Annotated in this window: 197 protein-coding genes and 1 riboswitch (2 of these 198 cut by a window edge); of the genes, 118 read left to right on the top strand and 79 right to left on the bottom strand. The window is 71.4% G+C overall.

Annotated features, from left to right (window positions below):
- Nucleotides 1-402, bottom strand: the 5' portion of a protein-coding gene (locus tag ACFPQ9_RS30760; protein ID WP_380860598.1) for a class I SAM-dependent methyltransferase. It extends 207 nt beyond the left edge of the window; the window shows 402 of its 609 coding nt (coding positions 1-402); its start codon is at nt 400-402; its stop codon lies off the left edge, out of view.
- A 143-nt stretch (nt 403-545) separates the two neighbouring features.
- Between ACFPQ9_RS30760 and ACFPQ9_RS30765 the strand changes: the two genes are divergently transcribed.
- The 5 genes from ACFPQ9_RS30765 to ACFPQ9_RS30785 all read left to right on the top strand — a co-directional run bounded on the left by ACFPQ9_RS30765 (nt 546) and on the right by ACFPQ9_RS30785 (nt 5,675).
- Entirely contained in the window at nt 546-1,319 is a 774-nt protein-coding gene (locus ACFPQ9_RS30765) for an MHYT domain-containing protein (protein ID WP_380860601.1), read from the top strand.
- A 66-nt stretch (nt 1,320-1,385) separates the two neighbouring features.
- Nucleotides 1,386-3,938: a sensor histidine kinase gene (locus ACFPQ9_RS30770; protein WP_380860604.1), complete on the top strand. Its 2,553-nt coding sequence runs from the start codon at nt 1,386-1,388 to the stop codon at nt 3,936-3,938.
- Complete coding sequence (locus ACFPQ9_RS30775; protein WP_380860607.1) at nt 3,935-4,372, top strand: roadblock/LC7 domain-containing protein; 438 nt, start codon at nt 3,935-3,937, stop codon at nt 4,370-4,372. Before ACFPQ9_RS30770 ends, ACFPQ9_RS30775 begins: the two co-directional genes overlap by 4 nt.
- A gap of 23 nt (nt 4,373-4,395) precedes the next feature.
- Nucleotides 4,396-4,809 carry a DUF742 domain-containing protein gene (locus ACFPQ9_RS30780; protein WP_380860610.1) on the top strand — a complete coding sequence of 138 codons (414 nt, stop codon included), beginning with the start codon at nt 4,396-4,398 and terminating at the stop codon, nt 4,807-4,809.
- 251 nt (nt 4,810-5,060) lie between these two features.
- Nucleotides 5,061-5,675 (top strand): GTP-binding protein, encoded by a 615-nt coding sequence (locus tag ACFPQ9_RS30785; RefSeq protein WP_380860613.1) that lies wholly within the window; start codon nt 5,061-5,063, stop codon nt 5,673-5,675.
- Between the two features lie 33 nt (nt 5,676-5,708).
- On the opposite strand, the gene ACFPQ9_RS30790 is transcribed toward ACFPQ9_RS30785, so the two are convergent.
- Nucleotides 5,709-6,137, bottom strand: coding sequence for a PPOX class F420-dependent oxidoreductase (locus tag ACFPQ9_RS30790; protein WP_380860616.1), 429 nt, complete (start codon nt 6,135-6,137; stop codon nt 5,709-5,711).
- A 97-nt stretch (nt 6,138-6,234) separates the two neighbouring features.
- On the opposite strand from ACFPQ9_RS30790, the gene ACFPQ9_RS30795 reads away from it, so the two are divergent.
- Nucleotides 6,235-6,648 (top strand): roadblock/LC7 domain-containing protein, encoded by a 414-nt coding sequence (locus ACFPQ9_RS30795; protein WP_380860619.1) that lies wholly within the window; start codon nt 6,235-6,237, stop codon nt 6,646-6,648.
- 126 nt (nt 6,649-6,774) lie between these two features.
- Nucleotides 6,775-7,707, top strand: a complete 933-nt coding sequence (locus tag ACFPQ9_RS30800; RefSeq protein ID WP_380860622.1) for a DUF6397 family protein — start codon at nt 6,775-6,777, stop codon at nt 7,705-7,707.
- Here ACFPQ9_RS30800 and ACFPQ9_RS30805 read toward each other — a convergent pair.
- Nucleotides 7,694-8,563 carry an acyl-CoA thioesterase gene (locus tag ACFPQ9_RS30805; RefSeq protein ID WP_380860625.1) on the bottom strand — a complete coding sequence of 290 codons (870 nt, stop codon included), beginning with the start codon at nt 8,561-8,563 and terminating at the stop codon, nt 7,694-7,696. The genes ACFPQ9_RS30800 and ACFPQ9_RS30805 overlap by 14 nt on opposite strands.
- Nucleotides 8,564-8,582: 19 nt before the next feature.
- The gene (locus ACFPQ9_RS30810; protein ID WP_380860628.1) at nt 8,583-11,096 is read right to left on the bottom strand and encodes a DEAD/DEAH box helicase; all 2,514 of its coding nucleotides are present in this window, start codon (nt 11,094-11,096) and stop codon (nt 8,583-8,585) included.
- A 145-nt stretch (nt 11,097-11,241) separates the two neighbouring features.
- On the opposite strand from ACFPQ9_RS30810, the gene ACFPQ9_RS30815 reads away from it, so the two are divergent.
- Nucleotides 11,242-12,036: a metal-dependent hydrolase gene (locus ACFPQ9_RS30815; protein WP_380860631.1), complete on the top strand. Its 795-nt coding sequence runs from the start codon at nt 11,242-11,244 to the stop codon at nt 12,034-12,036.
- A 101-nt stretch (nt 12,037-12,137) separates the two neighbouring features.
- Here the strand turns inward: ACFPQ9_RS30815 and ACFPQ9_RS30820 are convergent, their stop codons facing one another.
- The 4 genes from ACFPQ9_RS30820 to ACFPQ9_RS30835 all read right to left on the bottom strand — a co-directional run bounded on the left by ACFPQ9_RS30820 (nt 12,138) and on the right by ACFPQ9_RS30835 (nt 17,470).
- Complete coding sequence (locus ACFPQ9_RS30820) at nt 12,138-12,398, bottom strand: type B 50S ribosomal protein L31 (protein ID WP_380860634.1); 261 nt, start codon at nt 12,396-12,398, stop codon at nt 12,138-12,140.
- 144 nt (nt 12,399-12,542) lie between these two features.
- Nucleotides 12,543-13,013 (bottom strand): DUF5709 domain-containing protein, encoded by a 471-nt coding sequence (locus ACFPQ9_RS30825; RefSeq protein ID WP_380860637.1) that lies wholly within the window; start codon nt 13,011-13,013, stop codon nt 12,543-12,545.
- 822 nt (nt 13,014-13,835) lie between these two features.
- Nucleotides 13,836-15,623, bottom strand: a complete 1,788-nt coding sequence (locus ACFPQ9_RS30830) for an ABC transporter ATP-binding protein (RefSeq protein WP_380860640.1) — start codon at nt 15,621-15,623, stop codon at nt 13,836-13,838.
- Nucleotides 15,620-17,470 carry an ABC transporter transmembrane domain-containing protein gene (locus ACFPQ9_RS30835; RefSeq protein ID WP_380860643.1) on the bottom strand — a complete coding sequence of 617 codons (1,851 nt, stop codon included), beginning with the start codon at nt 17,468-17,470 and terminating at the stop codon, nt 15,620-15,622. Before ACFPQ9_RS30835 ends, ACFPQ9_RS30830 begins: the two co-directional genes overlap by 4 nt.
- 190 nt (nt 17,471-17,660) lie before the next feature.
- Here ACFPQ9_RS30835 and ACFPQ9_RS30840 point away from each other — a divergent pair, with 190 nt between their 5' ends.
- From ACFPQ9_RS30840 to ACFPQ9_RS30850, 3 genes are all read left to right on the top strand, one after another.
- The gene (locus ACFPQ9_RS30840; RefSeq protein WP_380860646.1) at nt 17,661-18,428 is read left to right on the top strand and encodes a hypothetical protein; all 768 of its coding nucleotides are present in this window, start codon (nt 17,661-17,663) and stop codon (nt 18,426-18,428) included.
- Nucleotides 18,429-18,479: 51 nt separating this feature from the next.
- Nucleotides 18,480-20,078 carry a peptide-N4-asparagine amidase gene (locus ACFPQ9_RS30845; RefSeq protein WP_380860648.1) on the top strand — a complete coding sequence of 533 codons (1,599 nt, stop codon included), beginning with the start codon at nt 18,480-18,482 and terminating at the stop codon, nt 20,076-20,078.
- A 177-nt stretch (nt 20,079-20,255) separates the two neighbouring features.
- On the top strand, nt 20,256-21,623 hold the full coding sequence (locus tag ACFPQ9_RS30850; protein WP_380860651.1) for a cation:dicarboxylate symporter family transporter: 1,368 nt from the start codon (nt 20,256-20,258) through the stop codon (nt 21,621-21,623).
- A 96-nt stretch (nt 21,624-21,719) separates the two neighbouring features.
- Here ACFPQ9_RS30850 and ACFPQ9_RS30855 read toward each other — a convergent pair whose 3' ends face one another.
- On the bottom strand, nt 21,720-22,169 hold the full coding sequence (locus ACFPQ9_RS30855; RefSeq protein ID WP_380860654.1) for a MarR family winged helix-turn-helix transcriptional regulator: 450 nt from the start codon (nt 22,167-22,169) through the stop codon (nt 21,720-21,722).
- A gap of 112 nt (nt 22,170-22,281) precedes the next feature.
- Here ACFPQ9_RS30855 and ACFPQ9_RS30860 point away from each other — a divergent pair, with 112 nt between their 5' ends.
- On the top strand, nt 22,282-24,093 hold the full coding sequence (locus ACFPQ9_RS30860) for an ABC transporter ATP-binding protein (RefSeq protein ID WP_380860657.1): 1,812 nt from the start codon (nt 22,282-22,284) through the stop codon (nt 24,091-24,093).
- Between the two features lie 43 nt (nt 24,094-24,136).
- Nucleotides 24,137-25,015, top strand: a complete 879-nt coding sequence (gene mltG, locus ACFPQ9_RS30865) for an endolytic transglycosylase MltG (protein ID WP_380860660.1) — start codon at nt 24,137-24,139, stop codon at nt 25,013-25,015.
- A 48-nt stretch (nt 25,016-25,063) separates the two neighbouring features.
- Here the strand turns inward: mltG and ACFPQ9_RS30870 are convergent, their stop codons facing one another.
- A complete protein-coding gene (locus ACFPQ9_RS30870) occupies nt 25,064-26,149 on the bottom strand; it encodes an NAD(P)-binding domain-containing protein (RefSeq protein ID WP_380860663.1) in 1,086 nt (361 codons plus the stop codon).
- 137 nt (nt 26,150-26,286) lie between these two features.
- Here ACFPQ9_RS30870 and ACFPQ9_RS30875 point away from each other — a divergent pair, with 137 nt between their 5' ends.
- On the top strand, nt 26,287-26,709 hold the full coding sequence (locus ACFPQ9_RS30875; protein WP_380860666.1) for a secondary thiamine-phosphate synthase enzyme YjbQ: 423 nt from the start codon (nt 26,287-26,289) through the stop codon (nt 26,707-26,709).
- 82 nt (nt 26,710-26,791) lie between these two features.
- Here the strand turns inward: ACFPQ9_RS30875 and ACFPQ9_RS30880 are convergent, their stop codons facing one another.
- Nucleotides 26,792-27,232, bottom strand: a complete 441-nt coding sequence (locus tag ACFPQ9_RS30880) for an ATP-binding cassette domain-containing protein (RefSeq protein WP_380860669.1) — start codon at nt 27,230-27,232, stop codon at nt 26,792-26,794.
- A gap of 26 nt (nt 27,233-27,258) precedes the next feature.
- On the opposite strand from ACFPQ9_RS30880, the gene ACFPQ9_RS30885 reads away from it, so the two are divergent.
- The gene (locus ACFPQ9_RS30885; RefSeq protein ID WP_380860672.1) at nt 27,259-27,390 is read left to right on the top strand and encodes a hypothetical protein; all 132 of its coding nucleotides are present in this window, start codon (nt 27,259-27,261) and stop codon (nt 27,388-27,390) included.
- Between the two features lie 180 nt (nt 27,391-27,570).
- On the opposite strand, the gene ACFPQ9_RS30890 is transcribed toward ACFPQ9_RS30885, so the two are convergent.
- The 3 genes from ACFPQ9_RS30890 to ACFPQ9_RS30900 form a co-directional block, all read right to left on the bottom strand.
- The gene (locus ACFPQ9_RS30890) at nt 27,571-30,117 is read right to left on the bottom strand and encodes a SpoIIE family protein phosphatase (protein ID WP_380860675.1); all 2,547 of its coding nucleotides are present in this window, start codon (nt 30,115-30,117) and stop codon (nt 27,571-27,573) included.
- A gap of 234 nt (nt 30,118-30,351) precedes the next feature.
- Nucleotides 30,352-30,573: a hypothetical protein gene (locus ACFPQ9_RS30895; protein WP_380860678.1), complete on the bottom strand. Its 222-nt coding sequence runs from the start codon at nt 30,571-30,573 to the stop codon at nt 30,352-30,354.
- Nucleotides 30,574-30,890: 317 nt separating this feature from the next.
- On the bottom strand, nt 30,891-31,370 hold the full coding sequence (locus ACFPQ9_RS30900) for a WD40 repeat domain-containing protein (RefSeq protein ID WP_380860681.1): 480 nt from the start codon (nt 31,368-31,370) through the stop codon (nt 30,891-30,893).
- 610 nt (nt 31,371-31,980) lie between these two features.
- Between ACFPQ9_RS30900 and ACFPQ9_RS30905 the strand changes: the two genes are divergently transcribed.
- The 3 genes from ACFPQ9_RS30905 to ACFPQ9_RS30915 all read left to right on the top strand — a co-directional run bounded on the left by ACFPQ9_RS30905 (nt 31,981) and on the right by ACFPQ9_RS30915 (nt 34,796).
- Nucleotides 31,981-33,297, top strand: coding sequence for an ABC transporter substrate-binding protein (locus ACFPQ9_RS30905; RefSeq protein WP_380860684.1), 1,317 nt, complete (start codon nt 31,981-31,983; stop codon nt 33,295-33,297).
- Between the two features lie 364 nt (nt 33,298-33,661).
- Nucleotides 33,662-34,138: an ATP-binding protein gene (locus ACFPQ9_RS30910; protein ID WP_380860687.1), complete on the top strand. Its 477-nt coding sequence runs from the start codon at nt 33,662-33,664 to the stop codon at nt 34,136-34,138.
- Nucleotides 34,139-34,220: 82 nt separating this feature from the next.
- Nucleotides 34,221-34,796, top strand: a complete 576-nt coding sequence (locus ACFPQ9_RS30915; protein WP_380860690.1) for a helix-turn-helix transcriptional regulator — start codon at nt 34,221-34,223, stop codon at nt 34,794-34,796.
- Nucleotides 34,797-34,811: 15 nt separating this feature from the next.
- Here ACFPQ9_RS30915 and ACFPQ9_RS30920 read toward each other — a convergent pair whose 3' ends face one another.
- The 3 genes from ACFPQ9_RS30920 to ACFPQ9_RS30930 are packed head-to-tail and all read right to left on the bottom strand — an operon-like array spanning nt 34,812 to nt 38,431.
- Entirely contained in the window at nt 34,812-37,118 is a 2,307-nt protein-coding gene (locus tag ACFPQ9_RS30920) for an ABC transporter permease (protein ID WP_380860693.1), read from the bottom strand.
- 3 nt (nt 37,119-37,121) lie between these two features.
- Complete coding sequence (locus ACFPQ9_RS30925) at nt 37,122-37,928, bottom strand: ABC transporter ATP-binding protein (protein ID WP_380860696.1); 807 nt, start codon at nt 37,926-37,928, stop codon at nt 37,122-37,124.
- Nucleotides 37,925-38,431, bottom strand: coding sequence for a PadR family transcriptional regulator (locus ACFPQ9_RS30930; protein WP_380860699.1), 507 nt, complete (start codon nt 38,429-38,431; stop codon nt 37,925-37,927). The genes ACFPQ9_RS30925 and ACFPQ9_RS30930 overlap by 4 nt, the downstream gene beginning before the upstream one ends.
- 165 nt (nt 38,432-38,596) lie before the next feature.
- Between ACFPQ9_RS30930 and ACFPQ9_RS30935 the strand changes: the two genes are divergently transcribed.
- Entirely contained in the window at nt 38,597-39,868 is a 1,272-nt protein-coding gene (locus tag ACFPQ9_RS30935; protein ID WP_380860702.1) for an ABC transporter substrate-binding protein, read from the top strand.
- A gap of 159 nt (nt 39,869-40,027) precedes the next feature.
- Here the strand turns inward: ACFPQ9_RS30935 and ACFPQ9_RS30940 are convergent, their stop codons facing one another.
- Complete coding sequence (locus ACFPQ9_RS30940; RefSeq protein ID WP_380860705.1) at nt 40,028-40,588, bottom strand: hypothetical protein; 561 nt, start codon at nt 40,586-40,588, stop codon at nt 40,028-40,030.
- Between the two features lie 334 nt (nt 40,589-40,922).
- Here ACFPQ9_RS30940 and ACFPQ9_RS30945 point away from each other — a divergent pair, with 334 nt between their 5' ends.
- On the top strand, nt 40,923-42,185 hold the full coding sequence (locus ACFPQ9_RS30945) for a PP2C family protein-serine/threonine phosphatase (RefSeq protein WP_380860708.1): 1,263 nt from the start codon (nt 40,923-40,925) through the stop codon (nt 42,183-42,185).
- 19 nt (nt 42,186-42,204) lie between these two features.
- Here the strand turns inward: ACFPQ9_RS30945 and ACFPQ9_RS30950 are convergent, their stop codons facing one another.
- A complete protein-coding gene (locus ACFPQ9_RS30950) occupies nt 42,205-42,360 on the bottom strand; it encodes a hypothetical protein (RefSeq protein ID WP_380860711.1) in 156 nt (51 codons plus the stop codon).
- A gap of 140 nt (nt 42,361-42,500) precedes the next feature.
- On the opposite strand from ACFPQ9_RS30950, the gene ACFPQ9_RS30955 reads away from it, so the two are divergent.
- Nucleotides 42,501-43,031 carry a hypothetical protein gene (locus ACFPQ9_RS30955; RefSeq protein ID WP_380860714.1) on the top strand — a complete coding sequence of 177 codons (531 nt, stop codon included), beginning with the start codon at nt 42,501-42,503 and terminating at the stop codon, nt 43,029-43,031.
- Here the strand turns inward: ACFPQ9_RS30955 and ACFPQ9_RS30960 are convergent.
- Entirely contained in the window at nt 43,018-43,488 is a 471-nt protein-coding gene (locus ACFPQ9_RS30960) for a bifunctional DNA primase/polymerase (RefSeq protein ID WP_380860717.1), read from the bottom strand. The genes ACFPQ9_RS30955 and ACFPQ9_RS30960 overlap by 14 nt on opposite strands.
- A gap of 254 nt (nt 43,489-43,742) precedes the next feature.
- On the opposite strand from ACFPQ9_RS30960, the gene ACFPQ9_RS30965 reads away from it, so the two are divergent.
- From ACFPQ9_RS30965 to ACFPQ9_RS31025, 13 genes are all read left to right on the top strand, one after another.
- Nucleotides 43,743-44,375 (top strand): DUF998 domain-containing protein, encoded by a 633-nt coding sequence (locus ACFPQ9_RS30965; protein WP_380860720.1) that lies wholly within the window; start codon nt 43,743-43,745, stop codon nt 44,373-44,375.
- Nucleotides 44,376-44,456: 81 nt separating this feature from the next.
- Nucleotides 44,457-44,726: a hypothetical protein gene (locus ACFPQ9_RS30970; protein WP_380860723.1), complete on the top strand. Its 270-nt coding sequence runs from the start codon at nt 44,457-44,459 to the stop codon at nt 44,724-44,726.
- Entirely contained in the window at nt 44,726-47,086 is a 2,361-nt protein-coding gene (locus ACFPQ9_RS30975; protein WP_380860726.1) for a heavy metal translocating P-type ATPase, read from the top strand. The genes ACFPQ9_RS30970 and ACFPQ9_RS30975 overlap by 1 nt, the downstream gene beginning before the upstream one ends.
- Nucleotides 47,083-47,625 carry a copper chaperone PCu(A)C gene (locus tag ACFPQ9_RS30980; RefSeq protein ID WP_380860729.1) on the top strand — a complete coding sequence of 181 codons (543 nt, stop codon included), beginning with the start codon at nt 47,083-47,085 and terminating at the stop codon, nt 47,623-47,625. Before ACFPQ9_RS30975 ends, ACFPQ9_RS30980 begins: the two co-directional genes overlap by 4 nt.
- A 156-nt stretch (nt 47,626-47,781) precedes the next feature.
- Entirely contained in the window at nt 47,782-48,510 is a 729-nt protein-coding gene (locus ACFPQ9_RS30985) for a hypothetical protein (RefSeq protein ID WP_380860732.1), read from the top strand.
- Nucleotides 48,511-48,705: 195 nt separating this feature from the next.
- A complete protein-coding gene (locus tag ACFPQ9_RS30990) occupies nt 48,706-49,410 on the top strand; it encodes a sigma-70 family RNA polymerase sigma factor (RefSeq protein WP_380860735.1) in 705 nt (234 codons plus the stop codon).
- 114 nt (nt 49,411-49,524) lie between these two features.
- On the top strand, nt 49,525-50,589 hold the full coding sequence (locus ACFPQ9_RS30995) for an ABC transporter substrate-binding protein (RefSeq protein ID WP_380860738.1): 1,065 nt from the start codon (nt 49,525-49,527) through the stop codon (nt 50,587-50,589).
- 2 nt (nt 50,590-50,591) lie between these two features.
- Nucleotides 50,592-51,677 carry a FecCD family ABC transporter permease gene (locus tag ACFPQ9_RS31000; RefSeq protein WP_380860740.1) on the top strand — a complete coding sequence of 362 codons (1,086 nt, stop codon included), beginning with the start codon at nt 50,592-50,594 and terminating at the stop codon, nt 51,675-51,677.
- Nucleotides 51,678-51,696: 19 nt separating this feature from the next.
- A complete protein-coding gene (locus tag ACFPQ9_RS31005; RefSeq protein ID WP_380860743.1) occupies nt 51,697-52,599 on the top strand; it encodes an ABC transporter ATP-binding protein in 903 nt (300 codons plus the stop codon).
- Nucleotides 52,600-52,821: 222 nt separating this feature from the next.
- Complete coding sequence (locus ACFPQ9_RS31010; RefSeq protein WP_380860746.1) at nt 52,822-54,174, top strand: MFS transporter; 1,353 nt, start codon at nt 52,822-52,824, stop codon at nt 54,172-54,174.
- Between the two features lie 13 nt (nt 54,175-54,187).
- A complete protein-coding gene (asnB, locus tag ACFPQ9_RS31015; protein WP_380860749.1) occupies nt 54,188-56,014 on the top strand; it encodes an asparagine synthase (glutamine-hydrolyzing) in 1,827 nt (608 codons plus the stop codon).
- A gap of 15 nt (nt 56,015-56,029) precedes the next feature.
- Nucleotides 56,030-57,274 (top strand): cytochrome P450 family protein, encoded by a 1,245-nt coding sequence (locus ACFPQ9_RS31020; RefSeq protein ID WP_380860752.1) that lies wholly within the window; start codon nt 56,030-56,032, stop codon nt 57,272-57,274.
- Between the two features lie 98 nt (nt 57,275-57,372).
- Nucleotides 57,373-58,305 (top strand): L-tyrosine/L-tryptophan isonitrile synthase family protein, encoded by a 933-nt coding sequence (locus ACFPQ9_RS31025; protein WP_380860755.1) that lies wholly within the window; start codon nt 57,373-57,375, stop codon nt 58,303-58,305.
- A 4-nt stretch (nt 58,306-58,309) separates the two neighbouring features.
- On the opposite strand, the gene ACFPQ9_RS31030 is transcribed toward ACFPQ9_RS31025, so the two are convergent.
- From ACFPQ9_RS31030 to ACFPQ9_RS31040, 3 genes are read right to left on the bottom strand one after another with little or no spacing between them, the layout of a single operon-like run.
- On the bottom strand, nt 58,310-59,314 hold the full coding sequence (locus tag ACFPQ9_RS31030; protein WP_380860758.1) for an ABC transporter substrate-binding protein: 1,005 nt from the start codon (nt 59,312-59,314) through the stop codon (nt 58,310-58,312).
- Complete coding sequence (locus tag ACFPQ9_RS31035; RefSeq protein WP_380860761.1) at nt 59,299-60,081, bottom strand: ABC transporter ATP-binding protein; 783 nt, start codon at nt 60,079-60,081, stop codon at nt 59,299-59,301. The genes ACFPQ9_RS31030 and ACFPQ9_RS31035 overlap by 16 nt, the downstream gene beginning before the upstream one ends.
- 2 nt (nt 60,082-60,083) lie before the next feature.
- The gene (locus ACFPQ9_RS31040; protein WP_380860764.1) at nt 60,084-61,199 is read right to left on the bottom strand and encodes a FecCD family ABC transporter permease; all 1,116 of its coding nucleotides are present in this window, start codon (nt 61,197-61,199) and stop codon (nt 60,084-60,086) included.
- A gap of 288 nt (nt 61,200-61,487) precedes the next feature.
- Here ACFPQ9_RS31040 and ACFPQ9_RS31045 point away from each other — a divergent pair, with 288 nt between their 5' ends.
- From ACFPQ9_RS31045 to ACFPQ9_RS31080, 8 genes are all read left to right on the top strand, one after another.
- On the top strand, nt 61,488-62,213 hold the full coding sequence (locus ACFPQ9_RS31045; RefSeq protein WP_380860767.1) for an ankyrin repeat domain-containing protein: 726 nt from the start codon (nt 61,488-61,490) through the stop codon (nt 62,211-62,213).
- Between the two features lie 210 nt (nt 62,214-62,423).
- Nucleotides 62,424-63,821: an FAD-binding oxidoreductase gene (locus ACFPQ9_RS31050; protein WP_380860770.1), complete on the top strand. Its 1,398-nt coding sequence runs from the start codon at nt 62,424-62,426 to the stop codon at nt 63,819-63,821.
- A gap of 114 nt (nt 63,822-63,935) precedes the next feature.
- A complete protein-coding gene (locus ACFPQ9_RS31055) occupies nt 63,936-65,363 on the top strand; it encodes a cytochrome P450 (RefSeq protein WP_380860773.1) in 1,428 nt (475 codons plus the stop codon).
- 187 nt (nt 65,364-65,550) lie between these two features.
- Nucleotides 65,551-67,029 carry an MFS transporter gene (locus ACFPQ9_RS31060; RefSeq protein ID WP_380861318.1) on the top strand — a complete coding sequence of 493 codons (1,479 nt, stop codon included), beginning with the start codon at nt 65,551-65,553 and terminating at the stop codon, nt 67,027-67,029.
- 61 nt (nt 67,030-67,090) lie between these two features.
- The gene (locus ACFPQ9_RS31065) at nt 67,091-68,284 is read left to right on the top strand and encodes an esterase-like activity of phytase family protein (RefSeq protein ID WP_380860776.1); all 1,194 of its coding nucleotides are present in this window, start codon (nt 67,091-67,093) and stop codon (nt 68,282-68,284) included.
- 178 nt (nt 68,285-68,462) lie between these two features.
- On the top strand, nt 68,463-68,654 hold the full coding sequence (gene tgmA / locus ACFPQ9_RS31070; RefSeq protein ID WP_380860779.1) for a putative ATP-grasp-modified RiPP: 192 nt from the start codon (nt 68,463-68,465) through the stop codon (nt 68,652-68,654).
- Nucleotides 68,655-68,669: 15 nt separating this feature from the next.
- Nucleotides 68,670-69,623 (top strand): MvdC/MvdD family ATP grasp protein, encoded by a 954-nt coding sequence (locus ACFPQ9_RS31075; protein ID WP_380860782.1) that lies wholly within the window; start codon nt 68,670-68,672, stop codon nt 69,621-69,623.
- 31 nt (nt 69,624-69,654) lie between these two features.
- The gene (locus ACFPQ9_RS31080) at nt 69,655-70,881 is read left to right on the top strand and encodes a cytochrome P450 (protein ID WP_380860785.1); all 1,227 of its coding nucleotides are present in this window, start codon (nt 69,655-69,657) and stop codon (nt 70,879-70,881) included.
- On the opposite strand, the gene ACFPQ9_RS31085 is transcribed toward ACFPQ9_RS31080, so the two are convergent.
- Genes ACFPQ9_RS31085 through ACFPQ9_RS31100 form a run of 4 tightly spaced genes read right to left on the bottom strand, consistent with a single transcriptional unit; the run spans nt 70,862 to nt 75,191 of the window.
- Nucleotides 70,862-71,764 carry a sugar phosphate isomerase/epimerase family protein gene (locus tag ACFPQ9_RS31085; protein WP_380860788.1) on the bottom strand — a complete coding sequence of 301 codons (903 nt, stop codon included), beginning with the start codon at nt 71,762-71,764 and terminating at the stop codon, nt 70,862-70,864. The two genes, ACFPQ9_RS31080 and ACFPQ9_RS31085, sit on opposite strands and share 20 nt — an antisense overlap.
- Nucleotides 71,761-72,777 carry a Gfo/Idh/MocA family oxidoreductase gene (locus tag ACFPQ9_RS31090; protein WP_380860791.1) on the bottom strand — a complete coding sequence of 339 codons (1,017 nt, stop codon included), beginning with the start codon at nt 72,775-72,777 and terminating at the stop codon, nt 71,761-71,763. The genes ACFPQ9_RS31085 and ACFPQ9_RS31090 overlap by 4 nt, the downstream gene beginning before the upstream one ends.
- Before the next feature lie 12 nt (nt 72,778-72,789).
- Nucleotides 72,790-74,217: a sugar porter family MFS transporter gene (locus ACFPQ9_RS31095; RefSeq protein WP_380860794.1), complete on the bottom strand. Its 1,428-nt coding sequence runs from the start codon at nt 74,215-74,217 to the stop codon at nt 72,790-72,792.
- Between the two features lie 11 nt (nt 74,218-74,228).
- Entirely contained in the window at nt 74,229-75,191 is a 963-nt protein-coding gene (locus ACFPQ9_RS31100) for a TIM barrel protein (RefSeq protein ID WP_380860797.1), read from the bottom strand.
- Between the two features lie 208 nt (nt 75,192-75,399).
- Here ACFPQ9_RS31100 and ACFPQ9_RS31105 point away from each other — a divergent pair, with 208 nt between their 5' ends.
- Entirely contained in the window at nt 75,400-76,404 is a 1,005-nt protein-coding gene (locus tag ACFPQ9_RS31105; protein ID WP_380861320.1) for a LacI family DNA-binding transcriptional regulator, read from the top strand.
- Nucleotides 76,405-76,470: 66 nt separating this feature from the next.
- Here the strand turns inward: ACFPQ9_RS31105 and ACFPQ9_RS31110 are convergent, their stop codons facing one another.
- The 3 genes from ACFPQ9_RS31110 to ACFPQ9_RS31120 form a co-directional block, all read right to left on the bottom strand.
- The gene (locus tag ACFPQ9_RS31110; RefSeq protein ID WP_380860799.1) at nt 76,471-77,475 is read right to left on the bottom strand and encodes a substrate-binding domain-containing protein; all 1,005 of its coding nucleotides are present in this window, start codon (nt 77,473-77,475) and stop codon (nt 76,471-76,473) included.
- Between the two features lie 251 nt (nt 77,476-77,726).
- Nucleotides 77,727-79,310: a C40 family peptidase gene (locus tag ACFPQ9_RS31115; protein WP_380860802.1), complete on the bottom strand. Its 1,584-nt coding sequence runs from the start codon at nt 79,308-79,310 to the stop codon at nt 77,727-77,729.
- 8 nt (nt 79,311-79,318) lie between these two features.
- Nucleotides 79,319-79,492, bottom strand: a riboswitch (cyclic di-AMP (ydaO/yuaA leader).
- A gap of 141 nt (nt 79,493-79,633) precedes the next feature.
- The gene (locus ACFPQ9_RS31120) at nt 79,634-80,692 is read right to left on the bottom strand and encodes an NAD-dependent epimerase/dehydratase family protein (RefSeq protein ID WP_380860805.1); all 1,059 of its coding nucleotides are present in this window, start codon (nt 80,690-80,692) and stop codon (nt 79,634-79,636) included.
- Between the two features lie 632 nt (nt 80,693-81,324).
- Between ACFPQ9_RS31120 and ACFPQ9_RS31125 the strand changes: the two genes are divergently transcribed.
- From ACFPQ9_RS31125 to paaE, 25 genes are all read left to right on the top strand, one after another.
- The gene (locus ACFPQ9_RS31125) at nt 81,325-83,190 is read left to right on the top strand and encodes a phage tail sheath family protein (protein WP_380860808.1); all 1,866 of its coding nucleotides are present in this window, start codon (nt 81,325-81,327) and stop codon (nt 83,188-83,190) included.
- 33 nt (nt 83,191-83,223) lie between these two features.
- The gene (locus tag ACFPQ9_RS31130; RefSeq protein WP_016434446.1) at nt 83,224-83,748 is read left to right on the top strand and encodes a phage tail protein; all 525 of its coding nucleotides are present in this window, start codon (nt 83,224-83,226) and stop codon (nt 83,746-83,748) included.
- A gap of 27 nt (nt 83,749-83,775) precedes the next feature.
- Nucleotides 83,776-84,504: a T4 family baseplate hub assembly chaperone gene (locus ACFPQ9_RS31135; protein ID WP_380860811.1), complete on the top strand. Its 729-nt coding sequence runs from the start codon at nt 83,776-83,778 to the stop codon at nt 84,502-84,504.
- Nucleotides 84,497-85,240: a hypothetical protein gene (locus ACFPQ9_RS31140; RefSeq protein WP_380860814.1), complete on the top strand. Its 744-nt coding sequence runs from the start codon at nt 84,497-84,499 to the stop codon at nt 85,238-85,240. The genes ACFPQ9_RS31135 and ACFPQ9_RS31140 overlap by 8 nt, the downstream gene beginning before the upstream one ends.
- Nucleotides 85,241-85,285: 45 nt before the next feature.
- Nucleotides 85,286-86,239, top strand: a complete 954-nt coding sequence (locus ACFPQ9_RS31145) for a Pvc16 family protein (RefSeq protein ID WP_380860817.1) — start codon at nt 85,286-85,288, stop codon at nt 86,237-86,239.
- Between the two features lie 33 nt (nt 86,240-86,272).
- Nucleotides 86,273-88,279 (top strand): ATP-binding protein, encoded by a 2,007-nt coding sequence (locus ACFPQ9_RS31150; RefSeq protein ID WP_380860820.1) that lies wholly within the window; start codon nt 86,273-86,275, stop codon nt 88,277-88,279.
- Nucleotides 88,270-88,554 (top strand): hypothetical protein, encoded by a 285-nt coding sequence (locus tag ACFPQ9_RS31155; RefSeq protein ID WP_380860823.1) that lies wholly within the window; start codon nt 88,270-88,272, stop codon nt 88,552-88,554. Before ACFPQ9_RS31150 ends, ACFPQ9_RS31155 begins: the two co-directional genes overlap by 10 nt.
- Nucleotides 88,551-95,057: an eCIS core domain-containing protein gene (locus ACFPQ9_RS31160; protein WP_380860826.1), complete on the top strand. Its 6,507-nt coding sequence runs from the start codon at nt 88,551-88,553 to the stop codon at nt 95,055-95,057. Before ACFPQ9_RS31155 ends, ACFPQ9_RS31160 begins: the two co-directional genes overlap by 4 nt.
- A gap of 13 nt (nt 95,058-95,070) precedes the next feature.
- Nucleotides 95,071-95,853: a hypothetical protein gene (locus ACFPQ9_RS31165; protein ID WP_380860829.1), complete on the top strand. Its 783-nt coding sequence runs from the start codon at nt 95,071-95,073 to the stop codon at nt 95,851-95,853.
- Nucleotides 95,850-96,536, top strand: coding sequence for a hypothetical protein (locus tag ACFPQ9_RS31170; RefSeq protein WP_380860832.1), 687 nt, complete (start codon nt 95,850-95,852; stop codon nt 96,534-96,536). The genes ACFPQ9_RS31165 and ACFPQ9_RS31170 overlap by 4 nt, the downstream gene beginning before the upstream one ends.
- Before the next feature lie 7 nt (nt 96,537-96,543).
- Nucleotides 96,544-96,912, top strand: coding sequence for a LysM peptidoglycan-binding domain-containing protein (locus ACFPQ9_RS31175; protein ID WP_380860835.1), 369 nt, complete (start codon nt 96,544-96,546; stop codon nt 96,910-96,912).
- A gap of 43 nt (nt 96,913-96,955) precedes the next feature.
- Nucleotides 96,956-98,047, top strand: a complete 1,092-nt coding sequence (locus tag ACFPQ9_RS31180; protein WP_380861322.1) for a hypothetical protein — start codon at nt 96,956-96,958, stop codon at nt 98,045-98,047.
- Nucleotides 98,048-98,096: 49 nt separating this feature from the next.
- Nucleotides 98,097-98,630 carry a phage baseplate assembly protein V gene (locus tag ACFPQ9_RS31185; protein ID WP_380860838.1) on the top strand — a complete coding sequence of 178 codons (534 nt, stop codon included), beginning with the start codon at nt 98,097-98,099 and terminating at the stop codon, nt 98,628-98,630.
- A 19-nt stretch (nt 98,631-98,649) separates the two neighbouring features.
- A complete protein-coding gene (locus tag ACFPQ9_RS31190) occupies nt 98,650-99,012 on the top strand; it encodes a hypothetical protein (RefSeq protein WP_380860841.1) in 363 nt (120 codons plus the stop codon).
- Entirely contained in the window at nt 99,009-99,392 is a 384-nt protein-coding gene (locus ACFPQ9_RS31195; protein ID WP_380860844.1) for a GPW/gp25 family protein, read from the top strand. Before ACFPQ9_RS31190 ends, ACFPQ9_RS31195 begins: the two co-directional genes overlap by 4 nt.
- Nucleotides 99,389-102,490: a putative baseplate assembly protein gene (locus tag ACFPQ9_RS31200; RefSeq protein ID WP_380860847.1), complete on the top strand. Its 3,102-nt coding sequence runs from the start codon at nt 99,389-99,391 to the stop codon at nt 102,488-102,490. The genes ACFPQ9_RS31195 and ACFPQ9_RS31200 overlap by 4 nt, the downstream gene beginning before the upstream one ends.
- Nucleotides 102,487-106,308, top strand: a complete 3,822-nt coding sequence (locus tag ACFPQ9_RS31205) for a putative baseplate assembly protein (protein ID WP_380860849.1) — start codon at nt 102,487-102,489, stop codon at nt 106,306-106,308. The genes ACFPQ9_RS31200 and ACFPQ9_RS31205 overlap by 4 nt, the downstream gene beginning before the upstream one ends.
- Nucleotides 106,308-108,485, top strand: a complete 2,178-nt coding sequence (locus tag ACFPQ9_RS31210; RefSeq protein ID WP_380860852.1) for a hypothetical protein — start codon at nt 106,308-106,310, stop codon at nt 108,483-108,485. The genes ACFPQ9_RS31205 and ACFPQ9_RS31210 overlap by 1 nt, the downstream gene beginning before the upstream one ends.
- A gap of 66 nt (nt 108,486-108,551) precedes the next feature.
- A complete protein-coding gene (locus tag ACFPQ9_RS31215) occupies nt 108,552-110,102 on the top strand; it encodes a DUF6519 domain-containing protein (protein ID WP_380860855.1) in 1,551 nt (516 codons plus the stop codon).
- Nucleotides 110,102-110,989, top strand: coding sequence for a peptidoglycan-binding protein (locus tag ACFPQ9_RS31220; protein ID WP_380860858.1), 888 nt, complete (start codon nt 110,102-110,104; stop codon nt 110,987-110,989). Before ACFPQ9_RS31215 ends, ACFPQ9_RS31220 begins: the two co-directional genes overlap by 1 nt.
- A 139-nt stretch (nt 110,990-111,128) precedes the next feature.
- A complete protein-coding gene (gene paaA / locus ACFPQ9_RS31225) occupies nt 111,129-112,067 on the top strand; it encodes a 1,2-phenylacetyl-CoA epoxidase subunit PaaA (RefSeq protein WP_380860861.1) in 939 nt (312 codons plus the stop codon).
- Nucleotides 112,064-112,357, top strand: coding sequence for a 1,2-phenylacetyl-CoA epoxidase subunit PaaB (paaB, locus tag ACFPQ9_RS31230; RefSeq protein ID WP_030957096.1), 294 nt, complete (start codon nt 112,064-112,066; stop codon nt 112,355-112,357). Before paaA ends, paaB begins: the two co-directional genes overlap by 4 nt.
- A gap of 10 nt (nt 112,358-112,367) precedes the next feature.
- Nucleotides 112,368-113,195, top strand: a complete 828-nt coding sequence (paaC, locus tag ACFPQ9_RS31235) for a 1,2-phenylacetyl-CoA epoxidase subunit PaaC (protein ID WP_380860865.1) — start codon at nt 112,368-112,370, stop codon at nt 113,193-113,195.
- Entirely contained in the window at nt 113,189-113,692 is a 504-nt protein-coding gene (gene paaD / locus ACFPQ9_RS31240; protein ID WP_380860867.1) for a 1,2-phenylacetyl-CoA epoxidase subunit PaaD, read from the top strand. The genes paaC and paaD overlap by 7 nt, the downstream gene beginning before the upstream one ends.
- Nucleotides 113,693-114,808, top strand: coding sequence for a 1,2-phenylacetyl-CoA epoxidase subunit PaaE (gene paaE, locus ACFPQ9_RS31245; RefSeq protein WP_380860870.1), 1,116 nt, complete (start codon nt 113,693-113,695; stop codon nt 114,806-114,808).
- A gap of 102 nt (nt 114,809-114,910) precedes the next feature.
- Here the strand turns inward: paaE and ACFPQ9_RS31250 are convergent, their stop codons facing one another.
- Nucleotides 114,911-117,076, bottom strand: a complete 2,166-nt coding sequence (locus tag ACFPQ9_RS31250) for a TerD family protein (protein ID WP_380860873.1) — start codon at nt 117,074-117,076, stop codon at nt 114,911-114,913.
- 166 nt (nt 117,077-117,242) lie between these two features.
- Here ACFPQ9_RS31250 and ACFPQ9_RS31255 point away from each other — a divergent pair, with 166 nt between their 5' ends.
- Nucleotides 117,243-118,205: a Dyp-type peroxidase gene (locus ACFPQ9_RS31255; protein WP_380860876.1), complete on the top strand. Its 963-nt coding sequence runs from the start codon at nt 117,243-117,245 to the stop codon at nt 118,203-118,205.
- 37 nt (nt 118,206-118,242) lie between these two features.
- Here ACFPQ9_RS31255 and ACFPQ9_RS31260 read toward each other — a convergent pair whose 3' ends face one another.
- Entirely contained in the window at nt 118,243-118,629 is a 387-nt protein-coding gene (locus ACFPQ9_RS31260; protein ID WP_380860879.1) for a DUF5997 family protein, read from the bottom strand.
- Between the two features lie 71 nt (nt 118,630-118,700).
- Between ACFPQ9_RS31260 and ACFPQ9_RS31265 the strand changes: the two genes are divergently transcribed.
- Nucleotides 118,701-119,513: a LysR family substrate-binding domain-containing protein gene (locus ACFPQ9_RS31265; protein WP_380860882.1), complete on the top strand. Its 813-nt coding sequence runs from the start codon at nt 118,701-118,703 to the stop codon at nt 119,511-119,513.
- Nucleotides 119,514-119,533: 20 nt separating this feature from the next.
- On the opposite strand, the gene ACFPQ9_RS31270 is transcribed toward ACFPQ9_RS31265, so the two are convergent.
- The 5 genes from ACFPQ9_RS31270 to ACFPQ9_RS31290 form a co-directional block, all read right to left on the bottom strand.
- Nucleotides 119,534-122,356 carry a beta-L-arabinofuranosidase domain-containing protein gene (locus ACFPQ9_RS31270; RefSeq protein WP_380860885.1) on the bottom strand — a complete coding sequence of 941 codons (2,823 nt, stop codon included), beginning with the start codon at nt 122,354-122,356 and terminating at the stop codon, nt 119,534-119,536.
- Between the two features lie 208 nt (nt 122,357-122,564).
- Complete coding sequence (locus ACFPQ9_RS31275; protein ID WP_380860888.1) at nt 122,565-124,019, bottom strand: S8 family serine peptidase; 1,455 nt, start codon at nt 124,017-124,019, stop codon at nt 122,565-122,567.
- Between the two features lie 35 nt (nt 124,020-124,054).
- Nucleotides 124,055-124,360: a hypothetical protein gene (locus tag ACFPQ9_RS31280; protein WP_380860891.1), complete on the bottom strand. Its 306-nt coding sequence runs from the start codon at nt 124,358-124,360 to the stop codon at nt 124,055-124,057.
- A gap of 112 nt (nt 124,361-124,472) precedes the next feature.
- Nucleotides 124,473-125,168, bottom strand: coding sequence for an HAD family hydrolase (locus ACFPQ9_RS31285; RefSeq protein ID WP_380860894.1), 696 nt, complete (start codon nt 125,166-125,168; stop codon nt 124,473-124,475).
- Between the two features lie 19 nt (nt 125,169-125,187).
- Nucleotides 125,188-125,667 (bottom strand): Lrp/AsnC family transcriptional regulator, encoded by a 480-nt coding sequence (locus ACFPQ9_RS31290; RefSeq protein WP_030962436.1) that lies wholly within the window; start codon nt 125,665-125,667, stop codon nt 125,188-125,190.
- Nucleotides 125,668-125,863: 196 nt separating this feature from the next.
- Between ACFPQ9_RS31290 and ACFPQ9_RS31295 the strand changes: the two genes are divergently transcribed.
- Together ACFPQ9_RS31295 and ACFPQ9_RS31300 are read left to right on the top strand one after the other, a co-directional pair.
- Nucleotides 125,864-127,354: an FUSC family protein gene (locus ACFPQ9_RS31295; RefSeq protein ID WP_380860898.1), complete on the top strand. Its 1,491-nt coding sequence runs from the start codon at nt 125,864-125,866 to the stop codon at nt 127,352-127,354.
- Nucleotides 127,355-127,659: 305 nt separating this feature from the next.
- Nucleotides 127,660-128,715, top strand: a complete 1,056-nt coding sequence (locus tag ACFPQ9_RS31300) for a lactonase family protein (protein ID WP_380860901.1) — start codon at nt 127,660-127,662, stop codon at nt 128,713-128,715.
- A 66-nt stretch (nt 128,716-128,781) separates the two neighbouring features.
- Here ACFPQ9_RS31300 and ACFPQ9_RS31305 read toward each other — a convergent pair whose 3' ends face one another.
- The 4 genes from ACFPQ9_RS31305 to ACFPQ9_RS31320 all read right to left on the bottom strand — a co-directional run bounded on the left by ACFPQ9_RS31305 (nt 128,782) and on the right by ACFPQ9_RS31320 (nt 132,636).
- On the bottom strand, nt 128,782-129,705 hold the full coding sequence (locus ACFPQ9_RS31305) for a sirohydrochlorin chelatase (RefSeq protein ID WP_380860904.1): 924 nt from the start codon (nt 129,703-129,705) through the stop codon (nt 128,782-128,784).
- A gap of 120 nt (nt 129,706-129,825) precedes the next feature.
- Nucleotides 129,826-130,803 carry an N-acetylglucosamine kinase gene (locus ACFPQ9_RS31310; protein ID WP_380860907.1) on the bottom strand — a complete coding sequence of 326 codons (978 nt, stop codon included), beginning with the start codon at nt 130,801-130,803 and terminating at the stop codon, nt 129,826-129,828.
- Entirely contained in the window at nt 130,800-131,477 is a 678-nt protein-coding gene (locus ACFPQ9_RS31315) for a uracil-DNA glycosylase (RefSeq protein ID WP_380860910.1), read from the bottom strand. The genes ACFPQ9_RS31310 and ACFPQ9_RS31315 overlap by 4 nt, the downstream gene beginning before the upstream one ends.
- A 73-nt stretch (nt 131,478-131,550) precedes the next feature.
- Nucleotides 131,551-132,636 carry a WD40/YVTN/BNR-like repeat-containing protein gene (locus ACFPQ9_RS31320; protein WP_380860913.1) on the bottom strand — a complete coding sequence of 362 codons (1,086 nt, stop codon included), beginning with the start codon at nt 132,634-132,636 and terminating at the stop codon, nt 131,551-131,553.
- Between the two features lie 274 nt (nt 132,637-132,910).
- Between ACFPQ9_RS31320 and ACFPQ9_RS31325 the strand changes: the two genes are divergently transcribed.
- Nucleotides 132,911-133,498: an Rv1733c family protein gene (locus ACFPQ9_RS31325; RefSeq protein ID WP_380860916.1), complete on the top strand. Its 588-nt coding sequence runs from the start codon at nt 132,911-132,913 to the stop codon at nt 133,496-133,498.
- 61 nt (nt 133,499-133,559) lie between these two features.
- Here ACFPQ9_RS31325 and ACFPQ9_RS31330 read toward each other — a convergent pair whose 3' ends face one another.
- Nucleotides 133,560-135,233: a DNA alkylation response protein gene (locus tag ACFPQ9_RS31330; protein ID WP_380860919.1), complete on the bottom strand. Its 1,674-nt coding sequence runs from the start codon at nt 135,231-135,233 to the stop codon at nt 133,560-133,562.
- 75 nt (nt 135,234-135,308) lie between these two features.
- On the opposite strand from ACFPQ9_RS31330, the gene ACFPQ9_RS31335 reads away from it, so the two are divergent.
- Nucleotides 135,309-136,067: a PaaX family transcriptional regulator C-terminal domain-containing protein gene (locus ACFPQ9_RS31335; protein ID WP_380860922.1), complete on the top strand. Its 759-nt coding sequence runs from the start codon at nt 135,309-135,311 to the stop codon at nt 136,065-136,067.
- Between the two features lie 81 nt (nt 136,068-136,148).
- On the opposite strand, the gene ACFPQ9_RS31340 is transcribed toward ACFPQ9_RS31335, so the two are convergent.
- Nucleotides 136,149-136,928: a pectate lyase gene (locus ACFPQ9_RS31340; RefSeq protein WP_380860925.1), complete on the bottom strand. Its 780-nt coding sequence runs from the start codon at nt 136,926-136,928 to the stop codon at nt 136,149-136,151.
- Between the two features lie 294 nt (nt 136,929-137,222).
- Between ACFPQ9_RS31340 and ACFPQ9_RS31345 the strand changes: the two genes are divergently transcribed.
- Together ACFPQ9_RS31345 and ACFPQ9_RS31350 are read left to right on the top strand one after the other, a co-directional pair.
- Nucleotides 137,223-138,512 (top strand): extracellular catalytic domain type 1 short-chain-length polyhydroxyalkanoate depolymerase, encoded by a 1,290-nt coding sequence (locus ACFPQ9_RS31345; RefSeq protein ID WP_380860928.1) that lies wholly within the window; start codon nt 137,223-137,225, stop codon nt 138,510-138,512.
- Between the two features lie 115 nt (nt 138,513-138,627).
- Nucleotides 138,628-142,923 (top strand): cation-translocating P-type ATPase, encoded by a 4,296-nt coding sequence (locus ACFPQ9_RS31350; RefSeq protein WP_380860931.1) that lies wholly within the window; start codon nt 138,628-138,630, stop codon nt 142,921-142,923.
- A gap of 89 nt (nt 142,924-143,012) precedes the next feature.
- Here the strand turns inward: ACFPQ9_RS31350 and ACFPQ9_RS31355 are convergent, their stop codons facing one another.
- The gene (locus ACFPQ9_RS31355; RefSeq protein ID WP_380861324.1) at nt 143,013-144,092 is read right to left on the bottom strand and encodes an NADH:flavin oxidoreductase/NADH oxidase; all 1,080 of its coding nucleotides are present in this window, start codon (nt 144,090-144,092) and stop codon (nt 143,013-143,015) included.
- A gap of 147 nt (nt 144,093-144,239) precedes the next feature.
- Here ACFPQ9_RS31355 and ACFPQ9_RS31360 point away from each other — a divergent pair, with 147 nt between their 5' ends.
- Nucleotides 144,240-144,593: an ArsR/SmtB family transcription factor gene (locus ACFPQ9_RS31360; protein ID WP_380860934.1), complete on the top strand. Its 354-nt coding sequence runs from the start codon at nt 144,240-144,242 to the stop codon at nt 144,591-144,593.
- Here the strand turns inward: ACFPQ9_RS31360 and ACFPQ9_RS31365 are convergent.
- Complete coding sequence (locus tag ACFPQ9_RS31365; RefSeq protein ID WP_380860937.1) at nt 144,513-145,895, bottom strand: nucleobase:cation symporter-2 family protein; 1,383 nt, start codon at nt 145,893-145,895, stop codon at nt 144,513-144,515. The genes ACFPQ9_RS31360 and ACFPQ9_RS31365 overlap by 81 nt on opposite strands.
- Nucleotides 145,896-145,976: 81 nt before the next feature.
- Nucleotides 145,977-147,320 carry an FAD-dependent oxidoreductase gene (locus ACFPQ9_RS31370; RefSeq protein WP_380860940.1) on the bottom strand — a complete coding sequence of 448 codons (1,344 nt, stop codon included), beginning with the start codon at nt 147,318-147,320 and terminating at the stop codon, nt 145,977-145,979.
- A gap of 198 nt (nt 147,321-147,518) precedes the next feature.
- Here ACFPQ9_RS31370 and ACFPQ9_RS31375 point away from each other — a divergent pair, with 198 nt between their 5' ends.
- Nucleotides 147,519-148,013: a DUF6214 family protein gene (locus ACFPQ9_RS31375; RefSeq protein WP_380860943.1), complete on the top strand. Its 495-nt coding sequence runs from the start codon at nt 147,519-147,521 to the stop codon at nt 148,011-148,013.
- Between the two features lie 36 nt (nt 148,014-148,049).
- Here ACFPQ9_RS31375 and ACFPQ9_RS31380 read toward each other — a convergent pair whose 3' ends face one another.
- Nucleotides 148,050-148,655, bottom strand: coding sequence for a DUF305 domain-containing protein (locus ACFPQ9_RS31380; protein ID WP_380860946.1), 606 nt, complete (start codon nt 148,653-148,655; stop codon nt 148,050-148,052).
- A gap of 145 nt (nt 148,656-148,800) precedes the next feature.
- Here ACFPQ9_RS31380 and ACFPQ9_RS31385 point away from each other — a divergent pair, with 145 nt between their 5' ends.
- Nucleotides 148,801-150,297, top strand: coding sequence for an LVIVD repeat-containing protein (locus ACFPQ9_RS31385; RefSeq protein ID WP_380860949.1), 1,497 nt, complete (start codon nt 148,801-148,803; stop codon nt 150,295-150,297).
- Here ACFPQ9_RS31385 and ACFPQ9_RS31390 read toward each other — a convergent pair.
- The 4 genes from ACFPQ9_RS31390 to ACFPQ9_RS31405 form a co-directional block, all read right to left on the bottom strand.
- A complete protein-coding gene (locus ACFPQ9_RS31390; protein WP_380860952.1) occupies nt 150,285-150,989 on the bottom strand; it encodes a TetR/AcrR family transcriptional regulator in 705 nt (234 codons plus the stop codon). The two genes, ACFPQ9_RS31385 and ACFPQ9_RS31390, sit on opposite strands and share 13 nt — an antisense overlap.
- Before the next feature lie 159 nt (nt 150,990-151,148).
- Nucleotides 151,149-151,880: an HAD family hydrolase gene (locus ACFPQ9_RS31395; protein WP_380860955.1), complete on the bottom strand. Its 732-nt coding sequence runs from the start codon at nt 151,878-151,880 to the stop codon at nt 151,149-151,151.
- A gap of 75 nt (nt 151,881-151,955) precedes the next feature.
- A complete protein-coding gene (locus tag ACFPQ9_RS31400; protein WP_380860958.1) occupies nt 151,956-152,627 on the bottom strand; it encodes a phosphatase PAP2 family protein in 672 nt (223 codons plus the stop codon).
- Between the two features lie 128 nt (nt 152,628-152,755).
- Nucleotides 152,756-153,298 (bottom strand): DUF5134 domain-containing protein, encoded by a 543-nt coding sequence (locus ACFPQ9_RS31405; protein WP_380860961.1) that lies wholly within the window; start codon nt 153,296-153,298, stop codon nt 152,756-152,758.
- 153 nt (nt 153,299-153,451) lie between these two features.
- Between ACFPQ9_RS31405 and ACFPQ9_RS31410 the strand changes: the two genes are divergently transcribed.
- Nucleotides 153,452-154,879, top strand: coding sequence for an FUSC family protein (locus ACFPQ9_RS31410; RefSeq protein WP_380860964.1), 1,428 nt, complete (start codon nt 153,452-153,454; stop codon nt 154,877-154,879).
- A complete protein-coding gene (locus ACFPQ9_RS31415; RefSeq protein WP_380860967.1) occupies nt 154,876-155,412 on the top strand; it encodes a MarR family winged helix-turn-helix transcriptional regulator in 537 nt (178 codons plus the stop codon). Before ACFPQ9_RS31410 ends, ACFPQ9_RS31415 begins: the two co-directional genes overlap by 4 nt.
- A gap of 8 nt (nt 155,413-155,420) precedes the next feature.
- Here the strand turns inward: ACFPQ9_RS31415 and ACFPQ9_RS31420 are convergent, their stop codons facing one another.
- Both ACFPQ9_RS31420 and ACFPQ9_RS31425 read right to left on the bottom strand, forming a co-directional pair.
- On the bottom strand, nt 155,421-156,185 hold the full coding sequence (locus ACFPQ9_RS31420; RefSeq protein ID WP_380860970.1) for a VOC family protein: 765 nt from the start codon (nt 156,183-156,185) through the stop codon (nt 155,421-155,423).
- A gap of 82 nt (nt 156,186-156,267) precedes the next feature.
- Nucleotides 156,268-156,660 (bottom strand): VOC family protein, encoded by a 393-nt coding sequence (locus ACFPQ9_RS31425; protein WP_380860972.1) that lies wholly within the window; start codon nt 156,658-156,660, stop codon nt 156,268-156,270.
- 71 nt (nt 156,661-156,731) lie between these two features.
- Here ACFPQ9_RS31425 and ACFPQ9_RS31430 point away from each other — a divergent pair, with 71 nt between their 5' ends.
- Complete coding sequence (locus tag ACFPQ9_RS31430; protein ID WP_380860975.1) at nt 156,732-157,283, top strand: GNAT family N-acetyltransferase; 552 nt, start codon at nt 156,732-156,734, stop codon at nt 157,281-157,283.
- Between the two features lie 3 nt (nt 157,284-157,286).
- Here the strand turns inward: ACFPQ9_RS31430 and ACFPQ9_RS31435 are convergent, their stop codons facing one another.
- A complete protein-coding gene (locus ACFPQ9_RS31435; RefSeq protein WP_380860978.1) occupies nt 157,287-157,970 on the bottom strand; it encodes a glycerophosphodiester phosphodiesterase in 684 nt (227 codons plus the stop codon).
- Between the two features lie 390 nt (nt 157,971-158,360).
- Here ACFPQ9_RS31435 and ACFPQ9_RS31440 point away from each other — a divergent pair, with 390 nt between their 5' ends.
- From ACFPQ9_RS31440 to ACFPQ9_RS31450, 3 genes are read left to right on the top strand one after another with little or no spacing between them, the layout of a single operon-like run.
- A complete protein-coding gene (locus tag ACFPQ9_RS31440) occupies nt 158,361-159,758 on the top strand; it encodes a DUF6421 family protein (protein ID WP_380860981.1) in 1,398 nt (465 codons plus the stop codon).
- A gap of 44 nt (nt 159,759-159,802) precedes the next feature.
- Nucleotides 159,803-160,552, top strand: a complete 750-nt coding sequence (locus ACFPQ9_RS31445; protein ID WP_107912231.1) for an SDR family oxidoreductase — start codon at nt 159,803-159,805, stop codon at nt 160,550-160,552.
- Nucleotides 160,549-161,619 carry a threonine aldolase family protein gene (locus tag ACFPQ9_RS31450; protein WP_380860984.1) on the top strand — a complete coding sequence of 357 codons (1,071 nt, stop codon included), beginning with the start codon at nt 160,549-160,551 and terminating at the stop codon, nt 161,617-161,619. The genes ACFPQ9_RS31445 and ACFPQ9_RS31450 overlap by 4 nt, the downstream gene beginning before the upstream one ends.
- A 13-nt stretch (nt 161,620-161,632) precedes the next feature.
- On the opposite strand, the gene ACFPQ9_RS31455 is transcribed toward ACFPQ9_RS31450, so the two are convergent.
- On the bottom strand, nt 161,633-162,994 hold the full coding sequence (locus ACFPQ9_RS31455; RefSeq protein WP_380860987.1) for a hypothetical protein: 1,362 nt from the start codon (nt 162,992-162,994) through the stop codon (nt 161,633-161,635).
- Between the two features lie 177 nt (nt 162,995-163,171).
- Here ACFPQ9_RS31455 and ACFPQ9_RS31460 point away from each other — a divergent pair, with 177 nt between their 5' ends.
- Nucleotides 163,172-163,744 (top strand): transglutaminase-like domain-containing protein, encoded by a 573-nt coding sequence (locus ACFPQ9_RS31460; RefSeq protein WP_380860990.1) that lies wholly within the window; start codon nt 163,172-163,174, stop codon nt 163,742-163,744.
- 21 nt (nt 163,745-163,765) lie between these two features.
- Nucleotides 163,766-164,461: a B3/B4 domain-containing protein gene (locus ACFPQ9_RS31465; RefSeq protein WP_380860993.1), complete on the top strand. Its 696-nt coding sequence runs from the start codon at nt 163,766-163,768 to the stop codon at nt 164,459-164,461.
- Nucleotides 164,462-164,473: 12 nt separating this feature from the next.
- Here the strand turns inward: ACFPQ9_RS31465 and ACFPQ9_RS31470 are convergent, their stop codons facing one another.
- Nucleotides 164,474-165,202 carry a lysophospholipid acyltransferase family protein gene (locus tag ACFPQ9_RS31470; RefSeq protein WP_380860996.1) on the bottom strand — a complete coding sequence of 243 codons (729 nt, stop codon included), beginning with the start codon at nt 165,200-165,202 and terminating at the stop codon, nt 164,474-164,476.
- Nucleotides 165,203-165,401: 199 nt separating this feature from the next.
- On the bottom strand, nt 165,402-165,818 hold the full coding sequence (locus tag ACFPQ9_RS31475) for a DUF4395 domain-containing protein (protein WP_380860999.1): 417 nt from the start codon (nt 165,816-165,818) through the stop codon (nt 165,402-165,404).
- Nucleotides 165,819-165,895: 77 nt separating this feature from the next.
- Between ACFPQ9_RS31475 and ACFPQ9_RS31480 the strand changes: the two genes are divergently transcribed.
- From ACFPQ9_RS31480 to ACFPQ9_RS31495, 4 genes are all read left to right on the top strand, one after another.
- The gene (locus tag ACFPQ9_RS31480) at nt 165,896-166,309 is read left to right on the top strand and encodes a TlpA family protein disulfide reductase (protein ID WP_380861002.1); all 414 of its coding nucleotides are present in this window, start codon (nt 165,896-165,898) and stop codon (nt 166,307-166,309) included.
- Nucleotides 166,310-166,539: 230 nt separating this feature from the next.
- A complete protein-coding gene (locus tag ACFPQ9_RS31485) occupies nt 166,540-167,049 on the top strand; it encodes a flavin reductase family protein (RefSeq protein WP_380861005.1) in 510 nt (169 codons plus the stop codon).
- A gap of 242 nt (nt 167,050-167,291) precedes the next feature.
- The gene (locus ACFPQ9_RS31490) at nt 167,292-168,080 is read left to right on the top strand and encodes an electron transfer flavoprotein subunit beta/FixA family protein (protein WP_380861008.1); all 789 of its coding nucleotides are present in this window, start codon (nt 167,292-167,294) and stop codon (nt 168,078-168,080) included.
- 51 nt (nt 168,081-168,131) lie between these two features.
- On the top strand, nt 168,132-169,094 hold the full coding sequence (locus ACFPQ9_RS31495) for an electron transfer flavoprotein subunit alpha/FixB family protein (protein ID WP_380861011.1): 963 nt from the start codon (nt 168,132-168,134) through the stop codon (nt 169,092-169,094).
- A gap of 67 nt (nt 169,095-169,161) precedes the next feature.
- On the opposite strand, the gene ACFPQ9_RS31500 is transcribed toward ACFPQ9_RS31495, so the two are convergent.
- On the bottom strand, nt 169,162-170,070 hold the full coding sequence (locus ACFPQ9_RS31500) for an endonuclease/exonuclease/phosphatase family protein (protein WP_380861014.1): 909 nt from the start codon (nt 170,068-170,070) through the stop codon (nt 169,162-169,164).
- A 206-nt stretch (nt 170,071-170,276) separates the two neighbouring features.
- Between ACFPQ9_RS31500 and ACFPQ9_RS31505 the strand changes: the two genes are divergently transcribed.
- Nucleotides 170,277-171,581, top strand: a complete 1,305-nt coding sequence (locus ACFPQ9_RS31505) for a DUF6986 family protein (RefSeq protein ID WP_380861017.1) — start codon at nt 170,277-170,279, stop codon at nt 171,579-171,581.
- 94 nt (nt 171,582-171,675) lie between these two features.
- Nucleotides 171,676-173,619, top strand: coding sequence for a serine/threonine-protein kinase (locus ACFPQ9_RS31510; protein ID WP_380861020.1), 1,944 nt, complete (start codon nt 171,676-171,678; stop codon nt 173,617-173,619).
- On the opposite strand, the gene ACFPQ9_RS31515 is transcribed toward ACFPQ9_RS31510, so the two are convergent.
- Both ACFPQ9_RS31515 and ACFPQ9_RS31520 read right to left on the bottom strand, forming a co-directional pair.
- The gene (locus ACFPQ9_RS31515) at nt 173,565-174,374 is read right to left on the bottom strand and encodes a hypothetical protein (RefSeq protein WP_380861023.1); all 810 of its coding nucleotides are present in this window, start codon (nt 174,372-174,374) and stop codon (nt 173,565-173,567) included. The two genes, ACFPQ9_RS31510 and ACFPQ9_RS31515, sit on opposite strands and share 55 nt — an antisense overlap.
- Before the next feature lie 7 nt (nt 174,375-174,381).
- A complete protein-coding gene (locus ACFPQ9_RS31520; protein WP_380861026.1) occupies nt 174,382-175,479 on the bottom strand; it encodes a LacI family DNA-binding transcriptional regulator in 1,098 nt (365 codons plus the stop codon).
- Between the two features lie 169 nt (nt 175,480-175,648).
- Between ACFPQ9_RS31520 and ACFPQ9_RS31525 the strand changes: the two genes are divergently transcribed.
- Nucleotides 175,649-176,602, top strand: coding sequence for an ROK family protein (locus tag ACFPQ9_RS31525; protein ID WP_380861029.1), 954 nt, complete (start codon nt 175,649-175,651; stop codon nt 176,600-176,602).
- A 394-nt stretch (nt 176,603-176,996) separates the two neighbouring features.
- Here the strand turns inward: ACFPQ9_RS31525 and ACFPQ9_RS31530 are convergent, their stop codons facing one another.
- Nucleotides 176,997-179,045, bottom strand: coding sequence for an NPCBM/NEW2 domain-containing protein (locus ACFPQ9_RS31530; RefSeq protein ID WP_380861032.1), 2,049 nt, complete (start codon nt 179,043-179,045; stop codon nt 176,997-176,999).
- Nucleotides 179,046-179,249: 204 nt separating this feature from the next.
- On the opposite strand from ACFPQ9_RS31530, the gene ACFPQ9_RS31535 reads away from it, so the two are divergent.
- From ACFPQ9_RS31535 to ACFPQ9_RS31545, 3 genes are all read left to right on the top strand, one after another.
- Nucleotides 179,250-180,260 (top strand): TIGR01777 family oxidoreductase, encoded by a 1,011-nt coding sequence (locus ACFPQ9_RS31535; RefSeq protein WP_380861035.1) that lies wholly within the window; start codon nt 179,250-179,252, stop codon nt 180,258-180,260.
- A 30-nt stretch (nt 180,261-180,290) separates the two neighbouring features.
- Entirely contained in the window at nt 180,291-180,620 is a 330-nt protein-coding gene (locus tag ACFPQ9_RS31540) for a hypothetical protein (RefSeq protein WP_380861038.1), read from the top strand.
- A 145-nt stretch (nt 180,621-180,765) separates the two neighbouring features.
- Nucleotides 180,766-181,809, top strand: coding sequence for an NUDIX hydrolase (locus ACFPQ9_RS31545; RefSeq protein ID WP_380861040.1), 1,044 nt, complete (start codon nt 180,766-180,768; stop codon nt 181,807-181,809).
- A 115-nt stretch (nt 181,810-181,924) separates the two neighbouring features.
- On the opposite strand, the gene ACFPQ9_RS31550 is transcribed toward ACFPQ9_RS31545, so the two are convergent.
- The gene (locus tag ACFPQ9_RS31550) at nt 181,925-183,280 is read right to left on the bottom strand and encodes a dipeptidase (RefSeq protein WP_380861043.1); all 1,356 of its coding nucleotides are present in this window, start codon (nt 183,278-183,280) and stop codon (nt 181,925-181,927) included.
- A gap of 133 nt (nt 183,281-183,413) precedes the next feature.
- On the opposite strand from ACFPQ9_RS31550, the gene ACFPQ9_RS31555 reads away from it, so the two are divergent.
- A complete protein-coding gene (locus tag ACFPQ9_RS31555) occupies nt 183,414-184,658 on the top strand; it encodes a geranylgeranyl reductase family protein (protein ID WP_380861045.1) in 1,245 nt (414 codons plus the stop codon).
- Here the strand turns inward: ACFPQ9_RS31555 and ACFPQ9_RS31560 are convergent.
- Nucleotides 184,648-185,097, bottom strand: coding sequence for a nitroreductase family deazaflavin-dependent oxidoreductase (locus ACFPQ9_RS31560; RefSeq protein ID WP_380861047.1), 450 nt, complete (start codon nt 185,095-185,097; stop codon nt 184,648-184,650). The genes ACFPQ9_RS31555 and ACFPQ9_RS31560 overlap by 11 nt on opposite strands.
- Nucleotides 185,098-185,230: 133 nt before the next feature.
- Here ACFPQ9_RS31560 and ACFPQ9_RS31565 point away from each other — a divergent pair, with 133 nt between their 5' ends.
- The 3 genes from ACFPQ9_RS31565 (at nt 185,231) to ACFPQ9_RS31575 (ending at nt 188,000) form a co-directional block, all read left to right on the top strand.
- Nucleotides 185,231-185,941 carry a TetR/AcrR family transcriptional regulator gene (locus ACFPQ9_RS31565; protein WP_380861049.1) on the top strand — a complete coding sequence of 237 codons (711 nt, stop codon included), beginning with the start codon at nt 185,231-185,233 and terminating at the stop codon, nt 185,939-185,941.
- 155 nt (nt 185,942-186,096) lie between these two features.
- The gene (locus ACFPQ9_RS31570) at nt 186,097-187,338 is read left to right on the top strand and encodes a sensor histidine kinase (RefSeq protein WP_380861052.1); all 1,242 of its coding nucleotides are present in this window, start codon (nt 186,097-186,099) and stop codon (nt 187,336-187,338) included.
- Nucleotides 187,335-188,000, top strand: a complete 666-nt coding sequence (locus tag ACFPQ9_RS31575; RefSeq protein WP_380861054.1) for a response regulator transcription factor — start codon at nt 187,335-187,337, stop codon at nt 187,998-188,000. Before ACFPQ9_RS31570 ends, ACFPQ9_RS31575 begins: the two co-directional genes overlap by 4 nt.
- Here the strand turns inward: ACFPQ9_RS31575 and ACFPQ9_RS31580 are convergent.
- Nucleotides 187,961-188,245, bottom strand: a complete 285-nt coding sequence (locus ACFPQ9_RS31580) for a DUF6332 family protein (RefSeq protein WP_380861057.1) — start codon at nt 188,243-188,245, stop codon at nt 187,961-187,963. The two genes, ACFPQ9_RS31575 and ACFPQ9_RS31580, sit on opposite strands and share 40 nt — an antisense overlap.
- A 71-nt stretch (nt 188,246-188,316) precedes the next feature.
- A complete protein-coding gene (locus tag ACFPQ9_RS31585) occupies nt 188,317-189,810 on the bottom strand; it encodes an MFS transporter (RefSeq protein WP_380861060.1) in 1,494 nt (497 codons plus the stop codon).
- Between the two features lie 85 nt (nt 189,811-189,895).
- On the opposite strand from ACFPQ9_RS31585, the gene ACFPQ9_RS31590 reads away from it, so the two are divergent.
- On the top strand, nt 189,896-190,285 hold the full coding sequence (locus tag ACFPQ9_RS31590; protein WP_380861063.1) for a MarR family winged helix-turn-helix transcriptional regulator: 390 nt from the start codon (nt 189,896-189,898) through the stop codon (nt 190,283-190,285).
- A gap of 18 nt (nt 190,286-190,303) precedes the next feature.
- Here ACFPQ9_RS31590 and ACFPQ9_RS31595 read toward each other — a convergent pair whose 3' ends face one another.
- Complete coding sequence (locus ACFPQ9_RS31595; RefSeq protein ID WP_380861066.1) at nt 190,304-191,044, bottom strand: maleylpyruvate isomerase family mycothiol-dependent enzyme; 741 nt, start codon at nt 191,042-191,044, stop codon at nt 190,304-190,306.
- Nucleotides 191,045-191,196: 152 nt separating this feature from the next.
- Here ACFPQ9_RS31595 and ACFPQ9_RS31600 point away from each other — a divergent pair, with 152 nt between their 5' ends.
- On the top strand, nt 191,197-191,748 hold the full coding sequence (locus ACFPQ9_RS31600; RefSeq protein ID WP_380861069.1) for a DM13 domain-containing protein: 552 nt from the start codon (nt 191,197-191,199) through the stop codon (nt 191,746-191,748).
- 152 nt (nt 191,749-191,900) lie between these two features.
- Here the strand turns inward: ACFPQ9_RS31600 and ACFPQ9_RS31605 are convergent, their stop codons facing one another.
- A complete protein-coding gene (locus tag ACFPQ9_RS31605) occupies nt 191,901-193,103 on the bottom strand; it encodes an MFS transporter (RefSeq protein ID WP_380861327.1) in 1,203 nt (400 codons plus the stop codon).
- Nucleotides 193,104-193,322: 219 nt separating this feature from the next.
- On the opposite strand from ACFPQ9_RS31605, the gene ACFPQ9_RS31610 reads away from it, so the two are divergent.
- On the top strand, nt 193,323-194,801 hold the full coding sequence (locus ACFPQ9_RS31610) for a glutamate-cysteine ligase family protein (protein WP_380861072.1): 1,479 nt from the start codon (nt 193,323-193,325) through the stop codon (nt 194,799-194,801).
- 12 nt (nt 194,802-194,813) lie between these two features.
- Here the strand turns inward: ACFPQ9_RS31610 and ACFPQ9_RS31615 are convergent, their stop codons facing one another.
- On the bottom strand, nt 194,814-195,926 hold the full coding sequence (locus ACFPQ9_RS31615; RefSeq protein WP_380861075.1) for a Gfo/Idh/MocA family protein: 1,113 nt from the start codon (nt 195,924-195,926) through the stop codon (nt 194,814-194,816).
- On the bottom strand, nt 195,896-196,606 hold the full coding sequence (locus ACFPQ9_RS31620; protein ID WP_380861078.1) for a ThuA domain-containing protein: 711 nt from the start codon (nt 196,604-196,606) through the stop codon (nt 195,896-195,898). The genes ACFPQ9_RS31615 and ACFPQ9_RS31620 overlap by 31 nt, the downstream gene beginning before the upstream one ends.
- 290 nt (nt 196,607-196,896) lie before the next feature.
- Between ACFPQ9_RS31620 and ACFPQ9_RS31625 the strand changes: the two genes are divergently transcribed.
- The 3 genes from ACFPQ9_RS31625 (at nt 196,897) to lpdA (ending at nt 202,690) form a co-directional block, all read left to right on the top strand.
- Complete coding sequence (locus tag ACFPQ9_RS31625) at nt 196,897-200,070, top strand: amidohydrolase family protein (protein ID WP_380861081.1); 3,174 nt, start codon at nt 196,897-196,899, stop codon at nt 200,068-200,070.
- 173 nt (nt 200,071-200,243) lie between these two features.
- A complete protein-coding gene (locus ACFPQ9_RS31630) occupies nt 200,244-201,101 on the top strand; it encodes an SCO2400 family protein (protein WP_380861084.1) in 858 nt (285 codons plus the stop codon).
- A 176-nt stretch (nt 201,102-201,277) separates the two neighbouring features.
- Nucleotides 201,278-202,690 carry a dihydrolipoyl dehydrogenase gene (gene lpdA / locus ACFPQ9_RS31635; protein ID WP_380861087.1) on the top strand — a complete coding sequence of 471 codons (1,413 nt, stop codon included), beginning with the start codon at nt 201,278-201,280 and terminating at the stop codon, nt 202,688-202,690.
- A gap of 4 nt (nt 202,691-202,694) precedes the next feature.
- On the opposite strand, the gene ACFPQ9_RS31640 is transcribed toward lpdA, so the two are convergent.
- From ACFPQ9_RS31640 to ACFPQ9_RS31665, 6 genes are all read right to left on the bottom strand, one after another.
- Nucleotides 202,695-203,396: a CPBP family intramembrane glutamic endopeptidase gene (locus ACFPQ9_RS31640; RefSeq protein WP_380861090.1), complete on the bottom strand. Its 702-nt coding sequence runs from the start codon at nt 203,394-203,396 to the stop codon at nt 202,695-202,697.
- Between the two features lie 83 nt (nt 203,397-203,479).
- Nucleotides 203,480-205,393, bottom strand: coding sequence for a glycoside hydrolase family 5 protein (locus ACFPQ9_RS31645; protein ID WP_380861329.1), 1,914 nt, complete (start codon nt 205,391-205,393; stop codon nt 203,480-203,482).
- Between the two features lie 118 nt (nt 205,394-205,511).
- Nucleotides 205,512-207,734, bottom strand: a complete 2,223-nt coding sequence (locus ACFPQ9_RS31650; protein WP_380861093.1) for a CHAT domain-containing protein — start codon at nt 207,732-207,734, stop codon at nt 205,512-205,514.
- 74 nt (nt 207,735-207,808) lie between these two features.
- On the bottom strand, nt 207,809-209,347 hold the full coding sequence (locus ACFPQ9_RS31655) for a CATRA conflict system CASPASE/TPR repeat-associated protein (protein ID WP_380861096.1): 1,539 nt from the start codon (nt 209,345-209,347) through the stop codon (nt 207,809-207,811).
- The gene (locus ACFPQ9_RS31660; protein ID WP_380861099.1) at nt 209,334-210,239 is read right to left on the bottom strand and encodes a CATRA system-associated protein; all 906 of its coding nucleotides are present in this window, start codon (nt 210,237-210,239) and stop codon (nt 209,334-209,336) included. Before ACFPQ9_RS31660 ends, ACFPQ9_RS31655 begins: the two co-directional genes overlap by 14 nt.
- A 7-nt stretch (nt 210,240-210,246) precedes the next feature.
- Nucleotides 210,247-212,373 carry a CHAT domain-containing protein gene (locus tag ACFPQ9_RS31665; protein WP_380861102.1) on the bottom strand — a complete coding sequence of 709 codons (2,127 nt, stop codon included), beginning with the start codon at nt 212,371-212,373 and terminating at the stop codon, nt 210,247-210,249.
- A gap of 195 nt (nt 212,374-212,568) precedes the next feature.
- On the opposite strand from ACFPQ9_RS31665, the gene ACFPQ9_RS31670 reads away from it, so the two are divergent.
- The 3 genes from ACFPQ9_RS31670 to ACFPQ9_RS31680 all read left to right on the top strand — a co-directional run bounded on the left by ACFPQ9_RS31670 (nt 212,569) and on the right by ACFPQ9_RS31680 (nt 216,178).
- Entirely contained in the window at nt 212,569-213,345 is a 777-nt protein-coding gene (locus ACFPQ9_RS31670) for a class I SAM-dependent methyltransferase (RefSeq protein ID WP_380861105.1), read from the top strand.
- Nucleotides 213,346-213,498: 153 nt separating this feature from the next.
- Nucleotides 213,499-215,562, top strand: coding sequence for a galactose-binding domain-containing protein (locus tag ACFPQ9_RS31675; protein WP_380861108.1), 2,064 nt, complete (start codon nt 213,499-213,501; stop codon nt 215,560-215,562).
- Nucleotides 215,563-215,581: 19 nt separating this feature from the next.
- The gene (locus ACFPQ9_RS31680; protein WP_030947931.1) at nt 215,582-216,178 is read left to right on the top strand and encodes a TetR/AcrR family transcriptional regulator; all 597 of its coding nucleotides are present in this window, start codon (nt 215,582-215,584) and stop codon (nt 216,176-216,178) included.
- 6 nt (nt 216,179-216,184) lie between these two features.
- Here ACFPQ9_RS31680 and ACFPQ9_RS31685 read toward each other — a convergent pair whose 3' ends face one another.
- Nucleotides 216,185-217,288 (bottom strand): acyltransferase family protein, encoded by a 1,104-nt coding sequence (locus ACFPQ9_RS31685; protein WP_380861111.1) that lies wholly within the window; start codon nt 217,286-217,288, stop codon nt 216,185-216,187.
- A 225-nt stretch (nt 217,289-217,513) separates the two neighbouring features.
- On the opposite strand from ACFPQ9_RS31685, the gene ACFPQ9_RS31690 reads away from it, so the two are divergent.
- Together ACFPQ9_RS31690 and ACFPQ9_RS31695 are read left to right on the top strand one after the other, a co-directional pair.
- Nucleotides 217,514-218,146: a hypothetical protein gene (locus tag ACFPQ9_RS31690; protein ID WP_380861114.1), complete on the top strand. Its 633-nt coding sequence runs from the start codon at nt 217,514-217,516 to the stop codon at nt 218,144-218,146.
- A 117-nt stretch (nt 218,147-218,263) separates the two neighbouring features.
- The gene (locus tag ACFPQ9_RS31695) at nt 218,264-219,004 is read left to right on the top strand and encodes a class F sortase (RefSeq protein WP_380861117.1); all 741 of its coding nucleotides are present in this window, start codon (nt 218,264-218,266) and stop codon (nt 219,002-219,004) included.
- A gap of 15 nt (nt 219,005-219,019) precedes the next feature.
- On the opposite strand, the gene ACFPQ9_RS31700 is transcribed toward ACFPQ9_RS31695, so the two are convergent.
- Both ACFPQ9_RS31700 and ACFPQ9_RS31705 read right to left on the bottom strand, forming a co-directional pair.
- Complete coding sequence (locus tag ACFPQ9_RS31700) at nt 219,020-219,430, bottom strand: hypothetical protein (RefSeq protein WP_380861120.1); 411 nt, start codon at nt 219,428-219,430, stop codon at nt 219,020-219,022.
- Nucleotides 219,431-219,455: 25 nt separating this feature from the next.
- Nucleotides 219,456-219,878, bottom strand: coding sequence for a hypothetical protein (locus ACFPQ9_RS31705; protein ID WP_380861123.1), 423 nt, complete (start codon nt 219,876-219,878; stop codon nt 219,456-219,458).
- Nucleotides 219,879-220,082: 204 nt separating this feature from the next.
- Between ACFPQ9_RS31705 and htpG the strand changes: the two genes are divergently transcribed.
- Nucleotides 220,083-221,999 (top strand): molecular chaperone HtpG, encoded by a 1,917-nt coding sequence (htpG, locus tag ACFPQ9_RS31710; protein ID WP_380861126.1) that lies wholly within the window; start codon nt 220,083-220,085, stop codon nt 221,997-221,999.
- 98 nt (nt 222,000-222,097) lie between these two features.
- Entirely contained in the window at nt 222,098-222,508 is a 411-nt protein-coding gene (locus ACFPQ9_RS31715) for a VOC family protein (protein WP_380861129.1), read from the top strand.
- Nucleotides 222,509-222,522: 14 nt separating this feature from the next.
- Here ACFPQ9_RS31715 and ACFPQ9_RS31720 read toward each other — a convergent pair whose 3' ends face one another.
- A complete protein-coding gene (locus tag ACFPQ9_RS31720) occupies nt 222,523-223,071 on the bottom strand; it encodes a hypothetical protein (protein WP_380861132.1) in 549 nt (182 codons plus the stop codon).
- A gap of 259 nt (nt 223,072-223,330) precedes the next feature.
- On the opposite strand from ACFPQ9_RS31720, the gene ACFPQ9_RS31725 reads away from it, so the two are divergent.
- The 4 genes from ACFPQ9_RS31725 to ACFPQ9_RS31740 all read left to right on the top strand — a co-directional run.
- A complete protein-coding gene (locus ACFPQ9_RS31725) occupies nt 223,331-224,797 on the top strand; it encodes a Y4yA family PLP-dependent enzyme (protein ID WP_380861135.1) in 1,467 nt (488 codons plus the stop codon).
- Nucleotides 224,794-226,116, top strand: a complete 1,323-nt coding sequence (locus tag ACFPQ9_RS31730; RefSeq protein ID WP_380861138.1) for a pyridoxal-phosphate dependent enzyme — start codon at nt 224,794-224,796, stop codon at nt 226,114-226,116. The genes ACFPQ9_RS31725 and ACFPQ9_RS31730 overlap by 4 nt, the downstream gene beginning before the upstream one ends.
- Nucleotides 226,117-226,120: 4 nt before the next feature.
- The gene (locus tag ACFPQ9_RS31735; protein ID WP_380861141.1) at nt 226,121-227,338 is read left to right on the top strand and encodes an aminotransferase class V-fold PLP-dependent enzyme; all 1,218 of its coding nucleotides are present in this window, start codon (nt 226,121-226,123) and stop codon (nt 227,336-227,338) included.
- Between the two features lie 94 nt (nt 227,339-227,432).
- A protein-coding gene (locus ACFPQ9_RS31740) for a class I SAM-dependent methyltransferase (RefSeq protein WP_380861144.1) crosses the window boundary here: on the top strand, nt 227,433-227,662 show its 5' portion. Its footprint extends 535 nt past the window's final position; only the first 230 of its 765 coding nucleotides appear in the window; the start codon lies at nt 227,433-227,435; its stop codon lies beyond the right edge, outside the window.

A 227,662-nucleotide genomic window follows, 5' to 3' on the forward strand; every position in this document is an offset into this window, starting at 1 on the left:
GGCCAGCTCCCGCAAGTTCTCGGCAGGGCAGGGCAGGTGCGCGATGAGGCCGGCGGCGAACACGGCGTCGAGTGACTCCGACCGCACCGGCAGGGCGGCCACGTCGGCGAGCACCAACTGTCCGTCCGTGCCTCGTCCGGCCCGTACCGCGGCTTGCAGCATGGCCGGGGTCAGATCGGCCCCCAGGACCACTCCCGTGGCCCCCACGGCGTCACGCAGCGGTGGCAGGGCGCGCCCGGTGCCGCAGCCCGCGTCGAGCACGCGAGCCCCCTCGCGCAAACCGAGCTCGGCGACCGCGGCCGCGTAGGCGGGCCCGTCGTCGGGGAACCGGCTGTCCCAGTCGGCGGCGCGGGCGGTGAAGAACTCCTGCACGTGTGTGTGGTCGTCGCTCATGCTCCGCATGATCCCTCACCGGCACGGATGACGCCGCTGTGCACACGTTCGAGCGTGACGCGGTCGTTCCGTTGCATCTCCACGTCATATTCCAACAGCTTTCGAAATGCGCCCCCTTCGTGCGCCCTTGCTCCGACTAGCGTCCCGGGGACATGGGACACCTGGACCATGCCGCCCTCGGCTGGCTGACCCCCGTGCTGTCGTATGTGATGGCCTGCACCGGCGCCGCACTCGGCCTGCGCTGCACCGTCCGCGCGCTGGGCGCCACCGGCCGCTCGCGCCGCAACTGGCTCGTCACCGCCGCCTCGGCGATCGGCACCGGCATCTGGACCATGCACTTCGTGGCCATGCTGGGCTTCAGCGTCAGCGGCACCGACATCCGCTACGACGTGCCGCTCACCATCCTGAGCCTGCTCGTCGCCATGCTCGTCGTCTGTGCCGGCGTCTTCGCCGTCGGCTACAGCCGTGACCGCGCCCGCGCGCTCTTCCTGGGCGGACTCACCACCGGGCTCGGCGTCGCGAGCATGCACTACCTGGGCATGGCGGCCGTACGACTCCACGGCGACGTCACTTACGACCCACTGCTCGTGGGGCTCTCCGTACTGATCGCTGTGGTCGCGGCGACGGCCGCGCTGTGGGCTGCGCTCAACATTAAGTCGCCCGTCGCCGTCACCATCGCCTCGTTGATCATGGGTGCCGCGGTCAGCAGCATGCACTACACCGGCATGTTCGCGGTCGGCGTCGACGTCACACCGTCCGACGAGGTCCTGCCCGGGGCCACGGCGATGCAGTTCATCTTCCCCCTCGCCGTAGGCCTCGGGTCCTACCTCTTCCTGACGTCCGCCTTTGTCGCGCTGTCACCCACCGCGGGTGAGCGCGAGGCATCCGCGTCGGCCCAGCGGTCGGCCGAGAGCGTCGTCGGCTAGCGCCGGATCCGGAACCGGCGAGGGCCCGGGATGCACGCCCCCGAACCACTTCAGAGCGAGGAGGCCATGCGCATACCCCGCAGGACCACCGCAGCCGGCGCCGAGCCGCCGTCCACACCGCCGGCCCGCGGCCGCCGAGCCCATGCCGGACCGCCGGCCGACGAGGGGTCCGAACCCCCGGGCGTACCGCAGGACGAACCGCCCAGGCCCTCCACGCGCGTGCAGGGCTGGCGCATACGCCCACGCACCGTCCGCGCCAAGATCATCTGTCTGCTGATGGTGCCCGTGGTCTCGTTGCTGGCCCTGTGGGCCTACGCCACCGTCACCACCGCACAGGACGTCGCCAGGCTGCGCCAGTTGCAGCTGGTCGACTCCGAGATCAGGGCGCCCGTCGCCGATGCCGTGACCGCCCTTCAGGCCGAACGCGCGGCCGCCGTGCGCTACGCGACCGATCCGTCCGCCGGGCGCAGCGACGAGCTGAGGAAGCGCGCGCAGGCCACGGACAGGGCGGTTGCACGGCTGCGGCTCGGCGACCGCGACACCGTCGCCGACAGCGGGCAGTACCCCGCCGGAGTGGCCGGGCGGCTCGAGGCCTTCGTCAGCGACGCGGAGCAGCTGAATGCCCTACGCAGTGCCGTGCTCGACACCCGATCGGGCTGGGACGAGGTCTACGGGCGGTACACCACGACCATTGCGACCGCCTTCTCGGTGGACGGCGCGCTCACCGGCATCCAGGACGCAGACCTCGGCTCGGACGCGCGCGTGCTGCTCGAATTCGCCCGCGCGGGTGAGGCGTTGGCCCGCGAGGACGCCGTGCTGGACAGCGCACGCCTCGCCGGACGCCTCGACGGAGAGCGGCTGCGGCTGTTCACCGGCGCCGTCGACACCCGTCGTACGCTGACCGAGTCCGCCGTCGCGGACCTGCGCGGCCCGGAACGCGCGGCCTGGCAGAGTCTCGCCGCCGGCGGGGACTACGCGACCCTGACGTCCGTCGAGGACGAGGTCCTCGCCGCGGCACCGGGCACAAGGGCGATCGACGCGGCGACGGATGCCGCATGGAACAAGGCACACGCACGCGTGCAGGGCGAGATGCGGGCCATCGAGCAGGACGCCGGACGCGATGTCGCCGAGCGTGCCGACCCGTTCGCCCGCGGCCTGCTCACCCCGGCGGGCGCCGCCGTCCTCCTCGGGCTGATCGCCGTAGCCGCCTCTCTCGTGATCTCCGTACGCATCGGCCGCGGCCTCGTCGTCGAGCTGGTGAGCCTGCGCAACAGCGCCCTGGAGATCGCCCGGCGCAAACTGCCCGAGGCCATGCGCAAGCTGCGCGCCGGTGAGGAGATCGACATCCGTGCCGAGGCACCGCCCGGGCCGCCCGCCGAGGACGAGGCAGGCCAGGTCGGCGAGGCGCTCGGCACCGTCCACCGAGCCGCCCTCAGGGCCGCCGTGGAGCGCGCCGAACTCGCCAGCGGCATCTCCGGCGTCTTCGTCAACCTCGCCCGCCGCAGCCAGGTGCTCGTGCACCGTCAACTCAGCCTGCTGGACAGCATGGAACGGCGCTCCGACGACCCGAACGAACTCAGCGACCTGTTCCGGCTCGACCACCTCACCACCCGCATGCGACGGCACGCCGAGAGCCTGATCATCCTCTCCGGGGCGGCACCCGGACGGGCCTGGCGGATGCCGGTCTCCCTGACCGACGTGGTGCGCGCGGCCGTCTCCGAAGTCGAGGACTACGCGCGCGTGGAGGTACGTCAGCTCCCCGAGACGTCCGTCGTCGGCGTGGCCGTCGCGGACGTCACCCACCTGCTGGCCGAGCTCGTCGAGAACGCCGCCCAGTTCTCACCTCCCCACACACGCGTGCGCGTTGTGGGCGAGCCCGTCGGCAACGGATACGCCGTCGAGGTCGAGGACCGCGGACTCGGCATGGGCAAGGAGACGCTCGCGGAGGCCAACCGGCGCATCGAACAGTCCGAGGCCCTCGACCTGTTCGACAGCGACCGCCTCGGTCTCTTCGTCGTGAGCAGGCTCGCGGCCCGGCACGGCATCAAGGTGCACCTGCGCACCTCGCCCTACGGAGGCACCACCGCCGTCGTCCTGCTGCCCACCGCTCTGCTGCACGTCGACTCGGCGGAACGTTCCACCGACGCGGCGGCGGAGGCACAGCGGCCGGCCGAAGCCGAGCACGCGCGTGTGCCCGCTGCCGAGTTGCACCAGGAACCCGCCCGAGCGATCGCCGACCGGCCGGCGCTGGCTTCCGCGACGGCAGGGACAGCCGCGTCGGCCACGCCGGCCGTGACGGAGACCAGGAACCACGGCACACCCCCCGGAGTCATCACCTTGAGACTGCACCGGCCACCCCACGACTCCGAAGCCGCCGACGACCTCCCGCGCCGCGTACGCCAGGCCAACCTCGCCCCCCAACTGCGCGAGGGACACTCGGCCGCACAGTCGGGAGCAGCGGCCGAGGACGACGACCGGCGCACCCCCGAACTCGTCAGGGACCGCATGGTGGCCTACCGCGACGGCTGGACGCGCGGCGGTGGCAGGCAGCCCGGTCGCGGCGGTGACCCCGAATCCGCACCGCGCGGCGACAGCAGCAGTGAAGGAGACCTTGCATGATCCAGGATCCGAGTATGAGAGCCGCCCAGACGTCCCGTGAACTCGACTGGCTGCTGGACGACTTGGTGCACCGTGTGCGCGAGGTGCGGCATGCCGTGGTGCTGTCCAACGACGGACTCGCCGTCGGCGCGTCCACCGACCTGCGCCGCGAGGACGCCGAGCATCTCGCCGCGGTCGCCTCCGGCTTCCACAGCCTGGCCAAGGGCGCGGGACGGCACTTCGGCGCCGGCGGGGTCCGCCAGACCATGGTGGAGATGGACGACGCCTTCCTGTTCGTCGCCGCCGCCGGCGACGGATCCTGCATCGCCGTGCTCAGCGCCGTGACCGCCGACATCGGACTGGTGGCGTACGAGATGGCGCGCCTGGTCAAGCGGGTCGGCGAGCACCTCTACACGCCCCCGCGAGCCGCCGCGCGACCGCCCGCCGCGCGGTGAGCCGGAAGGGTGGCCCGGCGCAGATGACCGACGACACAAAGGGCGCCCGGCACGAGCAGGGCAGCCAGTGGTACGACGGCGAGGCCGGGCCTCTGGTCCGCCCCTACGCCATGACGGGCGGCCGCACCAAACCCGGCCCCACCGGGGTGCGGTTCGACCTGATCGCCCTCGTCACGCTGGCCGCCACAGCGCGCGGCACCGACGACGACGCCTCGCTCGGGCCGGAACACCGCGCTCTCATCGAGCTGTGCCGACCCGAGACGCAGTCGGTCGCCGAACTCGCGGCGGGCGCGGATCTCCCCGTGGGCGTCGTCAGGGTGCTTCTCGGCGACCTCGTGGAGCGCGGCCGCGTCACCGTCAGCCGCCCGGTGCCGCCCGCGCAGCTTCCTGACGAACGGATCCTGCGCGAGGTGATCGAAGGATTGCGAGCGCTGTAGATGAGATCGCGGGGCCCGGTTACGGAGATTTGCGAACGAGCCCTTCCCGCGCGAGGCCATTCGTGCGCCAGTACGGCCATCGAACGGGAACGAGGCGGTCACATCGGGGAAAAAGCGGTCCAATCCCGCGAGAGGCGAACTCAGTTGTCATGATGCTGACTTCGTACAGCGACGGATCACCTTCGCACACCGACGGATCAGCTTTGCGCAGCCACGACGACCGATGCCGGTACTCCCGAGAGAAGTGATCGATGGTCACCGAGCACTACGTGCAGTCAGACGCCTCCGACGGCGACACGGCCGAGCTGGCGCTGAAGATACTTGTCGCCGGCGGATTCGGCGTGGGCAAAACCACCCTGGTGGGCGCGGTCAGTGAGATCAGGCCGCTGCGCACTGAGGAGATGCTCAGCGAGGCCGGCCAACTGGTGGACGACACCGGCGGCGTGGACCGGAAGGTCACCACGACCGTCGCCATGGACTTCGGGCGCATCACCATCCGCTCAGGCCTGTCGCTGTACCTCTTCGGCACCCCTGGGCAGGACCGCTTCTGGTTCCTGTGGGACGAGCTGGCGCAGGGAGCCCTGGGCGCGGTGGTCCTCGCGGACACCCGACGTCTGGAGGACTGCTTTCCCGCCGTGGACTTCTTCGAGCACCGGCACATCCCGTTCGTCGTGGCCGTGAACTGCTTCGCGGGCGCGCGCACGTACGGCGCCCACGATGTCTCACGCGCCCTCGACCTGGACCGGGGCACTCCGGTCGTGCTCTGTGACGCCCGGGACCGTGACTCGGGGAAGGAGGTGCTCATCCGACTCGTCGAGTACGCCGGGCGGATGCACACCGCCCGGCTGCTCAACTCCGTCAGCTGACCGTGCCGGGGCCGACGGGCCCGCGGACCGCAGTCAGTCGGCCACGTCCCGATCCGCCAGCACCTTGTCGATCGTGACGCGGACGAGGAGTTCCCCCGGGACACCGTTGCGGGCGCCGAACTCCTCGGCGCGCTCCTCGCCCATGTAGCGCGCCCCGATGCGACCGGCCCAGTGCCTCAGCTCCTCAAGGTCCTCCGAGACCTGGGCGCGGCCCTGGATCACCACGAAGGCGTACGGTGGCCGGTCGTCGTCCACACACAGCGCCACCCGGCCGTCCCGGACCAGATTGCGCCCCTTCACGCTGGAACTGCCGGTGTTGAACACCAGCTCGTCGCCGTCGAGCACGAACCAGATCGGCGCCACATGCGGACTGCCGTCGGCTCGCACGGTCGACAGTTTCGCGGTGCGTGTGCCGTGTGAGACGAACGCCCGCCATTCCTCATCGGTCATCTTCTTCGCCATGCCCTCATCCTCCTTGCCCGAGGGACGGATCGTCGGGAAGGGTGGCGAAGAGATTCCTCCGGTGCAGGGGGAGACATCTACACGGGGAGACCGGACCATGGCGCAGAACCAGAGCCTCGACTGGCTGCTGGACGATCTGACGAAACGTGTCGACCACGTGCGACACGCGCTGGTGCTGTCGAACGACGGCCTGGTGACCGGCGCGAGTACGGGCCTGCGACGAGAGGACGCCGAGCACCTTGCCGCCGTCTCGTCCGGGTTGCACAGCCTGGCCAAGGGATCGGGACGGCACTTCGGCGCGGGCAGAGTGCGTCAGACGATGGTCGAGTTCGACGACGCCGTGCTGTTCGTCACCGCTGCGGGCACCGGCAGCTGTCTGTGCGTGCTCAGCGGCGCGGAAGCCGACATCGGCCAGATCGCCTACGAGATGACCCTGCTCGTCAATCGGGTCGGCGAGCACCTCGACGTCGAGTCCCGACAGCCCGAACGGTCGCCGCTGACAGACCTCTGACCTGCTGATTCAGCATCCCTCGTGGAGTTATCCACAGGCCGGCCACGCGATCTGGCGAACCGACTACGGTTTTGTCACGGCGAACGCACGGAGCGTGAGCCACTGACTCCACGGGGGAGATCGACCATGTCGGGCAACACTGTCACGCACACGCACCGCATCACGAACCAGCAGCGTCCGGCCTGCACTCCAAGTCGCGCGGCCCGCGAACTGGGCCTGAAGCGAGGGGAGTTGGAGCTCGCCGTCCATCTCGGGCTCATCCGGACCGTGCCCGACGAGGGAGGCGGAGGCCGACGTGTCCCAGGGGCCGAGATCGACCGGGTGAGTTCGGGGGAGGGCTTTCCGGACTCCCTGCTGGACCGTGTGAAGGTCGTCGGTACGACGGAGGGCGCGGACATCATGGACGTGCCGACCGGCAGGTTCACGCGTCTCGCCCGCCTGGGCCTGGTGGTGCCGGTGAAGTTTTACCTCAACCGGTATCGGGCCGTGGTCTGGCTCTATCTGGCCGAAGAGTTGAGGCGGTTCGCAGCGGACGAGAACCACGCCTCAGTGCTGAACGACCGCCGGATGCCCGAAGCGCTGCGGGGCATGCTGGACGCTGGCGTGGACCTGCGTCCACGCAACTGGCGAGGACGTCACCGCGGCTTCCTGCTGCGCCAGGCGGGGGACCCTTGGGAGAGCGCCGGTGCGCAGGCCGCCTTCCTCGATCCCGTCCAGATCGCTGAGATCGTCCCCGACCCCTATGAACGCTCCCATGTGAACCGCTTCCGACCGGGCCCACCCGTATCCGGCGCCACCGGTTCGCCGTCCTCTCTCATCGCCGAGAGGATCATGACGGCCGACGACCCCGACGAGATCGGACTGCTACGGGCCGACCTGACGGAAGTTCTGGCGCATGCGAGGGCACTGCGGCCCGCGCCTCGTCCTACGGCCGAGAGGGCTCCCGGGCCGACACATCCTCCGCTCCTCGGGGCGCCGCGTCGGCCCGAGGAGCCGGAACCGCCACGCGGTCTGCTGAGCCGGCTCCGGCGCAGAAGGCCTTGGACTACAGCGCCCTGAACAGTCCCTCCTGGACGACGGACACCAACAGGCGCCCCTCCAGGTCGTAGATCCGCCCGCGGGCGAGGCCCCGTCCGCCCGTCGCGATCGGGGACTCCTGGTCGTAGAGGAACCACTCGTCCGCACGGAACGGCCGGTGGAACCACATGGCGTGGTCCAGTGACGCGATGTCGAAGCTCCGTGGGCCCCACAGGGGTTCGACGGGGATCCGGACGGCGTCCAGGAGGGTCATGTCGCTGGCGTAGGTCAGCGCACAGGTGTGCACGACCGGGTCGTCGCCCAGCGGCCCGACCGCGCGCATCCACACCGCACTGCGCGGCTCGGCGTCCTTGACCTCTTCTGCGGTCCAGCGCAGCCGGTCTACATAGCGGATGTCGAAGGGCTGGCGCCGGGCCATCCGCTCCAACTGCTCCGGCAGCGTGCCCAGATGCTGCCGGATCTCGTCGGTGACCGTCGGCAGCGACTCCGGGTCCGGAACCTTCCGGGCCGGCGGCAGCTGGTGCTCGAAGCTCCCCTGTTCAGGTTTGTGAAAGGAGGCGGTGAGATTGAAGATCGTGCGGCCCTGCTGCACGGCGGTGACCCGGCGGGTCGTGAACGACCTGCCGTCCCGCACCCGTTCGACCTGGTACACGATCGGCACGCCCGGCCGCCCCGGCCGCAGGAAGTACGCGTGCAGCGAGTGCACGGGTCGGTCGCCCTCCGTGGTGCGGGCGGCGGCGACCAGCGCCTGGCCGGCCACCTGGCCGCCGAAGACCCGTTGCAGGGACTCGTGCGGGCTGCGGCCGCGGAAGATGTTGACCTCGATCTGCTCCAGGTCGAGCAGGTCGACGAGCCTCTCGGCCGGGTTGGTCGTCATGCGTGGGAGTCTCCTGTGCTCACAGCTGGCCTACGTCGGTGACGCGGACCACGGCACGGCCCTCCGCGTCGGAGGCGGTGAGGTCGATCTCCGCGCTGATGCCCCAGTCGTGGTCGCCGTTCGGGTCGTCGAAGATCTGGCGGACCCGCCACAGGCGGTTCGCCGGCTCCTCCTCGATCACCAGGAGCTTGGGACCGCGGGCGTCAGGACCGGTGCCGAGGTCCTCGTACTCGTCCCAGTACTTGTCCATCGCCTCGCCCCAGGCATCGGCGTCCCAGCCGGCGTCGGCGTCCATCTCGCCCAGCTCCTCGACCTGGTCGAGGGCGGCGAGCTCGACGCGACGGAACAAGGCGTTGCGGACGAGGACGCGGAAGGCGCGCGCGTTGGTCGTGACCGGCTTGACCTCGTCGGCCTTCTCCTGGGCCTCCTCGGCGGTCATCTCCTCCGGGTTGGCGAGCTGCTCCCACTCGTCCAGCAGGCTGGAGTCGACCTGGCGCACCATCTCGCCGAGCCACTCGATCAGGTCCTGGAGGTCCTCGGACTTGAGGTCGTCCGGGATGTTGTGGTCGAGGGCCTTGTAGGCACTGGCGAGGTAGCGCAGCACGATGCCCTCGGTGCGGGCCAGCTCGTAGACGGACACCAACTCCGTGAAGGACAGCGCCCGTTCGTACATGTCCCGGATGACCGACTTCGGCGACAACGGGTGGTCGCCGACCCAGGGGTGGCTCTTGCGGTACGTGTTGTACGCGTGGAAGAGCAGCTCCTCCAGAGGCTTCGGGTAGGTGATGTCCTGGAGGCGCTCCATGCGCTCCTCGTACTCGACGCCGTCCGCCTTCATCGCGGCGACGGCCTCGCCCTTCGCCTTGTTCATCTGGGCCGCGAGGATCTGCCGCGGGTCGTCCAGCGTGGACTCGACCACGGACACCATGTCCAGGGCGTACGACGGCGACTCCGGGTCCAGCAGCTCGAAGGCGGCCAGCGCGAAGGTCGACAGCGGCTGGTTGAGCGCGAAGTCCTGCTGAAGGTCGACGGTCAGGCGGGCGATGCGACCGGTGGCGTCGGGTTCGTCGAGTTTCTCGACGATGCCGCCGTCCAGCAGCGAGCGGTAGATCGCGATCGCGCGCCGGATGTGCCGCAGTTGCTGTTTGCGCGGCTCGTGGTTGTCCTCCAGCAGATGCCGCATCGCCTCGAAGGCGTTGCCCGGCCGGGCGATGACCGACAGCAGCATGGTGTGCGTCACCCGGAAACGGGACGTCAGCGGCTCGGGCTCGGAGGCGATCAGCTTCTCGAAGGTGTTCTCCGTCCAGGCGACGAAACCCTCGGGCGCCTTTTTGCGGACGACCTTGCGACGCTTCTTCGGGTCGTCGCCCGCCTTGGCGAGCGCCTTCTCGTTCTCGATGACGTGCTCGGGCGCCTGCGCCACCACGAAGCCCGCCGTATCGAAACCGGCCCGCCCGGCACGGCCGGCGATCTGGTGGAACTCACGGGCGCGCAGAGTGCGCACGCGGTTGCCGTCGTACTTGGTCAGGGCCGTGAACAGCACCGTGCGGATGGGGACGTTGACACCTACGCCGAGCGTGTCGGTACCGCAGATCACCTTCAGCAGACCGGCCTGCGCGAGCTTCTCCACCAGACGCCGGTACTTCGGCAGCATGCCGGCGTGATGGACACCGATGCCATGCCGGACGTAACGGGAGAGATTACGGCCGAACTTGGTGGTGAAGCGGAAGTTGCCGATCAGCTCGGCGATCTGCTCCTTCTCCTCGCGCGAGCACATGTTGATGCTCATCAGCGCCTGCGCCCGCTCCACGGCCTGCGCCTGCGTGAAGTGCACGATGTAGACCGGCGCCTGCTTGGTGTCCAGCAACTCCGTCAGCGTCTCGGTGAGCGGCGTGAACCGGTACTCGTAGGAGAGCGGGACGGGGCGGGTCGCCGAGCGGACCACCGACGTCGGGCGGGCGGTCCGGCGGGTGAGGTCCTTCTCGAACATCGAGACGTCGCCGAGCGTGGCCGACATCAGGATGAACTGAGCCTGCGGCAGCTCCAGGATCGGGATCTGCCAGGCCCAGCCCCGGTCGCCCTCCGCGTAGAAGTGGAACTCGTCCATGACGACCTGGCCGACGTCCGCCTGCTTGCCGTCGCGCAGCGCGATCGACGCGAGTACCTCGGCCGTGCAGCAGATGACGGGGGCGTCGGCGTTGACGGAAGCGTCGCCGGTGAGCATGCCGACGTTCTCGGTGCCGAAGATCTTGCACAGCTCGAAGAACTTCTCCGACACCAGCGCCTTGATCGGAGCGGTGTAGAAGGTGACCTCGTCCCGGGCCAGCGCGGCGAAGTGGGCGCCCGCCGCGATCATGCTCTTGCCGGAGCCGGTGGGCGTCGACACGATCACGTTCGCACCGGAGACCACCTCGATCAGCGCCTCCTCCTGGTGGGGATAGAGGGTGAGCCCGCGCTCCTCGGCCCACGACTCGAAGGCTTCGTAGAGGGCGTCGGGGTCGGCGGTCGGCGGCAGCTGATCGATGAGGGTCACCCACCCATCTTGCCTGCCCTCCTGCCTCATCGGGGAATCGGCTGCGAGGTCGAAGATCGCGAACGCTACGCTGTGTCGCCGACGACAAGTCAGCGATCCCGGTCAACTGGACAGCGGCACACGAGGAATGGGGCGGGCAACGGCCATGATGGGACCAGCACACTCACTGTCGGGCGCCGCCGCCTGGCTCGGGGTCGGAGCAGCCGCCGCCGCGGCCGGGCACGGAATGCCCTGGCCCGTGCTGCTCTGCGGCGCGCTGATCTGCGCCGGAGCCGCACTGGCCCCGGATCTCGACCACAAGGCCGCCACGATCTCGCGGTCCTTCGGTCCGGTGTCGCGCTGGCTGTGCGAGATCGTCGACAAGCTGTCCTACGCCGTCTACAAGGCGACGAAGAAGCAGGGCGATCCGCGTCGCTCCGGTGGACATCGCACGCTCACCCACACCTGGCTGTGGGCGGTCATGATCGGAGGGGGCACCTCGGTCCTGGCGATCACCGGCGGCCGCTGGGCGGTGCTGGCGATCCTCTTCGTGCACATGGTGCTGGCCATCGAGGGGCTGCTGTGGCGGGCGGCCCGGGGTTCCAGCAGCGACGTCCTGGTCTGGCTGCTGGCGGCGACCAGCGCGTGGATCCTCGCGGGTGTGCTGGACAAGCCGGGCAACGGCGCCGACTGGCTGTTCACGGCCCCGGGCCAGGAGTATCTGTGGCTGGGGCTGCCGATCGTGCTGGGTGCGCTGGTGCACGACATCGGGGACGCGCTGACGGTGTCCGGCTGCCCGATCCTGTGGCCGATCCCGGTGGGCCGCAAGCGCTGGTACCCGCTGGGCCCGCCCAAGGCCATGCGGTTCCGGGCCGGCAGCTGGGTCGAGCTCAAGGTGCTGATGCCGGTGTTCATGGTGCTCGGCGGGGTGGGCTGCGCGGCGGCGCTCAACGTGATCTGAGCGGGTGCGGGCGCGGACGGCACCATCCGGCTGACCCGTCCGCGCAACCGGTCAGCCGCACGTCGGGGACCTCCGGTGCGCTCACCGGCTCGGAAGCCGGATCAGCCGACTTCTCCCGTTCCACCGCCGTAGCGCCGTTCGAAGGCGGCGACGCGGCCCTCGGAGTCCACCGTTCTGGCCTTGCCGGTGTAGAAGGGGTGACTCTCCGAGGAGATCTCGACATCCACGACCGGGTAGGTCTCGCCGTCGTCCCAGTCGATGGTCTGGTCGCTGGTCGCGGTGGACCGGGTCAGAAAGGCGTAGCCCGCGGCACGGTCACGGAAGACGACCGCGTGGTAGTCGGGGTGCTTGTCCTGCTGCATGCGAGCTCCTCAGGTGGCGGCGTCGGCGGGGCCGACGGCTCGGGGGCGGCGGATGAAGCCGGTGGCGCGGCCACTGCGATCGCGGGGACCGCGGGACGCAGCGGGCGGGCGTCGGAGGCACGGCTACGGCGGGTGCCTCGGCCGTCAGCCGGACAGGGAATCCTCGTCGACGATGTGCATGGCGGCCTCCTCGGCGGACGCCGCCGCGCCGTCGATGCCCACGTCCGTCGCGACGAGCGCGCTCTCCTCGTCCTCGTGGGCGCCTTCGTCGGGTGCCACGAGGCGGCCGGAGCGCAGGGCGCCGACCTCGTTGTCGAGAAGTTCCCCGTCGGTGCCCTCGGCGTCGCCCATGCCGTCGCCGTCGGGCGTGGCGAGGTCGGGCATCTCCTCGGCCAGACGTTGGTCGAGGGTCTCGCCCTGGTGGCGCTCGGCGGCCGTGACACCGGAGTGCTCCACGGCCCATGGTCGGTCCGGAGGGGACCAGCCCCGGTCCAGGGGGTCGTCGACGCCGTCGTTCTCCAGGGTGTCCTCCGCGTCCAGCAGCCCCGTGTCCTCACGCTGATCGGAAGCGTCGGGCTGGTAGACGTCGTCACCCCATCCCTCGGCGCTGTTCACGGGTACCTCCAGGTGGTGCGGACGGGCCTGAACCCACCGCGGGAAGCGACGGGCCGTCGCGGCGTGGGGCACAGGCCGCACCCGGCGCGAACCGCGAGGTTCCCGGGTGCTCCCCGAACCGGTGCCGCTATCCAGCCTTCCACCCCTTTTCGCCCCGGCGCAACGGCACGGGCGGGAGCGAGCACTCCGGATGCACCCGGGCCGGTTCCGTGCGGAGACGCCGAGGGAAACCGGCGGGGTCAGGTCCGGTATGCCGGAGACGGATACCCCGGCCGGGCCATGGCGGGTGCCGGCCTTACTACGCCAGTCGCTACCCCGGTCGCGATGGGTCCCGTCCCGGCCACCGCGGGCCCGGCCCTGACCGCAGGCACGCTGGGCTCCTCAAACGGTCACAGCGAGTTACCCCACCGATCACGACGAGCGGCGGCCTCAGCCACGTCGGCAGCGAATCCGCACTCCACAGAGCCGGCCCCAGCAACGATGGCGGCGGACCCGCACTCCACAGCGCCTGACCCCGCAACGACGAGGGCGTACCGGCACCCGTACGCCCACCCGTACCGGCACCCGTGGGCCGACCCGTACCGGCACCCGTACGCCCACCCGCACCGGCACCCGCACCCGCGTCGGCACCCGCACCCGCGTCGGCACCCGAGCCCGCGCCAGCACCCGCACCCAACCCCCGAGTCGGCCGAATGTCCCAGCCCCGGCCCAGCCCGCCCCCGCCCTTCGGGTCGGCCACAGTCCTCCACTCCCCGGCAGGACCACCTACCCATGGCCGTCGGCTCCGGCACCCCCGGTACCAACTCCCGCACTCACTCCCGCTCAGCCATGCCAGGACCGCCACAGCGCCGCGTAGGCCCCGTTCGCCCCGACCAGTTCCTCGTGGCTGCCGAGTTCGCTGATCCGGCCGTTCTCCACGACGGCGATGACGTCCGCGTCGTGGGCGGTGTGGAGGCGGTGGGCGATGGCGACGACCGTGCGGCCGTCGAGGACTCGGGCCAGGGAGCGTTCCAGGTGGCGGGCGGCCCGGGGGTCGAGAAGGGACGTCGCCTCGTCCAGGACCAGCGTGTGCGGGTCGGCCAGCACGAGGCGGGCCAGCGCGATCTGCTGGGCCTGGGCAGGGGTGAGGGCGAAGCCGCCCGAGCCGACCTCGGTGTCGAGGCCGTCGTCGAGCGCACGCGCCCACGCGTCGGCGTCGACCGCGCCCAGCGCCGCCCACAGCTCGGCGTCGGCCGCGTCGGTGCGGGCCAGCAGCAGGTTGTCGCGCAGGGAGCCCACGAACACGTGGTGCTCCTGGTTGACCAGGGCGACATGGGAGCGGACGCGCTCGGCTGTCATCCGGGACAGTTCGGCCCCGCCGAGGGTGATCCGGCCGTCCCGGGGCGCGTAGATGCCGGCGAGCAGCCTGCCCAGCGTGGACTTGCCCGCGCCCGAGGGGCCGACCAGGGCCAGTCGGGTGCCGGGCGCGACCTCCAGGGAGACCTTGCGCAGCACGTCCACGCCCTCCAGGTAGCCGAAGTGCACCCGGTCGGCGTGCACGTCACGGCCTGCGGGCGCGAGCTCGGTGTCCCCGGCGTCCGGCTCGATGTCCCGGACCCCGACCAGTCGGGCCAGCGAGACCTGGGCGACCTGGAGCTCGTCGTACCAGCGCAGGATCAGGCCCACCGGGTCGACCAGCATCTGCGCGATCAGCGCACCAGTCGTGAGCTGACCGACCCCGATCCAGCCCTGGAGGACGAAGACGCCGCCGATCATCAGGACGGAGGCGAGGACGGTCACATGGGTGACGTTGATGATGGGGAAGAGCACCGACCGCAGCCAGAGCGTGTACCGCTCCCACGCGGTCCACTGCTTGACCCGCAGGTCCGACAGCTCGACCCGGCGGGCGCCGAGGCGGTGGGCCTCGACGGTGTGCCCGGCGTCCACGGTCTCGGCGAGCGCGGCGGCAACGGCGGCGTACCCGGCGGCCTCCGAGCGGTAGGCGGCCGGCGCCCGCTTGAAGTACCAGCGGCAGCCGATCACCAGCAGCGGCACGGCGACCAGCACGGCGGCCGCGAGCGGCGGCGCGGTGATGATCAGTCCGCCCAGCAGCAGGGCCGCCCACACCACCCCGATGGAGAGCTGCGGCACGGCCTCGCGCATCGCGTTGGCCAGCCGGTCGATGTCCGTCGTGATCCGGGACAGCAGGTCGCCCGTCCCGGCGCGCTCCAGGACGCCGGGCGGCAGCCCGACCGACCGTACGAGGAAGTCCTCGCGCAGATCGGCCAGCATCCGCTCGCCGAGCATCGCCCCGCGCAGCCGTACCTGCCGTACGAACACGGCCTGCACGATGAGCGCGACCACGAACAGGCCGACGGTGAGCTCCAGATGGAGTTCGTGCTCGGCGGCCCCGTCCGCGACCCGCTCGACCAGACCGCCGAGCAGCCAGGGGCCCGCCATCGACGCCAGCACGGCGACCGTGTTGACGGCGACGAGCAGCAGGAAGGCACGGCGGTGCCGTTGGAACAGCTCCACCACGTAGCTGCGTACGGTCGTGGGGGCGCCGACCGGCAGGGTGTTCGCCGTCGTCGGGGCCGCCGGGTCGTACTCCGGTGGCGCAACGCCGATCATGCCGACTCCTCGATCTCTTCCAGTTCCTTGAGTACTTCTTCGAGCGAGGACGCCTTGACCGGTTGGTCCCCGGCCGGTCCGTCGCTGCGAGCGGTCTTCGTCTCCGCCGCCTCTTCCTCCGTCTCCCGGGTCACCACCGCCCGGTACCGGGGCTCGGAGTGCACCAGCTCGCGGTGTACGCCGACCGCCGCGACCTCGCCCTCGTGGACGAGGACGACCCGGTCGGCGCGGTCCAGGAGCAGTGGAGAGGAGGTGAACACCACCGTTGTGCGCCCGGCCCGCAGGTTCCGCACGCCCTGCGCGATGCGGGCCTCCGTGTGCGAGTCGACGGCCGAGGTCGGCTCGTCCAGCACGAGGACGCCCGGATCGGTGATCAGCGACCGTGCGAGCGCGAGGCGTTGGCGCTGGCCGCCGGAGAGCGACCGGCCGCGCTCGGTGATCCTGGCGTCCATCGGGTCCTCGGCGTCCAGCGAGCCCTGGACCAGTGCGGCCAGGACGTCCTCGCACTGCGCGGCCGCCAGCGCGTCCTCGGGGCGGACGTGGCCCGACCTGGGCACGTCGAGGAGTTCGCGCAGTGTGCCGGAGAGCAGCACCGGATCCTTGTCCTGCACGAGGACGGCCGTACGGGCACTGTCGAGCGGCAACTCGTCGAGCGGGACGCCGCCGAGCAGCACCGGGGTGCTCTCCTCGGAAGGGTGCCCGCCCAGCCGTTCGGCGAGGCGTCCCGCCGCGTCCGGATCGCCGCACACCACGGCGGTGAGCCGGCCGGCGGGCGCGAGCAGTCCTGTGGCCGGGTCGTACAGATCGCCGGACGGCACTTCCGCCCCGTCGCGCGACCCGCCGGTGTCGGTGGCGCGCTCCAGCGACAGCACGCGTGCGGCGCGCCGGGCCGAGGGCCGCGAGAAGGAGTACGCCATGGCGATCTCCTCGAAGTGCCGCAGCGGATAGGTGAGGATCATGATCGAGCTGTAGACGGTGACCAGTTCGCCGATGCCGACCTGGCCCTGGCGGGCGAGGTGGACGCCGTACCAGACCACCGCGATCAGCAGCAGGCCCGGCATCAGCACCTGGATCGCGGAGATCAGGGACCACATCCGGGCGCTGCGCACGGCCGCGTGGCGTACCTCCTGGGAGGCACTGCGGTAGCGGTCGAGGAAGAGTTCCTCGCCGCCGATGCCACGCAGGACGCGCAGGCCGGCGACGGTGTCGGAGGCGAGTTCGGTGGCACGGCCCGCCTTCTCGCGCTGGAGGTCGGCGCGGCGGGTCGCGCGGGGCAGCAAGGGCAGTACGGCGACCGCCAGTACGGGCAGGCCCACGGCCACGACCGTGCCGAGCGCGGGCTGGTAGACGACGAGTCCGACGCAGACGACCACGATCGTGACGGCCGCGGCGGTGAAGCGTGACCAGGCCTCGACGAACCAGCCGATCTTCTCGACGTCGCCCGTGGAGACCGCCACCACCTCACCGGCCGCGACACGCCGGGTCAGGGCCGAGCCGAGTTGTGCGGTCTTGCGGGCCAGAACCTGCTGGACACGGGCGGCGGCCGTGATCCAGTTGGTGACCGCGGTGCGGTGCAGGAAGGTCTCGCCGATCGCGTTGCCGGCGCAGCACAGGGCCAGGAGTCCGCCGGCGAGGGCGAGCTGTGCGCCCGAACGGTCGACGACGGCCTGCACGGCGAGGCCGACACAGAACGGCAGCGCGGAGACGGAAAGGAAGTGCAGCAGTCCCCAGGCCAGGGCCTTGAGCTGGCCGTCCAGCTGGTTCCTGAAGAGCCACCACAGGAATCGGGGACCTGAGCGGGCGTCCGGCACACCCGGGTCGGGGTACGGAAGGTCTTGAATCTGCATGACGTCCCAGTGGCTCGTGTCAGTGAGGGAAGGGATGGTGGGTCGATCGACGGCCGAGGCGCGGTACGGGCAGCGCTCGGCGGCAGCAAACCGTGACAGGTTCGCGTCGCAGCGTGGCCGGACGCAAACGGTTTTCCAACGGGCCGCTCAGTTCCGGCCCTCGGGCCGGAGGTGGTGCGACCATGGATCGATGCGGAACGGCGGAGCATGGCGCGCGACGGTCGTGACGGCGGCCCTCGGATCCCTGTTGGCGACCGCGACCCTCACGGCGTGCGGCGGGGCGCGGGACGCAGCGCGTGACGGAGCGCGGGACGGCGCCGGTGCGGATGTCGGCAGGTCGGCGCCCGGACGCTCGGCCGCCACCGCCGATCCGACGCGCATCCCGGGCGTCGGCGACCGCTGGCAGCGACGCATCCCCGCCGACTCACGCCAGGTCGTTGCGGTGTACGGCGACGGCAGGGACTCCGCGGACTCCACGGTCGTGCTCTACACGAAGCGCGGCACCACCTGGGACCGCGTCCGCGCGTGGCCCGCGCACAACGGCAAGAAGGGCTGGACCACCGACCACCGCGAGGGCGACAAACGCAGCCCCGTCGGCGTGTTCACGCTCAGCGACGCGGGCGGCGTACGGAAGGATCCCGGGGCCAGACTGCCGTACACCAGGTCGGCCGCCTTCGCGGCGCCGCGCTGGTGGGCGACGTCGTACTGGCACGACTTCGACTACGTCATCGCCATCGACTACAACCGCGTCAAGGGAACCCCGCCCAACGACCCGACCCGTCCACGGGGTTACGAGCGGGGCGGAAGCATCTGGCTGCACATGGACCACGGCAGTGGTACGTCGGCCTGCGTGAGCCTGTCCGCATCGGGGATGGAGCAGCTGCTGCGCACGCTCGATCCGGAGCTGCACCCCGTGGTGGTGATGGGGGACAGGGCTCACCTGAAGGCCGCGCGCTGACGGAGAAGGCGTCGTTGCGGCCGGTGGCCGACTCACCGTAGAACACCGCCCATGAAGAGACGGATCGTCATGTCCATGCTCGCAGGGGTCACCCTCCTGGCGAGCACCCTCCTCGGAGCGCCCCCGGCCCCGGCGGCCCAACCCGTCGACGTCCCCGCCGAGTTCGGCACCGACTGGCACGACCCCATCACCGCCGTCCCGCCCGTGACCAAGCCCTCCGGCAAGACGTGTCAAGTCACCGTCGCCGAGGCGCAGTTCCGTGACTTCACCCCCTACAAGGGCGCCTACTCACCCCCCGACGGCTGCGGTGACCGCTGGAGCAAGGTCGTGCTGCGGATGGACGGCAAGGTCAAGGGCCGGCAGTACGACCGGCTCGGCCATCTGCGCATCGGCGGAGTCGAGATCTTCCGTACGTCGACTCCGGAGCCGTCGCCCGACGGCATCGAGTGGTCCGTGGAGAAGGACGTCACGCGCTACAGCGACACGTTCCGCGCCGACCACGACGTCGAGATGCTCATCGGGAACGTCGTCGACGACACATACACCGGTGTCATCGACGTCAAGGTCACGCTGACGTTCTACGCCGGCCGCCCGGCCGCGAACCCGGACCGCGTTCTCACCCTCCACGACGGCACGCTGACCACCCCGCGCAACAGCGAGCGCATCGTCGCCGAGGTGTACGCCACCGGCTCCGGCGGCGGCTGCGAGGAGTTCTGGTACCTGGCGGCGCCCGACCCGGCGCCCTACTCCTGCAAGGCGGCCGGCGGACCGTACCGCGAGGTGCAGATCAAGGTGGACGGCCAACTGGCGGGAATCGCCGCGCCGTTCCCGCACGTCTGGACCGGCGGCTGGTCCAACCCCTTCCTCTGGTACGTCGTCCCGGGCCCGCGCGCCTTCGACGTCAAGCCGATCGAGTACGACCTCACCCCCTTCGCCGGCCTGCTCAACGACGGCCGCCCGCACCGCGTAGAGGTCTCCGTCGTGGGCGTACCCGAGGGGCAGAGCGGCTGGAGCGCACCCGTGAACGTCCTAGTCCGGCAGGACGCCGAGCGCGCGCACGTCACCGGCAAGCTCACCGTGCACAAGACCGGTGACCTCGCCAACTCCTCGACGTACACGCCCGGTTCGGAGCACCGTGTGGACGCCGAGGGTGGGCACCGGCTGACCGTGGCCGGGTACGTCGACACCTCGCACGGCCGGGTGACGACCACCGTGCGGCGCTCGCTCGCCCATGACTCCGCACACCGCTGGACCGACGGCGAGAACCTGGACGCCCTCGACGCCACCTGGACGGACGAGCAGTCGGTCACTGTGGGCGGACGCGGGCCGGCCCGCACGACCCGTACCCAGCGGACGTACACGATGGACGGCTCGATCGTCATCGGCGCGGACGACCGGCTGCGCACCGTGCTGACCCTCGGTGACCGGGCCTCCGTCGTGACCACCCGGGACGGCCGGCGAACGCGGTGGTCGTGGGTCGACGACACCTACACCGGCGACGCCGCCTGGACGTTGAACGTGCCGCGCGACCAGCGGCACGCGGTCGGTACGACGAGCGAGCGCTATCGGTCGTACGGCTCGGACGGGTGTCACGACCGTTCCCTGACGAGCGTTCAAGGCGTCCTCACCGAGGACCGAAGCCGCTGCTGAGGCGGGATGCACGCGACACGTCACGCAGGGCGTGATTTACCCGGATGCAACACGGCGGTCTTGTGCGGGACCAACATCACCCGCACAGTGATCCGAACGGAACGCGCTTTCCGTATGGCAGAAGTCCCCGCCGTTCCAGGGAACTTCCGTGTGCCGTCGTCCCCCCAAGGAGTGCCCGTGCCACCGTCCGTACCGTCCCTGCCGCGACGCGTCGCACGCATACTGCGTACCTCTCTCTTCGCGCAGGTCGCCTGCGCGCTCGTGCTCGGGATCGTCGTCGGGAAGCTGTGGCCGGGGTTCGGCGCGGATCTCCAGCCGCTCGGCGACGGTTTCATCCGGCTCATCAAGACGATCATCTCGCCGTTGGTGTTCTGCGTGGTCGTCGTCGGCATCGCCAAGGCCGGTGACCTGAAGGCGTTCGGCCGGATCGGGCTCAAGGCCCTGATCTGGTTCGAGGTCGCGAGCACGCTCGCGCTGGTGATCGGGCTCCTCGCCGCCAACGTGGTCCAGCCGGGTTCGGGGATGAACGTCGACCCCTCCACGCTGGACGCCTCGGCGGTCGACGCGAAGACGGGCGGCGGCCATCTGCCCTCGACGACCGAGTTCGTGCTGGAGGCCATTCCCACCTCCTTCCTCGGCGCCTTCGCCGAGAACTCCCTGCTCCAAGTCCTGGTGCTGGCCTGTCTGGTGGGCGCCGCGCTGCTGCATCTCGGCCACACCAAGGTGCCGCAGGTGCTGCCCGCCATCGAGCAGGCTCAGGAGATCATCTTCGCGATCGTCGGCTTCGTGATGCGACTCGCCCCGATCGCGGTGTTCGGCGCGATGGCCGTCCTGATCGGCAACTACGGTCTCGGTGTCATCGAGACCTACGGCAAGCTGATCGTGCTGTGCTACGTGGCCGCCGCCCTGTTCATCGCGCTGCTCGCCCTCGCCCTGAAGCTGGTCACCGGGCTCAGCCTGTGGAAGTTCCTGCGCTACATCCGCGAGGAGATGCTGCTCGCCCTCGGCACCGCGTCCACGGAGTCGGTCCTGCCCCGGGTGATGCAGAAGCTGCGCAGGGCCGGCGCCCGCGACGACGCCGTGGGTCTGGTGCTGCCGACGGGCTACTCCTTCAACCTCGACGGCGCCTCGCTCTACCTGTCCATCGGCACGTTGTTCATCGCCCAGGCCGTGGGCGTGGACCTGAGCCTGGGTCAGCAGATCACCGTCGTGCTGGTGCTGATGCTGACCAGCAAGGGCATGGCCGGCATTCCCGGCTCGGCGTTCCTCGCCCTGTCCGCGACCGCGTCCTCGCTGGGCGCGATCCCGGCCGGCGCCGTCGCCCTGCTGCTCGGCGTCGACCGCATCATGGACTCGATGCGCGTCGTCACCAACCTGCTCGGCAACTGCGTCGCCGTCTTCGCGGTCGCCCGCTGGGAGGGCGCGCTGGACAGGGAGCGGGCGAAGAAGGTCCTCGACGGCGAGATCGTGGTCGGCCTGGAGGACGCGGAGCCGACCGAGCAGCCACAGGAGCTCAAGAAGGAACCGGCCGCCGAGACCGGCTGAGGTTCAGCACCCAGGCGCGGGCTCCGCGAAGGGCCGTGGCCGCCGCTCCCGCAGTACGGGAGCGGCGGCCACGGCCCTTCCCCGCTCACGCGGCGCTCAGCACCCGCGCCCCCCACCCCCGTCGATCAACGTATCCAGAAGCTCCCCCAACACCGACCGCTGTTCGTCCGTCAGCGGCGCCAGGATCTCCTGCGCCGCCGACCGTCGCGCGCCGTGCAGCTCCCGCAGGGCCTTGCGGCCGTCCTCGGTGAGTTCGATGCGGATCACCCGCCGGTTCGTCGGATCCGGCGCCCGCCGTACCTTCCCGCTCGCCTCCAGCCCGTCGACCAGCGTCGTCACCGCCCGCGGGACCACTTCCAGGCGCTCGGCGAGGTCGGCCATCCGGGGCGGCGAGTCGTAGTGTGCGAGGGTCCGCAGCAGGCGTGACTGAGCCGGCGTGACGCCCAGGCCGCACTCCTGGAGGTGCCGTTTCTGGATCCGGTGCACCCGGCGGGTGAAGCGCAGCAGCTGCTCGGCGAGCGGGCCGTCGGGATCGGAGGTGGTCATGCGGGAACAATATCAGGACCAGGTTCATTGTGAGTATAGGTAACAATGAGCTACGCTCCGACGGGCGGCCCCGGGGCCGTCCTCCCGCATCGTCACACCTCCGTAGGAGCCCATGCATCCCGACCACGAACCCGCCTGGACGCCATCCGCCGCGCAGCAGGAACAGCCGCGGCAGGTGCGTCGCATCCTGAGACTCTTCCGTCCGTACCGAGGCCGCCTCGCGGTCGTCGGTCTCCTCGTCGGCGCCTCGTCGCTCGTCGGCGTCGCCACACCGTTCCTGCTCAAGGCGATCCTCGACGTCGCGATCCCCGAGGGCCGCACCGGCCTGCTCAGCCTGCTCGCGCTCGGCATGATCCTCAGCGCCGTCCTGACCAGCGTCTTCGGCGTGCTCCAGACCCTGATCTCCACGACGGTCGGCCAGCGCGTCATGCACGACCTGCGCACCGCCGTCTACGGCCGCCTCCAGCGCATGTCGCTCGCCTTCTTCACCCGCACGCGCACGGGCGAGGTCCAGTCCCGTATCGCCAACGACATCGGCGGCATGCAGGCGACCGTCACCTCCACCGCGACGTCCCTGGTCTCCAACCTGACCAGCGTGGTCGCCACGATCGTCGCGATGATCGCCCTCGACTGGCGGCTGACCGTCGTCTCGCTGCTCCTGCTGCCGGTCTTCGTCTGGATCAGCCGCCGCGTCGGCAACGAACGCAAGAAGATCACCACCCAGCGCCAGAAGCAGATGGCCGCGATGGCCGCCACCGTCACCGAGTCGCTCTCGGTCAGCGGCATCCTGCTCGGCCGCACCATGGGCCGCTCCGACTCGCTGACCGAGGCCTTCGCCGACGAGTCCGATCGGCTGGTGGACCTGGAGGTGCGGTCGAACATGGCCGGGCGCTGGCGCATGGCCGTCATCGCCATGGTCATGGCCGCCATGCCCGCCTTCATCTACTGGACCGCCGGCGTGGTCCTCCAGGTCGGTGGCCCGCAGGTCTCCATCGGCACGATCGTCGCCTTCGTCTCGCTCCAGCAGGGCCTGTTCCGCCCGGCGGTCAGCCTGCTGTCCACCGGCGTCCAGATCCAGACCTCGCTCGCGCTCTTCCAGCGCATCTTCGAGTACCTCGACCTGCCCATCGACATCTCCGAGCGCGAGGACCCCGTCCACCTCGACCGCGTCAAGGGCGAGGTCCGCTTCGAGCACGTCGAGTTCCGGTACGACGGCAACGACGGAGAACGGGGCGCCATCCTCGACGGCATCGACGTCACCGTCCCTGCGGGCGGCAGTCTCGCGGTCGTCGGCCCGACCGGCGCCGGGAAGTCGACGCTCGGTCATCTCGTGCCGCGCCTGTACGACGTGACCGGCGGCCGGGTCACCCTCGACGGAGTCGATGTGCGCGACCTCGACTTCGACACCCTGGCCCGAGCGGTCGGCGTCGTCTCGCAGGAGACGTACCTCTTCCACGCCACGGTCGCCGACAACCTGCGCTTCGCCAAGCCGGACGCCGACGACGAGGAGTTGTACGCGGCGGCGAGGGCGGCCCAGATCCACGACCACATCGCGTCCCTGCCCGACGGCTACGACACGGTCGTCGGCGAGCGCGGCCACCGCTTCTCGGGCGGTGAGAAGCAGCGCCTGGCCATCGCCCGCACCATCCTGCGCGACCCTCCGGTGCTCATCCTCGACGAGGCGACCAGCGCCCTGGACACCCGTACCGAGCGGGCCGTGCAGGACGCCATCGACGCCCTGTCCGCCAACCGCACCACGATCACCATCGCGCACCGGCTGTCCACCGTCCGGGGCGCCGACCAGATCGTGGTCCTCGACGAGGGGCAGGTCGCGGAACGGGGCACGCACGAGGAGTTGCTGGAGCGGGACGGGCGCTATGCGGCGCTGGTCAGGCGGGACGCCCAACTGGAGCCCACAGGGTGACGTTATGTCGGGTTTGTAAGCATGTGCGGGATACCGTGCCCGCATGTACTTGAACACTCCGCCACGGAGCACGATTCGACTGACGCGCCGGGGACGTATGGCTCTCATCGCCGCCGGCGCCGTCGTGGCCGGTACCGCCGTGGCGGTGCCGCTGTTGGTCATGGGCGAGGAGGAGCCTGCCCGGCCCACCTCGCTGGTGATCCCGGAGGGCTGGCGGGCGAGCCAGGTCTACGAGGCCGTCGACAAGGCCCTCACGCTGCCGGCCGGCACCACGAAGAAGTCCCTCGACAAGCTCGACCTGAAGCTCCCGAACGACGCGGACGGCAACCCCGAGGGCTACCTCTTCCCGGCGACGTATCCGCTGGAGGAGAACGGCAGGAAGGCGACACCGGATTCGCTGCTGTCGGCCATGGTCGACACCGCCAACCGGAAGTTCAGCGGTGCCCCCATCGCCGCCGGGGCGCAGCGCAACGCCATGAACGTCTATCAGGCGGTCACGATCGCGAGCATCGTCCAGGCCGAGGCCGCCACCAGGACCGACATGGCGAAGGTGGCGCGGGTCGTGTTCAACCGGCTCGAACGCGGTATGCCGCTCCAGATGGACTCCACCATCAATTACGCCCTGAAGCGCTCCACGCTCCGGACGACCGAGGCCGACACCCGGATCGAGAGCCCCTACAACACGTACCAGCGCATGGGCCTGCCGCCCACGCCCATCGACAACCCGGGCGACGACGCGATGCGCGCCGCGATCAACCCGGCCGCCGGTGACTGGCTGTACTTCGTCACGGTCAAGGCGGGCGACACCCGCTTCACGGCCGACTACGACGAACACCTGCGCAACGTCGCCGAGTTCAACGCCCACCAGAAGCAACAGAGGCAGCAGAAGCAGCAGGAGGCGAGCCCGAAGCCGACCGGGTGAGCCGGCGGGACGTCATGCGGATACTGGTTCGGCCGGCCGGCCCGCGCGTCACGCGGCCACCGGCTCCTCGGCCAGCAGCCGCCTGATGTCCCGTACGGCCGCACGGCCGGCCCGGTTGGCCCCGATCGTGCTGGCGGAGGGGCCGTATCCGACCAGGTGGACACGAGGGTCGGCGACCGCGCGCGTTCCCTCCACCCGGATGCCGCCGCCCGGCTCGCGCAGGTGCAGCGGGGCGAGATGGTCGATGGCGGCCCGGAAGCCGGTCGCCCACAGGATGACGTCGGCCGCCACGTGCTGCCCGTCGTTCCACTCCACCCCGTCCGGGGTGATCCGGTCGAACATGGGACGGCGGTCCAGGACGCCGTCCGCCAGGCCCTGCCGGATGGCGTCGTTCAGCGGCAGTCCCGTGACCGAGACCACGCTCTTCGGCGGCAGGCCCCGCCGGACCCGTTCCTCCACCAGCGCGACCGCGGCCCGGCCCACGTCCTCGGTGAAGGGGCCCTCGCGGAACACGGGCGGACGCCGTGTGACCCATGTCGTGGCCGCCGCGTAGGGTGCGATCTCCAGCAGATGCTGGGTGCCGGAGGCGCCGCCACCCACGACCACCACCCGCTGCCCCGCGAACTCCCGCGGTCCTGGGTACTGCGCGGTGTGCAACTGCCGGCCCCGGAAGGTCTCCTGGCCCGGGTAACGCGGCAGGAACGGCCGGTCCCAGGTGCCGGTCGCGTTGATCAGGGCCCGTGTCGCCCAGGTTCCCGCCGAGGTCTCGACCAGCAGCCGCCCGTCCGGGCCCTCGCGCACGGCACGCACGTCGACGGGTCGTCGCACCCGCAGGCCGAAGGTCCGCTCGTAGGTGTCGAAGTACTCCGCGATGACCTGGGAGGACGTCCGCTCGGGGTCGGCGCCGGTCAGTTCCATACCCGGGAGCGAGTGCATCCCGTGCACCTTGCCGTACGTCAGGGACGGCCACCGGAACTGCCAGGCGCCGCCCGGACCGGGGGAGTGGTCGAGGACCACGAAGTCACGGCCGGGCTCGAAACCGGTGCGCCGCAGGTGGTAGGCGCTGGACAGACCTGCCTGACCAGCGCCGATGACGACCACGTCGACCGCTTCGACCACCTCAGTGTTGTTCACGCTTCTACCAACCGCCGCGAGGGCGCGGATCTTCCCCCAGCAGGTGGTCAACGGCGCCTCGCGCAGTGGACCTTGCGTATGACGCCCCGAACGTCACATGACGTGTGGAGTCCGCCGCATGGGCGAGGATGGAGGGCATGTCCGACGCCTTCACCACACGAGTCCTGAACGTCGCCTCCGGCTCCTCGGAGCGGGTCGTGGATCTCACCCACGACTGCGAGGCCTTCCTGCGCGAGGCGGCGGCGGGCCGGGACGGCCTGCTGAACGTCTTCGTGCCGCATGCGACGGCCGGCATCGCGATCATCGAGACGGGCGCCGGCAGCGACGACGACCTCCTGGCCGCCCTGCACACCGTGCTGCCCGCCGACGACCGCTGGCAGCACCGCCACGGCAGCCCCGGCCACGGCCGCGACCACGTCCTCCCGGCCATCGTCCCACCGCACGCGACCCTGCCCGTGGTCGGCGGCCGACTGGAACTCGGCACCTGGCAGTCGGTGTGCCTCGTGGACACCAACAAGGACAACCCTCGTCGGCAGGTGCGGTTGTCGTTCCTTGCGTGACGAGGGTGCCGACTGTAGGTCTGAAGTCCGGCCGTACCCCACGAGTCCGGCCGAATCCGTCACTCGCTTCGACTCCGTGCCGTCAGCGGTAGTCCGAACCGCTCTGACCTGTGCAGATGTGGTAGTCCGGCGTTGGGTAGGTCTCCGCGGGTGCGTGTACGAGGCTTTGGACGCCGGATTCGTGACGCTGGCAGGACACGAGGTCAGGGAGCAGGCCCGCGATCGCCATGGCGATGGTGGACTTGCTCGAGCCCGACTCCCCGACGAGGCCGCCGATCTGGCCGGCCCCGATGGTGAACGACACGTCGTCGACGAGTTTCCGGTCCCCGGCCCGCACGGTCAGCCCCGCGACGGTCAGCAGGCCGTCCTGCTCCGTGCCGGCCGCTGTCCTGGCACCGGCCGGCGCTGAAGACGCCTGCGCCGCGAGCCTGTGCCGGGTCGGCCGGTCCCGCCGCGTCCGCTGTCCCGGTCGGTGTGGGCGAAGCGCCGCGGGTTCGCGCCTCGACGAGTGAGGCGACGCCATCTCGGAGGAGCTCGGCGCCCACACCGGTGACGAAGCCGGCGGAACACCGCCCCACCACGGCCCCGGCCGGCGGCCCGGCCGTCCTGGCCTGCGGCGGCGTCCAGCGAGCAGAGCACCAGGCGGCCACCGTGCCCGAGCTGCTGTCCCCGCAGCGCTGACAGACCATCGACGAGTTCAACCGAGCCTTCTCCGGCCGTCGGCCAGCGGATATGTGGCCCCCTTCCACATCACTACGGCCGCCGACAGGGACAGTGCCAGGACCTGGGACCCGTCGAGTTACCAGGGGGCGTATCGGAAGATCTGGGCAGGGGACAGCGGGGTTCGGAGAGCCTGCTGCCTCACGGCGGCGGGCCGGAGCCGGCGTGTGCGGACGTCGGCTCTGTCGCCGTCTGCGGTGGCGCGGCGAGCTCGGTGAGCAGGAGGGCGATGTCGTCCGCCCTGTCGGCGGAACGGCGGGCGTTCCGCAGCAGTGCGTCCGCCAGATCCTCCAGGCGGCCCCCGCCCATGCGGGCCAGTGACTCCCGCAGCCGGTCGATGTCGGAATCGATGTCCGAGTCACGCCTCTCGATCAGTCCGTCCGTGTACAGCGCCAGGACCGACCCGGGTACGAGGTGCAGCTCCGACTCCGGAAAGTGTGCCGCTGTGTCGATGCCGAGCAGAGGGCCGCCGGGCACATCCAGGACTTCGGCCCGGCCGTCGGGCAGGCGCAGCAAGGGCAGGGGGTGGCCGGCACGGACGATGCGCACGACCCCCGAGCGAGGACGGAGGCGGGCGTAGCAGCAGCTTGCGAGGAGCGCCGGGTCGAGGTCCATGTGGAGCCGGTTGGTGTTGGCGACGACGTCGCTCGGCCGGTGGCCGGCGGTGGCGAAGGCCCGCACCGCGCTTCGCAGCTGGCCCATGGCGGCCGCGGCGGCGACGTTGTGCCCCTCGACGTCCCCGACGATCAGTGCGACCTCGTCGCCGGTGGGGATGACGTCGTACCAGTCGCCGCCGATGTCCATCCCTCGGGTGCCCGGAAGATAGCGCCCGGTGACATCAAGGCCCGGCAGTGTGGGCAGCCGGTGCGGCAGCAGCGCGTTCTGCAGGCCGCGGGCGAGGGCGAATTCGGCGTCGTAGAGCCTGGCGCGTTCCAGGGCTTGGGCGATCAGGCCGCCCAGTGCGGTGAGGACGCCGCGCTCCTCGTCGGGAAATCGGTGGACGTCGTTGAAGCCGAGCAGGCAGACGCCGACCGGGCGATTCGAGGCGATCAAGGGCAGGAACGCCCAGGAGTTGGACTGACTGACCATGATCCCGGGGTACGTCTCCAGAAGCTCCTCACGGGACTCGACGAACAGCGGGGCCCCGGAGGTCAGCGCGTCCGTCACGGGCAGCCGGGCATGCAGCGGAGTGCCTTCGAACCGGGCGAGAAAGCGCTTCGAGTAGCCGCGCTGATCGAGCAGGCGCAGGCGCCGCTCCTCCACCACGGCGATCGCCAGCTTCTGACCGCCGAAAGCGGGCAGCAGCTGCTCGGCGACGGCCTCGAACACCTCGTGCGCGGTGACCGCCTCGGTGAGCGCGCTGCCCAGCGTGAGCACCCGGTAGAGGGAACCCACGCGCGGGGCCGCGGGCGGAGACGACCAGGAGGCGGGCGGCCCCCCTTCCGCGAGGGTTGCCCCGGGTCCGGTGTCGGCCGGTACCGGCTGTCGCACGGGTGCCGCCCAGCCCGTCATGCCCTGAGCGCCCGGGTGGAGGGAGAAGACCAGCCATGTGGCCGGTGGGCGGCGGACCAGGAAGGAGACCGGTTGCTGGGAGATCAGGGCGGCCCGGTAGCGGTCCTCGTACACGGGATCGGCCAGCCAGGGCAGGACGTCCCAGGGGCGTCGGCCGAGCAGTTCGTCCTGGCGGACCCGGAGCAGATCCTCCAGGCTGTGGTTGGCGTAGGCGACGCGACCGTCGGGCGAGAGCGCGAAGAAGCCGTCCGCGAGCCGCTCGATCGCCGCCACGGCGGCCATGCGGCTCCCGGAGTCGAGTACGGCGCCGACCAGATGGGCCGAGGCCTGAAGGTCGTCAGGGCTCTCGGGCACCCTGCCCCACAGCTCGACGGTGTGGTGGCCTCCGCGGCCGTCCCGGATGCGCAGGCAGTGTGCCAGTACGTGGCGTTCCTGGACCGCGGCACGGGCGGCGGACCGGAAGCCGGGCAGATCCGCGGGTTCGATCATGGCCGCCAGGGTGGCCGCCCGTCCGTCGAACTCGTGGGGCGGTATTCCGAAGATCGCGCACAGCTCGTCGTCGGCCGTGAGGGCTCCGGTGCCGAGATTCCAGTCGAACAGACCCACCCGGATCACCGGAGCGGATGGTAGCGGGACCACTACCGGAGCCGTCCGTTCGTCGTACTTACCGAGCGCGCCGCGGGCCCGCAGTCCGTCGAGGGTGGTGCCCAGCCGGTCGGCGGCGGAGCGCAGCTTCCGGCGCTGCGCCCTCGACAGCCCTGTCCCGTCCGGCCTGGCCGTCCACACCACGGCCATGGTGCCGAACGTCCGCTCGCCCGCCCGTACGGGGACCGATGCAGAACCGAACGGGTAGGGCAGGGCGACCGAGAGCTGCGGGAAGCGCCGCATCGTCTCCTCCGCGCCGGCCAGATGGACCATGCGCCCGGAGCGGTACGCCTCCGCCACTGGCAGACCGCTGTTCACCGGGATCCGACGCCACCCGCTGAGCAGGGAGGGCGGCGACCCGCACGACGCGGCCACTACGAGCGAGCGGTGGTCGCCGGAGAGCAGAAACACGCTTCCGGTATGCGCTCCGGCCAGCTCCACGGCACCGACGATGGCACTGACCAGCGCGTCGTCGCGCTCGGGCGCCTCGCCGACACTTGCGGCGCCGAACGGGTACAAGTTCGATGCCACACCGTTGGCCGACACGTTGCCCTCGATCGTCGATGGATAATTTGTTCCATTTTAGGACGGTCTATAGCTCCCCGTGGGCAGGTGCCGGGCCGCAGACGTGGCGATCAGCGCGGCAACGCAGGAGATCTTGCGTTCGTGCACGCCACGACTGTCGGTCCTTGCGTGACGAGGGTGCCGACCGTCACCCAACACTGGGAAGAGAAGTGCCGCTTCTGGGACCCCTTGTGCCCCGGCTCACCCGTCGACGGTGTAGCGGCCCACATCCCCCAGCGCCAGTGCCAGCAGCCCGTGGTCGAGCCCGACGATCAGCCGCTGTGTCGGCCATGTGACGGCAAGCTCCGGATGATGTACCGGAATCTCCTTGACCAGCGCCCGGTCCGCCACGTCCCACAGACGCACGGTCCGGTCGCTGCCGGCGGTGGCGAGGAGGTGACCTCCGTCACCGACCACGCTCACTGCGTTGACCGCTCCCGTGTGGCCCGAGAGGTCTCCGACGAGTTGGCCCCGTTCGGCGTCCCACAGGCACACCCCTCCATGCGTGCGCGGTGGCGAGCGCGGTCCGCCCAGTCACGGGCAGCGCGCACATCGCAAGGGTCTCGGTTGCGGCAATCAATTTGTGGCGTCGACCAGAGACCGCATCCCACATCCAGACCGCGCCGTCCTGCCCGTCCGTGGCCCAGTCGCGGTTGCCCTTCAACGTGCCGACGACGGCGCCGGAGTCGGGATCGCGCAGCTCGGTGCCGCCGTCGTCGCCGTTGGCGGCGACGAGCGGACTACCGCTGTTGTACGCGGGAGAGAGGGCGCGGATCGCGCTCACACGACTGGGCGCGCGGTGCGGCCGGGTCCCACAGCCGCACGGTGTGGTCGGCGCCACCACTGGCGAGCAGGTCTCGGCCGTTGACGCGCAGGACACAGAGGGAGTCCACGGAGTCGGAGTGGCCTTGGAGGGTGATGGCGATCCGGCCGGTCTCCGGGTCCAGCAGCCGGACCAGGTCGCTGCTGGTGCCGGCAAGTAGTGAGTGTCCCTCGACCGTGACGGCGTGCAGCGTGAAGGCCAGATCCTCACCAGGGAGCGTACCTACGCACCAGCCGCTGGCCGGTTCCCACAGCCGAACGGTCTTGTCCTCGCCCAGACTTGCCAACAGGACGCGCTCTGTCACCTCCACGGCGCACAGGGCGACGACGGAACTCTCGTGTCCATCGAGGGCACGGTCGCGTTCGCCGGTGTCGGAACGCCAGAAAACAAGAGCCAAGCCGTCGCTCCAGATGGATAGTTGGGTGGCCACCGCGCCAACCCCGCCTCGCCCCCGGTGCATGCCGCAGGCTGCCCTCTTGGCGGAGGGCGGCGCTGCGGTATGTAGTGCTCCTACCGCAGCACAGCGCCCCTCTACCGGCGTGGGGCACGCCTGTACTGCCCTCCCAAAGCAGCCAGCCCATGGGCATCACTCTGTTGTTGTGCACTGTCGCGGTCTGCACGACGGCCACGGCCGCCATGTACGAAGTCGCTCAGAGTCGAAGCCGCTGGGGCGAGGCCTCTGGGACCGTCAGGTTCGACTGAGCTTCCTGGGCTGGGCAAGCACGTCCTGAGTGTGGCCGCTCGGCGTGCGACGGCCGTCGCGGATGAAGCGCACCACGTCGTCGCCCTAGCGGCAACGGTCCTCCAGAGCGCCTCGGACAGTTGTCCGGCAGCAGGCCCCGCTGCCCGAAGGTGCACGCTTTGTGCGCGCTCGTTGAGACCTCCGGAAGCCCTCCCTAGCATGCGTGCATTCCTCTGGCCGATATCCGAGCCTTCGCATGCCTCGGCACCATCACCTCACCCGGTGAGAGCGCCGCTGCGCCGTCCCGAGAAGGACATCAACAACAATGCGTCGACAAGACACCCCGCTCGCCTGCTGTATCGCACTCCTTTTGGTTTCCAGCGTCGCATGCTCCGGACTCTCCGAGAAAGACGGTGGGGACAAGGAGCTGAGCGGTACGCGTATCACCGTGGCCGGCGCCTGGACCGGAAGTGAGCAGAAGAACTTCCAGAAGGTACTCGACGCCTTCAGCGACAAGACCGGGGCGAACGTGACCTTCGTGTCCACGGGAAACAACGTGTCCACTGCCGTAGGCGGCATGATCGAAGACGGGGACGCACCGGACGTGGCCTTGCTCCCGCAGCTGGGCGTGCTCGGGCAGTTCGAACGCAACGGATGGCTGGAGCCGCTTTCGGTCTCAGCGCGGGAGGCAGTGGACGCAAACTACGCCGACGTGTGGAGAGAGTACGGCAGCGTGAACGGCAGCCTGTACGGCGTGTACTACAAGGTGGCCAATAAATCGGCCGTCTGGTACAGCCCCAGCGTTTTCGCCGAGGCGAATGTCGGGCGGCCCACGACATTTGCGGAAATGCTGTCCGCCGGCCAGGCCATCTCCGACTCGGGACTCGCCGCGTTCGCCATTGCCGGGCGGGACGGTTGGACCCTCACGGACTGGTTCGAAAACGTCTACCTGTCGCAAGCAGGACCCGAGAAATACGATGCCCTGGCTGCCCACGAGCTGAAATGGACCGACGCATCGGTCGTCGAGGCACTCACTTCCCTCGGTAAGCTCTTCAAGGAAGACCATCTCATCGCGGGAGGTCGGGAAGGTGCCCTGAATACCGACTTTCCCGGCTCGGTGGAGAAGGTCTTCGGGACGGAGCCGGAAGCCGGCATGGTCTTCGAGGGTGATTTCGTCGCCGGTGTCGCCAAGGACCGGTTCGGCAAGGCGATCGGCCAGGACGTCAGCTTCTTCTCCTTCCCCGCCGCCAAGGGCGGCATTTTCCCCATCATCAGTGGTGGTGACGCCGCGGTCGTCCTGAAAGACGGCAAGAACTCGGCTGCCGGGATGAAGCTGGTCGAATATCTTGCCACCGCGGAGGCGGCGGCTGTGTGGGCGAAGCTGGGTGGATTTCTTTCACCCAACAAACGGCTCGACATCCACACCTATGACAGCCTCACCACTCGCGCCATGGCCGACTCGTTGATCGCTGCTGAGGACCAGGTGCGCTTCGACATGTCCGACCAGGCCCCGGCATCCTTCGGCGGTACCAGCGGCGCCAGCCAGTGGCGGATCCTGCAGAACTTTCTGCGTGACCCCTCCGACCCCGAGAGCGCGGCCGCGGAGCTCGAGGAAGCGGCAGCCGAGGCGTACCAGGACTGAGTTCAGTCCCGTACGGCCCCTGCGTGATCGGCGGCGGGCGGCCCTACTTACATGTTGACCTCGCCTCGTGGTGATCCTTCCGCGCATTCACGCAGGTTACCTGTGAGTTTTCCTGCGTAGACGCATTGACCGTGTCAGCGCGTGATACATAACATGTATGCATGAAGCTCCCGCAGGAGATTGAGACCGCCGGCCCCTCAGGGCCCGGCGGGGGGAGCCCTTCCAGCAACCTGTGCCCGGTATCGCCGAGCAGCGCGCGCTGTCACAGGCGCATGGCATACCCGTCCGGTGGCTGAAGAAGTCAGCGAGGCATGACATGAATCCCACACAAGCCGGTGTCGCCACACCACACAGGTTCCGTCCCTTGCCGAGCCGCACCGCGGCACCATCCCTTGCGGTTGCCGATGTGCACGAGCCGGACACCTGCCGGCGGGCGATGATGGCCCTGCCGGCGGAGGCGTGCCGAGTACGCACCGTCCGGCATTTCGTCCTCGCCCTCCTGGCGAGCTGGGGAGTCGTAGAGCCGGACCGGGATGCCGCAGGGCTGATCGTCAGCGAGCTGGCGGGTAACGCGGCTCAGCATGGCGGCGCCGAGATGACGGTGAATGTGAGTCTGTCGGACGAGCAGCTGTGCATCGATGTGGCCGATACCGGTCCCGCCACACGGGTGTCCCGCCCTCGCTGCGATGACCTTGACGAAGAGCGAGGCCGCGGACTCGACATCGTCGACCATCTGTCGGAGTGGATGGACATAAGTGCCGAGCCGGACAGCTGGCGAAGCCGCGTCGGCCTCCGAGTCGGCAGGGCAGCCGCGACGCAGAGCATCCCTCCGGCTGCGTAGTGCCGAGAAGTCGGTCCCAGTGCGGGACGGAGCGTTACGAGTGGCCGAGCTCTGATGAAAAACAAGAGAAGCAGGTGCGTCTGTGACCACGCGGATACCGGTGTTCGTCCATGCCGAAGACCCCCTCACGGCAGCGGGTCTGGAAGCGGCACTCAAAAGCCGGCCGGAGGTGACTCTCGTCGGCAGGGACGGCATCACCGCACGCACGGTGGCCGTGGCCGCGGTCGAAGCTTTCTCGGACGCCACGGTGCGTGCTCTGCGGGCGGTGAGCAGCCGCAGGTGCTCCCGCATGGTGCTGGTCACCGACGAACCGGCCGAGGAACGGCTGTGGGAGGTGTCGGCAGTGGGGGTGTGCGCGGTCCTCCCGCGCGCCGAGGCCAACGCGTGCCGGCTGGTTCAGCTCATCGTCGGTGCGACAGCAGGGCAAGGCTCCCTCCTCCCCGCGGCTGCGGTCCAGGAACAGCCGACAGGTCTGTCGGAACGGGAAATGCGCGTGCTGCAACTGGTCGCCGAGGGCTACGACACACGCGAAATCGCACGCGAGCTCAGCTACTCCGAGCGCACCGTCAAGAGCGCGCTGCACGACATCACAAGCCGCTACCAGCTGAAGAACCGCTCCCAGGCCGTGGCCTATGCACTGCGCGAGGGCCTGATATGACCTGGGACAGACGGGTCACATGGTCTCACTGAGGGTGTCCGCGAGTCGGTGGCGCACAGCGCGCACCGCGGGCAGGACCGATACGGCGACCGCACCGATCACCGCGGCCGCTGCCAGGACGACCAGCGTGATGACCGGCGGTGGCTGAGCGATGCCCGAGCCGATGCCGCTGGAAGCCCCCTGCAGATTGATGAGCCACTGGGAAGCCAGCACTCCCAGGCATGTGCCGACCACCGCGGCAGCCAAGGCGATAAAGCCGGTACCGGCCACGATGACCGCCACGATCTGCCGCGGCGTCAGCCCGATGGCCTTGAGCGCCAGGAGGTCACGGCGACGGTCCCGCACCCCGGCGGCGATGGTCGTCGAAAGTTCCGCAAGGCCGATCAGCGCCAGCACCGCGACCAGGCCGGCGATCACCGGCTGTACGGAAGTGAGCTCGCCGACCGGGTTCGCGCTCTCACGGATGTCCAGCCGTCCGCCCGCATCCTCATTGATCCGGTCCCTGACGGCCGAGGGGTCGGCGCCCGGTTCGAGGACGAGGGCGTAGAAGTCCGGCCGGAGTGCGGGATCGTTTTCCTGCAATGTGTTCAGGGAGGTGGAGATGACCCGTCCACTGTCCTCGGGCTCGATGCCGCGACCGACGATGTGCAGGACCTGAGGGCTGCCCCCGACCGTCATGCGGACCCAGTCCCCGACCTTCACACCGAGCAGGTCGAGCAGCCCCTGCCCGGCGATGGCCTCGTCCGGGCCCTCGGGCGCCCGGCCCTCGGCCACGGCGAACGGGTACGGAGCACCCGTGGTGCCCAGACCCCGGAGTGTGATCGTGCCGGTCTGCCCCGGTACCAGCGCCGCGACGTTGGCACCCGCATAGACGCCTGCCACCGCCGGATCCGAGGTGAGCAGACGCCGTAGCGAGGTGTCGTCGATACCGTCGCCGCGGGCCGTCAGCGCGGCAACGATCCCGACGTCCTGGGGGTCGTTCTCGAACCGGTCGAGCGTCGTCCAGGTGCCGAGCGCGATCGTGATGAGCAGGAGAGGGACAGCCAGACGTCCCACCGCCGCACCTGCGCGAAGGGGGAACTGGAAGGCGCCGCGCCAGCCCAGAACAAGGGCGGGCGGCAGGTGAAGGCCGAGCGCGCGCCGTACGGTTCCGGACATCCGCCGACCGGAGGGGACGGCTGCCCGGGCCCCCGGTACCGGCGGTACGCGGCCCGCCCGCCAGGCCACTGACGCGATCGTCGCGGTGATCAGGACGATGGCCCCGGCGACCACACCGGTGGGCACCCAGACATGCCCGGGGAGCGCCTGCCACAGCTGCACGGCCTCCCCGGCACGGCCGGGCAGACGGGCTCCCAGCAACTCGGTCAGCAGCGCACCGGCGACGATGCCCAGCACGGCCAGAGCCAGGTACTCGACCAGAAACATCCGGATCAGCTGCGCCGGAGTGAAACCGATCGCCTTCAGCACGGAGATGTCCCGGAGCGAGCTGAGGATTCTGGTGCCGACCGCACCCGCCCCGGCAAGCGCTGCCGCCAGCAGCGCGCCCACGCCGAAAACGCCCAGCAGCAGTCCGAGGAGCCGGTCGCCCCCCTGCGCCTTGGCCCGTGCGTCCTGCCAGGTGGAGATGCCGTCGATCTGGTCGGCGCCGAGCTCTGTGACGGCGCGCTGGATCACATAGTCGGTGTCCTGGGGATCGGTGAGCCGTAGCCCGATGACCTGCTCGTGCGGCTCGTTCGGTGCCATCAGGAGGAACGTGGTCGTGGACACCCACACCACTCCGGGCACCTCGCCCGGCTCGTACTGCGGCTCAGCGATGTCGGCGATACCGGCGATACGCAGGGAGTGTGCGGCTTCGTCCTTGACGCGCACGCTCACCTCGTCCCCGGGCTCGGCCCACAGCGCGCGAGCCAACGAACTCTCCAGTACGGCCTCGTCCGCAGCGCCGGGAGGCAGCCAGCGGCCGGCTGTGACCAGCGGCCGGGCCACCCCCGGCGGCTCGGCGCCGACGGCTCGCACCTGTACCGCTGCCGTGCTCCCGGCCACACCGGCGGTCGCGGGTGCGGTGCGGAACGGCCCTGACACGGCCTCCACCCCGTCGAGCCGGCCGAAGGCTCCGGGGTCGGCGCCGGCCTTGGTCTGAATCCATACGTGAGCGCCGGAGGACTGGGTGAAGATCCGCTGCCACGGGTTGGCCGCGTAACTGAGAAGGGCCCCGGCGAGCAGCAGGGAGACGATGATCCCGGCGGTCGCCAGCAGCAGGAAGAAGGCCTCTCCGCGGTGCCCGCGGAGATCGGCCCGTACCCAGCGCACCATGGCACGCATCGGTCAGCCCCCGAGGTCCAGCGTGCCGGAGACTCCACCGGGCCGCGGCCCCTCACGGCTCAGCGTGGCGTCGTCGGTGATCCGGCCGTCGAAGAGGCTGATGACTCGGTCGGCAGCGCTCGCCATCCGGGCGTCGTGGGAGACGAGCACGATGGTCTGACCCCGCCCGTGGAAGCGGGAGAGGAGTCGCAGCACCTCCCGGGTGCCCTTGCTGTCCAGGCTGCCGGCCGGTTCGTCGGCGAGCAGCAGAGCCGGATGGTTGACCAGGGCGCGAGCGAGGGCGACGCGTTGTTGTTCCCCGCCGGACAGCTCACCAGGAGTGCTGTTCTCCTTGCCCTCGAGGCCGAGGTCGGACAGCAGCTCCGCGCGTGCCTTTCGAGCCTGCACAGGGCTGTACCCGGCCAGCAGCGCCGGCAGCTCGACGTTGTCGGCCACGGTCAACTGGGAGACGAGGTTGAAGAACTGGAAAACGATCCCGATGCTACGGCGGCGCAGCAGGGCCCAGCGGGCCTCGCTGTAGGCGTCGGTCCGCCGCCCCTCGATCCAGATCCGGCCGGCGTCGGGACGGTCGAGACCGCCGAGGAGATGGAGCAGCGTGGATTTACCGGCACCGGAAGGGCCGGTGATGGCCACGAACTCACCGCGCCCGACACTCAGGTCCACCCCGCGCACAGCCTTGACGGCGGCCCCCACAGCCTGGTGGGTCTTGACCAGGTTCTCGGCGCGCAGGAGCGGCTCGGTCTCCGTGGCTTGCTTCCCGTCGGCGGCAGAGTCGGTCCCGCCGGACCCGGAAGGCGCCTGGCGCTTCATTCCAGCTCCTCCTGACAACGCTCCAACCAGTCGAGGTCCGCCTGAAGGTGCAGCACGGCGCCTTCGATCAGCAGCTGTGCCACCCGATTTTCCTGGTCCTCGGCCGCAGCCAGCTTCGACAGATCACGCATGACGTTCAGATAGTGGCGGCGCTGCTTGTTGATCAACGAGATCTGGTCGGCCACCCCTGATTCCGGGGCCAAGGCAATCTTCATGAAGAAATCACCCCGGACCCGAGGTTCGTCGGTGGGCTCCTCGAACCACGCGACCACCGCCTCACGCCCTGCCGGAGTCAGTTGGTAGGTCCGTTTGTTCGGACGGGTCTCCTGAGCGACATCCTCACCCTCGATGAGACCTGACTTCTCCAGCCTGCCCAAGGTCACATAGATCTGCCCGATATTCGGCTGGGGATATGCCGCGCCGAGCAGGTCCTCGAGCGCCCGCTTGAGCTGGTAGCCGTGGGCCGGTCCATTGGCCAGGAGGGCCAGCAGAGCCAGACGCAATCTCGCCCGCCTCCCTTCCCCGACGTAAGGTCATATTGGGTAGCCCGCCCCATTGGGACGCTGAAATTTTCCGGACGCCTGCGTGACGTCCAGTATCCCCTAAATACATAACCGTTAGACAGATCGAGTAGGGTGCAATTGCTGTTCATTGCATCAGGAGGAGTCATGCGGTGGACCCGTGCCGCGGGCAGGGGGCTACTGGTGGCTGCCCTGATCGGCGCCGGTTACGCCGGCTGCACGGCCACCGGGGCGGAATCCCGGCAGACCGCTGGCAGAGGTCCGATGACGCTGGTCACGGGCGGGGACCTCACCGGATACCTGGACGGGGTCCTGAAGGACTGGAACCGGGCCCACCCCCAGGAGAAGGTCACCCTCGTCGAACTGCCCGAAGCCGCCGACGAGGTCCGGGCGCAGATGTCCACCAGCCTCCGCTCCGGCAGCGACCGCTACGACGTCCTCAATATCGACGTGGCATGGACCTCGGAATTCGCCGCCGCGGGCTGGATCTCTCCCCTCAATGCCGACCGCTTCCCCATCAAGACCTTCCTCCCTCCCGTCGTGGACACCGCGACCTTCGACGGGCGTCTGTACGCACTGCCGTACGTGACCAACGCCGGTCTGTTCTATTACCGCAAGGACATCCTGGATAAAGAGGGGGAGAAGCCACCGAGCACCTGGGCCGAGCTGGAACGCCTGGCCAAGACACTGGCACCGAAATATGGGCTGGACGGATATGCAGGGCAATTCCTGCCCTACGAAGGCCTGACGGTGAACGCCGCCGAAGCAGTACAGGCCCAAGGCGGTTCCATCCTGGTCGACGAAGGAAATCGGGTGACGGTGGACTCGCCCGCTGCCCGCCGGGCCCTGGAGTTCCTCGCCGACGGAGTGCGAGAGGGCTGGATCCCCAAGGAGGCACTCACCTATAAGGAAGAGGAATCCCGCACAGCCTTCCAAGAAGGCCGACTTCTTTTCCTTCGCAACTGGCCCTACGTATACGCACTGGCCAATGGCGCGGACTCCGAAGTCGCCGGCAAGTTCGGTGTGGTGCCACTGCCGGGTACGCGGGACCACGCAGCCGGGATCCTGGGCGGCTCCAATCTCGCGATCAACGCGAACTCCCGTCACCGTGCCTCGGCGAATGATCTCCTGGCGTACCTGACCAGTGACCGGGTCCAACGGCAGGTCCTGGCCGACGGCGGCCTGCCTCCCGTGCGGGCCGACCTCTACAGCGACCCGGCGCTCATTCGGCAGTACCCCTATCTGCCCACCCTGCGCAAGGCAGTGCTGGCCGCGAAGCCGCGGCCCAAGTCCCCGCGTTACGACCAGGTGAATCTCGCGGTTCAGGCCATCGTCCAGGACGTCATGGCCCAGCGAGAGACACCGGAAAGCGCCATCGCCCGGCTGAAACGGGAACTCGAGGCCATTGCCCGACCTTGATCAGGCGGGGCCTCGCTGGTGCTCCAGCCGCTGTGGTCCTCCCGGAAGGGGATGACCACGGCATCGGGCTGGTGCCCGTCGCAATCCGGATGGGCTGAGGCGCATTCGGAGTCGGCCTCGGTGAACGCGTCGACGCCGCGGGTGTCCTGGGCCGTGCCGTCACGGCCGTACGTGTTCCACCGCCACGCACTGACGTACCAACTGCCCATCCTCGACCGGCCGCTCGGCCGGAGTCGTATGGCCGTGGGCGGCGGGCGCGCAGTGCCCTTGGAGGCGGGAGAGTTCGCTCGCGCAGCGTTGCAGGGCCACCTCCAGGACCTCCGGCATGTTGAGGGTGCCGGTGCCGTCCGGCGGGACCAGCCAGCGCAGGGCGCCCCATCGGCAGTGCGGGGCGGGTGCCGCGATCCACGTCCCGGCGCCCAGCAGGCGCACGCCGGTGCCGATCCACACGGTCTGTGGCTCCGGGGGCAGCAGGAAGCCCACATGGCGGCGCCGGGCGTCCAGCAGGCAGGGGCCGGGTTCGAGCAAGGGCAGTTCTTCGAGCAGGTCGGCAACCCGCAGCCCAAGTTGCTCCGGCACGACCAGCACGTCCCAGAACCGCCCGGCCTCCAGCAGCGCCACCCCGGTGCTGCCGTTCTGCCACTCCTGCTTGCACGCGCCCGGGTCCTCCGACGCCGCCGCCAGCCATTCCATCGAATTCGTCCACTGCGTGAGTGCCATGAGGAGCCTCCCTGTGGTGCGCTGACGTCCGGTTGATGCCCTAGTGCACCGGGTGGTCGGTGTCGCGGCCATACGGCGGGAGCTCAATTCCCCGTATGGGGCGAGCGCCCGCGCGTCAAACAGGCAGGTAGCAGGGCGTGCGCCCCCGTGCCGTCGGAGCACGCCGGAGCCGGTCGAGCGCGCCGGGCCCGCCCGGCGCCGCCCGTCCCCATCGGTCACCGCCCGTACGCTGTCCGTGCTCGCGTCCCATGCGGCGACCTCGCGGGACATGTGCCGGGGGCCGGGCGGTCTGTGCGTTACCTGTGAATATTTGTCACCGTTTTAGGGTGTTTGTGTGGTGCGCTGGTTCCAGTCGTTTCATAGACCGCCGAGGCCGGGGCGCGCCGAGTCCGGCGGCGCACCCGAGCAGGACCTCGTCGCGCCGTCCCGGCTCGCCGCGCTGCGCACCGCACTGGCCGGGATCGGCACCACCCTCGACGAAGGTGTGACCTGCGCTGAGCTGACTCGGGAGGCGGTCCGTCAGGTCGGCGGCGCGGCGGCCGTGCTGCGGGTCGACGGCGAGGGTGCGGCGCGGTACGAGGCGGTCAGAGGCGATCCGGCGCTGCTGCCCGGCGTCCCGTGGGCCCTGGCCGCGGCGCGGGAGACGAGCGGCCCGGAGAAGGCGAGGTCCCTCATCCCGTACTCCTCGGCCGGCCGTGCCCGACCGGCTCTCTGCGTTTCTCTGACCACCGGCGAACACCCCTACGGCGGGCTGGTCTGCGCCCGCGAGCGGGAAGCGTTCACCGAGGAGGAGGCCGTGTTCCTCAGCCTGCTCGCCGAACGTGCGGCCTCCCACATCCGGCACGCCCGCGAGCACGAGCGGGTCAGTGGCATGGTCGGAAACCTCCAGCGCGCCCTGCTCGCCGAGCCCGGCCGTCCGCACCCGAACCTCGACGTCGCCATCCGCTACCTGCCCGTCGGGCAGAGCGCCCTGGTCGGCGGCGACTGGTGCGAGACCGTCCGGCTGCACTTCGGGCGGACCCTGCTCGTGGTCGGCGACGTCATGGGGCACGGCCTGGAGGCAGCCGTGGACATGACGGCGTACCGCTCCTCACTGCGCTACATCGCCTCCGCCGACCTGCCCCCGCACCGGGTGCTGCGCCGGCTCGACGACAGTGCCTCCGCGGAGCCGGACCGTCGTCCCGCCACCTGTCTGATCGCCCGCGTCGACCCCAACCGGGGCCAGGTCACCCTGGCCAGCGCCGGTCATCTGCCCCCGGCCGTGATCGACGGGCAGGGCCGCATCTCACTGCTGCCGGTGCCGGTCGGCCCGCCCCTGGGCACGGGCCTCGGCGGCTACGAGCCCGCCACCTACCAGCTGGACCCGACACAGACGCTGGTGCTCTTCACCGACGGTCTCGTCGAGCACCGGGACGAGGACATCGACCACTCCCTGGACCGGCTGGCGGGCGTCGCCGTCGCGGCCACCGCGGGCGTCGAGGACGTCATCGACACCGTGCTCGCCCGCCTCGACGCCCGGCACGCCGAGGACGACGTCGCCGTACTCGCCGCCCAGCTGCACGACCGCGTGCCGGGCGGCGACGGCGAGCACGCATGAGAGTCGCCGGCTCCGTGGCTCACCAGTCGTCGTGCTCGTACTGCGCGCCCGAGACGTACGGGTCGTGCCGCCGGGCCGGCGCCTTGGACGGCAGTTCCGTCGGCGGCAGGCTCGCCTCCCGCAAGGCGTCGCACCACGGGCAGTCGGCGGTGTCCTCGCTGTCGTTCCGCTCCAAGCCGGTCGCTCCTGTCGTGTTCGATGGCGGGCGCTGGTCTTCGGGCACGGATGACTCCATACGGGTCATGTCCTCACTCGACTGGGTGGTGGCGGAGGCGTCCGGCGTACCACCGGCGCACGCCGCGGCGTTGCTCCGGCATGGACAGCACTGATTCGGCGCGGCGCGTCCTCGGCGGCGACGGCGCACCCATGTCGTACGTCGTGCCGGTCACCGGCGTCCGGGGCCAGCCGTCGATCTACGCGGCCCTGGTCGCGGAGTGGCGTGCCAAGGGGCGCACCGTTCCCGGGCGCCGTGACGTGGCGTGGGACCTTCTGGTGGCCGCCGCCGGCCGAGGGCAGACCGGCACCTTCTGGGCCGTCGGCCCGTACGCCGGGCTGCCCCCGGCCGTCGTCGCGCCCCCGGCGGACGACGCACCGGCGCGGACGGGCGAGGGTCTGGCACGGCCGGACGACCGCAGCCTCGGGACGGTGAGGCGGGACGCCACCGAGGCCGAACCGGTCACCGCCAAGGGCGAGCTGGGCGCCCATGAGGATGAGCGGCGGCACCGGCCGCACGAGCCGGTGCCTGCGATCCTCGTCCCCCGGGGCCTTCCCGGGCCGTTGTTCGTGTGGGAGAGCACCGGTGGTGGCGGACGCGTCGGCGTGGCCGATCCGCTCACGACCGACTGACGCCCACCGGGACGGCGAGCGTGCGGCCGGCCTCGCGCAGCGCCAGCCGCACGACGTCCGGGTCGTACAGGGCGCCGGTCCCGTCCGGCGGCAGCACCCACTCCATCCGCCAGCCCCCGCAGTGGTAGGGCGGCGGTACGGCGACCCACGACCCCCGCCCGGCGAGGCGGACCCCGGCGCCCGCCCATCCGGTGGCGCCGGCGGGCGGGATGAAGAAGCCGACCCTGCGCGCCCCGCAGTTCATCAGGACCGGCCCGGACACCCGCGGTCTCATGCGTCTGAGGAGATCCAGGGTGCTCAGGCCGAGGCGTTCGGGAACGCTGAGCACGTCCCAGAGGCGGCCGGCCTCCAGCAGCACCGCGTCCGCGCCCTGGTCCCACTGCCGTTGGCACGACCGAGGATCCGTCGCGGCCGCCGCGAGCCACTCGACGGCCTGCTCTCCCATGGCGCGTTGCATGTCCCACTCCCCGCACTCTCGGCTCCGCCGTCCCGTTCAGGGCCCCTCATGCTGGTGGATATTTCTATGTGCCGGAAGGGGTGGCGTGGCCTGGCGTTTGCAGGTGGTTCGTGCGGCTTTCGGAGAGGCGTTCGACTCCGGACGTCGCGCCGACGCCCTGGTGCGCACGGCGACCTGACGGCCTGTCGCCCGCGGCGCTCGTCGTCTGCGTGTAGCTGACGGGGCAACGGATTCGTGCGTTTTACGGTGTCTTGATGCGACTTGTGCCTAGATGGGCGCTGCTTTCGTCAGGATGCGCGCCTGTCGTACTGATCGGTGGGTGGATGATCGCGGCACGGCTGGAAGGCCCCGCCTACGACCCCGTCACGCAGACGATCAGCGTCCTGGCGGCCTACGGCGCCGCGGGATTCTGGGTCATGACCACAGCGCTCGCCGCCCTGGGCATCTGCCATCTGATCACCGCACTGGGGCTGCGGGCGGCCGCGCTCCCGGGACGGGTGGCCTTGGGCGCCGGGGGAGTGGCGGCGTTCGTGGTGGCCGCGCTCCCGCCGCCGAGCAGCGGGGGATCCCTGCGGCACGGCGCGGTCGCCGGGGTCGGCTTCGCCTTCCTCGCCATGTGGCCCGTCCTGGCCGCCGACCGCCGGGGCGCCGGACCCTGGGGGCTCAGGCTCCTGCCCTCGCTCGCGGCGACCCTGCTGATGCTCGTCAGCGCGGTCTGGTTCCTGGTCGAGATGCACACCGACGGCGCCGCCGGCGTCGCCGAACGCCTGGTGACCTCCCTCCAGTCGCTGTGGCCCTTCGTGGTCGTCGCCTCCTGCCTCCGGCACCGTTACGGCGACACTCGCCCACGGGGCGAGAGCGACGCCTGCGGGCGGCGCGCGCGGTGATCGACATGGCGGACAAGGTCCGGGAACTCCCCGTCCCCCGGCCCCGACTCCTGTAGCGGTACGCACCTCAGGAGGCCGGTGATGGAACAACCCCAGCAGTCCGCTCGCGGGACGGGCGTGGTGCTGCGCGCACTCGCGCCGCCACCCGCCCTCTGCGGGTTTCTGCTGCTGCTCGCCCTGATCTTCACGGCGTCGTACGCCGTCGGAGCCGCCTCCGGGCCCGTCGCGCCCGGTATGCACGGACCGGGGACGAGCGGCAGCGGCGACGGCCGGAACCCCGACGACACCGGCGACATGGGAGACATGGGGAACATGGGCGACACGGACATGCGGCACGGGAGCGGCGGCTGATGGCGACCGAACCGGCGCCCCCGATGACCACCACGGACCTGGCCGTCGGCGGGATGACCTGCGCGGCCTGTGTGCGGCGGGTGGAGAAGAAGCTCGCCAAGCTGGAAGGCGTCACGGCGACGGTCAATCTGGCCACCGGGCGGGCCCGGGTGAGCCATCCCCCGCACGTCCGCCCCGAGGAACTGGTGGCGACCGTAGAGCAGGCCGGTTACACGGCCGCCCTGCCCGAGCCGCCCAAGCCCCGTCACCGCCCGGACGGAGCAAGTCCCAGGGAGGAAGCGGGGGGTGAGCGTGCGTCCGACGACGCCCGGTCGGAACGGGACCGGCTGCTGGTCACCGCGCTGCTCGCGGTGCCGGTGCTCGTGCTGTCGATGGTGCCCGCCTGGCAGTTCCGCAACTGGCAGTGGCTGTGCTTCGTACTGGCCGCCCCGGTCGCCCTGTGGAGCGCCTGGCCCTTTCACATGCGGGCCCTGCGCGGCCTGCGCCACTCGACGGCGACGATGGACACACTCGTCTCCCTGGGCGTGGTGGCGGCCTTCTCCTGGTCGGCGTACGCCCTGTTCCTCGGCGGCGCGGGCGAGCCGGGGATGCGGATGCCGTTCAGCCTGCTGCCCTCCGCATCGGACGCCCCCGGCGGAGCCGCTGATGCAGGCAGTGCGCACGTCTACCTCGAAGCGGCGGTCGGCGTCCCCCTGTTCGTGCTGGCCGGCCGCTTCCTGGAGGCTCGGGCCCGCCGCGGAACCGGGGCGGCGCTGCGGTCGCTCGCCCGCCTCGCCGCCAAGGAGGTGTCGGTCCGGGAGGGCGGCACCGAACGCCTCGTCCCCATCGAGGAGTTGACGGTCGGGCAGATCTTCGTCGTACGGCCCGGGGAGCGGGTCGCGACGGACGGTGAGGTGACCGAGGGCAACTCCGCCGTCGACCTGTCGCTCGTCACCGGGGAGAGCGACCCCGTCGAGGTAGGGTCCGGCTCGCCGGTGGTGGGCGGCGCCGTCAACGCGGGCGGGATGCTGCTGGTGCGGGCCACGGCCGTGGGCGCGGACACCCAACTGGCGCGGATCACCCGCCTGGTGACGGACGCCCAGGCCGGCAAGGCGCGGGCGCAGCGGGTGGCCGACGCCGTCGCCGGGGTGTTCGTGCCCGCGGTGCTGGCGCTGGCCGTCACCGTGCTCGGGTTCTGGCTCGGAGCGGGGGCCGACCCGCAGGCGGCGATCACCGCGTGCGTCGCCGTCCTGGTCGTGGCGTGCCCCTGCGCGCTGGGCCTGGCCACCCCGACCGCGCTGATGGCGGCCACCGGACGCGGCGCGCAGCTCGGCGTCCTGATCCGCGGCCCGCAGGCCCTGGAGGGGCTCCAGCACATCGACACCGTCGTCCTCGACAAGACGGGCACCCTCACCTCCGGGCACATGACCGTCGCCCGTGTCACGGCCGTGCCGGGCGGGCTCGGCAAGGACGCCGTGCTGCGGCTGGCCGGTGCGGTGGAGCAGGGCTCGGAACATCCGCTGGGCCGTGCCGTCGTGGCGTACGCCCGCCGGGCTCTGTCCGAAGCGGAGGAGTTGCCCGAGGTGCGGGACTTCCGCGCCGAGGCCGGCCGGGGCGTGCGCGGCCTGGTCGAGGGGCGCATGGTCGAAGTGCTCGCGCCGGACGAGGAGTTGCCCACGGCGCTGGCGGAGGCCCTGCCGGTGGCGGAGGCCGCCGCGCGCACACCCGTCGTCGTCCTCGTCGACGGGGCCGCCGAAGCACTGATCGAGATCGGGGACGTCGTACGGCCCGGCAGCTACCGTGCGGTGGACCGGCTGCGTCGCCTCGGGGTGCATCCGGTGCTCGCCACCGGCGACCGCGAGGCACCGGCCCGCGCCGTCGCCTCCACCCTCGGCATCGAAGAGGTGCACGCGCGCCGGACGCCCGAGGACAAGGCCGACCTGGTGCGGGAACTGCGAGGCGAGGGCCGCCGGGTCGCGGTTGTCGGCGACGGCGTCAACGACGCGGCGGCGCTGGCCGGCGCCGACCTCGGCATCGCCATGGGCACCGGTACGGACGTGGCGATCGGGGCCGCCGACGTGACCCTGGTGCGCGGTGACATCGAAGCCCTGGGGGACGCCGTCCGGCTCGCCCGGCGCACCCTGGGCACGATTCGCGCCAATCTGCTGTGGGCCTTCGGCTACAACCTCGTGACCGTGCCGCTCGCCATGGTCGGCCTGCTCAACCCCATGGTCGCCGCCGTGGCCATGTCGGCGAGCTCCCTGCTCGTGGTGGGCAACAGCCTGCGGCTGCGGGCCTGGCAGCCGACAGCGGGCCGCCGCCGTGAGCAAGCCGGAGTGCGGGGCCGCACCCCCGTCGTCGCCGGAGGACGTACCCGATGACCCTGTCCACCGCCGAACGGCCGGCCGCACCCCGGGCCTGGCGCCCGACCCGTCGCCGGATCACCGACGGCCTGCTCGCCGCCCTTGCCCCGATCGCCGCATGCGGTGTCGCCCTGGGCGGACTGACCACCTGGGTCGGCTCCGGCAACGCGGGCGGCCCGGCGCGGATCACAGTGACCGACGGGCGGGTCTTCCTGCCCTACGGCGAGGTCCGGGACACCGCCGCCTTCTTCCGGATCTCCAACTCCGGCGGCTCGGACGACCGGCTGCTGAAGGTGACGTCGTCCGCGGTCCGCGGCGAGGCGACGCTCAGCCGTCACCGGATGGCCGCCGGCAACGCCGCGTCCGCGGAGACCGTGGACTCGGCCGGCATCCCGGCCGGCGGCAGCCTCGCGATGTCCCCGTTCGGACTGGACGTCACACTGCGGGCCGATCCGAAGTGGGTGGCGGGCACATATGTGCCGTTCACACTGCACTTCCAGCACGGTGGGCGGATCGAAGTGCAGGCCAGGGTGGTCCGCCCCGGCGAGGGCGGGTGAGACGGCCCCACACCTTCACCTGTCGGCCGGTGTGCGTGCCCAGTTCCCTCTCACCGACGTGTCCTGTATCACTCTTCTGGGCTTGAGTGCGGGACGGGGGTGTTGTGCGTACCCACCCGTGACGAGTGGGCCCAGGATGCGAGGATGAGGGCCGTCATGACTGCTGGGTGGGGTGTGCGCACGATACGGGCCGCGGTGTTCGCGTCCGTCTGTGTGCTGCTCGCCGCCCTCGGCCACGTCCTCATGTCGGGCCGAACCGTCCCCTGGTGGACGCTGGCCGCCGGTGCCGTCCTGACGGGCGGCGCGGGCTGGTGCCTGGCGGGCCGCGAGCGCGGGCTCCCGCTGGTCGTGTCCGTCGTGGTCGCGGCCCAGGGCGGGCTGCACACGGCCTTCGAGTTCGCACAGTCCTCGACTGCCACCGCCACCGCGCACGACATGGGTTCCATGTCCATGCACGGGGGTTCCATGTCCGGGAGCTCCCTGCACGGGGGTTCCATGGAGCCCCTGTCCATGGACGCCATGAGTTCCCTCGGGTCCATGGGTTCCGCCGGTTCCATGTCCCTGGGGCACATGGGGATGCAGCACATGGACATGGGCCACGACATGGGTGTCACATCCTCCTTCGGCATGTTCGCCGCCCACACCCTCGCCGCGCTGCTGTGCGGCCTGTGGCTCGGCCACGGTGAACGCGCCGCGTTCCGCATCCTGCGGGCCGTCGCCGGATGGCTGGCCGCCCCGCTGCGGCTGTCGCTCGCTCTGCCCGCACCACCGCACCGCCCCCGTCTGCGTCCGCGCCGCGGTCGTTCCGACCGGGCGCCGCGCCTGCTTCCGCTCGCCCACACGATCACCTCTCGGGGTCCGCCTGCGGGGATCGCTGTCAGCTGAGACAGCCGGTTCCCCGAGGCACGCGACCGGGCCTCGGGCCTTCGGCCGTACCTGCCGTACGGCCGTGTCCCTTGCTTCCCCGGACCCGTCCGGCGCGGTGTACCCGTACGTCTCCCGCCGCCGTGCCCAGGTGCCGGCGGTGACGCCGTCGTACCCGCCTCCGCGCCGGAGTCCGGACTACCGAGAAGGAACCAGGTGATCACTCCTGCCCTGCCCACCGCGCGCCCGACCCGCGTGCGGCACACGAAGGCGGACAGCACCTCCACGACGGTCTCCCGCGACGAGTCGACGACCGCGTGGGCGCTGGCCGCAGGCGGCGGCGACGCGGACGCGACCGACCGTTTCGTCCGCTCGCTGCACCGCGACGTCGTGCGCTACGTGGCGCATCTGTCCGCCGATCCGCAAGCCGCCGACGACCTGGCCCAGGACACGTTCCTGCGGGCGCTCGGCAGCCTGCACCGGTTCGAGGGCCGTTCCTCGGCACGGGCCTGGCTGCTGTCCATCGCGCGGCGCGCGGTGATCGACAGCCACCGGTACGCGGCCGCCCGGCCCCGGCTGTGCGACACCGACGACTGGACGCTCGTCGCCGAACGCGCCCAGCCGACCGGTCTGCCCGGCTTCGACGACGGCATCGCGCTGCTCGACCTGCTGGACGCGCTGCCCGACGAGCGCCGCGAGGCGTTCGTCCTGACCCAGATGGTGGGCCTGCCGTACGCGGAGGCGGCCGAGATGAGCGACTGCCCCGTCGGCACGGTCCGCTCGCGCGTGGCCCGCGCCCGGGCGACCCTCGTCGAGCTGCTGGCGGAGGCCGAGGCCGAGGCCACGGTCGCGGACGACGCCGCGCCGCTCGCCGAACCGGCCGTCTCAGCCCTGGCCGAACCGGCCGCCGTGGCGGCCTGACCCGGAATCCGGTGTCGGTTCCCTTTGCCGGGAACCGACACCGGGTTCGCCCCGACTACTGGATCGGGCGGCGGACCTCCGCCCGTGCGACCAGTGGATACAGGGGAGTTCTCGATGCGTTCTCGTGTGGGGCGGGCCATGACGGCCGCGGTGCTCGGCGGCCTGCTGGCGACAGGCTGCGGCGGCGGGAACGACGGGGCGGCGAACCCCGCCGCCGGCAAGGGCGACTCCGCGGACCACCCGGTCACCGTCACCGACTGCGCGGGCGCGGAGACCACCTTCGCCTCGGCCCCGCAGCGCATCGTCACCAGCAACGCCTCCAGCCTCGAACTGCTGCTCCGGCTGGGCGCCGGGGACAAGGTCGTCGGCACCGGCTTCCCGCCCGGCAAGGGCACCCTGCCGGACGAACTCGACGCGCGGGCACAGCAGGTGAAGGTGCTCAGCGACACCGTCATCCCCAAGGAGAAGCTCCTCGGCTCCGGCGCCGATCTGTACATCGACACCTTCGCCTCGATGAACATGGGCGGCGGCATGGGGGACGCGCCGACCGAGGCGGAGTTCAAGGCCGCCGGCATCAAACACATCTTCCTCAAGTCCACCGCGTGCGCCGCGATGAGCAAGAGCCCGGTCACCGACCTGTCCGCCGTCGAGGACGACATCACCTCCCTCGGCGCGGTCACCGGCACCAGCGCCAGGGCCGGGGAACTCGTCTCCGGCATGAAGAAGAAGGTGGACGCCGTCCGCGAGGCCGTCGCCGCCACGCCCGAGCGGAAGCGGCCCACGTACTTCTTCTTCGACTACGACGCCGGCACCAAGCAGCCCATGGCCGTCTGCAACCGCCAGGTCGCCAACGCCGTCATCACGCTGGCCGGGGCCCGCAACGTCTTCGCCGACTGCGACGGTGACTACAAGCAGGTCGGCTGGGAGGACGTGATCGCGAAGAACCCGGACTGGATCCAGCTCGGGGTGCGCGACCGGGGCAGCGAGGCAGCGAACGACAAGGCCTACGACGAGGCCCGCAAGTGGCTGGAGACGAACTCGGCGACCAAGGGCCTGAAGGCCGTCGAGGAGGGCCGCTTCCTGCGCATCGGCTCCGAGCGGACCACCATCGCCGGGGTCGCCAACGCCGACACCGTCGAGGAGATCGCGAAGACGCTGTACCCCGGCAAGGTCGGCTGACCGTGCTCGACACCCTGGTGCGCCGAAAGGACGCGGCGGATACGCGGGAGAGCCCCCGGACACGCTCCGTGCCCGCCGTGCCGCTGGCACTCGGCCTCGCCCTGGCCCTGCTCGCCGCCCTCACCGCGGCCGTGTCCTGGGGCTCGACGTCCATCCCGGCCGGTGAGGTGTGGAGCGTCGTCGGGCAGCGCCTGTCCGGCGAGGCACCGCGCCCCGGCACCGACGACCTCATCGTCTGGCAACTCCGGGTGCCCCGCGCCCTGTTGGCGGCTCTCGTCGGCGCGGGGCTCGGTCTCGTCGGTACCGCGATGCAGGCCCTTGTACGCAACCCGCTGGCCGACCCGTATTTCCTGGGCATCTCCAACGGGGCCTCCCTCGGCGCCGTCGCCGCGATCGTGCTCGGCCTCGGCGTGGGCGGCACGTTCGGGCTCGGACTGTCGGGCGCGGCGTTCGCCGGAGCCCTCGGCACGTTCGCGCTGGTGTGGGCGGTGGCGCGGCGCCGGGGCGGATTCGCGCCGCTGCGGCTGGTGCTGGCGGGCGTGGCGATCGGGCAGTTCCTGTCCGGGTTCACCAGCTATCTGGTGCTCCAGGCGGGCGACGAGCAGCAGACCCACAGCGTGCTGTTCTGGCTCATGGGCAGCCTGAGCGGCGCGAGTTGGCCGCTGCTCGCCGCGCCCGCCGTCGCCGTGCCCGTCACACTGGTCTGGCTCCAGGCACGCGCCCGCGGCCTCAACGCCCTCATCATGGGCGACGAGACCGCGGCCGGACTCGGCGTCGACGCCACCCGGCTGCGCCGGGAACTGTTCACCCTCACCAGCCTGCTGACCGGCGTACTCGTCGCCGTCTCCGGCGCCATCGCCTTCGTCGCGCTCATGGTGCCGCACGCCTGCCGCCTGATCGTCGGCGGTGACCACCGGCGGCTGCTGCCGGTCTCGGCACTGTTCGGCGCGCTGCTCCTGGTCGTCGTCGACATCGTGTGCCGCACCGCCATGGACACCCAGGAGCTGCCGGTCGGCGTGGTCACGTCCCTCATCGGGGCACCGGCGCTGCTGTATCTGCTGGACCGACGGCTGGGGAGCGGCAGTTGAGGATCTCGGGGAGCACGACGTGAGGATCGACATCCAGGACCTGCACGTCGCGTACGCGGGCCGTACGGTCGTCGCGGGCGCCCAACTGATCGCGACCGAGGGGGAGATCACCGGCCTCGTCGGCCCGAACGGCAGCGGCAAGTCCACCCTTCTGCGTACCGTGTACCGGCATCTGAAGCCGGTCGCCGGACGGGTCCTGCTGTCCGGCACCGACCTGCGCCGGCTGAGCCCCGCCGAGGCGGCCCGCCATGTCGCGGCGCTTCCGCAGGAGCGGGGCGGCGACTTCGAGTTGACCGTCCGCGAGGTCGTCGCCATGGGCCGTACGCCCTACAAGCGGGCCTTCGCCGGGGAGGACACCACCGACCGGGACGTCGTCGCCCGTGCCCTCGCCGACGTAGGCATGGAGCGGCACACCGGGCGCCGGTTCACGGAACTGTCCGGCGGGGAGCGTCAACGCGTCCTGCTGGCCCGAGCCTTCGCCCAGCAGCCGGACGTTCTCGTCCTGGACGAGCCCACCAACCACCTCGACATCCGCCACCAGGTCGAACTGCTCGCCCTGCTCCGGGCGGACCGCCGGACGACCCTGGTGTCGCTGCACGACCTCAACGCCGCCGCCTCCGTCTGCGACCGGCTGCACGTCCTGCACGACGGCCAGGTGGTCGCCTCCGGTCCGCCCCGCGAGGTGCTGCGGCCCGCCCTGCTGGCCGAGGTGTTCGGCGTACGGGCGACCGTCGTGGACCATCCGCTGACCGGCGACCCGCTGATCGCCTTCGATCACCGGTCCCCCGCGGCCGGCCCGGACGACGAGGCGGTCCCCGTCTCGGCCCGAGCGGTGTCCCGGGAGCCGGTCCCGGGCGGTCGCACCCGTGAGCGCCCACGATCGCGAAAGGCAGCGAACCATGAGCGTCATCAAGGGCATTGAGGGCCCTTTCACGCTGGTCGCGGAGGCCAGGTCCGGCAAGCTCGACGGTATCGGCGCGCCCTGATGCCGTAGTGCGCGGACGGCCCCCGCACGGTCGTGGGGACGGAACCCCGCATTCTTCATATTTACGGCCATGTCCGGGAACTGAGCCCGCAGCGCCTCCGACCTCTGGAAGTGAGGCTGCCGCACGGCAGCCGGCCAGGAGAGGGAGGGGGCGCGAGGGTGACGAACCGGTGGGTTCTCGTGGCCGTCGCGGGCGCGCTGTCGTTCGTGGCCATGCTCGACATGAACATCGTCAATGTGGCGCTGGCCGACATCTCCACGGGACTGCACGTCTCGGCCGCGACGGCGCAATGGGCGGCGCTGGGCTACCAACTCCCGGTCGTCGCACTGCTGTTGCCGGTCGGCCGCTGGCTGGACGGCGCCGGCACGCGCCCCGCGCTGCTGGCGGCGACCACCGGCTTCGCGACCTGCGGAGCGCTTGCCGCCCTGGCGCCCTGGGCGGCCTGGCTGACGGCGGCCCGGATCGGGCAGGGCGTGTGCGCGGCGGTGCTGTTCGTGCTGATGCCGGTGCTGGTGATCCGTGCCGTACCGCCCGAGGCACGCGGCCGGGCGATGAGCGTGCCCGCGACACTCGGCCCGCTCGGCGCCATGACAGGACCGGCGGTGGGCGGGCTGCTCCTGGACCACCTGGGCTGGCGCTGGGTCTTCCTGGTCAAGCTCCCCTTCTGTCTGCTGGCTCTTGTCCTGGCCCGGAAGGCGATGCCCGACGACGGCCCGTTGCGTGCGCCGGACCGGCGGTTCCTGTCCGACACGCTGCTCGTGGGCGGCGGACTGGCCGTGCTGCTGCTCGCCCTGACGCTGGGAGCCGGCCGTCCGCCGTGGGCTCTGCTCGCGCTCGCCGCGCCGGTGCCGCTGTGGTGGTGGCTGCGCGGGCCCGGTGGCCGTCCGGTGACCGGCGTCCTGCGGGCGGCGGGGTTGTTCCGGGCGCACGGTGCGGTCTTCGCGCTGGCGGCCGCCTTCGCCGCCATGCACTACGTCGTCGCCCTGCACCTCCAGCGGGACGAGGGGGTCAGCGCCACCGCGACCGGGCTGACCGTGCTCGCCTTCCCGCTCGGCATGGGGCTGGCCGGACCGCTCGGCGGCCGGCTCGCGGACCGGTACGGGCTCCGGCCCCTCGCGGTCACCGGTGCCGCCCTCACCGCCGTCGGACTCCTGCTGCTGATCCCGCTCGGCGACGGCTGGTCCCCGCCCGACGTGGCCTGGCGGCTCGCGCTGGCCGGTCTCGGCATGGGGCTGAACGGCGGCCCGACGCAGGCCCTCGTCATGGCCGCGGCCCCACCGGAGCGCACCGCCACCGTCGGCTCGACGGTGCAGGTCGCGCGCAGCCTCGGCTTCACGCTCGGCCCCGCCCTCGCCACCGCGGCCTGGACCCTGACCTGGTCCGGCGCCGGTGCGCGGGCCGGACTGATCCTCGCGGCCGCGGCCGCCTGTCTCGCCGTACCTCTGCTCGCGCTGCCCGGCCGGCCGGGCGCGGCCGTGTCCGAGCGGACCACCGACTCCGTCCCGACCTGATCCAGGAGTTCCCATGTGCGGAATCACCGGCTGGGTGTCCTTCCACCACGACGCCCGCGACCGGGCCCCCGTCATCGAGGCCATGACCGCCGAGCTCTCCCCGCGCGGCCCCGACGCCTCAGGCGTGTGGCTGGGGGAGCGGGCCGCGATCGGCCACCGCCGGCTGGCCGTGATCGACCTCGAAGGCGGGACACAGCCGATGACCGACCGGCCGCACACGCCGACGGCAGTCCTCAGCTACAGCGGCGAGGTCTACAACCACCATGCCCTGCGGGCGGAACTGCGTGGCCGTGGGCACCGGTTCAGCACCCGCAGCGACACCGAGGTCGTGCTGCGTGCCTACGAGGAGTGGGGCGACGGGCTCGCCGACCACCTGGACGGCATGTTCGCCTTCGCCGTCTGGGACGAGCGCGCCCAGCGGCTGCTTCTCGTCCGTGACCGGCTCGGCGTCAAACCGCTGTTCTGGGCGGCCGTCGACGGCGGCCTGGCCTTCGCCTCCGAGCCGAAGGCCCTCTTCCGACACCCCGAGATACGGCCCCGGGTCGACGCGGACGGGCTCCGGGAGGCGTACAGCCTGCTGTTCAACACCGGGCCGACCGTGTGGTCCGGCGTCCGGGAGGTGGAGCCGGGCGGTCTGCTCGTCCTGGACCGCGACGGCATCCACGAACGCCGCTACTGGCGACTGGAGGCGGGCACGCACGACGACGACCGGGACGCCACCGTCGAGCGGATCGGCGACCTGCTCTCGTCGGCCGCCCGCGGTCAGCTGGAGGCCGACGTCCCGCTGTGCAGCCTGCTGTCCGGCGGCATCGACTCCACCGTCCTGACCGCCCTGCTCGCCGACGAACTCCGCCTGCGCGAAGGCCCGGAGGCCCGGATCCGCTCCTACGCCGTCGACTACAGCGACCAGGCCGAGCGATTCACCGGCGACGTCCTGCGCACCGGCCACGACACCCCGTACGCCATCGAGGCGGGCGCGTTCATCGGCACCGACCACAGCACGGTCGTACTGGATCCGCGCGCCCTGCTCGACCCCGAGCACCGCAGGGCCGTCGTCGTGGCCCGTGACTCGCCGATCGGCGTGGGCGACATGGACACCTCCCTGTACCTGCTGTTCGGGGAGATACGGCGGCACTCCACCGTCGCCCTGTCCGGCGAGGCCGCCGACGAGGTCTTCGGCGGCTACCCCTGGTTCCACAACCCCGAGGCGCTGGCCGCCGACACTTTCCCCTGGCTGCTGGTCACCGGCGACGAGGCCGCCATGCCGCTCAACCCCGAACTCGACCTGCGCATCGGCGAGTTCCGCGACGACACCTACCGCACCGCCCTTGCCGCCGTGCCCCACCGAGACGGCGAGAGCCCCGCCGAACACCGGCAGCGCGAGATGCAGCACCTGTCCCTGACCCGCTGGCTGCGCCAACTCCTGCACCGCAAGGACCGGTTGAGCATGGCCCGGGGGCTGGAGGTACGCGTCCCGTACTGCGACCACCGGCTCGTCCAGTACGCCTTCGACGTGCCCTGGGCGCTGAAGAGCTTCGACGGGAGGGAGAAGAGCCTGCTGCGTGGCGCCGGGGCCGGGCTGGCGCCCGACTCGGTCCTGCACCGCCCCAAGAACCACTACCCGGCCACCCACCACCCCGACTACAACCGCGGACTTCAGGACCTGGCCAGGGACGCCCTGTGCGTCGAACAGGTCCGGGCCCTGGCCGACGAGGCGCGCGTCAAGCCCTGCCTCGACACCCCGCCCGAACACCTTCAGTGGGGCCACCGCCTCCGCCTGGAACGCGTCGTCGACCTCGCCCTCTGGCTGGACCACCACCGGCCCGAACTCGCCCTCTGAGGAGTGCCACCACCCATGACCACCCAGGAGCCGCAGCCGCTCACCGACCCGGTGCCGCTGATGGGCTGCCCGTACAAGGCCGACCCCTATCCGCTGTACGAGCGGATGCGCGACGCCGGTCCGGTCCACCGGGTCCTCTTCCCCAGCGGGGTCCGGGCCTGGCTCGTCACCGGATACGACGCCGCCCACGCCGCGCTCAACGACGACCGGCTCGGCAAGGACCACGACCGCGGCAACGACCGCTGGCGCGAGCGCGCCTCGATCATGCCCGAGCCGCAGCACTCCCGGCTCCAGGTCCACCTCCTGCACCAGGACCCGCCGAAGCACACGCACATGCGGCGCTTCGTCACGGATGCGTTCACGCCGCGTCGCGTCGAGGCGCTGACTCCCCGCTTCCAGGAGCTGGCCGACACACTCGTCGACGCCCTCCCGGAGCGCGGGCCCGCCGACCTCGTCGCCGGCTTCGCCGCCCACTTCCCCTTCCAGGTCCTCGCCGAAGTCATCGGCCTGCCGGGCGAGTTGGCGTCGCGCTTCGACCGCGACTGGGGCAAGGTCGTCCAGCCGGTCGGGCCGACGGACCCGGGGCGGCCTCGGTACGAAGCCCGGCTGCACGGCCTGGAGAGCTATATCGCCGAGGTCGTCGCCCACAAGCGGGAGCACGGCGACGACGATCTGCTCGGCCGCCTCGTCGCGGCCCGCGACCAGGGCGCACTGTCCCGGGAAGAGCTCGACTCGATGATCTTCCAGCTGCTGGTCGCGGGCCAGGAGCCGGTCACCAACCAGATCACGACGGCTCTGATCGCCCTGCTCCGCCACCCCGACCAGCTCGCCCGGCTGCGCGACGACCCCGCCCTGATGCCCCGCGCGGTCGAGGAACTCCTGCGCCACGACAGCGCCTTCGAGCTCACCACCTGGCGCTTCTTCGACCAGGACAGCGACCTGTACGGCACCGAGGTCCCGGCCGGGGACTCCGTGATCGTCTCCCTGTGCGCGGCCAACCGCGACCCGCGCCGCTTCCCCGACCCCGACACCCTCGACCTCGACCGCAGCCCCAACCCCCACCTCGCCTTCGGCCACGGCATCCACTTCTGCCCCGGCGCCGCCCTCGCCCGCGCCGAACTCCGTATCGCCCTGGGCACGTTGCTGACCCGCCTGCCCGGTCTCCACCTCGCCATCAGGGACGAGGACATCCAGTGGATCCCAGCGGTCCTCGGCCGCGGCACGCACCACCTGCCCGTCCACTACGACCGACGGCTGTGAGACCGGCACCACCCCGCCGGCCTCACCCCGCCGACCCGACCGCGCCCGGGCCCGCCGAGGCGCCATCCCGCCCTGCCCGCACCCCGTGGAGGAACCACATGCCGCTGACAACCGCACCGGACACCCTCCCCCGAACCACCGGCGCGAGGATCCTGGACCTGCTCCTCGCCCACCACCGCACGACGGACCCGACCCACCCGACGGCCGAGGCGTTCCCCTACCAACTGCGCCGCATCACCGACTTCGTACGCCAGGGAGCCCCCGTCGTCCTCACCCTGCCCGGCTTCCCCTGCAAGTCGCCCAACCCGGCCAAGACCCTGGGCCACCTCCCGGACACGGGTGAACGTCTCTCCCTCGCCTTCCTCGACACCCTGTGCGCCCGGATCGAGGCGATCCATCCACCCGGAGCGCGGGTCGTCATCTGCTCCGACGGCCATGTCTTCGGCGATCTGATCCGCGTCCCCGACGAGCACATCGACGCCTACGCGGACGAACTGCGCGCCCTGATCAGGGAGTCGGACCTGCGCCGCCTCTCCGTCTTCGACCTGCGCGACGTCCTCGGCGACCTCCCGCACGAGGCCAAACGCGCCCACGTCCACGACCGGTACGCCCCCACCCCGGACGCCCTGCGCGCCGAGGTCCGCAGCGACGCGCAGACCCTCGCCCTGTACCGCGGCATCACCCGCTTCCTGGTCGAGGACACCACCGGGTTCACCGGCAGCCGCTCCGCCCTGCAACGCGAGTGCCGCAAGCGGGCGTACGGCGTCATCCAGCGCAGCCGGGCGTGGGGCCGGCTCATCGCCGATCACCATCCGCGGGCCGTACGGCTGTCGATCCATCCGCAGCCGGTGGGCGCCGCGAAGTTCGGGATCCGGCTGCTCGACGCGCCCGACGTGTGGACGACGCCCTGGCACTCCGTCGCCCTGCGCGAGGCCGACGGCGGCTGGACCCTCATGCCCCACGCCAGGGCGCGACGCCTCGGCCGGCTGGTCCACCGCGACGGCAGACCCAGCCATTTCGAGCGGCTGTGACGGCTCAGCGCCGCCCGGCAACCGTCCGCAGATAGGTGCCGAGCCGGGCGATGGCCGACGGATTGCGGGGGCTCTCCACCAGGTCGACGTAGTCCAGGACGAAGATCCGCTTGTGCTTGACTGCGGAGACGTTCCGCAGCGGCCCGTAGGAGAGCAGGAACTTCCGCTTCTGCTCGGCGCTCACCTCGCCGTAGTCGCAGATCACGATGACGTCCGGGTCCCGCTCCACGACCGTCTCCCAGCCCACCGTGGTCCACGAGTCCGCGACGTCGTGCATGACGTTCGTGCCGCCGGCCTCGCTGATGATCTGCTCCGGGGCGGCGAAGCGGCCCGAGGTGAAGGGCTGGTCCTGCCCGCTGTCGTACAGGAACACCTTCGGCCGCCCCGCTCCCGTCGGCGCCTTCGCCCGCACCTGGGCGACCTGCCTCTTGAAGTCGGCGATCAGCGCGGCCGCCCGCTCCTCGACGCCGAACAGCTTCCCGAGGTTGGTGAGGTCGGCGTACAGGGCGTCCAGCGGCGGCATGATGCCGCGCGAGCTGTCCGTACGGCCGTTGCGGCAGGACTCGGTGAGGATGTACGAGGGGATGCCGAGCTTCTTCAGCGCCTCGGGCGTGAAGCCGCCCTCCTCCCGGAAGCCGTAGTTCCAGCCGGCGAAGACGAGATCGGCGCGGGCGTCGAGGACGTTCTCCTTGGTGAGCTGGTCCTTCGACAGCCACTTCACCTTCTCGTAGCCGCCCTTCCACGGCACGCCCGCCAGATCGCCCTTGTCGTCGGGCATCGCGAAGCCGGCCATGCGGTCCTCGAGACCGAGCGCGAACATCAGCTCGGTGATGCCGACGTCGTTGGTGACCACTCGCTCGGGGACCTTGTCGTACGTCACCTTCCGGCCGCAGTTGGTGAGGGAGACCGCCGATGACTCGGCGTCCGCCGGCTTCTCGACCGTGGCTCCGCATCCGGTCGCGGTGACCGTCGCGGCGAGGCAGAGGGCGGTGGCTAGGAGCTTGCGCATGTGGGTCCTTGGGGGAGGAGGTCGAACAGGAGCTGGACCGCGCCGGTCGCCGGATGCCGTACCGGATGGGCACGGACCCCGAAGACATCGGCGAGCAGGTCGGGTCGCAGGACGTCGTGCGGCGGTCCCGACGCGACGATCCGGCCGCCTGCGACGACGTACAGCACGTCGCAGTGCGCGGCGGCGAGGTTGAGGTCGTGCAGCGCGGCCAGCACGGTCAGGCCGCTGGAGCGCACCAGGGACAGCACGTCCAACTGATGCGCGATGTCGAGGTGGTTGGTGGGCTCGTCCAGGACGAGCACCTTCGGCCGCTGCGCGAGCGCCCGCGCGATGAGCACGCGCTGCTTCTCGCCGCCGGACAGGGCGAGGAACCCGCGCCCGGCCAGGTGGTCGACGCCGGTGCGCTCCATGGCGGCGGCGCAGATCTCCCGGTCGGAGGCGGCCGTACGGCCCGGATGCGGCAGCCGCCCCATGGCCACGACCTCGGCGACGGTGAAGTCGAACTCGGCCGATGACTCCTGCGGCAGCGCGGCCAGCACCCGGGCCGTTTCCCGGGGCGCCATGGCGTGCACGTCGTCCCCGTCGAGCCGCACCACGCCCGCTGCCGGACGCAGCGCGCGGTACACACAGCGCAGCAGTGTCGATTTGCCGCTGCCGTTCGGGCCGACGAGCCCGACGAACGCCCCGCTGTCCACGGCGAGTCGGATGTCGTCGACCAGTCGGGCCCCGGCCGCCTCGACCGTGACGCCCTCGATGTCGAGCCGCATGGTCACCGGCCTCCGAACGCATAGCCGCCGCGCCGCATCAGCAGCACGAACGCGGGCACCCCGACGACGGCCGTGATCACGCCGACGGGCAGTTCGGCGGGCGCGAGGAGGAGCCGGGACAGCAGGTCCGCCCACACCAGCAGCACGGCCCCCGCGAGCGGCGCCACGGCCAGCACCCGCCGGTGATCGGCGCCCACCAGCATCCGGACGACGTGCGGCACCATCAGCCCGACGAACCCGATGGCCCCGCTGACCGCCACCACGGTTCCGGTCACGGCGGCGGTGACGAGGAACAACTCCCTGCGCAGCCGGGCGGGTTGGACGCCGAGCGCGGCGGAGGTCTCGTCCCCCATGGCGAGGGCGTTGAGCGACTCGGCCCGCAGCCGCAGCCACGCCCATCCGGCCGCCACGGTCACCGCCGCGAGCGGCACCTGCGCCCAGGTCGCGCCGCCCAGGCTCCCGAGCAGCCACATGATCGCCGACCGGGCCGCCTCACCGCGGGCCGCGCCGAACACCATGACGGTGGTGACGGCCTCGAAGCCGTACGCCAGCGCCGTCCCGGTCAGGATCAGCCGCAGCGGGGTGAGCCCGTGCGGCGACCGGGCCATCGCGTACACCAGCGCCGTCGCCGCGAGTGCCGACGCGAAGGCGGACAGGGACAGCGCCCAGACGCCCAGCCCCGCGAACACGCCCAGCAGGATCACGGCGTTGGCGCCGACCGCGGCACCCGAGGAGATGCCCAGCACGAACGGATCGGCGAGGGCGTTGCGCACCATCGCCTGCACCGCGACACCGACGGCCGCGAGCCCGGCCCCGACGACCGCGCCGAGCACGACACGCGGCAGCCGGATCTCCCAGACGATGGTGTACGCGGCGGCGTCTCCGGCGGCGACGGTCCCGCCGGTCAGCCCGGCCCCGAGCAGTCGGAGGACGTCCGCCCAGCCGATCCCGGCGGCCCCGAGCCCCACACCGCACACCAGCGACACGAGCAGCAGCAGCGTCAGCCCGAGGACGAGGGGTGCGACGGCGAGATGGGCCGTACCGGATCCCGGTGTGGATATCCGTGGCGGACTTCGGTGCACGGGCGGGCGGTCCTTCGCCTGGGGCCGCCTGAACATCGAGCAGGAGACAGCCCGGACGACCGTGCCGGTCGTGCGGTCCCCTCTCGCAGTCCGCGGCGAGCAGTCAACGGGTCGCACCAACCACGGGCGATCGGGCTCACGCGTCAACCAGGAGGGTTCACGCACACACCGTTGCGGGTCAGCGCCGGATTCTCACCGGACTTCCCCCGCGGAAGGCTTCGGGAGCGTAACAGACAGGGGCGCGCGGCCCATGGGGGAGGGCGGGGGAGGGGGGCGGTGTCAGTGCCCCGTGTTATCCAGGTGGGGAACCTGGGAGGTGGCCCGATGCTGCTCGACACGACCGCTCCACTGGCCCGTGCCGTCGTGGAGGCGATCAGGACCGGCAACGCGCCGGCGCTCACGGACCTGCTCACCGCGCAGCCGGGACTGGCCACGGCGCGGGTGGGCAACACACGCACGGCTCGGACCCTGCTGCACATCGTCACGGACTGGCCCGGTCACCTGCCCCACGGGCCCCGGACGGTCGGCGCGCTGGTCGCCGCCGGCGCGGACGTGAACGCCCGCTTCACCGGGGCGCACCGCGAGACCCCGCTGCACTGGGCCGCCAGCTGCGACGACGTGCCCGTCCTGGACGCCCTGCTCGACCTGGGCGCCGACATCGAGGCCGACGGCGGCGTCATCGGCGACGGCACGCCGATGGCGGACGCGGTGGCCTTCGGGCAGTGGAACTGCGCGCGGCGCCTGCTGGAGCGCGGCGCCCGCACCACCCTGTGGCAGGCCGCTGCCCTCGGCGAAGCCGACCGCGTCGCCGCCCGCTTCGCCTCCGACACCGACCGGCCCGGCGCCGAGGACGTCACCGCCGCGCTGTGGTGCGCCTGCCACGGCGGGCAGCAGCACATCGCCGACTACCTGCTGCGACGGGGCGGTGACGTCAACTGGATCGGCCACGACCGGCTGACCGCCCTGGACGCCGCCCACCGCGAGGGCCACCACGCACTCGTGACATGGCTGCGCGAACAGGGGGCGAAGTCCGCCGAGGAGTTGGTCTGACGCCCGACGTGCGCCCGGCCACCGAGGGGTGAAGACTGGGACTCGGCGGGGTGATTCCGCTCTGCCACGTATCGACACATCGGTACATCGGAACATCGATACATCGACACGAGGTGCGAACGGATCCGCGCACCACGCCCCCGCAGCCCGCCCGGACGTCAGGCGCCGTCATCCGTCCGCGGCTCAGCGTCCTGACACAGGGAGCCGGCCATGGGCGGCATCAACGGAACAGCACTGGAAGGTCTGCGCGAGGGGCTGCGGGGACCCGTGATCACCGCGCACGACCCCGGCTACGACGAGGCCCGCGCACTCTACAACGCCATGATCGACCGGCGTCCCGCGGCCATCGCGCAGTGCGTGGACGTCGCGGACGTGCGGACCGTGATCTCCGCCGCCAGGGAAACCGGGGTCGAGCTCGCGGTGCGCGGCGGCGGCCACAGCGGACCCGGTCTGTGCATGATCGACGACGCGCTCGTCCTCGACCTGTCGACCATGCGCGGCGTGCGCGTGGACCCCGCCGCCATGACCGCACAGGTCGCCGGCGGCGCCCAGCTCGGCGACCTCGACCACGCGGCCCACACGTTCGGCCTGGCCGTGCCCACCGGCATCATCTCGATGACGGGCGTGGGGGGCCTCACCCTCGGCGGCGGCCACGGCCATCTGACCCGCAGGTACGGCCTGACCATCGACAGCCTGCTCTGCGCCGACGTCGTCCTCGCCGACGGAACCTTCGTCACCGCGTCCGAGGACGAGCACCCCGACCTGTTCTGGGCGCTGCGGGGTGGCGGCGGGAACTTCGGCGTCGTCACGTCGTTCACCTTCCGGCTGCACCCGGTCGACACCGTCGGAGTCGCGGTCACGGTGTGGCCGGTCGATCGCACGCCCGAAGTGCTGCGCTGGTACCGGGAGTTCCTGCCCGCCACGCCGCAGGACCTCAACGGCTTCTTCACCCTGTTCACGATCCCGCCCGGACCGCCGTTCCCCGAGCCGATCCACGGGCAGAAGATGTGCGGCGTCGTCTGGTGCTACACCGGCGACCTGGCGGGCGACAGTCTGGAGCAGGCGCTCGCCCCGGTGAACGAACCGGCGCCGTCCGCCTTCCACTTCACCACGCCGATGCCCTACCCCGCCCTCCAGGGCATGTTCGACGAGCTGATCCCGAAGGGCTACCAGTGGTACTGGCGCGGCGACTTCTTCGACGCGATCTCCGACGCCTCGATCGACGTCCACCACAAGTACGGCGAGAACCTCCCCTCCGAGCTGTCCCTGATGCACCTGTATCCCGTGGACGCCGCGGCCCACCAGGTCGGCGGCGACGACACGGCCTGGGCCTACCGGGACGCCGTGTGGTCCGCGGTGATCGCCGGCGTCGACCCGGATCCCGCCAACGCCGAGGCGATAAAGCAGTGGAGCGTCGACTACTGGACCGATCTGCATCCGCACTCCATGGGCGGCTCCTACATCAACTTCATCGGCGAGGGAGAGAGCACCGACCGGGTCCGCGCGACGTACCGTGGCCACTACGACCGGCTCGCCGCGGCCAAGCACACCTACGACCCGGACAACTTCTTCCACGCCAACCAGAACATCCCGCCGGCCACCGGCTGACGCCCCCTCGCCCCGTCGTTCACCCGGCAGGCCGCCTGGGGTAGGGTCCCCACGGATGTTCGGCTACTCACTGGTAGTACGCCGGTGCGGGGAGTGTCGGAGGGCGGCAGGGCGATGGAATCGCAGTGGGGCGAGGGCGCATCCGTGGGCGTCGACGGCACACGCCTGGAGGAGTTGACCCGCGAACCACTGCTGACCCGCGACTACGAGACCCGCCCCTCCCTCGTGTACGAGCGGCTCAGGCAACAGCACGGCCCCGTCGCACCCGTCGACCTGCTGGGCGTCCCCGCATGGCTCGTCCTCGGCTACCGCGAGGCCCTCCAGGTGCTCCAGGACGACCAGGGCTGGCCGAAGGGCCTGGAGAACTGGCGGGCCCGCACCGACGGCGAAGTGCCCGCCGACTGGCCGCTCGGACCGTCCCTCGAGGTCAACCACGTACTGATCCAGGGCGGCCCCGGATATCCCTCGCTGCGCACGGCGTGGGACGCGGCGCTCAAGCCCTTCCAGGATCCCGGCCGCCCGCAGGCCAAGCGGCTCAAGGCGGCCGTGACCGCCTACGCCGACGAACTGATCACCCTCGTAGGGCAGGGCGGCGGCACGGGTGTCGCGGACCTGTCCGCGCAGTTCTCCCGGCCGCTGCCCCTGATGGTCGCCAGCCATCTGCTGGGCTTCCCCGGATCGCAGGGTGATGACGCACTGATGGACATGTGGCGGGTCCTGGACGCGGGACCCGACGCCGAGCCCGCCCTGGACCGGCTGCTGGCGACACTCGCCGAACTGGCGGCCGTGAAGCTGGAGAGACCGGGCGACGACTTCCCCTCCCACCTGCTGGCCGCGCACCCCGGGCTCGCGCTCGAGGAGCTGGCCCGTGAGCTGTTCATGCTGCTCGGGATGGTCTCCGACCACGTCGGCATCCTCATGTCCAACACCGTCGTCGAGGTCATCTCCGGCGACGGCGGCGGCGTCCGGGCGAGCCTGTCGGCCGGGATGATCCGGGAGACGATGAACCGGGTGGTCATGCGCAAGCCGCCGCTGGTGAACTTCGTCCCGCGCTTCGCCGCCGCGGACACCCCGCTCGGCAACCACACGATCCGCGCGGGCGATCCGGTGTGGGTGTCCTCCGCCGCCGCGCACGCCGACCCGCTGTTCGCCGACCATGTCGCGCCGAGCAGCACGATCAGCACCCGGGCGCACCTGTCGTGGGGCGCGGGCCCTCGCCAGTGCCCGGCCAGGGAGCTCGCCTCGACGGTCGCCGCCGTCGGCGTGGGCCGGCTCTTCGAGCGGTTCTCCCATCTGGAACTCGCGCTTCCCGCCGACCAACTGCCGTGGCGCTCCTCGCCGTTCATGCGCGGTCTGCGCTCCCTGCCCGTACGGTACGAACTCGCGCCCGGGACCGAGCGGCTCGCGGCGCCCGGACCCACCCCGGCCCTGCCGGCGGTGCCGGAGCCGGACGCCGCCGAGCCGGTGCTGCCGGACCGGTCCGCCCGGCAGCGCTCGTCGCTGTGGCGCTACCTCACGGGGCTGATCCGCGGGGGCCGCTGACCGGCCCGAGCCGTCCGCCCCGTGATCGACTGGAGGCCCGTCCGGCACCGGCGTACCGTCGAATGGTGGCGGGAGACGACCACCGAACACCCGCCCACGGCGCGATGCGATGAGCAACCCGGAGCCGACCCCCGAAGCGCGGCTCACCCCGCAGGAGACGGAGCGGAGTGATGGCCGCGGCAGCGGTATGGCGCTGCTGGTCATCGCCTCCTGTCAGCTGATGGTGGTGCTCGACATCACCATCGTGAACATCGCCCTGCCGCACATCCAGCGCTCGCTCGACTTCTCCACGACCAGCCTGTCCTGGGTGGTGAACGCCTACACGCTCACCTTCGGCGGACTGCTGCTGCTCGGCGGCAGGATGGGCGACATCCTCGGCAGACGACGGGTGTTCATCTTCGGTGTCCTGCTGTTCGTCCTCGCCTCGCTGCTCGGCGGACTGTCCCAGAACTCCTGGGAACTCCTCGCCGCCCGCGCCCTCCAGGGAGTCGGCGGCGCCATCGCGTCCCCGACCTCTCTCGCCCTGATCAGTACGACGTTCCGCGAAGGACCCGAACGCAACCGGGCGTTCGGAGTCTTCGCAGCGGTCTCCGCGGGCGGCGGAGCGATCGGGCTGCTGGCCGGCGGGATGCTCGTCGAGTGGCTCAACTGGCGCTGGGTCCTCTTCGTCAACGTGCCCATCGGGCTGCTCATCGTGCTCGCCACCCCGCGCTACATCCGGGAGTCCGAGCGCCACGCCGGGCACTTCGACATAGCGGGCGCGCTGACCTCCACCGTCGGCATGGTGCTGCTGGTGTACGGGTTCATCCGGGCCGCGCAGGACGGCTGGCGGGACCCGCTCACCCTCGGCTCGTTCGGGGCGGCCGTGGTCTTCCTGATCCTGTTCGTCCTGGTCGAGCAGCGCTCCAGACAGCCGATCACGCCCCTGCACATGTTCGCCGACCGCAACCGAGCCGGCACGTACGGCATCATGCTGAGCCTGGCCGCCGCGATCTTCGGCATGTTCTTCTTCCTCACGCTCTTCGTGCAGGACGTGCTGGACTTCAGCCCGCTCCAGGCCGGCCTCGCCTTCCTTCCGGTGAGTGCGGTGATCGCGGTGGGCGCGGGGCTCGCTTCCCAACTCCTGCCGAAGTACGGGCCCAAGCCGTTCATGGTGACGGGCGCGCTCCTGGCCGCCGCCGGCCTGGGCTGGCTGACCCTGACCGACGTCGACTCCACCTACCTCGGCAGCATCCTCGGCCCGATGCTCGTCTTCAGCCTCGGCATGGGCATGGAGTTCGTGTCCCTGACCCTGATGGCGCTGTCCAACGTGACCGTCCAGGAGACCGGCGCCGCCTCCGGACTGCTCAACGCCACGCAGCAGGTGGGCGGTTCGCTGGGGCTGTCCATCCTGGTCACGACGTTCGGCACGGCGAGCCGTAATGAGGCTGAGAAACAGATGGCCGCCTTCCGGGCCGAGGCTACTCCCGCGGAGCGGCTGAGCTTCCAACGCACTGGGCAGCTCCCGTCCCCCTGGGGCGACGAGATCCTCACCTCGGGCGTCTCGGCCGCCTTCGTCGCGGCCGCGATCTTCACCGCCATCGCCGCGGTGATCGCCCTGGTCGTCATCCAGGTCCGCCCCTCCGACCTGGAGCGGCTCCAGGGCGGTGGGATGCCGACACCCTGAGACCGGGGCTCGACGTCTGCCGTTGGCGCGTCCGTCACCCGACGCTCTTACTGTGCGCGCCATGAGAAGACTTTCGATCATGGTCACTGCCGCGGTGCTGACCGCCGGCCTCGCGGCTCCCGCGGTGGCCCACCCCGGCGGTACCGGCTACGGCCGCGCCACGCTGACCGGCTTCGCCTCGCTGCCGGCCGAGACGTTCGTGCCGGACAGCGAGCCGTCCGGCGCCGCCATCGGCGCGGGCCCCTTCAACGGGATCGCGGCGCCCTTCGCGCACCAGCCGGTGCAGGGCTTCAGCGGTGTGGTGAACCGGCGCGACGGCACCTTCGACGTGCTATCGGACAACGGCTACGGCAACAAGGCCAACAGCGCCGACTTCCTGCTCCGCGTGCACCGCATCAAGCCGGACACGCGCACGGGCAAGGTCGAGGTGCTCGGCGGATTCAACCTGAGCGACCCCGACCGCCAGGTGCCGTTCGCGCTGACGCGGGCGGACCGGGTGCTCACCGGCGCCGACTTCGACGTCGAGTCGATCCAGCGGATGCCCGACGGCACGTACTGGATCGGCGACGAGTTCGGCCCCTGGCTGCTGCACTTCTCTGCCAAGGGCCGCCTCCTTCAGGCCCCGATCGCGCTGGACGGCGTGCGGGCCCCGGAGAACCCGTACCTGAACGGCGCCCAGCCGAACATAGCGAGCAGCAAGGGCTTCGAGGGCCTCGTCCGCTCCGTCGACGGCCGTCACCTCTACCCGCTCCTGGAGGGCACGGTCACCGGAGACACCCCCGGTGACCTGCGGTTCAGCGAGTTCGATGTGCGCCGGGGCAAGTACACCGGCAAGCGGTACGTCTACCGTCTGGAGTCGACCGCGAACGCCATCGGCGACGCCATCGCCGTCGATCGGCACCGGTTCCTGGTCATCGAGCGCGACGGCGGGCAGGGCGACACGGCCGAGTTCAAGCGGATCTACCTGGCCGACACCCGGGACCGTGACGGCGACGGCCTGATGGACAAGACCCTGGTCGCCGACCTGCTGGACATCGCCAACCCCAAGGGGCTCGGCGGCTTCGGGGAGACGTTCCGCTTCCCGTTCCAGACGATCGAGGACGTGAACCTCGTCGACGACCGCACGCTCGCGGTCCTCAACGACAACAACTTCCCGTTCTCCTCGGGCCGTACGGCCGGCAAGGCCGACGACAACGAGTTCATCACCATCCGGCTCTCGGCGCCGCTGCACGCCGACCAGCGCGCATTCCGCTGACCGAGCGGCTCCTGTGACAGTTGCGGCCTTCCCTTCGATGAATGAATCGCGGGGAAGGCGTGCAACTGGTGATGCTGATGTGACGACCTTCACCCCGTTGTGGCGGAAAGTGATGAATTCCTTACGCAAGAAGCGCGTAAGTGACGGTAATCCAAGCAACGCGACACGGAGGTTTAAAGTGCAACCGTTCACCCTCAAGTACGCCTTCCCCAGGGGCGTTTCCGCCGCGGTGACGCCGTATCACTTCGACCCGGCGCGGCAGCTGAACATGCTGCCCAACGGCCGCCCCGCCGTCAGCGACCCGGAACTCCTGCTCGCGGCCGGCACGACGACGTCCACCGCCGGGTCCGCGACCCACTTCGACGACTGACGAACCGGGCCGCGCATGACGGTTCTGATCCTGACGTCCGAGGAGGACGTGACCGCCGACATGGTGGTGTCGAAGCTGCACGGGACGGGGACGCCCGTGCTGCGCCTCGACCCCGCCGACCTGCCGGGCAAGGCCGTGCTGTCCGCCGACTACGCCCACGGCGACTTCGACGGCCACCTGTCCGTCAACGGACATGTGCTCAGCATGGGAGGTCTGCGCTCCATCTGGGTGCGCAGACCCGGCGAACCGGCCGCCCACGCGGCCGACCCCTCGCCCTGGCTGACCGCCGAGACCCGACAGGCGCTGTACGGGATGCTCCACTCCGCCGCCGCACGGTGGATGAACCATCCGCGCAGCGCCGACCAGGCCCGGCTGAAGCCCTGGCAACTGAGGGTCGCCCACCTCAGCGGCTTCGCCGTACCGCCGACGGTCTTCACCACGTCACCCCGGCTGGCCCGCGAGTTCGTCGAGGAACACCGGGACGTCGTGGTGAAGTCCGCCTCGGGGCCGCCGTCCGGCGAACCGGCGCTGGCCCTGCCGACCACCCTCATCGGCCCCGACGCGGACTTCTCCGCCGTCGCGGCCGGGCCCGCGCTGCTCCAGCGGTACATCCCCAAGCGCGCCGACATCCGCCTGACCTGCGTCGGCCCCCGGCTGTTCGCCGCACGCAAGACCGCGGAGCCGGGGCAGGTCGACGGCCGCTACGGCGACACCGGGCACGGGTGGGAGCCGGTCCCGGTCCCCGAGCGCATCGGCAAGTCGGTGCACGAGTACGTCACCCAGGCCGGACTGGCGTACGCGGCCTTCGACTTCGCCGAGGACGAGGACGGCATCTGGTGGTTCCTGGAGTGCAACCAGGGCGGCCAGTTCGGCTTCGTCGAACTCGAGACCGGCCAGCCGATCTCGGAGACCGTCGCCCTGTGGCTGGCGCAGTGGAGATCGGACCGCAACCCTGTTCGACTACGTTGAGGAGAGCAGCGGCCAAGGGGAGGAGCTTGCGATGACCACGCGGCGGACGATCGCGCCGGAAGAACTCGGCACCCTGAACCTGGCCGATCCCCGGCTGCACGCCGAGAGCGATCTGTCCGCCGTGTGGCGCCATCTGAGAGAGCGTCAGCCGGTGTACTGGAACCCGGCGACCGAAACGGCCCCCGGCTTCTGGGCGGTGACCCGGCACACCGACGTCACCGCCGTCTACCGCGACAGCGCCCGCTTCACCTCCGAGGGCGGTAACGTCCTGGAGACGCTGCTCGCCGGCGGAGACACCGCGGTCGGGCGCATGCTTCCGATCATGGACGGGGAGAAGCACGCCGGACTGCGCCGGGTGCTGATGTCGGCGTTCTCGCCACGGGCGTTGGAACCGATCGTGGAGAGCGTGCGGCGCACGGTCACCCGGCTGCTGGGGGAGGCGCTGGACAAGGGCAGCTGCGACTTCGCCGCCGACGTGGCGGCCGGCATACCCCTCGGCGCGATCTGCGACCTGCTGGGCGTGCCCGACCGCGACCGGGCCCATGTGCTGAGCCTGACCTCCTCCGCGCTGGGCTCGCACGAGGCCGACAGCACGGCGGCGGACGCCTGGATCGCCAAGAACGAGATCCTGCTCTACTTCGCCGAACTCGCCCGCGACCGGCGCGACAGCGGCCACTCCGACGTCATCGCGCTGCTGGCCGGCAGCGAGGTGAACGGGCTGCCGCTGGACGACGACGAGATCATGCTCAACTGCTACAGCCTGATCCTCGGCGGCGACGAGACGGCCCGGCTGTCCATGGTCGGCGCCGCTCTCGCACTGCTGGAACACCCCGACCAGTGGCAGGCCCTCAAGCGCGGCGACGCCCCCGTCGACACCGCCGTCGAGGAGATCCTGCGCTGGACGACCCCCGCCCTGCACGCCGGGCGCACGGCGACCACCGACACCGAGATCGGTGGCCACCCCGTGCGGGCCGGCGAGATCGTCACCGTCTGGAACGCCTCCGCCAACCACGACGAACTGGTCTTCCACGCACCGGGCGAGCTGCGCCTTGACCGCACCCCCAACAAGCACGTCACCTTCGCCTACGGCCCCCACTTCTGCCTCGGCGCCCATCTGGCCCGCGCGGAGACCGGCGCCGTACTGGCCGGACTGCGCGACCTCGTCGCGGAGATGGAGCAGACGGGTCCCGCGAGGCCCGTCTACTCCAACTTCCTCAGCGGCTACGGCGCCCTGCCGCTCACGCTGAAGGCCGCCTGAGCCGCCGTACCGCCTGGGCGGCCAGCTCCTTGCGGATGCGGTCCAGCATGAACGCCGAGGACTCCTTCGCCCGCTCCTCCCAGGCGAAGACGCAGGCCGTGGCGACACCGTCGAAGTCCAGCTCGCGCAGCGTGCCGAAGAAGGCGTCCCAGTCGACCTCGCCCTGTCCGATGTCCAGATGCTGGTGGATCCGGGCCGCGGTGCCGGGCGGGTTGAGGATGTAGCGCAGGCCGGAGGAACCCTTGTGGTTGAAGGAGTCCGCGATGTGCACATGCCGGAGCTTGTCACCGGCGTAACGCATCATCGCCGCGATGTCGGCGCCGGCCTCCGAGGCTCCGGACAGGTGGAAGGAGTGCGGGGCGCAGTACAGGTAGTTCACCCAGGGCCTGTTGATCGCGCGGACCAGGTCGACCGCGGGGGTGTTCTCCTCGCAGAAGTCGTCGGGGTGTGCCTCCAGGTTCAGCGCGATGCCCTCACGCTCGAACACCGGGAGCAGCTCCTCCAGGGAGCGCCAGAAAGCGGCCTCGCTCTCGGCGGCGCGCTCGGGGCGGCCGTTGAACTCGCTGTTCATGAGCGGACATCCGAGGTCGGCGGTGATCTCGATCATCCGCTTCCAGTAGCGGACGGCCGCCTGCCGCTCCGTCTCGTCCGGCGAGGACCACTTGTACAGCGGCAGTACGGAGGACAGCTGGACGCCGTGCGTGCGCAGGGCGTTCTTCAGCTCCGCGATCCGGGCGTCGTCGGCGCGCGGGTGCAGGAAGAACGGCATGAAGTCGTCACGGGGCGACAACTCGATGTAGTCGTAGCCGAGTTCGGCGACCGTGCGCACCATCTCGTCGATGGGCAGCGCACGGAGCATGTACGGGTCGAGGGCGATCTTCACGCGGCACCTCCGTAGAAGGCGGGACGGGGCTTGAGGTCGGTGGCGACGACACGGCCCGACCGGAGGGCCTCGACGGTCGCGGCGGTGATGACGGTCGCGGCGTAGCCGTCCCAGGCGGAGGGCCCGGTCGGCTCCTCCCCGGCGGCGATGCCCGCGATCCACTCCCGGAACTCGGTGTCGAAGGCCTCGCGGAAGCGACCCACCCAGTCCGTCAGGACCTCGGTGCTGTGCCGCGCGGCGGTGCGTACGCCGACGGCGGCGGGGTCGGGCAGCCGGGCGAGGCCCTCCTCGCCGACCGCCTCGCACTGGATGTCGTAGCCGTACTGGCAGTTGACGAAGACCTCCAGGTCGATCCGGACGCCCTTGGCGGTCTCGAACAGCATGATCTGCGGGTCCTTGAGATGCGCGAACCGCCTGCTCGTGGCGCGCGGGGCGATCACCTGTGTGGAGACGATCTCGTCGTCCAGCAGCCAGCGCAGCACGTCGACCTCGTGCACGGCCGTGTCGAGGGCGGCCATGTCGGAGGTGTAGGACTCCGGGACGGTCGGGTTGCGGTGGGCGCAGTGCACGATCAGCGGCTCACCGATCCGGCCGGCGTCGATGACCTGCTTCAGCTGCCGGTAGCCGGCGTCGTAGCGGCGCATGAAGCCGACCTGGACGAGGCGGCGGCCGTGCGCCTGCTCCGCCTCGATGATCTTCAAGCAGTCCTCGGCGGTCGTGGCGAGGGGCTTCTCGCAGAACACCGGCTTCCCCGCGGCGATCGCGTCGAGCACATGCTCGGCGTGGGTGGGGCCCCAGGACGTGACAAGGACGGCGTCCACGTCGTCGGCCGCGACCACGGCGGCACCGTAGGGCAGCACCCGGGCGCCGACGGGCGCGGCGGCCACCGCCGCGCGGGCCCCGTCGATGTCGGTGATCGCCGTGACCCGGGCGCCGGTGACGGTGTCCGTCAGGCGCTTGATGTGCTCCTTGCCGATCCAGCCCGCGCCGATCACGCCTATACGTACAGTCATGGTTCTCTGTCCTCACCAGGAGAAGCGCGCCCGGAGTTCGGCTTCGAGGGATTCGAGCGAGCGGCCCTTCGTCTCCGGGACGTAGAGCTTCACGAAGGTGAGCGAGCACAGGCCCGCCACCACGAACAGGAAGAAGGTGTGGGAGACCCCGATGCCGGACACCAGCGACGGGAAGACCAGCCCGATCGCGAAGTTGGTCAGCCACAGCACCACGGCCGCCACACCCATGCCGAAGCCGCGCATCCGCATCGGGAAGATCTCCGACAGCATCAGCCAGGTCACCGGCGAGATCGCGCCCTGCTGGAAGGCGAGGAAGGTGACGGTCATGGCGAGCACGGCGTAGGCACGGCTGTCACCGGCCGGCAGCAGCAGGGAGAAGACGCCGATCAGCAACAGGGCTGCGGTGGTACCGATCTGACCGATCATCAGCATGGGGCGCCGGTTGACCCGTCCGAGCAGACAGATGCCGACGAAGGTGGCCAGTACCGAGATGACACCGTTGGCGATGTTGGCGGTCAGCGCGCTGTCGGAGGCGAACCCGGCGTCGGTGAGGATCTGAGTGCCGTAGTACATGATCGTGTTGACGCCGGTGATCTGCTGCACGATCGCGATGCCGAAGCCGATGAACATCAGCCTGCGGATCCACGGGGTGGCCCTCATGTCCTGCCGGCCGCCGAGCCGCTCCTGCTCCTCCTTGACGGCGAGCGCGGACACCTCGGCGAGCTCCGCCTCGGCGCGCTGCTGCGACCTGACCTGCTTGAGCACCTCAAGGGCCGCGCCGAAGCGGGCCTGGGACGCGAGCCAGCGCGGGCTCTCCGGCATCACCAGCATGCCGAACCACAGCACGACGGCCGGAACCGTGGCGACGACCAGCATCCAACGCCATACGCCGCCGGACTCGCCGCCCACCCGCGCGATGACCGCGTTGGAGGTGAACGCCAGCAACTGACCGCTGACGATCATGAGTTCATTACGGGTGACCAGCGCGCCGCGCCGTTCGGCGGGGGAGACCTCCGCGAGGTAGACCGGCACCGTCACCGACGCACCGCCCACCGCGAGGCCGAGCACGAACCGGGCGACGACCATGACGGCGGTCGTCGGCGCCAGCGTGCAGGCGAGCGCGCCGATGAAGAACAGCACCGCGAGGACGAGGATCGTACGGCGTCGGCCGCGCGCGTCCGACAGCCGCCCGCCGACGACGGCACCGAGCGCCGCGCCCAGCAGCAGCGAGCTGGTGACCATGCCCTCGGTGACCGCGGTCAGACCGAGATCGTCCGTCATGTACGGCAGGGCGCCGTTGATGACGCCGGTGTCATAGCCGAAGAGCAGTCCGCCGAAGGTGGCGATGACGGTGATGAGCCGCAGCCGGCGGGAGACCGCGGGCGGGGCGTCCCGGGTGACGGCGGCGGGGGTGTCGGCCGTGGTGTTCCGGACATCCATGGGCCGCCTCCTCACCGGTGACCGGGTGTCTCGAGAGCGGGGCGGCGCGTCCCGGTCAGACCGCAGCCCGCCAGGTGCTCACGCGTTCCCACGGCGATGGGCAGCGGCACCTCGGGCGCGCACGGGTACAGGTCCTGCTCGACGATCACGAACAACTCGGCGTCCAGCCGTGCCAGTTCGGCCACGACATCCGCGGGACTCGGCACCCCCGCGGGCGGCGAGACACACACGCCCCGCCTGACCGCCTCGCCGAACGACAGGTCCTCCGCGGCGACCTGGGCGAGGACGTCCGGGTCCATCTGCTTGATGTGCACGTACCCGACACGCTCACCGAACCGCCGGATCAGGTCGACGTTGTCCCCGCCGCCGTAGGCGACGTGCCCGGTGTCCAGGCACAGGTTCGTCCAGCGGGAGTCCGACTCGTTCAGCAGCCGCTCGATCTCCGGCTGGGTCTGGATGTGGCTGTCGGCGTGCGGGTGGATGACGAGACGAACGTCGTAGTCGTCCAGGAGCAGCTTGCCGAGCCGGTCGGCGGCCTTGCCGAAGCCCGCCCACCGGTCGGCGGTCAGCACCGGCGACTCGGTGAACGCGCCGGTCCTCTCGTCCCGGTACATGGGCGGGATGAGGACCAGGTGGTGGGCGCCGGCGGCGGCCGTCAGCGCGGCGACCCGGCAGACATGGACGAGCATGTCGTCCCATGCCTCGGGGCGGTGCAGCGCGCCGAAGGCGGTACCGCCGGAGACCTTCAGACCGCGTGCGTCGAGCTCCTCCGCGAGTTGCCGGGGGTCGGTGGGGAGATAGCCGTACGGCCCGAGCTCCAGCCACTCGTACCCCGCCTCGGCGAGCTCGTCGAGGAAGCGGGTGTACGGGACCTGCCGGTCGTCCTCGGGGAACCACACGCCCCACGAGTCGGGGGCCGAGCCCAGGCACAGGTTGCCCGCGGTGGTGCGGAGCGAGGTTGGCGCCGTTGCCATGACAAGTCCTTCGGGGAGGGGACGTCAGGGGTGGTGTCCACGAATCTTCTGTCGCGCTCTACTAGCGCGCGCTAGTGCGAGTACGATGACCCTGGTCCAAATGTCATGTCAATAGCTTGTTGCTGGGAGACTTCGAGACCTGGCTCGGGTGAACGACGTCGAAGCTGGGGGTTCACAGGTGGATGCGGCAGGCCGGCAGCGGCCCACGATGGCGGACGTCGCCGAGAAGGCGGGCGTCTCCCGGGCACTCGTCTCGATCGTCTTCAGGGGTCTGCCCGGTGCAGGCAGCGAGACCCGGGAGCGGGTGCTGCGCGTCGCCGACGAGATCGGCTACCGGCCGGACAACGCGGCCCGGCTGCTCGCCCGGGGCCGCAGCCGCACGCTCGGCGTGATGTTCATCGTCCACCAGACCTTCCACACGGATCTCATCGCGGGCATCTACCCGGAGGCGGAGCGGCTCGGTTACGACGTGCTGCTCTCCGGGACGACGCCAGGCCGCGGCGAGGACAAGGCGATCGAGGCCCTGCTCGGCCACCGCTGCGAGGGCCTGATCCTGCTCGCCCCCGACGCCGAGCCCGGCTACCTCGACGAACTCGGACACCGCGCCGCCACCGTCTCGGTGGCCCGTCGTGCGCTCGGCGCCCATGTGGACTTCGTGCACAGCGCCGAAGGCAAGGGGGTGCGCCAGGCCATGGACCACCTCGTGGAACTGGGCCACCGCCGGATCGTGCACATCGACGGCGGGCGCGGCCCCGGCTCGGCCGAGCGGCGGCGCGCCTACCGGGCCGCGATGCGCCGGCACGGGCTGGAGGCCGAGCAGCGGGTGATTCCCGGCACCCACACCGAGGAGTCGGGCATCGAGGCGGGCCGTCTGCTGCTGACGGAACGCGACCGGGGGCTGCCGCTGCCGACAGCCGTCCTCGCGGGCAACGACCGTTGTGCGATGGGCCTGTTGATGTCCCTGACGCGCTCGGGCGTCGATGTCCCGCGCGACCTGTCCGTGGTCGGCTACGACGACAGCCATCTCTCGCACCTGATGCCGATCGGCCTGACCACCGTCCGCCAGGACGCGGTCCTGCTGGCCGAGCACGCCGTGCGCTTCGCCGTGGAACGGCTGGAGGAGCCCGAACTGAAGCCGCGCGAGGCCGTGTTGGACCCCAAGCTCGTCGTGCGCGGCACGAGCGGGCCGGCCCCGCAGGAGCCGGCCCGCTGACGAACAACGGCGGGGCCGACCGCGCCCCGTCGCGGTCACGGCCGGCCCCGCCTGCCCTGTACGCGCCTAGCGCGTGCCCTTCGCGGCGAACTCGGCGACCGCGTCGACGTTGTCCTTGGTGATGAACGCGGGCCCGGTCAGCACCGGAGCACTGCCGCCGCCGCTGAAGTTGCCGTTGGTGCGGTACAGCCACAGCGAGTCGACCGCGAGGTAGCCCTGGAGGTAGGGCTGCTGGTCGACGGCGAACTCGACCTTGCCCTCCTGGACCGCCGTGACCAGCTCCTTGTTGAGGTCGAACGTCGCGACCTCGGCCTTCGCCGCCGCGTCGGACACCGACTGCACCGCGGTCAGCGCGAAGGGCGCGCCCAGCGTGACCACCTGGTCGATGGAGGAGTCCTGCTGGAGCTTGGCGGTGATCGTCGACTTCACGGACGGCATGTCGGTGCCGTTCACATAGAGGTTGTCCGTCTTGCCCTTGAACCCCTTCTTCAGACCGGCGCAGCGGGCCTCCAGCGCGACATGGCCCTGCTCCTGGATGACACACAGCGCGTGCTTGGCGCCGGTCCGGTTGAGCCGCTCGCCGAAGGCCGCGCCCGCGATGTTCTCGTCCTGGCCGAAGTACTCGAGCATGCCGAGCTCCTTCCAGTCGTCCAGGCCGGCGTTGAAGCCGACGACCGGGATGCCGGCCGCCGTCGCCTTGGCGATCACTGCCTTCATCGCGCTCGGCTTGGCCGCGGTCAGGGCGATGCCGTCGACCTTCTGGTCGATCGCGTTCTGCACCAGGTTGGCCTGATTGCCGGCGGCCGGGTCGCTGGAGTAGACGAGCTTGACGTTGTCCTTGGCGGCGGCGGCCTCTGCGCCCTTGCGGATCAGGTCCCAGAAGGTGTCACCGGGAGCCGCGTGAGTGATCATGGCCACCGTCATCCGGGGGGTCGTGGCCTTGCCCGCCGAGGCGTCCGCGGTGCCTTCCTCGGACTTCTTCCCGCCGGAGCCGCTGGAGCATCCCGCGGCGAACAGGGTGGCCGCCAGGGCGGCGGCCGTCAGGCCCGCGGCTCTGTGGTGTCTGCGCATGTCCCATGCACCTCGCTGTGCTGATCGGAGCGACTGGAGCGCTCCACTAGCGCGCTCTAGTGGCAGGAACTATGGAGCCGCCCGCAGATGATGTCAATGGTTTTGTCAGGACGTATCGACAAAGCCGAGGTGGAAGGGCGTGTCAACCGGTGAGGCGGGTGCCGGAACCGGGAGCCATGGAAAAGCCCGGGTCCGCACGACACCACCCCGCCTCCGAGGAGACGGGGTGGATCGATGGGGTCGGCCGAGGCTCAGGCGGGCCGTATCGCGCTGTGGATCGCCGACTCTCCGGCGTAGTGGATCGACTCCTCGCGTACGAGCGCTCCGGGTCCCGGGGCGTGGATCATCATGCCGTTCCCGGAGTAGATCCCGACGTGACCCACGTGGAAGAGGACCAGGTCACCGGGTTCGAGACCGGTGAGGGCGACGCCCTGACCCGCCGTCGCCTGTTCCGGCGCCGTGCGTGGGAGCGTGATGCCGGCGGCCTTCCAGGCGGCCTGGGTGAGGCCGGGGCCGTCGAACGCCTCCGGGCCGGTCGTGCCCGAGACGCAGGGTCTGCCCAGCTGTGCGCGGGCGAACTCCAGGGCCCGGATGGCTCGGGTGTCGTGCGACGCCGTCGATGTCACAGCCGTGCCGGCGGTGGCCGGCGGGGTGGCGGCCGGTGGCGTGGCCATGGTGAGGGTGCCGAGGTGCGGGTCCGTGATGGTGACGGGGCCGGGGGCCGCGGGCGTCGGTGTGGTGAGGGTGCCGAGATATGGGTCCGTGACGGTGGCCGCGGGCGTGGGCGTGGTGAGGGTGCCGAGGTAGGGGTCCGTGATGGTGGTCGTGAAGGGGTCTGCCGTCGGCGCCGGGGCTGTCACCGGCGGGGCCGTCGCCCCGGGCGGGACGGTGGTGAGGTCGGCGGCCGACTGCGCCTGCAGGGCCTGCCAATGGTCATCGGCGGAGAGCTGGGGCCGGGCCGGCGGCGTGCCCCAGGTGTCGGTCGCGGTCAGCGCGGCGATCGCCGTCGGCGGGGCGCTCTGCCGCGTGGCGTACAGGGACAGCAACTCGCGGGCCCGGTCGAGCTTGCGCCGGTTGTGCTCCTTGGTCGTCCGCAGTGAGGCCCGCGTCTGCGGGGCGGCCGCGGTGTCGACGGCCGGGACGGCGGCGGAGGGCGAGGTGGTCGACGCGGGCAGGGCGGGGAGCGTCGGGAGGACCTGGGTGGCCTGAAGGTCCGCCGACGGGGCCCCGGGCACGGCCGGCAGCGCGGCGAGGGGACCGGCGGTCAGCTCGGCGACCAAAGCCGCCCCGCTGCCCGGACCGGACGTCAACTCCCGGACCGGGGCGGCGGGCAGCTCCAGCGGGGCGCGACCGGTCGACTCACGCGCCGGGGCGAGGTCCCGCACCGCACGCGCGGGCCTGCGCCCGACGGGACGTTCCGGTGTTCTGTCGCTGGGCAGCGCGGCCGGCACGGTCGGACCCAGCTTTGCACGCGCGACGTCGAACCACTGACGGGTGACGTTGTCGAGCGCGGGGTCGCCGCGCCTGTCCTCGCCCGCCCGGGTACCGGCGGACGCGGTTCCGGCGTCAGCCGGGCGGGCGCCTCGCTTGCGCGGGCCCGTCGACGAGGCGCGGGTGGCGTTGAAGGTTCCCGAGTCGGTCTCGGCCCGGTCGTAGAGGGAGGTGATCCGGCGGCTTACTTCCTCACGGCTGGGTGCTTCGTCCGAGGACGAGGGGGCGGCGCCCGCCGTCTGGCCGAGCAGCGCCACCGAGGTGAGGGCCGCCGACGCGAGTGCGGAGTTGCGCATGCCGGGCAGGCTGAGAGCCCCCGGCCGCGCGGTGCCTTCCGGCGCCATGGGCGACGTACTCCTTCCGTACTCCGCCTACCGAGTTAGCTGACGGGTTCGGGCGGTCGGTTCCGGAAGGTGTGCCCTACGGCCGCGCCCCGAAGGGCGGTCGGCCGATTCACCCCAAGTTCGGTTGGGTCCCCGGCTCCGGTGAACCACTTTGAGCGCACCGGACTCGGCGGAGGCCGCGCGTCCCGGCGGGGTTCGCCGGAGGTCGTCGTGCGGCCTGATCCGTAACCTAGCCAACTTGTGCGTCTCCCGTGAAGGTTGAGGCGCCAAATGTCCGATACGTTTTTGTGACCTTCGACGCTCGCGGCGGTGCGGTGGCCCGTTCACTTCACGGTGCGCCGGCGCCGCCACGCTTCGTAATGATCGAGGACCGTCTGCTCGATCGGGCGGTAGGTGATGCCCAGTTCGCTCACGCTGCGGCTGTTGTCCACCCGGAACCGGATGCCGAGGTGTTTACGGATGTAATCCTGCGTCAGGCCGAAGGCGGGGCCGAGGATCCGCACCGGCCAGTGCGGGAGCGCGGTGCGCGGGAGCCGCAGGTCGCGGGGGTACCGGGTCCGCACGATGCGGGACATCTCGTGGAACGACGTCATGGTCTCGGCGGCGACGATGTAGCGTCCCTTCGCGTCCGGGTTCTCGGCGGCGGCGATGTGTGCGTCGGCCACCTCGCGTACGTCCGCCGTGGTGAAGCTGAAGTCCGGGGCGCCGTAGAAGAAGTAGCCCTTGAAGAGCTCCTGGAGCAGGAACAGGCTGCCGGACTCGGAGGCGGGCGTCAGGGACGGGCCCAGGATCAGGCCGGGGTTGACCGACACCAGGCGCCAGCGGCCCTGGGCGGCCTCCGCGTCCCGGGCGGCGCGTTCGGCGACCGTCTTGGCGTAGTGGTACGGGTTGTTCTCCACGGTGCTGGTGGTGTTGAAGTACCGCTCGGAGAGCACCTCGTCGTCCATCCTCAGGACGTCCGCGTAGTCGCCGAAGATCGTGCCCACGGTGGAGGTGAGCACGACCCGTTCCACCGTGGGTGTCCGCTCGACGGCTGCCAGCACATTGCGGGTGCCGAGCAGGGCCGGGTCCACCATGTCCCGGCGGCCGTCCTTGATCTTCTCCGGCATACGGAACGGCGACGCCACGTGGAACACCGTCCGGCAGCCGGTCATCGCCTCGTCGAAGGCGCCCTCGGTCAGCAGGTCCGCCTCGAACAGGGACAGCCGACCGGGGTGCGCGTCCTGCATCTCCCGCAGCGGCCGCACCTTGGACGTGGCGGCCGTGCTGCGCACGGTGGCGTGAACGCGATCGCCGCGCTCCAGAAGCCGATGCACCAGATGGCTGCCGACGAACCCACTGCCACCGGTCACCAGCACGGCTGCCGAACCGTCCGAGCCCACGCCCTCACCCCTCACTTCGTGCGGTCGGGGTCACCTTATGGCGCGGCGTCACCAGCACGGCAGACGAGCTGGGCCGGATCGCCGTTGCATCGACGGGACCTGTTCGACGTAAGGGTCGGCTCCAGGGGGCGAGGTTGACGGGTGGATTCACGTCACCCCGGGAAAACCGGCCAAGGAGGGTTGTGTGCGACTGGGGGAGGTCGCACGTGCGTGCGACCAGTCGAACGCCGCGAGAAGGGGCCTTCACCGTGCTCCAGGGCTTGATCGGCACCCTGCCGCACGATCCGCTGTGCAGGATCTGTGAACCACCTGGCCGGGGCGCGCAGGCATGGTGTGCGGATGCCGCGAGGGCGCCTTCACCAAACCCCCTCCCTGGGTGGCCGGAAGGCGCCTTGCTCCGTCAACTTCGCACGCAGCAAGGTGGATTGAGCACTTGAGCATCAGGAGTCACAAGCGCGTTCTGCTTGGCCCGGGCGACCGACAAGCCCGGGGTACAGACGGGGGAACTGATGCGGTGCGCGTCTTGGCGTCGCCCGTGTGGGGGGCGTCCGCGCGCTCCGGAATGGGAATGTCTCCCTCCGCCATCTCTTGGTGCATTTGTCCGGTGCCCAAGACAGGGAGTAGGAGGGGGAATGCCGATGAGCGCGGTGAGCGCCGCCAAGCCGACGTATCCCGGCGTCTACGTCGAAGAGCTTCCCAGCAGCACCCGTACGATCTCGACCCTGACCACGTCCGTGACGGCCTTCGTGGGCCACACCCGGCGTGGTCCGCTCAACGAGCCGGTACGCGTCACCAGCTTCGCGGAGTTCGAGCGCCGCTTCGGCGGCCTGAGCGCACAGAGCGCCGTCGGCTACGCGGTCCACCAGTTCTTCGGCAACGGCGGCACCGTGGCGGTGATCGTCCGAGTCGCCAAGGCAGGCAGCGGCAAGGCCGCCTGCGTCACCCTCAAGTCCACCGAGGGCCACAGCGAGGGCCCGGTCCTCGAGGTGCACGCCAAGGAGCCCGGCGTCTGGGGCAACGGCCTGCGCGTCGCCGTCGACCACGACACCCCGTGCCCCGACGAAACCTTCAACCTGCGCGTCTACGACGCCAAGGGCGACGCCCGCGAGAGCTTCACCGGCCTCTCCATGGACCCGGCGAACGGGCGTTACGCGCAGACCGTCATCAACGCCGGCTCGAAGCTGATCCGCGTCGAGGCCGTCGGCGAGGGCCGTCCCGACCCGTCCGGAACCGTCTCCAAGCCGTTCGGCGACGAACTGCCGAACCTGGAAGTCGACCTGACCGTCAAGATCGGCGAGGTCGAGCGCGAGTTCAAGCTCTACGACCCCGACTGCGACGGAGAAGCCCCGTGCAGCGTCGCCGAGTTGGCGCTGCTCCTGGAGCGCAAGCTGCGCGCCCTGCCCGACGCGCCCGGTAAGCACGCCTTCGCCGGCGCCGAGGTCACCGCCTTCGGCCGCCGTGTCCAGGTCGTCGCCGGCTCCACCGACCCCGAGGACGTCGTCCGCTTCCTCGGCGAGTGCGCCAACGACCTCGGCCTGGAGGCGTCCGTCAACCCGCCGGTCTTCCCGCTGGAGGGCGGCGAGGACGGCGAGGCGCCGGGACCGCGCGACCTCATCGGCTCCGAGGGCGACAAGTCCGGCATCCAGGCGCTGCGCGGCATCGCCGACGTCAACCTGCTGGCGCTGCCCGAGCTGGCGGCGTACGAGAAGGTCGAGGACGCCCTCACGGTCATCTCGGCCGCCCAGCGGCTGTGCGCCGAGCGCCGGATCTTCCTGCTGGTCGACGCGCCGAGCACCTGGGTCAGCGTCGACACGGCACGCGCAGGGCTCGCCGCCTTCGACGCCGTACGTGGCAACCACGCGGGCCTGTACTTCCCGCACCTCCAGCTCACCGACCCGCTCACGGGCCGGCTGCGCTCCTTCCCGCCGTCCGGCGCGGTCGCCGGCGTCATCGCGCGCACCGACTCCGAGCGCGGCGTGTGGAAGGCCCCGGCCGGCACCGAGGCACGGCTCGCGGGCGTGCACTCGCTCACCGTCAACCTGACCGACCGCGAGACCGGGCTGCTCAACCCGCTGGGCGTCAACTGCCTGCGCACCTTCCCGGTCACCGGACCGGTCGTCTGGGGCGCACGCACGCTGGAGGGCTCCGACGCGCTCGACAGCGAGTGGAAGTACGTGCCGGTGCGCCGCCTCGCGCTGCATGTGGAGGAGAGCCTCCAGCGCGGCCTGCAGTGGGTCGTGTTCGAGCCCAACGACGAGAACCTGTGGCAGCAGATCCGGCTCGCCGCCTCCTCGTACCTGCACACCCTCTTCCGCCAGGGCGCCTTCAAGGGCGGCACCCCGCGCGAGGCGTACTTCGTCAAGTGCGACAGCGACACGACGACCACCGAGGACATCGAGAACGGCATCGTCAACGTCCTCGTCGGCATCGCACCGGTCCGCCCGGCGGAGTTCGTGATCGTCAAAATCCAGCAGACGTCCGGGCAGTTCGCGCTCTAGGCGCGGGGAATCGTGGAGAACTGAAGGAATCCGATGGCTGAGTTCACGGTCAACGCGCATCGCTTCGACCCCTACAAGAACTTCAAGTTCCTGGTCCTGTGGGACGGTCGCACGGTCGCGGGCATCAGCAAGATCAGTCCCCTGAAGCGGACGACGGAGGTCGTCAAGCACCGCCACGGCGGCGACCCCTCCTCGCCCCGCAAGTCGCCGGGCCGCTCCGAGTTCGAGGGCATCACCCTGGAGCGCGGCGTCACCCACGACCCCGAGTTCGACCGCTGGGCCAACAAGGTCTGGCAGGTCGGCGCGGGCCTCGGCTCCGAGGTGTCCCTGGCGGACTTCCGCAAGGACATCGTCATCCAGGTCCTCAACGAGGCCGGCCAGGTCGCCGTCTCGCACAAGCTGTACCGGACCTGGCCGAGCGAGTACCAGGTCCTCGGCGAGATGGACGCCAACGCCAACGCGGTGGCCATCCAGTCGCTGAAGCTCGAGTGCGAGGGCTGGGAGCGGGACTACGAGGTGCCCGAGCCGGAGGAGCCCTCCTTCCTCAACCCCGCTTGAACAACGGGTAGTTAGAGGGGGGACGAGATGGCGATCACCGGGGCGGCCGAGCTGCTGGCCACCTGGGAGGCGGGCCTCGCCGAGGCGACGACGGGGCGCGCCCTGCTGCTGCACCGCACGGCACGCCCGGACGTCGACGCGACGACCCTGCCGGTGCTGCCGGTGGGGGAGCGCGAGGCCGACCTGTTCGCGCTGCGCCGCGCCCTGTTCGGGGAGCGGATGCAGGTGCGGCTGGGCTGCGCGGCGTGCGGCGAGGACATGGAGTTCGACCTGGACGCCGGGGAGTTCGCCCGGTCTCTGGGCGGACCGGGCGACTCGCTCGTGCGGGTCGAACAGGACGGCTGGGACGTGGAGTTCCGGCTGCCCGGTGTCGCCGACCTGACCGCCGCGGCCCGTACGGCGGACCCACGGGCCGCCCTGCTCGCGCGCTGCCTCGTCTCGGCGGCGCGCGACGGGTCCGCCGTGGCCGCAGGTGACCTGCCCGTCCCGGTCCAGCGCCGGATCGCCGAGGCCGTCGAGGCCGCCGACCCCGGGGCCGACGTGACGCTCAACATCGCCTGCCCCGAGTGCGGCGCGGCCACCCGGGCCGAGCTGGACATCGCCTCCTACCTGTGGACCGAACTGGACGCCTGGGCAAGGGACTTGCTGCTCGACGTCCATCTGCTCGCCACGTCGTACGGCTGGAGCGAGCCGGAGATCCTGGCGCTCAGCCCGCTGCGGCGCCGCTACTACCTGGAGCTGTGTGCGGATGTCTGACACCGAAGGGGCGCCGGTGCCCGACTTCCTCGACCGGCTGATCGCCCGGCACGCCCCGGCCGGTGCCACCGGTCCGCGTCGGGACGTGGTGCGGGTACGTCCCCGGCTGCCCGGCCCGTTCGAACGGGTGGAGGCGGTACGGGGCACCGCGCCCGACCCCGACGAGGGCTCCGACCTTTTGTGGCCCGCCACCCCACCGGCGGACGTACGCCAGATCCCGGCGCCGCGTCCGACACCTCCCGCCACCCGGCTGCACACGGACCGCGAGCGGACGGTCGTACGCACCGAACACATCCCGGCCGACCCGGCACCCCGGCCCGCGGCCCTGCCCGAGGTGCCGTTGCTGCACCCCGTGGCACCGGTCGAGCCCGGCCCCCGGCCGGCACCGGAGGCCGTGCCGCGGGTGGCGGGCCGAGGGCGCTCCGAGCGGGGCGCCACCCAGAGCGCGGCGTTCGTGCCCATCCCCCCGGGCGCGGACGCCGCCACCCCCGCCGCCGTGTCGACCCCCCTGCGGCCCAGCGCCGCTGACACGGCGGCGGCCCGGGACGCCGTACGACAGGCCGCCGCCCGGCGCCCCGGCAAGGCGCCCGAGCAAGTGGTCCAGGTGCAGATCGGACGCCTCGAGGTGACGGCCGGACCGGCACCGTCCGGCGGCGGACGGCAGCGGACGCCCGCGACGGGACGTACGGGAGCGACCTTGAGCCTGGCCGACTATCTGGCGCGCGGGCGGGAGTGACATGACAGACCGAGGAACTGACTTCATGAGCGAGGAACCGACTTCATGAGCAACGCACTCGCCATCGCCCATGTCACCCAGGCCCTCGCCCTGCTGCTGGAGAACAACGTGGGCCCGGAGTTCGGTGAGGCCGTCAAGGTCGAACCGCGCAAGCCTCCGGCGGAGGCGCCGGACCACCCCACCATCAACGTCTTCCTGTACCAGGTCACACCCAACACGGCGATGCGCAACAACGACCTGCCCACCCGGGCGTCGGACGGCACGCTGGTCAAGCGGCCGGCCGCCGCGCTGGACCTGCACTACCTGATCAGCGCCTACGGCGACGAGACGGAACTGGTCGGGCAGCGGCTGATCGGAGCCCTCGTGCGCACCCTGCACGAGATCCCGATCCTGCCGAAGGACGTCATCGAACAGGCCGGTGAGCGCCCCTATCTGACAGGTAGTGATCTCGCGGAGGCGGCACAGCGGGTGCGGTTCACGCCCACGGTGATGGACGTCGACGAGACGTCGAAGCTGTGGGGGATGCTCTACCAGACGCCGTACTCGCTGTCGGTGGTCTACCAGGCGTCCCTGATCTTCATCGACGGGCGCGAGACACCGGTGCCGGGCAAGCCGGTGGAGCGGCCGGAGGTACGCGTTCTGCCGTTCGGAGCGCCGGGTGCGCCCGTGCCGCCGGGTGCGGGCGAAGAACCGGGCTCGGCTGACGGAGTGTCAGTCAATGGTTCCGGCAGGGCGGATGACGCCGACGCACCAGGGGCCGGACAGGACCGGGCGGCCACCAAGGCCGTCGCCAGGACGCAGGCGAAGGCCCCGGCCAAGGCGCCCGCCAGGACAGCGGCGGCGACACCCGCCAAGTCCGCGGCCAAGGCACCCGCCAAAGCACCTGCCAAGTCCTCGGCACGCACCCGCAAGCAGGGGCAGACGAACCGGCCGGCGAAGCCGGGCAGTCCCGAGCACGGCGCGCGGCCGGACGGCGGGGCCGAAGGCGCCGAGAGCTGAGACGGGATGGGAACGACGGGGGCAGGTGAGGCCATGGGGACGAACGAGCCGGGTACGGCGGGTACTTCGGGGATCGCGGGCGGACCCGACGCGGGTGTGACGCTGACCGAGGAGATCCGGCGTGTCCTGTCCCGCGTCGACGCCCACGCGTCCGGAGCCGGGCGGACGGACACCGAGCCCGGCGCGTCGGACACCACCGAGGCGAGCTCCACGAGTCCGGCTCCCCTGGCCGCCCCGGGCACGGCACCCCTCGACGCCCTCGTCAGCTGCTTCGGCCTCACCCCCTTCGAACGCGACCTCGTCCTCCTCACCGCCGCCGACGAACTGGACCCCACCACGGCGGCCCGCTGCGCCGCGGCGAGCGGCGACCCACAGCGCGCGTACCCGACCTTCTCCCTCGCCCTGGCCGCCCTCGCCGAACCACACTGGAGCGCACTCACGCCCGTCGCACCGCTGCGCCGCTGGCGGATCGTCGAACTGGACGACGAGTCGAGGCTGACGACCTCCCGGCTCCGGCTCGACGAGCGGATCCTGCACTTCCTGCTGGGCTCCCCCTACCTGGACGCCCGGCTGCACGGCCGCCTGCGCCGCACGCCGGTACCGGCACAGCTGCCGCCGTCGTACGACCTGGCCGCGAGCCGTGCCGCCGAGGGCTGGACCACGGGGGCGAGTCCGGACGCGCCCCTGCTCGTCGAGGTGACCGGCGGTGACCTGCGCAGCCGGGCCGACATCGCCGCCGCGGCGGCCGCGCGGTCCGGGCTCGGCCTGTACGCCATGGGCGCGGAGGACGTGCCGACCGACCCCGCCGAACGCGACCGGCTCGCCCGGCTCTGGCAGCGCGAGGCGATCCTGCTGCCCGCGGCGCTGCTCCTGGAGGTCGGCGACCTGGACCGGGACCAGCGGGCGGCGACGGAGGCGTTCCTGGCCGGGGCCGCCGTACCGGTCGTCGTGTCCAGCGAGGACCCGCTGCGCACGGACCGGTCGCACGGCGCCCGGGTGGCGGTACCGCGGATGGACGACGAGGAGCAGGTCGAGCTGTGGGCCCAGGCCTTCCACCCCGTCGCCGACCTGGACGACGGTGAACTGCGCTCCCTGGTCGCCCAGTTCCAGCTGCCCCCGCACGTCGTCCGTGCCGCCGCCGCCACCGTACGTCGGCGCCTGCCGTACGAGGACGACCTGGACGCCGCCCAACTCGCCTGGCGCGCAGGCCTCGAGGAGGCCCGCGTCGGCATGGACCAGCTGGGCCGCCGGATCGAGCCCGAGGCCGGCTGGGACGACCTGGTACTGCACGAGCGGCAGGTGAACGTGCTGCGCGAGATCGTCGCGCATGTGCGCCAGCGGGGCACCGTCCACCAGGAGTGGGGCTTCGCGGGCACCCTGCGCCGCGGCCTCGGCGTCACCGCGATGTTCGCGGGCGGCTCCGGTACCGGCAAGACGCTGGCGGCCGAGGTCATGGCGAAGGAGCTGGGCCTCGACCTGTTCATCGTCGATCTCTCCCAGGTCGTCAGCAAGTACATCGGTGAGACCGAGAAGAACCTCCGCCGGGTCTTCGACGCCGCCGAACGCGGTGGCGCGCTGCTGCTGTTCGACGAGGCCGACGCCCTGTTCGGCAAGCGCAGCGAGGTCAAGAACAGCCACGACCGCTACGCCAACCTCGAAGTCAGCTACCTGCTGATGCGGATGGAGGCCTACCGCGGCCTCGCCATCCTCACCACCAACATGAAGAAGGCCCTCGACACCGCCTTCATGCGCCGTATCCGCTTCGTGGTCGACTTCCCCTTCCCGGGCGAGCACGAGCGCGCCGAGATCTGGCGCCGGGTGCTGCCGTCGCAGGCACCGCTGAAGGGCATCGACCCCGGACTGCTCGCACAGCTCACCGTCGCGGGCGGCTCGATCCGCAACATCGCCCTGTCCGGGGCCTTCCTCGCCGCCGAGGAGGGCGACCGGCTGCAGATGCGGCACATGCTGGCCGCCGCTCGTACCGAGTATCTGAAGCTCGAGCGCTCCTTGACGCCGACGGAGGTCCGCGGATGGGTGTGAACAGGGAACCGAGCGCGGTTCGGGTGGAGATCGGCGAACTCGCCCTGCACGGCTTCCGGGCCGACCCCGAGCGGGTCTCGGCCGCCTTCGAGCAGGAGCTGACCCGTCTGGTCCGCACCCACGGCGTCCCCCTGGCCGCCGACGGCTCCCTCGCCGTCGACGCGCTCACGGGCCTGCCGCCCCTGCCCGCCGGACTGTCCGCCCGCCGGCTCGGCCAGGAGCTGGCCCGCGTCGTGCACGAAGGGCTCAGCGGCCACGGGGAGGTGACGCGATGAGCTCCCAGACCCAGGACGGCCGTGCCGAGCAGTCCGCCGAACAGCGCCGGCGCAAACGCAAGGAGCGGGCCGCCAAGTCCCGTACGCCGGAGCCGAAGGACATCGTCAGCGGTGCCGGCCAGCCGCTGGACCCCGGCGTTCGACGGGAGTTGGAGGAGCAGCTCGGCCACGACCTGAGCCGCGTACGCCTCCACACGGGCCGCGACGCCGGACACCTCACGGACCTGCTCGGCGCGGACGCGGTCGCCGTCGGCCAGGACGTCTTCTTCCGCGACGGCGCCTTCAAACCCGGCACGGACGAGGGCCGCCGGCTGCTCGCCCACGAACTCCTGCACACGGTGCAGAACCCGCACGGCCTGGGCACCCTGCGCGCCGGACGGGACCTCGGCGCGGTCAGTCTGCCGCAGCAGGCGATCGAGCGGGAGGCGGAGTCGGCGGCACAGGACCTGGTGCGGGAACCGGAGTCCCGGCCGCAGACGGCGGACGTGGAGCAGGACCAGTCCACACCGGGCTGGCTGCGCTACGCCACGCTCGACGCCGACCGGATGCGAGCCGAAGCCGTCGACCCGGCCACGCTCGTGGACCGTCTCGCGAACAATGTGCTGCGCTCACTGCGCGGCGACCCCAGCGACGCGTCCGGCCGGGTACGGCTCCAACTGGGCCGAATGTCCGATCAGTTGGCGGACGACGTGGTCGACCGTCTGGAACGGCGACTGCTCACGTCCGAGTACGAGCGCCTGCTCGACCTCTTCGAGGAGTCGGGGACCACCGGCCCGCTCGAACTCCGGCCCGCCGAGGTCCCGCTGCCCGAGGTGGACCTCTTCGCGGAGCTCGGCGTCGAACGCGTCCAGTGGAAGCGGAAGCAGGAGACGGCCGGCGGCACGAAGGAGAAGCGTGCCGCCGACGCCCGCGAGGAGCACAAGGACGCCAAGGACCGCGACGAGAAGGCCGGTTCGAAACGCGGCCGGGCGCAGTCCGACGCCGCCACCGAGGACCAGGAGGCGGCGCAGCGCAAGGAGCAGGAGGACGAGCGCAACGCCTCCCGGCAGCGCGCCAAGGAGGAGCAGCGGCAGGAGGACGAGCAGGCCGGGGCTGACCGCGAACGCGTCGACGAGGCAGCCGACCGGCGCACCGAAGGCCGGCAGGAGGGCGCCGAGCAGGCCAAGGAGGAACGCAAGGAACAGCGCGAACGCGAGGAGGCCGACCCGCAGCAGGCGAGCGCGCCGGGCGCCGACAAACGCAGACGGCGCGACCAGCAGACCCAGCCCGCCGCCGGGGCCAAGCGCGAGGAACTGGACCCGAAGCAGAAGGGCCAGCCCGGCCCCGTACGACCTGAGAAGGTGGACGAGCGGGCCGAGCAGCGCGACTCGGCGCTGTCCGAGCACGGGCTGCACGAGAAGGACGAGCACGAGGACGACGTCCGCGAGGAGGAGAAGCCGCTCGGCCTTGAAGCCGGCGCGGACGGGGAGATCGAGGGCAGGGAGGAGAAGGGCGACAAGGCCGCAGAGGCCAAGGCGGAACTCTCGATCAAGCCCGAGGACCATCTCCCGGACACCGACCTCGACCTCAGCGCCGTACCGACCGCCGAGCAGCTCAAGCCCGGTGACCCCGAACCATCCGTGCCGTCCTTCCCGACGCCCCCGCCCACCAAGGCCGAGAAGATCGAGCGGGAGCGCGAGCAGAACGAGCAGGAGCAGGACGAGCACGCGGCCGGTCCCGAGGCCAAGGCACCCGGGCAGGACGAGGGTCCCGTCGAGGGTGAGGCGCCGCCGCCCGAGGGCGGGCCCGTCGCCCAGGCGGAGGACCGCAGCGCCAAGGACCTTCAGGAGACCGAGAAACCGCTCGACCAGGAGGTCGGTCCCGACCCGGCGACCGAGGACAAGGAACGGCCCGAGCCCGAGGCCGAGAAGCCCGATCCCGCGCAGGAACAGGAGCAGGAGCAGGCCAAGGAACCGGACGCGGCCGAGGAGGGACGCGACCAGGACGAGCGGCCTGACGTATCGGACGAACCCCGGGTGGCGCAGGCCGGTGCGGAGCCGGGGCCCGGTACGGCTGCGGCCGCCGCGGCCGCGCCCGCGGTGACCGCTGCTTCCGCTCCGGCTCCCGTGCGCAAGCCCGCCGGTGCGCAGACCCCGAAGACAGCGGTCGAGGACCGCAACCCCTCGCCCGCCGCGCGGCGCGGCGCCGCACCGCCCAAGCCGGAGCGCGAGGCGCCCAAGGCGAAGTCGCAGGTGCCGAAGGAATCCGGGCCGATGGCGGCGCCGCGCGGACCGGTCGGCGGCGCGGAGAAGGGGCCCGGACCGACGACGGCCGCCGGGCCCGGTGCCGCGCCGTCCGCCGCCCAGGCCACGGTCGGTCCGGCGGACGGACAGCGCGCCGACGGCCCCGGCCAGCCGGCGGGTGCCGCGGCGCCCCGGCCCGAGGCGTCACTGGAGAAGGACGGCGGTGGCTGCGCACCGCCCGAGCCCGCCGCGGAGAAGGACGACGGTGGCGGGGGCAGTTGCGGGGGCGGTGGCGCAGCCGCGCCCGAGGAGAAGAAGGAGCAGGAGCCGCCGGACGTCTCCGGGCAGGACCCGAAGGCCGCCGTCCAGACCGTCGGCAAGCTCGCCCCGGACCAGGCCGCCGCCGCCATGCCCGGCGTGGACCGGGCCGCGGACAAGAAGGTCGGCGAGGAGCAGCAGCGCCTTGATGCCGCCCCGCCCACGCGGGAACGGCCTTCGGGCGCGCCGCAGACGCGTTCGGCACCGCCCGAGGCGGCACCGGTGGCCGCGAAGGTCACCGGCAAGGTCGAGAAGGTCGGCCCGGAGAACCAGGGCGACAAACAGCAGGCCAAGGGCAGCGAGAAGGCCCAGGGGGAGAAGCCGAGCGCCCCTCCGCCGCCGCCCCCGGCCGTGCCGACCGAAGGACTCAGCGAGGCCGAGGCACAGAACGTTCAGGCGGCGGCCGATGCCGTGCCCACGCGCGATCCGGCCCTGGAGAACAAGACCGTCGGGCCCGCGCCGAAGATCCGTCTCGAGGGCGCCAGTGACCCGAGTCGTACGGACGACCAGCAGAAGGCCCTGAAGGAGAAGCAGTCCGACATCCAGTCGACCGGCCGTGAGGACGCGGCCAAGCCGATGGGCGAGGACCAGATCTTCCCCGACGCGCCCCAGGAACAGCTCACCGGCAAGGCGTCAGGAGGCGGGGGCGGCAAGGGCGGTGCGCTGCGGGCCATGTCGCCGCCGAAGGCCGGCGTCGGGAAGGTCGCCCAGGAGGAGAAGGGCGGCGAGATCCGCGGTGCCGCCGGGCAGGCTCAGGGCGACCTGGCCGCCAAGGAGCAGGAGCAGCGGCAGGGCGAACAGCAGGCCAAGCAGGACAAGCAGGCCGAGATCGACCGCGAGGTCGCCCAGAACGCCGACAAACAGACCGCCGAGCGCGGCAGAGTCGCGCGCGAGACCCAGACGCAGCGCGAGCAGTGGCGGGCGGAGCAGGACAAGCACGTAGAGGACGCGGACAAGAAGTCCGACGAAGAGCACACCGCCAAGAACAAGGAGATCGTCAAGGCCCGCGACGACAAGGACAAGGAGGTCGACGACCGCAAGGGCAAGGACAACGAGTCGATCGACAAGGAGCGGGAGAACGCCGAGAAGGAGGCCGAGAAGAAAAAGGAGGAGGAAAAACCCTCCGGCGGATTCTTCGGCATGCTCGCCGACGCGGTGGGCGACTTCTTCAAGGGCCTGCTCGAAGCGGTCACCAAGGTCTTCGAGGCGGCGCGGGCCGCCGTCAACGGGATCATCGACAAGTTCAAGGAGTTCGCCAACGCGGCGATCGACTTCGTACGCGACTTGGCGATCTCGGCGATCAACGCGCTCGCCGACGCCTTGATCGCGATCGGTGATGTGTTGCTGGCGGCCTTCCCGGAACTGCGCGACAAGTTCCGCAACGCCATCGAGGGCATGCGGGACGCGGCGATCGCCAAGGTCAATGAGCTGGCGGACGGCCTGAAGAAGGCGGTCAACGCGCTGCTGGACGCACTGGCGGCGGGGCTGAACAAGTTGCTGGACGTCCTGGAGGCGGGCCTCAAGGGCGTCATCAAGGCCTTCCAGGCAGTCATCGAGGGCGCGATCAAGTTCGCCCAGGCCGCGATCGAGGCGCTGGGCAAGTTCGCGGCGCTCATCGCGGACATCGCCCCGGACCCGGGCGGCTGGATCTCCAAGGCGGGCTCCGCGGCGAAGACGGGCATCTCGGACCACCTGTGGGGCGCCATCAAGGTGGCGGTCAAGCGGTGGTTCGACACCAAGGTCGAGGGCATCCTCGGCCTCGGCAAGGCGGTCATCAACGTCCTGGTCAAGGGCTGCGTCTCGCTGAAGCAGATCGGCAAGATGGCCTGGGACGCGATCATCGCCTCCCTGCCGATGATGATCGCTTCCCTGGTCATCGAAAAGGTCGTCTCGATGATCGTGCCCGCGGCCGGCGCGATCCTGACGATCGTCCAGGGCCTGATGGCGGCCTGGCAGAGCATCAGCTCGATCCTGGCGGCGTTCTCGAAGTTCTGGGCGTACCTGAAGGCGGTCAAGGCGGGACCGGCGGCGTGCCTGTTCGCGGAGGCGGTGGCGGCGGGTGTGGTGGCCCTCCTCGACTTCATCGCCAACTTCCTGATGATCCGCCTGTCGTCGGCGACGAAGGGTGTCGGCAAGCGGCTTCAGGGGATGGCGCAGAAGATCACGGATGGTCTGAAGCGCACCGGGAAGGGCGCGAAGCAGGCGGCGGGCGACGCGGTCAACAACGCGCGAGGCGCGCTGCGGAACGCGAACCAGAAGGTGGCGGCACCGGGGGCTGCGCCGGCGAGGCCGAAGTCGGCGCCTTCACCTGGGCCGAAGGCACCGGTGAAGCCGAAGGACCACGCGACTCCGAAGTCCCCGGCGAAGCCGGATCCGGCGACTACGAAGCCGAAGGACGCGGCACCGGCCAAGCAGGAGGGGCCCGGGAAGAACCGTAAGCCTGACGCGGACCGCACTCCGGACAAGGACCGCACGCAGGAGCCGGCCAAGGACCGCACCCCCGACAAGGATCAGACGCCGGCCGGGGGCAAGACCCCCGATGCCCCGACCCCCAAGAAGAAAAAGGAGATCGAGGGCCCCAAGCCGACCAAGCCGAAGAAGCCCAAGTCCCCAGCCGGAAAGGCCCTCTCGAAGGCCAAGGGCGCGGTCAAGTCCGCCCTGAAGAAGGTCGGCAACGCGGCGAAGACACTCGGCAACAAGCTGAAGAAGTCCAAACTCGGTAAGTCGTTGAAGAACGGAGCGAAGAAACTCCGCGACCTCTTCAGGAAGAAGAAGGACCGCCTGCGCGACGACAAGAAGCGACAGCAGGAGCAGAAGAAGCAGCAGCAGGACCAGCGGCGCAAGGACGAGAAGTCGAAGGAGTCGAAGGCGGCGCGGCTGCGCAAGATCGTCGCTCGCATTCGCCCGAAGATCGTCAGTCTTCTTCAGCGAGGCCTCTACGAGCCGGTGTTCAACGCGGTCCTCCGCAGCATGCGGGTCTGGAACCGCCTGACAGGTCTGGCACCCGTAGGAGACGACGACTTCAGCCTCGTCGCCGCTCTCAACCCGCAGGAACGGGTCACCGACGCACACTTCGACCTGTTCGACATCGGGCCGGAGGACGAGGTGGCAAACGCGGTTCGCCGAGGCATTGAAGCGAGGATCGGGAACAGGCAGATCCGGAGGCTCACTGACGCCAAGGCCATCTGTGACGAAGTCGCCAAGGAAGTTCTGAATGCCGAGCAGCATGGGAAGCGGGCCAAGGCGAAGAAGGGGTCGAGGGGGGTAAAGGCAGGAAAGGGAAAGAAGGACGACAAGGCTGCTGCCGACAGCACCCAGGCCAAATTGGTGTGGGACCCCAAGGATGTGTCGGACAAGGTCGAGTCTCAGCCGGATCACGTCGTGCTGTCCCTGGAGCGCGACAGGGAGAAGAACCCCCGCTGGGCCATCGCGGAATTCCGCAAGGAAAAGCGCTACCGGGAGATATCGAAGCAGGGCGAACAGACACTCTTCATGGACAGTCGCGGCGGTGAGTACGTGCTGGACGCCAACAACACTCTTGTCCCCCGCTACGTGGACAGGAACATTTCGGCGAGGGACCTACAAGGCAGGCCAGAGCCTGGCAAGAGGGGACTCGCGGCGCGCAACCCGGACGCGGCGTTCGACATCCCTGGGCACGTGGGCGGCAAGGAAAAGACGCCATTCATTTCCACAACCAAGAAGAAGGGTGCGAAGATTACCAACTCGAACAGGTCGGAACAGCTTGGCGGACAGTACGGGCGTGTGCGCATCGACCTCCTCCAAGTCGCACCGAAGAACATCTTCGACCTGACGAAAAGGGAGAACCAGAGCCTCTGGAAGTTGAGCAACCCCAAGACGTCGAAGATGGAGCAGGCTCTGCAGGACGTGGTGCGCACTCAGGAAGTGCTCGTCAAGGGGGAGATTCCGGGCGCCGCTATCGTTGAATTCATCAAGGCTCAGTAGAGGGAAGTGTGGGATGGTCTTCAATACGTACCATTGGCGCGATTGTCCACTGGATGATCCGGAGCTCGAAAGGGCTTGCGCCGTGCTTGCTTCGGAGACCCCGGACGAGGATGCCTTCCTTGCCCTCCTTCGTAGCGGTCGCACGGCGGCTGTCGGTACGGCCCTCGATCACTTCCATCACGCTGATGCCGTAAGCCGACACGGCGGCGGCAACCCGTTTGCGCACCACCTGGCCGAAGTCCTCGAGCGAGCGAGGGAGATCCTTTCGGCCCCTCCGGCTCCGAGCAGCGAAACAGGGGCGGAGAAGGACGGAGCGGATCACGCCAGTGCTCTTCTTGCCATGCTCAACCACGCCCGACCCGAGGACTCGGGCCTCATCGCCTCGGCTCTCCGCCAGGCGACCACCGCGGACACTCTGGAAGCCGCGACCATGGCCGCCGCCACGGCTCTGGAACGCTCCACCGTCCTCGACGAGGAGCTGATTTCGGCTCTGCGTGACATCATTTTCGGCGAGTCTGTTGCTATTTGGGAACGTGTAGAGGCGCTGAAGGCCTTCAACAACGTCAAGTCTCCCCGGGCAGCCGACATTGCCGCCCAGGCCCTGGAGTCGGATGACCATGACCTCCAGGTGCATGCGGCGATCATCCTCGCCACCCACCACCTGTCCACGCACCGCACGGTGGTCGAGCAAGTGGTCGAGTCCTGGCCGGAAAACGTTCCGTACCCAGCCGCCGCCGTCCTCGACGCACTGCATGCAGACCGTCCTGATCACACGCGATGGAGCGGTAACGAATGACCCGCTACGCAGACATCCCCAAACCCATCCGCTCCGGCATAGTCGTAGTCAACCCCGACACCGGCACCCCCCAACGCATCATCATCCTCCAGTTCAACCCCGACACCCTCGAACGCTCCCTCGCCCCCCAATCCGCCGGCGGCCAGAGCGCTGAAGGCGGTGGAACCGGTGGAGGGGATCGCAATGAGGCGCTCCGTCTCAAGGGCCCCGCCGAGGAGACCTGGAAGTTCACTGCCGAGATCGATGCCACCGATCAGTTGGAGATCGCCGCCCCCGACGGCATCCATCCCCAACTCGCCGTGCTGGAAATGCTGGTGCAGCCGACGACCGCGCAGCTGCGGGAAGCGGCGCGGCAGACGCAGAAGGGGACCATCGAGATCACTCCGATCGAGATGCCGCTGACGTTGTTCACATGGGGGAGCAAGCGCGTGATGCCCGTGCGGCTCACCGAACTGTCCATCAACGAGTCCGCGTTCGACGTCAACCTCAACCCGATCCGGGCGAGCCTGAGCATCGGGCTGAAGGTGCTCAGCGTGAGCGACCTGCCGGCCGGGCACCGAGGTGCCGATCTGTACATGGCGCACCTCGCGCAGAAGGAACGGCTCGCCGCGGCCGCCCGTGGCGGCAGCCTCGGGGCGCTCGGGCTCAGCGGGCGCGACACCATGACCTTGGGAAGGGGCTGAGCTGGGTATGGCCGAGGGCGTACAGCCGTACGGGAGTGCCTTGGATTCGATCCCGGGGGCTCACCCCTACCCCCGGGACAGCCGGTACCACGACGCCGAGATCGGAGTCCATGTCGCAGCCGATGGCACCGAAGTCCGGTACACCAAGCGCAGGCTGCTCCCTCCCCTCGACGCGCAGGAGACCGACGCATACGTCGTCGGCGGCGGTGAGCGTCCCGACCTGCTCGCGCAGCGGCTGTTCGGCGACCCGGGGCAGTGGTGGCAGATCGCCGACGCCAATCCCGTACTCGATCCGGAGGAACTGACCGCCGAACCCGGGCGTGTGATCGACGTACCGCTGCCCGGAGGGTTCCCGCAGGGGGGCCGCCGTGCCTGACGAACTGCCCGTCGGGCCGGGGCCGGTTCATATGTCCCTGCAGATGGGGCCCAGGCTCACCCGGCCCGTGCCCGCCGAGGTCATGGAAGCGCTGCTGTCCGCGCAGATCACCGCGACGGCGGGGGAGCGCAGCGGGTTCCAGCTCGCGTTCGACCTCACCAAACGCGGGCTCATCCAGCGCAATCTGCTGCCCGAAGGATTCTTCGACCCCAAGACCCGGGTCATTGTCAGCGTCAGCGTGCGCGGGACCTCCCAGGTGCTCTTCGACGGGCTGATCGTGCGGCAGGAAGTCGGTGCCAGCAATCAGCCGGGGCAGACCACCCTCACCGTGACCGGCGAGGACCTGACCCTGCTCATGGATCTGGAGGAGCGCACCGCCGGGTATCCCAACCTGGCGCCCTCCAGGCGCGTGCTGTCCATCCTCGGCCGTTACCGGGACTACGGCATCCGGCCCGACGTCAAGGACGAGCAGATCCTGCAGCCTCCGCAGGAGCAGCTCCGCATCCCCTATCAGAGCAGTACCGATCTGCAGTACGTGACCGAGCTCGCCAAGGCCAACGGGTATGTCTTCTACCTCGAGCCCGGTCCCGCCCCCGGGCTGTCGTCCGCCTACTGGGGACCCGAGGTACGCCTCGGCATACGGCAGCACGCCCTCAACGTGAACATGGACGCCAACTCGACAGTCGACCAGCTGACGTTCGCCTACGACGGCACCGCCCGCGAGGAACCCCAGGCGCGGTGGCAGAACCCGGAGAACCGGCAGGCCACGCTGCTCGGCCAGCCGTCGATCAGTCCGCTGCGCCCACCGCTGGGCCGCCGCCCCACGCCCGCGCTGAAGCGCAGGACGCTGGCCGGCACCGCCAAGCAGCAGATCCAGCAGGCCCAGGCCGAACTCCTCGCCCGGGCCGCGACATCCGCCGACGTCATCACCGGGTCCGGGTCGCTCGACGTCACCCGGCACGGCTACCTGCTGCACCCGCGCAGCCTCGTCGGAGTGCGCGGCTCCGGGCCGATGTACGACGGCGACTACTACGTCAAGTCGGTCACCCACAGCCTGCGGCCGGGCTCGTTCACCCAGAACTTCACCCTCTCCCGGGAGGGACTGGTCGCGCGCGGCGACTCCGTACGGCCGTGACAGCCCCCCAACCACCAGAACAGCAGCGAAAAACAGGAGCAGTTGACGCATGGCGGCACCCAACAACCGGTACCTGGGCAAGTTCCGGGGCCGGGTGATCGACAACAACGACCCGCTGGGCATCGGGCGGATCACGGTCCAGGTCCCCGACGTGCTCGGCGACGAGCCCTCGACCTGGGCGCTGCCCTGTCTGCCCTTCACCGGCCAGGAGGCGGGGCAGGTCGTGGTGCCGCCGAAGGACGCCGGGGTGTGGGTGGAGTTCGAACAGGGTGATCCCAGCTTCCCGGTCTGGACGGGCTGCTGGTACGGGGACCGGGACGAGCTGCCGCCCGACGCACGACGGGAACTGGCGCGGCCCTCCGCGCTCAAGCCCGTCGTCGTGCAGACCCAGCTGGCGCACAAGATCGTGATGAACGACGTGACCGGCGCCGACGAGGGAATCCTGCTCCAGGCCAAGAACGGGGCGTACATCCGCATCACCGAGGCGGCGATCGTCATCGCCAGCGGCAACGCCCGCATCACCCTCCAGGACGGCCGGGTCATCGTCAACGAGGGCCAGCTGACCGTGGAACCGAAGCGTTAGGAACGGGGGAACGACGAACGTGTCCGGGATATCCGGGACTTCCGGGGGATCAGGGAAGCTGCTGGCCGCCGACACGGTGATCAGCTGCCCGCACGGGGGGCGCGCCACACCGGCGCACATGCCGTCCCCGGCGGTGCTGATCGGCGGCCGGGCGGCGGCCACCGCCGCCCATACCTACACCGTCGCCGGCTGCTTGCACACCGTGAACGGTGTGCCGCAGCCATGCGTGTCCGTGCGGTTCACGGCCGCCACGAGCGGCGTCACCGTCGCGGGCGCCTCCGTGCTGCTCGACACCTCCGCGGCCCAGTGCTTCAGCGCGGCCCTGGTCGCACAGGGACCACCCGTCGTCAACGCCGCGCAGCAGGAGGTGTCCATCCGATGACCAGGCCGGTCACCCGTTCCGACATCGCGTTCCCCTTCCGCCCCGACCGCCGGGGCCGCACCGCGCACGCCACCCGCGGCGAGCACGTCCACGACCTCATCGAGCAGCTCCTGTTCACCAGTCCCGGCGAGCGCGTGATGCGCCCCGACTTCGGCTGTGGGCTCCTCGACCTGGTCTTCGCCCCCACCAGCCCGGAACTCATGAGCACCCTCGAACTCTCCGTCCAGGCCTCGCTCCAGCGCTGGCTGGGCGACCTGATCGACGTGGAGGCACTCGACGTCATCAGCGAGGACAACGTCGTTCGCGTCCATCTGTCGTACGTCATCCGCGCCGACGGTGCCCGCCGCGACGACGTCTTCGAAGGGAGGGCCACGGCATGACCGGTACGACCGTCACCTCGCGCCGGGCCAAGGTCCGCGCCGCGCAGCTCAACGGGGTCGACTCCGTCGAGGTCAGCGACGACGGACTGCTGCTCACCGTCAGCTTCCTCGGGAAGGCCCCGCACGGCCTGGGCCCCGAGAACGTCCGCATCGACGGCGGCCGGCGCGTCACCGGCATCACCGCCGTCGACGTCAGCGTGGAGCGCGAGGAGGACCCCGAGCTCGACGACCGGCTCTACGTCACCCTCGACCAGGCCGGCGACACCTCCCGCTACCGGCTCTCCCTCGTCGAGACCGACCCGTACGGACGGCCCGGGACCGAGCCCTACCGCGGCTTCGACCAGCGCTACCACAGCGCCGGCTTCGTCTTCCGACCCGACTGCCCGACTCCCTTCGACTGCAAGGAAGTCGACCAGGAGCCCGAGGGTTTTCCCGCCGCGCCGGTCATCGACTACACCGCCCGCGACTACGACACCATCCGCAAGCTGCTCCTCGACCGGCTCGCGCTCACCACGCCCGACTGGGTCGAGCGCAACCCGGCCGACCTGGGCGTGACCCTGGTCGAACTGCTCGCGTACACCGGTGACCGGATCAGCTACCAGCAGGACGCGGTCGCCACCGAGGCCTATCTCGACACCGCCCGGCGCCGGGTCTCCGTACGACGGCATGTGCGGCTCATCGACTACGCGATGCACGACGGGTGCACGGCCCGCGCCTACGTCGCCGTCGAGACCGCCGGCGACCACACGCTCGCTCCGGGCACCTTCCGTTTCGCCTCCGTCGACGTCCGCACCCTCGATCCGCACGACCGCCCGGAGCCCGGCACCGTCGTGAGCGAGGCCGACCTCGGTGACCTCGACGAGCGCGGTTCGGTGGAGGTTTTCGAACCCGTGGTCACCGAGGACCAGTTGGAGCTGCGCGTCGCCCACAACGCCATCCGGCTGTGGACGTGGGGCGGCGAGGTCTGCACCCTGCCCAAGGGCGCCACCTCCGCCACCCTGCGCGACGAGTGGGTCGACCAGGAGACGTGCCGGGAACGTCGACTCGACCTCAGGGCAGGGGACTTGCTCGTCCTGGAGGAGGTCAAGGGGCCGCGCACCGGCACCCCCGGCGACGCCGACCCGAGCCACCGCCAGGCCGTCCGGCTGACCTCCGTCACCCCGGCCGTGGACCGTATCGAGGACCAGCCGGTCCTGGAGATCTCCTGGGCGGCCGAGGACGCCCTGCGTTTCCCGCTCTGTCTGACGACACGCGGCGGGCGCGACTGTCTGCCGGTCGGGGACGTGTCCCTCGCCCGCGGCAACGTCGTCCTGGTCGACCACGGCCGCACCCTGCACGGGCTGCCCGAGACGTTCACCGTCCCGCAGGTCCCCGCCGAGGTCGCGCTCTGCGATGCGCCCGCCTTCGGGTGCTACGACCGCGAGGAGGGCAACGCACCCGCCCGGCTCGTCAACTCCCTCACGGACAAGGCGGAGTCCGGTGACACACTGACCCCGGACGACATCCGTGAGCTGTTCCAGGTGGTCGGCGAGGCGGCGACCACAAGGGCCGGAATCGGTCTGGAACGCGCCGGCCAGCGCCATGAACGCGTCGTGCCCGGCACGGCGTACGCCCAGTCCGCCGCCCTGCGCACCCTCCTCGCGCAGTCCGTCCACCCGGGCATCCGTCCCCGCTTCCGGCCCGTCCTCGGACGCACGCCCGTCGTACAGGCGGTGCCGTTCCCGGACCTCGGCACCGTCGCCGCCGGGCAGGCCGAGCGGATCGGCGCGATTCCGGGGCGGGTGCGGCAGCGGCTCGTCGAGCTCTGGCGCAGCGCCCGCGACCGGGACGGCCTCGCCGAGCCGGAGATCACCGAACTCACGGTGATCTACGGCCTCAGGATCCTTGAGCACATCGAACTCCACCGCCACCCCGTCCGCGCCCTGCGCGAACTCCTCTTCCGCAGCGACCAGTTGCTCGACGCCAAGCTGCGCCGGATCGAGGTCCTCACGGCGCGAGCCCGCGCGGGCACCGTCCTGGACGGGCACATCGCCTGGGAGATCGCCCACAGTTGGGGCCCGTCGTACGCCGCCGGGCTGCACCCCGACGAGCTGGTGCTGCGCGGCTCCGCGACCGCCGCGCTCGACCAGGACCCGCGCCGCGCCCTGCCCGCCGTACGCCTCCGCACGGCCGAGGACGAAAACTGGCAGGCGCGTCGCGACCTTCTCGACAGCGGACCGCGCGACCGGCACTTCGTCGGTGAGCTGGAGGACGACGGCCGCCTGGCCCTGCGCTTCGGCGACGGGGGGCACGGCGCCAGGCCGACGCCGGGGTCCCGGCTCGCCGCGCACTACCGGCTCGGCGGCGGCACGGCCGGGAACGTCGGCGCGGAGGCCATCAACCACCTCGTCGTCCAGTCCGACTGCACGCCCCCGCCCGCCGCCGTGGTCCGCAACCCGCTGCCCGCCGTCGGCGGCACGGAACCCGAACCCGTCGAGCAAGTACGCCAGTTGGCCCCGCTCGACCTGCGCCGCACCCGGCTGCGCGCGGTCACAGCCGAGGACTACGCGGCCCTCGCCTCCGCCCTGCCCGGCGTCCAGCGGGCGGCGGCCGACCTGCGCTGGACCGGCAGCGTCCAGGAGGCGCACGTCGCGGTCGACGCGTACGGCGCCGGCGCCCCGACCGCCGAGCTGATCACCTCCGTCGCCCAGGCGCTGGAGCCGTACCGGCGCATCGGCCACGACCTCGTCGTCGGCGCCGCGCGACTCGTCCCGCTGGACATCGCGCTCACCGTGTGCGCCGAGCCGGGCCACCAGCACGGGCAGATCCTGGCCGAGCTGTACCGCGTCCTCGGCAGCGGTGTGCGGGGCTTCTTCCACCCGGACGCGCTGACCTTCGGCGAGCCGGTGCGGCTCAGCCGTCTCGTCGCCGTCGCGGCGGCCGTGCCCGGCGTGGAGAGCGTCCAGGTCACCCGGCTGCGCAGGCTGTTCGAACCGGACCGAGGAGAGAAGGAGGACGGCGTGCTGCGGCTCGGCCCGCTGGAGATCGCCACCTGCGACAACGACCCGGACCGGCCGGAGAACGGCCGGCTGGCGATTTCCCTGGGAGGTGCGCGATGACCGAGGTTCCGATCACGGAGGACTGCCGCTGCGGCGGTGCCTGCCGCAGCGGCCACGACGAGCGCCTCGCCCCGGCTCCCGTCCACAACCCGCCCGGCCGCACCGCGCTCGACTACCGCGTCGGCGAGTACGGCTCCTTCCGCGAGGCCCTGCTCGACCGGCTCGCCTCACCGGCGTACCCGGCCCTCCAGGGCCTCACCGTGCGCACCCCGGACGACCCGGCGATCGGCCTGCTCGACGCCACCGCCGTCCTCGGTGACCTGCTCACCTTCCATTCCGAGCGGATCGCGGACGAGGCCTACATCCGTACGGCCAACGAGCACCGCTCCCTGGTCCTGCTCGGCCGTCTCGTCGGCCACCGCCCGCGGCCCGGCGTCGCCGCCGCCACGCACCTCGCGTACACCCTGGAACGCGACCCGCGCGCCGAGTCGCTGCCGGTGCTGATCCCTGGCGGGGCCCGCAGCCACAGTGTGCCGGCCTCCGCCGACGAGGAGTCTTTGACCTTCGAGACGAGCCGTGATCTGACGGCTCGCTGGGACTGGAACGAGCTGAAGGTGCGGCGTCGGCGGCCGTCGCTCATCACGCCCGAGGACCTGGAGCGCCGCTCGGAGATCTTCGTCGAGGGCACGGCCAACTCGCTCCAGACCGGCGACCAGCTTCTCTTCGTCTTCGGTGAACAGGCGGGCGGCGAGCGCAAGTTGCTGCCGGTCGCGAAGGCGCGGATCGACAGGGAGGACGAGATCACGGCGATCTCCCTGCCGAAGTCGGCGCCGCCGACGCTGAAGGAGCTCGTGGACGAGGTGCGGCGCTGGACCGCCGACCCCGCGGTGCCGGGTGATCCGGGCGACGAACCGCCCACACCCGAGGTGCCGAATCCTCGGCCGGTCAGTCGGCTGATCGAGGACTTCGAGGATCAGGTTCTCGCGCCGCTGCGGGAGGATTTGGACGGGATCAAGAGTCCTGAGCGGTTGGCTGCGCGGCTCGCCGAGCCGGTGGCCAGGCTTGGTGAGGCTCAGGTGTTGGCTGAGCCGTACGAGGATGTCGCTGGCTGGTTCGAGCAGTTGGAGGCAGTGCTGGCGGAACTTGCCGAGCGAGCTTCGGAGTTGGCACCGGCACAGACGGAAGAGCCGGGTAGTCGTTCGTCTGCTGCGCCGTCGGGGCTGGTCGCGCCCCGCGGCGGAGCCGCACATCGATACAGCCCCGCGCCCCTTGGGAGCGATGGGCGTGCCGCTGCTTTTGTGGCTCTCGGCACTGTACTCCCGGCCCTGCGTGCCTCTACCCCCGCCCCCCGTGGCGGCAGCGGCTCGCAGCTCCCCGGTAGCGACACAGCCCGGCTGCTCTCCGCCCTCAACCCTGGGCTCGGCACCCTCTACCCCGCCTGGCGCACCGCCGCCGCCCCCAGCACCCCCCAACTCCTGCGCGAACTGCTCGTCATGCGGGTCACCGCCGCCCCCTTCGGTGCCACGGCTCCGCTCAAGCCGGTCCAGGACGACCGCGGCCGGGTCATCCGTACCGCCGACTGGCCGCTCACAGGTGCCGTTCTCGTCAGCATGCGCGTCGTGTACGACCCTGCGGGCCGCAATCAGGTCCGCGCCGAGCTCCAGTACGTCGAGGGCAGCAGCTCCGACCAGCGGGCCGAGAACCTGCCTCTCGCCGCACCGGTCCAGTTCGACCTGGGCTCGGGCAAGGTCGACCTGTCCGGGGTCGCCGCGCAGGACCGTGAACTGCACTGGCTGGGCCGCCGTGCCGCCGATGCCCAGGACGCGGGGGTGAGGGCCCGGCTGCATTCGGGATTGCCCGAGCAGACGCTGTTCGTGTCCGGGCCGGACGACGAGGGGCTCGTCCATGTGATGGTCGGCTCGGCTCCGCCGGTCGCCCTGCGCCCGGGTGACAACAAGCCGCTGCATCTCGGCGAGTACGAGATCAGCCTCCGGTACACCGTGGGCAGCACGGAGCCCAACGTCGAGATCGTGATCGCCGGCAAGCCGGAGCCGCTCAACCGCCGCGTTCTCCAGCTTGACACGGTGCACACCGGCATCACCGTCGGCAGCTGGGTCGCGGTCCGGCGCCCCGCCAAGGGCGCCGAGAACGGCATTCCCGGTGACAAGAAGTTCGCCTTCGTCACCACCCAGGTCGTCGCGGCGCGTACGGCGGCGTACACCAACTACGGCATCACCGGACGCGGCACCGAACTCACCCTCGCCGACCCATGGCTGGACGAGTTCGACGTACTGCTCTCGCACATCCGCGACACCACCGTGCACGCGGCCGGCGAACCGCTCCGCCTCGCCGACGAACCACTCGGCGAGGACGTGCACGGCAACGAGATCGAACTCGCGACGCTCCACGACGGGCTGCGGCCCGGCCGCACGCTCATGGTGAGCGGTGAGCGCAGCGACATCCCGGGGACCGCGGGCGTGCAGGCCACCGAGGTCGTCGTCATCGCCGCCGCGGACCCGGCCGTCGACCCGCACCTGCCCGGCGACCACGTCCACACACGCCTGACCCTGACCGCCGACCTCGCCCACCGCTACCGCCGTGAGACGGTCAAGGTCCTGGGCAACGTCGTCGAGGCCACCCATGGCGAGAGCCGCGAGGAGGCCATCGGCAGCGGTGACTCGGACCGGGTGAACCAGACGTTCGCGCTGTGGCAGTCCCCGCTGACCTGGCTCGCCGACGACAACCCCCTCGGCGCCACACCGGTCCTTGAGATCCGGGTCGACGGCGTCCGGTGGCACGAGGTCGACAGCCTCGCCGGACGCGGCCCCCGCGAGCGGGTCCACATCACCGGCTCCACCGCGGACGGCCGTACGACGGTGACTTTCGGCGACGGGATCAACGGCGCCCGGCTGCCCTCCGGTCACGAGAACATCCGCGCCCGCTACCGCTTCGGCACCGGCAAGGCCGCCAACGTCGCCGCCGACCGCGTCACCCAGCCCCTCACCCGGCCGCTCGGCGTCACCCAGGTGACCAACCCGCGCCCGGCGAAGGGAGGCGCGGACGCCGACGGCCCCGGCCTGACCCGCCGGACGATCCCGCTCGCCGTCTCCGCACTGGACCGGCTGGTCTCCGAGTCCGACTACGAGGACTTCGCCCGCTCCCGCGCCGGCATCGGCCGGGCCTCCGCGCGCGAACTCTTCGACGGGCGGCGGCGGGTGCTGCATGTGACGGTCGCCGGCACCGACGACGTGCCGATCGACGGAGACTCGGACACGCTCCGGGCCCTGCGCGGCGCGCTCACCGAGTACGGGGACATGAACCTCCCGGTCCGGGTGGACGTACGTGAGCTGGTCCTGCTGCTCATCGCCGCCAAGGTGAAAGTCGCCCCCGACCACGCCTGGGAGATCGTCGAGCCGCGGCTGCGCCAGGCGCTCCTCACCCGACTCGGCTACGAAGGAAGGGAGTTGGGCCGACCGGCTCGGCTCTCGGACGTCCTCGCCTCCGCCCACTCCGTGCCCGGCGTCGACTATGTGGACGTCGACGTCTTCACCGGCGTCCCCGCGTCCGCCACGCCCGCGGAGCTGACCGGGATCCTCACCGATCCCGGCCCGCCCAGGACATCGGTCCCGGCGCACCCGGCGACGTACGACGTCAGGACCCACACGGTCCGCGCCGCGGGCGGCGAGACGCTGTCCGAGATCTGCGCCGAGTACGGCGTTCCGCTCGCCGAACTCCTGCGACTCAACCCCGACATCACCGACACCCGGCGCCTGGCGAAGGGCCGTTCGGTGTTCCTCTTCCGCGGTATCCGCCCGGCCCAGCTCGCGATGCTGTCGCCGAAGGCCGCGGACACCCTGATCCTGACGGAGGTCAAGTGATGTCCCCGGACGTCGAGTTGGAGACGGCTGCCCCGGCGACCACGTCCAGGGAACCCGACGGGCTCGCCGCGCTGCTGCCCCGCTGGCATCTGCTGCGCGACGCGGAGGAGGGTGAGCCGCTGCGTGCGCTGCTCGCGGTGATCGCCGAACAGCTCGACCGGGTTCGCGACGGCGTCGAGCAGGGCTACGAGGATCTGTTCGTGGAGACGGCCGCCCCCTGGGCGCTGCCGTACCTCGGCGACCTGGTCGGCTATCGCACCCTGCCCGGCTATGAGCGGGTCTTGACGACCGGCCTGCACGAGGGTGGCCGGGCCGCCCTCGCCGAGGCCGTCGCCCCGCGCGCAGACGTCGCCGCCACCGTCGCCAACCGCCGCCGCAAGGGCACCCTCCACCTCCTGGAGGAACTCTCCGACCAGGTCACCGGCTGGCCCGCCCGCGCCGTCGAGCTGTCCCGGCAGGTCTCCCACACCCAGCCGGTGAAGCTGGGCGCAGGGCACCGCACCGAGCGCGGCCGGCTCGTCGACCTGCGCGACAACTCCGCCCTTGATCTCGCGGGCGGCCACTTCGGTGCGACGGCGCGGACGGTCGACGTACGACGCGCCAACTCCCGCCATCGGCAAGGGGGTTGGACACCCGCCGGGGTCGCCCTCTTCGTCTGGCGGCTGAAGGCGCACTCGCTCACCCAGTCCCCGGCGTACTGCATCGACCGCGCCCGCAACCTCTACACCTTCTCGATCCTGGGCAACGACACCCCGCTGGTCACCAAGCCGTTCCCGGAGCCGTCGCCCACGCACATCGCGACCATCGACAACGTCCCGGCATTCGTCACCCGCCGTCAGCTGCACGACCGGCTCACCGACTACTACGGTCCCGGCAAGAGCCTCGTCATCCGGCGCGACGGCGAGGACCAGCCCGTACCGCCGTCCGACATCGTGGTCGCCGACCTGTCCGACTGGCGCTACCGGCCCAAGCGGGGCCAGGTCGCCGTCGACCCGGAGCTCGGGCGGATCGCGTTCGGGTCGCGGTCGGCGCCCCGGCAGGGCGTGTGGGTGGACTATCACTACGCGTTCGGCGCGGACATGGGCGGCGGTGAGTACGACCGGGCCGATCGTGAGCCACGTCCGGAGGCCGAGTTCTACCGGGTCGGGCCCGGGCAGCCGTATCGGCAGATCATGGACGCCTACCGGGCCTGGCAGCACGACCGGCGCGCGGACCGGACCGGCCCCGACGGCATCATCGAGATCACGCACAGCGGCGCCTACCAGGAGCAGCTGGACTTCGACCTCGACCCCGGCGACCGTCTCGAAGTGCGCGCCGCCGAGGGCACGCGGCCGGTGATACGGCTGCTCGACTGGTACAGCAACCGCCCCGACGCCCTCAACATCCGTGCCGTGTCGGAGGACTGCGCCCCGCACGAGCGGCCCCGCATCGTCCTGGACGGGCTGCTGGTCGCCGGACGCGGCATCAACGTCACCGGCCCGATGGGCGCCGTCGTCGTACGGCACTCCACGCTCGTGCCCGGCTGGTCTCTGGAACCCGAGTGCGACCCGCACTCGCCGGAGGAGCCCAGCATCGTCCTGGAACGCACCACCGCGTGCCTCCAGATCGAGCACAGCATCCTCGGCACCATCGAGGTCATCGGCGACGAGGTGAGCGAGGACCCTCTCGCCATCCACCTGCGCGACAGCATCCTCGACGCCACAGGACCGAACCGCGAGGCCCTCTCCGCACCGGACTGCCGCCACGCCCACGCGGTGCTGCATCTGCACCGCACCACGGTCATCGGCGAGATCTTCACCCACGCCGTGGAGATCGCGGAGAACTCGATCCTCACCGGCCGCCTCCATGTGGCCCGGCGCGGCATCGGCTGCATCCGGTACTCGTACGTGCCGCCGGGGTCGCGCACCCCGCGCCGGTACCGCTGCCAGCCGGACCTGGCAGGTCCCGAACAAGCCGGTCGTGTACGGCCGTTGTTCACCTCCGAGCGCTACGGGACGCCCTGGTACGGGCTGTTGGCGGATCGGTGCGCGGCCGAGATCCGGCGCGGCTGCGACGACGGCGCCGAGATGGGCTCCTTCCACGACCTGTACCGGCCGCAGCGCGAGGACGGCCTCAGGGCACGGCTCGCGGAGTACACCCCGGCGGGCACCGACGCCGGGATCTTCTTCGTGACATGAACCGCCATGTGAGCGCCGCCGCCGTAAGCCCTACCCGCACTTTCCTGAACCAGGGGGACCCCCTTCATGCACGCTGATCTCTCCCGCCTCACGTTCCGCCCGCAGCGGCGCTACTCGGCGGTCATCGCCCAACAGGGCCGCGTCCAGCTCGACGCCGACATCAATGAGCAGACCGCGATCCAGCTGCACCAGGCCCGCACCCTCGCCGCCGATCTGATCGGCCGGCACGGCGGGCCGCGTGACGCCGCGGGCTTCAGGATCGAGTACATCGGCGGCAAGCACGACATCGACACCCTCCACATCCACGGTGGTCGCTACTACGTCGACGGCATCCTGCTCGACGCGACCCGCCCGGCGCCCGGGGTGCCGGTCCCGGACGAGGACGCCGAGGAGCAGGACGACACCGCCGCCCCGCCCGCGTACTGGACGTACTGGGACCAGCCCGACGGCTTCCGTGACCCGGAGAAGCCCGGCGACCGGCTGCCCTCGCCCGCCACATCGCCGTTCGTGGTCTATCTGAACGTGTGGGAGCGTTCCGTCTCCGCCGCCGAGGACCCCGCCCTGCGCGAGGTCGCCCTCGGCGCCGCGATGCCGGACACCGCGGCCCGGGTGAAGGTCGTCTGGCAGGTGCTTCCGCTGTCGCTGGCCGCGCTGGACATCGAGGAGACCGACCCCTCCAAGGAGGTCGTACGGGCCGCCTTCGACAAGTGGGCCCAGAAGCAGGCCACGCCCGGCGCGCGCCTCGCCGCCCGCAGCGAGCGGCCCGATCACGCCGACGAGGACCCCTGCCTGGTCAAGCCGGACGCCCGCTACCGCGGCCAGGAGAACCAGCTGTACCGCGTGGAGGTGCACGCGGGCGGCGCGGCCAAGGACGCCACCTTCAAGTGGTCCCGGGAGAACGGCTCGGTGGTCTTCCCGGTCGACGAACTCGACGGCACCTGGGTGCAGCTGGCCTCTCTCGGCCACGACGACAAGCTGGACCTGGACGTCGGCGACCACGTCGAGCTCGTCGACACCGCGTACGCCTCCCGCCTCGAGCCCCTGCCCCTGCTCCGGGTCGAGGAGCTGGACCTGCCGGGCCGCCGCGTCCGTCTCAGCGCCGAGCCCGACCGGTCCGTCGGCCGGCTGCCGCACCTCAACCCGTTCCTGCGCCGCTGGGACCACCACGAGGGGCCGAAGCGCAAGGGCCGTACGACGGCCCTGAAGGGCGGAGCCGTGCCCGTCACCGAGGGGGAGTGGCTGTCCCTGGAGGACGGCGTCGAGGTGTACTTCGCCAAGGGCGCCACCTACCGCACCGGCGACCACTGGATCATCCCCGCCCGCACCGCCACCGGCAGCGTCCAGTGGCCCGCGGACGCGGCCCGGCGTCCGCTGCTCCAGGGCCCCTCCGGCATCGTCCGCGGCTTCGCGCCGCTCGCGCTGGTCAAGGGCGAGGGCGGCACCGTGGACCTGCGCCTCGCCTTCAACCCGCAGGCCAGCAGCATCCCGGCCGCGGACGAGGCGACGCTCGCGGCCGAGGAACAGGCCCGCCGCGAGGAGCAGCTCGCGGAGGACCCGTCCGGCGGGAGGTCGCAGACCACTGCGGACGCGGAGGCGGCGGCGGAAGGAGACGAGTGATGGCCAAGCCCCTGAGCGCGTCGAAGCTGGTGGAGATCCTGCGCAAGGAGGGCCTCACGGTCCACGAGGTCCGCAGCTGGCGCACCCACAACCGCAACAGCAAGGGCCCCTGGGGCCCGGTGAACGGCGTGATGATCCACCACACCGTCACCAAGGGCACCGAGAACTCGGTCAGCATCTGTTACAACGGCTACTCCGGGCTGCCCGGCCCGCTGTGCCACGGCGTCATCGACAAGCAGGGCCACATCCACCTCGTCGGCAACGGCCGCGCCAACCACGCCGGCCTCGGCGACAGCGACGTCCTGCGTGCCGTGGTCAACGAGTCCAAGCTGCCGCACGACAACGAGGCCGACACCGACGGCAACGCCCACTTCTACGGCTTCGAGTGCGTCAACCTCGGCGACGGCAAGGACCCCTGGCCCGAGGCGCAGAAGGAGGCCATCGAGAAGGTCTCCGCCGCGATCTGCCGCCACCACGGCTGGAGCGAGCGCTCGGTGATCGGGCACAAGGAGTGGCAGCCCGGCAAGCAGGATCCGCGCGGCTTCACCATGGACGGCATGCGCAAGCGCATCGCGCAGCGCCTCAAGGGCGGGGGCGGCGGAGCACCCGAGCCGGACCCGAAGCCCGCGCCCAAGCCGAAGCTGGAGCCCTTCCCGGGCAGCGGCTTCTTCCACATCGGGCAGAAGTCCCCGATCATCACCGCGATGGGCCGCCGCCTGGTCGCCGAGGGATGCGGCCGCTACGAGGAGGGCCCGAGCCCGGAGTGGACCGAGGCGGACCGCCGCTCCTACGCCGCCTGGCAGCACAAGCTCGGCTTCAAGGGCAAGGACGCGGACGGCATCCCCGGCAAGGTCAGCTGGGACAGGCTGAAGGTGCCCAACGTGTGACCGGCGCGCCCCGAAGCGGCCCAGGTACCCCTCGGGGGTGTCCTGGGCCGTTTTCACGCGACGAAAGGGTCTTGCTCGCCTGGCGCAAACACGTCACACTGGATACCGAACGAATGGTCGGTTGGGGAAGCTGGTATCGATGACGGAGCAGCTGCAGGAGCACTTCGACGCGACGATCTCGCGCGACCAGCGGATCGAGCCGCGGGACTGGATGCCGGACGGCTACCGCAAGACGCTCGTCAGGCAGATCGCGCAGCACGCCCACTCGGAGATCATCGGCATGCAGCCCGAGGGGGAGTGGATCACCAAGGCGCCGTCCCTGCGGCGCAAGGCCATCCTCTTCGCCAAGGTCCAGGACGAGGCCGGGCACGGGCTGTACCTGTACTCGGCGGCGGAGACCCTGGGCGCGGACCGCGCCGACCTGACCGACCGGCTGATCGAAGGGCGGCAGAAGTACTCGTCGATCTTCAACTACCCGACCATGAGCTTCGCCGACGTCGGGGTGATCGGCTGGTTCGTGGACGGCGCCGCGATCTGCAACCAGGTGCCGCTGTGCCGCAGCTCGTATGGGCCGTACGCGCGCGCGATGGTGCGGATCTGCAAGGAGGAGTCGTTCCACCAGCGGCAGGGCTATGAGCTGCTGATGACGATGATGCGCGGCACCGACGCCCAGCGGGAGATGGTGCAGGACGCCGTGAACCGCTGGTGGTGGCCGTCACTGATGATGTTCGGCCCGCCCGACGAGAATTCGCCCAACTCGGCACAGTCGATGGCCTGGAAGATCAAGCGGCACAGCAACGACGAGCTGCGTCAGCGCTTCGTCGACATGACGGTCCCGCAGGCCGAGAAGCTCGGCGTCACCCTGCCCGACGCGGAGCTGCGCTGGAACGCCGAGCGCGGCCACCACGACTTCGGCACCCCCGACTGGGACGAGCTGATGCGGGTCATCAAGGGCGACGGGCCGTGCAACGCCCAGCGGATGGAACGGCGCAGAAGCGCCCACGAGGACGGCGCCTGGGTGCGGGAGGCGGCCACCGCCCACGCCGCCAAGCGGATGGAGAAGGGAGCGGCGGCATGAGCGCCGACAAGAAGGACTGGCCGCTGTACGAGGTGTTCGTACGGGGCAAGCGCGGGCTGAACCACGTCCATGTGGGCTCGCTGCACGCCGCCGACGACCGGATGGCGCTCACCCACGCCCGTGACCTGTACACCCGCCGCAACGAGGGCGTCAGCATCTGGGTGGTGCGCTCCGAGCACATCGCCGCCTCCACCCGCGACGAGAAGGACCCCTTCTTCGCGCCGAGCGCCGACAAGGTCTACCGCCACCCGACGTTCTACGACATCCCCGACGACGTCCCGCACATCTGAAGGAGAGGGCATGAGTGACGACCACGTCTACATGACCCTCGCCGAGGGACACGAGGACGACACCCGCTGGGCCTACGGCACCGGCTTCGAGGACCCGCTGCACGGCGTGGACACCACCGTGCCCGAGGACGTCGACGCCGGTGAACTGGCCGCCGTCTGCGTCGCGTTGGCCGACGACGCGCTCATCTCGGCCCAGCGCCTCGCCGAGTGGATCACCCGCGCCCCCGAGCTGGAGGAGGAGGTGGCGCTCGCCAACATCGGTCTCGACCTGCTCGGCCAGGCCCGCCTTCTCTACTCCCGCGCCGGCCAGGTGGACGGCACCGGCCGCGACGAGGACGCCTACGCCTACTTCCGCGACGCCGGCGACTTCCGCAACGTACGCCTGGCCGAACTGCCCTGCGGTGACTTCGCGTTCTCGATCGTGCGGCTGCTGGTGCTCTCCAGCTGGCGCCTCGCCCACTTCGAGCGACTGGCCTCCCACCCGGACCCCGTGCTCGCCGCCATCGCCGCGAAGGGCGTCAAGGAGCTGGCCTACCACCGGCAGTACGCCGCGGAGTGGGGCGTACGCCTCGGCGACGGCACGGAGGAGTCCCACCGCCGGATGCGCGGGGCACAGGAGCAGGTCGCCCCCTACATCGGCGAGTTGTTCACGGCGTACGACGTGCGTGATCAGGTGGTCGCGGACATCAGCCAGGTCACCGCGGCGGCCGGACTGCCCATGCCGGTGTACCGGCCGCTGCCCGGATCCGGCCGCGACGGCGAGCACACCGAGCATCTCGCCCCGCTGCTCGCCGAGTTGCAGGGCATCGCCCGAGCCCACCCGGAGGCGACATGGTGACCACCCTGCCGGACGCCCGGCACATTGCCGCCCAGGTACCGGATCCCGAGCTGCCCATGCTCACCCTCGCCGATCTCGGCGTCCTGCGGGACGTGGAGCTGACGGAGGACGGCACGGTGGTCGCGAGCCTCACCCCGACCTACTCCGGCTGCCCGGCCATGGCCGAGATGCGGGCGGACGTGGCGGCGCGGCTTCGGGACGCCGGGTACGCGCGCGTGGAGATCCGTACGGTCCTCGATCCTCCCTGGACCAGCGACTGGATCACCCCGGCCGGCCGCCGCAAGCTCGCCGAGCACGGCATCGCCCCGCCCGGCCCCGCACCGCGCACCGGCGGCCCCGTCGCGCTCGTGCTGTCCCCCACCCGGCACGCGGCGACCTGCCCGCGCTGCGGCTCGGCGGACACCGAGGAGACCTCACGCTTCGCGGCCACCTCCTGCAAGGCGCTGTGGCGCTGCCGGGCCTGCCGCGAGCCGTTCGAGTACGTCAAGGAGATCTGAATGGAAGGCGTCACCGAAGCACGGACGGCCGCCGGCCCGCGCCCGCGCACTCGCCGCCGTCCGGCCTTCCACCGTCTGCGCGTGGCCGCCGTGCAGCCCCTGTGCGCGGACGCGGTGGCCGTCGGCTTCGACATCCCGGCGGAATTGGCCGACGAGTTCGCCTTCGAGCCGGGACAGTCGCTGACGCTGCGGCGCGAGATCGACGGGCGCGACGAACGGCGGTCGTACTCGATCTGCTCGCCGGTGGGTTCGAGCCCGCGCATCGGCGTACGGGTCGTGCCCGGCGGTCTGTTCTCGTCCTGGCTGGTCGAGGACGTGCGCCCCGGCGACACCGTCGAGGTCATGGGCCCCACCGGCGCCTTCACTCCCGACCTGACCACACCCGGCCATCACGTACTGATCGCGGCGGGCTCCGGCATCACGCCCATGATGTCCATCGCCGAGTCCGTGCTGGCCGCCGACTCCCGCTCCACGGTCACCCTCTTCTACGGCAACCGCCGCACCGACACGGTGATGTTCGCCGAAGAGCTCGCCGACCTGAAGGACCTGCACCCGACCCGGTTCCAGCTCGCCCATGTGCTCTCCCGCGAGCCCCGCGAGGCCGAGGTGCTCTCCGGCCGGATCGACGCCGAGCGGCTCGCGACACTCGTGGACGCGCTGGTCGACGTACGGAGCGCGGATCACTGGTGGCTGTGCGGCCCGCACGGCATGGTCCGGGACGCGCAAGCGGTGCTGGCGGGCCTCGGCGTGCCGGACGAGCGGGTGCACCAGGAACTGTTCTTCGCCGACGACGAGCCGGTGCGGGAGGTGCACCACGAGGAGTCCGGCCCGCAGGGGCCCGTCAGCCAGGTCACCATCACGCTGGACGGCCGCTCCACCTCGGCCCCCCTGTCGAGGGAGCGGTCCATCCTCGACGGCGCCCAACGCACCCGCCCCGACCTGCCGTTCGCCTGTAAGGGCGGCGTCTGCGGCACCTGCCGGGCGCTGGTCACCGACGGCAAGGCGGACATGCGGCGCAACTTCGCGCTGGAGCCGGCCGAGGTCGACGCGGGCTATGTGCTGACCTGCCAGTCGTACCCGGTGTCCGAGACACTGACGGTCGACTACGACAGCTGAGCCGACGGAAAGAGTTGAGTGGCGAGGAAAGCGAAAGGACTAATTCAAGAAGGAGTTGAGAAGGAAGTCCCTTCATGGCCTCGCCACGGCCGACTCTAACAGTCACTCCGGGATCAGATCGCGCAGATTTTCGGGTACGACGATCCGCGACTCCGGGTGCAACCCGTCGGGCCGCTGAAGGCCGATGTAGGTGACAGGGCCCTCCGGGACCGTCCTGCCGTCCCACAGGGTCGTCGTCGTGGCGTCCATCAGGTCCGTCAGGTAGCGCACGGTCAGCTGCTCGCGCTCCACGATGCCGCGCAGCAGCGTCGCCACCGACACCCGGTTGGCCTCGACACGGTTGGCGGCCGGGGTGCCCTTGAGATACAGGTGCAGCCACTTGGCCTGCCACCGGCCGTCGGGACCGCGCCGGAAGGCCAGCGGCAGCGCGACCCGGCCCGGTCCGCGCAGCTCGGACTTCATGCGCACGGTACGCGGCTCGAACGGGCGGCCCTGCTGCTCCGCGTCCCGCAGCATGAACCCGAAGAACGACTCGGCGACCTCCTCGAAGCCCTCCCCGGCGAAGATGTTGACCTGCGGCACGATGAACTCCCCGCGCACGGCGCCGAGACGCAGGTTGATGAACTCCGAGGCACCGTCGGGCGCTTCGGTGACGTCACCGGAGTGCTCGCCCTCGAGGTCCTTGAGGTTGGTGTACGCCAGCCAGCAGACCGTCGCGTAGTCGGCGTCCAGCATCAGCGCCGACAGGTCGTAGTCGGTGCGGTGGGCCGTCTGCTTCCAGTACACGAAGAAGCGCAGCAGCTCGCCGTCCACGGGCGAGACCGAGCCGCGGGGCAGCACGCCGAGCCCCGCCGCGGCCGCCCTGCCGCTGAGCGGCAGCGCGACATCCAGGGCGTCCGGGTCGATCAGCAGATGGCCCGGGTCCGGCAGCCGGCGCCGCAGCTCCTCGTCGAGCACGTCGATCAGGCGCTCCCGCTCGGGCGGCAGGACCGGCGGACGTTCGTCGTCGGTGACCCAGGCCCGGCCGAGCCGGTTCACGAACACGCGGGTCTCGCCCGTGTCCTGTGCACGGTTGGCCAGGTGCTCACGGACGGACAGCAGGACCCGGCCGGACACGCCGGCCACGACCGCCTCGGCGGCGGCCACCACCGTGTCCCGCTCCTCCTGATCGAGCGCCATGCGCAACAGCCGGTCCAGTGCGCGGAACAGCTTGCCGGGCGCGGACTTCAGCAACTCGGCCGCGCCGGTGACGTCATGCATGCCGAGCAGTTCCTCGACCCGGCTGTCGAACGAAGGCGCCGGCTTCTCTCCGCGCGCTACCGCGAACACGTCGGCGGCGTGCGGCCACCGCGGGTACTCGTGCGGATGCAGCCGCTCGCCCAGCCGCTTCCAGGCCTCGCGATGGGCACGGACGTCCGCGAGCTTGGCGGGCGCGTCGGCGACCACCGAGTCCAGGCCCGCCAGCAGGCCACGGCGCAGCGGCCGGGACAGCTTGCGGAACCGTGTCGGCTCCACCAGGGTCACATCGCCGTCCGACAGCGCGCAGGCCAGCCGCAGCACATCGGTGACCGTGTCCAGCAGGGGCGGCGAACCGGCCCGCAGCCGGGCCCGGTTGAGCACGGCCCGGTTCTCCCGGACCGGGATCGTCTCGGGCTGCGGCCCGTCCACGCACTCCCGGGCGAGCCGGTCGAGGTCGCGCAGCGCCTCCTCACCCAGCGGCGTGCTGCTGCCCGCCAACGCCAGGTACAGGGAAGTGACTTCGGCGTCCGCGGCCTCGCCGAGACGCAGGACCGTCATGCGGTCGCCGGCCGCCGCGATCAGCTCGGCGTGGTGGCCGAGCATCTCGGCGTACGTGTGCTGGTAGCGGCCGTACGACGGCAGGGTCAGCAGATTGACGACACCTTCGCCGAGCTGCTCCAGAACGCTCGCCCGCGCCTTGTCGTCGGCGAGGGCCTCGGCGATGCAGCGCATCCAGAAGTCGTACGTCTCCGGCACGTTGGCCGGGAAGTCGACGAAGTAGACGTTGTGCGCCACGTGGTCGCCGACCATCTCGCGCACGGTGCCCAGCGTCCGCACGGCGACGTCGACCACCGTGCTCTCGTCGAGCCCCGACAGCCGCTCCAGCAGCTCGGCCGAGAGCTTGAAGCCCACGGACATCAGCGCGGCGTCGAACTGCCGTGCCGCGACGGCGCCTTCACCGGCGGGTCCGGTGGGGCGAGGGAGACGGAGGGTATGCCGGACGACCAGGGGTTCGAGGCGGTGGACCATGCCGGGATGATCCCAGACCCGTAGAAGCGTTCGCATGCGGGTTTTTGCGGCCCAACCCGCCGATCTCACCTCGCACACGCGCCGGAAGTGCGGGAATTCGCCGGGTATCGTTCCCGGTTCGGCCGGGCATCGTTAGGTGGCGGGGAACGAGGGTGAGAGGGGAACCATGCCGTCATCCAAGCCGTCGTCCATACGGTCGGCCGGTGCGCTGCCGCAGCCGGTGCTCGGTCAGCCGGCGCCCGTCGCGGTGTTCCTGGTGGTCACGATCGAACCCGGAGGCGAGAGCGCGGCACGCGATCTGCTGTCCGGACTCGCGGGACTGGTCCGAGCCGTCGGCTTCCCCAGCCCGGACGGAGGGCTGTGCTGCGTGGCCGGTGTCGGATCCTCGGCCTGGGACCGGCTCTTCGAGGGCCCGCGTCCCGGGCGGCTGCACCCCTTCGAGGAGCTGGCGGGACCCCGGCACCGTGCCGTGGCCACCCCGGGCGATCTGCTGTTCCACATCCGCGCCGCCCGCACGGATCTCTGCTTCGCGCTCTCCGCCGAGATCATGAAGCGGCTGCGCGGCGCCGTCACCGTCCAGGACGAGGTCCTCGCCTTCGCCTACTTCGACTCCCGCAACCTGCTCGGCTTCGTCGACGGCACCGAGAACCCGGTCGGCCCGGCGGCGGCCGAAGCGGCGATCGTCGGTGACGAGGACCCCGCCTTCCTCGGCGGCAGCTACGCGATCGTGCAGAAGTACGTGCACGACATCGACGCCTGGGAGGCCCTCGCCGTCGAGGCCCAGGAGAAGGTGATCGGCCGCTCCAAGCTGACCAACATCGAGCTCGACGTGCCCGGCTCCCACATCGACGTGAACACGGTCACCGGCCCGGACGGGGAGGAGCCGGAGATACTGCGGGGCGCCATGCCGTTCGGCAGGCCGGGCCACGGCGAGTTCGGCACGTACTTCATCGCCTACGCCCGGACGCCCGACGTCCCGGAGACCATGCTCCGCAGGATGTTCGTGGGCGGCCCCGAATCCGGCCCGGACCCTGTCCTCGACTACTCCCGGGCCGTCACCGGGACCCTGTTCTTCTGCCCGTCGGCCGGCTTCCTCGAGGCGATCCCGGAAGAGCTTGACAAGGAGTGACCGGAAGTGACCGACAAGGAGTGAAGGGGCCGTCCGGTCACTGAGCGTCGCGCTCGGCGTTCCGCTTCTTGATCCGGGCCGTCTCCTTGCGGACCTCGGCCTGAGTGGCTCGCTCCTTGGCCAGCCACTCGGGCTCCTCCTGCTTGAGGGCCTCGATCTGCTCGGTGGTGAGGGGCTCGGTGACCCCGCCGCGGGCGAGTCCCGCGATGGAGACACCGAGCTTCGCCGCGACCACCGGACGGGGGTGCGGGCCGTCGCGTCGCAGGTCGCGCAGCCACTGCGGGGGGTCGGCCTGGAGCGCGTTCAGCTCCGCGCGCGTGACGACCCCCTCCCGGAACTCGGCGGGGGTGGCTTCGAGGTACACACCCAGCTTCTTCGCCGCGGTCGCGGGCTTCATGGTCTGGGTGCTTTGGTGCGACGTCATGGTCTCAAGGGTATCGAGTGCGTGAACGCCCGCTGACCACGGCCGTCGGCCACGCCCGGTAACCTGGCCAGGTGACAGGCTCGGAAGCACCCCCGCCCACCCCGCGGACAGCACCCTCGTTCCGGCTCGCGTACGTCCCGGGAGTGACCCCGGCGAAGTGGGTCCGCGTCTGGCAGGAACGCTTCCCCGACGTGCCCCTCAGCCTCCACTCGGTGACCGCGGCCGAGGCGCCCGACCTGCTTCGGGAGGGCGGGGCCGACGCCGGTTTCGTACGGCTCCCGGTGGACCGTGCGTTCTTCAGCGCGATCCCCCTCTACACCGAGACCACGGTCGTCGTCGTCCCCAAGGACCACGTGATCGCGGCGGTCGAGGAGGTCACCACCGAGGATCTGGCCGACGAGGTCGTCTTCCACCCCCTCGACGACGTGCTCGACTGGGAGCGGCCACCGGGGGAGCCCGCCTTCGAGCGGCCCGCCACGACCGCGGACGCCGTCGAACTGGTCGCGGCGAACGTCGGCCTGCTCGTGGTGCCCCAGTCGCTGGCCCGCCTGCACCACCGCAAGGACCTCACCTACCGGACGCTCGTGGACGGCCCCCAGTCGAGCATCGCCCTGTCCTGGCCCGAGGACGCGACCACGGACCTGGTGGAGGACTTCATCGGGGTCGTCCGCGGCCGGACGGTGAACAGCACCCGGGGCCGAACGAAGTCCCAGTCCCCGGCCGCCCAGGAGCAGCCGAAGCGCAAGCGTCCGGACAGCGGGGGCGGCGCCCGTCGTCAGACCGGCACCGGCAGCGCCGGCGGTCGGCGCGGCGGCTCATCCGGCGGCAGGAGCGGCAAGGGAACCAAGGGCACCGGGCGCGGCAAGCCCCGCCGCAGGTCTTAGCGGGGCTCGCCCTCACCGGCTCAGGGGGCGTACGTGGCCTGCTGCGCCGTACGGACGACGGTCTGTCCGTCGGCCTGGCCGAGCAGGCCCGCGTTCACCCAGGCGGTCACGGTGGACCGCACCCGTGAGACCAGCGCGCCCTTGCCCGTGAAGGGAGCCCCGGCCCAGATCTCGTCCAGGAGCGTGGTGCCGTCGGACTTCGCCGGGTTGGTGACACCGGAGTCGGAGTTGCCGAGGATCACCCGGGGTTCGGAGCGCCGGAAGTAGGCGTGGGTGGGGTCCTCCGTGCCCTCGAAGAAGGGGGCGAACTCGGTGCCGTCGAGGGTGAAGTGGAGCGGCTTGCCGGGCACCGGCGTGAGGGACGGCAGCAGGTCGCCGGAGAGACCGGCGTTGCGGTACAGGCCCAACTGGAGGTATTCGGTCGCGGAGTTGCGGCCGACCAGGTTGATCGGACCGTGGAAGAGGGTCTGCAGCGACCGGTCGTCGAGCGCCCTCTCCACCCGGAGCCGGAACGGCATGGAGATCTTCACGGTGTCGCCGCTGCGCCAGGTCCGCGACACCGTGAAGTAGGTCCCCGGCGTCGGAGTGCCGCTCACCGCGCTGCCGTTCACCGTCACCCGGAAACCGGCGGTCGCCCACGACGGCACGCGCAGCCGCAGCGCGAAGGCCGCGCTGCCGCCGGTGACGGTGAGCGTGGTGCCCTGCTCGCGGGGGAAGGACGTGGTCTGAGTGACCGACACGCCCTTCTCCGCCCAGGTCAGGTGGGACGGGCTGTACAGGTTGACGTACAGGGCACTGCCGTCGGCGGCCTTGAAGTACACCGAGTCCTGGTACTTGGTGGCGCTCTCCATGCCGGTGCCCTCGCAGCAGGTCGTGCCCTGCTTGGGCGTGTAGTCGCGCACATGGCCCGGCGTGAGCCCGATGAAGTACGTGACCAGCGGCTTCTCGGCGTCCGCCGTGTCCCGCTTGGAGCCGAGCACCTGGTTGTACAGGGCCCGCTCGTAGTAGTCCATGTACTGAGGCCGCTGCTCGTGGAAGAACAGGGTCCGGCTCAGCTTCAGCATGTTGTACGCGCAGCACGTCTCCGCGTCGGTGTCGCCGATCGTGCCCGCGATGACGTCCCGTGCCTTCCAGAACTCGCCCGTGCTGGTGCCGCCGATGCCGTACATGCGGTGCGGCACGACCATGCCCCAGAAGTTGCGGGCGGCGTCGAGATAGCGCCTCTCGCCGGTCGCGTCGTACAGCCGCAGGTACCCGGTGAAGATCGGTATGTGCTGGTTGGCGTGCAGCCCGTCGAGGATGTCGGTGTTCGCGGCACAGTTGTCGATGAGCCGGTCGAGGTCGAACAGCCTGGCCAGCGCGAGGTGTTCGGCCTTCCCGGTGATCGAGTGCAGATCGCAGATCGCCTCGACGATGCCACCGAACTCGCCGCTGGAGAACAGCCCCCACATGCGCTGGAGCGTGGCCTCGGGCAGCTTGGACAGCCGTGCGTACATCCAGTCGCACATGCCGGACGCGAGATCGAGGGCGCGCGCGTCCTCGGTGGCGAGGTAGGAGTCCAGGACACCCCGGAGGATCTTGTGCGCGGTGTAGTACGGCGCCCACACCTTGGTGTAGTCGCTGGTGGTCCTCGACTCCAGGTCGATGAACTGGGTCTCCGGATAGGCCGCGAGGAACCCGGGGTGGCTGGGCCCGCCCCAGGTCCGGCGCAGGGTGGCGGCCAGGCCGCGTCCGGAGGCGTCGGCGAACGTCCCGCCCGAGGTCTCGTCGAAGGCGTACGACGCCAGGTCGCCCCGTCCGGCGGAGACGTCGGCCGCTCGTGCGCTCTGCAACTCGGTGATCTCGGCGGCGCTCAGGGCGCGTGACCAGACGTTGAACTCGTCGTAGGCGCCCGCGAAGACGGGGTCGGCGGCGAAGTTGGAGCGGCCGAGCCAGTTGTTGGCGAGCGTGCCGAGCGCGGCCGGGGTGAGGGTCATCGCCGTGTTCCGGGCGACGGCGGTGCCGTTGACGTACAGCGTCCCGGTGCCGCCGCCGAGGGTGACCGCGAGATGGCTCCACCGGTCCAGCGGCAGCGCGGCGGTGCCGTCGAGGCCCTGCTCGCCGCCCGGTCCGCCGGTGGTGATGGCGAAGCGCGGCACACCGCTCGCGTTGCGGGCCGCCAGGTACAGATACCGGGTGTTGTTGTCGCCGAAGTCGAAGACCCGCCCCCAGTTGGCGTCATGGGTGGGCTTCACCCAGGCGGACAGGGTGATCGCCGCGGCGCCCCCGAGGACGGCGGCGGGGAGATCGACGTACCGGTAGGAGCCACGGACGTGCTCGGCCGCCGTACCGAACCTCCCGTCGACGCTCAGCACGGCCGGGTCCCGGCGCAGCGCCGCGCGCACGTCGGTGAGCGCCCCGATCATGGTGGCGATCCGGTCGGCGAACACCTGCTCACCGGTGCCGGCGTATGCCTGCGACAGCATGGTCAGGAAGTGCCCGGTGTAGTGCCCGCGCAGATTGCCGTTCGCCTCACCGTCCAGCCCCTCCCACCCGCCGGGCGCGACGGCCCCGCCCGTGGCGAGCCCGGCATTGGCACGGAACACCTGGAGCAGCCGGTTCACGTCGTACCCGCGGGCGTGATCGAGCATCAACTGCCGCTTGTCGGCGAAGAGTCCGGGCCGCAGGGCCACGTCGTCCAGCGCGAAGGGCTGCACTGACCAGGCGGTCGGAACGGCGGTCACGGCCTGCGCCTCCTGAACGGCGGCCGCTGCCCGGTTCGTTGCCGTGTGGCTGATCGCGGGGGCCGCCGCGGCGAGCGCGGCGGCCTGGAGAAGGAATCTTCTGGAGAGGGGCGGTGCCATGGGTGCTCCTCCACACAAGGTCGTCTTGCACACAAGGACGTCTTGCACACAAGGTCATCGTGTTCGTAATGACGAACGGCGTACGAATAGTCGACCAGACGTTATGCGTGGGGTGAGGAGGCGTCAACGGTGCCGACGTGACGGGCACTCGGGCGGATCGGAGGTCGGACGACCCACGGATTGCGGGACGTCCGACCTGAGAGGTGTCCTACGGGTTGTGGGTCAGGACGAAGTCGAGCGCCGCGCTCACATTCACCAGACCCGCCCCCGTGGCCTCGTCCGGACCCCGGCGGGCCGGGATACCGAAGGCGTTCTTGCCGGTGGTGACGTCGGTCGCGGTCTTGAACAGTGCCTGGGCGACCTCGGCCGGCTTGAGTCCCGGACGGGCCTGAAGCAACAGGGCCGCCGCTCCCGCGATCTGGGGTGCCGCCGCCGAGGAGCCGGAGAACAGCGCCCAGCCGTCGTCGCGTGTCGTCCCGTCACCCTCGGCGCTCTCGTCGACGTCGATCGAGCAGCCGGGCGGGATCGGGAGCATCAGGTACTGGGCCAGGGGCGCCAGGCCGACCAGCCCGGAGACGGTGGGAACGACGACGCCGGAGAACCAGGGGCTGGCGTAGCCGCTGGTGTAGTCCGACGCGCGCAACTTGCCCTGCGGATCGGAGAACACGCCACCGACCGAGAGCACCCCGGGCACCTGCGGCTCGATCGAGAAATGGCCGTTGCCCGCGGCGAAGACCACCACGATGTCCTGTTCCACCGCGTCCAGGATCTCCAGCGCCCACACCCTGCTGGTCTCCGGCATGGGCCCGTCCTCGGGGAGTCGGACCCGCCCGCCCCAGGAGTTCGTCAGTACCTGCGGCTGTGTCGACTTCGCTTGCAGGAATGCCGTCACGGCGGCGCTGAGGTTGCCGTTGCGGTCGCTGCCGCGGTACGGGAGCAGCCGCGCGCCCGGCGCCACGGCGAAGATGTTCGCGGACTCGCCCGTGCCGTGTCCCACGGGGTCCTCGTCGGGGCTCGTCCCCGGGGCGACCGCGACGGTCGCGTCGATGTCGTAGTCGTGCGCGGTGAAGTAGGCGTGCGGCGCCTGTCCCGTGTCCACCATGGCGACCCGCACGCCGGCTCCCACATGCCCCTGCTCGTGCGCGGGGGTGGCGTTGAGCAGACGGGCCACGTCGTCCGGAAGCGTGAGATGGAAGGCGTCGACCGTCGGCGGCTGCGCGGTCGTCGGGTGGAGACGCATGGGTATCCGCGGCTCCTCCAGCGCGACGGCCTCGATGCTCTCCTCGCCCGGCGCGGCGCCGATGCCCAGAGCGCTCGGCTGGCGCTCACCGACGATGTCGAGATGCGTCACGGAACGCGTACGGCCCATCTCGACCCGCTGCTGGACCTCGTAGCTCACGATCGTGCCGGTGGTCAGCTGCTCGAACGCCGCCGGTGTACCGGCCACGGTGAAGCCCAGGGCGCTCTCGGCCGTGACGGTCAGACCCGCCTGCCGGGCGTGCTCCTCGGCCCGACCCCGTACGTCCGCGTCGGCGTGGAACGGCCTGGCCGAGGTCAGGGTCGTCGCCTCGGTCATCGGTACCCCGCCCTGCGAGCGCGCCGACACATAGCCGAACACGGTGTCCGGAACGTTCTGTTCATAACTGGGAGTCTTCGTAGCCATCGGGTCCTCCGGGAAGTCGAGCCCGTGCGCACGCGTCACGTTGGCCCGTCACGCTCGCCGAGCGTGGGCGTAGGCAGGACGGTGACGGACCTCGCGGTGGTCTGCAGTGCCGGGGGAACGGGCAGCGTCCGCGGTCGTGAACGATCCTCGACGGGCACCCCGAACGCTGCTGTGAAGTGCCGGCCCGTGCCGGTGATGAGGGTTCCGGCGGCCATCGGCACCACATCGATGCCGTGCCGGGAACACCACTCGACCAGGTCGCGCACCGATGCGTCGCTCCGCAGCTCGACCAAAGCCTCGACGAACTCCTCCTCGGGCGCGTCACCTTGCCCTGAAGTCACTTGTCTCTCCTGTGAGCGCCTCTACAGCACCAATCGTCCCATTTCTTGCCAAAGGTCGCAAAAGGTGATATCGGGCACGCCAGTTGGCGGGACCGGTGGGTCAGCGGACGGGTCAGTCGGCGGGCGTCGACCGCACGAGCCAGTCGTATGCCGTCTGCGCCATGAACTCCTCCTGTCCGCCCCGCACCAGCAGCCCGGCCGTCTGGAACTCCGGCGCGTCCGCCTGGGCGGCCACATACGGGATCGCGATGCACCGCATGCCGGCCGCGTGTGCCGCGGCGGCGCCGGGCGCCGCGTCCTCCACGACCAGGCAATCGGCGGGCGCCGCGCCCAGCCGGACGGCGGCCTCCAGGAAGACGTCGGGGGCGGGCTTGCCGTGGGCGACCTCGTCGGCCGAGACGACCGTGCGCAACTGGGCGTCCAGGCCCGTGCCGGCCAGGATCGCCGTGATGGCCTGTAGCGACGAACCCGAGGCCACGGCCATCGGGACGCCCTCGGCCGCCAGCAGCTCCACGAACTTGCGCATCTGCGGGTACGCGCGCGTGGCGGTGCGCGCGAGTTCCAGATAGCGGCGGTTCTTGGCGGCGAGGAGTTCCTCGACGGAGGCCCGCAGGCCGTACTCCCGCTTCCAGAGCGTGACCGTCTCCAGCGTGCTGATGCCGACGTAGCGCTCGTGGTCGGTCCATGTGAAGTCGGACACGCCGTGCTCGGCCAGGACCTGCCGACCCGCCTCGAAATAGTGGGGCTCGCTGTCCACGAGTGTTCCGTCGAGATCGAAGATGACCGATATGCCGCTGAGTCCGCTCATGGGCCCAGGATGTCAAAGGTCATTTCCGCGCCGCCGTCCGTCCGATCGACTCCACCAGCGGCAGCAGCCGTTGCGGGACGCGCTCGCGCAGGGCCACCTCGGAGCGGGTGCGCACCACGCCGGGCAGGCTGATCAGCTTCTGGATGACGTCCTCCAGGTGGGCGTTGTCGCGGGCCACCACCCGGGTGAGGAGATCCCCGCCACCCGTGATGGAGAACGCCTCGACGATCTCCGGCACGGCGGCGAGCGCGTCGCCCACGTCGTCGAGATGGCCCTGCGTGACCTCGATGTGCACGAACGCCAGCACCGGATGGCCGAGCGCGGCGGGCGACAGCGTCGGCCCCGTGCCGGTGATCACGCCGTCCCGCTCCAGCCGGTCGAGCCGGGCCTGGAGTGTGCCGCGCGCGACGCCGAGGATGCGGGCGTACTCGCGCACGCTGGTGCGCGGCTGCTCCAGCAGCAGCCGCAGGATGCGGGTGTCGAGCTCGTCCACGGCCATGTTCCGCCGGCCTCTCCCGGTATGTGGTCCGTTGGTCCCCTGATGGACGTAGCAGGACCACTATTCCTGTACCAATGGCACAGCATAGAGGACGTCACTTGAGCCAGTCTCCGTACAGATGCTGCAATGGAGGCGTCGATGGCGCTGCGGATCCCCGCGGCGCCTTTTTCATGCCGGCACGAAGGGGCGGTAGACAGTGCTGAAGAGGGTGTTCGTGGCGCCGGACCCGGGGCGGGCGCGGCTGCGCTTCGCCGTGCGGGCCGTCCTCGGCATCGGGCTCGCGGTCGTCGTCTGCGGACTGGCCGGACACTCCCTCGTCGGTGCCGTCACCGGCGGGCTCGCCGCGCTCCTCGCCCTGTTCACCGTCACCGACGCCACTGTCCGCGGGCAGGCGATCACCACCGCGCTGCTGCCGCTCGTCGGCCTGCCCGTCCTCGCGGCGGCCGCCGAGCTGCACGACCATCCGGTCGCCCGCGACCTCACCTTCCTCGCCGTCGTCGGCGCCGGCGTCTACGCCCGCCGCTGGGGGCCGCGCGGGCACAGCCTCGGCGTGTTCGCGTTCATGACCTTCTTCGTGGCGCAGTTCCTGCACGCCACCCCCGGGCAGCTGCCCGAGCTCTACGCCGCCGTCCTGCTGTCCCTGCTCACCGCGGCCGCGGTGCGGTTCGGCCTTTGGTGCTACGAGCGCCGTATGCCCCCGGCGCCCGTACCCGCACCGCCGGGTGGCGGCGGACTGGCCCGCGTGACCACACGCCAGGCGATCCAGGCCACCGCGGGCGCGGGCTTCGCCCTGGTCGTGGGCCAGCTGGTGTCCGGGCAGCGCTGGTACTGGGCGGTCGGCGCCACCTGGTGGATCTTCGTCAACACCACCTCGCGCGGCGAGACCCTGGTCCGCGGTTTCCGCCGGGTCCTCGGCACGGTGATCGGCATCGGCCTCGGCCTGCTCGTCGCCGTCCCGCTGCACGGGGCGGTGGTCCCGACCGCGGCGCTCCTCGCCGTCTGTGTCTTCGGCATCTTCTACACGGCCGCCGTCTCCTACACCTGGATGATGCTCAGCGTCACCCTGCTCGCCGAGCTCCTCTACGGCCTCCTCGGCGTCCTCGAACCCGCGCTCCTCGCGCTGCGGCTCGCCGAGACCGGCGTCGGTGCGATCGGTGCCGTACTGGCCGTGCTGTTCGTGCTGCCGGTGACCACGCACGCCATCACCGACGCCTGGGTCCAGCGCGCCCTGCGCTGCGTCCACGCGGCCACCGCCGAGGCCGCCGCGCGCCTGGCCGGCGACGAGAGTGCCGACCCGGCCACCCGGGTCGCCGAACTGGAACAGCTGCTCGGCCGGGTACGGCTCTCCCTCGCCCCGCTGGTGCACCCGCTGAACCCGATGCCGGCCCGCAAGCGGCGCGCCCGGCAGGTGCTGGCCCTGCTCGACGACTGTGCCCGGGAGATCCGCGGCCTCGCCGCCGTCGCCGCCGACCCGGTGGCCTCGCACGATGCACGTCTGGCCGCCGCGTGCTGGCGCGTCGAGGCCGCCGTCGAGGCCCTGACCGGAGGCGCGGACATCACCGAGCCCACCGACCGGCCGACGGCGGCGGACCCCGCGCTGGCCCATCTGCACGGGCTGGAGCGGGCCCTCGCCGAACTCGCGCAGCCGCTGCGGGCGCCGTCGGGGTCTCCGCTGGTCGGCACGTAGCGCTCCGCGGGTCGGGCCGTCCTCGGTGATCGTGCGTCTGCGGGCGCGTCGTGGCCGGTCACGCCCACGCGGCGGAGCCGCACATTGACACGGCCTCGCGCCCCTTTGGGGGAGCGGGGCCGTCGGCCTGCGTCTGCGGAGTCGTCGTGGCCGGTCGCGCAGTTCCCCGCGCCCCCTTTGGGGGCGCGTTTTCGTCTGTCTGCCTGTGACGTGAACTCGCCGACGGTCAGGCGCGCTTGGTCTAGACCGATGGTGATCCGCTGCTACCGTCGGGCCGGACGGCACTCGACCGGAAGGGGATTGCGGTGGCAGACGTCGGCAGGCGGGGGAGACGGGCCTACATCGGGTCGTTCACGGCGGCCGGGGGCCATGGCATCACCACGGCATCCGTGGCCGCGGACAACGGCGCGCTGACCGTCCGGAGCGGTGTGCGGGACGTGCCCGACCCCGCGTACCTGGCCCTGTCGCCCGCCGGCGACACGCTCTACGCGGTCAGCGAGACGGCCGAGGGCGCGGTGGTCGCGTACCGCGTGACCGGCGGCAAGCCCGAGCTCCTCGGCTCGCCGGTCCCGGTGGACGGCAGCGGCCCCACCCACCTCAGCGTGTTCGACGGCCACGTCCTGACCGCGAACTACGGCTCCGGGAGCGTCACCGCCGTGCCGGTCCGCTCCGACGGAACCCTCGCGGACGCCCCGCCCAGCGTCCTGCGGCACACCGGCTCCGGCCCCCACACGCCACGCCAGCAGGGACCGCACGCCCACCAGGTGCAGCCCGACCCGAGCGGCCGCTGGGCCGTGAGCGTCGACCTCGGCACCGACTCGCTGCGGGTGTGCACCCTGACCGACGGCACACTCGACGTACACCGGGAGATCGCCCTGCGCCCCGGCTCGGGCCCGCGCCACCTGGCCTTCCACCCGCACGGCCGGTACGCCTACGTCGTCAACGAACTCACCCCGACCGTCACCGTCTGCCACTGGGACGCCGAAGACGGCACGCTGAAGCCGCTCACCGAGGTGCCGGTGCTGCCGGGCGCCCCGGCCGGCGACGCCTACCCGTCGGGGATCGTCGCCTCGCCCGACGGCCGCTTCGTGTGGACCGCCACCCGCGGCGAGGACGTGCTGTCCACGTTCGCCGTCGAGGACGAGGATCTGCGGCTGGTCGGCACGGTGCCCTGCGCCGGGCACTGGCCGCGCGCGCTGACCGAGGCGGACGGGTTCCTGTACGTCGCGAACGAGCGCTCCGGCGACGTCTCCTGGTTCGTCCTGGACCCCGACCGGGGCCTGCCGCGCCACGAGGGCTCGATCGAGGTGCCCGCGGCGTCCTGCGTCGTCTTCGGACCGGGCCCCGATCCCACCGGATGACCGGACGCCGAAGGGCCCGCCCCCGGTGGGAGCGGGCCCTTCGGCGCTACGGCTATGACGTGCGCGTCAGCGCACCGGCGTGCCCTGCGGCTGCGGCGGGGCGATGCCCAGCGCCGTCGTGTACTTCGACAGGGCGAGCTTGCCGATCGCCGGGTACGCGCCGAGCGCCTCGGCGGCGGAGCAGCCCGCCTCCTGCGCGGCCTCCGCGATCAGGCTCGGGTCGATCTCCGGCCCTATCAGGTACGGCGCCAGGGCCAGCTGCTGGGAGCCCGAGGACCGCAGCTGCTCGGCGATCGCCGTGATCGAGCCTTCCTGGTCCAGGGCCGCCGCCATCACCGGCACGGCCAGGCGCGCGGCGAGCAGCATGCCGGTGATCCCGGCCGCCTGCACGGCCTCCTCGCCGCCGACGGACGCCAGGATGATGCCGTCCGCGGCCGTGGCCACGGTGAACAGACGGGCGCGGTCGGCGCGGGCGAGCCCGCCCTCCGACAGACGCACGTGCAGCGCCTCGGCGAGCAGCGGGTGCGGGCCGAGCACATCGGTCAGGTCGGCCGCGACACGGCTGTCCATCACGGCCTGGCGGATGACGCGCAGCAGCGCGCTGTCCGGGCCGGCGAGCAGCGGCACGACGACGGCGACGGGGCCCTCGGGCTCCTTCGCCTCCACACCCGCGGCGAGCGCCTGCTCATAGCGGGCGGTGCGCTCCTCGGCGGCGTGCACCAGCACCGACTGGAGCGTGGGGAACTCCGCGTCATCACCGTCGACGTACGCGATCCGGGCGTCGAGGCCGGGAAGCTCGGAGCGCGCGATGCTCACGACCTCCTCGGCGAGGCCGCGGGTGGCGGCGCTCGGTGTGCCCGGCACCGCGAGAACGAGCGCGGGCGCGCCCTCGGGAGCCGCCAACGGCTCGGGTCGGCGGTGCCGCCCGGGCTGACGAGGTCGCGGCATTCGTACTGGCAGGCCGGACGCGGGCCCAGTGGGGGAGCTCATGGCGACGCATGTTACTGGCTTCTTGGGCTCCCCTGTTCGGGGAGGGTGCAGGTGAGCGGTATCCGTCCGCTTTTGTCTGATTGAGTTACTTGCGGTGTGGAAGTGGGTGGCGTAGCGGGATCAGTCCCCTTTTTCGGTCACCACGCAGAGCATCGCCTCGTCACTCGGCAGAGCGAGCTCACCCGTCGCCAGATCGGTCGCGATGCGCACCGACCCCCGCAACGGATCCCCGTCGGCCGGCACCCGCCGCGCGTGCGGCAGCCGCTTCGACAACTCCTCGTCCAGAGGTACGACAAGAGGGGCGCCCAATTTCAACAGGCCCCCGGTGACGGTGACTTGGGGCTCTCCGGTGGCGGGGCAGACGGCGGCCGCGGAGTCGGCCATGTGCCGTGCGGCGGCCCGCAGGATGTCCGCGGCGACCGGGTCGCCGTCGGCGCAGCCGGCCACTTCCGGAGCGAAGGAGGCGAGGACGGCGGGGCGGTCAGAGCGTGGATAGAGCCTGCCGGGCAGCCCGCGCACCGGGCCGAACAGAATTTCCGCGCGGGCGAGCAGTGCCGCCGATCCGTCGGGCCGTCCGTCGTGCGCGCGCATCGCCGCTTCCAGCCCGGCCCGTCCGATCCAGGCTCCGCCGCCGCAGTCGCCGAGCAGATGACCCCAGCCGTCCGACCGGCGCCAGCTCGTCAGGTCGGTGCCGATCGCGATCAGCCCCGTGCCCGCCGCCACGACCGCGCCCGGCCGGGCCCCGAGGGCCCCCACATAGGCGGTGACGGCATCGGCGACCAGGGCGACCCGCCTGATGCCGAACTCGCGCTCCAGAGCGCTCGGCAGCTCGGCACGCAGCCCGTCACCCAGACTGGCCAGCCCGGCGGCCCCGACGGCCACCGCACCCGGCACGGCGACCCCGGCCTCGGCCACCGCCGCCCGCACCATCGGCACGAGCTGCTCCATGAAATGCCCGGCGTCGATGCCCCGTTCACCGGTGCGCACGGGCTCACGGGACTCGCGCCGGGCCAGCACCCCACGGCCCGCCGCGCCGACGGCGACCCGCATACCGGAGCCGCCGGAGTCGACCGCGACGAAGGCGGCGCCGCCGGTCACGGAAGGCGCCAGTCCACCGGCTGGCCGCCTTGGCCGATCAGGAGGTCGTTGGCGCGACTGAACGGGCGGGAGCCGAAGAAGCCGCGGTCGGCGGACATGGGGGAGGGGTGGGCGGACTCCACCGAGGGGAGACGGCCCAGCAGCGGGCGGAGGTTGCGGGCGTCACGGCCCCACAGGATGGACACGAGCGGCTTGCCGCGGGCGGCCAGCGCGCGGATGGCCTGCTCGGTGACCTCCTCCCAGCCCTTGCCGCGATGGGCGGCCGGCTTGCGCGGGGCCGTGGTGAGCGCCCTGTTCAGCAGCAGCACACCCTGCTGGGTCCACGGCGTCAGATCGCCGTTGGACGGCTGCGGCAGCCCCAGGTCGTTGTTGAGCTCGCGGTAGATGTTGATGAGGCTGCCCGGCAGCGGACGTACGTCGGAGGCCACCGAGAAGGACAGCCCCACGGCATGTCCCGGGGTGGGGTACGGGTCCTGTCCGACGATCAGGACCCGTACGTCGTCGAAGGGCTGTTGGAAGGCCCGCAGGACGTTCGGCCCGGCCGGCAGATAGGTGCGTCCCGCGGCGATCTCCGCGCGCAGGAAGTCGCCCATCGCTGCGATCCGTTCGGCTACGGGTTCCAGGGCCTTCGCCCAGCCCGCTTCGACGATTTCATGCAAGGGTCGTGGTGCCACGGGCGTCACCCTACTGCCGTAAGGGCAGCGTTGATCAACCAGTGGCCAAGGCCGGCCCGTAAGCCGCAACGGGTCATGCGATCACCGCGGCCCTCACACACAGCACGTCCGGCAGGTGGGAGGCCAGTTGCCGCCAGCTGTCGCCGTCGTCCGCGGAGGCGAACACCTCGCCGTTGCGGTTGCCGAAGTACACGCCCGCCGGGTCCGCGTCGTCCGTGCACATCGCGTCGCGCAGCACCGTGCCGTAGTGGTCCTCCTGCGGCAGCCCCGCCGACAGCGGCTCCCAGCTCTTGCCCGCGTCCGCCGTACGGAAGACGCGGCAGCGCCGGTCGGCGGGGACGCGGTCGGCGTCGGCGTTGATCGGGAAGACGTAGGCCGTCTCACCGCGGTGCGGGTGTGCGGCGACGGCGAAGCCGAAGGTGGACGGCAGGCCCTCGCCGATGTCGGTCCAGTGCGCGCCCGAGTCGTCGCTGCGGTACACGCCCCAGTGGTTCTGCAGATACAGCCGGTCCGCGTCGGCCGCGTCCTGCGCGATCTTGTGCACGCACTGGCCGAACTCCGGGTTCGGATCCGGCAGGAACACCGCGGAGACACCGGAGTTGGACGGCGCCCAGGTCGCGCCGCCGTCGCCGGTCCTGAACACACCGGCCGTCGAGACGGCCACCGTCACCGCCTTCGGGTCGCGCCGGTCGGTGATCACGGTGTGCAGGCCCTCACCGCCGCCGCCCGGCACCCACTTGGACCGGGTCGGGTGCTCCCACAGCGGGCGGACGAGTTCGAAGGTCTCGCCGCGGTCCGCCGAGCGGTACAGCGCCGCCGGTTCCGTGCCCGCGTACACCACGTCCGGTTCGGCGGCCGCCGGATGCAGCTGCCACACCCGCTCCAGGGAGGCGTCGGTGTCCTTGGGGAACTTCACGGCCGGCTGGGCCGGTTCGGTCCAGGTGCGCCCCAGGTCGTCGGAGTGGAACACGGACGGGCCCCAGTGGGCGCTGTCGCCGCCGGCCAGCAGCCGCGGGCGCTCGCCGCGGGTGTCGATCGCGACCGAGTACACGGCCTGGGCGTTGAAGTAGGGACTCTCGTCGAACTCCCAGGTGTCACCTCGCCTGCGCCCGATGAACAGGCCCTTGCGTGTTCCCACGGCGAGCAATACCTCGGTCATGCCGATCACCTCCGCGACGCCTTTTCTCAGACACCGGCCAGTCTGCACCCAGGCACTGACAGTCACCCCTGAAAACGATGACGTCGCAGGTCAGCGCGGCGATGATAGCTGCCGGCCGTACCGTGCGGGCCCATTTCGCGAAGATGCCGGCCGGGGCCGCGTTACCCGTGCCACCGTCGAGCCGGACAGGTGCCGTGAGCATCCGCCCGCCGGCTCCCGTATGGGAGGGAGGTCGGTACGGCATGTTCGTGCGCTCATGAGGAGGAAGCCGTCGATGGCGTTCCGTGGTCCGCAGGTGTGGCTGTGGCGTTGGCGGCGCAACCCGCTCAAGCGCCGGGCCGACGCGGTGGAGGCCTGGGTACTGCTCGCCGCCTGGACACTCACCGTCCTCGCCGGAGTGCTCGCGGGTCTGACGACCGCTCGCACGGTGGAGCAGGGCATGGCCAGGGAACGTGTCGAATGGCGGCCCGCGGTGGCCCTGCTCACCGAACAGGCGCCGGGCACGGCCGACTCGCGCACCGCCGCCTCCAGCAGCGAGCGGGTGTGGGCGAAGGTCCGCTGGAGCGCGCGCGACGGCTCCCTCCACACCGGGCAGGCCCGCGTCCAGCCCGGCAGCGGCGTCGGAACACCCGTCACCGTCTGGACCGACCCCGAGGGCCGCCTGGTGACGAGGCCCGCCACCCCCTCGGAGGCCCGCACCCGAGCCACCCTGGTCGGCGGCATCGCGGGGGTCTGTGCCGCCTGTGTCCCCTTCGTCGCGGGCCGGGCCCTCCGCAGCCGCCTGGAGAGCCGGCGCATCGACCAGTGGGGCTACGAGTGGGCGCGGTTCGGCCCGCTGTGGGGCGGGCGGACCAGAGGGTGACGGCCGGGCACACGACGGCCGGTCACCCCCCGGCCCCTCGGGCCATGGTCGTCCGGAGACCTCACGCCTGAGCCGGCAACGCCCGCTCCAGAATCCCGTCGACGTCCGCCGAGTCGGGCAGCGTTCCGAACGCGTGCCCCCAGTCGCCGCCGAGCCGGGTCGCGCAGAACGCGTCGGCGACCGCCGCGGGGGCGTGCCGGACCAGCAGGGACGCCTGGAGCGCCAGGGCCATCCGCTCGACCAGACGGCGGGCACCCGCCTCCGAGCCCGTGGCCAGCATGTCCTTCAGCCGGACGACGGCCGCGTCCAGCCGGGCGTCCGCCCCACGCACCGAGGTGAGTTCGGCGAAGAGGGCGTCGGCGGTGCCCTCCTCACGACTCAACGCCCGCAGGACGTCGAGGGCGTTGACGTTGCCCGAGCCCTCCCAGATCGACAGCAGAGGAGCCTCGCGGTAGTGGCGGGGCATGCCGGAGTCCTCCACGTAGCCGTTGCCGCCCAGGCACTCCAGGGCCTCCGCGGTGAAGGCCGGGCCCCGCTTGGTGACCCAGTACTTGCCGACGGCCGTCGCGATCCGGCGGAACGGCGTCTCGGTCCCGACAGTGTCGGCTCCGCGCACCACCCGGTCGGCCGCGCCGGCCAGGCGTAGCGTGAGGGTTGTGGCCGCCTCGGACTCCAGTGCCAGGTCGGCCAGGACGTTGCGCATCAGGGGCTGGTCGACCAGCCGCGCGCCGAACGCGCTGCGGTGCCGTACGTGGTGCCCCGCCTCGACGAGCGTCTTGCGCATCAGCGTCGCCGACGACATCACGCAGTCCAGCCGGGTGCAGTTGACCATCTCGATGATCGTCTTCACCCCCCGCCCCTCGGGCCCGACCAGCCAGGCGACGGTCCCGTCGAACTCGGGCTCGGAGGAGGCGTTGGAGCGGTTGCCCAGCTTGTCCTTCAGCCGCTGGATACGGAACGTGTTGCGGCTGCCGTCGGGCAGGACACGCGGCACGAGGAAGCAGGACAGGCCGCCGGGCGCCTGGGCCAGCACCAGGAAGACGTCACACATGGGCGCCGAGGTGAACCACTTGTGGCCGCGCAGGGTGTACACGCCGGGCTCGGCGGTCGGCCACGCCGTGGTCGTGTTCGTACGGACGTCGGAGCCGCCCTGCTTCTCGGTCATCCCCATGCCCGCGAGCAGACCCCGCTTCTCGGTCGGCACCCGCAGCCCCGGGTCGTACTCCCGGCTGGTCAGCAGCGGTTCGTAGACCTTCGCGAGCTCGGGCTGGCGGCGCAGCACGGGGACGGCCGCGTACGTCATCGACGTCGGGCAGCCGTGCCCGGCCTCGGTGTGCCCCCACACCATCCCGCCGGCGGTCCGGGCGACATGCGCGCCGGGCCGCTCGTCCGCCCAGGGTGCCCCCGCTAGGCCCTCGCCGACCGCGACCCGCATCAGGTGGTGCCAGCTCGGATGGAACTCGACCTCGTCGACGCGATGCCCATAGCGGTCGTGCGTCCGCAGCTCGGGCTCGTGCCGGTTGGCCTGCTCACCCCACTCCTGCGCCTCCGCGCTGCCGGCCCGCAGGCCGAGCCGCCGGAGGTCCTCCTCGGCCCACCCGGCGCCCTCCCGGCGCAGCCCTTCGAGCAGGGCCGTGTCCTGCGACGCGTCGTACGGCGTCAGGGGTGGGGGCTGGTTGGTGACGTCGTGCGTGGCGTACTGCCCGGACTGCTCCTGCGCGAGATTCGAGACCATGCGGCCAGTGTTGCACTATCACTGCGATTGCAGCAATCCTGTAATACACCGAGGCGGCACGTAAGGTACCTGGCCATGCCGAACAACGCGTCACCGCAGGCCGACGAGGTGGAGCTGCGCCCGCTGTCCGCCCGCTCGGTCGTCCTGAGTCTGCTGCTGGGTCTGCATCCGCCGGAGCTGCCGGTGAAGGACCTGGTGGGCGCGGTGGAGCCGTTCGGGATCGCGGCCTCGACGCTGCGGGCCGCGCTCAGCCGGATGACGGCGGCCGGCGATCTGCGGCGCGCGGACACGGTGTACGGGCTCAGCGACCGGCTGCTGGACCGCCAGCGCCGCCAGGACGACGCCGTCCACCCCGGGACCCGGTCCTGGGGCGGCGACTGGGAGATGGTGGTGGTCACCGCCACGGGGCGCGGCGCCGCCGAACGCGCCGAGCTGCGCACCGCGCTGACCCGTCTGCGGCTCGCCGAGCTCCGCGAGGGCGTCTGGCTGCGGCCGGCCAACCTGCGCCGCACCTTGCCGGACACGCTCGGCGAGGTGGCTCAGTGCTACACGGCCCGCCCCGGCAACCCCGCACGCGAACTGGCCGCGGACCTGTGGCCGCTGGGCGCGTGGGCCGACAGCGGGCGCGCTCTGCTGGCCCATGTCGCCGGTGCCCACAGCCCGTCGGACCGCTTTGCCGGCTTCGCCGCCGTCGTACGGCATCTGCTCGCCGACCCGGTGCTGCCCCCCGAACTCCTCCCCGCCGACTGGCCGGGTGAGCGGCTGCGCGCCGCGTACGCCGACTATCGGCGGGAGTTGGCGGAGGACGTACGCGCGCGTGGCCTGCGGGCATGACACGGCGGCCGTTCCGAAGCGGCGAGCGGGGACGCTTCGCAACGGCCGCCTTCACCGTGGGGGGCTACTGGTGCTCGTCGGTCACCTGTAGGTGATGTCCGAGCTGGAGTACAGGCAGTTCGTGCTGTCCGGGCCCGTACCGACGGCCGTGTTGTTGTTGTACTTCTGGCAGGGGATGACCTTGCGGGAGGTGTCGTTGAGGATCGTGATGCCGCGCAGGGTCGCCACGTCGTTCCGGTTGACGTTGATGCCGACCAGGCGGGCGGTGGACCCGGTGCCGGTCACCTCGATGTTGCTGAGGTTGACCTTGCGTGTGTACTGCGTGGAGCAGTCGCCGCACGAGCGGTACAGCGTCTTGAACTCGCTGACGGCGAAGTTGGAGATGTTCAGCGTGCCGGGCCCGTTGTGCTGGAAGACCTTGTCGGCGGCCTTCTTGGCGCCGCCGCCGGTCACGGTGTAGGTGGAGCCGCCGCGGAAGGTGGCGGCGTCCTCGCCGACGTCCTCCCACCACACGTTCTGGAGGGTGCAGTTGCCCTCGCAGTGGATGCCGTCGGCGCCGGGCGCGCCGATGATGACGTTCTTGAGCGTCGCGCCGGCCGCGAGCTCGAAGATCGGGTCCTGGCCCTCCTCCTGTCCGTCGCCGGCCAGGTCACCGCTGCCGTAGTAGCGGACCATGCCGCCGTCGCGGACGCCGGACACCTTGATGGTCGAACTGACCGGCTGGCTCCCGGTGGGGGTCGGCCAGGTGGCGGCGCTCGCGGGCGGCGCTAGTGACGTGATCATGACAGACGAGAGTCCGAGTGCGGCCAGACCTCCGGTCAGCGCACGCCGGCGGGTGCGGGGTTTTGCTGGTGAAGTCATGTCCCGATACCTACTTCCGGTTGGGGGGTGAGTGCTTTCCGGCTGAACGGAACGTATGGGGCAAGCGCTTTCTAGTCAACGCTCTGTACTGAAGAATTCAGCCAGTCCCAATAAGGGGTTGGTGAGGGTAAGGGCTCTCTGATCGATGGGGTGGGAGCGCTTCCATAGTGAGCGTGTCCATGCCACGATGCAGTCGCATGCCTGCCGTACGACTCGCATGCTTTTCACGTGAGAGGACGTCCACGAGCCGCGATCAGAAGGGACAAGGACGTGCCCACTGCCCACCGCACGACCGTGAGACGACAGCTCCTGGTGTTACTCGCCGCTCTGCTGCCGCTGCTCGCGGCACCGCTCGTGACCGCGCCCGCGGCCGGCGCCCGCACCGAGGCGGCGGACGTCGTCCCGGCCGACACGCTCACCGAGGTCACCGACTTCGGCGCCAACCCCAGCAACCTGCGGATGTACGTCTACGCGCCGGAGAACGTGACCCCGAAGCCCGCGATCGTGGTGGCCGTGCACTGGTGCACCGGCTCGGGCCCGGACATGTACCACGGCACCGAGTACGACACGCTCGCCGATCAGTACGGCTTCATCGTGCTGTACCCGTCCGTCACCCGCAGCAGCAAGTGCTTCGACGTCTCCTCGCCACAGGCGCTCAGGCGCGACGGCGGCAGCGACCCGGTCGGCATCAGGTCCATGGTCGACTGGGCCACACGCACCTACGACGCCGACACCGACCGCGTCTTCGCCACCGGCATCTCCTCCGGCGCGATGATGACCAACGTCCTGCTCGGCGACTACCCGGACGTGTTCGCCGCCGGCGCCGCCTTCGCGGGCGTCCCCTTCGGCTGCTTCGCCACCACCGACGGCTCCGAGTGGAACAGCGCGTGTGCCCAGGGCACGGTGACCCGCACCGCCCAGCAGTGGGGCGACACGGCCCGGGCCGCCTACCCGGGCTACACCGGTCCACGGCCCCGTATGCAGCTGTGGCACGGCACCGAGGACGACGTCCTGCGCTACCCGAACCTCGGGGAGATGATCAAGCAGTGGACGAATGTGCAGGGCGTGGGCCAGATCCCCGCCGCCATGGACACACCCCAGTCCGGCTGGACCCGCACCCGCTACGGCGGCACGGGTGACCGCGCCCCCGTCGAGGCGATCAGCCTCCAGGGTGTCGGCCACAACCTCTACGGCCAGGGCATGGCCGCCCGGGTCCTCACCTTCTTCGGCCTCGACAGCGGCGGCCCCACCCCGCAGCCCCAGCCCGGCGCCTGCAGAGTGAGCGTCACGAGCGACGCCTGGAACACCGGCCTGACCGCCTCCGTGACCCTCACCAACACGAGCGCCACGTCCTGGGACGGCTGGCGGCTCGGCTTCACCCTGCCCACCGGCCAGACGATCACCAACGGCTGGGGAGCCACGTACGCCCCGTCCTCCGGCGCGGTGACGGCGACGAACGCCGCCTACAACGCGGCCCTCGCACCGGGCGCGAGCGTCAGCATCGGCTACCAGGCGAACCACACCGGCAACAGCACGGCGCCGGGCGCCTTCGCACTCGAGGGAACGGCCTGTACGGCCGGCTGATCCCGCGGGGCGTGCGATCACGATCAACCTCGCCCCGGGCGGATGACATGCCGTTTTGCGGGAACCCGGCGCCACGCAAGGCGATGACGACCCAGGTCTGCGCTGAGGGCACGCGATGGTTCTGTCACTGATCACACGTCCGACGGCCGCAGCGGCCTCGCTGGCCACGGCCGGACCCCGACTGCTCGCCAGAGGGGCCGCACCCGCGGTGGGAGCCGCCGCGGGTGCGGCCGCCGCGACGGCCAGGGCGGGGGCCCGGGGCGCCGACAGCGCGGCCCGTGTCGTACGGGTCGCCCGCAACACGCTCGCCGTGCGCCCGCACCCCTGGCGGTCCGGCGCCCGGGCCCACCTGGCCCTGCGGCCCGAGGCGCCGGAGCGCGTACGGCGGCAGGGCGGGACGGAACGCGCGGCGCGCAAGGTCGCCGCGGCGCTGGCGGAACGGCCCGATGTGGCCCTCGCGTACTGGGACGGCGGACTGCGCCGGCTGGTGGTGACGGCCGTCGAGGAGTCGGCCGGTGACCGGGTGCTGGAGAAGGCGGCCGAGATCGCGGCCCGGCACGGCCTGGCCCCGACCGCCGAGGCGGTGGAGGAGATCTCCCACCCGGCCGACCCCGCCGGGGTGAGGGCCGCCGCGGCGACGCTGGCCGCCGACGGACTCGGCATCGCGACCGCGCTCGCCGGGTACGCCCTGCGGCTGCCCGCCTCACCCCGGTCGGTGACCGCCCTGGTGACGCTGCTGCGCGAGAACCCCGCCTTCCGCGGCTGGCTGCGCGCGCGGATCGGCCGCTCCCGCATGGACCTCGCGCTGGCCGTGGCGCACGCGGCGGCGCACGGCGCCGGACGCACCCCGACCGCCCTGGTGCTGGACGCCGCGCTGCGCTCGCTCCAGCTGGCCGAGACGGTGGCGCGGGCCACCGCCTTCGACAGGGTGCACGACGACGTCTGCGCGCCCGAGCGGTCCAGCGTCGCGGGCGACAACTTCCCGCGCCCGCCGCTGCGCACCTCCCCGGCGCAGGAGTACGCCGCGCACGCCGAGGCCGGCAGCCTGGTGGGCGCGGTGGCCGTGCTGCTGGTCAAGCACGACGGCACCGAGGCCGCCGAGGCGGTGCTCGCGGGCGCCCCCAAGGCCGCGCGCTACGGGCCCGCCGCCTTCCACGCCGTCCTGAGCTCCGCCCTGTCCCGCACCGGCGTCCTGGTCAGGGACGCCGAGCGGCTGCGGCAGCTGGAGATGGCCGACACGGTCGTGCTGCATCCGAGCGCGCTGCGGACCGAGGAAGCCGGCGCCGACCCGTGGGCCGAGCCCGTGCTGGACGCGGCCCGGCGTGCGGGACTGCGCGTCGTGATGGTGGACGACCCGGCGCTGGCCGACTTCACGAGCCTCGCCGACCAAGTGGTGCGTGACGAAAGGCCGTTGAGCGAGGTGGTCGAGGAACTGCGCGGCGAGAGCGGTGTCGTCGTCACGGTCGCCCGGCCCGGCCCCGACGACGCGGACGTGCACGCCGGACTGCTCGCCGGCGACGTGGCCGTCGCCCTCACCGACCGGGACGGCGCCCTGGTCTGGAGCGCCGACGTGCTCGCCCCGCACGGACCGGCGGACGTGTGGCGCCTGCTGCGCGCGGTCCCGGCCGCGCGCAAGGTCGGCCGCAGGTCACAGACGCTGGCCCGGTCCGGAGCCGCGCTGTCCGGACTGCTGGTGGCCATCGGCAAGTCCCGGCGTGGCCGTCGTACGCCCTGGTCGGGCCTGCGCCAGACGCCGGTGGACGCGAGCGCGGCCTGGTCGCTGCTCACCGGCACGCGTGCGGCCGTCGGCGTGGCCCTGGCCCGCGCCCCGCACCCCAGGCCACGCGTGGCCTGGCACGAACTGGAGCACACCGAGGTCCGCGAACGCCTGGAGGACGGGCAGGGCCCCGAGCCGACGCTGCCCGAGCGAGTCACCGACGGCACGCGCGAGGCGGTCCGGACGATGGGCCGCAAGCGGGTGTTCGCCCCGCTGACCGGGACGCTCCGCCTCGCCGGTGCCGTCCGCGAAGAACTCGACGACCCGCTCACCCCGGTACTGGCCGTCGGTTCGGCCGCCGAGGCCATCCTCGGCTCGGTCCTGGACGCGCTGCTGGTCGTCGGCGCGCTCGACCTGAACGCTCTGGTCGGCGGTGTACAGCGGATGCGCGCAGAGCGGGCGCTGTCGGGGCTGCTGGCCAAGCAGAAACGCAAGGCGCGCGTCACCACCGAGGACACGCGGTCCCGGCCGCACCTGGTGGACGCCGCGAAGCTCGGACCCGGCGACGTGATCGAGCTCCGGGTCGACGACGTGGTGCCCGCCGACGCCCGCATCGTGGAGGAGGACGGCCTGGAGGTGGACGAGTCCGCGCTGACGGGGGAGTCCCTGCCGGCCGGCAAGGGCACCGATCCGACACCTGACGCCGCCGTCCCCGACCGCCGCTGCATGGTGTTCGAGGGCACGACGGTGGTCGCGGGGAACGCCCGAGCCGTCGTGGTGGACACCGGGGACCACACGGAGGCCGCGCGGGCCGTCGCCCTCGCCGCCCGCCGGCCACCCTCCGCCGGAGTGCAGGCCAGACTGCGCGAACTCACCGACAAGGCACTGCCGTTGACGCTCGCGGGCGGCGCCGGGGTGACCGCCCTTTCGCTGCTGCGCGGCACACCGATCCGGCGTGCGGTGAGCGGCGGGGTCGCGGTGGCCGTGGCCGCCGTGCCGGAAGGCCTGCCGCTGGTGGCGACCGTCGCGCAGCTCGCCGCCGCCCGTCGGCTCAGCCGCCGTGGCGTGCTCGTCCGGGCCCCGCGCACCCTGGAGGCGCTCGGCCGGATGGACACCGTCTGCTTCGACAAGACCGGCACGCTCACCGAGAACCGGCTGCGCCTGGTGCGCGTCACCGAGGCCGACGGCACGGTCCACGCACCGGACGACAAGGCGGCCGACGACACCTTGCGGGCCGCGGCACGGGCCTGCCCCCGGCTCGACGCCGACACGGACCGTCCGGTGCACGCCACCGACGAGGCCGTCCTGGACGCGGCGGCCCCCGACCCCGACTGGACCCAGAGCGAGGGCCTGCCCTTCGAGGCCGGTCGCGGCTATGCCGCCGCGGTCGGCCGGACACAGGACGGCACCCCCCTGCTCGTCGTCAAGGGCGCCCCCGAGACGGTGCTGCCCGCCTGCCCCGGAGTGTCCTCGTCGGCATCGGGGAGGGCACAGGCGCTGGCCGGCGACGGACTGCGGGTCCTGGCGGTCGCCCACCGCACCCTCGCCCCGTCCGACGACCCGGCGGACGTCCTGGAACAGCCCCTGGGCGACCTGGAGTTCACCGGTCTGCTCGCCCTCGCCGACGTACCGCGCGCCACCTCCACGGCTCTCGTCCAGGGCCTGCGCGAGGCAGGCGTACGGCCCGTCATGCTGACCGGCGACCATCCGCAGACCGCCCGGGCGATCGCCGCCGAACTGGGCTGGCCCGAGGACACCGGCGTGGTCACAGGTGACGAACTGGCCTCCGCGGACCGGGAGGCACGCACCCGGATGCTGCGCGACGTGGGTGTCGTGGCCCGGGTCGCGCCCGAGCAGAAGCTTCAGGTCGTCGAGGCGCTGGGGGACGCCGGGCGGGTCGTCGCCATGGTCGGCGACGGAGCCAACGACGCCGCGGCGATCCGCGCCGCCGACATCGGCGTCGGCATCAGCGCCCGTGGCTCGGCGGCCGCCCGCAACGCCGCCGACCTGGTGCTCACCGACGGCGATCTGACGGTCCTCATCGACGCGGTCGCCGAGGGCCGGGCCCTGTGGCACAGCGTCGCCGACGCCATCGCCATCCTGATCGGCGGCAACGCGGGCGAGGTCGGCTTCGGCCTGCTCGGCACCCTCCTGTCGGGTTCGGCGCCCCTGTCCACCCGTCAGATGCTGCTGGTGAACCTCTTCACGGACCTGTTCCCGGCGATGGCGGTGGCGGTCACGCCGAAGGAGGCGGACGCGGCGGAGACCGGGGAACCGGACGCACCTCCCTCGACCGGCCCCGCCGGCTCCGACGCCACCGAACTCCTCGGCGCCCCGCTGATCCGCAAGATCAGGCACCGGGCCCTGACCACCGCCCTGGGCGGCACGGCGGCCTGGCTGTTCGGCCGATTCACCCCGGGCACCGCCCGGCGCTCCACCACGATGGCGCTGTGCGCGGTGGTCGGCACGCAGCTCGCCCAGACGCTGGCCGACCGCCGGGGCAGCCCGCTGGTCCGCGTCACCGCGCTCGGCTCCGCGGCCGTCCTCGTCGTCCTGGTCGAGACGCCCGGGGTCAGCCACGTCTTCGGCTGCACACCGCTCGGCCCGGTGGCCTGGGCGGGCGTCGCCGCAGCGATCACCCTCGCTGTGCTCGCGGCCAAGGGGAGCGTGCCGACCCCAGGGGCGCGGGGCTGAATCGACCTGCGGCTGAGCCGCGTGGGCGCGACAAGCCGCGAACGACCCGCGGTCGCAGGACGGCACAAGCCGCCCCTACGCACAGGCGATCACACGGACCGGTGGTACTGGTCCGGCACATGCACGTCCCCGCCCAGTTCCCGGGCAGCGTGCCGCGCCCAGGACGGGTTGCGCAGCAGCTCGCGGCCGAGGAGAACGGCGTCCGCCTCGTCGTTGGCGATGATCTTCTCGGCCTGTTCGGCGTCGGTGATCAGACCCACGGCGGCGACCGGCAGCGACGTCTCGGCCTTCACGCGCGCCGCGAACGGCACCTGGTAGCCGGGGCCGACCGGGATGTGGACGCCGGAGGCGTTGCCGCCGGTCGAGACGTCCAGCAGGTCGACGCCGTGGGCCTTGAGGTCGGCGGCGAAGCGGACCGTGTCGTCGGCGGTCCAGCCGTCCTCCGCCAGCCAGTCGGTCGCCGAGATGCGGAAGAACAGCGGCTTGTCCTGCGGCCACACCGCGCGTACGGCGTCCACGACCTGGAGGGCGAAGCGGGTGCGGTTCTCGTACGAGCCGCCGTACTCGTCGGTGCGGTGGTTGGAGTACGGCGAGAGGAACTCGTTGATCAGATAGCCGTGGGCGCCGTGGATCTCGGCGATCTCGAACCCGGCGTCGAGGGCGCGGCGCGCGGCGTCCGCGAACTGGCCCACGACCTCCCGGATCCCGTCGACCGTCAGCTCGGTCGGCACCGGGTGTCCGTCGGCGAAGGGGATCGCGCTCGGCGCGACCGGCTGCCAGCCGTAGGAGTCCGGGCCGACCGGCGCGCCGCCCTTCCAGGGCCGGTCGGTCGACGCCTTGCGGCCGGCGTGGGCCAGCTGGATCGCCGGCACGGTGCCCTGCGAGACCAGGAAGCGCGTGATCCGGCGGAACGCCTGGACCTGCGTGTCGTTCCAGATGCCCAGGTCCCACGGGGAGATCCGGCCCTCGGGGCTGACACCGGTGGCCTCGACGACGATCAGCCCCGTGCCGCCGGCCGCGCGGGCGGCGTAGTGCGCGAAGTGCCAGTCATTGGGGGTGCCCGTGTCCGGGCCCTCAGGCGCGGCCGAGTACTGGCACATCGGGGGCATCCACACCCGGTTCGGGATCGTCACTTCACGCAGGGCGTAGGGCTCGAAGAGCGCGCTCACGGCGGACTCCATTCGTCGCGGGGACCAGTCGTCGGCTCGTACGATAGACATCGTAGTACGGGAGATGTCAAACTACGAGAGGTCTCGTACAATGGCGGTGTCCCGGCGAGGTGAGCCACCGGGAGAAACCGACGAAGTGGAGCCGCCGTGACCAGCCCCGCTGTGAGCAGCCGAGACCTTCCGCACCCGGCGCGTGAGGAGATCCGTCTCGAGAGCGTGCTGCACGCGCTGTCCGACCCGCTGCGGCTGAACATCGTGCGGGAGCTCGCCGCCGTCGGCGACGAGCTCTCCTGTTCGCACTTCGACCTGCCGGTGACCAAATCCACTACCACGCACCACTTCCGGGTGCTGCGCGAGAGCGGGGTGATCCGGCAGATCTACCGGGGCACGGCCAAGATGAACGGCCTGCGCAAGGACGACCTAGACGGCCTCTTCCCGGGACTGCTCGACACCCTTCTCGACGCCGCCGCCCGGCAGGCCGCCCGACTCGGGAACGCCTGAACCGGCCTTCGTCGGCAGGTGGTTGAAGAGCAGGTTCAGCACGATCGCCGTGAGGCAGCCCGCGCTGATGCCGCTGTTCATCACCGTCTGGAACCAGTCCGGGAACTTCTCGTAGATCGCCGGCACCCCGACCGGCAGCATGCCCATGGCCACCGAGACGGCCACCACCGTCAGGTTGTTGTTGCCCTTGAAGTCCACCCCGGCCAGGGTCCTCAGCCCGCTCGCGGCCACGGTCCCGAACATCACCAGGCCCGCACCGCCCAGCACCGGCGCCGGTATCGCCGCCACCACCGCGCCCAGCTTGGGCAGCAGGCCGAGCAGGACCAGAATGCCGCCCGCGGTCGCCACCACCCAGCGGCTGCGCACCCGGGTCATGCCGACCAGCCCCACGTTCTGCGCGTACGCCGTGTACGGGAAGGTGTTGAACACGCCGCCCAGCACCGTCGACAGGCCGTCGGCGCGCAGGCCGTCCGCCAGGGGACGCGGCTCGACCCTGCGGTCGGTCATCTCACCGACCGCGATCAGGTCACCGGTCGTCTCGGTCATCGTCACCAGCGCCACCACCAGCATCGACGCGATCGCCGAGAACTCGAAGACGGGCGCCCCGAAGTGGAACGGCGTGCTGACGCCGAGCCAGTCGGCCTCGCCGACACCGCCGAAGTCGGTGAAGCCGAACGGCACGGCCACCGCCAGTCCGACCACGATGCCGATCAGTACGGCGATCCGGCCGAGGAACACCGGCGCGAACCGCTGCACGGCCAGCACCACGGCGAGCACGAAGGCCGCCAGCGCGATGTTCCTCGGCTCCCCGAAGTCCGCCGAACCGGCGTCGCCCGCAGCCCAGTTGCCCGCCACCGGCAGCAGAGACAGACCGATGATCAGGATCACCGTGCCGGTCACGAGGGGCGGGAAGAAGCGCAGCAGTCTGCCGAAGACCGGGGCCAGCAGCATGATCGCCAGTCCCGCGACGATCACCGAGCCGTAGATCGCGGGCAGGCCGCCGCCCGTGGTGCCGATCAGCACCATCGGAGAGACGGCGGCGAAGGTGCAGCCCTGCATGATGGGCAGCCGAACGCCGAAGCGCCAGAAGCCGACGCACTGGATCAGGGTCGCGACGCCGCACACCAGGAGGTCGGCGGTGATCAGATACGCCAGGTCGGCGGGCGGCAGTTTCATGGCGCCGCCGACGATGAGGGGAACGGCCACCGCGCCCGCGTACATCGCGAGCACGTGTTGGAGGCCGAAGGCGGCCAGTTGGCGTTTGGGCGGGATCTCGTCGACGGGGTGTGCCGTTGTGGTCATGGGCGGGACCGTAGACTCCTTGAACAGATTGTTGATTTCGGGGGTGTTGCCGCTTCGTTTCCCGGTACACCCCCGCGCCCCTCAACGGGCGCTGCTGTGCGCGGCGTTCATCAGCGACTGCCAGTCGGGGAGCTTCACCACACCTCTGCCGAGCGACGCCCCCAGCTCCGCCTCCGCCCGCTCGATCGCGCACCAACCGGTCCACTCGACCGGCTCCAGCCCCTCGGCGCGCAGAGCCGTGAGCGGATCCTCGGGCACTGCTTCGCGTACGAGCGCGGAGACGTCCGCCAGGAGCGAGGTCACCGTCTCCTTGGCATCCGAACGGTTGGTGCCGATGACGCCCGTCGGGCCCCGCTTGATCCAGCCCGCCACGTACTCGCCCGGCGAGACGAGGCCCTCCCGCAGCACGCGTCCGGCGCTGTGCGGCACCGTGCCGGTCGTCGGGTCGAAGGGCAGGCCGTCCAGCGGTACCCCGCGATAGCCCACCGAACGCAGCACCAGATGGGCGTCGATGTCCTCGTACCGGCCCGTGCCGGTGACTCCGCCCCGGCCGTCGGGTGCCGTCCGTTCGAAGCGAACCTTGGCCACGTGCCCTGCCTCGGCGAGGAGTTCCACGGGGCGCAGGAAGAAGCGCAGCCGGATCCGGTGGCGGGCCTCGCGCGCCGGGGCCTCGGCCCAGCCGCGCAGTGCCTCGATGTTGCGGCGCTGCGGCGCGGGCAGGCCGGAGGGGTCGGAGTACGCCGGATCCAGTGCCAGTTCCTCGGGGTCGACGGCCACCTCGGTGTCCGGCAGGGTGCCCAGCTCCCGTAGCTCCTTGGTGGTGAAGCGAGCCTGGGAGGGGCCGCGCCGACCGACCATGCTGATGTCCGTGACCCGGCTCGCGGCGAGGGCGGTGAGCGCGCCCTGGGGCATGTCGGTGGGGCTCAGTTCCGCCGTGCCCCGGGCCAGCATCCGGGTGACGTCCACCGCGACGTTCCCGACGCCGATGACCACCGCGGACCGCGCGCCGATCACGAAACCGTCGTCGACCGCGTCGGGGTGGGCGCTGTACCAGGACACGAACTCAGTCGCCGACCAACTGCCCGGCAGGTCCTCGCCGGGAATCCCGAGGTGCCGGTCGGTGGCGGCACCCATGCAGTACACGACCGCGTGGTACAGCTCGCGGAGCCTGGCGGCCGGCACCCCTTCCGGGCCGACCTGGACGCCGCCCAGGAACCGCACGCGTTCGTGCTCCAGTACCGTGCGCAGGTTGTTCTGGAGAGACTTGATCTTCTCGTGGTCCGGCGCCACTCCGTAGCGCACCAGGCCGTACGGACAGGGCAGCCGGTCCAGGACGTCGACGAACACGTCGTTGTCCAGCTGTACAAGACTCTGGGCGGTGTAGCACCCGCTGGGCCCGGAGCCGACGACGGCGACACGAAGCACGGCGGAACTCCTTGTCCGGGGATCGTCAGGAGTCGCTCTCGAGTCCAGCATCGCACCGCTTCCGCTCCGCTGACAGGGTGCTGTGCTCCGTACAGGACGCGTGTTCGTTCGTATGGAATGTGATCATGCGGTTACGTTGCGTGTGTGCTGGAAGCATCCTTTCTTAATCTGTCCGATCGCCCCGCGACAGACGGAGCCGTGTCGGTGTGGCCCGCATGGAAAGTGCGGGACGGTGGCGGAGCCACCGTCTGGTTCCGCGTCCGGCTGGAGTTCGGTGACGGTGCCCGGGTCGACGCCGTGGCCGTGGTGGCCGAGGGGCGCGTCTCCATCGAGGACGTACGCGCCGAGCCCGCGCTCTCCCTGGACGACCTGGCGGCGCTCGCCGACTGGATCGAGGGTCCGCTCTGCGAGGCGTGCGGCATCGGGACCGGACCGGACGCCGACGGGGGTGAGGACGGCGAGGATGCCCAGGGCGGCGGGGGCGCCGGAGCCGGCCGGGTCCGGTCGGTCTGGCCGCGCGGTGTCGAGGGGCAGTGGCTGGTCGCCCAGAAGTACCGGGCGGCGCAGGAGGCGGGCACCGACCCCGTGCTCGCGGTGATGAGCGCGACCGGGCACAGCCGCCGCAGATCGCTCCGGCTCATCGGGCAGGCGCGTGACGCGGGCTTCCTGACCCCGCGCCGCGCCCGCCGCTGACTCCAGGGCTCCCTCTGCGGCGATCCGCCGGAGCCGTCAGAGCATGTCCCGCATCCTGGTGATCTCGCTCGTCTGCTGAGCGATCACCTCGTCCGCCATCTCCTCGACCCGGATGTTGTTGCCCTGCCCCTTCACATCGGTGGCCATGGTGATCGCCCCGTCGTGATGGGTGATCATCAACGTGAGGAAGAGCTGGTCGAAGGCCTTCCCGCGTGCGGCGCGCAACTTCTTCAGCTGTGCCTCGGTCGCCATGCCGGGCATCGAGCCGTGCTCGTGGCCGTCGCCGTGCTCGGCCTTGCCATGGGTCTTGAGCCACCCCTTCATGGCGTCGATCTCCGGCCCCTGCGCGGCGGCGATCCGCTCGGCGAGCTTCGTCACCTTCGCCGACTCGGCGCGATCCGGGGCGAGTTCGGTCATCTCCAGGGCCTGCGCGTGGTGTGCGATCATCATGCGCGCATAGGAGACGTCCGCGGAGTTGGGGGAGTCGTCCTCGGCGCGCTGCTGTGCGGCCTCCTCGGCGGACAGCATCCGGTTCGACTCGCCGGGCTTGCCCGGCACGATCACCGAAGGTCCGCTCCGCGCGGGCGACTTGGCTTCCGAGTCGTCGCAACCGGCGAGCGTGAGCACTGCCAGCACTGCCATGACTGCCGTTCCGGTCGTGACGCGGGACGCACGGCGTCCTGCCGACCTTGTTACATGTTCATGGCCCCCTGTTGATATGTGCATGACTCAGACGATACTCGTGCGGTGTGAACCGTTCCAGTGCGAACGGACAAGGGAGGAAACAGTGATCCTGTTCAGCAGTTCCCGAACGCGACGCAGACGCCTGGCAGTTGCCACCGCCGCCGCCGGGCTCCTGGCTGCACTGCTCACCGTGCAGCCGGCTGCCGCGACCCCCGACCCGGGGGACGGCCCCGTCGCGGAGCAGGAAGTCTCCGAGCGTACCCGGGCCGAGGTGCGCGAGTCGCTGGCGGACGGCGAGATACCGGGCCAGGACGAGATCGTCCACTCCGACAACATCGAACACCTGGCGAACGTCCCCAAGGACGCGCTCCAGGGCACCAATTCGGACCTCGCCTTCCAGGGCAGATACGCCTTCGCCGGAAACTACGACGGCTTCCGCGTCTTCGACATCAGCGACCCCGCCGCACCGAGGACCGTCGCCCAGGTCCTGTGTCCCGGCTCGCAGAACGACGTCTCCGTCTCCGGCGACCTGCTGTTCCTGTCCACCGACTCCTCGCGCAGCGACAGCAGTTGCAACAGCACCACCCAGCCCGTGACCGAGAAGTCCTCGTGGGAGGGCATGAAGGTCTTCGACATCAGCGACAAGCGCAACCCCAGGTATGTCGCCGCCGTCGAGACCGCCTGCGGCTCGCACACCCACACGCTGGTGCCCGAGCGCCGTAACGTCTACGTCTACGTCGCCTCCTACTCGCCGGACGCCTCCTACCCGGACTGCCGGCCTCCGCACGACGGCATCTCCGTGATCAAGGTGCCGCGGCACGCGCCCGAGAAGGCGGCGGTGGTGGACTTCCCGGTGCTCTTCCCCGGTGAGGGCCCGGACGGCGGCGGCAACCCCGGTACGCCCGGCCGGGTCAGCAAGACCACCGGCTGCCACGACATCACGGTGCTGCCCTCGAAGGACCTGGCCGCGGGCGCCTGCATGGGGGACGGCATCCTGATGTCCATCAAGGACCCGGAGCGTCCGAAGGTCATCGACCAGGTCCGGGACGACGTCAACTTCGCGTTCTGGCACTCGGCGACCTTCAACCAGAAGGCGAACAAGGTCGTCTTCACCGACGAGTTGGGCGGCGGCAGCGCGGCCACCTGCAACGCGGAGATCGGTCCGGACCGCGGCGCCGACGGCATCTACGACATCGTCGGCAAGGGCGACAAGCGCAAGCTGGTCTTCCGCAGCTACTTCAAGATCCCCCGCCACCAGGCCGACACGGAGAACTGCGTCGCCCACAACGGCTCGCTGATCCCGGTCAAGGGCAAGGACATCATGGTCCAGGCCTGGTACCAGGGCGGCATCTCCGTCTGGGACTTCACCGACTCGCGCACCCCGAAGGAGATCGCCTACTTCGACCGCGGCCCGCTCAGCACGGACACCCTCAGGTCGGGCGGCTCCTGGTCGGCGTACTACTACAACGGCCACATCTACTCGAACGAGCTCGCGAGGGGCTTCGACGTCCTGAAGCTCAACGACCGGCGCACGGCCCCGGCCCGCTGGGTCCACCTGCGTGAACTCAACGTCCAGACACAGCCGGACTACTTCGACTGACCGGACGGATCCGGCCGGCCGTCCGCGCAGTCGGGTGCGGACCCGGTCGCGAAGAACCGCGACAGATCCGTGTCGCACGTCCCGCCGGACCCGGCCTCCGCGTCCGGCGGGACGCCCTGCTCCCAGTCGAGCCGGTAACGCTTGAACAGTTCGGCCCGCAGCACCGGCACCGGCATCGGCACCCCCGGCACCAGAGCCGCGTAGACCGCGCCCATGAGCAGGGCGCGCAGCATCGGATAGTCGGTGTCGGCGTCCTCGGAGCCGCGCCGTACGCAGGTCTCCCGCAGCAGTTCGGCCAGCCGCCGCTGTTCCGGACACTGCACGAAGCCCTCGGCCTGGAGGATGCCCGCCATGTGCTGGCGCATCAGTACGGGCCGGTCCCGGGCCAGGCCCAGGATCCCGTCGATGGCCCTGGCCATCCGCTCCCTGCCGTCCTCGGTGTGCGGTTCGCGCTCCAGCGCCTCCTCCAGCGTGCGGTGCATCAGCCGGTGCACGGCGGACTGCACCAGCTGGCGCTTGCCGGGGAAGTAGTACGACACCAGTCCGCGCGCCGAGCCCGCCCGGTCCGCGATGTCGCCCAGTGTGGTGGCGTCATATCCGCGTTCGCCGACCAGCTCGACCGCGGCCTGGAGAAGCCGCTCGCGGGATCGCCGCCGCAACTCTTCATTGACCGAGGCGCTGCGCGGGGACATGCTGTAACTCCTGCGTTGACTGGCTGCCAGCCAACTATACTCAGCGCATCCGGCCCGGCCTCCATCAGGCCCGGTCGGAGTTGTCGTCTGCCCCGGGCGACACGGGGGATCGTCCGGGGCGGGCTCAACCCCGCTGGATGGTCGCCGGAGGCTACCTGTTCAGTGGCGGGTCTGCGGGTCGCCGCCGTTCGTCCGCACCCTGGCGCTCACCAGATCCAGAACCGGCCGCAGCCCGTCCGGCCGCTCGGCCGCCGGCAGATGGTCCACGAAGTGCACCGCACAGCCCAGGGCCGCCGCGCCGCCGTCGGCCCGCCGGTCGTCCCCGACCATGACGACATCGCGCGGATCGACGTCGAGCGCCGCGCACGCCGTCCGGAACAGCCGGGCGTCGGGCTTCTGTACGCCGTGCTCGTACGACAGCACGTAGCTGTCCACATACCCGTCGAGGCCGTGCTCGCGGAACACCGGGCGGATGTCCCAGCCGATGTTGCTGACCACGCCCACCCCGATGCCGCGCTCACGCAGCGACCCCAGCACCTCGGCGGTGTCGGGATACGGCACCCAGGCGGCCGGAGACATGTGGCGGTCGTACAGCATGTCGTGCAACCGGTCGTCGGGGAGCGCCACATGCCGGGACAGTCCGGTGTAGGCCGCCCGGTGCAGTTCCGCGCTCTTGTCGCGCACTCCCCAGACGCTCGCCACGTCCTCGGGCAGCCAGGAGGGACCGCTCCCGCCGGGCAGTGCCCCCATCGCCTCCAGTGCCTGCGCCGCCTCGGCCAACTCGGCCTCGGCGAGCTCCATGCGCGCCTCGGCCAGCACTCCGCGCAGCCAGGACTCGGTGGACTCGACACGGAAGAGGGTGCCGGAGAAATCGAACAAAACTGCGGTCATGGTGGGATCCTACGGGGCTGTCTCCCGGTGCGCCGGAAGATCGATACCTACGGCGCACACGTCGCCGATGTGCGGTCAGTCCCGCCAGTGGGCGTGCACCCGAACCGCCAGCGCCACGACCAGCGCGCCCAGCAGCCAGCCGCCGACGACGTCCGTGGCCCAGTGAACGCCCAGCCAGATCCGGGTCAGGCCGACGCCGGCCACGGAGAACACGCCCACGGCGACGGCCGTGCGCCACAGGGCGCCCTCGGCGCCGTACCGGTGCAGAAGCCACAACAGGAGGCCGCAGACGACCGTGGCGGTCATGGCGTGGCCGGAGGGGTAGGCGGCGTAGTGCGCGGAGTCGACCGGGTCGGGCCAGACCGGACGGGGGCGGTCGATCAGGGCCTTCAGGGACTGCTGGATCAGTGTGGCGAGCAGACATGTGGCCACCAGCCATAGGGCGGTCCAGCGGGCGGCTCTGCGCCACACAAGCCAGATCGCCACCGCGAGGGTCAGTATGCGCATCGTCCATGGATCCCAGACCCAGTCCGTCAGGATGCGGAACGCGTGCGTGAGGCCGGGCTCGTCCACCGCCCAGCGGTGCGTGGTGTCCGCGATGTCGCCGTCCGCGCTCATCAGGGGGTACCAGCGCACCGCGACCAGGGCGAGCAGCAGTGCCGAGCACAGCGCCAGGACACCGGCCCACCGGGAGGTTCTGCGCTCGGCCGGCGGGCGGGGCGGGGACTCGACGGACTGGGTGTGCATACTGCGATCCTCGCCGACCGATGGGGCGAGAGGCCAATGCTGGGGGCGGGTTTGCGACGCCCACCGCAGAAGAAGCGGGTCGTGTCCCGGAGCGGGCACACAAACCGGCCTCTCGGCGCGGCCCGGCCTCAGAGGGTCAGCAGCATCGCCACCATCGCGATCCCCATCGACAGCCGGCAGGCCCGCGCCAGCTCCGGTCGGTCGCCCCATCCGGCGCCCGCGCCGGCACCGGCGGTGACCGGCACCAGCCGGACGCCGGAGAGCAGCACATAGCCGGTGAAGTACGCGAGCAGCGCGCCCGTGACGAGAGGGACACCGGAACCGCCGTGGCCGGCCCCGTGTCCGGGCGACGCGGCCATCGCGATCGCCATGTAGACCATCGCGGCGGCTCCCACCATGTGATGCAGATGGTGCCCGCCCGCCCGTGCGGACCACAGGGCGCGCAGGGCGGCCGCACCGAACACGGCGGCGTAGACGGGCCAGGCCCACGACGGCGGAGTGAACACCGCGGCGGGCACCGCCATCGCGGCCATCCCGAACCCCATCAGCGCCTCGCCACCCGCGGTGCGGCGCTGTTCCTCGACACGGCTGCGCATCCGCAGCAGACAGTAGACCCCGGTCGCCGCACACACCGCGACCAGCAGCCAGCCGGGCGAAGCCGGTCCGTGCACGCGTACCTCCCCGCTCGACGGTCCCGGACAGTGCGTCGATGCCCAGGCCGTGCGGCGCGCACGCGAGCGCAAGGGTGTACACGGGGAGCATCGGCGGAGCACAGCAGGTCACCGTATATGATTTACGAGTAAAACACTTGCTAAGGTGATGGCATGAGCCGTCCTCTCCCGCTCGCCGGAGTGCTGCGCCTCGGCCGGCCCTCCGACATCTGGTTCAAGCCCGCCCTGAGCGTGGTCGCCGCCGTCGCCCCGCCCAACCTCGGCCTTCTGGCACTGGGCCGACTGGACCTGGCCATCTACACCATGGCCGGATCGCTGTGCGCGCTCTACGCCCACAACCGTCCCTACGCCGCCCGGGCCCGCGCCCTGGCCTGGGTCGTGCTCGGCATGCTCGGCGGGCTCGCCGCCGCCCTGCTCGCGGCCTCCCTCACCCGCAGCGCCGTCGCGCTGGTCGCCGTCGGCGCACTGCTGGCGGCCGTGCAGAAGGTGCTGTGCGACGCGACCCGCATCGGCCCGCCGAACCATGTGGTCCTCACCTTCATCAGCTCCGCCGCCCTGTTCTCCCCGACATCCCTCGACCGCATCCCGGGCCATCTCGGTCCGGCCGCGGCGGCCGGCGTCTGGGCCTGGCTCGTCGGCATGGCCCCCGGCCTGCTGCGCCCGCACGGGCCCGAGCGCCGGGCCACCGCGGGAGCCCTGAACGCCACGGCGACGCTCACCGAGGCCCACGGCCGGGGACAGGACACCGCCGAGGCCCACGCCGCCGCCGCCGTCGCCGCCGTACGGGCCGCCCGGCAGGCGCTGCGTCCGGCAGCCGGTACCTCAGGCACCCGCCTCGCCCTGGAACGCCTCGTCGTCCTGGCCGAGGTCGCCCTCGCCGCACCCGCCGACGCCGACCCCGCCGCGCTGCGCGCCCGGGCCCGTCAGGTGCGCGGCAACCGACCCGTACCCGAGCTGGCCGACCTCACCGGCGTCGACTCCGAACTCGCCGCGCACCCCGGCCCGTTGTGGCACCGCATACGCCCCCTGGCCCCACTCGCCGTCCGAGTCGCCCTCGGCTGCGCCCTCGCCGGCTACGCCTCCCTGGCCCTCGGCGTCGGCCGCCCCTATTGGGCCCTGGTCACCGCCGCGTCCCTCTACCAGGCCGACCTCGCCCTCACCTGGGGGCGCGGCGTCCAACGTGTCGTCGGCAACCTGCTCGGCGTCCTCCTCTTCGCCGCGCTGGTGCCCCTCGCCCACACCGGTGAGATCGCGCTGGTCCTGACCTGTCTCGCCCTGAACTTCGGCGCCGAGGCGCTCATCGGCCGCAACTACTGGCTCGGCAGCGTCTGCGTGACCCCGATGGCGCTGCTGATCACCGAGTTCGCGGGCTTCCAGGAGCCCGGCCGGCTGATCACCGAACGGGTCGTGGACACCCTGGTCGGCGCGCTCGTCGGGCTCGCCGCCGCCGTCGTCGTGCCGCACCGGGAGCGGGTCGTGCGTGCCCAGCGCGCCGGACCACGTACGCTCGCCGCTACGGGTCGCAGCCGACCGCACCCGGACCAGCGCACGGGCAACACGACGGAGGGCGTACGGCCATGACGGCGACCAGCGGCGGGCCGACCGGGACGAGACGCGACACGGTGGCCGCCGTGGTCCGGCAGTGGCAGACCGTCCACCCCGACCTCGACACCGCGCCCATGGAGATCATCGGCCGGATCAACCGCTGCGCCGCCCTCCTCCAGCAGGCCGAGGACGCCCCGCTGCGCCGGGCGGGCCTGAGCCGCCCCGAGTTCGACCTGCTCGGCGCGCTGCGCCGCACCGGCCACGAACTGACGCCCAGCGAACTCGCCCGCGAGACCTTCTCCTCGGGCGCCGCCGTCACCAAACGCCTCAAGCAGCTCACCGAACGGGGCCTGGTCGAGCGCCGCGGCGACACCCGCGACCGGCGCGTCGCCCACCTCCGCCTCACCGACGAGGGCCGGGACCTCGTCGACGGCATCCTGCCGGAGCAACTCGCCTACGAGACGTCCGTACTGTCCGAGCTCGACTCCGAAGGACGCGGCGAACTGGCCTCCCTGCTGGGCGAGTTGCTGGGCCGGCTGGAGGGACGGCTGGGCGCGTTGCGTGCCTGAAGCGGGGGTCAGGGCTGCGGGGGCTCGTGGTAGACACCGAACACCGCGCCCTGCGGGTCCCGCAGCATGGCGAGGCCCCGCCCGTTGGGCATCGAGGTCGGCTCCATGAGCACCGTGCCGCCCGCCCGCGCCGCGTCCCCGGCCGTCGCCACGACGTCCACCACGGCGAAGTACGGCAGCCAGTGCGCCGGCACCTCGTGCGGGAACTTGTCGTCCATTGTCATCATGCCGCCGAAGTCGTCACCGGCGATGCCCCACTGCGTGTAGTGCTCCGAGGCGTTGACGGTCCAGCCGAACACCGTGGTGTAGAACTCGACGGCCCGCTCGGGCGCCCGGGTCATCAGCTCCACCCAGCCCAGCGCACCGGGCGCGTTGAGGACCCCCGCGCCGGCGAACGACCGCGCCTGCCACAGCTGGAACACCGCTCCCGTGGGGTCCACGGCCACCGCGAAACGGCCCACGTCGAACACGTCCATCGGGCCCACCAGTACAGTGCCACCGGCCTGCGTGACCTGCTCGGCGGCCGCGTCGGCGTCCGGCACCGCGAACGACACGTTCCACGACACGGGCTGCCCCTCCTGGTACAGCGGGGTCAGCGCGGCCACCGCCGCGTCCCCGAGGTGCGCGACCGTGTAGCCGCCGGCTTCCTGACGCGGATCGGTCTCGGTGCGCCAGCCGAACAGCGACTCGTAGAACTGCTTGGCCCCGGCCAGATCCGTGGTGCCCAGCTCCGTCCAGCAGGGCCCGCCGGTCACCGGCTTGTCGAGCTTCATGGCGTTCCTCCCGCGGCGAAGCCCCCTCCAGCACGCTAAGCCCCGCCCCGGGCCCCGGCCATCCGGCGGGCGGCGTCCCGCCCTAGATTCCGGGGCGGTACCGCATCGGATGGTCCGCCGGCACCTCCACCAGCACGATCGGCGTCCCGTCCGGGTCGGCGATCCACATCTCGATCAGCCCCCATGGCTCCCGCACGGGCGGCCGGACGATCCCGACGCCCTTGGCCAGCAGTTCCTCGTGTGCGGCGGCGACGTCCGCGACCTGCGCCCACAGCCGCACGGCCGGGGACGGCGGCGTCTCGGAACGTCCTGAGACCTCCAGGAAGCCGCCCCCGAGGAAATAGACGGTGCCGCGCTCGGGTCCGGTCCCGAACTCGCGGTAGACGGCGAGGCCGAGCTGCTCGCCGTAGAAGACGCGGGACCGTTCGGGATCGGTGGGCCGCAGCAGGGTCCGGCCGCTCAGTACGTGCACCATGCAGCGGGAGCCTAGCGGCGCGTTAGGCTCAGCGGTGCCCGAGCCGCGCCCGTGAAGGGGAGAACCGCACCATGGACACCGCCGCGCCCGACGCCTCCGCCGGACTCGTCTTCCGCGACGCCACCGACGGCGACGTGGACACGCTGGTCGCGCTGATCGAGTCCGCCTACCGCGGGGACTCCAGCCGGGCCGGGTGGACCACCGAGGCGGACATCCTCGAAGGACAGCGGGTCGATGCCGAGGGCGTGCTGGAGGTCGTCAAGTCGCCCGACAGCAGGCTCATCACCGTCGAGCGGGACGGGCGCGTGGTCGCCTGCTGCCAGCTCGAACACCGCGGAACCCACGCCTACTTCGGGATGTTCGCGGTCAGCCCCGCCCTCCAGGGCGCCGGCCTCGGCAAGGTGATCATCGCGGAGGCGGAGCGGCAGGCCCGTGCGACCTGGGACGCCACCGAGATGCACATGACCGTGATCTCGGTGCGTGAGGACCTGATCGCCTGGTACGAGCGGCGCGGCTACCGCCGTACGGGCCGGATGACCCCGTTCCCGTACGGCGACGAGCGCTTCGGTATCCCGCAGCGCTCCGACCTTCAGTTCGAGCTGCTGGTCAAGCCGCTGGCGTGACGCTCACGCGGTGAAGCGGCCGGTGCGTTTGATCTCCGGATAGTCGGTGGTCGCGCCGTCGAGTTCCAGGGCCCGTACGAGCCGCAGGTGGTCCTGGGTGTTCACCACCCAGCCGATGATCCTGAGGTCCGCCTTGCGGGCGCGCTCCACGACCTCCAGGGTGAGCCGGCGGATGTTGAGGCAGACCGTCGACGCGCCGGCCTCGACGGCGCGGTCCACGATGTCGGTGCCGTAGCGGCTGGCGATCAGGGCGGTGCGCACCCCGGGCACCAGACGGGCGATCTCGGCCACGGCCTCGTCATGGAACGACGACACCTCGACCCGGGGGGCCAGGTCCCGGTCGTTCATCACCTCCGCGAGCGCCCGGGCTGCCGCGACGTCCTTGATCTCGGCCTGCAGAGGTGTCTTCACGGCGTCCAGGACCTCCTCGAAGACCGGTACGCGCTCGCCGCGGCCCGCGTCCAGGGCACGCAGCTCGGCGAGGGTCTTGTCGGCGATCGGGCCGGTTCCGTCGGTCGTGCGGTCCACATCGGTGTCGTGCATGACGACGAGGGCGCCGTCCTTGCTGAGATGGAGATCGAGCTCGATGACATCGAGGCCGGCCTGCTGTGCGGCGGCGAAGGAACGGAGGGTGTTCTCGGGTTCGACACCCATGACTCCGCGGTGACCGATGGTAAGGAAGTTCAAGGTTCAACTCGCTTCCGTCGACGGCGGCGGGGGAGCGCGCGCGAACCGGAGCGGACTGTTCGCGTGGCCGAGCCGCAGCCTAGTGGCCTGTGCGCGTGATGAACCCCACGTGTACACAGGGTTTGCGGGGAGGGACATGCCGTGCCTGGTTCGCACCCCTATGGGTGGTCACCCTGGCGTGGGCGAGTCCTCCCGGGATTGACCGGATGTCGACCGTGGACTCCGCGTATGCCCGCTGGATGCCGGACTAATCGCCGTGGAGGCATCCAACAGGAAAAAGTTCGGTGACCTTGGGGGTGCGCAGGATAATTTCCCGAGCCTCCTCTTGCTGAGAGAAACCTCGAACGCATACGGTGTCCTGACTCGAGGTTCTCCCGTGGAGGATGGGACATGACGGAAATTCTTGTGCAGGCGGCTTCGGAGGAGCAGGTTCCTCCGGTGACCAGGGTGATTGAGCACCCGGCCTGGCCCGTGCTCAAGGATGCCGTGGAGCTGATCCGGCCATGGCAGTCCAAGGACGGGTCGATCGACTTCGACGCCGAGGGCGCGCCCACGCGGGCCGACGCCGAGGCAGTCGTACGGCGTGTCGTGACGGCCGTCGAGGAGCTGAGCCCGCTGCTGCCGCATGACGCGGACTACCACGCGGCCCTGGTGAAGGATCTTCTCCGCTGGGCCGAGGGCGGCTTCGAGGTGCCCGACTTCCTCGACTCGCTGCTGGCCTTCCAGCCCGCGGCGAGCCGCGCGGACGGCCTTCAGCACCTGGTCGTCTTCGCGATGTACACGCAGAACGGCAACCCCGACCGCAACCTGGAGGCGGTCGTCCTGCGCATGGTCTGGCCCGACTGGCTGGCCGAGCTGGAGCGCACCCGCTACGACAACCCGCTGTTCTGCGGCATCAAGTTCGAGGACTTCACGGCCGGGTACGACACCAACTCCGCCGTCCTCTTCCCCGAGACGATCGCCGTGCGCCAGGCGCCCGAGCGCTTCAGCTGGGGCGGCATCTTCTGCGACCGCGAGGCCGCCCGCTTCCGCCGCGTCACCGACGCCGCCGTCGACATCCTCGGCCTCGACCTGCCCGAGGACATAGCCGCGATGGTCCACGACCAGAAGCGCACGGAGGAGGCCTTCGTGCTGTGGGACATGGTCCACGACCGCACCCACAGCCACGGCGACCTGCCGTTCGACCCGTTCATGATCAAGCAGCGCCAGCCGTTCTGGATGTACGGCCTGGAGGAGCTGCGCTGTGACCTCACCGCCTTCAAGGAGGCCGTGAAGCTCCAGGCCGACGGCGTCCCGCAGGCCCGTGACGTGCAGTACGCGGTGCTGTTCGACCGCATGTTCCGCTTCCCGGTCACCGGCGACCGCGTGCGCAACTACGACGGCGTCGGCGGCCAGCTCCTCTTCGCCTACCTGCACAAGCACGACGTCATCCGCTGGACCGACAACAAGCTGCACATCGACTGGGACCGCGCCCCGCAGGTCACCAACCAGCTGTGCGCCGACATCGAGCAGCTGTACCGCGACGGCATCGACCGCCCGAAGCTGGTGCACTGGTTCGCCGGCTACGAGCTCGTCTCCACCTACCTCGCCCCGCACCCGGGCTCCAAGTGGGCCAAGGGTCCCGACGCCCTCGACCTGACCCAGCCGCCGCGCAAGCTCGTCGATGACGTGCTTCCGGACGAGTTTCCGCTGAGCATGTTCTATGAGGCACTCTCCAAGAAGCTGAAGAACGTGATTGCCTCGACCAAGGGCATCACGGCGGAGAGCGCCGAGCGAGTCGCCGCGTGAGCGACCGCGGCACCGAGAACACGGCTCAGCAGGAGGCGAAGAAAATGGCGGGGAACGGAGCTCTCAGCGGTGCGGTGATCGCGGTGGCCGGCGCGGGCGGACCCGCGGGCCGGGCGGCACTGCGGCGCCTCGCGGAGGCGGGCGCGACCGTGGTCGGCGCGGACAACGACCCCGAGCGGCTGGCGGAGGCCGTGGACGCCGCGCGCTACGCCTCGGGCGGCGCGGCGGTCACCGGCGAGACGGTCGACCTGCTCGACCTGGACTCCACTCGTGACTGGGCACTGCGCACCGAGAAGGAGTTCGGCCGCGTCGACGGCCTGGTCCACCTCGTCGGTGGCTGGCGCGGCAGCGAGACCTTCATCAAGACCAGTCTCGACGACTGGGACTTCCTGGAGCTGCTGCTCATCCGCACCGTGCAGCACACCTCGCTCGCCTTCTTCGAGCCGCTGCAGCGCAGCGAGCGCGGCCGGTATCTGCTGATCAGCGCCGCCGGCGCCTCGAAGCCGACCGCCGGCAACGCCTCGTACGCCGCCGCCAAGGCCGCCGCCGAGGCATGGACGCTCGCGCTCGCCGACGCCTTCCGCAAGGCCGGGGGCGCCGAGGACCTGACGTCCGCGGCTGCCATCCTGGTGGTGAAGGCGCTGGTGCACGACGCGATGCGCGCCGACCGCCCCAACGCGAAGTTCGCGGGCTTCACTGACGTCAAGGACCTGGCCGAGGCCGTCGTAGGCGTCTGGGACAAGTCCGCCGCCGAAGTGAACGGAAACCGTCTGTGGCTGACCGAGAAGCCGTGAACCCTCCGAAGACCGACGCCCGTCGTCACCACGACCCGGACGTCCGCGGCTTCGCCAGTGACAACTACGCCGGCGCCCACCCGGAGGTGCTCGCCGCCCTGGCCCTGGCCAACGGCGGGCACCAGGTGGCGTACGGCGAGGACGACTACACCGAGAACCTGCAGCGGATCGTACGCAGCCACTTCGGCGCCACCGCCGAGGCGTTCCCGGTGTTCAACGGCACCGGCGCCAACGTCGTCGCGCTCCAGGCCGTCACCGACCGCTGGGGCGCGGTGATCTGCGCCGAGAGCGCGCACATCCATGTCGACGAGGGCGGCGCCCCGGAGCGGATGGGCGGCCTGAAGCTGCTCACCGTGCCCACCCCCGACGGCAAGCTCACCCCCGAGCTGATCGACAAGCAGGCCTACGGCTGGGACGACGAGCACCGGGCGATGCCCCAGGTCGTCTCGATCACCCAGAGCACCGAGCTCGGCACCCTCTACACCCCGGACGAGATCCGGGCGATCTGCGACCACGCCCACGCGCACGGCATGAAGGTGCACCTGGACGGCTCCCGGATAGCCAACGCCGCCGCCTCGCTGAACGTGCCCATGCGGACGTTCACCAACGCGGTCGGCGTCGACATCCTCTCCCTCGGCGGCACCAAGAACGGCGCCCTGTTCGGCGAGGCGGTCGTCGTCCTCAACCAGGACGCCGTCAGCCACATGAAGCATCTGCGCAAGCTGTCCATGCAGCTCGCCTCCAAGATGCGCTTCGTGTCGGCGCAGTTGGAGGCGCTGCTCGCCAAGGACCTGTGGCTGCGCAACGCCCGGCACGCCAACGAGATGGCCCAGCGCCTCGCCGAGGGGGTCCGGGCCGTGCACGGAGTGGAGATCCTCTACCCCGTGCAGGCCAACGGGGTTTTCGCCAAGCTCCCCCATGACGTGAGCGAGCGCCTCCAGAAGAAGTTCCGCTTCTACTTCTGGGACGAAGCCGAGGGCGTCGTGCGCTGGATGTGCGCGTTCGACACGACCGAGGACGACGTGGACGCCTTCCTCGCCGCGCTGAAGGAGGAGATGGCGCGCTAGCGGACGCGGTCCGTCAGTTGACGACGATCTGCGCCCTGTTGTTGCGCAGGTTCGGGTCGAACCTGCTGATGGGCAGCTCCCGGTCGTCGTTGAGGGTCTCGACGGTGGTGCGTGCTCCGCGCACCACCTCGTCGATCCGCAGGTGCACCTCCATCGTGTACGACGCCTTGTCGTGCAGGTAGATCGGCGTCCGGCAGAAGTACGTCGTGACGGGCTCCCCTTCCTCCGACGGCGGCAGATACCAGCAGTCCTCCGGTTCACCGGCGAACGACGTGCCCTCGGGGGCCTGGATCCGTACCGTCGCCACGGCCGCGCCCGCACCCAGCGACGCCACCCACGCCGGACCCCGGTTGTGTACGGTGACCGTGGCGGTCACGGTGTCGCCGACCACCCCGCGCACCCTGCTGCCGGTGAGCTTCAGGTCGGCGGTGTTCCTGGCGTCGAGCATGACGACCCGGTGGTTGTCCGACAGATCGAGGTCGTCGTCCCCGGCGACCGCCGGCTTCGCCGCCACCGGGCGCAGGTCCAGCTCGCCACCCGCGCCCGGGGTCCAGGTCCATTCACCGCGTGCCTCTTCCAGCGCCTGGTCCGAGTACGGCAGCACGGAGTGGTCGAACCGCTCGTACAGTGCCTTCCGGCCCACGCGCAGACCGGTCGTCAGCGCGTACCGCTCGCCCGGAGCCACCGCTTCGTCCAGCACGCACAGCGCGGACTCGCCGGTCTCGTGCCGCCGGTACTCGCAGTTCGCATACCGCTCCTTGAGCCCCAGCCCGTAGGACGCGTTGATCCACAGCAGCGTCCGTCGCACGGCGCGGTTGCCGTTGTTGCCGACCGTCGCGCTGACCTGTGTGCTGGTGCCGGGCCTGAGGTCGTGCTGGTAGTCGGCCTGGCTGAGGCCGAGGTCCGGGCCGTCGCCCAGGGTTATTCGGGTCTCCGCGGCGAACGACGTCAACTCACCGGCGGTCGCGCTGTAGCGCACGTTCCCGGAGGCGGCGAGGTCGGCGTCCGGCAGTGCGCTCAGGCCGAGTTGGGCCGCCGTCACGATGTTCGTCCCGGCCGACATCGCCGGGAAGTCGCAGACCGCCTTCACCTCCGACTCCGGCACACAGTTCGAGGACCACGACACCCGCGCGAAGGAGGCCACCTCGCTCGCGTCGACGGTCAGCCGGCCGGGCTCGACCTCGCTCTCGGTGTTGTCGTGCGTGACCCGTACGGTGAGCGTGCGCTCGGCAGGGCCGCCCGAGCCCGGCGCCGGCAGCACCGTCTCCGAGGGCACGTCGATCCACAACTGGTCGGACGCGGCGTGCACGGGCCCGGCCCCGACCGCGGCAAGGGCGCAGCCGGTGAGCGCGGCTGCGAGCAGGCGATGCTTCATGGATTCCCCCTGGTCGACGAACATGTCGGTGACGAGACCGGCGGCGCGGGGGAGGGGTTGTAACGAGGCGTCGGGGTTGTGGCGAAGTTCAGCCGTTCTGAAACACAACTGCATAGCTATGCGATGAGACGCAATTCAATTGACTCGCGGCTCGGCCGCCACCTACCCTCTCCTGTCATGCAGATGATCCAGGAAACCGCAGATCTCTCCGCCTACTTGGCCGCCGACGAGGCGATCGACCATCGCCATCCGCTGGTGCGTGAGACGGCTGCAAGGCTCGCCGACGGGGTGGCCGACTCGTATGACTATGCGCGAGCGGCTTTCGAGTTCGTCCGCGACACCATCCCGCACTCGCAGGACTCCGGTGATCTTCGGGTCACCTGGCGCGCCTCCGACGTCCTGGAGCAGGGGACCGGCATCTGCTACGCCAAGGCACACGCGCTGACCGCACTGCTGCGGGCCGAGGACATCCCGACCGCGCTGTGCTACCAGAAGTTCGAGGCGCTGCACGGCCTGGTCGCCGTGCGGTTCAACGGGGCCTGGCATCGGCAGGATCCCCGGGGCAACAAACCGGGCGTGGATGCGCAGTTCTCGCTCGACGGCGAGCGGCTGGCCTTCGTGCCCGACCCCGAGTTCAATGAGCTGGACTATCCGGTCCTGTATGCTGCACCGCATCCGGTGGTGCTCGATGTCCTCAAGGCCGCCCGCGACCGGCCGCATCTGTGGCGGACACTCCCCACCGCACTCTGAATCCCCGGGAGAAGGCGGACGATGACTCTCACGCTGACCGTGTCCGACGAGGTGCGCGCGCTCGTGCCCGGCTTCACGCACGTCGCCGTCGAGGCGCACGGGCTGGTCAACGGCCCGAGCACGGAGGCCAGTTCCGCGCTCCTCGACGACGCGGCCCGGCGGCTGGCCGTCCGTCTGGCCGGGCGCGCCCCGCACGAGGACCCGCACATGGCGGCCTGGCGGGAGGCTTACACGGCGTTCGGCTCGAAGCCCTCACGCACCCGCAACTCCGCGGAGGCACTGGCCAAGCGTGCGCTGACGGAGGCGGGCCTGCCCCGGATCAACCTCCTGGTGGACGTGTACAACGCCATCAGCGTCGCCCATCTCATCCCGGTGGGCGGCGAGGACATCGACCGCATCGAGGGCGGCATGCATCTGGTGCGCGCCACCGGTGAGGAGGACTTCGTCACCGTCGCCGGGGGCGAGCAGGTCGTCGAGCACCCCGACGCGGGCGAGGTCGTGTGGCGCGACGACGCGGGCGTCACCTGCCGCCGCTGGAACTGGCGCCAGGGTCCGCGCACCCGCCTCACCGAGGAGACGGTGTCCGGAATCTTCCTGCTGGAGAGCCTGACGCCGATACCCGTCGCCGACGTCGAGAGCGCGGCGCGGGAACTCGCCGACCTGCTGGAGAAGTTCAGCCCCGGGGCGCGGATCGAGGTCCGGCCGCCGGCCTGCTGAAGGGGCCCGGCGTCAGTGCGCCTCGGCCGCGCGTACCTGCTCGGGGGTGGGGGCCGTGCCGCCGAGGTGGGCCGGCATCCACCAGGTGTCGGAGGCGTCCTTGGGGCGTACGGGGTAGGCGCGCTGAGCGGCCTCCAGGAGCTCCTGGACGCGTTCGCGCAGCTGGCGGGTGATGGCGCCGGCGTACTTGTCCTTGGATGCCTCGAGCGCCTCGCCGACCCGGATGGTGATCGGGGTGTGACTGCGCTTGAAGTTGCGCGGGTGCCCCTTGGTCCACAGGCGCTGGGTGCCCCAGACGGCCATCGGGATCAGCGGGACGCCCGCCTCCTGGGCCAGCCGGGCGGCGCCCGACTTGAAGCTCTTCAGCGTGAACGACTGCGAGATCGTGGCCTCCGGGAAGACCCCGACGATCTCGCCGGAGCGCAGCGAGTCCAGCGCGTGCGCGTAGGCCGCCTCACCCTGCTTGCGGTCCACCGGGATGTGCTTCATACCGCGCATCAGCGGACCGGAGATCCGGTGCCGGAACACGGACTCCTTCGCCATGAAGCGCACGAGTCTCTTCTGCGGGAGAGCCGCCAGGCCGTTGAAGACGAAGTCCAGATAGCTGATGTGGTTGCTCACCAGCACGGCGCCGCCCGAGCGCGGAATGTTCTCCGACCCCTTGCAGTCGATCTTGAGGTCCCACGCCTTGAACAGGGTCTGGGCGAAACCGACGACGGGACGGTAGACAAGCTCTGCCATGGACGGGGTGGACCCTTCCTTCTCTGCCTGGGAAGGAGGCTCCCAGAGGCTCCCGGTTGGGGAAGTTACGCAGCCGTAGGTTTACGGCTTGTCGCAGATCGTGCCCCAAGAACGCCCGAGGGCCAAGCCCAAGTGGCGGGGAGCGGCGAGATCCTCGTCACGTCGCCCCCTTGATCCACCTCGGATTTTGGCGTCGCCTTTACCCGGCGCGCACCGTCAGGCGCCGCACGAGCAGATACATCTCGCAGCCCAGGCAGTAGCCGAAGACGGCGTTCAGGAAGGCGGCCGCGAGCGCGGCCCCGGTGGCGGCGAGCCCCAGCCAGTCCGGGCCGAAGGCGTACCCGACCAGCCCGAGTCCGGCGAAGACCAGCCCCACGGCCTGCGCGAACCGCGGCGGCTCCGGTGCCTCGAACGCGGTCGGCGGCCCGATCCGTGGACGCACGGCCGTGCGGAAGAGCCAGCCGTAGGGCGAACGGCCCACCCCGCCCGCCGCGCCCAGCGCGAACGCCAGCGTCTGCCAGGCCAGCAGCCAGGCGCTCCCGGTGACCAGAACGACCGCCAGCACCACGGTCGTCACGGCCGCCCCGAAGCGCGGCCCCCTCACATCGATGTCCATGAATCAAGCATTCCGCAAGGGAAAGGCTTACGGGGAGTCGGGAATCTTTGCAGTCTCGTGAACGCTTGAGCAGGGTGATGACCGGACTTGTGGTGTGTGTGGCGGTGCTCGTGGCGGCGAGCGTCTACGGAGTGCTGCAGCGGCGGCGGAGCGGGAGAGTAAGGGTGCGCGGGCGCGACGACGGAAAGCGGCTCGGCGCGGCCGAGTTGGGCGGGGAGCTGGGGGAGCGCGCCACCCTCCTGCAGTTCTCCAGCGCCTTCTGCGCCCCCTGCCGGGCCACCAGGCGTGTGCTGGGCGAGGTGGCCGGCATGGTCCCGGGCGTGCGGCACGTCGAGCTCGACGCCGAGGACAATCTGGACCTCGTACGCCGGCTCGACATCCTCAAGACCCCGACCGTGCTGGTCCTCGACGCCGACGGCAACGTGGTGCGGCGGGCCACCGGACAGCCCCGCAAGGCGGACGTGATCGCCGCTCTGGGGGAGGCGGTCTGAGGGGGCGTGACATCGAGGCGACACCGAGGGATACCGAGGGTGAGTCATCTCCCACATCCCGGAACGTACTTGACTGTGCGCACCACCTATCGTCAGCCTGACCGTATGCCTGAGGAACTCCTTCTCTTCGGACGGGCCCATGTCGATCTGGCCCGTACCGCGAGCGCGTGCTGTCCGAGCCGTTGAACGGCCATCGATCCGCACGCCCTCTCTCGCAGAAGGACAACTCCATGACGGTCGTCCCCGGCCTCGGTGCCCCTCGGCTCGCCTCTCCCGACCTGCTCCGGTCCGTCTTCCGCCGGCATGCCGCCGGGGTGGCAGTGATCACCGCCCGCGGTGAGTCGGGCCCGGTCGGCTTCACCGCCACGTCCCTCACCTCGGTCTCCGCCGAGCCCCCGATGCTCTCCTTCGGTGTCGGCACGGGAGCCTCCAGCTGGCCCGCGATATCCGTGACGGAACACGTGGGCGTCCACCTCCTCGGCGAGCACCAGGAGGACCTGGCCGCCACCTTCGCCCGCAGCGGCGCCGACCGCTTCGGCCCGGCCACGGCATGGCGCGAGGGTCCCGAGGGTGTCCCCCTTCTCGACGGCGTGCCCGCGTGGATGGTGTGCCGGGTCGTGACGCGCGTGCCGGCCGGCGATCACCGCATCGTGCTGGCGGAGGTCGTCCTCGGCGACCCGAGTGGTCCGGGGCGTCCGTTGGTCTACCACCAGGGCCGGTTCAACGGGCTGCGTGACTGACCTCACTGAACGTATGTGACCGAACCCGCCTTCCGAGGTTCTGCGAAGCCGTCGATTTCCGATTACGCTGCGTTGCAAAGGTCACAGTTCAAAGCGCTTGCTTAGCGGGCACGAACTGGGTGTACTGACGAGTAATATTTCGCTCGGAGCGCGGGTCGCCCCGATCGGGATCAGCCGCTTGGGGCGCCTATGCTGCCTGCAAGTAGGCAGCAGAGAAATGTCGACGCAGTAGGAGAGCCGGCGTGAGCTTGAGGATCGTTGTCACTGTGAAGTACGTGCCCGACGCCACTGGCGACCGGCACTTCGCCGATGACCTGACCGTCGACCGGGACGACGTGGACGGTCTGCTCTCCGAGCTCGACGAGTACGCGGTCGAGCAGGCGCTGCAGATCTCCGAGAACTCCGACGACGACGTGGAGATCACCGTCCTGACGGTGGGCCCCGAGGACGCCAAGGACGCGCTGCGCAAGGCGCTGTCCATGGGCGCCGACAAGGCGATCCACGTCGAGGACGACGACCTGCACGGCACCGACGCCCTGGGCACCTCGCTGGTGCTGGCCAAGGCGATCGAGAAGGCCGGCTACGACCTGGTGATCTCCGGCATGGCCTCCACCGACGGCACCATGGGCGTCGTTCCGGCCCTGCTGGCCGAGCGCCTGGGCGTCCCGCAGGTCACCCTGCTGTCCGAGGTCTCCGTCGAGGACGGCACCGTCAAGGGCCGCCGGGACGGCGACGCTGCCTCCGAGCAGCTCGAGGCCTCCCTGCCGGCCGTCGTGTCGGTCACCGACCAGTCGGGCGAGGCGCGTTACCCCTCCTTCAAGGGCATCATGGCCGCCAAGAAGAAGCCGGTCGAGTCCTGGGACCTCTCCGACCTGGAGATCGACGCCGAGGAGGTCGGCCTGGAGGGTGCCTGGACCGCCGTGGACGCCGCGAACGAGCGTCCGGCCCGCACCGCCGGCACGATCGTCAAGGACGAGGGCGAGGGCGGCAAGCAGCTCGCCGAGTTCCTCGCGAGCCAGAAGTTCATCTGAGCCCGCCTTCGCTGACCGCCCCTCAACTTCGTTACGCAGGAGAGCAATCCCATGGCTGAAGTTCTCGTCTACGTCGATCACGTGGACGGTGCCGTCCGCAAGCCCACCCTGGAGCTGCTGACCCTGGCCCGCCGCGTCGGCGAGCCGGTCGCCGTCGCGCTGGGCAACGGCGCCGCCGGTACCGCCGCCACGCTCGCCGAGCACGGCGCGGCTCGGGTCCTCACCCACGAGGCCGCCGAGTACGCCGACTACCTGGTCGTGCCGAAGGTCGACGCCCTCCAGGCCGCCGTCGAGGCCGTCTCCCCGGCCGCAGTGCTGGTGCCGTCCTCCGCCGAGGGCAAGGAGATCGCCGCGCGTCTGGCGCTGCGCATCGGCTCCGGCATCATCACCGACGCCGTCGACCTCGAGGCCGGCGACGAGGGCCCGGTGGCCACCCAGTCGGTGTTCGCCGCGTCCTTCACCACCAAGTCCCGTGTCTCCAAGGGCACCCCGGTCATCACGGTCAAGCCCAACAGCGCCGCCGTGGAGGCCGCCCCGGCCGCCGGCGCGGTCGAGGCCCTCGCGGTGACCTTCTCCGCCCAGGCCACCGGCACCAAGGTGACCGCGCGCACGCCGCGTGAGTCGACCGGGCGTCCGGAGCTCACCGAGGCCGCGATCGTGGTCTCCGGTGGCCGTGGCGTCAACGGCGCCGAGAACTTCTCGATCATCGAGGCCCTCGCCGACTCCCTCGGCGCGGCCGTCGGTGCCTCGCGTGCCGCCGTGGACGCGGGCTGGTACCCGCACACCAACCAGGTCGGCCAGACCGGTAAGTCGGTCTCGCCGCAGCTGTACATCGCCTCCGGTATCTCCGGCGCGATCCAGCACCGTGCCGGCATGCAGACCTCGAAGACGATCGTGGCGATCAACAAGGACGCCGAGGCCCCGATCTTCGAGCTGGTCGACTACGGCGTCGTCGGCGACCTCTTCGACGTCGTCCCGGCCCTGACCGAGGAGATCAAGACCCGCAAGGGCTGATCCCGCGGATCCCGAACGGGCGCATCGAGGCCCCCGTGACCGACATGACGGTCACGGGGGCCTCGTCTCATCCCAGACTCAGGGCCGCCTGCACGGGCAGATGGTCGCTCGGGAACTGGCCGTCGGCGGAGAAGATGTTGATCGTCGCACGGTGCGCGGTGCCCCCCGGCGTGGCGAGGATCCAGTCGATGCGGTCGCCGTTCGGCGTCAGCGGCTTGTAGCCGTGGAAGGTGCCGTACAGATCGCTGCGCTCACGTGCGATGTCCCAGGTGTCGACGAGACCGGCGCCGAGCAGGGTGTCGTACACCGCGTTCTTGTGGGCGGCGACATTGAAGTCCCCGGTCACCACGACCGGCAGCGAGCGGTCGAACCCGGCGATCCGCTCCGCGATGAGCGCGGCGCCGCGCTCGCGCGCGTACTGGCTGACATGGTCGAAGTGAGTGTTGAGGGCGTAGAACTCCCGCCCGTCGTCGGCCAGATCGCGGAAGCGGACCCAGGTGACCATACGGGCGAAGGCCGCGCCCCAGGTGTTGGAGCCGATCACGTCCGGGGTGTCGGAGAGCCAGAAGTGGTCGTACTCGGTCGGGCGCAGTCGGTGGGAGTCGTAGAAGATCGCCATCGACTCGTCGCGGCTGCCGTGCAGCCGGCCGGTGCCCACCCAGTCGTAGCGCGGGCCGAGGTCGGCGTCGATGTCGAGCAGCTGAGAGAAGATCCCTTCCTGGGTGCCGAGGACGTGCGGGGCCTCACGGCGCAGCAGCTCGCGCATCACCGGTCTGCGCACGGTCCAGCTGTTGGGCTCCGTGGTGCTCGCGAAGCGCAGGTTGAAGGACATGACCCGGAGGTGCCGGACGGGCGGGCGCTCGCCCGCCGAGGCGGAGGACGTGGGCAGTGCTGTACTGGAGAAGGGCGCGGTGACCGCGGCGGCCAGTGCGGCTTTCAGGCCCAGACGGCGCGTGACTCGGCTGTGGTTCGGCACTTGGTGCTCCTTCGGTGGGAACGGCCGGACGAGTCGTGCGAGGCGTGCGTATGGAAGTGTGATACCGCGTCCTGAGATGGGCGTGAACATGACGAGATGGTGGGGTGACTCCCCGTGGACATGGTGTTGACCATCCGGAAGGTCCCCGGATAACTTCATTATACGGATTGTTGATTCCGTAGATCGGAAAACAGGAGGGTGTGGGCATGGGTCAGGGCCAGCAGGAGAACGTGGCGACGAGCCTCGCGGGCGCCATCAGCGAGGAGATCAGCGCCTCCCTCGCGCCGGTCGACGCAGAGCTGGAGCGCCGTTACCCCGGCGACCCCGGCACCCGTCAGCCCGTCCACACCGTCTATGTACCCGGCGACGTCTTCGCCGCCGACACCATCCGCTCCTGGGGCGATCAGGCCCTCGCGGCCCTCGACGAACACGCCCCCGACGCGGCCTCCTTCGCCGCCGTGCTCGGTCTGTCCGACGAACTCGCCGAGCCGGTGTACTCCCGGGTCCGCGCCAAGCTGGAGCGCGAGCCCATCGAGGACCTGCGCGTCGACTTCGAGGACGGCTACGGCCCCCGCCCCGACGCCGAGGAGGACGAGGCGGCGGCCCGCGCGGCGCGCCTGATCGCCGAGGCGTACGAGAGCGGCACCGCGGCCCCGTACATGGGCATCCGCATGAAGTGCATGGAGGCGCCGGTACGCGACCGGGGCATCCGCACCCTCGACATCTTCCTCACCGGCCTGATGGAGGCCGGCGGCCTGCCCGACGGGCTGGTCCTCACGCTGCCCAAGGTGACCTACCCCGAGCAGGTCACCGCCATGGTGCGGCTGCTGGAGGCGTTCGAGAAGGCGCACCGGCTCGACCCCGGGCGGATCGGCTTCGAGATCCAGATCGAGACCAGCCAGTCCATCCTCGCCGCCGACGGCACCGCGAGCGTCGCCCGGATGATCCAGGCCGCCGAGGGCCGCGCCACCGGCCTGCACTACGGCACCTTCGACTACAGCGCCTGCCTCGGCGTCTCCGCCGCCTACCAGGCCAGCGACCACCCGGCCGCCGACCACGCCAAGGCGATCATGCAGGTCGCGGCCGCCGGCACCGGCGTACGCGTCTCGGACGGCTCCACCAACGTGTTGCCGGTCGGCCCGACGGCGAAGGTCCACGACGCCTGGCGCCTGCACTACGGCCTCACCCGCCGCGCCCTGGCCCGCGCCTACTACCAGGGCTGGGACATGCACCCCGGCCACATCCCCACCCGCTACGCGGCCGTCTTCGCCTTCTACCGTGAAGGTTTCGAGCAGGCCGCGGCCCGCCTCGCCCGCTACGCCAACCGGGCCGGCGGCGACGTCATGGACGAGCCCGCGACCGCAAAGGCCCTGAGCGGCTACCTGCTGCGCGGCCTGGACTGCGGCGCTCTCGACATCGGCGAGGCCGCCCGGCTCACCGGACTGACCCGTGCCGACCTGGAGGGGTTTGCGGCACCGCGACGCGGTGACCTCACGGTCTCCACCAAGTAGCGGCCCGGTCACAGCGGTTTCCACCGACTGGTGTTGTCACCCGCGCCCCGTAGTCTGTACGGACGCAACGACGGTCCACAGGAACGGGGCAACGGTGTCTTCGGGGGAGAACGGACAGGCGGACGAGACCGGCCGCCTGCTGGCGGGGCGCTATCGCGTCGTCGCCCAACTCGGGCGCGGCGGCATGGGCGTGGTCTGGCGGGCCGTCGACGAGGTCCTGGGCCGCGAGGTCGCCGTCAAGGAACTGCGCACCTACTCGGACGCGGACGGACCCGAACTCGCGGATCTGCGGCTGCGCATGCAGCGCGAGGCCCGCGCGGCGGCCCGGGTCCGGCATCCGGGTGTGGTGGCCGTCCATGACGTCACCGAGGTCGAAGGACGCCCGCTCATCGTCATGGAGCTGGTCGACGGCCCCTCCCTGGAAGCCGTGTTGCGCGACCGCGGCACGCTGGACGCACGGGAGGCCGCCGGGATCGGCGCCAAGGTCATGGACGCCCTGGCCGCCGCCCACAAGGCGGGCGTCCTGCACCGCGATGTCAAGCCGGGCAACATCCTCCTCGAAACCTCCGGCCGGGTCGTCCTCACCGACTTCGGCATCGCCACGATGGACGACCCGGGCGACGGCTCGGCCACCCACCTGACCCGCACCGGCCATCTGGTCGGCTCCCTGGACTACCTGGCCCCCGAGCGCGCCCAGGGCGCCGAACCGGGCGCGTCCTCGGACGTCTGGGCCCTGGGTGCCACGCTGTACGCGGCCGTGGAGGGCGCCGCCCCCTTCCGCCGTACGTCGACCTTCTCCACGCTCACCGCGATCGTCACCGAGCCCCTGCCCGAACCCGCCAACGCGGGCCCGCTCGGCCCCGTCCTGCTGCGGCTGATGGACAAGCGGCCGGAGTCCCGGCCCGAGGCCGACGAAGCGCGCGGACTCCTCCAGGCGGTCGCGGACTCCGGCGACGACGTCCCGACGGCGGCACTGCGGGGACCGGCGGACACCGGGCCCGGGGACACGGAGCGCAGCGTCCCGGCGGTGCCGCCCGGCTTCGGGCCCACGACACCGGTGAGCCCGTCCGGACCGACGCCTGCGGGGCAGCCGTACGGCGGCCGAGGCAGCGACACCCCGGTGCAGGGCGTGCCCGCGTCGAACCTCCCCGGGGCCCCCGTCTTCGGAACGCCGGCCCAGCACGCGCAGGGACCGGCGACCCGCCAGGACGCCGGACCGGGCCCGTCCACCCCGCACCCGTACGGCTACGGGAACTCCGCCCCGCCCCAGGACCCGGACTCCACCGGCCCGATGGTCACCTCGTCCGGTACGCCCGCCAGGCGCAAGGGCCGTGCCCTGCTCGCCGCCGTGGCCGTCACCGTCGTCCTCGCGGCGGCCGGCGTCACCGTCGCCCTGGTGAACAACATGGGCGACGCCAAGAACGAGGCCCGGGACAACTCCTCGGTCGCCGCCGCGCACGGCACGTCCGCCCCGGCGAACGGCAGCTCCGACCCCGACCGCTCGGGCGACTCCGGCCTGACCGAGAAGGACAAGGACGAGAAGTCGCCCGACGCGACCAAGTCCCCGAGCCGATCCGCGGACGCCGAGCCCTCGGACCGGCCGACCACCTCCTCACCGACCAAGACCTCGGGCGGGGGCGGCACCAACGACGGCAGCACGGGCGGCGGTTCCGGCGACGGCGGCACCACGGGCGGCGGAGGAACGACGGGCGGCGGTGGCACCACCGGCGGAGGAGGGGGCGGCAGCACACCGACGCCTTCCTGCTTCTCCATCGGCGGCGGCAAGTACAACTGCAAGGTCTGGAAGCAGGCCAAGTCGTACACCGCCGGTGGTGCCGAGGCAGGCGTCCTGAACGCAGGCACCAACTATTTCTACTGCCAGCAGAACCTGGGCCGCCGTGAGACGTACGGCGAGTGGACCAACGTCTGGTGGGCCAAGACGGACGACGACAGCGGCAACACCGATGTCTTCGTCAGCGACGTCTACATCGAGGGCGGGAACAACGACGAACCGGTGCCCGGACTGCCGGTCTGCTGAGGTCGGCCCGGCTGAACCCGGAGGTACCCCTCCAGCCCGGAGGCCGTCACCAGCTTCTCCTCCGCGAACAGCCGGGTACCCCGCTCGCACAGCTCCGCATCGGCACGCGCCCGAGCGCAGAACTCCTCGGGAGTGACACCGAAGAGATCCCTCAACCGGGCCGATCCCACGAGGAGTTCGGTGAGCAACGCGCGCTCGCCGGGGTGGGTGCGCGGCGCGCCGGTGCCGTCGTGCAGGACGCCATGGCGGTTGACGTACGCGAAGGCGCCCGGGAGCACGGTGCCGTCCGCCAGCTCGATCCGCACGTCGGGCGCGGGCAGCCAGGCACGGCCGTAGTGCCCGTTCCGCATCGGCACACCCTCGCTCGCGTCGATCACGGCGAGCTGCTCGTCGTCGAGCCAGGTGAGGAACAACTCCCTTACGTGTCCCGGGGCATGGAACGGCGACGCGGACACGTACCCCATGAAGCTCACATGCGCGGACACGCCGACGTCGAGGCCGGTCACCCGCGCCTTCACCATCGGCAGCGGCGAGACGATGCCGAACCCGGCCATTTTGTGCCGCAGTTGGCCGGGGCAGGCATTGGAGCCGACCGCGAGGACGGGCACGCGGTCCTCGTACACCAGACGTTCCGGTGGCAGCAGCCGGTCACCGTCGAGGAGCCCGGAGTCCGAGGGCCAGGCGCCCGGGTAGAGCAGCGGATGATCGCGCGGTGCCTCGGCCAGACCGAGCGTCTCCAGGCTGCGGGCATCCATTCGCGCCTCAGTTCTGCGGTGCCAGTTCGCCCGAGCCGCGGGTGATCAGCCTTGTCGGCAGCTCGATGCGTTCCGGGGTGACCAGGGTGCCGTCCAGCTGCCGGAACAGCCGCTCGGCGGCGGTACGGCCGAGGGCCGCGGCGTCCTGGGCGACGACGGTGACGCCGGGCTGGAGCAGATCGGCGAGCTCGATGTCGTCGAATCCCACCAGGGCGACGGGGCGGGGCTGCTCGGCGAGGACCCGGATGACAGTGACCGTCACCCGGTTGTTGCCCGTGAAGATGGCGGTGACGGGGGAGGGCCCGGTGAGCATCTCCTCGGCCGCCCGGCGCACCCGCTCCGGATCGGTCACCCCGAGGGACATCCAGGAGTCCTCCACCGGTATGCCCGCGTCCTCCATGGCGGCCCGATAACCACGCAGCCGCTCTGCGGCCGTATGAATACGGGGCATGTCACCGATGAAGCCGATCCGGCGGTGGCCGTGGGCGATGAGGTGGGCGACGCCGTCGCGGGCACCGCCGTGGTTGTCCGCGAGGACGCAGTCCGCGTCGATGTTCCCCGCCGGACGGTCGACGAACACGGTGGCCACGCCCGCCTTGAGCTCGGGCTCCAGATACCGGTGGTCGTCACCGGCCGGAATGATCACCAGCCCGTCCACCCGCCGTGCGCACAGCGCCAGCGCCAGCTCCTGCTCGCGGTCCGGGTCCTCGGCGCTGGATCCGTTGATCAGCAGGGCCCCGTGCGCCCGGGCGACCTCCTCGACCGCGCGGCTCAGCGGCCCGTAGAAAGGGTCCGCGAGATCCTCCAGGACCAGGCCGATGCTCGCCGTACGGCCCTTGCGCAGCACCCGCGCGCTGTCGTTGCGGCGAAAGCCCAGGGCGTCGATGGCCTCCTGGACGCGCCGCTCCGTCTCCGGGGTGACACCGGGCTCACCATTGACCACGCGCGAGACGGTCTTCAGGCCGACTCCGGCACGCGCGGCGACGTCCTTCATGGTGGGACGGTTGCCGTAGCGGTTCTCGGGCGCGCGGTCGGATCGGCGGATGGTCTCGGGCACGATGCGCTGTCCTGTCCTGTCGTCGTCCACGGGGGATGCGTCGTCCATGGGTTTGTATGAGGATGTGGCGTCGAGCATAGAGCCTGGACAACGTTGTCAGATCCAGGAGACACTGTCCACCGCAATCTCCGGCCTGCGTCCCCACCGCGAGACCGGCTCTTCCAGTTCCCGTGGATGACGGGGAGTTCCGAATGGTTGACGGGGAGAACTGACACTGATGCACACCGACCTCGTGGCTGCGCTCGACATCGGCGGCACCAAGATCGCCGGAGCGCTGGTGGACGGCCACGGCACGATCGTGGCCCGGGCCCAGCGCGCCACGCCGGCGCGGGAGGACGGCGAGACGGTGATGCGGGCCGTCGAGGAGGTCGTCGGCGAACTCACCGAGTCGCCCCTCTGGGAGCATGCCTCGGCCCTGGGCATCGGCAGCGCGGGCCCGGTGGACGCCTCCGCGGGCACCGTGAGCCCGGTGAACGTGCCCGGCTGGCGCGACTATCCGCTGGTCCGGCGAGTCCGCGAGGCGGCACACGGCCTGCCCGTCGAGCTGATCGGCGACGGGGTGGCCATCACGGCGGCCGAGCACTGGCAGGGCGCCGCGCGAGGCCATGACAACGCGCTGTGCATGGTCGTCTCCACCGGAGTCGGCGGCGGTCTGGTGCTGAACGGCCGACTGCACCCCGGCCCCACCGGAAACGCCGGCCACATCGGCCACATCAGCGTCGACCTGGACGGCGACGAGTGCCCGTGCGGTTCCCGCGGCTGCGTGGAGCGCATCGCGAGTGGCCCCAACATCGCCCGTCGGGCCATGGAGAACGGCTGGCTGCCGGGCCCGGACGGCGACACGTCCGCCGCGGCCGTGGCCGCCTCCGCACAGGATGGCGACCCGGTCGCCGTGGCCTCCTTCGAGCGGGCCGCGCAGGCCCTGGCCGCCGGGATCGCGGCCACCGCGACCCTCGTGGAGATCGACATCGCGGTGATCGGCGGGGGAGTCGGCAAGGCGGGCGACGTCCTGTTCACCCCCCTCCGCAAGGCCCTGACCAACTACGCCACCCTGTCCTTCGTCCAGCGCCTGACGATCGTGCCCGCACAGATGGGCACGGACGCGGGGCTGGTGGGCGCCGCCGCGGCCGCGCTCGCACGGAAGGCGGACGCGACAGCGGCAGGGGTGTGAGGCCGCCGGAACGTTCACTCACCGGCGCGAGCCCCCAAATACCCACAGCACCCGTGTACGTCGGCTGCGACTCCGTCGTGGCTGGTCGCGCAGTTCCCCGCGCCCTTGAAGGACGCGTTGCGGTGGGTCCGTCAGGATGTGACCGCAACCGTCGCGCAGTTCGCCCCTGGGGGGCAGTCGCCCGGCGCCACGAGTCGGCCGCGTACGGCGGCAAGGGGACGTGCCGGGGGGGGGGTGTCCGCCCGCAGCGGCGGGCGTCAAGAAACGGCACCCTCCTGAGAAGGTCAACCGCCCGACCGAGGACGGACACCCCCCGGCACGGCCCCGACCCACCCACCACCGAAGGCGCTACACGCACCCCCACTCACACCAGCGGGCCGCCGCAGGCATCCGCTCAACAACTCAACCGGGCCTCCGCCCAGTCCCCGTGGTCCGAGGTGATGCCATCGCCGCCATCGGTGGCGACCAGCCGGACGACCTGCGCACCGGTCACGTCGGCCGTGATCGCCTGGGCCGGCATCGCGTTCGTGAGGACCCCGGTAGAGGCGGCCTTGGCACCGTCCGCCCAGATCTCGAAGGCGACGCTGCCGTCAGCGCCCTCCTCGTCGTCGACCCCGACCCGCGCGGTCACCGTCTCGCACGCCCTGCCGACGTAGTACTCGACGGCGCTCTCCGCGTGCACGCCGAGCCCTGTGCCGTACACAACACCACCCACAGTGATCGGATGCCCGTCACCGGCATCGCTCTCACCGTTGCTGGTGTTGCGCTCGACAGGTCCCCACCCATTGGTGGCCGACAACCAGGTCAGGTCACCGAGCCCGGACGTCCCCGAGGGCGGCGGCGCCACCACGGTCGCGGTCAGCGGCAACGCGCTGTCCACGCGCACACCGGTCGGTGAGCGATAACTCGCCTTGAGAGTGAGGCCGTACGACCCCACGGGCGTCCCCGCCGGTGCCCTGACCGCCCACTCGGTGCGCAGGGACCGGCCGGTCGGGAGCGCGGGAGACGCGGTCGGTGACGTGGCCCTGACGGACCAGCCCGCGGGCCCGCTCAGCGCGACGGACACACGCTTCGCAGCCGTACGCCCGAGGTCGGTGACCGTAGAGGTCAGCGAGGCCGTCCGGCCCGCCTCGACCAACGAACCGCCCTCCAGGCCGAGTTCGACGGCGGGCGGGTGCTGGGCCCACCGGCCGTCGGCGTGGACGCGGACGAGAACCGTGCCGTGCGCGGGGACCGTCGCGCCGATCGTGCCCGCGGTGTTGTAGCTGCGGTGCTGCCACAGATCGCGCATCGTATAGGCGTCGGCGGCAGGCAGACCGACCGCCGAAGCGCTGGTGGTGATGCGCTGAGCGGTGCCGGACTCGTTGAACAGCGCCACCGCGCGGCTGCCGTCCCGCATCTCCTTGGCGACGACCCAGCGCCCGCCCTCGGAGGAGATCACGGCGCCCTGCTTGCCCAGCGGGTCCTGGTCGACCGCGATGACCTCCCGGTTGCCGAGGATCTCGAAGGTCTCCTCGGACGCCGACCGCAGATCGGAGCCGATCAGCAGCGGCGCCGCCATGATCGACCACATCGAGAAGTGCGAGCGGTACTCGGTGTCCGTCATGCCGCCGTTGCCGACCTCCAGCATGTCGGGGTCGTTCCAGCGGCCGGGTCCGGCATACGCCGCGAGCGGCAGGTTCTGCTTCAGGATCGACAGCATCGAGCCCCAGTTGTCGCTGATGTCACCGGTCGTGCGCCACAGCTGTCCGACATCGGCGGCCCATTCCCAGGGCTTGTTCTCGCCCCATTCGCAGATGCTGTACACGATCGGCCGACCGGTGGCCGCGAGCGCGTCGCGCATGGTCGTGTAGCGCTGCTTCGCGTCCACACCCTGGTTGTTGCAGTTGTCGTACTTGAGGTAGTCCACGCCCCAGTCCGCGAACTGCTGGGCGTCGCTGTACTCATGGCCGAGGGCGCCGGGGAAGCCGGCCGTGTTGCAGGTCTTCGTGCCCGCGCTCGTGTAGATGCCGAGCTTCAGGCCCTTGGCGTGCACATAGTCCGCGACCGCCTTGATCCCGCCCGGGAAGCGGACCGGGTCGGGCACGAGCTTGCCGTTCGCGTCCCGGCTCGGCAGGGCCCAGCAGTCGTCGAGATTGACGTATTCGTAGCCGGCGTCCTTGAGACCCCTCTCGACGAAGATGTCCGCGATCCCCTTGACCATGGCCTCGTCGAACTCGGCACGGCAGTGGGTGGAGTTCCAGTTGTTGAAGCCCATGGGCGGGGTGAGCGCGAGACCGTCGTCCACGGCGGGCGCGGTGTCCACGGCGGGAGAGGCGGCTGCGGCGCTGGCGGCGGGGGCCGCCCCGGCCGCCGGGACGGCAAGCCCCGTCGCGCACAGCAGCCCTGCCACGAGCGAGCCGAGCAGCCTTCTTCGGGTTGTGCGGGTGTGAAGGTGACGCATCGTCACGTTCCTCCGAACCGGCGAGAGCGGGATGACGCGACGACGACATGTACGCGTCACAGTTCGCTCACGGTAGAACCTGTCGGAGTGTGTTGGAAAGTGGTGTGTAGCTGAACCTGTACGTGTGGCGCATTTTCGGCGGTGTGCTTTTTGAACATGTTCAACACTCTGCGATAGGCTCGCTCCCACACCGAGGGGGAGCCGATGAAGATAGTGATTCCCGGAGGAACCGGGCAGGTGGGCACGATCCTGAACCGTGCGTTGAGCGCGGCGGGTCATGAGGTGATCGTCCTGACCAGGCGGCCCAGGCGTGAGCGAGAGGTCGAGTGGGACGGGCGGACGTGGGGCCCGTGGGCCGGGGAGATCGACGGCAGCGACGTCGTGATCAACCTCGCCGGGCGCAGCGTCAGCTGCCGGTACACCCGGACCAACCTGCGGGCCATGATGGATTCGCGGGTGCACTCCACGGAAATCGTCGGCGAGGCGATCGCCGCCGCCGGCCGGCCGCCCGGGATCTGGCTCCAGATGAGCACGGCCACCGTCTACGCCCACCGCTTCGACGCCCCGAACGACGAGGCGACGGGCGTCATCGGCGGCGGCGAGCCCGATGTGCCGGACTACTGGTCCTACAGCGTCGAGATCGCCAGGGCGTGGGAACGGGCGCAGGAGGTGGCCGACACGCCGCACACCCGCAAGGTCGCCCTGCGCTCCGCGATGGTCATGAGCCCTGATCGCGGCGGCGTCTTCGACGTCCTGCTGCGACTCGCACGGCTGGGACTCGGCGGCCCGGTGGCGGGCGGCAGGCAGTACGTCTCCTGGATCCACGACCGGGACTTCGTCCGCGCGGTCGAGTTCCTGATCGAGCGGGACGACCTGCGCGGGCCGGTGAATCTCGCCGCTCCGCAGCCCCTGCCGCAGCGCGCGTTCATGCGGGAGCTGCGCTCGGCCTGGGGCGTCCCCGTGGGTCTGCCCGCGACGAAGGCCATGGCCGAGCTCGGCGCGTTCGCCCTGCGCTCGGACACCGAGCTCCTGCTGAAGAGCCGCCGGGTCGTCCCCGGCCGGCTGCTCGCCGAGGGGTTCGGCTTCGAGTACGCCGACTGGCCGGAAGCGGCCGGCGATCTCGTACGGCGACGGCGACGGCCACGGCGTGGCGACCGGGGCCGGGCCGGGGACGAAGACGCGCTGGTGTCCGGTTCGTCCCGAGGCGGGGCGTGACTCCGGAGCCGTTTCACAGTTGAACCGGCCATGAAGAAGCGCAGCATGCTCGCCATCGCCTCCCTGGCCACCGGATTCGTCGTCGCGGCGGTCACCCCGTCCCACTCGGTCGAGACCTCCGGCACCTCCGGCACCGGCTCGCCTTCGGCCGGGCTGCCCGGCACCACCGGCGGTCAGCTCAAGGCCGCCGGCCTGGACATGAGCGGCAAGAAGCTCGGTGGTCTGGGCACCACCGGTACGACCAAGCTCGCCGGGGTCAACGTGGACCAGGCCCTGGACACCTTCGGCAAGGCGATCAACCGCGAGACGGACCGGGCCGTGAACGACGCCCCGCACGGCAAGCCCGGAAAGAAGGGCTGACGAGCCCGCCGACCCGACCGCACGGCGCCGCTGCCCCGCATCCGAGGGGGCTCCGGCGCCGTTGTCATGCGCCCTCTACGAGAGCTGGTTTCCGTGGCAGGGTGGAGCGGGCAAGCCACAGGGGGCCAACAGAAGAGGGGGAAACGTGATCGTCTGGATCAACGGCGCTTTCGGTGCGGGGAAGACCACCACCGCACGGGAACTGATCGAGCTGATCCCGAACAGCACGCTCTTCGACCCCGAGGTCATCGGCGGAGCACTCACCCACCTGCTCCCGCCCAAACACCTCACCGAGGTCGGTGACTTCCAGGACCTGCCGATCTGGCGCCGTCTCGTGATCGACACGGCTGCCGCACTGCACGCCGAGCTCGGCGGGACCCTCGTAGTCCCGATGACGCTGCTGCGCCAGGAGTACCGCGACGAGATCTTCGGCGGTCTCGCCGCCCGCCGTATCACCGTCCAGCATGTGCTCCTCACCCCGGCGGAAACGATCCTGCGGGAGCGAATAGCGGGTCGGGAGATCCCGCCGGAGCTGCCCGACGGCGAGATACGGATCCGGCAGTGGTCGTACGACCACATCGAGCCGTACCGCGCCGCCTTCGCTTCCTGGCTCACCGCCGACGCCCACCCCGTCGACAACAGCGGCCTGACGCCGTACGAGACGGCTGTCCGCATCGCCGAGGCGGTCGGTGACGGGACGGTGCCCGTCTGCGACATCGTGCAGACGCCCGAGCCCACCGCCGAGACCCTCGCCGCGGGCGTGCTGCTCTTCGACGAGCAGGACCGGGTGCTGCTCGTCGACCCCACGTACAAGGCCGGCTGGGAGTTCCCCGGCGGTGTCGTCGAGCGGGGCGAGGCACCCGCGCGGGCGGGCATGCGCGAGGTCGCCGAGGAGACGGGGATACGGCTCGACGACGTACCGCGGCTCCTGGTCGTCGACTGGGAGCGGCCCATGCCCCCGGGCTACGGCGGTCTGCGGCTGCTCTTCGACGGCGGCCGGCTCGACTCCGAGGAGGCCGAACGCCTGCTGCTGCCCGGCCCCGAGCTGCGCGACTGGCGCTTCGTCACCGAGGAGGAGGCCGCCGAGATGCTGCCGCCGGTGCGCTACGAGCGGCTGCGCTGGGCACTACGGGCGCGCGAACGCGGGGCCGCGCTCTATCTGGAGGCGGGCGTTCCGGCGCCTTCCTGAGCGAGCCCCGGCTCGCGTACTGCAGGAACAGCGCCAGGATCGCGGACGCCGTCCGCAGTCGGCCGCTCGCGCGCCTGCGGGCCGCCGCCCCGACGGGCGGCGGCCCGCAGATCCCTCAACTCGCCGCGTAATTACGCAGGAAGACCGCTTCGGCGACCGAGAGGCGCTCCAGCTCCTCGGGGGACACGCTCTCGTTCACGGCGTGGATCTGCGCCTCAGGCTCGCTCAGGCCGATGAGCAGGATCTCGGCGTGCGGGTAGAGGGCGGCGAGGGTGTTGCACAGCGGGATCGAACCGCCCTGGCCCGCGTACTGCATCTCCTGGCCGGGGTACGCCACCGCCATCGCGTCCGCCATCGCCTGGTACGCAGGGCTGCTGGTGTCGGCGCGGAAGGCCTGGCCCTGGCCGATCTGCTCGGAGCGCACCCGGGCGCCCCACGGGGTGTGCGTCTCCAGGTGGGCCTGCAGCAGCTTGGTCGCCTCGGCCGCGTCCACGCCCGGCGGCACCCGAAGGCTGACCAGGGCACGCGCGCTCGCCTGCACGGACGGGGTGGCGCCTATGACCGGCGGGCAGTCGATGCCGAGGACCGTGACGGCGGGGCGGGCCCAGATGCGGTCGGCGACCGTGCCGGAGCCGAGCAGCTCGACGCCGTCGAGGACCTTGGCGTCCGTACGGAACTGCTGCTCCTCGTACTGGAGCCCCTGCCACGACGGTCCTTCGGTCAGCCCGTCCACCGTCGTCGAACCGTCCTCGGCGCGCAGCGAGTCCAGTACGCGAATCAGCGCGCCGAGCGCGTCGGGCGCGGCCCCGCCGAACTGGCCGGAGTGCAGATTGCCCGCGAGGGTGTCGATCTGGACGCGGACGAGCGTCATGCCGCGCAGGGTCGAGGTCACCGTCGGCAGCCCGACACGGAAGTTGCCCGCGTCGCCGATCACGATGGTGTCGGCCTCCAGCAGGTCCGGGTGCTGCTCGGCGTACCGCTCAAGACCGCCCGTGCCCATCTCCTCCGAACCCTCGGCGATCACCTTGATGTGGACGGGGACGCCGCCGTTGGCCTTCAGTGCACGCAGGGCCAGCAGATGCATGATCACGCCGCCCTTGCAGTCGGCGGCCCCGCGCCCGTACCAGCGGCCGTCGCGCTCGGTCAGCTCGAAGGGCGGGGTGCTCCAGGCGGCCTCGTCCAGCGGGGGCTGCACGTCGTAGTGGGCGTACAGCAGGACCGTCTTCGCGCCCTCGGGGCCGGGCAGGTAGCCGTACACGGACTGCGTGCCGTCGGGGGTGTCCAGCAGGGCGACGTCCTCGAAGCCCTCGGCGCGCAGCGCGTCGGCGACCCAGCGGGCCGCGCCCTCGCTCTCGCTCCTCGGGAACTGGTCGAAGTCCGCCACCGACTTGAACGCCACCAGTTCGGTGAGCTCCGCCCGCGCCCTGGGCATCAGCGAGGCGACGGTCTCGGCGACCGGATTCGACGACATGGGCACGCTCCTTGTGGGTGCGACGTTGTACGTGTGAGTGCTGTGATCCTCCCACAACGGCCTGCGACGACGCCCGCCGTAGGATGCGGGGGACAGCAGCGGACGGCGGCTTGATCAGGAGCAGTAGACCATCGTGAGCAGCGAGAACTCTTCGGCGGACGACGTGCGGCAGGTGTGGGACGTCGTCGTGGTGGGTGCGGGACCGGCGGGGGCCTCGGCCGCGTACGCGGCGGCGGTCGCCGGGCGGCGCGTACTGGTGCTGGAGAAAGCGGAGCTGCCGCGCTACAAGACGTGCGGCGGCGGCATCACCGGCCCCTCCCGCGACTCGCTCCCGCCCGGCTTCGAGCTGCCCTTCCGGGACCGGGTGCACGCGGTGACGTTCTCGAACAACGGCCGCTTCACCCGCACCCGCCGCTCCAAGCAGATGCTGTTCGGGCTGATCAACCGGCCCGAGTTCGACCAGCAGCTCGTCGAGCACGCCCAGAAGGCGGGCGCCGAGCTGCGGACGGGCGTCACCGTCCAGCGCGTCGAACAGCACGGCCCGGAGGTGCCGGACCGGCGCTCCGTCGCGGTCGTCCTCCAGGGCGGCGAGACGCTGCTCGCGCGGGCCGTGGTCGGCGCGGACGGCAGCGCGAGCCGGATAGGAGCACATGTCGGGGTGAAGCTCGACCAGGTGGATCTCGGTCTGGAGGCGGAGATCCCGGTGCCGGAGACGGTCGCCGAGGACTGGAAGGGCCGGGTCCTCATCGACTGGGGCCCGATCCCCGGCAGTTACGGCTGGGTGTTCCCCAAGGGCGACACCCTCACGGTCGGTGTCATCTCGAAGCGCGGCGAAGGCGCCGCGACCAAGCGGTACTTGGAGGAGTTCATCGGCCGGCTCGGCCTCGCCGGCTTCGAACCGAGCGTCTCCTCCGGGCACTTGACGCGCTGCCGGGCCGACGACTCGCCGCTCTCGCGCGGGCGGGTGCTGGTGTGCGGTGACGCGGCGGGACTGCTGGAGCCGTGGACCCGCGAGGGCATCTCGTTCGCGCTGCGGTCGGGCCGGCTCGCGGGGGAGTGGGCGGTGCGGATCGCCGAGGCGCACGACGCGGTGGACACCCGGCGTCAGGCCCTGAACTACGCCTTCGCGATCAAGGCGGGACTCGGCGTCGAGATGAGCGTCGGCAAGCGGCTGCTGACGGTGTTCGAGCGTCGTCCGGGGCTCTTCCACGCGGCGCTGACCGGTCTGCGGCCGGCGTGGAAGGCGTTCATGGACATCACCCGCGGTTCGACGTCGCTGGGCGAGATCGTGCGCAGCCACCCCATGGCCCAGCGTGCCCTGACGGCGATGGACCGTCGCCCGGCGCCGGAGCCGGCGGGCGACGAGGTCACTTCCTGACGGTGATCCGGAAGACCGGGTGGTCCTGGGCCGCCGCGGTGATCTCCTCGTCGGAGGACTTCGCGGTGACGCCCTGGAAGTACTGGTTGACCTCCCAGCCCCACTTCTCCAGATAGGTCCGCAGGATCGGGAGCTTCTCCGCGTCGGGAAGCTCCACCGCGGTGAACTCACGGACCTTGCGGCCGACCCGCAGCTCCCCGCCCCCGGCGACCCGCATGTTGCGCACCCACTGCGAGTGGCCGCGGGCCGAGACGAGGTACTGCACACCGTCGTGGACGTGCGGGTTGACCGGGATGCGCTGCATCTTGCCGCTCTTGCGTCCGCGCACCGACATCTCCGCCGTGCCCGCGATGCTGAGTCCGTGCCGGGCCAGCCAGCCGATCACGCTGTTGAGGCGGACGTTCAGCGGGCTGCCCTTGAGGTAGTACGGCGACGACATGGAGACTCCTGGAGGACGAGTTGAGAGAGCACTGCTCTCGCTTGAGAGCAGTGTGCACGAGAACGCCGATCCAAAGCAAGAGCAGTGCTCTCGAATATGTGCACTGCTCCGTTTTCATGGGACACTGCCTCACATGAGCAGCACCACACAGGGCGCCCGCGCCCGCGCCCGCAGGGAAGTCACCGCGGCCATCAAGGACGAGGCCCGCAGACAGCTCGCCGCCGAGGGCGCCGCCAGGCTGTCGCTGCGCGCCGTGGCCCGCGAACTCGGCATGGTCTCCTCCGCCCTCTACCGCTACTTCCCCAGCCGGGACGACCTGCTGACCGCTCTCATCATCGACGCCTACGACTCCCTCGGCGAGAGCGCGGAGGCGGCGCACGCCGGGGCCGTGGACGCGGACGCCGGGCCCGTGCGGCGGTGGGTGGCGGTGGCGGAGGCGGTACGTGACTGGGCCTTGCGGCATCCGCACGAGTACGCGTTGATCTATGGCTCACCGGTGCCGGGGTATGTGGCGCCCGACACCACGGTGCCGCCCGCCTCCCGTGTCGGGCTCGTCTTCATCGGCATCGTGCGCGAGACCCACCGTGGGGGCGGTCTCGCCGAGTTGCCGTCCCTGCGGGCCGAACTGGACCCCGAGGCCGAGCGCATGGCTGCCGATCTCGCGCCCGACCTTCCTCCGGCGGCGGTCGTGGCCCTTGTCGCCGCGTGGGCACAGCTCTTCGGGCTCGTCGGGTTCGAGCTGTTCGGGCAGTTCCATCGGGTCGTGGAGGACCGGGAGCCGTTCTTTCGGCATGCGGTGGGGCGGCTGGCGCGTGGGGTGGGTCTGGTGGAGGCGGAGAGCTGAGTGCTCGCGTCCACGCGGCGGAGCCGCCTGCTGATACAGCCCCGCGTCCCTTCGGGTCGCTGCCCTGATCGCCGCCGTGTACTGCGGCGGGAGTATCTGTGATCGCCACGCGCGGGTGACGCCCCCCGGCGGGCATCGCGTCTAGCGTGGCGGACATGGACGAGCAGCAGGTGCGTCGGGGCGGAGGCCCGCCGGCGTGGTGGCGGCATGGGCCGGCGTGGTGGGACCGGTGGGACGACGAGGGGCGTGCCCGTCGGTGGCCCTGGCGCTCCACCCTGCTGCTGACGTTCTTCGTGATGGGCGGGTCCAACTACGCGGCCCAGAACCAGCACGACCGGGAGGATCTCGATCCCTATGCCCGCGTCCTGCTGCTCGTGGCGACGGGGCTGCTGCTGTGGCGCAAGCGGTACCCGGTGGCTGTCGCGTTCGGGACCTCGGCGGCCGCCCTGGTCTATCTGGGTGCCGGGTATCCCTATGGCCCGGTCTTCCTCGCCGTGGCCGTGGCCTGCTTCAACGCCATCGTCACCGGGCACCGCAAGGCGGCCTGGGCGGCGATCGGGGTGCTCTGGGTCGGACACGCGCTGGTGGCCCACTGGCTGTACCAGTGGCTGCCGCCGTCCGACGACCCGGCCGCGCCCTGGGGGCAGGAGGGTGTGATCGCCGCCTGGGTCGCGGCGATCCTGGCGGTGTCGGAACTGGCGAGGACGCGGCGCGAGCAGTGGGCCAAGGAGCGGGCCGAGCGGGCGCAGGCGGCGCGGCGGCGGGCCGACGAGGAGCGGCTGCGGATCGCCCGCGAACTGCACGACGTCCTCGCGCACAGCATCTCCGTGATCAATGTGCAGGCCGGCGTCGGCCTTGCCCTCCTCGACACCGACCCGGAGCAGGCGCGCTCGGCGCTCACCACCATCAAGGCCAAGAGCAAGGAGGCGCTCGGCGAGGTCCGTCAGGTCCTCGACACGCTGCGCGCCCCCGGCGACGCACCCCGCGCCCCCGCGCCCGGCCTCGACCGCCTGCCCGAACTGGTGGAGCAGGCGGCGAGCGCGGGCCTCACCGTCGAGGTCGACGGCGAGCCGCCCCGCCTCCCGCCCGGCACCGACCTCGCCGCCTTCCGGATCGTGCAGGAGGCGCTGACCAATGTCGTACGGCACTCGGGCTCGCGGCACGCACGTGTGCGCCTGGAGCACGACGACGTCACGACGCTACGGTTGCGTATCGACGACGACGGTCCGGCGACCGGCGCCGACGCGGGCGGCAGCGGCAACGGACTCGCCGGAATGCGGGAGCGGGCGGCGGCGCTGGGTGGCACGATCGAGGCGGGTCCGCGCGACGACGGAGGGTTCCGGGTGCTGGCCGTGCTGCCGTTGAAGTCCGCCGTCGAGGCCAAGGAGGACCGGTGATCCGCGTACTGCTCGCCGACGATCAGTCACTGGTGCGGGCCGGCTTCCGGGCGCTGCTCGACGCCCAGCCCGACATCGAGGTGGCCGGCGAGGCGGCCGACGGCGAGGAGGCGCTGCGCAAGGTGCGCGAACTGCGGCCCGACGTCGTCCTGATGGACATCCGCATGCCGCTCCTCGACGGACTCGCCGCGACCCGCCGGATCACCGACGACGACGCCCTCGCGGAGGTGAAGGTGGTCATGCTGACCACCTTCGAACTCGACGAGTACGTCTTCGAGGCCATTCGCTCGGGCGCCTCCGGCTTCCTGGTCAAGGACACCGAACCGGACGAACTCCTGCGTGCCGTACGGGCCGTGGTCGAGGGCGACGCGCTGCTGTCGCCCGGGGTGACCCGCCGTCTGATCGCCGAGTTCGCCGCCCGCTCCAAGGAACCCGCGGCCGCCGACACCCTCACCGAACTCACCGAACGCGAGCGTGAGGTGATGGCGCTGGTCGGCATCGGCCTGTCCAACGAGGAGATCGCCCGCCGTCTGGTGGTCAGCCCGCTCACCGCGAAGACCCACGTCAGCCGCACCATGGTGAAGCTCGGCGCCCGCGACCGGGCCCAACTCGTGGTGCTGGCCTACGAGTCGGGGTTGGTCCGGCCCGGCTGGTTGGGCTGAGACTCCCGGCCGAACCGCATCAGGACGCTCACCACACGGGCGAAGAACAGCACCACCGCGACCGTGGCGCCGACACCGACGAAGGTGCCGCGCGTGCCCTTCGACAGGTCGAAGACGTACGCCGGACCGACGATCGCCCCGAACAGCACCGCCGCCGCGAACGCGGCGCTGACCAGCGCATACCCGATCTCGACGGTGATCGCGTCCCGCTCGGCCCGACCGCGCCGGCCCCCGTGATTGTCCATCCCCCGAGTCAAACAGGGGTGCGCCCGGCGGAGCAAGTGGCTCCGCCGGGCGCCGGTGGGAGGCGTTCCCCTCAGTCGCGGACCGCCACGCGCTCCGCTTCCGCCTCCTTCGCGGTGGACTTGGCGACCACGACGGTCCGCTGCTCGCGGCGCGTGCGCAGTCCGGTGAGGGCGATCAGCAGGCCCGCGACCGCGATCCCGGTGATCACGACGAGGGCGGGCAGGTAGCTGTCCAGCACGGCCTGCGGGGAGGCCGGTTCCGCGGGCGCGTTCGCGGTGAGGACCGCCGTCACCACGGCCAGGAACAGCGCGCCGCCCACCTGCACCGAGGTGTTGAGCAGACCCGACACCATGCCCTGCTCGTGCTCGTCGACGCCGTTGGTGGCCTGGACGTTGAGCGAGGGGAAGGTCAGCGCGAAGGCCGAGCCGACCAGCAGCATCGTCGGCAGGATCACCGCCGCGTAGAGCGGGTCGAGGTCGATGCGCAGGAAGAGCAGATAGCCCGCGACCATCAGGGCGAAGCCGATCGCGATGAGACGTGCCGTGCCGAACCGGTCGATGACCGCGCCGACCTTCGTCGCCGACAGCGCCACGAGCGCACCCGCCGGCAGGAAGGCCAGCGCCGTGTGCAGCGCGGACCAGCCCAGCAGCTGCTGCATGTACAGCGTGACCAGGAACTGGAAGCCGATGTAGCTGCCGACGAACGTCAACGCGCCCAGCTGCGCCCGCACCTGGGCCCCGGAACGCAGCACGCCCAGCCGGATCAGCGGGCTCGGGCTGCGCCGCTCGACGCGTACGAAGGCGGTGAGCAGGACGGCGACCGCGACGAAGGACAGGATCGTGCGGGCCGAGCCCCAGCCGGCCTCGGGAGCCTGGACGACGGTGAACACCAGCAGCAGCATCGAGGCGGTGCCGAGGACGGCGCCCGGGATGTCGTAGCCGCCCTCCGACTTCTCGCGCTCGCTGCGCGGCAGCAGCTTCAGGCCGACGGCCAGGGCGATCAGCGCGATCGGCGCGGGCAGCAGCATGGTCAGGCGCCAACTGGCCTCGGTGAGCAGCCCGGAGAAGACCAGGCCCATCGAGTAGCCGGTGGCGCCGCAGGTGGTGTAGATCGACAGCGCGCGGTTGCGTACCGGGCCCTCGGCGAAGGTCGTCGTGATGATGGACAGGCCGGCCGGTGCCGTGAACGCCGCGGCCAGGCCCTTGATGAACCGGCTGGCGATCAGCAGCGGGCCCGAGTCGACGAGGCCGCCGAGGAGCGAGGCGAGCGCGAAGACGGCCAGGGCCACCAGGAACACCTGGCGCCGGCCCAGCAGATCGGCGGTGCGGCCCCCGAGGAGGAGCAGCCCGCCGTAGCCCAGGATGTAGCCGCTGACGATCCATTGCAGGGTCGAGGTCGAAAGGCCCAGGTCGGCACCGATGGACGGCAGGGCGACGCCCACCATCGACACGTCCAGCGCGTCCAGGAACATCGCGGCGCACAGCACCAGCAGGGTGCCCCAGAGCCGGGGCGTCCAGCGGGCCGTGGCGGACGCGGCCGCCGGGGAGTTGAGCGGAGAGGTCATGCCGAGGACACTACATGCGTGTGCATGAGATGCAAGAGCATTTAATGCGGCTGCAATGATCCCGGATTTCTGCTACGGTGCGCCCATGGCGGCGAAGAAGGCCGAGCAGGCGCTCGTGGACCAGTGGCGGGACATCCTGGCGCTGCATGCGCGCACCCAGTGCGAACTCGACCGTGCGCTGCATCAACACGGCCTGTGCGCCAGTGACTTCGAGGTCCTGGATGTCCTGGTCGGCGGCTCCGGGCGCAGCGGCTCCTCGCTGCGTGTGCAGGAGATCTCCGAGCGCGTCCATCTCAGCCAGAGCGCACTGTCCCGGCTGATCGCCCGGCTGGAGAAGGACGGGCTCGTCGAGCGCTGCATGTGCCCGCAGGACCGGCGCGGTGTGGTGGTGGCCCTCACGGCCAGGGGCCGCGCGCTGCACGGCGAGGTACTGCCCGTGCAACGCGCGGTGCTGACCAGGATGCTGACGAACTGACTTGCGTTGGGGCCGGGTTCAGCTCCAGGTGACGGCCGAGTTCTCCCGCCACAGCGCGCCGATCGAGGCGTCGCCGTTCACCTGCGGGAAGGGCAGCCGGTTCCACAGCGACAGATACAGCAGGCCGGCCGGCCCGGAGATCTCGCAGTCGGCCCGAGCGGTGTCGCCCCGCTCGGCGGCAGGCGGCTCCTGCGACAGCCGTACGGTCCACACGGCGTCCTCCGTGTCCGTCGCCCGCACCCGCAGCACTCGCGGTTCGGCACTGCGGACCCGGCTCTTGGAGCGGGCGTGGAACCCGCGCAGCAACTCGTCGACGCCGTCCGCCGCGAAGCCGGGGTCGATCTCGTCCGGCGTGCCACCGCGCGCCGACTGGGCGTCGAAGCGGTGGACGGTCGTCTCGTGGGCCTGCCTGCGCGCCCAGAACGCCAGCGGCGACGGGGCGGGCAGGAAGTGCCAGCACCGCACGTCGGCGGGGGCGCCCGCGAGCGTGTCGACCAGGTGGCGGTGGCCCTCCCGGAACCAGGCGAACAGCTCCGCGCCGTCGAGGTCCGGCAGGCCGCCGTCCGGCTGGTAGGAGGTGTGCCCCTCGGCCACGAAGGCCGCCGCCCAGCGGTGCACCATCCCGGTGTGCCGCACCAGGTCCCGCACCTGCCACTCCGGGCAGGTCGGCACCTTGGCCTCCGTCCCGGCCTGCTCGGCGGCCGCGGCCAGCAGCAGGCCCTCATGGTCCAGGGTTCGCACGTAGTCGGCTGTCTCCATGGGGGTGAGTGTGCCGGATGGAGTGTGGTCGACGGGAGAAGGGCCCCTGTACGGCGACGTAAGACTTTCGTCATCACGCTGCGTGTACACGGTGGGCTCCGGGTTCCTATTGAATGGACGGCGACGGACAACTACCGGAAAGCGAGACGGGTATGGGGCGCGTGCGGAAGGCGCTGTGGGGACCGCTGGGCCTCGGGGTGCTGGTGCTGGTCCTCGTCGCGGGCGGCCTCGGGCTGTACTGGTTCCAGCCGTGGAAGCTGTGGCAGGACACCACCGTGGAGGAGGCCCTGCCTGCGGCGGTCGGGACTTCCGCACCCGCATCCAGCGGACCCACCGCGTCGGCGCCCGGACCGAAGACGCTGGCCGGCGGCGAGCTGATCAGCCATGAGCACACGACCTCGGGCACGGTGAAACTCCTGCGGCTGGCCGACGGCTCCCATGTCGTACGGCTGGAGAACCTCGACACCAGCAACGGGCCGGACCTGCGGGTGTGGCTGACCGACGCGCCGGTGAAGGAGGGGGTGGGCGGCTGGCGTGTCTTCGACGACGGCGCGTACGTCAGCCTGGGCCGGCTCAAGGGAAACAAGGGCAGCCAGAACTACGCCGTGCCGCAGGACGTCGACCTCTCCCGCTACAGCAGCGTCAGCATCTGGTGCGACCGGTTCGACGTGTCCTTCGGGGCCGCGGAACTCGCCCGGGTGTGAGGGCGCTCAGGACGACGGATGGGAACAGGCGATGTCGTAGGGCATCGGAGGGGCTGATGCCGAAGGCCCCCTGACGGGTGCCATCCGGTCATCATCCGCGGCGCGGGCGGGTCCGACCATGCGTCGGGCCCGCAACGCGCTGTCGGGCAGGGTCAGTTCGGCACCGCGCGCCGGGTCGCGACCCCGATGAGTGTGGCGATGGCCGCGAGTACGGCGACGCTGGTCAGGGCGACGGGCAGGGAGAGCCAGTCCGCCATGAAGCCGATGGCGGGCGGGCCGAGGAGCATGCCGCCGTAGCCGAAGGTGGAGGCCGTGGCGACGCCGTTCGGGCCGGCCAGGGTGCCCGCGCGTTCGACGGCCACGGGGAAGAGGTTGGCCAGGCCGAGTCCGGTCACCGCGAAGCCGAGCAGCGCGGCCCACAGGCTGGGCGCGAGCGAGCCGAGCAGCATTCCGGCGGCGGCGGTGGCGCCGCCCGCGACGACGGTACGGCCGTGACCGAGCCGTTCGAGCAGGGCCGTACCGCTGAGCCGGCCGATGGTCATGGCCAGGGCGAAGCAGGAGTAGCCGAGGGCGGCGACGCCGGACGAGGCGTCGAGGTCCTGTTCGAGGTGCAGGGCTCCCCAGTCGGCCATGGCGCCCTCGCCGTAGGCCGTGCACCCGGCGATCAGGCCGAAGACGATCACCAGGCCGCGGGTTCGGCCCCGCGGTCGGCGGGCGGTCTCCTGCGCGGAGGGTGCGGGGGTGGGGGTGGACGGCGACTCGTGGCGCAGCAGCGTCGGGGCGGGCGGTGGCTCGTGGCGCAGCAGGGTGGGGGCGGCCACCGCCGTCACCAGCAGCCCGATGACGGCGAGAGCCGCCAGGTGCCGGGTGGGGGAGAGGGACCCCGCGACCAGCCCGCCGAGGCCCGCGCCCACCATGCCGCCCAGGCTGAAGGCCGCGTGGAAGCTGGGCATGATCGGCCGGCGCAGGGCGGTCACCAGGTCCACGGCCGCGCTGTTGAAGGCGACGTTGATACCGCCGTAGGCCGCCCCGAAGATCAGCAGGACGGCGCCGAGGGCGAGGACCGAGTGGGTCAGCGGGGGCAGGGCCACGCTGAGGGAGAGCAGTACGGCGCACACGACCGTGACCTGGTGGCTGCCGTAGCGGCGGCAGAGCCGGCCGGTCAGCGTCATGGTGAGGACGGCGCCGGCGGAGACGCCGAGGAGCGCGAGGCCCAGATCGCCGGCGGAGGCGCCGGTCTGCTGCTTGACGGCGGGGATCCGGACGACCCAGCCGGCGAAGAGAAAGCCGTCCAGGGCGAAGAAGGCGGTGATGGCGATGCGCAGACGGGTGAGGTCGCTGCTGGTGCCCGGCACGACCTTGTGCAGACGGGCTTTGTTTATTTGCGGCACAAACTCAGGCTAGGTGGGTGTGCGACGGGCGGCAAGGGGGTTCCGGGGTGGACCGGGACACGGGCGGAGTGCCGCCTGCCCGCCCGCCCGCGCGAACCGGCGCCGTCCCCTGACTGTCCCGGTCCGGCCCGAAGTGCCACTCTGGGACGAGAGGTATCCGCCGAGGGAACTCGGGAGGGCACGATGGGACGTGACGTGCCGGCCCTGGTGTTCACGCGGGAGGATCGCCGCCGGTACCGGGACAAGATGCACACCTGCCTCGACGTGCTGGCGCAGATGCTCCGTGAGTCGACCTTCGAGAGCGAGCGGCCACAGGTCGGGCTGGAGATCGAGCTCAACCTGGTGGACGACGACGGACGGCCGGCGATGCGCAACACCGACGTCCTGCGGGCCATCGCCGATCCCGCCTGGTCGAGCGAGCTGGGCCGTTTCAACCTGGAGATCAACATCCCGCCGCGCGAGCTGACGACCGGCGGACCCGGGGCGTGGGAGCTGGCCATCCGTGACGCGCTCAACCACGCCGAGGAACGCGCCTCCGCCGTGGGCGCGCACCTGATCATGATCGGCATCCTGCCGACGCTGGGCGAGACCGACGTGGACGAGACAGCCCTGTCCGGCGATCCCCGCTACCGGCTGCTCAACGAGCAGATCTTCGCCGCGCGGGGCGAGGACCTGCGGATCACCGTCGACGGCGTGGAGCGTCTGTCGACGTACGCCGACACCATCACCCCGGAGGCCGCCTGCACCAGCACCCAGTACCACCTCCAGGTCTCGCCGCGGGAGTTCGCCGACTACTGGAACGCGGCCCAGGCGGTCGCCGGCGTACAGATCGCCCTCGCGGCGAACTCGCCGTACCTCTTCGGCAAGGAGCTGTGGCGCGAGACCCGTATCCCGCTGTTCGAGCAGGCAACGGACACCCGTCCGGTGGAGATCAAGGCCCAGGGCGTACGGCCCCGGGTGTGGTTCGGGGAGCGCTGGATCACCAGCGTCTTCGACCTCTTCGAGGAGAACGTGCGCTACTTCCCGGCCCTCCTGCCGCTGTGCGACGACGAGGACCCGCAGCAGGCGCACGATCAGGGCGGTGTCCCGCAGCTGGGCGAACTGACCCTGCACAACGGCACGATCTACCGCTGGAACCGCCCCGTCTACGCCGTCACCGACAGCGGCCCCCATCTGCGGATCGAGAACCGGGTCCTGCCCGCCGGCCCCACCGTGGCCGACACCATCGCCAACGGCGCCTTCTACTACGGCCTCACCCGCGCCCTGGTCGACGACGACCGGCCGGTCTGGACCCGGATGTCCTTCTCGGTCGCCGAGGAGAACCTCCACACCGCCGCCCGCGACGGCATCGACGGCCGCCTGTACTGGCCCGGCATGGGCGAAGTCCCGGTCACGGAACTGGTGTTGCGGCGCCTGCTGCCCCAGGCCCACCGGGGCCTGGAACTCGCCGGCATGGACGCGGCCTGGCGCGAACCCCTGCTCGGCATCATCGAGCAGCGCTGCATCACCGGCCGCAACGGCGCCCTGTGGCAGGCCGAGGCGGTCCATCACCTGGAGAAGAACGGCGCCTTTGACCGGGACGAGGCGCTGCGCCGGATGACCCGGACGTACATGGAGTACATGCATCTCAACGCGGCCGCGCACACCTGGCCGGTGGACTGACCGGAGCCGGGGTCACCGGCCGCCGGCACCCCGCCACTCCCCGGCGGGCGTCAGCGGTACGGACACGGGTGGCCGTGCCGAGGTCGTCAGCTCGATACGGCGGCCCTCCCGTGCCGAGCGCAGCAGCGCGGTCATCGTCTCCAGTACGTGCAGGGCGAGTTCGCCACTGGCGCGGGGTGCTCGCCGCGGTCCCGCGGTGACGAAGTCGAGCAGGCCGACACCCCGGGCGCCGTCGACGTAGCCCGCCGAGACCGGCTGTCTGCGCCACTGGGTGTCGCCGAGCGCGAAGAGGCGGACCTCGCCGTCGAAGCGGTTCGGATCGGGCACCGCGAGCGTGCCCGTCTCGCCGTGCACCTCGATCGGCGTGGCGGTCGTGGCCACCCCGTCGAAGCTGGTCGTGAGCGTCGTCAGGGTCCCGCCGACGTGTTCCAGCATCCCGCTGACGTGCGTGTCCACCTCGACCGGAATCCGCTCGCCCGCACGCGGCCCGGAGCCGATGACGCGCTCGTCGCGCAGCCGGCCGGCCGCGCCCGTCACGGCCCGCACCGGACCCAGCAGATGGATCAGGGACGCGAGATAGTACGGCCCCATGTCCAGCAGCGGGCCGCCCCCGGCGGTGTAGTAGAAGTCGGGGTGCGGATGCCAGCGTTCGTGTCCCGGCGTGACCATCACGGCCGACGCGAACTGAGGGCGTCCGATGCTCCCCGCCGCCACGGCCGCCCGCGCCGTCTGGATGCCGGTGCCCAGGACGGTGTCCGGCGCGCAGCCCACGGTGACGCCTGCCTTCGCGGCCGCCTCCAACACGGCCCGCGCGTCACCGAGTTCGGCCGTCAGCGGCTTCTCCCCGTACACGTTCTTCCCGTGGCCGATCGCGCCGAGGGCGATCTCGGCGTGCGCCGCGGGCACGGTCAGGTTCAGCACCGTGTCCACGTCCGGGCTGCTCAGCAACTCCTCGACGCCCATGGCCTCGACGCCGGACAGCTCCGCCGCGACCGCGGCCGAACGGGAGGCGTCGAGGTCGGCGACCGCCGTGATCCGTACCGCGGGATGGCCGACGAGGGTGTCCAGATAGGCGCGGGAGATGACGCCGAGTCCTACGACGCCGACGCGGTGCGCGTCGCCCACAGCATGCCCCTCTCGATGACGGTGCGGACGGCGGGGTGTTCAAGGACGTCGAGGCTGTGCCCCGGTGTCGTCACGACGACGCGTCCGGCGCCCCAGCGACGGGTCCAGACCGCCGGCGAGGTGACCGGCCGGTGCCAGGGCTGCCACGGCCGGACCGGATGGGTCGTGGTGGCCAGTACGTCGATCAGGTCGTCGTGGAGCACCCAGTACTGCTCGGTGTGCAGCTCGAAGTCCTCGACGCCGGCGGTGACGGGGTGTTCGCGGCCGAGCTCGGTGATGTCGACGGTGTGCGGCAGGTAGTTGTCCTCCTGGCCGCCCAGACGCTCGCACGGCTCCTTGCCCGGGTGGGTCGCGAACTGCCCGCCCACCAGATGGAGATAGTCGGAGGAGGCCCTGAACGAGTCGGCGATCCCGCCGTGCCAGCCGGTGAGTCCGGTGCCGGCCTCCACCGCCGCGCTCAGTCCCGCCAGCTGCTCGGCGGTGATCTGCGACATCGTCACGCACTGCACGACGAGGTCGGTGCCGGCCATCGCGTCCGCGTCGGCGTAGACGTCGGTGGACTCCTCGATCCGGACGTCGTAGCCGTTGGCGCGCAGGAAGGGCAGGAACAGCTCCGTCGCCCGGACTGGCTGATGCCCCTCCCATCCGCCTCGGACCACCAGGGCGTTCTTGCGCGTCATCTCGTCCCTTCACAGGGCGTGGCACGCCCCCTCGCCGGACAGCACCCTCACTATGTGCCGACCGCTCACGCAGGGGAAAGGCCCACGGGGCGACGCGAAAGTTTCGCCCCGCCGGCTCGTCGCCGCCCAACTGCTGAAGGCGGCCGCCGTCCGCACCTCTTTCGGGCCCGGCCGGGGCGAAGAACGGCCGAGAACCGCCGCCGCGGGGCCCGTAACCGGGTGCCGCGACGTACGTTGCCACCAGTGGTCTCTCCCGTCCGACCCGTCAACTCCGTGCACTGGGAGCTCCCTTGGACACCGAAGACACCTCCGGCGCCCTCCGTTACGGCCCGCTCTCCCGCCGCAGATTCCTTCAGGCCACCGCCACGGCCACCGCGCTCGCCACCGTCGGCACGCCGGCCGTGGCCTCCGCCACCTCCGCCGCCTCCGGTACGACCACCCTCTCCTTCACCGCCGCCACCGGCGGCTCCGCCACCCTCGCCCCCGCCGGTGACCGGCTCGTCGCCGAGGTGCAGAACGTGCTGTGGTCCGTCCCGCGCCAGGGCGGCACCGCCGTACCTCTCACCTCACCAGGACTCGAACCCACCCGCCCTCAGTTCTCGCCCGACGGCAGCCGACTCGTCGTCTGTGCCTATCGCGGCGGAGGCTTCCACCTCTGGACGCTGCGGCCGGACGGCTCGGGGCTGCGTCGGCTCACCGACGGGCCGTGGGACGACCGGGGCCCGGCCTGGTCGCCGGACGGCACCCGGATCGCGTTCGCCTCCGAGCGCGGCGGCGACACCGTGACCGGCGCCCCGTACCGCATCTGGGTCGTGGACGTGCGCACCGGCGAGCCGACCCGCCTCACCGGGCACCCCGGACAACAGGGCCCTGGGCAGGACGCCCGCTGGGAGGACTTCGACCCGGCGTGGTCGCCCGACGGGGAGCGGGTCCTCTTCGTGCGGGCCGGCGTCACCGCCACGGGTACCCTGCGCGCGACCACGATCGCGTCCGTCGCCGCCGACGGCTCGGGCCCGGTCACCACCGACCACACCGACGACTCCGGCGCCCAGCTGATGACCCCCGCCGTCTCCCCGGCCGGGCGCCTGGCGTACCTGCGCACCACCGCCTCACCTGCGGCGTCCTGCACCCTCGTCGTGGACGGCGAACCGGTCGCCGTCGAGGGCGACGTCCTGCCCGCGCCGCCCCGCTGGACGGACGGCGAGCGGCTGCTCCTCACGGTCGACGGCCACTTCCGCCTGGTCGACCCCGACGCGCCGCGCGACGGCGAGGAGATCCCGTTCACCGCCGCCCTGCCCGTGGACCGGCCCCGCTACCGCGGCAAGGCGTACGACTTCGAGGGCGCCGGCACCCGTCCCGTCCGTGCGCTGCACCTGCCCGCCCTGTCACCGGACGGCCGCAGCGTCGCGTTCGCCGCGCTGAACGCACTGTGGACCACCGGGACGACGGGCGGCCGCACACCCCGCAAGGTGCTGCAGGTCCCCGCCACCCGCTATGTGCTGGCGCCGGTCTGGACGCCCGACGGCACGGGGCTGGTGTACGCGGACGACCGAGCCGGGCTTTTCGCCGTACGGCGCCGCGACCTGGGCTCCGGTGAGGAGACCGTGCTCGCCGAGGGGGGCCGTGTCTTCCCCGCGCTGTCGCCCGACGGGACGCGGCTGGCGTGCCTGGACATGTCCGGCAACCTCGTGGTGCGCGACCTGCCCGACGGCGCCGAACGGGTCCTCGCCGCACCGCTCGGCGGGGGCGGGGTGCCCGGCCGCCCCAGTTGGTCGCCCGACGGCAGGTATGTGGCCCTGTGCGACCGCAACCGCCTCAACCAGCGCTTCCGGGAGGGCTACAACCTCATCCGGGTCGTCGACACGACCACCGGCAAGGCCGCCCTGCACGCCCTCGCCCCGCACACCTCGCTCTCCGACCGCTACGACTCCGGCCCCGTCTGGTCGCCCGACGGCCGCTGGATGGCCGTCGTCGCGGAGTCGGCGCTGTGGCTGCTGCCGGTGCGCGCCGACGGCACGCCCGACGGCGACCCGCGCCGCCTCACCACCGAACCCGCCGACCACCCGTCCTGGTCGGCGGACGCCCGCACCCTGCTCTACCTGTCGGCGGGCCGTCTGCGCCTGCTCGACATCGGCAGCGGCCGGGCACGTACCGTCCGCGTCCCGCTCGACTACCGCCGACCACGCCCGGCCGACACCGTCGTGCACGCCGGACGCTTCTGGGACGGCACCGGCACCCAGGTCCGCGAGGACATCGATGTCGTGGTCCGCGACGGCCGTATCGCCGAGGTGTCCCCGCACCGCACCGGCCGCCCGGCCGCGCGCCGCGTCGACGCGAGCGACCGCACCGTGATCCCGGGACTGTGGGACGCGCACACCCACCCCTGGCAGACCACCTACGGCGGCCGGCAGACCGCGCTCCAGCTCGCGTACGGCATCACGACGGCCGTCTCGCTGGGCGGCTTCGCCTACGAGCAGGCCCGCATCCGGGAGGCCGTCGCCGCCGGAGCGCTCGCCGGGCCCCGGCTGCTGGCCACCGGCGAACTCATCGACGGGCCCCGCGTCGCCTACAGCATGGGCCGCGCCCACCGCACCCGCGAGGGCCTGCAACGCACGCTCGCGCGGGCGGAGGCCCTGGACTGGGACTTCGTGAAGACGTATGTCCGCGCCCCGGGCTGGGTGATGAAGGAGGCCGCGGACTTCGGGCACGAGCGGCTCGGGGTGCGCGGCGGCAGCCATCTGTGCACACCGGGCGTTCAGCTGGGTCAGGACCTGACCACGCATTTGCAGGCCACCCAGCGGCTGGAGTTCGGGCACGCGACCTCCGCGTCCGGGCGCTCCTTCCAGGACGTGCGGGAGATCTACACCGTCGCGGGCTTCCACCTCGTCGCCACACCGTTCACCGCGCTGGCTCTCCTCGGCGGCGACCCCGCCCTCGCGGACGATCCACGGGTGACCGCGCTCATGCCGCCGTGGGACACCGCACTCGTCCGCGAACAGGCCGGGCAACCGCCCACCGACGCCCAACTGGCCACGCTGGAGCGGGAGATGGACGTCTACCGGGGAATCCTCGCGGGCGGTGGGCTGATCGCGCTCGGCACGGACCAGCCCCTCGTCCCGGTCGGACTGCATCTGCACCTCGCCCTGCGCGCCCTGCACCGCGCCGGTCTCCCGCCCGCCGAGGCGCTGCGCACCGCGACCCTGCTGCCGGCCCGGGTCTTCGGCGCCGACGCCGACCTCGGCACGCTTCAGGAGGGCAAGCTGGCCGACCTCACGGTCGTGGACGGCGACCCGTTCACCGACTTCGCCACGCTGATCCGTACGGCGGCGGTCCTGCGGGGCGGCGTGCTCTTCGAGCAGTCGGACCTGGTGGACGCCTTCGGTGCCGGCGCCGGGCGACATGTGAAGGAACCGTGGCTGGAGGTGAGCCGCCGCATGCGCCGCGAGGGGTGCTGTGACCTGTGAGCGGGTCACCGGGCGTACACACTTCCTGAGACATCTGCGCAGGAGTATCACCCAGGCTGCACACAGCCCGTCGAAAGCCTCGTTAGCGTTCTGGCCGTTCGATCCCGAACGTGCATGTGACCAGGCCGCAGCCGACCAGGGCTGCCGGCGCAGTCAAGCCAGAAAGACCGCAGATGGACTACTGCTCCTCGTGCCGGCGCCACCTCAACGGGGCTCTGGTGTGCCCCGGGTGCGGTGCCTACGCCCCGGACATCGCTCCCTCCGCGGCAGGGGGTTCCGCCACGTCGACGGCGCCCGGCCCGGCGGCGGGCGTCACGCCGGCGTGGGGCAGCCCCGCGGTCGACACCTGGTACGACGGCTACTTCCGTGACGAGGCGGCGCCGTCGGCCGAGCCGGACGCGACCGCGTCGCCCGCCCCGGCCGACGAAGTCGAGGGCGCCGAAGGCGTGTCCGTCGCCCCGCAGGGCCGGGCGGCCCGGCGTCGTCAGCGGGCCCGCTGGAAGAAGAACCAGCGCCGGGCCGTCGTCGCGACCGCCGTTGCCCTGGTCGGCGGCGGACTCACCGTCGCGTCGATGGACCGGGGGGCCGGCGACAAGGCCCAGGCCGCCACCGCCCCGGAGCGACCGGAAGTGGGGCTTCCGCAGCAGCACACGGAGCTCACCCGCCCGGCATCCACGCCGCCGGACGCGCACAAGGCCCCGCGTACCGACACGCCCTCCTCGAAGCCGTCCCCGACGGACGTCGCGCGGGAGCCCGTGTCCACGTCGCACGCCACCCGGCAGTTCACCCGACCGGACGCCGCCGCCACCCCGCGTCCCACGGCGACCACGGTCCCGCAGACGCAGACCGTCGCCCCGCCCTCCGGCGGACACCCGGGCAACGGCGGCGGCTCGTCCGCCGACCAGCAGACGCCCGCCCCGGCCCCGACGGACGGCGCGGACTCCGGAGCGTCCCCGGCGCCGACCAGCCCCGCACCGGAGGAGACCGGACCGGCGCAGCTCTGCGTGCTCAACGTCCTCTGCCTCGGCTGACCCGCACCGGGAACCGCGGCGACCGACGCGGCACACACCACCTGAGATCACCGTCACCCTCCCGCATCGCCACACGACCTCGTGGATGCGGTCATGCTGGAAGAAGCCGGACACCGTCGCGAGACGGAAGTCCGGTACCGGCAGAGCAGGACGACGCCCTCAGGAAGGAACTCCCCATGGTCGAGCAGGACGAGCGATTCGATGTCGTGGTCCTCGGCGCGGGCCCCGGCGGCTACGTCGCCGCCATCCGCGCCGCCCAGTTGGGCAAGCGGGTCGCGGTCGTGGAGGAGAAGTACTGGGGCGGCATCTGTCTGAACGTGGGCTGCATCCCCAGCAAGGCCCTGCTGCGCAACGCCGAACTGGCGCACATCTTCACCCGCGAGGCCAAGACCTTCGGCATCAAGGTGGACGGGCAGGTCAGCTTCGACTACGGCGAGGCGTTCCGCCGCAGCCGCAAGGTCGCCGACGGCCGGGTCAAGGGCGTCCACTACCTGATGAAGAAGAACAAGATCACCGAGATCGACGGCCGGGGCACCTTCCTCGACCCGCACACCCTCCAGGTGGCGGGCTACGACGGCGAGACCCGCACCATCGGCTTCGACCACTGCATCATCGCCACCGGCGCCACGCCCAAGCTGCTCCCCGGCACCCGGCGCAGCGCCCGCGTGGTGACCTTCGAGGAGCAGATCCTGGCCGAGGAACTGCCGGGCTCGATCGTCATCGCGGGCGCCGGCGCGATCGGCGTCGAGTTCGCGTACGTGCTCCACAACTACGGCGTGAAGGTCACCGTCGTCGAGTTCCTGGACCGCATGGTTCCGCTGGAGGACGCCGAGGTCTCCGCCGAACTCGCCAAGCAGTACCGCCGGTTGGGCATCGACGTGCTGACCTCCACCCGGGTCGACACCGTCGACGAGTCCGGCGAGCAGGTGCGCGTCACGGTCACCGGCAAGGACGGCACACAGCAGGTCCTGGAGGCCGACAAGGTGCTCCAGGCGATCGGTTTCCAGCCGAACATCGACGGCTACGGCCTGGACAAGACCGGCGTCACCGTCACCGAGCGCGGCGCGATCGACATCGACGGCCGCTGCCGTACGTCCGTCCCGCACATCTTCGCCATCGGCGATGTGACGGCGAAGCTGATGCTCGCGCACGCCGCCGAGGCGATGGGCATCGTCGCGGCCGAGACCATCGCGGACGCGGAGACGATGGAGCTCGACTATGTGATGATCCCGCGGGCCACCTACTGCCAGCCGCAGGTCGCCAGCTTCGGCTGGACCGAGGCGCAGGCCCGCGAGCGGGGCTTCGACGTGCAGGTGGCGAAGTTCCCGTTCACCGCGAACGGCAAGTCGCACGGCCTCGGCGACGCGACCGGTTTCGTGAAGCTGATCAGCGACGCCAAGTACGGCGAGCTCCTCGGCGGCCACCTCATCGGCCCCGACGTCACCGAACTGCTGCCGGAGCTGACCCTGGCGCAGCAGTGGGACCTGACCGTGCACGAGGTCGCCCGCAATGTGCACGCCCACCCGACCCTCGGCGAGGCGGTCAAGGAGGCCGTGCACGGCCTCGCCGGTCACATGATCAACTTCTGACCGTTCAGCCGTCGAGCCACCAGCGGGGCGCCGCCCAGGCCAGTGCGTAACCGAGGCTGTTCACCGACCAGTGCAGGGCCATCGGTGCCAACAGGCTGCCGGAGCGGCGGCGCACCTCGCACAGGACCACCCCGGCGAGGGCCGTGGCGGCGACCGCAACGGCCACGGTCGGTGCCACGCCGGCCGGTCCGTCGCCGAAGAGCGAGCCCACCGCCGCGTTGGAGCGGTTGATGCCCCGCGAGGGCATCACATGCCACAGCCCGAACAGCAGCGACGACAGACCGGTGGCCCACGCCGTTCCGTACCGCCGCCGCAGCATGGCCCACAGCACACCTCGGAAGGCGGTCTCCTCCAGCAGCACGGTCCCGAAGGGCACCCGCACCAGCGCCCCGAACAGCATCCGCTCCAGGGACAGATCCGCCGCCCGCGCGTCCCGGAACGCATCCCGCCCGGCCGGAAGGGCGAGGAGGACCAGCAGGACCAGCAGGACGATCGCCACCAGGACCGGCGCCCACCGCAGGCCCCTGCGCACCCCCTCCGGGTCGAGCCCCAGGTCGGCCCGGGTGAGTCCGTCCCAGCGGGCGATCAGCAGCAGGACGGCCGTCGCGGTCACGCAGATGAGCACGTACATGGCGGGGCTCCGCGCGAGCCAGTTGTTCAGCAGGTTCGCGGCGGCGAGCACGGCGACAGCACAGGTGATCCGCATCCGGCTTCCAGCATCTCCCGACGCGTTCCTCCCGGCTCCCCGGTCCGGGGCCGTCCGTGGGCGTGTCGGCCCGGTCCGGGCGTTCAGCCCAGCTTTCGGCAGTACAGCGCGTCGGGCGTGCGCGCCGACCCCACCCGGCCGGTGTAGGCGATCCCGGCCGCGTACTCGTCGTCCGCGCACTGGCCCTTGTACCGGCCGTACGCGAAGTCGCCGCCCTTGGCGGCCGGCCCCCGGTTGTCGCCCCGGTCGAACCAGACCGTACGGCCGCTCGTGCCGAGCCTCCCGGCCGGGGCGGTGGCGCACAGGGCGGCGGAGACGGCCGCGCCCCGGACGCTGTACCCGATGAGGAACTGCCCGTCGGCGCACTGGAGTTTGGTGTACCCGGACGCCCAGTCGCCACCGGGACGGACGTGCCGTTCGTCGACGACCACCTCATGTCCGCCGGCCGGGGCCCACAGGGCGCCCGCGCTCACGTCCGAGCACAGCCCCCGGTTTCCGGTGTGGGCGAGGCCGAGGAGCCGCTGCCCGTCGGGGCAGACCGACTTGCGGGCGCCGGAGTCCCAGTCGGGCAGGGCGCGCATCCGCCGGGACTGCACGAAGTCGCCGTGGTCGGGGCTGAGCATGGACCACTCGGCGACCGGCGCCACCGGTCCGGTGCGGCCCTCGGCCCGGATCAGCCGCGTCCAGGCGGCGGCCCGCCAGTCGTCACCGTCGTACAGGCCCATCCGGCGTCCCTCGGCGTCCCAGTGCAGCAGCGCCCAGCCGTTGCCCTGCCGGTTGTCGTGCCGGCCGACCAGCGGCCAGTAGGCGAAGTCGGCGTCGGTGCGGATGAGTTGGTCCACGAAGTTCTCGAACCAGGCGCGCGGCTTCTGCCCGGTCTCGGCGCGGCCCCCGACGCCGAACTCGCTGATCCAGACGGGGGCGGTGAAGTGCCGGTCCTGCTCGGCGGAGACGAAGAACGCCTGGCGGTTGAGCACGGCGATCAGATCGGCGGGGCTCAGATCGCGGTAACGGGGGTCGCTGGTCTCGCCCGTTCCGGTGGCGCCGCTGTGGTTCGGGCCCGTGTAGTCGTAGAAGTGGGCCGAGTACACGAGCTTGCCGGAGTCGACGAGGGTGTGCGACAGACCGCGGGCGGGCTCCAGGGTGGGGCGCTCGTGCGGGAAGCCGTCCACGGGGACGCCCGTCCAGTTGATGCCCTCGACGACGATCAGCAGATGGGGGTTGGCCTCGGTCAGGATGCGGTCGCCGACGCGCTGCGAGGCGGCGAACCAGTCGTGGTCGTCGCCGAGCCCCCAGTTGGGGTCGTCCCAGATGTTCCGGCGCACCTCGTTGTAGAGATCGGCGCCGACGACGCGCGGGTTGTCCCGGAAGCGGCGGGCCATGAACAGCCAGTCGCTCTCCCAGGCGGCGGTGGACCGGCTCGCGTTCCAGCGTTCGTTGCCGTCCACTCCGCAGCACCAACGCGTGGTGTTCGTATGGTTGTTGAGGATCACCGCGAGACCGGCCCCGGTGAGCTCACGCACCACCGCGTCGTACACCTGGAGCGGGGTGCTCCCGCGCAAGGCGGGGTTTGCCGCCACGGAGTCGTCGGTGACGGGGCGGCTGTCATGGATCATCTCGTTGGAGAAGGGCAGCCGGACGCTGTTGATCCCGATCTCCCGGAACCCGGCGACGATCTCCGCCATAGGGGCCCGGTCCAGGCCGAGCGGCATCCGTCCGGAGTTCTCGCCCGCGTGGTGGTTGGCGTCGTCCTCGGTGTCGCCGGAGCCGTTCCAAGTGCCGCTGGCGCCGTGCCAGTTGCCGGAGCGCAGCTTGAAGCGGTCTCCGTCCGCATCGACGATCCAGCGGCCCCGGGTGCTCAGGGGCGGCGTCCAGTCCTCCGCCTGCGACACCGCGGCGGGCTCCGCGGCCGGCCGCGGTCCGGCAGCGGCGGCGGCCTCCGGGAGGTTCGCCGACGGGACCAGAAGGAGTACGGCGGTGAGGGTCGCTCCCACCATGGATCCGCGCACGGTCACCCTCCCGAGGGCTGTGTGTTCTTGCAGGGCAGCGCCGCCGGAAACCGGCCTGTCATGGCGGCGTCATCATGGAGGATCGGGAGGCATTGGTCCAGACTGCTCACACGCCGTAGTGGACGAACGACACCCAGGCGCTGGGGTGTTCGGGCAGCCGCAGCCGCTCCTCGCGCAGGGCCGCCTGGAGGGCGTGAGCGCTGCGGACGTGCGAGAGGAGAGGGCGCTCCTCCTCGGCGGCGAGACGGTCGTACACGTTCCTCGTGATGCGTGCGGTCGGCGAGTCGTAGACCGGCCACAGGGTGCCGATGACGGCCTGGAACTCGGAGTACATCAGGGCTGCGGCGAGACTGATCCACTCGTCGTGCACCAGCTCGCCGCCCGCGGCGGTCGCACACGCCGCGAGGAAGGCGAACTCCGCCTGGGACGAGGGCAGTTCGATCAGGTCGGTGAGGGTGAGCGGATCGTCGTGCAGGGAGAGGCGGCTGCGCAGCGGGTCGTCCAGATCCTGTTCGGCGTGACAGTCGAAGTGGGTCCAGGCATGCTTCGGAAGGGCGTCACGGACCCGGGCACGGGTCGCCTCGGGGCCGCTGAGCACGGTGCGGTCCTCGGGGCCGAACCGTGCCTCCAAGTGCGCGCGGATCCGTGCCGAGCCGGGCAGGAGCTCGGGGTGGGGAGCGACCAGCAGGAGCCGGCGGTTGCCGTACGGAACGGCCTCCGGCTCGTCGCGGACCGCACGGGCGTGCACCAGGTCCAGCAAGGTGGGCGCATACGAGGAGACGGCCAGGTCGAGCACGGACGACCCGTCCTCCGGGGAGGCCCCGCGGCTGCCCGCGGCGTGCAGCGGGAGCGTGGTGAGCGGGCCCGTCGGGATCCACCACATGCGGGAGCCGGGGGAGGGCAGGTCGAGGGCCCGGAAGACGGGCGCCGCGACGGTGCGCCACAGCCAGTCCAGGACGTCCAGGACGGTGTCCTCCCTTTCCTCCCCGGAGAGTTCGGTCATCGCGGCCAGATAGGTCAGCGCCCGGTCCTGGGCGTCCTGGGCGGTCAGGTCGGGCAACGGGACGTGCTCGGGGCCGTCGCCGTCCTGCCGGACGATCAGCGCGTCACAGCGCCACGGGCTGACGTTGACGTAGACGAGGGGGCCTTCCCCGGCGGCGGGTGCGAGGTCCCTGTCGTAGTCCGGCTCGATGTACGTCAGGCCGGAGAGCGCGGTGCGCCGCGTCAGCGCCCGCCAGTCCTCCTCGGCACGGCTCGCCGACGGCGACTCGGGCCGCTGCGCTCCGCCCAGCCGGCCCAGCAGCCGGGCGAGCCTCCGGTCGTCGCCGTCCAGGCCGGCCATCCGGATGTCGTGCGGGGTGATGCGGGAACGCGGGCTGCCGGTGGGCGTGTCGAGCCGCGGCTCCAGCGCGGTGTGGGCCCGGTCCATCTCCTCGGCGACCTCCGGCGCACGCTCCCGGACCTCCTCGCGCAGGGAGCGGGTGCGCAGATGCTGCCGCCACAGCAGGGCCCGGCCCTGCTCCAGATGTTCCACGGCACGGGCCGGCCGGTCGGCGGCCAGGGCACAGGCCGCGGCCTTCGACGCCAGACCGGGGAACGCGGCCAGCACGTCCAGGGCCTGCTCCTGCGCCGGGTACAGGGCCCGCACCAGCAGCCGCAGCGCGCCGGCCAGTTGGTCGTGCCCCGCCCGCGGCCCCTCCTCGCTCGCCGCGGCCGTCCCGCTGTCGTACGCCGCCCTCAGCCGTACGAGCACCTCCACACCCGGCGTGCGCCCCACCCGGCCGCGCAGGTCCCGGAGCGAGGGCAGCCGGCGGCGCAGGTCCCTGGGCAGCGGCTGCGGCAGTGCGAGCCGGTCCTCCAGGGCGAGGAAGAGGCTGCTGAGGGCCATTGCATGGCGGGGAGAGCCCTGGGGGAAGGTCTTGCAGGCGCGCAGTAAGTGGTGCAGTGCCTCGTCGAGGTCGTCGGGTCCGGGCTCGCCGGAGCCCCGTTCCAGCTTGTGACGGTCGTGCAGGGCGACGCCCAGGTTGTTGGAGCAGACGGCCAGTTGGCGGCCGTCGTCGGCCGTGAGCTCGACGGCCCGACGGAACCTGGCGATGCTCTGCCGCAGGCTGACGCGGTTGCCGGTGGTCTTGAACCGGGCGTGCGCGGCCATGCCTTCCTGGAACAGCTTCCTGGGGTTCCACGAGGCCAGATAGTCGGGGGCCCCGCGCGGGCGGTAGCCGTCACCCGGCGGCCTCGGATGCGGAGTGCCCGAGGCGACCGGCCTCGCCCGCTGGATCTCGAACCGCCGCGAGCCGTCCCCGCCGTGCCAAGGGCTGCTGTGACTCATCCTGTCCTCCCCGGTCGTCGGCCGTCCGACGCCTCGAAACCCGTACGTCCTCTCGCGCGGCGACCGCACCGCGGCTACTGCCGTGGGTCGCCCCGGTTCGTCGCCGTCACCGCGATGCCGAGGGCCGTCGCCGCCCCGGCCGCCGCGCACAGCCAGGTCCAGCCCGGGCTCGGCGCGCCGCCTCCCGCCGCGGCCGCCGTCCAGCCGAGCGCCGCGCCGAGCGCGGCCACGCCCAGCCGGAGGAGCGTCAGCGACCAGCGTCGGCCCGGTGCCACGGCCCGCAGGACGACGAGCGACGCGACGAGGGCCAGGGCGCCCAGGGCGGTCACGACGGCCGGCTTGACCGGGCCGGGCAGCGGCACCGTGTACTGCAGGGACTGGACGGCGGCGAGGCTCATGAGGATCGCGCCGATCGCGCCGGTGAGACCGAGGTTGACCGTCTCCTGGCGCCGCTGGAGCGTGCGCTGGAGCGACTGATCGGCCAGCGCGCCGACCTGCTCGGCACGCCGCAGGGCCGCTTCCAGGTAGGTGGCCTCGTCGTCGAGTCGCTGGACGAACCACTCCGCCAGCGCCCGGTCGTCCGCGAACGGCCCGCCTGTGGCGGGGTCCTGGCACAGGGCGGCGAGATTGGCGGCGGCGATCTCGACCGTGCGGCCCATCTCCCGGATCCGGGTGGAACGGTCGACCAGGCCGCGTTCCCGCGTCTGCAGGCCGACCAGAACATGGGAGGCCCGCAGCAGGTCCGACCGGCGACTGGGGCCGTGCGGATCGGCGGTCAGGGCCAGCAGCCGGGTGATGGCCGTGTCCGTGTCGGCGCGCAGCCGGCCGATGCCCCCGGCCGCGTCCCGGACCCGCAGCTGATAGCGGATCTTGGCCGCGTGCAGCAGGTACCGGGCGAAGGGCGGCAGTCCGCGCGCCCGGGTCGTCCACGTCCAGGCCGTCAGCTCGGGATCGCGGTCCCGCGCGGCGATCACGACCAGGCGCCGTGCGGCCCGGGTGTCCCGGGCCGCCGAGGCCTCCCACACCGCGAAGCCCTGACGGACGGCCGTGCCCGCGTCCGCCCAAGCGTCCGGCGCGGTCGGATCGGCGGGCACACGCGTGCGTACGGCCTCGGTGAGCCATCCGTCCGGGTCCGGCGAGGGACGCTCGTCCGATGCGGCCGGCCGCGCGAGATACAGCCGGGCCGACCCCAGGAGCCCGCTGCCCGGCCGTTCCGTCGTCGCTCCGCCCGGCAGGGCCGCCGACCACAGCGCGTCCAGCTCCGCCCAGCCGAGCCCCTCGGCGGCGTCCGGCGCGAGCATGACCGACAGACACAGCACGTCGTGCTCCCGGCGCAGGGCCGCCTGGCGCAGTCCCGGACCCGGTCGCCCCCGCGCCGCGAGCAGCCCTGCGGCCCCCGTACCCGCACCGGTGCCTGTCCCGGTCCCGTCCGCCAGCGCCTCCCAGCCGCCCTCGGGCCGTATGCCGACGCCGACCCGACCCACCGGCTCCGTCATGCCCAGCACCGTGCCGCACCGCTCCCAGGTCTCCCGCAGCAGAGCGAGGGCGTCCTCCTGCCGCTCCCCTCCGGTGACGAAGAACAGATGCACGCCGAGCGCCTCAGCCTGGAGCACCGGCATCTCCACAAGCCGTGAAGTCGTCGTCCGGGAAGGCCTGTCGGCCCTGCTCGGGCGGCTCGGGGTCCAGCTGGTGGATGAGCTCGTTGACCCGTTCCCGGTGCCGCTCGGGCAGCGGCAGCAGCGCCGAGTCCTCCAGCCCGAGGATGCGGTGCGGGCCGGCCATCTCCACGTCCGCCACCGCCCGCCGCAGCCCGGCGGGGTCCCCGGCCGCGAGCGCCCGCCGCATGGCGTCCAGGCCTCGCCCGACCGCCTCCCACCGGTCCCGCCCCAGCCGCCACACCAGCACGTCCGCAAGGACGTCCACCGCCATACGCCGTACGCCCTGTTCCAGGGACGCGGCGGCCGGCCGGGCCGGGCGGGGTACCGGCCGCGGGGCGGCGATGTGATCGACGAGGCCGTACGCACGGGCCTCCTCGGCGGTGAACCACGCGTGCGGCCCCCAGTCCGCCCGGATCCGCTCGGCGGTCTGCCCGGTGTCCGCGGCGAGCATGGCGGAGACCTGGAGCCGGGTCCGCTCCAACGCCTCGTCACGGCCCGCCTCTTCGACCGCGCCGCTTCCTTCGAGCGAAGGCGCGAGCATCAGGATCCGGGCCTGCGGCACCGCGCCGCGCTTGCCCTTGGCGCCCGCCGTCAGCAGACACTGCGCCATCCCGGCGGCGACGCCGATCGCGCAGGTGGCCACATCGCAGGAGACGTACCGCATCGTGTCGATCACGGCCATCCCGGCGCCGACCGAGCCCCCGGCGGAGTTGATGTACATCGTGACGTCGGCCGGGCTCTCGCGGTCCAGCAGGAGCAGCCGGGCCGCCACACGGTTGGCGAGGTCGTCGTCCACGGCGCCGTCGACGTAGAGGATCCGGTGCCGCAGCAACTCGTCGTGATCCATGGGCGGTTCACAGCCCCACATGCAGGAAGGGTACCCAGGCGCTCGGGTGCTCGGGCAGCCGTTCGCGTTCCGCGCACACCGCCTTGTGCAGAGCACGCGCGCTCCGCGACGGCAACAGCCGCCCGTCCAGCGCCAGTTGGTCGTACAGCGTGCGGGTCACCCGGACCGCGGACCGGTCGGGCACCGACCACAGCGTGCCGATGACCTCCTGGTATCCGGAGTGCTGAAGCGCCGACGTCAGGGTGATGACCTCGTCGGGGAGCCGGGTGCCGCCGACGGCCGTCGAACAGGCCGCCAGAAAGGCGAACTCGGCGCGGTCGTGCCGGATCCCGGCGAGGTCCGCCACCGTGAGCGTCCGGTCGTGCAGCACCAGTCCGCCCAGGAAGGGCTGGTCGAGGTCCTGCACGCCGTGGCAGTCGAAGTGGGCCCACAGATGTCGCTCCAACTGCGCCCGGACCGACTCGCGGGTGGCCGCCGCCCCTTCCAGCGAGGTGCGCCGGTCCGCCGGCAACAGCTCCGCCAGATGGGCGCTCGTGCGGGCGACACCCGGGAGGCTCGCCTGCCCGGCGGCCTCGCTCACCGTCACATGCAGCAGTCGATGCTCCTCGCTCCGCTCGGCAACGCCCCGCTGCTCACGGGCCCGCACCAGCACGAGCAGGGTCGGGGTGTACGACGGGACGACCCGGTCCAGCACACCGGCACCGGCGGCCTCCGACGGCTCCCCGGGCGTCTGCCGGGCCGCCGCGTGCAGCGGGAGCGTGGCCAGCGGTCCCGTGGGACACCACCACAGGCGCGGCCGGGACTCGCCGTCGTGCTCCGCGCCTCCTTCGAGGGCGTGCAGGACCGGTTCGGCGATCACGCGCCACAGCCACTCCAGGGTCTCGCCGACGACTTGCTCGCGGCCGTCCTCCTGTCCGTCGGCCATCGCCGCGACGTACCGCCGGGCGCGGGCGTGGGCCTCGTCGTGGGTGAGGTCGGGAAGAGCGACCGTGCGCGGCTCCCGAGTGCCGTCCTCGACGATGAGCGCGGCGCACCCGAGGCGGCTGACGTTGACGACCACGACCGGCCCCTCCGCACCGGCGGGCGCCAGATCCGCACCGAAGGCCGGCAGCGTGAAGACCGCGTCGGGCAGCGCCTGTTGAGCCCGCCCCGCCAGGGCCGTCCACTCGCGCTGCGACCTCGCCTGCGCCCGGTCCTCCAGCTTCTCCCAGCGGTGCACCAGGGCCATCCGCCGGTCGGCGGGCATACCGCCGTCCCGTTCCAGGGTGGCCGCCAGTTTGTCCATCCGCCGGGCCAGCCGCGGCGCCACCTCGTACAGCCTGGTCCGGTCGGCACGGGTGCGCAGCAACTGCTGCCACAGCACGGCACGGCCGCCTTCGAGCAGTTCCAGCGCGCGGGCGGGCCGGCCGGCCTCGATCGCGCACGCCGCCGCGTCGGTCGCGAGGCCGGTGTGGTCGGCCAGCACGTCCTCCCGGGTGGTGCGGCTGTGCCCCCACCACGCCGCCCGCGGCAACAGCTCGACGGCGGCGCCGAGTCCGTCGAGTCCGGCGGCCGGTCCGTCCCGGTCGGCGGCGGCGTATCCGTACGCGGAGGCGGCCGCGAGCCGGGCCAGGGCCGGAGCCGACGTGGTCTCGCTCAGGTCGCGCTGCAGCCCGGAGAGGTCCGGGAGGTCCTCGGCCTCCTCGGGCAGGTCCGCGCGGGCCGTCACCGCCGCGATGAGATTCGTCAGGGCCCTGGCCCGTGCCGGGCTGTCCTCGGTGAGGGCCGCCAGCGATTCCCGCAGGAAGACGACGGCGGTGTCGAGGACCTGCGTCTTCTCGGTGCGCTGATACTCGTCGAGCAGGGCGACGCCGAAGTTGTTCGCGTAGGCGGCCCAGTGGCGCGGCCTGCGGTCCATGTCACGCACGGTCAGCGCACGGCCCCAGGCGGCCTCGGACAGATCTCTCAGCGCCTCCCGCAGGTCCGCCGGGTCACCGTTCGCCCGCCAGCGGGCATGCCGCACGGTCCCCCGGCGGAACAGTCGCCGCGAGCGCGGCCGTAACCAGCGCAGCCTCCCCGACCGGGCGCTGTGATAGCGCCCCGTCACCGACTCGGAGGGCTCTTCTTCACGATTGATCACGTATACGTACGCCACGTCGGCGACGTTACTGACACCTCGTCGGGACCCCTCCCCGCATCACATTCCTCACCCATACGGCCGACATTTCGTCCGCACCCGGTGCCGGTGCGTCCCGCGACCGAACTCTGCCCGCCGGCCCGCACCTGTGGCGTCCCGGCACCGTCTTGCGCATCCTCGGTGGTACCCCGACCCCAGGGAGGCAGGATCCCCATGCCGGCCAAGAACCTCACCGTGAACCGTGCGGCCCTCGGTCACCGCCTGGCCTACGCGCTGCGTCACCCCGACCGTGTGCCCCGCCATCTGGCCCGCTCGGCCCGCGACATATGGCTGCGCCGCCGTCACCCGGACCATGTCTCCTACTACCGGGCCGTGATGCGCTCCGACACCCGGGCCGACCCGGACGCGGCCGTCGGCAGCCACAACCGGGAGCGGTGGCTGGCGCTGGGGGAGATGCAGTTCGACTACCTCGTCGGCCACGGCCTGCGCCCCGGGCACCGGATGCTGGAGATCGGCTGCGGCAACCTGCGCGGCGGCTGGCGGTTCATCCGGCACCTGGAGCCCGGCCACTACTACGGCATCGACATCTCACCCGACATCCTCTTCGCCGCGCAGGACACCGTCGTGACGATGGGTCTCCAGCAGCGGCTGCCCACGCTCACCCCGGTGCGCGACCTGACGCTGCGGTTCCTGCCGGAGGCCCACTTCGATGTCGTGCACGCGCACAGCGTCTTCTCGCACTCGCCGCTGCCGGTCATCGAGGAGTGCCTGGCCAACGTCGGCCGGGTGCTGGCGCCGGGCGGCTGGTTCGACTTCACCTTCGACCGCACCGAGGGCGAGGAGCACCACGTCCTGCGGGAGGACTTCTACTACCGCACCGAGACCCTCACGGCACTCGCCGAGCGGCACGGGCTGCGGGCCCGCTTCATGACGGACTGGGAGGAACTCCCGCACGGTCAGTCGAAGATCCGCGTCACGCACCCGAGTTGAGCCGACTCCCCGTCGGCGCCTCACTTGTGACCGGTCAGTAGGTCATTTGTCCCGGACCCTTGACTCGTCATGCGTCAGTGGCCATCCTCGTCGCACATATTGCGAGGTCATGACAATCGACCCCGCTTTCCCGTCGACCGAGGGACGTGGGCTGTGACCACTGCCGGACGCCCGTACCGCAGACGCAAGAACGTCACCGTGGTGTCGCTCCTCCTGCTCGTGCTGTCCATCGCGCTCGGACCCACCCCGAGTTCGGCGGCCGGCACCAACTGGTGGGACCCGACCGCACGGCCCGCGCCCGACTCCCAGATCAACGTCACGGGGGAGCCCTTCACCGGCACCAACGCCAAGGGCGAGGTCCGCGGGTTCGTCGACGCGCACGACCACATCTTCTCCAACGAGGCCTTCGGCGGCCGTCTGATCTGCGGAAAGCCGTTCTCCGAGCAGGGCGTCGCCGATGCCCTCAAGGACTGTCCCGAGCACTACCCGGACGGCTCGCTCGCGATCTTCGACTTCATCACCAACGGCGGCGACGGCAAGCACGACCCGGTCGGCTGGCCCACCTTCAAGGACTGGCCCGCCCATGACTCGCTGACCCACCAGCAGAACTACTACACCTGGGTCGAACGCGCCTGGCGCGGCGGCCAGCGCGTCCTGGTCAACGACCTCGTCACCAACGGCGTGATCTGCTCGGTGTACTTCTTCAAGGACCGCAGCTGCGACGAGATGACGTCGATCCGGCTCCAGGCCAAGCTGACGTACGACATGCAGGCCTTCATCGACAAGATGTACGGCGGCACCGGAAAGGGCTGGTTCCGGATCGTCACCGACAGCGCGCAGGCCCGGCAGGTCATCGAGCAGGGCAAGCTGGCGGTCGTCCTCGGCGTGGAGACCTCCGAGCCCTTCGGCTGCAAGCAGATCCTCGACATCGCGCAGTGCAGCAAGGAGGACATCGACAAGGGCCTGGACGAGCTGTACTCGCTGGGCGTGCGCAGCATGTTCCTGTGCCACAAGTTCGACAACGCCCTGTGCGGCGTCCGCTTCGACTCCGGCGGGCTCGGCACGGCCATCAACGTCGGCCAGTTCCTGTCGACCGGCACCTTCTGGAAGACCGAGACCTGCAAGGGCCCGCAGCACGACAACCCGATCGGCAACGCCACCGCGGCCGAGGCGGAGAAGGAACTCCCGGCCGGCGTGGAGGTTCCGTCCTACGACGCGGACGCGCAGTGCAACGTCAGAGGGCTCACCGGCCTCGGCGAGTACGCCGTACGGGGCATGATGAACCGCGGGATGATGCTGGAGATCGACCACATGAGTGTCAAGGCCGCAGGCCGGGCGCTCGACATCTTCGAGTCCGCGTCCTACCCCGGCGTCCTGTCCTCGCACAGCTGGATGGACATGGACTGGACCGAGCGGGTCTACGGCCTCGGTGGCTTCATCGCCCAGTACATGCACGGCTCGGAGGGCTTCATCTCGGAGGCGAAGCGCACCGAGGCCCTGCGCGACAAGTACGGCGTGGGCTACGGCTACGGCACCGACATGAACGGCGTCGGCGGCTGGCCCGGCCCGCGTGGCGCGGACGCCCCGAACAAGGTGACGTACCCGTTCAAGAGCACCGACGGCGGCTCCGTCATCGACCGGCAGACCACGGGTCAGCGCACCTGGGACCTCAACACCGACGGCGCGGCCCACTACGGCCTCGTCCCGGACTGGATCGAGGACATCCGCCGGGTCGGTGGCCAGGACGTGGTCGACGACCTCTTCCGGGGCGCCGAGTCCTACCTCGACACCTGGGCGGCCTCCGAGGGCCACGAGGCGGGGCTGAACCTCGCCCGCGGCGCGGCCACGTCCGCCAGTTCCTCGGAGTGGAGCCTGTTCACGAGCTACCAGCCGGGCCGGGCCGTCGACGGTGACGGCGGCACCCGCTGGGCCAGCGACTGGAGCGACGACCAGTGGTTCCAGGTCGACCTCGGCTCCAGCCGCGTGGTCAAACGGGTGACCCTCGACTGGGAGCGCGCGTACGGTAAGGCCTACCGCATCGAGCTCTCCACGGACGGCGTGAACTGGCGGACCGCCTGGTCCACGACCGCCGGTGACGGCGGCCTGGACACGGCCAGGTTCACCGGCACTCCGGCCAGGTACGTACGCGTCCACGGCCAGCAGCGCGGCACCGACTGGGGCTACTCCCTCTACGAGGTCGGCGTCCACAGCAGCTGACCCCCACGAGAGGCACTCCATGGCACGGTTGCCGTCCGCCGAGCGGCGGCGACAGCTCACCGAAGCGGCGATCAGGGCGATGGCCCGGGACGGCGTCCCCAGGACGACCACCCGGTCCATCGCCGCCGAGGCGGGCGTCTCGCTGAGCGTCTTCCACTACTGCTTCGACTCCAAGCAGGAGCTGATCGAGTCCGTCATCACCACCATCACCGGCCACTACGTGACGCTGGTGAAGGAGGCGCTGCGGCCCCGGAGCACCCTGGAGGAGACCGTCCGGGCGGGGTTCCAGGCGTACTGGGACCACGTCCGGGCCCACCCGGACGAGCACATGCTCACCTATGAGCTGGCGCAGTACGCCCTGCGCCAGCCCGGATTCGAGCATCTGGCGCGACGGCAGTACGAGCTGTACGCCGAGACCTACGCCGACCTCATCGACCAACTGGGGCGGACGATGGGCCTGCGGCTGCGCGTCCCCGCTCCGGTGCTGGCCCGCTACCTCGCCGCGATGACCGACGGGCTGACCCTGAACTATCTGGTGCTCGGCGACGAGGGGGCCTGGAACGACATCCTCGACACCGTTACCTCGCACATCACAGGACTGGTGAGCGAGCCCTGACGGGAGTCAGGCCCGCACGACAGGGACCCGTTCCTTGCCTGATTTGTCCGGATTATTACGGAACAACCATCGCATCTCCGGCTCCACCACACCCCGCAGGACCCGCCGGACGGGCGGCGTGCACAGCACCGTCACCACCGCGGCGGCCACCAGGGTGACGGCCACCGCGCCGAGCGGCCGGTGGATCCAGGCCGGGTCGTACCAGCCCCAGTACTTGGAGCCCTGCGCGACGAAACCGTGCAGCAGATAGCCGTAGAGGGTGCCCGTGCCCAGCACCGTGCACCACATCCGCCGGCCGGGCACCCAGGAGAGGAAGCAGGCCACCAGCACCAGCGAACAGACGAACAGCACAGGCGTCATCACCACCCCGTACCACTGGGGCGCGCCCAGCTCCTCAGCGCTGTCGCGGTGGTAGAACCAGCCGCCGGTCATCCGCGGCACCGCCCAGTACGCCACCGCGAAGGCGCAGGCGAACACGGGTACCGCCGCGATCCGCACCGCACGGCGCCGGACCAGCCGGAAGTGCTCGGGCCTCAGGGACAGCCCCAGCACGAAGTACGGCAGGAACTGAAGGGCGCGCTGTAGGTCCAGGTCGTTGCCGATGGACGGCGAGAGCGTGGCCAGCATCGCCACGGCCAGCGCGAGCGGCAGCGGCAGACGCACCCGCTTCCAGAGCGGCGTCGTCAGTCGCCACACGAACAGCGCCACCAGGAACCACGTCAGATACAGCGGGTCGAGCAGGCTGATCGGCCGGTCCGGCACCTGATCCGTCCAACGGGTGTACAGGGTGTACGCGGTCTCGAAGACGACGTACGGCACGATCAAGCCGGTGACCAGGCGTTTCAGCTGCTCCGGGCGGCCGTCGAAGCTGCGGGAGAAATAGCCCGAGATGATGATGAACGCCGGCATGTGGAAGGCGTACACCAGCATGTACACGGCGGAGACGGTCCGGCTGCCGTCGCGCAGCGGTTCCCACGCGTGCCCCACGGCCACCAGGACGATCGCCGCGTACTTGGCGTTGTCGAAGAAGGCGTCCCGGTGCTTCGAAGGCGCAGGTGACGGCCCTGCGGGGCGATCGCGGGCGGTGGCGGTGGCGACGGGCTGTGACATCCCACGCGTCTCACCACTTCGGGGCGGCGCAAACCTCGACGGGTGAATACGACGCCCCCGAGCGGCGCGGCGTGTGGACATGGGCCGTCAGGGTGTGCTCGTAACCCGAGTGATCGCTTCGGATGGTGCGTCCGAAAGACATGAATGACGGTGGATCACGTCAAGGCCTGGCTTCCAGTGGTGATGAAGCGTCAACCGCCCAGGCCATGACGGAAGGATTCACCTATGCGCTCTGTTCGCATGCTGCTCGCCACCGCGACGGCCGCGGCCGCGCTGGCGATCGCACCCGCCGCCTACGCCGTCACCATGGGTGACTGGGACCCGGAGGAGAGCTCCCACAGCAAGGAGCACGACAAGTCCGAGGAGCACGGAAAAGCCGAGGACCACGGCAAGGAGCACGGCAAGTCCGAGGAGCACGGCAAGTCCGAGGACCACGACCAGTCCTACAGCAAGGAGCACGAGGAGAAGGGCGACCACGACGGACCGCGTGGCGCGATTCACACGGGTGGCGGAGCGCTGGCCGCCGTGACCAACGGCGACGACTGGGGCGGTGGCAAGGACCCGAAGCACGACCCGGACAGCTACCGCAGCAAGGAGGGCGGCCACGAGCAGAGCTGGGGTGGCGAGGAGGACCACGGCAAGGACTCGTGGAAGGGCGACGAGGAGGACTCGTGGGGCGGCGACCACGACGAGGAGTCCTGGCGCTCCGGCCACGACAAGCCGCACGGCGGGATGCACACGGGCGGTGGCGGCCTCGCCTCGTCGGGTGTGACCGCCACGGGGCTGGCCGCGCTCGCCGTCGCCGGTACCGGTGCGTACGTCGTGCGCCGTAAGAAGGCCTCCGGAACCACGGCCTGACCATGCCCGATGACACAGCCGCCGTGGCCGTCGCGCGTGCGCCGCGCATCGCGGCGGCCCCGCCGGTTGTTCCCCTTCCGTGTGCTCGCTGCCGTGCCTGAGTGAGGTGGTTGCCCGATGCCCGCCGGCCGTTCCCCTTCCCCCGACACCGATCCGGCCCCGCCCGACCCCACCGGCTCCGCCACCTCGCGGCGGATAAGGCGGGTGGCCATGGCGACGTTCTGGAGCGCGATCGCCATGATGGTCCTGGCGGTCACCCTGAGCGGCGGCGAGGACGCGGCTTCCGGAGGGAACGGCGCGCCGCGCGCCGCCTCGGCCGAGCGGCACGCCCTCGGGGAGAACGAGTCGCACGCCCCCGCGCGGGATCGGGCGACGTCCCCCGACTCGCGACCCGTGGGCAAGCATCTGCCCCGGGCCCGGCCGCTCAGGCTCCTCATCCCCAAGGTCTCGGTCAACGCGCCCTTCACCGACCTCGCCATCGGCCCGGCCGGCCGGCTCGAACCCCCGCCGGCCGACAACACCAACCTCGTCGGTTGGTACGCCGACGGGGTCTCCCCCGGTGAGCCGGGCACGTCGATCATCGCCGGGCACGTGGACACGGCCACGTCGGCCGCGGTCTTCGCCAACCTCGGCGGGCTGGCGAAGGGCGACCGCTTCCAGGTGGTGCGCTCCGACGGGCGCAGCGCGTCCTTCGAGGTCGACAGCGTGGAGACCTTCGACAAGGACAACTTCCCCAGCGACCGCGTCTACGCCGACACCCCCCGCGCCCAGGTCCGCCTCATCACCTGCGCGGGCGACTACGACCGACAGGTCAAGGACTACACCGCGAACCTCGTGGTGTTCGCCCACCTCGTGTGAGCCACGGGCCGCGGCTCAGCACTGCGGGAGCCGGGACTTCCAGGTGTCCGGGCCGCCGGTGTCGAGGTACCAGTCGTTGACGTAGCCGTCCCCGATGCCGTTGTCGACGCGCATCCAGTAGCGGTAGCCGTGCCCGTCCGCGTCCGGGTCGCCCGTGGTCCAGCAGATGAGGCCGAGCTCGTCGCCGTTGTGGTACTGGCCGAAGACGGGCGACTTCGGGGCGCTGTAGTGGGGTGCGGTCCGCACGGCCAGGTGGGATCCGGCGTCGATGCCGGTGACGTAGGCGCACTGGGTCCGGTCGCCCGAGATGCTGCAGGTGTGGATCGCGGCGCCAGCCGGGCCCGCGCCGGTGAGGACGGCGGACGCGGCGGCGGTGAGCACGGCACCCGTCAGGGCGAGAGCGCGCAGGCGCTCGGGCTGGGTCATGAGCGTTCCTTCCGGTTCGTCGGGGTCAGCGGCACTGGGGGAGCCGGGACTTCCAGGTGTCCGGGCCGCCCGTGTCGAGGTACCAGTCGTTGACATAGCCCCAGGACCTGGGTGTGGAGACCTGCATCCAGTAGCGGTAGCCATGGCCGTCGGCGTCCGGGTCTCCGGTGGTCCAGCACGACACCTCCAGCCACTGACCGTTGCCGTAGCGGGCCACCTCCCCGGCGCCGTAGCGGGGTTCGGTGCGCATCACCAGGGACGAGCCCGGGTCGATGCCGATCACCTGGGCGCAGCGGGCAGGGTCGCCGGGTCCCGCGCCGGGGCAGGGGCGCGGGGCGGCCTGGGCGGGTGCGGCGGTGAACAGCCCGGCTCCGGCGAGCAGGACCGCGGCCGCCCCCGTGACGGCCGCCGACCTGCGCCGGGTCGAGAGCAGGCGGGAAGTGGGCATCGGCTCCTCCGTTCGATCGTGCCGATCGTCGATGCCCTTCGACCTTCGCAGCGAACGGGGCGCGGGACAGCCTGTGATGTCTCAGGGCGGCGCGGCACCGAGTGGGAGGAGGGCTCTGTCCCGATCGCCGCACTCCGCGCTGACCTCGTGTCTTACAGTGACTGCGACCAGTTCCCGTGTCGACCTGTGAGGTAGTCGAAAACCATGCCGACCGAGACGTTTGAGTTTCAGGTAGAGGCCCGTCAGCTGCTGCAGCTGATGATCCACTCGGTCTACTCGAACAAGGATGTCTTCCTGCGCGAACTCGTCTCCAACGCTTCCGACGCGCTCGACAAGCTGCGTCTGGAGAAGCTGAGGGACGACGCGCTCGACGCCGATGTGTCCGACCTGCACATCGAGATCGACATCGACAAGGACGAACGGACCCTCACCGTCCGGGACAACGGCATCGGGATGTCGTACGACGAAGTGGGGCGGCTCATCGGCACCATCGCGAACTCGGGCACGGCCACCTTCCTGAAGGAGCTCAAGGAGGCCAAGGACGAGGGCGGCGCCGAGGGCCTCATCGGCCGGTTCGGGGTCGGCTTCTACTCCGGCTTCATGGCGGCGGACGAGATGACGCTGGTGACCCGGCGCGCCGGCGAGTCCCAGGGCACCCGATGGACGTCGCGCGGCGAGGCCACGTACACGCTGGAGACCGTCGACGACGTGCCGCAGGGCACCTCGGTCACCCTCCACCTCAAGCCCGCCGACCCCGAGAACCAGCTCCACGACTACACCTCGCCCTGGAAGATCAGGGAGATCGTCAAGAAGTACTCGGACTTCATCACCTGGCCGATCCGGATGGAGCAGGAGACGGGCGCGAGTGACGGCGACGGCGACGACGCCGAGGCGCCCGGGCCCGAGACGCTGAACTCCATGAAGGCCCTCTGGGCGCGCTCGCGCGAGGAGGTGTCCGACGACGAGTACCACGAGCTGTACAAGCACATCAGCCACGACTGGCGCGAGCCGCTGGAGACGATCCGCCTCCAGGCGGAGGGCACCTTCGAGTACCAGGCCCTCCTCTTCGTCCCCTCGCACGCCCCGCACGACCTGTTCACGCGGGAGTACAAGCGCGGCGTCCAGCTCTATGTGAAGCGCGTCTTCATCATGGACGACTGCGAGGCACTGCTGCCGCCCTACCTGCGCTTCGTCAAGGGCGTCGTCGACGCGGCCGACCTGTCGCTCAACGTCTCCCGCGAGATCCTCCAGCAGGACCGGCACATCCGGATGATGCAGCGCCGGCTGACCAAGAAGGTGCTCTCCACCGTCAAGGAGATGATGACCAAGGAGGCGGAGCGCTACGGCACGTTCTGGCGGGAGTTCGGCACGGTCCTGAAGGAGGGCCTGGTCACCGACTCCGAGAACAGCGACGCGATCCTCGCCGTCGCCTCCTTCGCGACCACGCACGCCGACGACGAGCCGACCACGCTCACCCAGTACGTGGAGCGGATGAAGGACGGCCAGGACGACATCTTCTACATCACCGGCGAGTCCCGGCAGAGCATCGAGAACTCCCCGCACATGGAGGCGTTCCGGGACAAGGGCATCGAGGTCCTGCTCCTGACCGACCCCGTCGACGAGGTGTGGGTCGACACGGTGGGCGAGTACCAGGGCAAGCGGCTGCGGTCCGTCGCCAAGGGCGAGATCGACCTCGACGGCGAGAAGGACGAGAAGGCCGACGGGGAGCGGGCGAAGCAGGCCGAGGAGTACGCCGGACTGCTCGGCTGGATGGGGGAGCAGCTGGGCGAGGACATCAAGGAGGTGCGCCTGTCGACGCGGCTCACGGTCTCCCCGGCCTGTGTCGTCTCGGACGCGCACGACCTGACGCCGGCCCTGGAGAACATGTACCGGGCCATGGGCCAGGAGGTGCCGGCCACCAAGCGGATCCTGGAGCTCAACCCCGAGCACCTGCTGGTGAAGGGTCTGAACCAGGCGTACAAGGAGCGCGAGGACCGCTCGGGGCTCGTCGAGTCCGCCGAACTGCTGCACACGCTGGCGGTGCTCGCCGAGGGCGGCCAGCCGAAGGACCCGGCGCGCTTCGTGAAGCTGGTCGCGGACCGTCTGGAGCGCACGCTGTAGCCGCAGCCGTGCCCCATGTGGCCGTGTGCGCGGGCCGTTGTCAGTGGCCCGCGCTACGTTCCTTGCAGTCGGCTTCCGGCCCTACGCATGGAGGAACCATGGCCTCGCGTCTCAATCCCTACATCACCTTCGCCGGCGACGCCCGCCAGGCGCTGGAGTTCTACAAGGAGGTCTTCGGCGGCACGCTGAACCTCAACACGTACGCCGAGTTCGGCCAGAAGGACAGCCCGCTGGCCGACAAGATCATGCACGGCATGCTGGAGGCCCCGAACGGCTTCACCCTGATGTGCGCCGACACCCCGACGGACGACCACAAGCCGGGTAACAACATCTCGGTGAGCCTGAGCGGCGACGACGACGCCGAGCTGCGTGGCTACTGGGAGAAGCTGTCCGCGGGTGCCTCGGTGTCCGTGCCCCTGGAGAAGCAGATGTGGGGCGACGTCTTCGGCATGTGTACGGACCGCTTCGGCATCACCTGGATGGTCAACATCGCCGGACAGGGCGGCTGAGCACCCGAGGGCGCTCACTTCGGCAGCCATGCGCTCAGGGCGTGGACCAGGCGGTCGAGCGCCGGCTGCTCGGCGGACAGGTCCGTTCTCACGGTGCGTCCGCCGAACCGCAGCGTGTACTGGAACAGGTCCGCGGCCTGCATGTTCTTCGTGAAGTCGGAGACCTCCGCCAGCGCCGGATCGCCGAGCAGGGTACGCAGCTCGGTGAACTGCGCCGCGCTGGTGCGGCGCACCGCGCGCTCGCCCTTGTCCGCGGTGTGCACGGTGCCGTCGCCGCGCAGCGCCACTTCCTTCTGCACGCCCGCGAAGCCGCCGGTGACCTCCATGGTCACCAGCAACTGATCCGGTCCGGTGACGGGGACCGGCGACGGGTCGGGGGACCCCGGGGGAGGCGTCGAGGAGGCGGCGGACGCCGTGGGGGACGCCGAGGCCGGGGTGGACGCCGTGGGAGACGTGGCGGTCGGAGCGCCGGCCGTCACGGCCGTCTGCTCGGCCCCGGCCGCGCCCTTCTCTGCAGCGCACCCGGCCAGCGCCAGCAGCCCGGCCACCATCACAACCGCCATCCGCCTACCGAGCACAACAACCCCATCCATGGATCGTGTCGACTGGAGTGTCCCTATCACGGAACAGGCCGTTTGGGGCCGCGCCGACACCCGCGCGCCGGGCACCGGTGATTTTCGGCCCACCTGTTCACGTACCGCCCAGCAGTGCAGGTACAGGGCGTAAACCACCGGATGCCGGGAAAGGAGCTATACGGCAAACCGCGGGGAGTGGTCGTCAGCGCCCGGAGTGTCGGGCCCGTAGCGCTGGGGAGGGCCGGGCATGGGCGGGCAGCCCTTGTATCTCGAACCGCGGCTGGAATCGCGGCTGCGCTCCTTGGTGAACTCCCCGGACCTGCTGCACACCCTCACGGACGCCCTCGGCTCACCCCTGAACGTGCTCGTGCCGGACCAACTCGCCGACAACCTGGAGCAGTTCCGCTCGGTGTACGGCGCCCACCATCTCTCCGGCCAGGTGTTCCTCGCCCACAAGGCCAACCGCTCCAGCGCCCTGCTGCGCAGGCTCGCCGCCACGGACGCCGGCGTGGACGTCGCCTCGCTGGCGGAGTTGCAGCACGCCCTCGGCGCCGGACTCACGCCCGACCGGATCACGGCGACCGGGCCGAAGAACCCGGAGTTCCTGTGGCTTGCGGCCCGCACCTCGGTCACCGTCAGCCTCGACACGCGAGGTGAGCTGGAACAACTCGCCGCGCTGGTACGCACACACGCCCTGTCCCGCGCCCGTGTCCTGCTCCGGCTGTCGGGCTTCGAGGCGTCCGGCGTACGGGTGCTCACCCGGCCCAGCCGATTCGGCACCGCCGTACGGGAGACGGCCCCGCTCCTGGAGGCCGTCGAACGGCACGCCGACGTGCTCGACCTGGTCGGTGTGGCGTACCACCTGGACACGACGAGCCTGACCGAGAAGGCCCTGGCCCTCGAGGGCTGTCTGCGGGTGCTGGAGGAGTGCCGCAGTCGAGGGCTCCGGCCCCGGGCCGTCGACATCGGGGGCGGTTTCGGCGTGAACTACCTTGCCGACGGCGGCCAGTGGGAGCGGTACACGACCGCACTCACCGAGGCCGTCATGGGCATCCGCCCGCCCCTCACCTACGGCGGCCACGGCTACGGACTGCGCAACGAGGCGGGCACCCTGCGCGGCGCGCTCGGCCTGTACCCCGCCCACCGTCCGGTCGCCGCGGCCGGCTACCTCGACGAACTGCTCTCCCGGCCCGCCGCCTCGCTGGGCGGCCGTCCCCTGGCCGCCCTGCTCCTGGAGCACCTCTACGACCTGCACACCGAACCGGGCCGCGCCCTGCTCGACCAGTGCGGGCTGACCCTGACCAAGGTGCTGGAGGTGCGCAAGGAGGAGACCGGCGGCCCCCTGCACATACGGCTCGCGGCGAAGGCCGACGACGTGGCGCTGGAGGACCACGGGGTGCTGATGGACCCCTTGGTCGTCCCGAAGGACCCGGCCGACGCCGGCACCGAACCGGTCCCCGCGCATCTCTTCGGCAATCTGTGTCTGGAGGCCGACCTGATCACCCGCCGCACCGTCTTCCTGCCCCGTCGCCCGGCCCCCGGCGACCTGTTGGCCTTCGTCAACACGGCCGGCTACTGCATGGACTTCCACACCACCCGTGCCCAGCACCAGCCCGTCGCGCGCAAGGTCGCCGCCTGGCAGGAGGGCGACAGATGGCGCTGGTGCCTGGACGACCAGTACTGGCCGACCACACCCGTGGGGGGAGCGCAGTGAGGTACGACAGCATCACCGACGCCATCGGCAACACACCGCTGGTGCGCATCGACCCGGCCGTGCACGGCCTGAACAACATCGACCTGTACGCCAAGCTGGAACTCCTCAACCCCTTCGGTTCGGTGAAGGACCGGGCCGCCTGGAACATGGCACGACCGCACCTGTCCGCCGCCGCGCCCGAGGAGGGCGGCCAGGTCGTGGAGCTGTCGAGCGGCAACACAGCCAAGGCTCTGGCCGTCCTCGCGGGCATGCACGGCCTGACCTTCAAAAGCGTCACCAACCGGATGCGCATCCCCGAGATCAAGGACCTGCTCCTGCTGCTGGGCGCGGAGATCGAGGAACTGCCCGGCCAGAGCGAATGCCTGGACCCGACCGCCACCGACGACCCGCTCACCCGGTTCCACCGCACGCTCTCCGAGCCCGGCAGCTCCTTTCTGCACACCGACCAGTACTTCAACCCCCGCAACACCGAAGCCCACTTCACCGGCACCGGACCGGAGATCGTCAAGGACCTCGACGGAGGGGCGCCGGACTGGTTCATCGCCTGCGTGGGCACCGCCGGCTCGTCCACCGGAGTCGCCCGCGCCCTGCGCGAACACGACCCCGCCGTACGGGTCGTCGGCCTCGTCGCCGCCAAGTCGGACTTCGTCCCCGGCATCCGCACCATCGACGAGGCGCACGAGGTGGGTTTGTTCGACCCCGGCACCTACGACACGATCGAGTCGGTCAGCGCCGACGAGGCGATCGAGGGCATGCTGACCCTCAACCGCCGCTGCGGCATCCTCGCCGGACCCACCGGAGGTGCCGCCTACTTCGGCGCGACACGCCGACTCCGGGCCATCGACGCCGATCTGACGGAGCGGCAGTCCGCCGTGTTCATCGTCTGCGACCGCGTCGAGAGCTATCTGAGCTACATCCGCCACCGGCGCCCCGACCTCTTCGGCCGCCCGCGCCGCGGCAACTCCCCGGCCGACCTGACGGACACCGAGGTCCGCACCGCCCCGGCCATCGGCGTCACCGACGCCCGTGCGTGGATCGCCACCGGGGAACCCCTCGTCGTGGACCTGCGAGGCCCCCACGCCTACGCCGCCCTGCACATCGACGGCTCGGTCAACATCGTCGACGAACTCTTCGAGGAACTCCTGCACGGCGGGCTGCCGTTCAGCCACAGCCGCCCGGTCCTGCTGGCCTGCCCGGTCGGCGAGAAGTCCGCCCGCTACGCCGCCCTGCTCACCCGGATGGGACACCCGGACGTGCGCAGCCTGACCGGCGGCATCATCGCCTGGCGCGACGCGGGCGCACCCCTGGTGCGGGACTGAACCCATGACCGTTCCCGAGGCGGACAGCCAAGTCCTCTCCACGGTCGAGGAGTTGGCGGAGTGGCAGCGGGCCCTGCGCGCCCAGTTCCCGATCATCACCGCACACCCGGAACTGGCCTACCTCGACAGTGCGGCCACCGCCCAGAAGCCACAGGCCGTGCTGGACGCCGTCCACACCTACCTCACCACGACCAACGCCAACGCCGGACGGGGCACCTACACCTGGGCCAACCGGACCACCGGCCTGGTCGAAGAGGCCCGCGACCGGGTCAAGCTGTTCCTGGACGACCCCGCGCCGGAGCGCTCCACCGTGCACTTCACGAGCGGGACCACCGAGGGCCTGCGAAGTGTCGCCCGCGACTGGCTGCCGCGGCTGCTCACCGACGGGGACGAGATCGTCGTCCCCGTCGCCGACCACGAGGCGAACATCGCCCCCTGGCTGGAGGCCCAGCGGGAACTGGCCGGGCAGGGCGTGCACATCGGCGTGCGGCCGATGCCGTACCAGCGGGCGTCGGGCGACTACGACCACACCGAGCTCGCCGAACTGGCAGGCCCGGGCACCCGCTTCGTCGCCGTCAGCCACGTCCACCACGTGTACGGCGCCAACATGAACGTGCACCGCATCCGCCGCGCCGTCGGCCCGGACGCGGTCATCTGTCTCGACGCCGCCCAGAGTGTCGGCCATCTGCCGGTGTCGGTGGCCGATCTCGACGTCGACTTCGTCGTCTTCTCCGGCCACAAGGCCATGGCCCTGCCCGGCACCGGGGTCGTGTGGGCCCGCGGGGCCCGCGGCCCGGAGTTCGCGCCGGGCGGCTGGGCCGGCACCCCCAACACCGTGGGCATCGCCTCCCTGACCGCCGCACTGGACTGGCTGGACGCGGCGGGCACCGACCGGATCGAGCGCTGGACCGTCGCCCTCGCGGCACGGCTCACCGAGAGCCTGCGCCACCTCGACCCCTACGAGATCCTCGGCTGCCAGGCCGGCCTGGCAGCCGACTCACCCGTGCAGCGGCGCCAGGGCATCGTCACCCTGCGCCATCACGCCATCGACTCCTCGGACCTCGGCTTCATCCTGTTCAGCCATGGCTTCATGGTCCGCTCCGACCAGCACTGCCAGGGCGGCGCGGGGGAGAAGACGGGCTCCGTGCGGGTGAGCCTGCACGTCCACAACACCGTCGGGGAGGTGGACCGGCTGCTGACCGTCCTTGCCTCCCTCGGGTGACGCCACGCCGTCCGGCGTAATGGGAACCGTTTCCACCTGTAGGGTCGCGCCGACAGGGTGAGTCGGGTGCGAGACGGCGAGGTGGCACGACCGGATGGGGCTGAGCCTGGCGACGGCGGAGCGATGGGTGCACCGCTGGGAACTCCAGCAGCAGCGGTACGCCGTGGACCGCGAGGAGCGGTTCACGGTGATCGCCGATGTCGTCGAGCAGACCGTCGCGGGCCGAACCGGCCGGCCCCTCGTCGTCGACCTCGGCTGCGGCCCCGGTTCGCTGGCGGCCCGGCTGGCGCGGCGGCTGCCGTACGCGGACATCGTGGGCGTGGA

The organism is Streptomyces coerulescens (assembly GCF_042657965.1).
GTDB classification, from domain to species: domain Bacteria; phylum Actinomycetota; class Actinomycetes; order Streptomycetales; family Streptomycetaceae; genus Streptomyces; species Streptomyces coerulescens.

What these genes read in the sequence shown, in the direction of transcription:
- ACFPQ9_RS30765 (WP_380860601.1), top strand. Translation starts at nt 546, where the DNA reads ATGGGACACCTGGACCATGCCGCCCTCGGCTGGCTGACCCCCGTGCTG.
- ACFPQ9_RS30770 (WP_380860604.1), top strand. Translation starts at nt 1,386, where the DNA reads ATGCGCATACCCCGCAGGACCACCGCAGCCGGCGCCGAGCCGCCGTCC.
- ACFPQ9_RS30775 (WP_380860607.1), top strand. Translation starts at nt 3,935, where the DNA reads ATGATCCAGGATCCGAGTATGAGAGCCGCCCAGACGTCCCGTGAACTC.
- ACFPQ9_RS30780 (WP_380860610.1), top strand. Translation starts at nt 4,396, where the DNA reads ATGACCGACGACACAAAGGGCGCCCGGCACGAGCAGGGCAGCCAGTGG.
- ACFPQ9_RS30785 (WP_380860613.1), top strand. Translation starts at nt 5,061, where the DNA reads ATGGTCACCGAGCACTACGTGCAGTCAGACGCCTCCGACGGCGACACG.
- ACFPQ9_RS30790 (WP_380860616.1), bottom strand. Translation starts at nt 6,137, where the DNA reads ATGGCGAAGAAGATGACCGATGAGGAATGGCGGGCGTTCGTCTCACAC.
- ACFPQ9_RS30795 (WP_380860619.1), top strand. Translation starts at nt 6,235, where the DNA reads ATGGCGCAGAACCAGAGCCTCGACTGGCTGCTGGACGATCTGACGAAA.
- ACFPQ9_RS30800 (WP_380860622.1), top strand. Translation starts at nt 6,775, where the DNA reads ATGTCGGGCAACACTGTCACGCACACGCACCGCATCACGAACCAGCAG.
- ACFPQ9_RS30805 (WP_380860625.1), bottom strand. Translation starts at nt 8,563, where the DNA reads ATGACGACCAACCCGGCCGAGAGGCTCGTCGACCTGCTCGACCTGGAG.
- ACFPQ9_RS30815 (WP_380860631.1), top strand. Translation starts at nt 11,242, where the DNA reads ATGATGGGACCAGCACACTCACTGTCGGGCGCCGCCGCCTGGCTCGGG.
- ACFPQ9_RS30820 (WP_380860634.1), bottom strand. Translation starts at nt 12,398, where the DNA reads ATGCAGCAGGACAAGCACCCCGACTACCACGCGGTCGTCTTCCGTGAC.
- ACFPQ9_RS30830 (WP_380860640.1), bottom strand. Translation starts at nt 15,623, where the DNA reads ATGATCGGCGTTGCGCCACCGGAGTACGACCCGGCGGCCCCGACGACG.
- ACFPQ9_RS30835 (WP_380860643.1), bottom strand. Translation starts at nt 17,470, where the DNA reads ATGCAGATTCAAGACCTTCCGTACCCCGACCCGGGTGTGCCGGACGCC.
- ACFPQ9_RS30840 (WP_380860646.1), top strand. Translation starts at nt 17,661, where the DNA reads ATGCGGAACGGCGGAGCATGGCGCGCGACGGTCGTGACGGCGGCCCTC.
- ACFPQ9_RS30845 (WP_380860648.1), top strand. Translation starts at nt 18,480, where the DNA reads ATGAAGAGACGGATCGTCATGTCCATGCTCGCAGGGGTCACCCTCCTG.
- ACFPQ9_RS30855 (WP_380860654.1), bottom strand. Translation starts at nt 22,169, where the DNA reads ATGACCACCTCCGATCCCGACGGCCCGCTCGCCGAGCAGCTGCTGCGC.
- ACFPQ9_RS30860 (WP_380860657.1), top strand. Translation starts at nt 22,282, where the DNA reads ATGCATCCCGACCACGAACCCGCCTGGACGCCATCCGCCGCGCAGCAG.
- mltG (WP_380860660.1), top strand. Translation starts at nt 24,137, where the DNA reads ATGTACTTGAACACTCCGCCACGGAGCACGATTCGACTGACGCGCCGG.
- ACFPQ9_RS30875 (WP_380860666.1), top strand. Translation starts at nt 26,287, where the DNA reads ATGTCCGACGCCTTCACCACACGAGTCCTGAACGTCGCCTCCGGCTCC.
- ACFPQ9_RS30880 (WP_380860669.1), bottom strand. Translation starts at nt 27,232, where the DNA reads ATGGCGTCGCCTCACTCGTCGAGGCGCGAACCCGCGGCGCTTCGCCCA.
- ACFPQ9_RS30905 (WP_380860684.1), top strand. Translation starts at nt 31,981, where the DNA reads ATGCGTCGACAAGACACCCCGCTCGCCTGCTGTATCGCACTCCTTTTG.
- ACFPQ9_RS30920 (WP_380860693.1), bottom strand. Translation starts at nt 37,118, where the DNA reads ATGCGTGCCATGGTGCGCTGGGTACGGGCCGATCTCCGCGGGCACCGC.
- ACFPQ9_RS30925 (WP_380860696.1), bottom strand. Translation starts at nt 37,928, where the DNA reads ATGAAGCGCCAGGCGCCTTCCGGGTCCGGCGGGACCGACTCTGCCGCC.
- ACFPQ9_RS30935 (WP_380860702.1), top strand. Translation starts at nt 38,597, where the DNA reads ATGCGGTGGACCCGTGCCGCGGGCAGGGGGCTACTGGTGGCTGCCCTG.
- ACFPQ9_RS30940 (WP_380860705.1), bottom strand. Translation starts at nt 40,588, where the DNA reads ATGGCACTCACGCAGTGGACGAATTCGATGGAATGGCTGGCGGCGGCG.
- ACFPQ9_RS30955 (WP_380860714.1), top strand. Translation starts at nt 42,501, where the DNA reads ATGGACAGCACTGATTCGGCGCGGCGCGTCCTCGGCGGCGACGGCGCA.
- ACFPQ9_RS30960 (WP_380860717.1), bottom strand. Translation starts at nt 43,488, where the DNA reads ATGCAACGCGCCATGGGAGAGCAGGCCGTCGAGTGGCTCGCGGCGGCC.
- ACFPQ9_RS30965 (WP_380860720.1), top strand. Translation starts at nt 43,743, where the DNA reads ATGCGACTTGTGCCTAGATGGGCGCTGCTTTCGTCAGGATGCGCGCCT.
- ACFPQ9_RS30970 (WP_380860723.1), top strand. Translation starts at nt 44,457, where the DNA reads ATGGAACAACCCCAGCAGTCCGCTCGCGGGACGGGCGTGGTGCTGCGC.
- ACFPQ9_RS30975 (WP_380860726.1), top strand. Translation starts at nt 44,726, where the DNA reads ATGGCGACCGAACCGGCGCCCCCGATGACCACCACGGACCTGGCCGTC.
- ACFPQ9_RS30980 (WP_380860729.1), top strand. Translation starts at nt 47,083, where the DNA reads ATGACCCTGTCCACCGCCGAACGGCCGGCCGCACCCCGGGCCTGGCGC.
- ACFPQ9_RS30985 (WP_380860732.1), top strand. Translation starts at nt 47,782, where the DNA reads ATGACTGCTGGGTGGGGTGTGCGCACGATACGGGCCGCGGTGTTCGCG.
- ACFPQ9_RS30995 (WP_380860738.1), top strand. Translation starts at nt 49,525, where the DNA reads ATGCGTTCTCGTGTGGGGCGGGCCATGACGGCCGCGGTGCTCGGCGGC.
- asnB (WP_380860749.1), top strand. Translation starts at nt 54,188, where the DNA reads ATGTGCGGAATCACCGGCTGGGTGTCCTTCCACCACGACGCCCGCGAC.
- ACFPQ9_RS31020 (WP_380860752.1), top strand. Translation starts at nt 56,030, where the DNA reads ATGACCACCCAGGAGCCGCAGCCGCTCACCGACCCGGTGCCGCTGATG.
- ACFPQ9_RS31025 (WP_380860755.1), top strand. Translation starts at nt 57,373, where the DNA reads ATGCCGCTGACAACCGCACCGGACACCCTCCCCCGAACCACCGGCGCG.
- ACFPQ9_RS31030 (WP_380860758.1), bottom strand. Translation starts at nt 59,314, where the DNA reads ATGCGCAAGCTCCTAGCCACCGCCCTCTGCCTCGCCGCGACGGTCACC.
- ACFPQ9_RS31035 (WP_380860761.1), bottom strand. Translation starts at nt 60,081, where the DNA reads ATGCGGCTCGACATCGAGGGCGTCACGGTCGAGGCGGCCGGGGCCCGA.
- ACFPQ9_RS31040 (WP_380860764.1), bottom strand. Translation starts at nt 61,199, where the DNA reads ATGTTCAGGCGGCCCCAGGCGAAGGACCGCCCGCCCGTGCACCGAAGT.
- ACFPQ9_RS31045 (WP_380860767.1), top strand. Translation starts at nt 61,488, where the DNA reads ATGCTGCTCGACACGACCGCTCCACTGGCCCGTGCCGTCGTGGAGGCG.
- ACFPQ9_RS31050 (WP_380860770.1), top strand. Translation starts at nt 62,424, where the DNA reads ATGGGCGGCATCAACGGAACAGCACTGGAAGGTCTGCGCGAGGGGCTG.
- ACFPQ9_RS31055 (WP_380860773.1), top strand. Translation starts at nt 63,936, where the DNA reads ATGGAATCGCAGTGGGGCGAGGGCGCATCCGTGGGCGTCGACGGCACA.
- ACFPQ9_RS31060 (WP_380861318.1), top strand. Translation starts at nt 65,551, where the DNA reads ATGGCGCTGCTGGTCATCGCCTCCTGTCAGCTGATGGTGGTGCTCGAC.
- ACFPQ9_RS31065 (WP_380860776.1), top strand. Translation starts at nt 67,091, where the DNA reads ATGAGAAGACTTTCGATCATGGTCACTGCCGCGGTGCTGACCGCCGGC.
- ACFPQ9_RS31075 (WP_380860782.1), top strand. Translation starts at nt 68,670, where the DNA reads ATGACGGTTCTGATCCTGACGTCCGAGGAGGACGTGACCGCCGACATG.
- ACFPQ9_RS31080 (WP_380860785.1), top strand. Translation starts at nt 69,655, where the DNA reads ATGACCACGCGGCGGACGATCGCGCCGGAAGAACTCGGCACCCTGAAC.
- ACFPQ9_RS31090 (WP_380860791.1), bottom strand. Translation starts at nt 72,777, where the DNA reads ATGACTGTACGTATAGGCGTGATCGGCGCGGGCTGGATCGGCAAGGAG.
- ACFPQ9_RS31095 (WP_380860794.1), bottom strand. Translation starts at nt 74,217, where the DNA reads ATGGATGTCCGGAACACCACGGCCGACACCCCCGCCGCCGTCACCCGG.
- ACFPQ9_RS31100 (WP_380860797.1), bottom strand. Translation starts at nt 75,191, where the DNA reads ATGGCAACGGCGCCAACCTCGCTCCGCACCACCGCGGGCAACCTGTGC.
- ACFPQ9_RS31105 (WP_380861320.1), top strand. Translation starts at nt 75,400, where the DNA reads ATGGCGGACGTCGCCGAGAAGGCGGGCGTCTCCCGGGCACTCGTCTCG.
- ACFPQ9_RS31110 (WP_380860799.1), bottom strand. Translation starts at nt 77,475, where the DNA reads ATGCGCAGACACCACAGAGCCGCGGGCCTGACGGCCGCCGCCCTGGCG.
- ACFPQ9_RS31115 (WP_380860802.1), bottom strand. Translation starts at nt 79,310, where the DNA reads ATGGCGCCGGAAGGCACCGCGCGGCCGGGGGCTCTCAGCCTGCCCGGC.
- ACFPQ9_RS31125 (WP_380860808.1), top strand. Translation starts at nt 81,325, where the DNA reads ATGCCGATGAGCGCGGTGAGCGCCGCCAAGCCGACGTATCCCGGCGTC.
- ACFPQ9_RS31130 (WP_016434446.1), top strand. Translation starts at nt 83,224, where the DNA reads ATGGCTGAGTTCACGGTCAACGCGCATCGCTTCGACCCCTACAAGAAC.
- ACFPQ9_RS31135 (WP_380860811.1), top strand. Translation starts at nt 83,776, where the DNA reads ATGGCGATCACCGGGGCGGCCGAGCTGCTGGCCACCTGGGAGGCGGGC.
- ACFPQ9_RS31140 (WP_380860814.1), top strand. Translation starts at nt 84,497, where the DNA reads ATGTCTGACACCGAAGGGGCGCCGGTGCCCGACTTCCTCGACCGGCTG.
- ACFPQ9_RS31145 (WP_380860817.1), top strand. Translation starts at nt 85,286, where the DNA reads ATGAGCAACGCACTCGCCATCGCCCATGTCACCCAGGCCCTCGCCCTG.
- ACFPQ9_RS31150 (WP_380860820.1), top strand. Translation starts at nt 86,273, where the DNA reads ATGGGGACGAACGAGCCGGGTACGGCGGGTACTTCGGGGATCGCGGGC.
- ACFPQ9_RS31155 (WP_380860823.1), top strand. Translation starts at nt 88,270, where the DNA reads ATGGGTGTGAACAGGGAACCGAGCGCGGTTCGGGTGGAGATCGGCGAA.
- ACFPQ9_RS31160 (WP_380860826.1), top strand. Translation starts at nt 88,551, where the DNA reads ATGAGCTCCCAGACCCAGGACGGCCGTGCCGAGCAGTCCGCCGAACAG.
- ACFPQ9_RS31165 (WP_380860829.1), top strand. Translation starts at nt 95,071, where the DNA reads ATGGTCTTCAATACGTACCATTGGCGCGATTGTCCACTGGATGATCCG.
- ACFPQ9_RS31170 (WP_380860832.1), top strand. Translation starts at nt 95,850, where the DNA reads ATGACCCGCTACGCAGACATCCCCAAACCCATCCGCTCCGGCATAGTC.
- ACFPQ9_RS31175 (WP_380860835.1), top strand. Translation starts at nt 96,544, where the DNA reads ATGGCCGAGGGCGTACAGCCGTACGGGAGTGCCTTGGATTCGATCCCG.
- ACFPQ9_RS31180 (WP_380861322.1), top strand. Translation starts at nt 96,956, where the DNA reads ATGGGGCCCAGGCTCACCCGGCCCGTGCCCGCCGAGGTCATGGAAGCG.
- ACFPQ9_RS31185 (WP_380860838.1), top strand. Translation starts at nt 98,097, where the DNA reads ATGGCGGCACCCAACAACCGGTACCTGGGCAAGTTCCGGGGCCGGGTG.
- ACFPQ9_RS31195 (WP_380860844.1), top strand. Translation starts at nt 99,009, where the DNA reads ATGACCAGGCCGGTCACCCGTTCCGACATCGCGTTCCCCTTCCGCCCC.
- ACFPQ9_RS31200 (WP_380860847.1), top strand. Translation starts at nt 99,389, where the DNA reads ATGACCGGTACGACCGTCACCTCGCGCCGGGCCAAGGTCCGCGCCGCG.
- ACFPQ9_RS31205 (WP_380860849.1), top strand. Translation starts at nt 102,487, where the DNA reads ATGACCGAGGTTCCGATCACGGAGGACTGCCGCTGCGGCGGTGCCTGC.
- ACFPQ9_RS31210 (WP_380860852.1), top strand. Translation starts at nt 106,308, where the DNA reads ATGTCCCCGGACGTCGAGTTGGAGACGGCTGCCCCGGCGACCACGTCC.
- ACFPQ9_RS31215 (WP_380860855.1), top strand. Translation starts at nt 108,552, where the DNA reads ATGCACGCTGATCTCTCCCGCCTCACGTTCCGCCCGCAGCGGCGCTAC.
- ACFPQ9_RS31220 (WP_380860858.1), top strand. Translation starts at nt 110,102, where the DNA reads ATGGCCAAGCCCCTGAGCGCGTCGAAGCTGGTGGAGATCCTGCGCAAG.
- paaA (WP_380860861.1), top strand. Translation starts at nt 111,129, where the DNA reads ATGACGGAGCAGCTGCAGGAGCACTTCGACGCGACGATCTCGCGCGAC.
- paaB (WP_030957096.1), top strand. Translation starts at nt 112,064, where the DNA reads ATGAGCGCCGACAAGAAGGACTGGCCGCTGTACGAGGTGTTCGTACGG.
- paaC (WP_380860865.1), top strand. Translation starts at nt 112,368, where the DNA reads ATGAGTGACGACCACGTCTACATGACCCTCGCCGAGGGACACGAGGAC.
- paaD (WP_380860867.1), top strand. Translation starts at nt 113,189, where the DNA reads ATGGTGACCACCCTGCCGGACGCCCGGCACATTGCCGCCCAGGTACCG.
- paaE (WP_380860870.1), top strand. Translation starts at nt 113,693, where the DNA reads ATGGAAGGCGTCACCGAAGCACGGACGGCCGCCGGCCCGCGCCCGCGC.
- ACFPQ9_RS31250 (WP_380860873.1), bottom strand. Translation starts at nt 117,076, where the DNA reads ATGGTCCACCGCCTCGAACCCCTGGTCGTCCGGCATACCCTCCGTCTC.
- ACFPQ9_RS31255 (WP_380860876.1), top strand. Translation starts at nt 117,243, where the DNA reads ATGCCGTCATCCAAGCCGTCGTCCATACGGTCGGCCGGTGCGCTGCCG.
- ACFPQ9_RS31260 (WP_380860879.1), bottom strand. Translation starts at nt 118,629, where the DNA reads ATGACGTCGCACCAAAGCACCCAGACCATGAAGCCCGCGACCGCGGCG.
- ACFPQ9_RS31270 (WP_380860885.1), bottom strand. Translation starts at nt 122,356, where the DNA reads ATGGCACCGCCCCTCTCCAGAAGATTCCTTCTCCAGGCCGCCGCGCTC.
- ACFPQ9_RS31275 (WP_380860888.1), bottom strand. Translation starts at nt 124,019, where the DNA reads ATGGCTACGAAGACTCCCAGTTATGAACAGAACGTTCCGGACACCGTG.
- ACFPQ9_RS31285 (WP_380860894.1), bottom strand. Translation starts at nt 125,168, where the DNA reads ATGAGCGGACTCAGCGGCATATCGGTCATCTTCGATCTCGACGGAACA.
- ACFPQ9_RS31290 (WP_030962436.1), bottom strand. Translation starts at nt 125,667, where the DNA reads ATGGCCGTGGACGAGCTCGACACCCGCATCCTGCGGCTGCTGCTGGAG.
- ACFPQ9_RS31305 (WP_380860904.1), bottom strand. Translation starts at nt 129,705, where the DNA reads ATGAGCTCCCCCACTGGGCCCGCGTCCGGCCTGCCAGTACGAATGCCG.
- ACFPQ9_RS31320 (WP_380860913.1), bottom strand. Translation starts at nt 132,636, where the DNA reads ATGACCGAGGTATTGCTCGCCGTGGGAACACGCAAGGGCCTGTTCATC.
- ACFPQ9_RS31325 (WP_380860916.1), top strand. Translation starts at nt 132,911, where the DNA reads ATGGCGTTCCGTGGTCCGCAGGTGTGGCTGTGGCGTTGGCGGCGCAAC.
- ACFPQ9_RS31330 (WP_380860919.1), bottom strand. Translation starts at nt 135,233, where the DNA reads ATGGTCTCGAATCTCGCGCAGGAGCAGTCCGGGCAGTACGCCACGCAC.
- ACFPQ9_RS31335 (WP_380860922.1), top strand. Translation starts at nt 135,309, where the DNA reads ATGCCGAACAACGCGTCACCGCAGGCCGACGAGGTGGAGCTGCGCCCG.
- ACFPQ9_RS31340 (WP_380860925.1), bottom strand. Translation starts at nt 136,928, where the DNA reads ATGACTTCACCAGCAAAACCCCGCACCCGCCGGCGTGCGCTGACCGGA.
- ACFPQ9_RS31350 (WP_380860931.1), top strand. Translation starts at nt 138,628, where the DNA reads ATGGTTCTGTCACTGATCACACGTCCGACGGCCGCAGCGGCCTCGCTG.
- ACFPQ9_RS31365 (WP_380860937.1), bottom strand. Translation starts at nt 145,895, where the DNA reads ATGACCACAACGGCACACCCCGTCGACGAGATCCCGCCCAAACGCCAA.
- ACFPQ9_RS31380 (WP_380860946.1), bottom strand. Translation starts at nt 148,655, where the DNA reads ATGGCAGTGCTGGCAGTGCTCACGCTCGCCGGTTGCGACGACTCGGAA.
- ACFPQ9_RS31390 (WP_380860952.1), bottom strand. Translation starts at nt 150,989, where the DNA reads ATGTCCCCGCGCAGCGCCTCGGTCAATGAAGAGTTGCGGCGGCGATCC.
- ACFPQ9_RS31395 (WP_380860955.1), bottom strand. Translation starts at nt 151,880, where the DNA reads ATGACCGCAGTTTTGTTCGATTTCTCCGGCACCCTCTTCCGTGTCGAG.
- ACFPQ9_RS31400 (WP_380860958.1), bottom strand. Translation starts at nt 152,627, where the DNA reads ATGCACACCCAGTCCGTCGAGTCCCCGCCCCGCCCGCCGGCCGAGCGC.
- ACFPQ9_RS31410 (WP_380860964.1), top strand. Translation starts at nt 153,452, where the DNA reads ATGAGCCGTCCTCTCCCGCTCGCCGGAGTGCTGCGCCTCGGCCGGCCC.
- ACFPQ9_RS31415 (WP_380860967.1), top strand. Translation starts at nt 154,876, where the DNA reads ATGACGGCGACCAGCGGCGGGCCGACCGGGACGAGACGCGACACGGTG.
- ACFPQ9_RS31420 (WP_380860970.1), bottom strand. Translation starts at nt 156,185, where the DNA reads ATGAAGCTCGACAAGCCGGTGACCGGCGGGCCCTGCTGGACGGAGCTG.
- ACFPQ9_RS31425 (WP_380860972.1), bottom strand. Translation starts at nt 156,660, where the DNA reads ATGGTGCACGTACTGAGCGGCCGGACCCTGCTGCGGCCCACCGATCCC.
- ACFPQ9_RS31430 (WP_380860975.1), top strand. Translation starts at nt 156,732, where the DNA reads ATGGACACCGCCGCGCCCGACGCCTCCGCCGGACTCGTCTTCCGCGAC.
- ACFPQ9_RS31440 (WP_380860981.1), top strand. Translation starts at nt 158,361, where the DNA reads ATGACGGAAATTCTTGTGCAGGCGGCTTCGGAGGAGCAGGTTCCTCCG.
- ACFPQ9_RS31445 (WP_107912231.1), top strand. Translation starts at nt 159,803, where the DNA reads ATGGCGGGGAACGGAGCTCTCAGCGGTGCGGTGATCGCGGTGGCCGGC.
- ACFPQ9_RS31455 (WP_380860987.1), bottom strand. Translation starts at nt 162,994, where the DNA reads ATGAAGCATCGCCTGCTCGCAGCCGCGCTCACCGGCTGCGCCCTTGCC.
- ACFPQ9_RS31460 (WP_380860990.1), top strand. Translation starts at nt 163,172, where the DNA reads ATGCAGATGATCCAGGAAACCGCAGATCTCTCCGCCTACTTGGCCGCC.
- ACFPQ9_RS31465 (WP_380860993.1), top strand. Translation starts at nt 163,766, where the DNA reads ATGACTCTCACGCTGACCGTGTCCGACGAGGTGCGCGCGCTCGTGCCC.
- ACFPQ9_RS31470 (WP_380860996.1), bottom strand. Translation starts at nt 165,202, where the DNA reads ATGGCAGAGCTTGTCTACCGTCCCGTCGTCGGTTTCGCCCAGACCCTG.
- ACFPQ9_RS31475 (WP_380860999.1), bottom strand. Translation starts at nt 165,818, where the DNA reads ATGGACATCGATGTGAGGGGGCCGCGCTTCGGGGCGGCCGTGACGACC.
- ACFPQ9_RS31480 (WP_380861002.1), top strand. Translation starts at nt 165,896, where the DNA reads ATGACCGGACTTGTGGTGTGTGTGGCGGTGCTCGTGGCGGCGAGCGTC.
- ACFPQ9_RS31485 (WP_380861005.1), top strand. Translation starts at nt 166,540, where the DNA reads ATGACGGTCGTCCCCGGCCTCGGTGCCCCTCGGCTCGCCTCTCCCGAC.
- ACFPQ9_RS31495 (WP_380861011.1), top strand. Translation starts at nt 168,132, where the DNA reads ATGGCTGAAGTTCTCGTCTACGTCGATCACGTGGACGGTGCCGTCCGC.
- ACFPQ9_RS31505 (WP_380861017.1), top strand. Translation starts at nt 170,277, where the DNA reads ATGGGTCAGGGCCAGCAGGAGAACGTGGCGACGAGCCTCGCGGGCGCC.
- ACFPQ9_RS31515 (WP_380861023.1), bottom strand. Translation starts at nt 174,374, where the DNA reads ATGGATGCCCGCAGCCTGGAGACGCTCGGTCTGGCCGAGGCACCGCGC.
- ACFPQ9_RS31520 (WP_380861026.1), bottom strand. Translation starts at nt 175,479, where the DNA reads ATGGACGACGCATCCCCCGTGGACGACGACAGGACAGGACAGCGCATC.
- ACFPQ9_RS31525 (WP_380861029.1), top strand. Translation starts at nt 175,649, where the DNA reads ATGCACACCGACCTCGTGGCTGCGCTCGACATCGGCGGCACCAAGATC.
- ACFPQ9_RS31530 (WP_380861032.1), bottom strand. Translation starts at nt 179,045, where the DNA reads ATGCGTCACCTTCACACCCGCACAACCCGAAGAAGGCTGCTCGGCTCG.
- ACFPQ9_RS31535 (WP_380861035.1), top strand. Translation starts at nt 179,250, where the DNA reads ATGAAGATAGTGATTCCCGGAGGAACCGGGCAGGTGGGCACGATCCTG.
- ACFPQ9_RS31540 (WP_380861038.1), top strand. Translation starts at nt 180,291, where the DNA reads ATGAAGAAGCGCAGCATGCTCGCCATCGCCTCCCTGGCCACCGGATTC.
- ACFPQ9_RS31550 (WP_380861043.1), bottom strand. Translation starts at nt 183,280, where the DNA reads ATGTCGTCGAATCCGGTCGCCGAGACCGTCGCCTCGCTGATGCCCAGG.
- ACFPQ9_RS31560 (WP_380861047.1), bottom strand. Translation starts at nt 185,097, where the DNA reads ATGTCGTCGCCGTACTACCTCAAGGGCAGCCCGCTGAACGTCCGCCTC.
- ACFPQ9_RS31565 (WP_380861049.1), top strand. Translation starts at nt 185,231, where the DNA reads ATGAGCAGCACCACACAGGGCGCCCGCGCCCGCGCCCGCAGGGAAGTC.
- ACFPQ9_RS31570 (WP_380861052.1), top strand. Translation starts at nt 186,097, where the DNA reads ATGGACGAGCAGCAGGTGCGTCGGGGCGGAGGCCCGCCGGCGTGGTGG.
- ACFPQ9_RS31580 (WP_380861057.1), bottom strand. Translation starts at nt 188,245, where the DNA reads ATGGACAATCACGGGGGCCGGCGCGGTCGGGCCGAGCGGGACGCGATC.
- ACFPQ9_RS31585 (WP_380861060.1), bottom strand. Translation starts at nt 189,810, where the DNA reads ATGACCTCTCCGCTCAACTCCCCGGCGGCCGCGTCCGCCACGGCCCGC.
- ACFPQ9_RS31590 (WP_380861063.1), top strand. Translation starts at nt 189,896, where the DNA reads ATGGCGGCGAAGAAGGCCGAGCAGGCGCTCGTGGACCAGTGGCGGGAC.
- ACFPQ9_RS31595 (WP_380861066.1), bottom strand. Translation starts at nt 191,044, where the DNA reads ATGGAGACAGCCGACTACGTGCGAACCCTGGACCATGAGGGCCTGCTG.
- ACFPQ9_RS31600 (WP_380861069.1), top strand. Translation starts at nt 191,197, where the DNA reads ATGGGGCGCGTGCGGAAGGCGCTGTGGGGACCGCTGGGCCTCGGGGTG.
- ACFPQ9_RS31610 (WP_380861072.1), top strand. Translation starts at nt 193,323, where the DNA reads ATGGGACGTGACGTGCCGGCCCTGGTGTTCACGCGGGAGGATCGCCGC.
- ACFPQ9_RS31620 (WP_380861078.1), bottom strand. Translation starts at nt 196,606, where the DNA reads ATGACGCGCAAGAACGCCCTGGTGGTCCGAGGCGGATGGGAGGGGCAT.
- ACFPQ9_RS31630 (WP_380861084.1), top strand. Translation starts at nt 200,244, where the DNA reads ATGGACTACTGCTCCTCGTGCCGGCGCCACCTCAACGGGGCTCTGGTG.
- lpdA (WP_380861087.1), top strand. Translation starts at nt 201,278, where the DNA reads ATGGTCGAGCAGGACGAGCGATTCGATGTCGTGGTCCTCGGCGCGGGC.
- ACFPQ9_RS31640 (WP_380861090.1), bottom strand. Translation starts at nt 203,396, where the DNA reads ATGCGGATCACCTGTGCTGTCGCCGTGCTCGCCGCCGCGAACCTGCTG.
- ACFPQ9_RS31645 (WP_380861329.1), bottom strand. Translation starts at nt 205,393, where the DNA reads ATGGTGGGAGCGACCCTCACCGCCGTACTCCTTCTGGTCCCGTCGGCG.
- ACFPQ9_RS31650 (WP_380861093.1), bottom strand. Translation starts at nt 207,734, where the DNA reads ATGAGTCACAGCAGCCCTTGGCACGGCGGGGACGGCTCGCGGCGGTTC.
- ACFPQ9_RS31660 (WP_380861099.1), bottom strand. Translation starts at nt 210,239, where the DNA reads ATGGATCACGACGAGTTGCTGCGGCACCGGATCCTCTACGTCGACGGC.
- ACFPQ9_RS31670 (WP_380861105.1), top strand. Translation starts at nt 212,569, where the DNA reads ATGCCGGCCAAGAACCTCACCGTGAACCGTGCGGCCCTCGGTCACCGC.
- ACFPQ9_RS31680 (WP_030947931.1), top strand. Translation starts at nt 215,582, where the DNA reads ATGGCACGGTTGCCGTCCGCCGAGCGGCGGCGACAGCTCACCGAAGCG.
- ACFPQ9_RS31685 (WP_380861111.1), bottom strand. Translation starts at nt 217,288, where the DNA reads ATGTCACAGCCCGTCGCCACCGCCACCGCCCGCGATCGCCCCGCAGGG.
- ACFPQ9_RS31690 (WP_380861114.1), top strand. Translation starts at nt 217,514, where the DNA reads ATGCGCTCTGTTCGCATGCTGCTCGCCACCGCGACGGCCGCGGCCGCG.
- ACFPQ9_RS31695 (WP_380861117.1), top strand. Translation starts at nt 218,264, where the DNA reads ATGCCCGCCGGCCGTTCCCCTTCCCCCGACACCGATCCGGCCCCGCCC.
- ACFPQ9_RS31700 (WP_380861120.1), bottom strand. Translation starts at nt 219,430, where the DNA reads ATGACCCAGCCCGAGCGCCTGCGCGCTCTCGCCCTGACGGGTGCCGTG.
- ACFPQ9_RS31705 (WP_380861123.1), bottom strand. Translation starts at nt 219,878, where the DNA reads ATGCCCACTTCCCGCCTGCTCTCGACCCGGCGCAGGTCGGCGGCCGTC.
- htpG (WP_380861126.1), top strand. Translation starts at nt 220,083, where the DNA reads ATGCCGACCGAGACGTTTGAGTTTCAGGTAGAGGCCCGTCAGCTGCTG.
- ACFPQ9_RS31715 (WP_380861129.1), top strand. Translation starts at nt 222,098, where the DNA reads ATGGCCTCGCGTCTCAATCCCTACATCACCTTCGCCGGCGACGCCCGC.
- ACFPQ9_RS31720 (WP_380861132.1), bottom strand. Translation starts at nt 223,071, where the DNA reads ATGGCGGTTGTGATGGTGGCCGGGCTGCTGGCGCTGGCCGGGTGCGCT.
- ACFPQ9_RS31725 (WP_380861135.1), top strand. Translation starts at nt 223,331, where the DNA reads ATGGGCGGGCAGCCCTTGTATCTCGAACCGCGGCTGGAATCGCGGCTG.
- ACFPQ9_RS31735 (WP_380861141.1), top strand. Translation starts at nt 226,121, where the DNA reads ATGACCGTTCCCGAGGCGGACAGCCAAGTCCTCTCCACGGTCGAGGAG.